Origin of the sequence: Bradyrhizobium sp. 17 (genome assembly GCF_023073515.1) — a bacterium.
GTDB classification, from domain to species: domain Bacteria; phylum Pseudomonadota; class Alphaproteobacteria; order Rhizobiales; family Xanthobacteraceae; genus Bradyrhizobium; species Bradyrhizobium canariense_D.
The window spans coordinates 64,150-233,000 of the sequence record NZ_JADPJQ010000012.1; the positions used below are offsets into that span (position 1 = coordinate 64,150).

A 168,851-nucleotide genomic window follows, 5' to 3' on the forward strand; every position below is an offset into this window, starting at 1 on the left:
CCGCGCCGATCCCGGCGAGGCCCTTGACGATCCCGGCATAGGACATTTTCAGCGCGGACGCGGCACCGACCGGCCCTTCGACGATCCGCACGTCGAGCCCGAAATCCTTCAGCACGGCGACATCCTTGGCGTGCTCGCCCGACATGTAGAAGGCCGGGCTCTTGCCACCGGGCTGGGGCGGGAACCCGATGATGCCGGCATCGACGAACGGCGCCTGTGCCGAGCCGATGATCTCCTCGATCCTCATCACGGTATCGACGTTGACGGCATTGCAATCGACCACGACCGGCTTCTTCTCGCGCCGGACGATCAGCCCGGCCAGCCGCTCGGCGAGCGCCACGGCTTCGCCCGGCGGCACGATCGACAGGATGATGTCGGCGTCCGCGATCGCGTCGTCCTCGGCGCCGATCATGCCGGCATCCGTGGCGCGTTTGCGCGTCGCTTCGCTCCGCCCTCTCAACGACGTCAGCACACGCGCACCGTGCTCGCCGAGACGGCGGGCCACGGCACTGCCCATGGCACCGGGCGCGAGGATCGCAATAGTTTTGGACATCGTGCACTCCAGATCGAAGCCCGAGCAACGCGCTCAGTTCAATCGGAGACTAGCAGAGGACGAGACGCCCGCGTGAACGGCGGCCATCCCGCAGGGGAATGGCCCTACTCCACCTTCGCAGGCTGGGGCTGCACCGCCGCCGAGGCGTTGGCAATACGCGCGGCATTCGCCATGCCCGCCAGCGCCGCTGCCTTCTTCGAATCGGGCGCTGAGCCCGGCTGCACGACGCCGGCCGACATGATCAGCGTCGCGGCATCCTCGGTGCTCATGTCGACCTCGACGATCTTGCTCTTGGGCACATAGAAGAAGAAGCCGGTCGTCGGGTTCGGCGAGCACGGCAGGAACACCGAGACGTGCTCCTCCTGACCCGGCAGGCTGCGGGAGACGTCCTCGTTCGGCGCTTGCGAGATCAGCACGATCGACCACATGCCCGGCGAGGGAAACTCAACCAGGCCGACCTTGCGGAAGCTCGAGCCCTTGCCCGAGAACAGCGTCTCGAACACCTGCTTCAGGCCGCGGTAGATGGCGCGTACCGCCGGGATGCGGCCGAGGAAGGTCTCGCCGACATCGACCAGTGTCCGGCCGATCAAATTGGCCGCGAGGAAGCCGACCAGCGTCAACGTGAAGAATGCGACGATCAGCCCCCAGCCGGGAATGACATAGGGCAGATAAGTCTCGGGCCGATAGGCCAGCGGCACGAACGGCCGCACCACGCCATCGACCCAGGTGACGAACCACCAGACCAGATACAGCGTGATCGCAATCGGCCCCGTCACGATGAGGCCGGTGAGGAAATAGTTACGGAAGCGGCCGATCAGGCCGGTATGCGGCTCGGGCACGGCATCAAGAGGCGCAGGCGCGTCGTCACGGGGGTTCATTCGGGTTCCAAGTCAGTCGCTTCGTCCAAGCTAGGGTCTTCTAGCAGGTTTTGGAAGACCACGAAGCGTCCCGCACTCGACCCCTCTGCCTATTCCACCGTCACGGATTTCGCGAGATTGCGCGGCTGGTCGACATCGGTCCCCATGATGACCGCCGTATGATAGGCGAGCAGCTGAACCGGGACCGCATAGACCATCGGCGTGAACGCCGCCGCCATATCGGGCATGACGATGGTGACGAGGGACTCGACGGTTGCCTCCTGCGCGCCTTTGGCGTCGGTCATCAGGATGATCTTGCCGCCGCGAGCGGCGACCTCCTGCATGTTGGAGACGGTCTTTTCGAACACCCGGTCGTAGGGCGCGATGACGACGACAGGCATGGTCTCGTCGATCAGCGCGATCGGGCCGTGCTTGAGCTCGCCGGCGGCATAGCCCTCGGCGTGGATGTAGGAGATCTCCTTCAGCTTCAACGCCCCTTCGAGGGCGAGCGGGAAGCTGGTGCCGCGACCGAGATAGAGCACGTCGCGAGATTTCGCGATCTCGCGCGCGAGCTTCTCGATCTGGAGCTCGGTGGTGAGCGCATCCGACATCAAACGCGGGATTTCGACGAGCCCGTGAACGAGCTTGGTCTCGTCCTCGTCGGTCAGTTCGCCGCGGGCCTTGCCGGCCGCGATCGCAAGATTTGCCAGCACCATGAGCTGGCAGGTGAACGCCTTGGTCGAGGCGACGCCGATCTCTGGGCCGGCCAGCGTTTGCAGCACGGTCTCGCTTTCGCGCGCGATCGTCGAGGTCGGCACGTTGACGACGGCCACCGTGTGCACGCCTTGGGCCTTGGCGTAGCGCAGCGCGGCCAAGGTGTCGGCGGTCTCGCCCGACTGCGAGATGAAGATGGCGAGATCACCCTTGCGCAAGGGCGCCTCGCGGTAGCGGAATTCGGAGGCGACATCGACCTCGACCGGCACGCGCGCGAAACGCTCGAACCAGTATTTTGCGACGAAGCCGGCGTAGCTCGCAGTGCCGCAAGCCGTGATGTTGATGCGCTGGATGTTCTTGAAGTCGAACGGCAGCTTGACCGGCAGCGAGACCCGCTCGGTCGCCATGTCGACATAGCGTGCCAGCGTGTGGCCGACCACTTCCGGCTGCTCGTGGATCTCCTTGGCCATGAAGTGGCGGTAATTGGCCTTGTCGACCAGCGAGGTCGAGGCCGCGTGCTTGGTCTTCTCGCGCTGGACGGCATGGCCGTCCTTGTCGAAGATCGAAGCGCTTGTATGGGTCAGCACGACCCAGTCGCCGTCCTCGAGATAGCTGATCGTGTCGGTGAACGGCCCGAGCGCGATGGCGTCGGAGCCGAGATACATCTCGCCGTCACCATAGCCGATCGCGAGCGGCGGACCGTTGCGCGCGCCGATCATCAAATCGTCCTCGCCCGCGAAGATGAAGCCGAGTGCGAACGCGCCGCGCAGCCGCGCCAGCGTCAATTTCACCGCTTCCACCGGCTTGTTGCCGCGCGTGAGCAGGTCGTCGACGAGATGCAGCACGATCTCGGTGTCGGTCTGGGTGTGGAACACCGTGCCTTTCTTTTCGAGCTCCTCGCGCAGCTCGCGGAAATTCTCGATGATGCCGTTGTGAACCACGGCGACACGCTCGGTCGCGTGCGGGTGCGCATTGTTCACGGTCGGCTTGCCGTGGGTGGCCCAGCGGGTGTGACCGATTCCGGTCGTGCCCTTGAGCGGCTCGGCCTCCAGCCGCTTCTCCAGATTCTTCAGCTTGCCCTCGGCGCGGCGGCGCTCGAGCTGCTTGCCTTCGAGCGTGGCGACGCCCGCGGAATCATAGCCGCGATATTCAAGACGTTTGAGCGAATCCACCAATTGCTCTGCAACCGGCTGGCGCCCGAGAATGCCGACAATCCCGCACATGCGGATCAATATCCCCCAAATCGTCGAAAAATCGCCTAAACGACCAGCTCAGTTTTTAGCGAAGTTCCTAAGGAACCAGATACTCAATAATTATTGCTGATTGAGACAGCACCGACGGCGACCGAGCCTCGCCTGCGTCGAACTGGCTGGGCCTTAAACCGCGCGCGTTAACTTGTTGTCAACAAATTTGGCCAACCCTTGCGTACCAAGGAGAGAGGCCATGAAAGGCTCATCCAACCGCAAAGGCCTGTCATCGATGGCGGTGCGCGCCAGCGAGACCACCGGCACGCACCTCGCGCATTGGCCGCCGCCCCAGCGCGGCAAGGAAAGCAAGCCCGTCTTCATCAAGCACGTCGCCGGCGAGCCGGCGAAGCGTGCCAAGCCGCGCGGCTGGCGCCTGACGCGCGCGATCTTCTCCGAATTCGCCGACGACGAATAGCGGCGCTCATTTCGCCGGCTTATTCCCTCGCGTCTTCATCTCGCGATAGCGCGCCGCACCACCTTCGCGGATGGTCTGCGGGCTCCGCTCCAGCGCCATGGCGTCATCAGGCACGTCGCGCGTGATCACGGAGCCCGAGCCGATATAGGCGCCGTTGCCGATTATCACCGGTGCAACCAGCGAGGAGTTGGTGCCGACGAAGGCGCCCTGCCCGATGATCGTCTTGTGCTTCTTGAAGCCGTCGTAGTTGCAGGTGATGGTGCCGGCGCCGATGTTGGAATTAGCGCCGATGATGGCATCGCCGATGTAGGAGAGATGGTTGACCTTGACGCCGGCCTCCAGCGTCGCGGCCTTGGTCTCCACAAAATTGCCGATGCGCGCGCCGTCGCCGAGCGAGGTGCCGGGCCGCAGCCGCGCATAGGGGCCGATCGAGACCTTCTTGCCGAGCTTGGTCTCGACGATATGCGAGAAGGAATGGACCACCGTGCCGTCGCCGATCGAAACGCCGGGGCCGATCACCACGAAGGGCTCGATCGTCACGTCCTTGCCGAATACGGTATCCGCGGCGAGATAGACGGTTTCGGGCGCGATCAGCGTGACGCCGGACTCCATCGCCACTTTCCGCAACCGCGCCTGCATCACGCCTTCAGCCTCGGCGAGCTGCGCCTTGGTGTTGATGCCGCGCACTTCGTCCTCGCTGGTTTCGATCACCACGGCATCCCATCCCTGTTCGCTGATAATGCCGACCGCGTCGGTCAGATAATATTCGCCCTTGGAATTCGCATTGCCGATCTTGTCGAGGATCGCGAGCGCGCGATGCCCGTCGATCGCCATAACCCCGGCATTGCACAGGTCGATCTTGCGCTCCTCGGCGCTGGCATCGGCCTGCTCGCGGATCGCGACCAGGCGGTCGCCCTCGACGATGAAGCGGCCATAGCCGGTGGGATCGGCGGCGCGGAAGCCGAGTGCGGCAATTGCGGCGCCTTTGGCCAGCGGCGCGCGCAGCCGCGCAAAGGTCTCGGCCGAGATCAGCGGCGTGTCGCCGAACGCAATCAGCAGATCATCCACGCCCCGCGCAATGACATCACGCGCCGCCAGCACCGCATGTGCGGTGCCGAGCCGTTCCTGTTGCACGAAGGTGAGCGCGTCGGGACGGATGCGCCTTGCTTCGTCCGCCACCGCCTGATGATCGGGTCCGATCACGACCGCGAGCGAGGTGCCGGTTCCCTTGGGCGCCGCGGCGAGCACGTGGGCGAGCAAGCTCTGGTGCGCGACAGGATGCAGCACTTTCGGCAGGTGTGAGCGCATACGCGTGCCTTCGCCGGCGGCGAGCACGATCGTGAGGCTGGAACGGGCGGTCATCGCAATCCTGTCAATCGGCCGAATCAATCGGCGCCAGCGGGCGACGGGCCGCCCTCATCAGCTATCGCCTTGCTACCCCCGCAAACGCCCGGAGTTCAAGTGCGACACGCTTTTCCTGTTAATGTTCCCTGATTGATTCGGGGAAGCCGGACAGGGGTTGGGCACTTAACGTTCATGGCAAAGGATTCCGACCCACTGGCGGATGCCTTCGGCGCCAAGGAGACCGGCGGGCTGTTCTCCGGACTTGTGGCCGAGGAGAGTTCGTTCGATCGCGGCATGATGTGGCGGCTGGGCTCATGGGGCGTGACGGCCGTCGGCGCCGTGGTGCTTGCCGTGTTCGCCAACCAGGCCCAGCTCGGCTGGCGGCGCGACCAGGTCGCATCCGCCGATCTCGCGCGCCAGGCCGACCGGCTCCGGATCCTGACCAAGGAGAGCCAGAACGAGGCCCGCCGGCTCGCCTCCGCCATCGAGACGCTGAACACCGATCGCGACCGGCTCTATTCGCGCGTCACCGTGCTGGAGCAAGGGCTCGATTCCGTGACCGGCGCCATCGCCAAGCAGACGACAACGCCGCCGCAGGCGTCCGTTGCGAAGCCGCAGGACGCGCCGGCCTTGATCGGCCCGCCGGCGCCCGGCATCGCGCAGGTCGCCTCGACACCGGCTCCGGCCAACGACAGGCCGCGCGCCGAGGCCGCAAAGGAGCCGTGGAGTCCGCCGCCGCAGAGCGCGGCCGCGGCCTCGCTGGTCGCGCAGTCGCCGGCGACGAATTCGGCACTGCCGATGCTTCCGTTGGTCCCATCCAAATCGATCATGGCGCCGCCCGATCCGGCCGCCCCGAAACTGGTTCAGCCCGAGGCCGCAGAGAAGGCGACCGAGAAGGCTGCCGAGACGAAGCCAGAACCGGCGCCCGCTCCGATCGAAGTCGCCGCGGCACCTGCCAAGCCGCCGGAGGCCGCCGAAAGCGAGGCTCCCGCGATCGCGGTCCAGCAGACGCGCTTTGCGATTGATCTCGGTGGCGCCAACTCGCTCGATGGCCTGCGCGCGCTGTGGCGCGGGGTCACCAAATCCAATCCCGAAATCGCAGCGCTGCGGCCGATCATCATGATCAAGGAAGGCAACACCGGCCTTGGCATGCAGATCCGCCTCGGCGCCGGTCCGCTGATCAATGCAGCGGCTGCAGCAAAACTCTGCGCCGGCCTCGCCGAGAACGACCGCCACTGCGAGACCACCGTGTTCGACGGCCAGCGGCTGTCAATGCGCGGCGGCCAAGAGAAGAAGCAGGACAAGGGGCAAGACAAGACCCAAGACAAGACCCAAGACAAGACGCAAGACAGGGTTCAGGAGAAGAACTCCGACAAGAACCAGGACTCGGTGCCGCAAGCCGAGACCGCCCCGGCGCCCGCGCCGGCCGCCAAGCCGGACAAGCATCGCCGCAGCTATTCCTCAAAACGCTCGTCGAAGCGCGAGGAGCCCGCGCCTGCTCCTGCGGCGCAGCCGGCCGCACAGCCGAAGCCGGAGACGGCGTCGGCGGGATCGACGCTGTCGTCGTTCTTCAGAAGGTAGCTTACCTCGCGGCAATTCATCAGCGTAATGGGTGAAGGATCTCACGCAGGTCGCGAGAAACTTGCGCCTCCCCTGTTGCCCCGTTCCACCATCCCGACCATATTGCCGCCATGACAAAAAAGCCCTTCCGCCTCACGCCCTACCAGGTGCAGTTCCTAATCGTCGTCGGCTTCGCCAGCGTCGGCTATGCGCTCTATCTGCGCTATCTCGGAATCGAAAACTCGCAGGTCGGTCTCGCCTGCGACGCCGGGCTTCAGACCCTGGTCTGCAAGGCGCGCTCGGTCTCGACCGTGCTGTTCAAGAATTCGGTGTTCGGCATCGTCGCGCTGGTGGTGGCAACGCTGAACCTGATGCGGCCGTCCATCGTGCTGCTCACCGCCGGCATCATCGCCGCGGGCCTTGGCATCGTGCTCTACAATGTCGTGCTGTCGGGCCTGGCGATCGGCCTGCTCATTCTTGGATTTGCTCGGCCCGCGCCCGCCACAGCGTGAGCGCGAACAAGAGATAGATCGCGCAGGTCCACAGCGACTGCCAATTGTCGCGGCCCTCGTTGAACAGCACATAGGCCGCCGACAGCGTCAGCACGCCGGCGAAGACCGATTCCGCGATCGGACGCTGGCCGATCTGCGGCCGGTTCAGCATCAACAGCGCAAACGGCACAACCGCCATCGTCAGCGCGGCGTAAGGGAAATCCTTGTAGCGCGGGTCGAACACGAATCCGAGCGCGGTCTGCGCCGCGATGACCGCCGTCACTGCCAGCGTCAAGCCGAGCACGGCGGTGAGCTTCGACCATTTCCGGCCCTCGCGCGGACCAAGCAGATCGAGGAAGGTCGGAAGGCTGCGGCCGATCACCATCGCCTGCGCGCAGAAGATCGGCGACAGGATGCCAGCCGCGAGCAGCGCGCCCCACAGCAGCCAGCCGCCGATGCCGTAGCTCTCGTAGTACATCTTGTCGGCGCCGATCCCGAGCAGAATGCCGGCCGAGGTTGCCGAGATCGCCACGCCGAGCCAGGACGAGAAGCGCGGCGTCCACGGTCTGCGCCGCAACGTCAGGCCCGCGACCGCGAACACCAGCACGGAGAGGCCCATGCCGGCGGCCATGTACCATTTCCAGTACGGGAAATTGCTGATCGGCTCGCCCGGCGGATATTTCAGGCCACGGCGCACCGAGTCATAGAGGCCCCAATAGCCGCCGACGGTGCCTTCCAGTTTGCGCTTCCACGGCTGGTCGTAGGACTCGATCAGATTGACGCGGAATTTCTGCGCTTTCGCCAGACTCAGGATCTCCGAGACCACGCGCGCCTGGTTGGTGCGCGACGGCAGCGCGCCATCTCGCATGCGCCCTTCGCTCGGCCAGCCGGTTTCGCCGATCAAAATCTCCTTGCCGGGAAATGCGACCGCCATGCGCTCGCGGATCTGTTCGACATGGGAGGCGGCGAACTTGGCCCGCACCGGATTGTCTTCCCAATAGGGCAGGATGTGGATCGTGACGAAGTCGACGGCGTCATAGATCTCGCGATTCCTGAGCCAGAACTCCCAGACATCGGCATAGGTGACGGGCACGCTGACCTGCGCCTTCACCGAGCGGATGATGGAGACGAGGTCCGCGGTCGTCATCTCGCCGCGCAGCAGCACTTCGTTGCCGACGATGATGCTGGTGATGATCCCGGGGAAATCCTTGGAAAGGCGAATGGCGAGCGCGGCCTGCTCGAAATTCTTGGTGCGGTTGCTGGAGAGCCAGATGCCCTGGAGCACCTTCAGCCCGCCGATCCGGGCCGCGATCGCCGGCACCTGGTCGAGCCCGTTCTCCATCGAATAGGTGCGGACGCAGTCGGTGATCTCCTTGAGCTGGCGCAGGTCCTGCTCGATCTGATCGGCCTCGATATGAGTCCATGCGTTCAGCGGCGACTGCTCGCCGCGGAACGGCGCGTAGGAGACGCATTGGACCTTGTCGGCGGGATCGATCGGGGCGCGCGCGAGCGAGATCGGCGTGGCAAGCCACCACCACACGGCAGCGATCGCACCCAATGAAACGAGCAGAAGCGCCAGTGGCGTACGAAGAGAAATCGGTTCCGTCCTCCGCGAAGGGCCGTCGATTACCTGCTAGCACGCCGTCTGCCAAGGGGGTGACTCCGTTATGGATCCATCCCTCCCCTGAGGAATTTACCTGCGGCCGTTCGACCGAGGCCTAGGATCGTGACTTTGCTGGACAAAATTCCAGATTCAGGCCATGGACTGGGGAGGACTTTTCCGCCGCATTGGAGACCCATTTGGACGCCATCACCGAGCGCGTCCGCGAAGGTCCTGACGCGGACGGTCAGTGATATATTGGGGAATTCATGCGGCAACGGGTGTTCGAGTTACGAAATGCGGTCCTGCGGCAGTTCGCCGCCACCTTGGCCGTTTCTTCCCTTGTCATCCTGATGGGTATCGGCCTGATGGGTATCGGCGCGGCCTCCGCCCAGAGCGGCACGCCCGCCCCCGACCAGAGCAAGGCAGCCGCCCAGCCCGCCGACACGGCCAAGGATGCCGCTCAGAATCAGCGCCGCACCGACGAATTCGCCGAAGCAGCCCAGGTCATCAGCGGCCCGGCCGGCAACCCCGAATGCGTCTGGCTCGGCCGCCGCGTGGTGCGGCTGATGTGGCGGGACGACCTCGATACCGCATTCCGCCATCTCGACCTCTATGACCGTTTCGGCTGCCCCGGCGGCCACATCCAGGCCGCCTTCCGCTGCCTGACCCGCTTCGGCGGCCAGATCGATCCCAAGGTCGCCGAAACCCTGGACAGCCGTGTGCACGCTTGCTGGATCAACCCGGCGTCGCAGCCGCAGCAGGCGGCGGCCGCGGCCTCGCAGCCGGCCGCGCCCGCATCGGGCAATGCGCAGCCGCAGCCGGCGGCGAGCCCCTCGCCGGCGGCAAGCCCGTCACCGGCGCCCCCGAAATAGCCGCGATTGTTTCAGCCTCCGTTCAGGAACGATCGGCGATAGAAGCAATTGGCACTGCTGCGAATTTCGAAATGTGCATGCCCTCATTCGGTCATGAGGCGATGACAGTTGTGAAACCGCGCGGCAGAGGTATGCTCCATTTGCCGCGGACTTGGTCGGATCTCGGGGTCGGATCCGCTTCCCTGCCCCCTCAGCCCCTTTTGGTTTAGCCGCGATGCGGGTTGTCGCCGCCGTTCTGTTGCTTGTGTCCGCGCTCCACGCCGGCCTCTGGGGAGTCTTGCGCGACAAGGAACCCGCGCCCGACTTCAAGGGCCTGCTGCCCAGCGTCTCCTATGCCCCGTTCGAGGGCTCGGCTCATCCTGATATCGACAACATTCCGACGGTGGAGAAAATCCGCGCCGACCTGAAGACGCTGTCGACGATGACGCGCGCGATCCGCCTTTATTCGTCCACGGGCGGCGTGGAACTGGTGCCGCCGATCGCGGCGGAGTTCGGCCTCAAGGTCACCGTCGGCGCGTGGATCGACAAGGACAAGGATCGCAACGAGCGCGAGATCAAGGCCGCCATCGAGCTCGCGCGCAAGAACAGCAACGTCAACGGCGTCGTCGTCGGCAACGAGGTGATCTACCGCGGCGAGCAGAAGGTCGAAGACCTCATCGAGATGATCAAGAAGGTCAAGGGCGCGGTCCGCGTACCCGTCACGACCGGTGAGATCTGGAACATCTGGCGCGACAATCCCGACCTCGGCTCCAACGTCGACTTCATCGCCGCCCACGTGCTGCCCTATTGGGAAAACTTCCGCTCGGATCAGGCGGTCGACCAGGCCGTCGACCGCTACAATCTGTTACGCAACCTGTTCCCCGGCAAGCGCATCGTGATCGCCGAATTCGGCTGGCCGAGCGCGGGTTACAATTTACGCAACGCCGACCCCGGTCCGTTCCAGCAAGCACTGACCTTGCGCAACTTCGTCAGCCGCGCCGACGCCATCGGCATGGAATACAACATCGTCGAGGCCATCGATCAGCCCTGGAAATACTTCGAAGGCGGCGTCGGTCCGTACTGGGGCATCCTCAACGCCAGCCGCGAGCCGAAATTTGCCTGGACCGGCCCGGTGCAAAATCCCGATTATTGGAAGCTGATGGGTGTGGCGCTCCTCGTCGGTATCCTGCTGTCGCTGCCAATCCTGCGGCTGCAGCAGCCGACGGCGAAGCAGGCGTTCCTGCTGTCGGCCACCGCCAACGGCGTCGGCGCCTGGGCTGCCACCGTGTTCGCGTTCTGGAACGGGCACTATTTCATCTTCGGCTCGGCCTTCGCGCTCACGCTCGGCATGATCCTGCTTGTTCCCCTCGTGCTGATCGCGATGGCGCGCATCGACGAGATCGCGGCCGTCGCGTTCGGCCGGCCGCCGCAGCGGCTGCTCACGAAAGGCAAGCCGGTCGAGGACGTGCCCGAGAATTATTGCCCGAAGGTCTCGATCCACATCCCCGCTTATTTCGAGCCGGTCGAGATGCTCAAGCAGACGCTCGATGCGCTGTCGCGGCTGAACTATCCGAACTACGAATGTGTCGTCATCATCAACAACACGCCGGACCCTGCCTTCTGGCAGCCGATCCAGGATCATTGCCGCACGCTCGGTGAACGCTTCAAGTTCATCAACGCCGAGAAGGTGCAGGGCTTCAAGGCCGGTGCGCTGCGCATCGCGATGGACCGCACCGCCGTCGACGCCGAGATCATCGGCATCCTCGATGCCGACTACGTCGTCGATCCCGACTGGCTGAAGGACCTCGTGCCGGCGTTCGCTGATCCCAGCGTCGGCCTGGTGCAGGCGCCGCAGGAACATCGCGACGGCGACCTGTCGATCATGCACTACATCATGAACGGCGAATATGCCGGGTTCTTCGACATCGGCATGGTCCAGCGCAACGAGACCAACGCCATCATCGTGCACGGCACGATGTGCCTGATCCGCCGCGCCGCGATGGACATGGCCGGCGGCTGGTCGTCCGACACGATCTGCGAGGACAGCGATCTCGGCCTTTCGATCCAGCAGCTCGGCTGGACCACGCACTACACCAACCACCGCTACGGCCAGGGCCTGCTCCCCGACACCTACGAGGCCTTCAAGAAGCAGCGTCACCGCTGGGCCTATGGCGGCCTCCAGATCGTCAAGAAGCACTGGCGGAACTTCCTGCCCGGACGGAGCCGGCTGACGCCCGACCAGAAGCGCGAATATGGCCTCGGCTGGCTGAACTGGCTGGGTGCCGAAAGCCTCGGCGTCGTCGTGGCGCTGCTCAACCTCGTCTGGGTGCCGATCGTCGCCTTCGCCGACATCGCCATCCCCGACAAGATCCTGACGCTGCCGATCATCGGCGCCTTCATCGTCTCGCTCGTACACTTCTTGTCGATGTACCGCGCGCGCGTCGCGATCAAGCCCGGCCAGATGCTGGGCGCGATGATCGCGGCGATGAGCGTGCAGTGGACGGTGTCGCGCGCGGTGGCGCAAGGACTGATCACCGAGCACATCGCGTTCGCGCGCACCTCCAAGGGCGGCCTGTCGAGGATGTCGATCGAGTTCCAGGCGTTCTGGGAGGCCGTGATCGGCGCCCTGCTCCTGATCGGTGCCGGCGTGCTGGTGGCCTCCAACAGCTACCGCCAGATCACGGAGATCTACATCTTCGCCGGCGTGCTGGTGCTGCAGAGCCTGCCGTTCCTGGCCGCGGTCGCCATCGCCATCCTCGAGCTCAGCCGCATCAACTCGTTCCAGTTCTGGCGCGACAGCGCGATCCGCACCGCCGAGCTGATCGGCTTGCGCCCGGTCGCGCTACCCACCCCCGCCGGCACGCCGCAGCAAGTGCCGGTGCCGAGCGAGGTCCGGCGGGAAGCGAACTGACGGGGCTCCGAGCGTGGCATCCGTCCCGTGGGCGGACGTCGCGGCTTCTTCGGCGTGGATGACGGCCGCCATTCGGGTTGAAAATCCCGGCTCAAGCATTGGAAACGGCGAGCGAATTCCCGCTGTTGCCTTCAAGTTCGGCAACCACCCGAGCTATTGACCTCCGCGCCCCATCCCCCTACACAGCGCGGGCCGAAAGCATGATCCGGAAACAGCCGGTTTTTCCGCAACGCTTGCGTCGATGTGGCGGCAAGACATGCTTTTCCAAATGACCGAAGACGATGGCTATTTCTGTGAAGCCATCAGCGGCCATGGGAGCGCGTAGCTCAGCCGGTAGAGCACGTGACTTTTAATCACGGGGTCCTGGGTTCGAGCCCCAGCGCGCTCACCAAACAACCCACTGAAATAATTACCTTCTTTGGCTTTGCTGCATGCCGTGCCCCCGCGATCTCTTCTTGGGGGCACTTTGGGGGCACGGTTTTAGACTTGTCGGAACGGGCGCGCGCCACGCGCAGCGATCCGTTGCTCTACATAGCTTTCGACTTCGCTGGCGACCCACGCTACGCGGCGCTCCCCGATCCGCACACGCTTGGGAAACTTGCCTGCGGCTTCGAGCCTATCGATCTGCCTCCGCCCAAGCGGCATGTCGTAGGTCCCCTTCAATTCGTCGAAGGTAACGAGCTTCCGTGGGATTTTTGTACTGAAGTTCGTGGCTTCTAGCGCTTTGGTTTGTCGCTGACCTACCCTATCGTTCGTTAGGGACGACTCAGATTGGCGCTTCACGGTCTGAGTTCGAGTTTCCTTGGCCGAAGTCTCGGTTTGTGCCGGCTGGTCCGCGATCTGATTTTCCGAAAGGAGCTTTGCCGCGAGTTTGCGAGCTTTCTTGAAACTGATTTTATTCACCGTGCCGATCAGCTTCTGAATGCGCCTTCCATCCTCAAAGTACTCGACAGCGTAAACCATTCGACCCTTTCGGGTCAGAAACACTGCAAAGCCCGGCAAGCCGTCTAGCTCTACCAATGTCTGGCCGATCCCGCTCACACAATAATTGTTAAACGAAAAATATGAAGAAGGCAATACCTGTTAAACAAAAAAGAAGAGGACGGCCTGCCACTGGGCAAACTCCCCTTCTTGGTTTTCGGGGGTCGCCGGACTTACGAGCTGAAATCGTCAAGTGGGCTGAACGTCAGCCTGATCAGCCGAAATTGTCGGAGGCTATTCGGCGGCTCGTCGAGTTGGGACTAAAGAAGTAGCGTCGCGGTGCTTCTGCGCCCTCACAAAACATTCTGCACTCCAGAAATAGGCTTGCTTTCGGAATGACCTTCAACGTTTTCGCGCAGACCAGCATCGGCTCTTTCTACAAGGCGATTGATCGTTGGGAAGACGGCTATCAAGAGAACACATTTGCCTACATGGCTATTAAGCAAGGAGCCGATTTTGTGCTTGCGCAAGGGATGCTTTGGCTGAATTCGCTAACCCATAAAACTCCGCTTATGTACTTCGAAACGGAGAATGTTTGCGCGGGACATTTTAAGCTGGCGGACGCCGGGAAGACCTATCGCGAATTCATCAGCAATTTAGGCGCTGGCACAATCGTCACGCCTCAGCGAACATTGCAATTTCCTTTCACTGGCGGTGCCAATCATCACGCCTCGTTCACACCACTCCATCCTTCGGCTTTGCAGGCGCAGTCCCGAGTAAATGTGCTCAAGATAACGGGCAACAATGCGCCATTGCAGGCCGAGACATCTGTGCTTGATTGGGAACTGAGGAGTGCCCCTAATCCGTACGACACAATTGCTGAGCTGCTTTCGGAATTTGGACTGGGCGGTCTGTTCACCGACAAGATCACAGTCGAAGTGATCGCCACTTCGGTGATGGGCTTCAACGGCGACGGTTGCACTATTTCTGGTGAGACCGGGACCATCGTTGTCCAACTCGCAAACACGTTAGACCGGAAGAACGCCTCTGTGGGATACAGGCAGATTAGCCAAGGCAAGGTCGTTCGGGGCAACCTAAGTGGATCACAGTTCGAATGGGAGCAGACGGACGAGAAACAGGTTGGGACCTACAATATTCCAGTCGCAAAGGGATCCATCCTCCATTGCTATGCTCTCTATAGCGGTGTCGCTCAAACACACTGGTTTATAACTGATCCCACCACGTCCCAAAATCCACGCCGCGTGGTAACCGAGGCTTTCGATGGCGGCCTTGCAATTCTCAATGAGTTTCTTGGTCGCTCGCGAGGAAAAGGCCGCGATGCACGCGATCTCGAAGTCGGCGTCGCGTGGCTATTCTGGATGCTCGGGTTTGGCACGGTCCAATTTGGCTCGACTGCACGAACGCAAGACTTCTCAGACGTGGTCTTAGTGACGCCACAGGGGCACATGGCAATTGTGGAATGTACGACTGGTCTCCTCCGAGTTGACAACAAACTACCTAAACTTATTGCTCGCGCTGCCGACGTGCGGGCGCGCTTGGACCGATCCAATCACGGCCACGTAAAGCTCCTGCCGATAATGGTATCAACGCTCTCGCGGCAAGAGCTGGAAGCCGACCTGGACGGCGCGGAAAAGCTGGGAGTTTTGGTTCTCGCGCGAGAGGAGTTGGATGAAGCCGTAAATCGCACCGTCATTAGTGCGAACCCTGACGAGCTGTTCGCTACGGCGGAAAAAGAGGTCGATAGGCTGAAGGCGAAGGCCCGAGGGAATGACGAACCTGAGCTTCCGCTGCCTCCGACAGCATGATCGATGTAAGCGCTCTGTGGACGTGATCTTGCGCGCTTGAGGCGGCTACCACGTGATCGATGATAGGACCACGTGACTTTCACGCCGAATTGCGCTCCTCCGGCCAGCACGTGATCGCGCGTCCCCGAGGATTAAATTTGCAACTCATGGAAAAGATTGAAGTTTCTCCAGGTTTAGAGCACGTGATTTTCTGTTTCTTATTTTCGGTAGTCGAGGAATTTCAGCAACGTCATGGAGTTTAAGAAAGCCGCATAACAGCTTGAATTCTCTGCAAGTCTCGCCATGTCGCGTTATGTCGCGTTACGACTATACTTTTAATCACGGGGTCCTGGGTTCGAGCCCCAGCGCGCTCACCAACACAATGAAGCAGTAATCCCAAACGCAACTTCGACAGAAAGCTCCATGTCGGCACTGTGTCGGCAGCTGAATTGCCGCTGCCGACGCGTCCTGCCGCCGCAAACGAGCGGCGCTTTGATGTCGGCGCTTGCCGACGAGACTCTTCCGGAAAGCTGGTGTGCCCAAAGCCATTCCGCCCCAAATAGGCCGCCTCAGTTGCCGCTCTCTCAGACGGTGCCGACGTCCCGCACGCCGGGCTCCGCCTCGTCACCGGAGCCAGAGAACAAGTAAAGTAAGGCGGCGCCGGTCGTCCCCGCCTTAAGCGCGCAATCTTGATTTGGGCTCTCTCCCCGGCGACAGGCCAATCCTATATGATAGCCAACGGACCATCGGCAGGAGCCACTCCATGCTTGCCTCAATCATGTTTGGCTTGGTCATTGTCACCCTGATGATGTGGTGTGGGCGCGTGACCGCCAATTTCGCGGCACAGAGAGGCCGGTCTAGGCGCATTTGGTTCATCTGGGGAGCGCTGCTGTTTCCACTGTTTCCGGCTCAATGGTTCGTCTTGGGACTTCTGCCAAAGAAGTAAGGCCGCTTCTCAAACGTCCGCCTCTTTCATTTGCCTATCGGCCTGAGTTCCGGGCGGAACGAACGGACAGTCGAACGATTGCTCCTCTTGAGTAGGAGTTGCGTCATGCGTCATGCGCCGTCGATTGTGCCGCTGGATCGGCTCGACCGGGAGATTTACCTGGTACTGGAAGACTTCGGCGCGCGCGCCGGCTGCTCCTGGCGCGAGGCCGACGAGCAGGATACCGACGTCGAGACCATCATCCGCGACCTACTCTCCGGGCAGTACGCGTATCCCGTCCGTATCGTCGCCTTCAACGCCATCGAGGGCTGGTCTCGCGATGCCACCAGCGAGATCGCAGATGAGCTTGCCGAGCGTGTCACGAGTAGCGAGATCACGCCGGCCTTGCAGGCCTTCGTCCAAGCAAATGCTTCCCGACCTTTTGCTGTACAACTGGCGCTTCCTCTACGGGGGGCCGCCTGAGTTCAATCTGTGATCGTGATGTTGCGTGGGGATTGCGGTGCCAGTGCACTAAACAGGCACAGCCATCGGAGGTTCGCGCTTCCCTTCGGCATGATTTTTTGGTACCAAATAAAATGAAACCAGCAAAAAAGATTCGTGCCAAAAAGCATCGCGGCCGCCCCGCTACTGGTCAAGGCGTCCAGATCGGCACGCGCTGGCCGGAGGCGACTGTCGCTCAGATCGACGCATGGGCGTCGGGGCAGGAAGACACTCCGGCTCGCTCTGAATCCATCCGTCGGCTGGTTGATATTGGCTTGGGCAAACCCGCCTCCGCCCTCGCGGTTACGTCTACCGCCAAGGCCTCGTCCGAGCGGGCTCGGGAAATGGCGGGTAATGCGATCGACAAGCTCAAAGACAACAAAGCGAGCCCGGATGACCAGGCCAGCCGCAAGCGGCGGCTCGTCAAGGGACCCGAGGAATTCCAGAATGTTCGACGCGACCGGCCAAATCGAAAATGAATTGACCGGCGCCCGCCTGGTCAATCTCGCCTGAAGGCAAAAAGCAAATGATCAAACCCAAACGGTCGGCCGCGCAACAAGTCGCGGACGAAGCCGATCGAAGGACCCTCAATCCGATAGGATCGAGACAGACAATAGCGGACAGCCAAGCCACTCCGGAGTTTCAGGAAAACCTCAAACGCCTGAAGTCCGAGCGGCTGGAGCGTGAGGCTAGACTGAATCCGAAGCGCAAGGTCTGATTTGAGCTTATCGACCCTTCGCCTCGCCTGGCTGGGCCGGTCAGGCGAACGGGCCGCGTCGGATGGCGGGTGCAGAAGGTCATGGGAATGTTGAACCGACGGTGGATGATCTTCCTGCTGGTTTCCGTGGTGATTGTTTGCTCGATCTTCGCAGGCGCTCGGTACTATCTGAGCAAATGCCATGGCATGGATGCGTGCGCGGCCGCCGAAGCCGAGAGCCATGAGCGAGACAAGCCAACCGAGCCACAATAGTTTTCGGGTGAAAAGCCGGCTGCGGAGGCGGATGAAGCCACCGGCGAGTTCGCGAACGAATGGCAGTCGACCGCGATGACCGCCTACACCACGCCGCCGAAGTCGATGCCTTCCTTGGCGAGCGCCTCGGCTTCCTCGGCGGACGCTGTCGGCTTCGTGTCGAGATAGGGACGCTCAGTCGCCGGCATTATCGTGCGGATGTTTTGGCCGTCTGTCCGCGTGATGCGAGCAACCCAGCGCTTGGGCCCGTGCTCGACTTGCTGGATGTGGTACTGCTTATAGGTAATCATGACTCACGGACGCAACTGACGCTAACGGCGGCTCCCTTTATATCCAACGGCACGCCGCCGAACAACGATTTCCTAAAGTGAGGTTAAGATCGCCGGCGTGAACCCGTTCAGCGATCATTCAGCCGCTCAGGCGTAGGCATAGTGCGATTGGGAGAAGTCCGATGATCGGTGCAGTTGTGGCAACCTTGCTGGCTCTACAGCTCGGTGAGGTTCATCAGGTTCAATACCGTGTCCCTGTGCACCCACCGCCGTGCGGCCACGGCTGGGACGTCAGCGCCCGCGACGGCATGTGCTACCCCAACGGCTACTTGCCGCCGCAAGAACAGGCCGCACGGCAGTACTATGGAGGCGGTAGAAGCTATGGCCACTATCCCGTTCCTTGCGGAAACGGTGCCGATATCGATACCCGCGACGGCCAGTGTTACCCGACCGGAACGGTTCCGCCGCAGTTTCAACAGGGCCGGCAAGGCTATTACGGCGATGACTATTACGAGCGCCGTCCGCGGCGTCGTTACTATTGAACGGCCCCTCAGGGCAAACCGGCGGGCCCCTGGTCGCTTCTTAGGATCCGGTGACAGTGCCGGAGCGCACTGTCACCAGCATTCCGTAGTTCCAAGTCGGGTAAAAAGCCGCGCTCACGTTAGCCCGCCAAGTGAGCGCGGACAAAGTCTCAGATCACCTGCCTGACCCTATCTTCAGCTCTCCGGGCCCGAAACTGTGGCAGGCACGCTCAACGGCGCTCCTCCAACTGAAACGGGACCTGCAGATTTCGACTGCCGAACGATCCGCTTGCGCATCGCTGCGGACAGTCCATAGCGCGCATGCGCTCTTCGAACGGAGGACGTGACGTCCGACATCATGGCATTTTGCAGCGAGTCGATCTTCGCAATCAGCGTGGACAGCTGCGAAGATACCTTCCTCACATCGACCCGTTCATCCGTGATGCTCTGCCGGAGCGAAAGCAGCACCATCGAATCCGCCTGCAGCACAGCCGCGTTTTGTTGCAAGGCCTGATTGCTCTCCTGCAGCGAAGCCGTGTGTTGCTGCTGGGTCGACTGAATATCCTTCAAGGCCGCGACAACCGGATCCGGCTTTGGCGCTGAAGCCTCTTGGCGCGGGAGCAGATCAGCCAGGCTGCTCAGATTCAGCGATGGCAGGCCGGACGGCCATGTGTAGATCGCCGCCGCGCCGTTGATGGCCAGGGCACACACCGACAGCGCCATGACCGACGTCCGGCCGGACCGCTTGATCGGTTCTGGCGCGTCCAAGCTTGCGGGTTCGCCGGCGGCGATGGCCGCAGCCAGTGCTGCAGGGTCGAGCTGTTCGACAAGGCCTTGCGTTTCGAAAGTCGCGGTCATGGCATTGACCCCAAATGAGCGAGCAACAGGAAGCCGTCGCCGGAACGTCCTCGCGACAGCTCCCTTACGCAGCACCCATCTACAACTGTCTAAAATTGTGGGCTTTTCAGCTTAATTCCACGTTAGCGGCCGCGGCCTGCTGCAGACCCCGGCCATCCCGGCCGACTACGGGGTCGTGCGAGGGTCATGACAGGCAGGCCGGTGCGCGAGCTCCTCCCGATCCCGGGAAGCCGCCCTGGTCCGAAGCGGATTTTCCGAAGTTGGCAGACTACCCCTGTTTTGCCCGACGCGTCAACCGGCGTCTCCGCCGGATGCAGGACCGCCATGTGCCAAAAAGAAAGCGTTGCGCCAGCGGGACTTAGCTACTGTGCATGGGGTTGTTTTGGCGATTTTGGCCATCGCCTGCTCGTGCGCCGGGCCCCTGTCCCAAAAGCCGCGAGACAACCCGCTCAAAAAGTGTAGGATTCGACAAAACAGGGAGGAGCGGCATGTTTGAAATCAGCGGTTTCGACACGGCAGGAATCGTCAGCCTCAAGCGGCTGTCACTCGCCGCCGCCCTCAAGAAGGCCAAGGAGCTCATCGCCGACGGATGCTGGGGCGTTCAGGTGATTGGTCCGGGTGGCCAGGTCTACACCTCGTTCGAGGAGCAAGCCGCGTAGTCGCCCGCCTTCGGCATCATTCGAAAAGCACCCGACCGATCGCGCGCCGCGCGGTCTGGCCGTTGCGGTGATAGACGTGAAAACCCCAGCGCCTGGTGGAGCGCTGGGGCGTTTTCAAAATATCATTTGGTCAAGCAATGAGGCCTTCGTAGCAGCGATCTCGACCATCGCTTGTGAACTGCTTCACACGGCCTTCGATCTTTCCACATCTTGACGAGGCTCAACTGCCGCGCGCCGTGCCGTTGCCAATCAACTCGTTTGGGAGCACGCTCTCTCCAGGCGCGCAGACGCCGCTCAGGGAGAAAGCCATGAAGGACACGGGCCTGGATCATCGCCACCGCGACAAGGATGGCGCGATCAGCAAGAAGCACGGCAACACGCTGGTCGGTACGTTGCGCAAGATCTACGGCAAGGGTTTTGCTGCCGGTTATCCGGATACGACTGAACTCAGCGAGGTCTTGCATCAGCTGAACGAGACATCGCTCAGCCAGTTGCGGCGCGATCACGACACCGGGCATCTCAGCCACAAGATCGACCACGTCCCGAAGTGATGGACGTCACGAGTCCCAACTTCAGGTAGTTGAATCAACTGGGCTGCCGGGCGTCTCGGCGAACTTGCCGTTTGAGCCCTCGCCGCCCGAGCGCTAGGATGAGCCTTTTACGGAGGCTCATTTGAAACAGTTCATGATCATCACCGCCATTGCACTCGCCGTGACGGCTCCCGCCCGCTCGCAGGCTCTCGTCGATCCCAACAAGGTTGCTCCCGAATATCGCGAGGCGGCCGAGAAGCGGCGGGCCGAGCAGATGCGGCAGCGCGAATGCGCGCTGAAGGCGGATCTCGAGAAGGTGCTGCCCAGGGATCGCACCGTCTATCTCAACCATTGCCTGGACACGATGGCGGCCAAGCAATAGCGCCTGATCGAGCGGCTTGAAGTCGCCGACGCGTTCAAGCTTTCTTCAGACATTTGGGATCACCTGACGATCCATTTTCATCAGTCATTGTCGATCGACCGCGCATGAGTTTCGTCCAGATTCAGTGCACGCGCTGCAAGACCGTATTCCGCGACCGCGCGGGACGGTTGCAGGACGGCTATTCCAGGCAATGTCCGAGCTGCGAGGTGGTGCTGTTCTTCGCGGAGGATTCACCGAACCCTCAGGTCAAGCAGGCCATGAAGCGCGCGCGCAAGGCTCGCAAGGAGCAGCGCGAAGCCGAAATGGCCAGAATGTCCGCGCCGCAACCGCGCGCCAATTTTTCGCGGGCCCACACCGGACGGATACAGCTCTCGTCGGAGGACGACGAGGAGGCCTAGCTCACCCGCGCTTCCGCGGAAACAGGCGGTCGCGGATATAGCGCGAGGTCGGCGTTAGGCGGATGCCGCGCGGCTTCTGCCAGACGGCGCGGTCGATCTCGTGCTTGTCGCCGATCGCGAGCCTGCCCTTGGCGCCCTTGGCGATGAAGATCGCGTCGCTCATCTTGCGGCCGGAACGCTTGTTCCTGGCCGTCACTTCCTTCCAGAGGCTGATCCGGCCGAGCTTCAGCTTGGGCAGCTCTTCCTTGATCTCCCGCCGCAGGCAGTCCTTGTCGGACTCGCGCGCGCGCTTGCGGCCGCCCGGAAACATCCACAGGCCGTCCGACCGGCGTCTGACCAACAATACCTTGCCGCGCTTGGCGGCAACCAGTTTGGAAGACTTCGCCATGTCCGCCGTAATCGAAAATAGAATCGAGCCCATGGTAACTTGTCTAGTCGGATAGACAAGTTCCGGATGGATCTTGATCACCCGGGCCAAGGCCGTCAGATCTGATTAAACCCGGCAGGCCGATCCCGCCGTTCGAGGCGCCAGATCAGCCCTCGCCCGCCGCTGTGCCCGCCCTTGCCCCCGCCTCTGCCCGGTCCTCCGTCCTGATCCAGGCCATCATCATCTCCCAGGCCACCGACAGGATGATCGGGCCGATGAACAGGCCGACGATGCCGTGGGCGAGCGTGCCACCGATCACGCCGACGAAGATGACGATGGTCGGCGTGGTCAGGCCGCGCCCCATCACCAGCGGCTTCAACATGGTGTCGAGGAAACCGACGAGGACGAGAAACACGGTGAGCAGCAGCGCGGTGGTGACGTCCTTGGCGGTCCAGATCCAGATGATCACCGGCAGCAGCACCAGGAAGGCGCCGATCTGCACGATCGAGAGCAGCAGCACAATGAAGGCGAGCAGGCCGGCGCTCGGCACCGCGGCAAGCTTGAAGCCGATGCCGGCGAGCAATGCCTGCACGATCGCGACGCCGATCACGCCTTGCGCCACGGCGCGGATGGTCGCGCCCGCGAGCCCCAGGAAATGCTCGCTCTGTTCGGGCACGATGCGAAACAGGAAACCGCGGCCGGCCGCAACCAGCCGCGGCCCGTGCGGAAACAGGAAGCCGGCCACGAACACCGAGACCAGGAACTGGAGCGTGCCGACGCCGGCATCGCCCGCGAGCGACAAGAGCGGTCCCGCCAGCGGCTGGAGATACGGCGCCACCTCGCGGAGCACTGCGCGGATGTTGTTGTAGGCCTGCTCCCAGAGGTCGAATAACCAGGGGCCAACGACCGGCCACGACTTGAGCTGCTCCGGCGCCGATTGAAGCGCGAGGTCGCCGGTGCCGAGCTGGTGCGCCAGCTCGCGCACTCCGTCCACTGCGCTGATACCGAGCCAGGTCGCAGGACCGATGACGATGCCGAGCGTGATCAGGGTCAGGATCGCCGCTGCGGTCTTGGGCCGGCCGCCGAGGATCTTGGCGACCCAGCTGAAGGCCGGGTAGAACGCGACCGCGAGCACGCCGCTCCAGGCAAGGATCGGCACGAAGGGGCGGATGATCAGCAAGGTCCAGATGATCAGCAGGCCGAGCAGGCCGACGCGGATCACGAGCTGGATGATGTCCTCGCCCGTCAGGAGCTGACGCAGACTTTTCACGGGCACGGCTTTCCTTGCGGCATTGACGCGGGTTCCGGCACTTGCGCGGCCCCGCGTTATTGCCAGCCGCGCACCCGGCGTCAAGACGACCGGGCCGGCACGAGCCGGCGATTAGGAACGCATCGGGCCATTCTGCATTCCGAGACGATGGCACGCCGCCCCAGAGAGCCCGTCGCACACGCGGGAATTCACCGCGGCATCCGCTTTTCGCTGAAGCCAAACGGCGCACCGGGCTATTGGCGCTACGCCTATGCCGTCGGCGACAGGGCCCGCACCGGGCGCGTGCAAGGCAGGCTGCCGTTGCTCGCCATCAGGCGCGTTCAGATGTGCATCGACCGGGACATGCGAAGCATCCGGACCGGCGATTGATCTTGCGGCGGCGCCGTGGGCGAGCGCCGGCAAGGTGCGCGACGTGATGCCGGCTTGGCTAACGGTGATTAACCGGATTTCGGCCGACCGGTTTACGTCGATGCAAAGGCGTGCACCTACGCTTCCATCGAGGTCCCTCAAACCACTTCGGTGCAATGGCCAATACCATCTGGACGATCGAAGAATTCACCTGCGCGGGTTGCAGCATGAACTACACGGCGACAAGGGAGGAGCACGCCGAAGCGCATTCCGGCACCTTCAAGTGCAGCATCTGCAGCGGCGTGGTGCACACATGGTCCGGCAAACATCATTTCTTCGGCTGGGAAGCGGTGAAAACCAAGCCACCCGTGTTCGGAAGGCGTTGGGCCGGAGCCGGCGGGTAGACTGCTTCCACCGGACCCAGACCAGCTACTCCCGTCAACGCCCCCTGCCCGAACTGCGGCTTCTGCTACTCTGCGGCAACGGTTAAACTCTCCGCCCCGCAACTGAAGCCGACACGCAATGACCTCACCCTTCGTTCCCCAGATCGCCCTTTACCGCACCTGGCTCGCCGAGAAGCGCGGCCTCAACTTCGACAGCTACGAGGAGATGCGGCAATGGTCGGTGCGCGATCTCGACGGGTTCTGGCACGCCATCTGGGACTATTACGATCTGCAATCGCCGACGCCGTTTGCCGCCGTGATCACCGAGCGCAAGATGCCCGGCGCGCTCTGGTTTCCCGGCGCGCAGGTCAACTATGCCCGGCAGGTGTTCCGCCACGTGGACGCGGCTGACGCCGCCGGCCTGCCCGCAATCGTCAGCTGTGGCGAGGACGGCAGGCTTTGCGAGACGAGCTGGCCGGAGCTGCGGCGCAAGGCGGCTGCGCTCGCGCTGCATCTGAAAGAAAAAGGCATCAAGCCCGGCGACCGCGTCGCCGCCTATCTGCCCAACATCGCCGAGACCATCATCGCATTCCTGGCGAGCGCCAGCATCGGCGCGATCTGGAGCCTGTGCGCGCCCGACATGGCCGCGCCCGCCGTGATCGACCGCTTCAAGCAGATCGAACCGAAAGTACTGATTGCCTGCGACGCCGTCACCTATGCCGGCCGCCGGCACGATCGCAAAGACGTCCTCGCCGAGCTGCGGCGGTCGCTGCCGACGGTCGAGCACGTCATCCTGCACAGCGAGGCCGCCGCGCCCGCAGCGGCCGACGCCCTGCTCTCCGAAATTAGCGCAACAACCGGCGCGGAGATCGACGCGTTCGAGCCGGCCTGGCTGCCGTTCGATCATCCGCTCTGGATCGTCTATTCCAGCGGTACCACCGGCCTGCCGAAGCCAATCGTGCACGGCCATGGCGGTATCATCATCGTGGTGCTGGCGCTGCTCGGCCTGCACAACGATCTTGGCTGCTCCTACCACGAGAACTCGTTCGGCGAGCGCTATCACTGGTACTCTTCGACGGGCTGGATCATGTGGAACAGCCAGGTCGGCGGCCTGCTCAGCGGCACCACCTGCTGCATCTTCGACGGCAGCCCCGGCGGCGCCAAGGACAAACCAGACTGGACCACGCTGTGGCGCTTCGTCGCGCAGTCGAAAGCGACCTTCTTCGGCGCGGGCGCCGCGTTCTTCGCCAACTGCGCCAAGGCCGAGGTCGACCTCGTCGCCGCCGGTGATCTCTCACAGCTTCGATGTCTCGGCTCGACCGGCTCTCCGCTGAGCGCCGACACCCAAGCCTGGTTCAACAACCGCTTCGCTGGCCTGTCGAAGACCAACGGCAGCAAGGCGCAGGCCGATATCTGGTGGGCCAACATCTCCGGCGGCACCGATTTCGCCGGCGCGTTCATTGGCGGCAATCGCGAACTGCCGCAGACGCCGGGCGCGATGCAGTGCCGTCTGCTGGGTGCTGCCGTGGAAGCCTTTGACGAACAGGGCCGCGCCGTCATCGGCGAGGTCGGCGAGCTCGTCTGCACCGAGCCGATGCCGTCGATGCCGCTCTATTTCTGGAACGACAAGGGCGGTGCGCGCTATCGCGCGAGCTATTTCGAGACCTATCCGGACAATTTCGACGGCACCGGCCGTGGGCCGGTGTGGCGGCATGGCGACTGGCTCAAGGTCGACCCGGACGGCTCCTGCATCATCTATGGCCGCAGCGATGCCACCATCAACCGGCATGGCCTGCGCATGGGCACGAGCGAGCTCTATTCCGCGATCGAGGCCTTGCCGGAGGTGCTGGATTCCCTCGTCGTCGATCTCGAATATCTCGGCCGTGACAGCTACATGCCCCTGTTCGTGGTGCTGCGCGAAGGCGTCGCCTTCGACGGCGCGATGCAGGCGAAGATCAACAAGGCGATCGAGGCCGGCCTCTCGCGCCGATTCCTGCCCAACGAGATTTTTGCGGTCGCCGAAATTCCCCGCACGCTCTCGGGCAAGAAGCAGGAGCTGCCGATCAAGAAGCTGCTGCTCGGCCAGCCCGTCGAGAAGGTCATCAACCGCGAGGCGATGGCCAATCCCGCCTGTCTCGACTGGTATCTCGCCTTCGCACGCGACTATCTGGCGCGGAGCGAGACTTGAGGGAGATCGCCGCAATTGCGCCGATGCCGTTTGGACTCCGTTCACCGATCGCCGCTAGAGCAGGATGCATCTTCCGCAGCGAACGCGCGCCATGGCCGACCTCAACGCCGTCCTCTCCAGGCTGAACGACCGTCTGCTCCGCCTCGAGGGCGAGCTGTTCGTGCTGCGCTCGCTGGCCCGCGCGACGCTGACGGCGGGCGATGACCACGCGGCGCGAATGCGCAAGCTGGTCGAGGCCGCCAAGGTCGCGCTCGACGACGAGGCCACGCGTCCCCTCGACAAGCCGACGCGCAAATATGTCGATGCGGCGGCCGCGCTGGTGGAGGAATTGCTGGTCGAGCCGACCCAGGCGCGGCCGTTGTTCACCGTCATCGACGGTGGCCGGCGCGACTGAACGTCAAACTGGCCGTCCGTCGTCCGTCGCGGCGATATCGCCCGACTTGAGCCGGCTGAGGCCGGCTTCGATGATCGCGATCTCCTCGTCGATCTGGCCGATCGGCAGGCTGAAGTCGTAGCCGGACCTGCTCTTCAGATCGACTGCAAGCCGTTGCCTGTGCATCATCAGCTCGTCGAGGCCGCGCCGGTTCTTCAGCCGGACATAGACGTCGACGATCTGCTCAATCGCGCTCGGCATGAAATAGGTCCCGGCGAAAAAGCCCGCACGGCGCACCCGCGCCGGCGCGACAATCTCGGTGTCGCGGTACGCAATACAGATCCGCGACGGATTCGTCGATACGCCAAGCTGGTTGAGATCACGTTACCGTCAGATGATTTCGTGATGGCCGAGCATGAAAAAGCCGCTGGCGATCACGCCAGCGGCCAAATCCGGGTTCGAAAACGGATGCGGGTTGAAATGTCGCCAGCCCCGGTCGGTCCACGTTCTAACGGCAAATCCTGGGTCTCTCTGTTAAAAACGAAACACAGGAACCGGCCGTCGGCACTCGCCGCACCACCGTGGCGGCGCGGCAACGCTAGTCTGTGCCGCAGAAATATTTGCGCGGCAGCCTGCGGTAGGCGCTGTAGCGGTAATGCGGCCGGTACGCGTAGCCGCGATAGAGCGCCGGCGGCTCCTGGCCGTAATAGGCGCCGTGATAAAAATTGGTGACCGGCCCTTCCGCGCAGCGATAGGTGTCCCAGGTCGGGCCGATGAAGGGCGCCACCCCGACCTCGGGCGGAACCACGGGATAGGGCGGTCCGCCAGCGCGCGCCGAAGTGGTTGCAACCAAGGCCGCGAGAAGGACAAACCACGCGCTCCGCATGCGTTCACTCCGAGCCGATGCCATGCGCATGGAAGCACCGGACCGGCCGACACCGCAATCGCGGAATTCATCGCGCAGCCTCGCCCGGCGCGTTGTTGATAACCGGCGCAAACCCAGCGCGGGTGGTGACAGGACGTCCGGACGTGTTATCGGGAGATGACGCAGTTGCGAGACGGATCGGACACCCATGCGCATTACTCTTGTCGGCTCCCGCCATTTCGGCGTGACCACCCTGAACATGCTCCGGGAGCATGGTGTCTCGATCGTGCGCGTCGTGGTGGCCGACGCCGAGGATCGTCTCGCCGCAACAGCCAAGGCGGCGGGCATCGACGTCGTGGTCCAGGCCAATCCCAAACTGGTGGTGGCCTCCGAGATCGCCCCCGACACCGATCTGATCGTCACCGCGCACAGCCACGCCCGGATCGGCAAGGACGCGCTTGAGGCAGCGAAGCTGGGCGGTATCGGCTATCATCCCTCGCTGCTGCCGCGTCACCGCGGCAAGGCGGCCGTGGAATGGACCATCAAGGAAGGCGATCCGATCGCCGGCGGCACGATCTATCACCTCGCCGACCGCATGGACGCTGGCGCCATTGCGGCCCAGGAGTGGTGCTTCGTCAAGAAGGGCGAGACGGCGCGGGAACTGTGGGAGCGCGCGCTCGCCCCGCTCGGGCTCAAATTGCTGGCCGACGTGATCGACTATGCCAAGGTCCACAAGGCGCTGCCGTCCAAGACTCAAGACGAGCAGTTCGCGACTTCAGCGCCAAGTCTTTCCTGAGGCCCTTTATCCTGAGTCGATCTCCTGACGTTTACTCTTAACGTAACGGGGCATTGATTTTGCTTCAAGAATCCCAGCTTGAAACCCAAATAAACCATTGTTCCCACAGGAACAATTTTCGATTTGGCACTGCACCAAATTTCCGTCACATTTGGCCCGAATAAGGGTCAGCATATCAGACAAATTCAAGGACGGATTTTATGCGTTTTGCTCGCATTGCGGCGTTCTGTGCCGCCTCAGTTACCACCCTCGCCGCGCCCGCCTTTGCCCAGACCCCCTATGACGGCAACTGGCACGTCATCATCGTCACCAAGAGCGGCACCTGCGAGCCGACCGCGAGCTCCTTGCTGACGGTTGCCGACGGCAAGATCACCGCGCCCGGCGCTAACGTTTCCGGCACCATCGGCAGCGGGGGACTTGTGAAAGTTTCGATCAATGGTGCATATGCCAACGGTCAACTCAGCGGCAACGCCGGATCGGGGAAGTGGAATGGAGCATCTGCAGGCATACCGTGCAGCGGGCGGTGGGAAGCATCGCGCCAATAGAAAAATCGTGACGAGCGGTGTGGGCCGGCGGCTGCTGATCGCGGCCGCCGTTATGTTTGCCGCCGGAATTGCAAACTCCGAGAGCAAGGCCCAGTCCGGCCCGTTCGCCCCGCTGGCCGGCAGCTGGAGCGGCTCAGGCACGGTCACCCTGGATGACGGCTCGACCGAACGGATCCGCTGCCGGGCGAAATACGCTCCGATCGGACCGACCATGGAGTTGTCTCTGACCTGCGCCAGCGACGCCTACAAGTTCAACCTCGGCGCCAACGTCAAGGCTGAAGGCAGCGCCATCGCGGGCAGCTGGTCCGAGGCCAGCCGTAATATCAGCGGCTCCCTTTCGGGTCGCGGGGCCGGCGGAAACTATGAGCTGCTCGCCTCCACTGCCGGCTTCAACGCCAACATTTCGCTGAAGACGTCCGGCAACAAGCAGAACGTCACGATGCGCGCCGACAGCCAGTTCCGCGGCGCCAACATCTCGCTGTCGCGCTAAGCCGATACGAGTAGATTGACAATCGACCCGGCGATCTCGCCGGGTCGATTTTTATGTGCCCGGCACGAACGCCGTGACCTCGATCTCGACCTTGGCCCGGTCATCCACGAGGCCGCCGATGTAGAGCAAGGTCGAGGGCGGGAAATTGCGCCCCAGCGTTTCCTTCCAGGCCGCGCCGATGCCGGCCCCGGCTGCCTCATATTCGCTGCGGCTGGTCAGGTACCAGGTCAGGCGGACGATATGCTCGGGGCTGGCGCCGGCCTCGCCCAGGAGCTTGATGATCCGCTTCAGCGCGGTCCCGACCTGCGCTGCCATGTCAGGCGCGTAATTGCCGGTCTCGTCGCCGCCCGTCTGCCCGGCCAGCACCACCCAGCGGCCCGGCCCCTCGACCACGACACCATGGGAAAAGCCGCGCGGTTTTTTCCACTCGGCCGGCTGCAAGATGTGCATGAGCGAAGATCTCCCGATTGTTCTCGTTGTTCACTGATGCCTTAGCACGGCGCCCTGCATCGCTGCACCGGCAGATTTGACCGTTGCAAACGGCGAGGATGTCGCCGATACCGGCCTTCCCTCAAGACCTCGCCTCTCACACCCGCGCCGATGAACACGACACCGTCCAAAACGATGGCTGCCCTGTGGATGGCCGGCTGGCTGTCGCTGATGCTGGTCATGGCGGTCGCCGGACGCGAGACCACGCGCGAGCTGAATGTATTTCAGATCATGGAAGTGCGTTCGCTGCTAGGATTCCTGTTGCTTTCGCCGTTCATCTATCGGGCCGGCGGCTTCAAAGTGCTCAGGACGTCGCGCCTGCCGCAGCACATCGGGCGCAATTTGGTGCACTATGTTGCGCAGCTCGGCTGGTTCTTCGCGCTGACGCTGATCCCGATCGGCCAGGTGGTGGCAATCGAGTTCACCATGCCAATCTGGACGGCGCTGCTCGCAGCGAGCCTTCTCTCCGAGCGCATGACGCCGTGGAAGATCGCCGCCATCGCGCTTGGCCTTTTCGGTGTGATCGTCATCGTCCGACCCGCCACCGGCGAGATCAATCCCGGTCAACTCATCGCACTCGGCGCCGCCATGGGCTTTGGCGTGTCCATGGTGCTCGTCAAATCGCTGACCCGCACCGAAAGCGCGCTGTCGATCCTGTTCTGGATGCTGGTGGTGCAATCGGTCGCAGGCTTCATTCCGACGCTGTTCGTCTGGACGTGGCCCTCCGCCTACGTCTGGGCGTGGGTCGGCGTGATCGGCGTCTGCGGCACGTTTTCGCACTACTGCCTCGCCAGCGCGATGCGCTATGCGGATGCGACCATCGTTGTTCCCATGGACTTCCTGCGAGTTCCATTGACCGCGACCGCTGGCTGGCTGCTGTATTCGGAGCGGCTTGACACCTGGACGGTGGTCGGCGCCGCGCTGATCCTGTTCGGCAATCTCCTGAATCTAAAGCCAGCTCCGGCAGATCCTGCTCCCGCGCGCTGAACCTCGCGCCGCCTCGCGCGACAAAACCAAGTGGCCGTGTGATTTGGATCACGTTGGAAGGGTATTCCATCGTGCACATTCTGCCACACAGCAGCGGGTTGAACGCGACGAACTGCCGTTTTGGTGGCGCCGAGGCGGGCACTTCATGTAAGTTCGTGCCAATTCGTTGCTGCCTGCAATTTCGATTCTGTTGGGGATTCCAGATGCGCACTCTCACCCTCCTCGCGTCGCTGATGTGCATGGCACTGTCGGTCAGTGCCGCGAAGGCCGACCGCCGCGTTGCTTTCGTCGTCGGCAACGGCACCTACAAGAACGTCGCACAATTGCCGAACCCGCCGATCGACGCCAAGGCGATGGCGGCAACGCTGCGCAATGTCGGCTTCGAGGTGATCGAAGGTTCGAACCTCTCGCGCGACCAGATGACGGAGAAGCTGCTGGACTTCGGCCGCAAGGCGCAGGGCTCCGACGTCGCAGTGTTCTATTATGCCGGTCACGGCATCGCGGTCGGCGGCTCCAATTATCTTCTGCCTGTCGACGCCGACATCAAGTCGGAGATGGACGTCAAGCTCGGTGCCGCCATCAACATCGATCTGACGCTCGAGCAGACCATGGGCGACGCCAAGGTCAAGCTGGTGTTCCTTGACGCCTGCCGCGACAATCCGTTTGCCGCCAAGATCAAATCGAACTCCGCGACCCGCAGCGTCAACGTGCAGAGCGGTCTTGCCGAGATGAAATCCGGCGAAGGCACGCTGATCGCGTTCGCCACCGGCCCGGGCCAGACCGCGCTCGACGGCCAAGAGGGCAACAACAGCCCGTTCACCCGTGCGCTCATCGACAACATCACCAAGCCTGGTGTCGAGATCCAGCAGGCGATGACGTCGGTCCGCGCCCAGGTCAACGAGGAGACCCACAAGGGGCAGCTGCCCTGGGGCCACACCAATTTGACCGGCGCGGTCTATCTCAACCAGGCTCCGACGACGCAGGTCGCCAATGCGGCACCGACGGCTGCTGGCAGCGTGCCAATGGCGACGGGCGGCAGCTCGGACGGTGTCGAGCTCGAATACTGGCGTTCGGTCAAGGAGAGCAATAAGTCGGAAGAGCTCAACGCTTACCTCTCCGCCTACCCGAACGGTCAGTTCAAGGCGCTTGCGCTGGCACGCCTCGCGGCCATCAAGAGCGGCCCCTCGACCGCGACGCGCACCCTCACCGCTGGCGTCGATCCCGCGACCTTCACCGAAGAGGCCACCCAGCTTACCGAGGACCAAATCGGACTCGACAAGAACCAGCGCCGCGACGTTCAGCGTCGCCTGGGCGGGCTCGGCTTCGACAACAAACAGACAGGCGTCTTCGGCGACGAGACCCGGTCGGTGCTCAAGCGCTGGCAGGCGGCGCGCGGCTATCCCGCGTCTGGCTACCTGAACAAGCTCCAGCACAAGGCTCTGCTTTCGGAAGTCGTGGCCGGCCCGCCGACCGCGAGCGACAACAGCCAGAAGGCAGCCCGCCGGGCCGCCGCCCCCGCGGCCAGCAGCGCGCCCGCACCTGCTCCCCATCGCAGCAGCGGCGGCGATCCTGCCGGCGCAGCCTTCGTCGGCGGTGTCGTCGGCGGCATGATGGGCGGCATGTTCCGCCGCTGAGGCGAGGCCAATCGCAGATACAAAAGCCCGGCTCGCGCCGGGCTTTTTCGTTACGAATAAACCAAAGCTTTGGCGTCTACTTCCCCGCGGCCTTTCGCAGCGCCTCGTTGATGCGGTCCTGCCAGCCGGGCCCGCCGGACTGGAAATGCTCCAGCACGTCCTGGTCGATCCGCAGCGTGACCTGCTCCTTGACCCCCGGCGCCACGTTCTGCTTTGGCGGCGCCGCAGCGACCTTCGCCGTCACCTTCTTGAACGCCGCCTCGGCCTCCGTCCTGGCGTCGCCCAACGTCCGCGGCCGCCTCGGTGGTTGATCCGCCATGTCCTAGATTCCCTCAAACAGAGCCGTCGAAAGATACCGCTCGGAGAAGGACGGCACTATAGCCAGGATGGTCTTTCCCGCAGCTTCGGGTCGCTTGCCGATCTCGACGGCCGCGGCAATCGCGGCGCCCGAGGAGATGCCGCCCGGAATGCCCTCATGCCGCGCCAGTGCCCGCGAGGTCTCGATCGCCGTCGTCGAGTTGACCTTGACGATCTCGTCGATCACCGAGCGATCGAGAATGTCAGGGACGAAGCCCGCACCGATGCCCTGGATCTTGTGCGGCGTGTGCTGGCCACCCGACAGCACCGGGCTCTCCTCCGGCTCGACCGCAACCACGCGCAGCGAGGGCTTGCGCGGCTTCAGCACCTGGCCGACGCCGGTGATGGTGCCCCCGGTGCCGACGCCGGCGACGAAGAAGTCGATGTTGCCGGCGGTGTCATTCCAGATCTCCTCCGCGGTGGTGCGGCGGTGCACCTCGGGATTGGCGAGATTCTTGAACTGCTGCGGCATCACCGAATTCGGCGTCGTCTTCAACAGCTCTTCGGCCGTCGCGATCGCGCCCTTCATGCCTTGCGCGGCCGGTGTCAGCACCAGCTCCGCGCCCAGAAAGGCCAGCATCTTGCGGCGTTCGATCGACATCGACTCCGGCATGACCAGCTTGAGCCTATAGCCGCGCGACGCCGCGACGAAGGCCAGTGCGATGCCGGTATTGCCGGAGGTCGGTTCGATCAGCACGGTGTCGGGCTTGACGATTCCGGCCTTCTCCATGGCGATGATCATGGCCGCGCCGATGCGATCCTTCACGCTTGCGGCGGGATTGAAATATTCAAGCTTTGCCAAAATGGTCGCGTTCACGCCATGCATGCCCGGCAGCCGGCGCAAGCGCACGATCGGCGTGTCGCCAAAAGCATCGACGATCGAGTCATAGATCCGGCCGCGGCCGGGTTGGTGCGCTGCACCCGTGGTGGACGATGCGTCCATGATGAACTCCCTGTGGCGACGATTGTGCTTCTAGACACCCTGCGGCGACACGCAAGCGAGATTGCGTTACATGTTAAATACGCTGCATCGCAAAATCGCGTGAGCAATAATTATCAGAAAACCAACGCATTTGTGTTGCGACCTCGTCAACTGATTCTGCTTATGTTAGACTTAGGTCTCAAGCTGGGAGGTCACCACGATGTCAGCAGTCGCTGAAGTGTTGTCGACCGTCGCACCGAACCGCGCTCCGCGTTGCAGTGAGTTGCCGGCCTGTCCCGTCTGCGCCGACTCCATGATCGCCGCCGAAGGTTCTGCGTATTTGTCGGAACACGTGATCAGCTATCTCTGGACCTGCGACAATTGCGGCTACGGCTTCGTGACCAAGCACTCCGTCAAGCAGCGCCTCGTCTGCAACTGACGTTTTGCACTTGACCTAGCGCGGGGCGATGTCGCCCCTCCCCCAGTCTTCGCGCGTACGCCGATAGAACTCCTCGAACGTTCCCTGTGCGATCGCGTCCCTGATGCCCTGCATCAGGAACTGGTAATAAGCGATATTGATCTCGGACAGCAGCATCGCACCCAGCGTCTCGCCCGCCTTGACGAGATGGTGCAAATAGGCGCGCGCGTAGCTGCGCGCCGACGGCCAGGAGCTCTCTTCGTCGAGCGGACGGGGATCGTCGGCGTGGCGCGCGTTGCGCAAATTCACCTGGCCGAAGCGTGTGAAGGCAACGCCATGCCGGCCATTGCGCGTCGGCATCACGCAGTCGAACATGTCGATGCCGCGCTTGACCGCCTCGAGGATGTCGTCGGGTGTGCCGACGCCCATCAGGTAGCGCGGCCGCTCTCTCGGCAGCAGCGGCGCTGTCTCGTCGATCATCGCCAGCATCACCGCCTGCGGCTCACCGACGGCGAGGCCGCCAATGGCATAACCATGGAAACCGATCTCGATGAGGCCTTGCGCGCTGGCATGGCGAAGCTGGGGTATGTCGCCGCCCTGCACGATGCCGAACAGCATGTAGCCGTCGGGCGCGCTCTCGAAGGCGCGCTTGCTTCGCTCGGCCCAGCGCAGCGACAATTGCATCGCGCGGTCGATGTCGGCGCGCTCGGCGGGCAGTCGCACGCATTCGTCCATCTGCATGGCGATATCGGAGCCGAGCAAACGCTGCACCTCGATCGAGCGCTCCGGCGACAGCTCGACCTTGGCGCCGTCGATATGCGAACGGAAGGTCACGGCCTGCTCGCTGACCTTGCGCAGATCCGCCAGCGACATCACCTGGAAGCCGCCGGAATCCGTCAGCATCGGCCCGTTCCAGCCGGTGAATGTCTGCAAGCCGCCAAGCGCCGCGATCCGCTCGGCGCCGGGACGCAGCATCAGATGATAGGTGTTGCCGAGCACGATGTCGGCACCGGCCTCACGCACCTCGCGCCAGTGCATGCCCTTCATCGCGCCGGCGGTACCGACCGGCATGAAGGCGGGCGTGCGCACCACGCCGTGCGGCGTGGTCAGGCGCCCGGTGCGCGCGGCGCCATCGGTGGCGAGCAGTTCGAAATGATTGGGCAGACCGGTGTCAGGACGATTCATGACGGTGCTTATTGCGTGTCGGAGCAGGCCGATCAACCCGCTCGGGCGATGCCTCGGCCGGCTTATGCATCAGACTGGGACAATGGGTTCAAATATTGGGGGACACGGAATTGTGCGCCTGCGACGCTTGTTAAACAAAACGACACAGTGTAGTTTTACCTTGGGCTGGACGAGATGCCGCGGCGATGTTGCCGGCGGCGGTAGATGCGTGATCGCCAGCCACCGCAATGCCCCTCCCTTCAAGTTCGACTGACCCAGCCGGCCGTTCGCATGGCTGGACGAGGTGGACCGGCGCCCGCCTGTTCGGATTGCTGGTCCTGACGTGCAGCTTGGCGCTCGGCGCCTGCACCTCCCTGCCCCGCACGCCCTATACGGCCACCGAAGCCAGCACATCGCGCGTGCTCGATATTGATGGCCTGCGGCGCTACGCCGACGAACCCATCACGAAATTCAATTTCGAGAAGGACACCAGCACCGCGACGAAGTCCTACCTGGCGCTGTCAGGCGGCGGCGCAGATGGCGCCTACGGCGTCGGTGTGCTCAACGGCTGGACCGCGGCCAGAACCCGTCCCACCTTCTCGGTTGTCTCGGGCGTGAGCACCGGCGGCCTGATTGCGCCCTTTGCGTTTCTCGGCTCGCAATATGACGACACGCTGAAGGAGGTCTATACCAGCGGCGTCGCGGAGAGCCTGTTGAGCGATCCCAGCATCATGCGCGTGCTGTTCGGATCCGGCCTGTTCGGCAACACCCGGCTGCGCGAGCTCGTCGCCCGCTATGTCGGACCGGAGATCATGGCGCAGGTCGCCCATGAAAACGCCAAGGGCCGAAGGCTGCTGGTGGTGACGACCGATCTCGACACCCAGCGCACCGCGATCTGGGACATGGGCAGGATCGCCGCGGTCGGCACGCCCGAGGCGCTCAAGCTGTTTCGCGACGTGATGGCGGCCTCCGCCAGCATCCCGCTGGTGTTTCCGCCGATCATGATCGACGCCGAAGGCGAGGGCCGCAGATTTCAGGAGATGCATGTCGACGGCGGTGTGACGGCCCCGGTGCTGACGCTGCCGGAAGCCTTGCTTTTCCAGGGCAGTCGCCTTCCCGGCCCTGCGAAGCTGGACATCTACATCCTCGTCAACAAGAAGATCGAACGCAATTTCGAGCTCGTCTCCAACAGCACCATCGACGTTGCCTCCCGCAGCCTGTCGTCAGTCGCAGACCCGCTCGATCATCTTCTCGACTTATGATTTTGCGAAGCGCAACCGCCTGGGCTTCCATCTCTCCTATATCGCGCGCGATTATCCGGCCGCCCCCTCGGAAGGGTTCGACACCGCTTATATGCGGGCGCTGTATCAGTACGGATATGAGAAGGCGGCTTCGGGCGAGGCCTGGACTTCGACGCTTCCGTGAGCGCTCGGTGAGGAACGGGGCCGTGCCGAGACGGTTGACGATGCGATCATTCGGCCAGATTAGCCATGACGCACTCGTTGCCGCGCGTTATAGAGCAATGACTGATGTCACGACCGCGCAGGAATCATTGGGCATGGGATTGACTGCGACCAGGACAAGACCGGCGGCGCCGCGGCGCGAGGTGCCGAAATCGCGCGGCGGCCGGCCGACGAAAAGCGCCGCGATCGAGCGCGATCAGCGGCTGATCGAGGTCGCAACCCGCCTGTTCCTGGATCGCGGCTTTGATGCGACCTCGCTCGATGCGGTCGCGGAAGCCGCGCGAGTGAGCAAGCCCACCGTCTATGCCCGTTACGGCGACAAGCGCGGCCTGTTTGCAGCCGTGCTGAGACGCGAGATCGCGCGATGGCTGGCACCGCTGTCCGCGGCCGCCGAGACGCAGCTCGGCAGCGCCTCGGATATCTCGGTCGAGCAACGGCTCGTCGAGATCGGGCGCGAGATGCTGACATTCACCTGCGGACCCGATGCCGTCGCCTTCAGCCGCATGATGACGTCGCAGGCCATCAACTTTCCCGACATCGCCAAGCTCGGCAAGGAGGAAGGCTGGCTCAAGGCCGTCGCCACCACGGCACGCTTCTTCGACCATCTGGTGGCGCAAGGCGCGCTCGACGTCGACGACACCACCATCGCGGCGGAAGTGTTCCTCGACGTCGTCGTCGGTCATAACCATCGTCTGGCGACGTTTGGAACGCCGCCGGAGATGAAGGCCGCGGAAAAGCGCATGCGCGCTGCGATCAAGCTGTTCCTGGCAGGCGCGCTGGGATCAGCGGACGGCAGCCAGAGTGCCGCCAAGGGCACTCAGCGACGCCGCCCGTCGCGCTGACAATTCCGTGAGGTTGCGAACTTTCCGGGAGATCTCGTGGCCGCGCCGTTGACCGAAACAAAACGATACGGTATGGTTTAATTATAGGGCGATGCGGATCGCTTTTTCACCAGCCCCAAGAGGTCCGCACCGCTTCGATCGTCCCGGCGGTACAGCCCGTCGCGACGCTCAGCGGCCGACCGATGCCCAAGGTCGGCCGCAAATTCTTGACGATCATCCGGCATACTCGCTGGCCGAGGGTTCGAGCATGACGACGGCCAAACGACGGATCTCGGGACTGCTCGCGATCGCCCTGTCCGCACTCCTCCTCGCAGCGCCGGCGCGGGCGATCGTGAGCACGGGCACGCCGACCACCCTTCACAACGACACAGATGGTGACGCCGAGGCCGACCGCCAAGCGGTCAGCCGCGAGATCGAGCGCTTCCGCAGCTCGTCGATCTCGATCAACCAGGCCATGGCGATTGCGGAAGCCCGCCACGTCGGTGCCACCACGGCGGATGTGAGTTTCGACGGAGCCTCAGGCGTGCCGGTCTACCGGGTGAAGACCCTGCACAACGACCGGATCTGGCGCCACACCATCAATGCCGCGACCGGCGAGCTCGTCGGCGGGGAAGCCGCCCTCCCTCTCGCCGAGCTCGACCTCGACGATCGCAGCAATCTCGCAGCGCTCGGTGCCATCAAGCACCGACTTGCGGATGCCGTCCACGTCGCCGAACGCGCGGCCTCCGGCAAAGCCATCAGCGGCGGACTGGTGCGCGAACGCGGCCGGCTGAATTTCGCGATCGTCGTCATCAGTGGCGACAACCTCAAGGAGGTCATCCTCGAACCGCCGGGCGCCCGGACCAAATAGCGGCAGCCCCAATCCCGCCGAAAAGCCATTGACGGGGGCAGGACTCTCCCGCATAAGCTCCCGCCATGTTCGCGACCACCAAACGCACGACTAAAACCACCACGGCCTTCGGGGCCCGGGGAGGCGTGCGCGTGTAGTCGTCGACTAGAACGCAATCCACTCTACCGAAGCCCCGCCCATGATGGTCCGGGGCTTTTTTGTTGTTTAGATCGCAATTCAATGGAGGACAAAGTGAGTAACGATCCCGTCGTCGCGATTGTCGGCGTCACCGGTGCGGTGGGCGCCGAATTCATCGCCACCATGGACAAGCGCGGCTTTCGCGTCGGCAAGCTCAAGGCGCTGGCCAGCGCCCGCTCGGCCGGCAAGACGGTGTCGTTCCGTGGGCAAGACGTCGTCATCGAGGAGCTGACCGAACGCGCCTTCGAAGGCGTCGACATCGCCCTGTTCTCCGCCGGCGGCAGCATCTCCAAGAAGTTCGCGCCGATCGCAGTCAAGGCGGGCGCCGTCGTCGTCGACAACTCCTCCGCCTTCCGCATGGACCCGAACGTGCCGCTGGTGATCCCCGAGATCAACGCGAATCGCATCCGCGACCACAAGGGCATCATCGCCAACCCGAACTGCGCCGCCATCACGGCGCTGGTGCCGCTGTGGCCGATCCACCAGAGCAACCGCATCAAGCGGGTGATCATCTCGACCTACCAGGCGGCCTCCGGCGCCGGCGCTGCCGCGATGGAGGAGCTGGTCGAGTCCACCCGCGCCAACCTCAACGGGCAGGTTTATACGCCGAAGGTGATGCCGCATCCCTACGCGTTCAACCTCTTCAACCACAACACGGCGATCGACCCTGACACCGGCTACAACGACGAAGAGACCAAGGTCATCAACGAAACCCGCAAGATCTTTGAGGACGACAAGATCGCGATCGGCGTCACCTGCGTGCGTGTGCCGGTGCTGCGGGCTCATTGCGAGGCCATCACCTTCGAATGCGAGAAGCCGATCAGCGAGGACCAGGTCCGCGCCATCATGGCACGAGCGCGCGGCGTCAAGGTCGTCGACGACCGTGCCAGGAACTACTTCCCGATGCCGATCGACGCCTCGGGCCAGGACGACGTCCTGGTCGGCCGCATCCGCAAGGACTTCAGCGACCCCTCCGGGCATTCGATCTCGATGTTCGTGGCGGCGGACCAGCTGCTCAAGGGCGCTGCGCTCAACGCGGTGCAGATCGCGGAGCTCCTGCCACAGCGGGTGATGGCGTAACGGAAGATGCGTAAGGTGGGCAAAGGCGCGCAAGCGCCGTGCCCACCACTTCGCATCAAGAAAGTTGGTCGGCACGCTTCGCTTTGCCCACCCTACAATGGCAAATAGCGCGGTCAGGTCAACGCGGGGAGAATGTCTGTCTTAGCAAAGTCGGCTCCCTTGAAGAGCAGCGGTTGCGAACGCGCTTTCGCCAAGCGTAGACCGCACAATCGACGATGTTGAGCTGCGCCGGATGCCCCCCGCCCTTGCCGAAGCGTTGAAATGCCTCGAACGCGCCTTTCGCCATGTCTGCGTCGAACGGCACTACGACAATCCCGGCAGTCTCCAGCAATTCGTCGAAGAACTTCACGGCCGATGCTCCGAGGCGAGCAGAGAGAACGATCTTGTTTCCAGGATTGCTACTGCTGACATCGACAGGCTGGCAGCATCCAGCATGGCTTTCCGATAGCGCTGCCCATCTGGCTCGTTGGTGACGGTCGCGACGATCGCAGACGTATCCAGCACCATCAGGACGGCAGCCCGAAACGGTCATAGCCGAGGATTTCGTCTGCAGGCCGAGAATCGAGAACGGGCAAGCCAGCGGTTCGCTCGAGGAACGACGTCAGGGCGGCCCTCCTATCGACCGCCGGCGATGCCACGCGAGACAAGCGCTCCTCGATGGCGCGTTCGAGCGCCGTCTCGATATCTTCCCCCGTCAAGCGGGCGAGGCGCTGGGCAAGCTCATCGACTTTCGCGGAACGGATGTTCATCGGCCACTCGATCCATGCAAAACGTATGAGCAGTATAGCACGAGAACGCCGCCCGCGTCACTCCCGCGCCGGAAACAGCAAACAGGCATCCCCGTACGAATAGAACCGATAGCCGGTTGCGATCGCGTGTGCATAGGCTTGCTGCATCGCCTCCAGCCCGGAGAACGCCGACACCAGCATGAACAGTGTCGACTTCGGCAAATGGAAATTGGTCAGCAGAATATCAACGGCGCGGAAGCGATAGCCGGGGGTGATGAAGATCGACGTCTCGGCGGCGAACGGCTCAATGGTGCCGTCCTCGCTGGCTGCGCTTTCGATCAGGCGCAACGACGTGGTGCCAACCGCGATGATACGGCCGCCGTTCTTGTGCGCCGTGTTGAGCCGCTCCGCCGTCTCGGACGACAGCGTACCCCACTCGGCATGCATCTTGTGGCCTTCGGTGTCGTCCACCTTCACCGGCAGGAAGGTCCCTGCCCCGACATGCAGCGTGACGCGATTGATGCCGACGCCGCGCGCGTGCATCGCCTGCTCCAGCGCCGGGGTGAAATGCAGGCCTGCTGTCGGCGCGGCAACGGCGCCTTCGTTCACAGCGAACATGGTCTGGTAGTCGGCGAGATCCTGATCATCAGGCGTGCGTTTCGAGGCGATGTAGGGCGGCAGCGGCGGGCTGCCGAGATCGGCGATGGCTTGATCCAGCGTCGGGCCGTGAAACGAAAATGACAGCGTCACCTCGCCTTCCCCGCCCTTCGCCTCGACCTCGGCGTCGAGATGGCCGAGCAGGCAGACCTTGCCCTCATTGCCGAAGCGGATGCGGTCGCCGGCGATGAGTTTCTTGGCAGGCTTCACCAACGCCTGCCAGCGCGAGCCGTCGAGGCGCTTGATCAGCGTTGCCTCGATCTTCGGCTCGGTCTCGCGGCCGATGCGACGGCCTTTTAATTGCGCCGCGATCACCTTGGTGTCGTTGACGACGAGCTGGTCGCCCGGCTTCAGCCATTGCGGCAGGTCGGTGATGATTTGGTCGCGCAGCGTGCCGCGATCGACGACCAGCATCTTCGCGGAGTCGCGCGGGCTCGCCGGGCGCAATGCGATGCGCTCGGCGGGCAGGTCGAAATCGAAGAAGTCGGTGCGCATCTCGGTCTCAGGGCCGCACAGTCACTCCTCATCCTGAGGGGTGCGGAACGCGCGTCTCGACGGATGAAGGCCCCGCTGCTGCAGCTCGGCCTTCATGGTTCGAGACGGCGCCACGCGCCTCCTCACCATGAGGGTTGAACGCCTACGCCGCGTCAGCCGCCATCCGCGCCTTGACGATCTTGTCGGGGTTCTGCACGGGCTCGCCACGCTTGATCTTGTCGACGTTCTCCATGCCCTCGGTGACCTTGCCCCACACCGTGTACTGGTTGTCGAGGAAGCGGGCATCGTCGAAGCAGATGAAGAACTGGCTATCGCCGGAATCCGGGCTGGCGGCGCGCGCCATCGAGGTGGTGCCGCGCACATGCGGCTCCTTGTTGAACTCGGCCTTCAGCTTCTGGCCGGAGCCGCCGGTGCCGGTGCCCTGGGGGCAGCCGGTCTGCGCCATGAAGCCGTCGATCACGCGATGGAATACGATGCCGTCGTAGAAGCCTTCGCGCACGAGTTCCTTGATGCGTGCGACGTGGCCGGGCGCCAGATCAGGCCGCATCTCGATGGTGACGGGGCCCTGCGTGGTCTCGAGGATCAGTGTGTTTTCGGTGGCGCTCATGCTCGTCTCTCTTGGGTTGGGGGTGAAGTCCTGTCAGGTGAAGATTTGCGGTTGCGAAACTGGATCGCGAACGGACGCCCCGCAGCGGCGCCGGCCATCGCATCGGTAAATGGCATCGGCGTGCAGCGTTGCAATGCCTCCATCACCGCGACCCGGTATTGCAGCCGGTCATTGTCGGAAGCCTCCGCGGATTCATAGGTAATCCTCGGATGGCCCAGAATGTTTCCAGCCCGGTTGAAGCTCACCACGACGGTGATGTCGATCGGGCGGGCCCTGGCGGCGGGCGGCGGCTTCCAGCAGGTGCGCAAATGCCGGAAGATGTCCTGAATGGTGTTGACCTGTGCGTCCTCGGCGACCGCGCCTGGGACGCCGAGCAGCAGCACCGCGGCAACCAGCAGGAGCTTGCCACCGCAGCGCGCCATCGCCGCTCCTATTTGATGTCGGAAGCGACCTGCACCTTCACCATCTTGTCGGGGTCGGTGACGGTGCCGCCGCTCGATCCGGGAGGCGCCTTCTTCAGCTTGTCGACGACGTCCATGCCCTGCACGACCTCGCCGATCACGGTGTACTGGTTGTCGAGGCTGCCGCCGTCGGCAAACATGATGAAGAACTGCGAATTGGCGGTGTCGACGCTGTCGCCGCGCCGGGCCATGCCGACGATGCCGCGCGCAAAATGCACCTTCGAGAATTCCTGCTTCAGGTTCGGATATTTCGAGCCGCCGGTGCCATTGAAGTTCTGACCGTCGCCGGTCTGCGCCATGAAGCCATCCATGACGCGGTGGAACGGCACGTTGTTGTAAAAACCCTCGCGCGCGAGCTGCTTGATTCGCTCGGCGTGCTGGGGCGCAAGGTCCGGCCGGAGCTTGATGACGATGCGGCCCTTGGTGGAGTCGATGACGATGGCGTTGGCCTTGTCGAGGCCGGCCGGCAAGGCTTGCGCGAAGGCCGGCACCGCGAACAGAACCGCGGCAAGAACTGCGAGAATTCGGATCATGACAACTCCGGATCAGAGATGAGAAAGGAAACGCGCCGTTATCAGGCGAATTTTGCCTTGAGCTGGGCCGCAACCAGCGGCGGGACGAAGGCCGAGACATCCCCGCCCATGGCAGCGATCTGGCGCACCAAAGTGGCGGTGATCGGGCGGACCATGGGAGAGGCCGGCAGGAAGATCGTATGCACCTCGGGCGCCATGGCCTCGTTCATGCCGGCGAGCTGCATCTCGTAGTCGAGGTCGGTGCCGTCGCGCAGGCCCCGAATCATGATCGTGGCACCGTGCTTGCGCGCCGAGGTCACCGACAGATCGTCAAACGTCACGGCCTCGAGCACGCAGCCGGCCTGGGCGGCCACCGGCCCGCAGACGTCATGGAGCATCTTCAGCCGCTCCTCGGTCGAGAACAGAGGCTTCTTGCCGGGGTGCACCCCGATCGCGACAACAAGCCTGTCGCACAGCGACACGCTGTGCCGGACCACGTCCAGATGGCCGTTGGTGATGGGGTCGAAGGAACCTGGATAGAAAGCAATGCGCGGCATGGCCACGTCCTACCGCGCCCTGCCCGGCCCGGCAAGCCGGTCAGGTTCCCTGGCGGTTTTTCCGCAGAAGCGTGTCGGAATGCGCCGAATTGTTTCGTCCTGAGGGCGGCCACGACACAAAACGGAGCGCGAACGAAACCATTTCCCGCGTTCGCGAAGACGTCCGGAAACTGGCCATGGTTACTAATCCAGCCAACGAACGACGGGCCGCACACTGGGCGTAGCGGCCGCATCACAGGGGACTGTCATGATCAAGGCTCTTTCGGCGATCGCCATTTCTGCGTGTGTTGCTGCCACCCTCACGCTCCTGCCCGGCTTCGCCCCCACCGTCGAGGCGAGCGTGCCGCAGCCGCTTGCCAAGAGCGACCGGCTCGATATCCGTACCGTCGGCAAGGACTGCTCGCAGCAGGCCTGGCCGAATTTCGAAGCGTCCTGCCTCCGCCAGGCCGGCACCAAAGCCAACATCCGCGAGGCTCGCCTTGTGACTGCCAACCGTACTCCGTAGTGGGGGTCTGTCAGTTTCGCGTCAGCTAACTCTCAAGATAAACCCCAAAGATATACCCCATGGATATTTGCGACGTCCCGTCGCACACTGCCTGATGCTCGCGCCCGTCGGAATGACCCGTCGGGCGCGATCCCATCGGGGGGTCGCCATTGTCCAGCACGCCTGCAGTCGCCTCCGGCCATCAACCTGATCCACTGCCGATTGCCATGACCATGGGCGCCCTCGGGGTGGTCTATGGCGATATCGGCACCAGCCCCCTCTACGCCCTGAAGGAAGCCGCCAAGGCCGCCGCCCATGGCGGCACTTTGACGAACGATGCCGTTCTGGGCGTCGCCTCGCTGATCCTCTGGGCGCTGTTGCTGATCATCTCACTGAAATATGCGCTGTTGATTCTGCGTGCGGATAACCGCGGCGAAGGCGGCATCGTCGCGCTGCTGGCCTTGCTGCATGCCCGCAACGCTCAACCCGGTACCTGGCGCGCGCATTTGCTGGTCGTCGGCCTCATCGGCGCCGCGCTACTGTACGGGGACGGCGCGATCACGCCGGCCATCTCCGTGCTCTCAGCCATCGAAGGTCTGAAGGTCGACGCACCCTCGCTCGCGCCGGCGGTTGTGCCCGTGACCGTCGTCATCCTGATCGGACTGTTCATGATGCAGAAGCAGGGCACCGGCTTCATCGGCCGCATCTTCGGACCGGTGATGCTGGCCTGGTTCTTCGTGCTGGCAGCGCTCGGCATCCACGGCATCGTCAAGGCGCCGGCGGTGCTGGCGGCGCTCAGCCCGCTCTATGCGTTCGACTTCCTGATCCATCAGGATTTTCATGTCTCCTTCGCGATCCTGGGGGCCGCCTTCCTCGCGGTGACCGGCGGCGAAGCCATGTACGCCGACATGGGGCATTTCGGCCGCCTGCCGATCCGGCTGGCCTGGTTCGCGATCTGCCTGCCTGCGCTCGTGCTGAACTATTTCGGCCAGGCCGCGCTGCTGATCACCGATCCCACCATGATCGAAAATCCGTTCTTCCAGCTCTGCCCTGACGCCCTGCATTATCCGCTGGTCGCGTTCTCGGCGGTCGCGACCGTGATCGCCTCGCAAGCCATCATCTCCGGCGTGTTCTCGTTGACGCAGCAGTCGATCCAGCTCGGCTTCCTGCCGCGCATGCAGATCCGTCACACCACGAGCGACGCGATCGGCCAGATCTACGTGCCGTTGGTGAACTGGCTGCTCGCCGCCGCAACGCTCGGCGCCGTGCTGAGTTTCGGCAGCTCGGAGGCGCTGGCCGGCGCCTACGGCATCGCGGTGTCGCTATTGATGGCGATCACCACGCTGCTCGCCGCCCTGGTCGCGATCCAGTGGGGCTATTCACCGTGGCTCGTGGTTGCCGTGAACGGCTTCTTCTTCGTGATCGATTTGATCTTCTTCTCGGCCAATTCGATCAAGCTGTTCGAGGGCGGCTGGTTTCCGCTGATGCTGGCGGGCTTCGTCGCCTTCCTGATGCTGACCTGGCGCAGCGGCGTGAAGCTCGTCGAAGCCGCACGCGCGAAGCTGCGCCAGCCCGAGGAGGATCTGATCGAGACCGCGGTCAACCAGTGCAGCGCCAGACTCCCCGGCACCGCCGTGTTCCTGGCCTCGGCGCCGCGCGGCGTGCCGCTGGCACTGACCCAGTTCGTCAAGCACAACCACGTGCTGCACGAGCGCATCGTCCTGGTCACCGTGCTGATCGAGGAGCTTCCTCACATCGCCGACGAAGACCGCATCGAGGTGATCGAGATCATTCCCGGCATTACCCGCGTCGTTCTGCATTACGGCTTCATGCAGAACCCGACGATTTACGAAGGGCTGACCTTCGCCTGCCGCCACGGCAAGCTGCCCGGCATCGACCTCTCCGACATCACCTATTACGTCGGCCGCGAGACAATCATCCCGCGCGAGGACGTGCCGGGCATGTGGGTCTGGCGCGAAACCGTGTTCGCCTTCCTGCAACGCAACGCCGAACGCTCCGCCGCGTTCTTCGGCGTACCTACCAAGCAGGTGGTGGAATTCGGCACGGAGCTGGAGATTTAGCTGGTCAGTGCAGTATCCGGATCGAGCACAACTCAATCCGGGACAGCCGTCCGAATGAAGAACCCGGATTTCGCTTGCGCTCCATCCGGGCTACGGGGTGACGCATCACTCCCCGTTCGACTCCCCATTCGCCCCGTTTCCGCTCTCGGCCTCTTCCGTGATGTGCTCGACCGAGACGACGTGTTCGTCCTCCGCGGTGTCGAACACGATCACGCCCTGGGTCGAGCGGCCGGCGACGCGGATGCCTTCGACCGGGCAGCGGATCAGCTGACCCTTGTCGGTAACCAGCATGATTTGATCAGCATCCTCCACGGGGAACGACGCTACGAGGTTGCCGTTGCGGTTGTTGACGCTCATGGCGACGATGCCTTTGCCGCCGCGGCCCGTGGTGCGGTACTCGTAGGACGACGTCCGCTTGCCGTAACCGTTGACGGACACGGTCAGCACGACCTGCTCCTGCGCTGACATCTCGACGTAACGCTCCTGGGCGAGTTGGAAGCTGCCGGAGGTCTCCTCGGTCTCGGCGTCCGCCGCCGGCTCCTCGGCCGCAGCTTCGCCGGCGACCGCACGACGCATCTTCAGGTACGCCGAGCGCTCGTCGGACGTCGTCTCGACGTGGCGCAGGATCGCCAGCGAGATCACCTTGTCGCCCTCGGCAAGCGCAATGCCGCGCACGCCCATCGAGGTGCGGCCGGTGAACACCCGCACGTCGGTCACGGGGAAGCGGATGCACTGGCCGCCGGCGCCGGTCAAAAGCACGTCGTCGTGCTCAGTGCAGATCTGCACGTCGACGATCGCTTCATTGTCGTCGAGCTTCATCGCGATGATGCCGGAGCGGCGGACATCCACGAAGTCGGACAGCTTGTTGCGCCGGACGTTGCCGCCTGTCGTGGCAAACATCACGTCGAGATTGCCCCAGGTGGACTCGTCCTCCGGCAGCGGCATGATGGTGGTGATGCGCTCGCCCTGCTCCAGCGGCAGGATGTTGATCAGCGCCTTGCCGCGCGCATTCGGCGCGGCCATCGGCAGGCGCCAGACTTTGATCTTGTAGACCTGTCCGCGCGAGGAGAAGAACAGCATCGGAGTATGCGTGGACGCCACGAACAGCCGGCTGACAAAATCCTCATCGCGGGTCTGCATGCCGGCGCGGCCCTTGCCGCCGCGGCGCTGGGCCCGGTAGGCCGACAGCGGCACGCGCTTGACGTAGCCGGCGTGCGAGACGGTGACGACCATGTCCTCGCGCTGGATCAGGTCCTCGTCCTCGACCTCACCTTCCTGCTCGATGATGACGGTGCGGCGCGGGGTTGCGAACTCGGCCTTCACTTCGGCGAGCTCGGACTTGATGATGCCCAGCACGCGGTCGCGCGAGCGCAGGATGTCGAGATAGTCGGCGATCTCGCCGGCGAGCTTGTCGAGCTCCTCGCGGATTTCGTCGCGGCCGAGTGCGGTGAGGCGTTGCAGGCGCAGATCGAGAATGGCCCTCGCCTGCTCCATCGACAGCCGGATCGTGCCGTTCTCGCTGATGCGGTGGCGCGGATCGTCGATCAGCGTCAGCATGTCCTCGACGTCCCGGGCCGGCCAGTCGCGCGACATCAGGGTGTCGCGGGCGGTGGTCGGGTCGGGCGAGGTCCGGATGACGCGGATCATCTCGTCGATATTGGCGACTGCGATGGCGAGACCGACCAAAACATGGGCGCGATCTCGGGCCTTGGCGAGCAGGAACTTGGTGCGCCGCGTGACGACCCGCTCGCGGAAGTCGACGAAGATCGCCAGCAGGTCCTTCAGGTGCATGACCCGTGGACGGCCGCTGTCGAGCGCCACCATGTTGACGCCGAAGCTCGTCTGCAGCGGCGTGAACCTGTAGAGCTGATTGAGCACCACATCCGGCACGGCGTCGCGCTTCAATTCGATGACGACGCGGTAGCCGTCGCGATCGGATTCATCGCGCAGGTCGCCGATGCCTTCGATCTTCTTTTCCTTGACCAGCTCGGCGATGCGCTCGACCATCGTCGCCTTGTTCACCTGGTAGGGAATCTCGGTGATGATGATCGCCTCGCGCTCCTTGCGGATGGTCTCGATCGCGACCTTGCCGCGCATCATGACCGAGCCGCGGCCGAGGTGATAGGCGGCGCGGATGCCCTGCCGTCCGAGGATGACGCCGCCGGTCGGGAAGTCCGGTCCCGGCACGATGTTGATGAGCTCGTCGATGGTGAGCGCGGGGTTGTCGATCAGCGCGACGCAGGCGTCGATGACCTCGCCGAGATTGTGCGGCGGGATGTTGGTCGCCATGCCGACCGCGATGCCGCCGGCGCCGTTGACGAGAAGGTTCGGGAACTTGGCTGGCAAGACCGACGGTTCGGTCTCGTTGTTGTCGTAGTTCGGCTGGAAGTCGACCGTGTCCTTGTCGATGTCGGCCAGCAGAGCCAGCGCCGCCTTCGTCAATCGGGCTTCGGTATAACGATAGGCAGCCGGGGGATCGCCGTCGACCGAGCCGAAATTGCCCTGGCCGTCGATCAGCGGCACGCGCATGGAGAAGTCCTGCGCCATCCGGACCATGGCGTCGTAGATCGACTGGTCGCCATGCGGATGATATTTACCGATGACGTCACCGACCACGCGGGCGGACTTGACGTACTTCTTGTCCGGCGTGTGCCCCTGCTCGTTCATCGAGTACAGGATGCGGCGATGCACCGGCTTCAGGCCATCGCGGGCGTCAGGCAGCGCCCGCGCCACGATCACGCTCATGGCGTAGTCGAGATAGGACTTCTTCATCTCCTCGAAGATGGAGACGGGGCGAATATCCGAGGGTTGCGCCGGCTGGTCGCCGGGCTTGTCGTCGTCGTCAGCCAAGGGGAAATCCGGTGAGGTTTTATCTGGGAATCATATAGCGCATCGAGCCTCTGATAACCACCCTCGCGGCGTTCTGGGAAGCGCTTTTTCCGCCTATTTTTCCAACAACTTAAGCCCTTGCGAGCGGTGTCTCGGACAGCACTCGCATCGGCCTTGCAAAATCGCCGCTCACGCGTGGAAAACCGCGCGGTGAGCTTGCCGCGTCGGCGCGTTTGCCAAGCCGCAATCCGAGCTCACCCCAAACATGAAGCGGGCCCGGAAATGCCGAGCCCGTCCTGTCGATTAGTGGGATGTTCTGACATGAGATGAGAAGCGCCGCCCATCCGGCCGGGCGTCCGCATCAGGCGCCGCGTTCTTGGAGCGGAATCGCTCAGAACGGGATATCGTCGTCCATGTCGCTGTTGCGGCCACCGCCGCCGGCGGCAACAGGGCGCCGCGGCGTGCTGCTGACCGGACCGGAGGAGCCGAAATCGCCGCCCGGCTCGTCGCCGAAGCTGCCGCCTCCGCCACCGCCGCTACGACCGTCCAGCATCGTCAAGGTCGAGTTGAACCCCTGCAGCACGACTTCGGTCGAGTACTTTTCGACACCGCTCTGGTCGGTCCATTTGCGGGTCTGGAGCGCACCCTCGACGTAAATCTTGGCGCCCTTCTTCAGATACTGTTCGGCGACCTTGCAGAGCCCTTCATTGAAGATCACGACGCGGTGCCACTCGGTCTTTTCCTTGCGCTCGCCAGTCGCCTTGTCGCGCCACGTCTCCGAAGTCGCGACGCTCAGATTGGCGATCGGCCGCCCGTCCTGGGTGCGGCGGATTTCAGGATCCTTGCCGAGATTTCCAACCAGAATGACCTTGTTGACGCTTCCCGCCATCTCCGCTCTCCGCTCCGAATGCCACTGAATTCAAGAAGGCCGGTCCGCTCCCGCGTTCCGCCGTGCCTGTTGAGGCGACCCTATACGCTCGCCGAACACTTGCGGACGACGATCAGGCCGTCACCCTTCCGGTTATCCCCACATATAGCATCGACCTCCGGTTCGTTCCAGATTTGTTCTTGGCGAAGACAGATCTGAAGGCGTGGGATCGATCGGCCACATGTGTTGCGGAAAGGCACACGTCGATTGGAACCTTTGTAGGTTCCCAAAAATGGAAGAAAGAACTTAACATTCAGCAAGTTATGGGTACTCGCACTGCCCCGGTCTTGTTGCATTTGGGAGACGGACTCTGCCGCTCCGTAGAGCTACGGTTGCCTCGGACTTAGTTCATATGGGCCCTCGCGCCTGATCAGCCGCTTCGGGGAAATAAGAAGCGGACGAAACCTGGGGAGACTGGCAATGAATAAGCTTCTTATTTGTGCAATCGGTGCAGTGGCGATGGGCTTGTCGGCTCCCGCAAGCGCGGCGGACATGGCCGCGCGTCCCTACACCAAAGCCCCGCCGCCGGCGGTTGCCGCCATCTACGACTGGAGCGGCTTCTACATCGGCATCAACGGCGGCGGTGGATCCAGCCACAAGTGCTGGGACTTCGTCACGCCCGCGACCGGCGTTCTCGTCGGCGAAGGCTGTCACAATGCAACAGGGGGCACCGTCGGCGGCCAGATCGGCTATCGCTGGCAGTCCGCCAATTGGGTGTTCGGTCTGGAAGGCCAGGGCAACTGGGCTGACTTCCGGGGCGACAACGTGAGCACCCTCTTCCCTGGTACCGCTTTGGTGACGGGTGATCGCAACCGTTCCCGCATCGACGCTTTCGGTCTCATCACCGGTCAGGTCGGTTACGCCTGGAACAACGTGCTGCTTTACGTGAAGGGCGGCGCCGCCGTCGTCGGTGACAAGTACGACATCTACGCTGCTGCGGGTACGCCCGGCGCGGGCGCGCTGCTGGCTTCGGCCCGGGAGACTCGCTGGGGTGGCACGGTCGGGGCCGGTCTGGAATTCGGCTTCGCCCCGAACTGGTCGCTGGGCTTTGAGTACGACCACATCTTCCTTGGCGATCGCACGATCGGCTTCACAACGCCCGCGGGTGCGGTATTCGGCAGCGACCGGATTCGCCAGGACGTAGACATGGGCCTGGTGCGCTTGAACTATCGCTGGGGCGGTCCGGCCATCGCAAGGTACTGATCGCGCTGGACATATCGCACTTCGAAGGCCGGCCTTGCGCCGGCCTTTTGCTGTGCAGTTCTCCAATATTAATCGGTCAATAACCGTTCCGTTTTCCGACCGTTGTTGCTTTTGAGTGACACAACTTGCGGCTTCACTGGTGTAAGTACGGCATCAGTTGGGCAAGTGAGTCCGATGCCCTCCCTATCGTGGAAGGCACAATCAGAAACTGGGACTGGGATTAGTTGAAAATGAAAAAGGTTTTGTTGGCTTCGGCCTGTTTGTTCGCTCTCGCCGCCCCGGCTTCGGCCGCTGATCTCGCGGCGCGCCCCTACACCAAGGCCCCGGTGGCCATGGCTTCGGTCTACAACTGGACCGGCTTCTACCTCGGTATCGTCGGTGGCGGCGCTTGGGAAAATTCCTCGACCGACCCGAAGATGAAGGGCGGCTTCGTCGGCGGTACTGCCGGCTACAACTGGCAGACCGGCAATGTCGTGCTCGGCGTCGAGGCCGATGGTTCCTGGGCTGATGTCAGCGCGTCGGTCACCGGCCCCGTTGCCGTCCCCGGCTTCGGCCTCGTCAGCACCACCCTCAGCTCCAAAACCGATGCGATGGGAACCGTGCGCGGCCGCATCGGCTACGCCGTCAACAACGTCCTGTTCTACGGCACCGGTGGTTACGCCTGGATCGACAACAAGCTCAGCGTCAGCGCGCTCGGCGTGACCGTTTCCGACAGCAAGTGGCACTCCGGCTGGACCGTCGGTGCGGGCGTCGAAGCGTTCTTCGCTCCGCAGTGGTCGGTCAAGGGCGAGTACCTCTTTCGCAGCCTCGGCGGCGAGACCTACTTCTCGGGCGCCCTGCCCTCCGGCACGCTCGAGTTTCACACCGTGCAGGTCGGCGTGAACTATCACTTCGGGGGCCCGGTGGTCGCCAAGTACTGAGTTCAGTACTTAGCCCCAACGCCATCCGCGTTACGAAAGGCCGGCCTTGTGCCGGCCTTTTTGTTTTGTCGGGCACGTTGCCGCGCAGTTCCACCCTGCTCCTGCCAGATGCCGCCAGTGCGCCAACAATCCGTTGACGATTCGCAAGTCCCACTGGAAATCCGTCTCCGTTCTTCCTACGTTCGCTGACAACCCCATCGGCGCCGATCCCGGTTCCGGGCGAAGCGCGCCTTTTTTGTTGGCGCGATCGCGCGCCTTTGGGATTCCTTGAGGGCAACCCGGATGGATGAAGTGATCAAGGCGAAGCGCCAACAGCAGAACGTGGGATCAAACCTGCGCGCAATTACCATCCGTGGCGCGCGCGAGCACAATCTCAAGAACGTCGATGTCGAGATTCCCCGCGACAAGCTGGTGGTGTTCACGGGGCTGTCGGGCTCCGGCAAATCCTCGCTCGCGTTCGACACCATCTACGCCGAAGGCCAGCGCCGCTACGTCGAATCGCTGTCTGCCTACGCCCGCCAGTTCCTGGAGATGATGCAGAAGCCCGACGTCGACCAGATCGACGGCCTGTCGCCGGCGATCTCGATCGAGCAGAAGACGACGTCGAAGAACCCGCGCTCCACCGTCGGCACGGTGACCGAAATCTACGACTACATGCGCCTGCTGTGGGCGCGCGTCGGCGTGCCCTATTCGCCCGCCACCGGCCTGCCGATCGAGAGCCAGATCGTCTCGCAGATGGTCGATCGCGTGCTGGCGCTGCCCGAGGGCTCGCGCCTCTATCTGCTCGCGCCGGTCGTGCGCGGCCGCAAGGGCGAGTACCGCAAAGAGCTTGCCGAATGGCTCAAGAAGGGCTTTCAGCGCGTCAAGATCGACGGCGCCTTCCACGAGCTCGCCGAAGCCCCTGTTCTCGACAAGAAATTCCCGCACGACATCGACGTCGTCGTCGATCGCATCGTGGTGCGCCCCGACATCGGCCAGCGCCTCGCCGAAAGTTTCGAGACCGCGCTGAAACTTGCCGAGGGCCTCGCCGTCATCGAATTCGCGGATGCGCCGGCTGCGGCAGCACCCGCGGAAGAGAAGAAGAAGACCGCAAAGATCCACGACAAGAGCGGACCCGAGCGCATGCTGTTCTCGGAAAAGTTCGCCTGCCCGGTGTCCGGCTTCACCATCCCCGAGATCGAGCCCCGGCTGTTCTCGTTCAACAACCCCTATGGCGCCTGTCCTGCGTGCGGCGGCCTCGGCGTCGAGCAGCATGTCGACGAAGACCTCGTCATTCCCGACAAGGAGCTCGCCATTGGCAAGGGCGCAATCGCGCCCTGGGCCAAATCCTCGTCGCCCTATTACATTCAGACGCTGACTGCGCTCGGCAAGCACTACAAGTTCACGCTGACCACCAAATGGAAGGATCTGCCCAAGAAGACGCAGAACGCGATCCTCCATGGCTCCGGCGAGGACGAGATCAAGTTCTCCTACGAGGACGGCGTCCGCTCCTACGACACCAAGAAGCCGTTCGAGGGCGTCATCACCAACATCAACCGCCGCTATCGCGAGACCGAGAGCGAGTGGGCGCGTGAGGAGCTGGCGAAGTACTTCCACGACGTGCCCTGCGAGGCGTGCCACGGCTTTCGGCTGAAGCCCGAGGCGCTTTGCGTCAAGATCGGCGGCAAGCATATCGGCGACATCTCCGAGATGTCGGTGAAGGGCGCCGGCGCGTGGTTCGAGACCGTGCCGGAGGCGCTGAACACCCAGCAGAACGAGATCGCCGGCCGCATCCTCAAGGAGATCCGCGAGCGCCTCACCTTCCTGCTCGACGTCGGCCTCAACTACCTCACGCTCTCCCGCTCCTCCGGCACGCTCTCCGGCGGCGAAAGCCAGCGCATCCGGCTGGCTTCGCAGATCGGCTCGGGGCTAACAGGCGTGCTCTACGTGCTCGACGAGCCCTCGATCGGCTTGCACCAGCGCGACAACGCGCGCCTGCTCGACACGCTCAAGAGACTTCGTGACCTCGGCAACACCGTGATCGTGGTCGAGCACGACGAGGACGCGATCCTGCTCGCCGACCACGTGCTCGACATCGGCCCCGGCGCCGGCATGCATGGCGGCAACATCATCGCCGAAGGCACGCCCGCCGAGATCATGCGCAACCCCAACTCGCTGACGGGCAAATATCTCACCGGCGAGCTCGAGGTCGAGGTGCCCGAGCGGCGCCCGCCGAACCATCGCCGCACCATCAAGGTGGTCAACGCGCGCGGCAATAACCTCAAGAACGTTACGGCCGAAATTCCGCTCGGCCTGTTCACCTGCGTCACCGGCGTCTCCGGCGGCGGCAAATCGACGCTGCTGATCGACACGCTCTACAAGGCGATCGCCCGCAAGCTGAACAATGCCAGCGAAGGCGCCGCGCCGCACGACCGCATCGAGGGCCTCGAGCACATCGACAAGATCATCGACATCGACCAGTCGCCGATCGGTCGCACGCCGCGCTCCAACCCCGCGACCTATACCGGTGCCTTCACGCCGATCCGCGAATGGTTCGCCGGCCTGCCCGAGTCGAAAGCGCGCGGCTACGAGCCCGGCCGGTTCTCCTTCAACGTCAAGGGCGGCCGCTGCGAGGCCTGCCAGGGCGACGGCGTCATCAAGATCGAGATGCACTTCTTGCCCGACGTCTACGTCACCTGCGACGTCTGCAAGGGCAAGCGCTACAACCGCGAGACGCTGGAGGTCCTATTCAAGGGCAAGAGCATCGCCGACGTGCTCGACATGACCGTCGAGGAAGCGGCCGAGTTCTTCAAGGCGGTCCCACGTGTACGCGAGACGTTCCAGACGCTGCATCGCGTCGGCCTCGACTACATCCATGTCGGCCAGCAGGCCACGACGCTCTCGGGCGGCGAAGCCCAGCGCGTCAAGCTCGCAAAAGAGCTGTCAAAGCGCGCCACCGGCCGCACGCTCTACATCCTGGACGAGCCGACCACCGGGTTGCATTTCCACGACGTCAAGAAGCTGTTGGAGGTGCTGCACGAGCTGGTCGCGCAGGGCAACACGGTCGTCGTCATCGAGCACAATCTCGAAGTGATCAAGACCGCCGACTGGGTCATCGACCTCGGCCCCGAAGGCGGCGATGGCGGCGGCGAGATCGTCGCCTGGGGCCCGCCAGAGGACATCGCAAAAGCGCCGCGGAGCTATACGGGGAAGTTCCTGGCGCCGGTGCTGGCGAAGGCTCGGAAGCCGAAGCGGAGACGCGCGGCGAGCGAGGCGGCCGAGTAGGTTACGCCGCGGGAGCGGCCGACACATTGTCTGAGGGAGACTGAGTTTGCCTGCCGGACTTGTGCAAACCTATCGTGCGTTCGCCCACAATAATGCTTGGGCAAACCACCGGCTGCTCACCGCTTGCGCGGCGCTGTCTCAGGCCGACTTCGAAGCCGAGCGGACCGGCTTCTTTCCGAGCCTGCAACGCACGCTGAACCACATCCATGTCATCGACCTCTTCTATGTCGATGCACTGGAGGGCGGATGGTTGGGACCGGCAGCTTGGAAGAACGACGTGCCGCACCTTTCCCTTGCTGCGCTGAAGCCTGCGCAAGCCGCGATCGACAAGCGCTTGATCGCCATGTGCGATGCACTGACGCCCGAGATTCTCAACGGCATTGTGCGGATCAACCGCGACACGCGGGTCCAGGCCGAACGCCGCGACCGACTGCTCATGCATCTGTTCCAGCATCAAATTCATCACCGCGGACAAGCGCACGCCATGCTGTCCGAAACGAGCGTCGCGCCGCCTCAGCTTGACGAGTTCTTCGCCGAGGGAGAGGCGCCGCTCAGGGCCACCGAATTCGACCAACTCGGATGGACCGAGGAAACCGTGTGGAAAGCCTAGCGGTGTAGCTTCGTCTCCATGCCCTACTCCCTCGCCATCTTTGATCTCGACGGCACGCTGGCCGACAGCTTTCCGTGGTTCCTGCGCACCATCAACGACGTCGCCGATCGCTTCGGCTTCCGCCGCGTCGCGGACGAGGATATCGAGGGGCTGCGGCATGCTTCTTCGCGGGAGATTCTGAGCCGGCTCGAGGTGCCGCTGTGGAAGCTGCCGGCGATCGCGCGGCATGCGCGGCGACTGAAGGCGGAGGCTGCAGCGGAGATTTCGCTGTTTGCGGGGGTCGAGACAATGCTGCGGACGCTGGCGGAGAGTGGCGTGCAGCTCGCGATGGTGACGTCGGACAGCGAAGCCAATGCGCGCGAGAAGCTCGGCGATTGCGCGACGCTGTTCGCCCATTTCGATTGCGCGGCCTCGCTTTTCGGCAAGCCCGCGAAGTTCCGACGGGTCATCCGCCGCGCCGGCGTGGAGCCGGGCAAGGTCATCTCGATCGGCGACGAAGTGCGCGACATCGAGGCGGCGCGGACAGTGGGAATTGCCTGCGGAGCGGTGGGCTGGGGTTATGCGGCGCCGGCGGCGCTGCGGGCGATGGTGCCGGATCACATGTTTGATCAGATGGATGAGATTGTATGGACGCTGTGCCCCGGTGCCGTAGCCCGGATGAGCGAAGCGATATCCGGGAACGCCGGTGGATGAGGAGAGCCCCGTCCCGCATGTCGCTCCGCTCACGCGGGCTACACGCCCCTACTCCGTCCTGCGCAAGAATGCCCCAAACGCGCGCGGGCCGTCGCCGGTATTGACCTCGCCGATCAGCTTCAGCTCGACCGCATCGATGATATCGAGCGTGTTGCTTTCCCAGCAGGCGACGATAATGCGCTTGCCGTCGGCAGTCGCGGCAATGCCTTCGGGATAATCGCCGACATTGATGCGCTTGAGCGGCTTCAAGGTCGCCAGATCGAACACGCTGACAGTGCCGCCATACTGATCGGTGACGAAGCCGCGGCCCTGCGCCAACGCCACCGCATAAGGGCGCATCCCGACCTGCACGCGGCCGGTCTCGGCCCCAGTGGCGATGTCGATCACGGAGACGTCGTTGGAGCCGACATTGGCGGTGTAGGCGCGCTTGCCCTCGGCATCGATGGTGACGCCGAACGGACGGGTGCCGACCTTGATGGTCGTCGTGCGCTGGCGCGTCGCGGTGTCGACCACCGACACACTGTCGTCGTCGCGGTCGGCCGAGAGCAGCAGCTTGCCATCCGGCGTTACCGCGAGCCCCGATGGCGAGGCGCCGACCGCAATGCTGGCCGTGACGCTGCGCGAGGCCGCGTCGATCACCCGCACCGCCGCCGCATACCAGTCCGCGACATAGACGGTGCGGCCATCCGGCGCGACGGCAATGCCGAGCGGCCCGCCGCCGACCTCGATCCGCGCCGCAACCTGCCGCGTTGCTGCGTCCACCACCGTCACGGCTTTGGCATCCGGGCTCGTGACATAGGCAAAACGTCCGTCCGCGCTGACGGCGACGCCGGCCGGCTTGCCGCCGATCGGGATGGTCGCGACGCTGCGCGCCGTGGCGAGGTCCACGACCATCAGATCGTCGCTGAGCTGGTTGGTGACGAATGCCTCTTCGGCGAACACATGCGCGATGCCGGCCAGGCAAAAGCTGGCGGCGAGCGCCGCCAGGACCAGCGCCCGCACCGTCAGCTTCCGCTCTCGATCTTCTTCTTGAGTGCCTCGAGGCCCGCCTGGTACAGCCCCTTCACCGCCTTGACCGCGGCCTCGTCACTCAGCTCCGGCGGCGGCTCGTTGTTGGGAAAGCCACGATAGAACGCGCCGGCCCATTCCAGCGTCGAGCCCTTGCCGTCAGCGCTCGGCGTCACCGTCAATGTCGAGGAATAATTGGTGACCGGCAGCACCTTCACGTCCACATTGGTGATCCGGTAGGAATAGCTCATCGCGGCGGCGTCAAACTTGTAGAGCTCCTCGTCGACGGTCGCGCCTCCCGTCAGCGTCAGCTTGCGCGTCGCGCCGATCTCGTTGCCCTTCTCGCCCTCGGTCTTGGTGACAGGTGGCAGCCAGCTCATGTCCTGGAAATTGCCCATTGCGGCCCACACCTTGGCCGGGGCGGCGTTGATCTCGATGGATTCGCGCACCTTCTGACGGGTCGGCCCGTGGGCCCAGGCCGATGTCGAAACCGGGCCAAACGCCGCCGTCAAAGCCACCGCGCCCGCGGCAATCAGCACCGCGGCCAGGACCGTGCGCCGTCCAATCGTCACCCTCATCTCGTTTCCTCATACGTGTCGGTGATCATGCGCGACTTGAAGCGCGCTGGAATCATGGTAGCGCATTTTGCGGCCGCGGGGAGACCCGTTCGTGGCCGCGTTGCGGCGGGGCTCGCGCGCCCCACAACCCCTTGCCGCCCCGGCGGGCAAAACACCAATAAGCGGGTCAATCACGGCGCTTAAAAATATTTCTCTTTATCCGCATTTCGGATTATCATATAAAGAGCCATCCCAACCCGGCCGAGGGGCGGATCGCGATCGTCACGAACGCGGGATGGGACGTGGTGGACGTGGGCCACACCGGCGCGAAGGCTTCGCAGGGCGGGCAACCGTGAGCGAAAGTGTCGCGCACACGACCGGTGCAGCCTGCGTACGGCAAAATCGTGTGGTCCTGGCGCCCGGGGTCTGTGCGCCAAGTCTTGCGGTGATGCGTGCGGGCCGACCGGGCCGCAGCGTCAGCCATCCGCAAGGCGACGGGGGCAATAGTGCATCGCTCCCCGGGGAGATCACGACATAAGCCGTAAAACCACTGCGCAGGGAAGGCCGTGTGTTGGGCTTCACCTGTATGCCGCTGTGCAGCCTCTCGTAGCGCAACCTTCGCACAGTGGACCGTGGGTGCCAGCCGGCACCCGGCCTTCCCTGCGCCCTCGGCATTTTGGGGGCAAAGAATGCCGCAAAGCTCGGGCCGCACAGGCCGCGAGAATGCGAAACCGCGCGTATCACGCGAATAGCAATGCCAGATGACTTCGGGCTCTCGTGCCCCGGACGCGGCGCAGCGCCCCTTCGGCGATGCGCCGCAGAGCCGTGACCCATCCTGCGGCAGAATGCACGGCTTCTGGATCCCGGCTCAACGCCACACCGCCGTAAGCGCGTTTACGCGCGTCTTCGACGCGCTATGGCGCTGCGTCGCGTTCGGGACGAGAGCCATTCCGATCGATCTCTTGATCGGGACATATCCGGAACGCAACCCTCACGAAAGCTGTATCTGAGAAACATGCAGCAACAAAACCCGATATGCCTCGCGAGGGCAAACTTGAATCTGGGATCGCGGTCCGAAAATGGCCTTGGAGAACCTGGCTCTGAGACAGTTTGCCGGCATGAGGCCAGCCCCACCTCGCGACCCCGCAATGATTGACGGACGTCCGGGACCGTAGGAGTGCGCGATGGTATCAACGTATTTCAGTTACAGCTACATCACGCGCAATCTCAAGCAGTCCCTGACGCGGGTCGAACAGCAACAGGACGTAGCGCGAGAGGCCGCCTATTACAAAGCCCACATCGGCAACGTGAAGTCCGTCGACGACTTCATGAAAGACTATCGCCTTTATCATTATGCAACGAAGGCGTATGGCCTGGAAGACATGGCCTACGCCAAGGCCTTCATGAAAAAGGTGCTGGAGAGCGACCTCTCCGACGCAAACAGCTTTGTCAACAAGCTGGTCGACAAGCGTTACCGTGAGTTCGCCGCCGCGTTTTCCTTCAATGGCAGTGCCACGCCGGTGGCGCAATCGGAGAACCAGACCGACGAGATGATTGGTCTGTACACGGCGACCAGGAAAAGCCAGGTCGATGCACTTGCCGGCGATTCGAATTACTACAGCGCCGAAATCGGTAACATCAGCAGTGCAGACCAGCTCCTGAACAACGACCGTCTTCGCAACTATGTCTATTCGGCGTACGGGATCGATCAAAGCAAGTGGTCGCGTGACACCATAAGCCAGGTCTTGCGCAGCGATCCATCCGATCCCAACAGCTACGTCAACACCACTTTCGCTTCTCAGCTAAGTGGCCTCAACGCCGACCTTGCTCAGGCCCGATCGGATGTCACCGCGGCCAATTCAAGGATCGCCGACTACACCGCCCAACTATCGCAACCGGGCGCGAACGTGACCCAGTTGAACGTCCAGATTCTGGTCGAAAAGCATCATTTGGAGTCATATGCGAGCAGCATTTCCAGCCTTAGCGAGCAGATAGGGACGATTGGCGGGTTCGTCGACCTGGCCGGTGCGTTCGAGTTTTCCTCCGACGGGTCGCTTCCGTCAGGTGTGTCGGCGCAGACTGCTGCAAATGTCACGATCACGAAACGGAAGTTCGACGACAGCAAGTCCGCCGTCTATTCGGCGGCGAGCCCGTTGAACGAAGCTTTTGCAATCAGGCAATTTAGAACTGCCATCCTCAAGATCAATTCAGTCCAGGCGTTCGTATCGACACCGGGCGTGTATGAATTTGCGCTGGGAGCTGTCGGCCTCGAGCCCGCGAACGTCTCGCCGGCGACTGTCAAGGCCGTGCTCGAAAGCGACATCAACGACCCCAAAAGCTACGTCTATACCCTCAAGGACAATCGATATTTGGAGCTGGCACGCGCCTTCAACTTCGACGCAAAAGGCAATCTGACCACCCCCTTGGTGGCTCAGGACTCGGCTGAAGTCCTCCAGATCGCCAAGGACTACGTCATTGGAGCGGTGAAGAGCGCCAGCACGGCGACTCCCCAGCAGCAGGCCGCAGTTCGGGCACAGGCCACGAAGGATGCGTCGGAATATCAGCAGGCCATCGCCGGCATCGACAGTGTTTCCGATCTTCTCGCAAACAGGCCGATGGTCGATTTCATTCTCTTGGCCAAGGGTCTGGATCCCAGGAAGGTCAGCACCGAATTTCTCAAGAAGATCTTCAGCTCCGACCTGAACGATCCAAAGAGCTTCGCGAACACCGAGAGCGATCCTCGCTTTGCCGAAATCGTGGCGTCGTTCAATTTCGACAGTAAAGGCAACGTCGCGCGTCTTCCGATGATGGGTCCGCAAAAGCGGGATCAGTTTCGGGAAACACAAGCGAACTATGTCGAGCAAAGCCTGGAGCAGCAGCAGGGCGATGCCAATCCCGGCGTGCGCCTTGCGCTCTATTTCCAGCGAAAGGCGGGGGACATCACGTCCGCATACGACATCCTTGCCGACAAGGCTCTTTCGGAGGTGTTCAGGACCACTTTCGATTTGCCTGACTCGATGGCGGCGATGCCGATCGATCAGCAGGCCAAGTTCGTAGACAGATTCATGAAGATCAAGGATCTGTCCGATCCCGCGAAGGTGACAAAGCTGTTGAGCCGTTTCTCCGCCATGTATGACATCAGAAACAGCCAGAGCACCGGCCAGGGTCAATCCCCCCTGCTCAACCTGTTTCAGGGATCCAGTTCGGGGATCAGTGACTCCACATACTTGGCCATCGCCAAGCTGCGCACCCGCTGATGATCGCTCGCCGATACTAGCCCAACACCTCGAGCACCAGCTCCATGGTCATCAGCACGGGATTGTCGCCACGAATCAGACGGCCCTCCGCTATGCCGCCAGTGTAGTCGATCAGGGCGACATCGAGTGCGGCTTCGAGGGCGCCGGAGGAGCCGGCCGCAATCGCGCCGCCGGTTACCGCAAGCTCGGTCGCGAAGGGCTCAGTCACGCCGCCATGGGTGAAGCGCGCCCCAATGGTCGAGCCGACACCGCCATGGATCCTCGCGCGCGCGATGCCTTGCGCGCGGCAGAAGTCTTCGAGACAGCCCGCGAAATCCTGATTGCGCGAAAGCGCGGCTGGTCGTGCGTGCGCCGGTGCTCGCAGCCGCCACGGGCCCGAACAGCTTGAAATTGGTCTCGCGATCTGGCTCTGCGGCGAACATCGCACCATCGATGCCGAAGGCCTCGACCTCGAACGGCTCGGCGACATCGGTCACGTCCGGCAGCATGTGGCCACCACCGGCGCGGCCATCGGCCTCCGTCCACAGCCCATGGCAATGAAAGAACGGGGCGCCATTGTGCATGCCCAGCGTCATGCTGCCGAGCCTGGTGCGCGTCACGCCGCTTGGCCGGAATGTGTCGCTATAAAACGCGGCATTCTCGCTGGTCTTCGACAGCGCCGGCATGACATAGCCGAACGGCCCGAGCGCGCCGCGCCCGAAGCTGAGCACGCCGCCGGCGAATCCCTCCGCGGCGAAACCGCGGCGCGCCGCCTCCAGCAGCGGCAGACCTGCTTGAAGCGTGAAGGAGAAAGCGCGTCCCCTCGCCTCCGCCCATTGGATGCGCTCGGCGACCGGCGCGCCGGGCTGCTTGATGCTGCGCATGACCTTCGCTCAGCCCGCCCGTGTCTTGTCGAGATCGAGCAGCCCGCGCGCCTCGAGCTCGTCGCGAACCATCCGTTTGGGAACCTTGCCGTAGCCGGATTTCGGCAAGGCCTCCCAAAAGAAGAACCGCTTCGGCATCTTGTAGCGGGGGACCTTGGGGCCGAGGAATGCCGCCATCTCCGCTTCGCTCACCGGCTTCGCGCCTTCGCGGGCGACGCAGACGGCAACGCCGACCTCGCCCCAGGTCGCATCGGGTACGCCGAGCACCGCGACCTCGCCGACGCAAGGATGGGTCAGAATCTTCTCCTCGATTTCGCGCGGATAGATGTTGGAGCCGCCGGAGATGTACATGTCGGAGGCTCGTCCCGTGATGTAGACGAACCCCTCCTCGTCCATGTGGCCGAGATCGCCAGTGCGGAACCAGCCGTTGCGGAAAGCCTTCGCATTGGCTTCGGGATTGTCATAGTAGCCGGCCAGCACCGCGGGGCCGATTACGCAGATCTCGCCGCTCTGGTTGGCGCCGAGTTCACGGCCCTCGTCGTCCTGGATCGAGACCTGCATGCCGGTACGCTCGAAGCCACAGGTGCCGATCTTCGCGTGCGGCCCGTCCTCGGGGTCATGCAGCGCTGCCGGCAGCACGGTGATGTTGCCGGTCACCTCGCCGAGGCCGAAATACTGCACGATCACCTTGCCGAGCTTCCTCAGCGCAGCCTTCTGGTCCTCGCGATACATCGGCGCACCCGCATAGATCACATGGCGCAGCGAGGAATGATCGTATTTGTCGGCGGCGGGATGCTCGACCATCATCTTCAGAATGGTCGGCACCACGAAGAGATTGCTGACGCGATGCGCCTCGATCAGGCGGAACGCCTCGTCAATGTCGAATTTCTCCGTCGGCAGCAGCACGGTGCACACGCCGCGCGCGGTCTGCACCAGCTGATGCACGCCGGCGCCATGCGACAGCGGCGCCACCACCAGCGAGGCATCTGCTTCGGTGACGCCGGGCGTAAGATCGGCGAGATGGTTGGTGACGACAAAACCCATCTGACCGTGGGTGAGCACCGCAGCCTTGGAGCGGCCGGTGGTGCCCGATGTAAAGAAGAACCAGCAGGGATCGTCGTGCTCGACTGCGACGTTCTCGACCACCGTGCCGGCGCGCGACGCGACGGCATCCGCAACCGACGTCTCGGCAAACGGCGCCCGACCGTCGATGCTCCAGGTGAATTCCAGCGCGCCACCGCTTACGGCCGCGGCGTGCTCGGGAAAATCGACATGGCACAGAAACGCCTTCGCGCCGGAGGCCTGCGCGAGATAGGCGACCTCGTCCGGCATCAGGCGGAAATTGGTGGGTACCCAGACCGCGCCAAGCCGGAACGCGGCGAACATCGAGAAGAACATCTCATCGCCGTTCTTGGAATGAACGAGGATGCGGTCGCCCTTCGCGATCCCGCGCGCCGCGAGAGCGGCTGCCAGTGCCGAGACCTGCGCATCGATCTCGCGCCAGGTCCAGGATCTGTCGCCCCAGACGAAACCGGGACGCGCCCCATGCCGCCGCGCATTCTGGGTCAGCATGTGAGCGAGATTCATGACGCGGCGGGACATGCGCAGGGGCTGCATCGGGCTTCCTCTTCGGCGGCGGACGGCACGCGAGCCGGCCGCTCATTGCAGCCCATTTATCGCCATCGCCAGGAGCCCTGCAAGGTTGCCGGGCGCAGCGCAGCCCATCCAACCGTTCAGGAAATTTTAAACATGATCGGCGCAACCTCGCTCAGTTCTCGCGTACAGAGTGCCGCATCATGGTCAAAGCGCCCGCCCTCCTCATGTTATCGCTGGCGCTTGCCGGATGTGCCGTGGGCCCACAAGCGCACCTCGCCTCCGATCCTGCCTTCAAGCCCGCGCGCTATGCCTGGGACGGCGCCGGCGAAAATCCCAATCACCCGCGCGCTGCTTCAGAACCAGTGCGCGCGGCCCGATCCGAGCGCAACAGGTCGCAAGCCGCGCTTCAGCCCTATTCAAAGGAATGGTGGCAGGCGAAGGATGGCATCGAGGAGGAACGGGACGCCATGGTCAACCGTTCCCTCGTCATCTGCCAGGGATGCCTGCGCCCGCAGGCGCAGCCGGAGGATTCCAGGCTCGCCAAGGCGACCGATTGAAGCATCCGGGCGATCAGGCCTAGGAAGAGATCCAACGCCGGCGTTGCGAGAAGCGGCGGGGGGCTACAACGCCCCGAGCTTCCATAACGACTCCTGCACCGTCGGCAAGCCCGGCTTCAATTCCAGGCTGAGCGGGACACGCAGTTTCCGGATATCTCCCCTGCGGCAACCACTCTTGCTCGCACCTTGGCAAGGACCGGTTGAGGCGCCTAGATCAGAGGCAAGCAGCATGTCGGAAGGATTTTTGCATGGCGCCGTCGGTACGGGATAACAAGGACAGAAGCCGCTTCGAGCTCGATGTCGGCAGCGAAATCGCCTTCGCCAATTACCGGCTGACGCCGTCGGCGGTGATCATCACCCACACCGAGACGCCGCGCGCGCTGCGCGGCCGCGGCATCGGCTCCGAGCTGGTCAAGGGCGCGCTGGAATTGATCCGGCGCGACGGCAGGAAGGTGATTGCCGGTTGCGGTTTCGTCGTCGATTATCTCGACAGGCATCCGGAAGATGCGGATCTCGTCGCCTGAATGCAAAAGGGCCCGCGCGATCGCGGGCCCTTGGATTGCGACCGGGCGATCGGTCAGTGCTTGATCTCCGGCGGCAGCTTGCCGCCATTGGCGGCGAGCTTGGACATCACCTGCTTGTGCAGCCAGACGTTCATGGTCGCGGAATCGTTAGTGTCGCCGCTGTAGCCGAGCTCCTTGGCGAGGTCCTTGCGCGCAGCGAGGCTGGAATCGATGTCGAGCGCCTTCATCAGATCGACGATCGAGGTGCGCCATTCCAGCTTTTCGCCCTTGTGCGCAGCGGCCGCCGCGTCGACGATCGCGGCAACGTCCACCGTCGCCGCGGATCCGCTCGGCGCGGCCCCTGCGGGCGCGCTGCCCGACGGTGCGCTGCCTGCGGGCGCGGCGGAAGCTGGCTGGCTACCGAAGATCGCGCCCATAATTTTCCCGAAAATGCTCATGTCTGCTCCCCGAAAAGGACCCGCTGGAAGGGCCTTGAGTGGCACTTATAGACCAAGTTGCGTCGTTGCGCCCGCCAAAGTTCCGCGAACAAGCACGCAGCATCAGCTTATCTGCGGCGAAATAACGACCGAATGACACTGTAGAGATTGCACCGCGGCATCGAATCTCACCCAAGCGTGAGGGACAGGACTCGCAAATGGGCGTACGGTTGACGTTCAGTTCGCGATGCCATCCGGAATTCGCGTCTGGTTGGGGATCGCGAAACTCAGAATAGCGGCCGCTTGCGCCGTTGCTGGCGCCAGATGCGGCCGCATGGCAAGGGAGCTAGCGACCATGGCCACACTCTACCCGGGCAATGTCCCGTCCATGGCCCAGACCGCCGAAGCGGCTGGACCGGTGATCCGAACCATCCAACTCTCCGATCTGCAGGATGCGCTCAAGCGCGGCTGGGACGATTTCAAGGCGGTGCCGAGCCACGCCATCATCCTCTGCGTGATCTATCCTGTGCTGGGCCTCGTGCTCGCCCGCGTGGTGATGGGCTATTCAGTGTTGCCGTTGTTGTTCCCACTGGCCGCAGGCTTCGCGCTAATCGGCCCGTTCGCCGCTCTCGGTCTCTACGAGCTCTCCAGCCGGCGCGAGCGCCATGAGGAGGCCAGCGCCTGGGACGCCATGGAGGTGCTGCGTTCGCCCTCGTTCGGCGCCATGCTCGGTCTCGGCGCGCTGCTGCTGGCCCTGTTCGTGACCTGGGTTGCGACCGCGCAGGCAATTTATGTCGCCGCTTTCGGCTATGAAGGCGCATCCGGGATCTCGGATTTTCTGACGCGCGTGCTCACGAGCCGGCAAGGCTGGTGGCTGATCGTGGTCGGCTGCGGCACCGGCTTCCTGTTCGCCCTTGCCGCGCTGTGCATCAGCGCCGTGTCGTTCCCGCTGATGCTTGACCGCCATGCCGGCGCGTTCGAGGCCATGGTGACGTCACTGCGCGTCGTCGCGAAGAACCCGGTGCCGATGGCGGCCTGGGGCCTGATCGTGGCCGTCCTGCTGGCGCTGGGCACCATTCCGGCCTTCCTCGGCCTTGCCGTGGTGGTCCCCGTGCTCGGCCATGCCACCTGGCATCTCTACCGCAAGGTGATCGCGGCCGATCCGGGCGCGCGTCCGGTGCCGCCTCCGCCGCATCGTGCACGCAAGCCGGCCGCCGACTTCCCCGCCAACCTCTTCCCCTGGCGCAATCGGACCGACGCCTGACGATATCGTGACATGCGATCCTGCCCCGGTGCGGGCAGGATCGCGCACTGTCATACGCCTTGCTTTGGCCGCGGTTTCCATCGAGATTGCGCGCGCCGTTCAGATCACTTCACGGAATTTATTTGCTCGAATGACCCCGACGATTTCTCGTCTCGCCCTCGCAGCCTTAGCCATCACCGCGTCCATCCTATCCGCTCAGCCAGCGCTCGCCGCTGTTGCCTGCGGTTCAGGCAATTTCGACGCGTGGCTTGCAGACTTCAAAACGGACGCCGCGGCCAAGGGCGTCTCGCAACAGGCCATTTCCGCCGGGCTCGCCGGTGTGACGCTCGATCAGAACGTGCTCAACCGCGACCGCTCGCAGAAGGTCTTCAGCCAGACCTTCGAGGAGTTTTCCGGCCGCATGGTGCCGCCGCGCCTGACGCGCGGCTCCAACATGATGAAGCAATACGGCTCGGTGCTGTCGCGTATCGAGCAGACCTACGGCGTGCCTGGCGAGGTGCTGGTCGCGATCTGGGGTCTCGAGACCGATTTCGGCGTCAATACCGGCAAGTTCGCGACCATCCGCTCACTGGCGACGCTGGCCTATGACTGCCGGCGCTCCGAGCAGTTTCGCGCCGAGCTGTTGGATGCGCTCCGCATTGTCCAGCGCGGCGACCTCGCACCGGCCGACATGAAGGGCGCCTGGGCCGGCGAGCTCGGACAGACCCAGTTCATGCCGTCGTCATGGATGAAATACGCCGTCGATTTCGACGGCAATGGTAAGCGCGATCTCCTGCACAACGCCCCTGACGTGCTCGCCTCCACCGCGAACTATCTTGCCGGTTATGGCTGGCAGAAGGGTAAGGATTGGCAGCCGGGCAGTCCGAATTTCGCGGTGCTGCAGCAGTGGAACAAGAGCGAGGTCTACTCGAAGACCGTCGCCTATTTCGCCACCCAGCTCGCGCGCGCCCCTTAGATGAGATGCTTGCAGGACAAAAGCGTAGGGCCGATCGCTCGGCGACCGGCCCTCTCCTAATGCGTTCCTGAAGTTCCTATTTGCCCATGGTGGCGTGCATCGCTTTGTTCAGATGCGCGCCGCACGCACCCATTTTGCCGTTGAGCAGCCAGTCCTGCGCGGCCGCGATCTCCTTCTGCGCGACGAACTTGCCGTCACCATCGGCCATGTTTTCGATCGCGGTCTCTGTCTTCTCCAGATTGGCCGAGCTGCAGCCGCCGGCGGCGTGCTTGGCGGCCTGGGCCGGCGTGACGGCGAACGCAACGGCGGCAATTGCGATAACCCCGAGTAACTTCGTCATGACGTTACCTTCCTTCTCTTGTTCTTGGGCCAGAGCCAGCGACATTGCCGGAATCTGCGACATCACCTTCCTCCGGGCGCGGCAACTTGACGCAATGAATTCCCCGCGAGAATTGCGTGATGTTGCGCGGCGCGCAGAGCTGCATGCAAAATTTCTGATTTTCATTACACGCTTGTAATCAACGCCACACGTTCAGCGTGTGTGCACTGCGAGCGGGGACGGTTGTGGCTAACCAAGCGGGATAGTCCTGACTCGCCGCCCTTCGTCATGTGGATCCGCTGCAACCAGGCGAATCGCTGGCGAGAGTTGGCAAAAGTGTACGCACGCGCCAACTAATGAGTATCAATTCATTAGAATCATGCGATTCTCGCATGTGAGACTTGGTTATAGAAGCTAGTCGATCCGCTTGCGGACAAGAGCAAAGCGACTTATTTCGCTCCGAACGGAACCGACTAGCCCATAGCAAATCCGTGAATTCACGGGACTTCAGACCTGTGCTCCCTGTTCCGCCTACCCTTTGGGCGGGAGTGCTTTCGGGTTAATCGTCCGTTACCAGCGCCATGCACTCAGCGCTTAGCTGCATCGCAGCATCGGAACTTTCGCACTGCACCACTCTCACCTATATTCATTTCAACGATGAGGCTCGGGCAAGAGCTGAATCGAACTACAGGAGATTACCAATGCTGCTCTCGCTCATCCGCATGATCCAAGCTTTCCGGGACTATCAGCGCAATGTTGCCGAGCTGTCCCAGCTCAGCGATCGCGAGCTTTCCGATATCGGCCTCGATCGCTCGGACATCCCGCGCGTTGCCGCCGGTCAGTATCAGGGCTGATATCGTTCAGCCCTGAACCGGACGGACCGATAGCGCCCGCCTCGTGCGGGCGTTGTCGCATCCGGAGGCAGAAAACTCGATCTCGGCGATTCCACTGATCGCCGAAAAGCGCTACCTGTCCGCCCCATGACAGGACCCCAATCAAATACCGTGCACGTGATCGGCGCAGGCCTTGCCGGCTCCGAAGCCGCCTGGCAGGTGGCCGAATTCGGCGTGCCCGTGGTGCTGCACGAGATGCGGCCGACCCGCATGACCGAGGCACACCGCACCGATGGGCTTGCCGAGCTCGTCTGCTCCAATTCGTTCCGCTCGGACGATGCCGCCAACAACGCCGTCGGCCTGCTGCATGCCGAGATGCGCCGCCTCGATTCGCTGATCATGCGCGCAGCCGACGCCAACCAGGTACCCGCTGGCGGCGCGCTGGCGGTGGACCGCGACGGCTTCTCGGCGGCCGTCACCAAGGCGCTGAACGATCATCCGCTGATCGAGATCGCCCGCGGTGAGGTCGCAGGCCTGCCGCCGGCCGAGTGGAGCAACGTCATCGTTGCGACCGGCCCCCTCACTTCGGCGCCGCTGGCCGATGCGATCCGCGAGTTGACCGACGAGAACGCCCTCGCCTTCTTCGACGCGATCGCGCCGATCGTGCACCGCGAATCCATCGACATGTCGGTGGCCTGGTTTCAGTCACGCTACGACAAGGTCGGTCCCGGCGGCACCGGCGCCGACTACATCAACTGCCCGATGACAAAGGAGCAGTATGACGGCTTCGTCGCAGCGCTGGTCGCCGGCGAGAAGACCGAGTTCAAGGAATGGGAGACCAACACGCCCTATTTCGACGGCTGTCTGCCAATCGAGGTCATGGCGGAACGCGGCCCCGAGACTCTCCGCCATGGACCGATGAAGCCGGTCGGCCTCACCAATCCGCACGATCCCACCACCAAGGCCTACGCGATCGTGCAGCTGCGCCAGGACAACAAGCTCGGCACGCTCTACAACATCGTCGGCTTCCAGACGAAACTGAAATACAGCGAGCAGCAGCGCATCTTCCGCACCATTCCGGGGCTGGAGAAGGCCGAATTTGCTCGCCTCGGCGGCCTGCATCGCAACACCTTTCTCAACTCGCCAAAGCTGCTCGACGGCCAATTGCGCCTGCGCGCGCAGCCGCGGCTGCGCTTTGCCGGCCAGATGACGGGCTGCGAGGGCTATGTGGAATCCGCCAGCGTCGGCCTGATTGCCGGTCTCTATGCGGCAGCGGAGGTGCGCGGCGAGACGCTTGCGAGTCCGCCGGTCACGACTGCGCTCGGATCCCTGCTCGGCCACATCACCGGCGGCCATATCGAGACCATCGAGCCCGGCACGCGCTCGTTCCAGCCGATGAACATCAATTTCGGCCTGTTCCCGCCGCTCGCCAGCGCGCCGACGAAGAAGCCCGACGGAAGCCGGCTGCGCGGTAACGAGAAGACGGTGGCCAAAAAGCAGGCGATGAGCGCGCTGGCGCTCGCCGATCTCGATCGCTGGATCGCCGATCACCTGCGCATTGCCGCCGCGGCGTGAGTTTTCGATGAACCTTCCCAAAGACGACGCCGCAACACTCTCGGCGCGCTGGACCGAGGGCGTGCTGCTCAAGCGCGACGTGTTCTCGACCGTCGAGCGCGGCCGATTCCGCGACGATGACGGCGAGGTCGACGCGGTGCTGCGCCGCCTCGACGAGGTGCCGTGGTGGTCATTCCTTTTGGCGCGCCACCTGTTCGCCCGCGAGAAGCATGCGCTGGCACTCGCTAAGGGACTCGATGTCGGCCCGGAGCTGCTGTGGGCCGGACGCCGCGCGCTGGTGCGCAGCTTCGTCGATGGTGTCGCACTGCATCTGGCGAAACCGCATGGCGACCTCGCCTATTTTCGCTCGGCGAAGGCCGCGCTGCGACGGCTGCGCCGCGCCGGAATCTGCCACAACGATCTTGCCAAGGAACAGAACTGGCTGGTCGGCCGCGACGGTCGCGCCTATGTGACCGACTTCCAGCTCGCCGCCTGCTTCGACCGTCGCGGCCGGCTTTACCGGATCCTGGCCTATGAAGATCTCCGGCATCTGCTCAAGCACAAGCGATCCTACGCGCCCGAGGCGCTGACGCCGCGCGAGCGCAAGATCCTGGCGAAGAAGTCGTTCGCCGCCAGCCTCTGGCTCGCCACCGGCAAGAAGGTCTATCGGGCAATCACCCGCGGCCTGTTCAACTTCACCGACCGTGAAGGCGGCGGCCGAAGGCTCGTCAACGACGCGCCGGTGCTGGCAGAATTGATCCGCAAGAACCCCGCCGTGCGCGACACCGCCATCGTCGCCTTTGCCGACCGCCGCTCCGGTGTCGGCCTCTATGCCTTCGTCGAAGCCGATCAGGCCGCGCTCGAAGGCCAATTGCGCATCGAGCTCACCGCTGCCAAGGGGCCAAAGCCGCCGGAACACATCCAGGTCGTGCACGCACTGCCACGCAATCCGGACGGCAAGCCGCGCACGGAGATCCTGCAACTGGTCGCCATGAACCAGCTCGACCTGATCGAGCCGATGATGAAGAACGACCAGGACCGTGCTTTCCTCAAGGACATCCTGGAGCAGCGCAAGAACCTGCGCGACCGCTTCAATTTCGAGGCCGACCTGCCGGCGAGCTAACGTGGATCACGCCTTGAAGCGTCCACATTGGCGATAGAGAAGCGATCCGATAATTCGAACTTGGTGGGGGGACTTGGCGGGGTCATGGGCACTCGGGGGTACATGATGCATCGTGTGGTTGGCGGCCTGATCGCTAGCCTTCTGCTGCTCGCCACCACGTCCGCAATGGCCGAGTCCCCCGCCGAGCTGATCTCGAGCTTCCGCCTCAAGCATGGTGAGGTCCGCGTCGTCCGCGATTCGACCCTCGACCGCATCGCCATGGACCAGGCGCGCGCGATGGCGACGAAGGACGACCTCAGTCACGACGCCCTCGGCCCGTTCAACCGCCGGGTCGCACCGGCCGGCGCAGGCCGCGCCGCCGAGAACATCGCCTACGGCTACGACAATTTCGAGAAGACCCTCGGACAGTGGATCGACTCGTCGGGACACCGCAAGAATCTGCTGCTGCACAACGCTTCCCGCGTCGGGATCGCGAGCGCGAAAAACGCTAGCGGCAAGCGCACCTATTGGGCAATGGTGATCGCCGGCGACTACGAGCCGAAGGGCAAAGGCAAAGGCAAGAAAGACGGGGAGCCGCTGGTTGCGGTGAAGCGCGAGGCTGCGCCCGCCAGCAAGCCAAAATCCAGCGGCTGCCACATCAAGCTGCTCGGCCTTTGCATCTGAGACCAAGCTTGGCCATCTTGTTCGCATCCCTCGACGCGTTTAATCCATGCATGAGGATCGCGAGACGCGGAGGCATGGATGATGGATATCGACCGAATTCGTCGCGACACCCCGGCTGCCTCTCGGCTCGCCTATCTCCACAACGCGGGCGCAGCGCTGATGCCGGCGTCGGTTGTTGCGGCGATGAAGGAACACATCGATCTGGAGAGCGAGATCGGAGGCTATGCCGCCGCCGACCGCGAGGCGCGCCGACTTGAATCCGTTTACGGCTCGGTCGCCCGCCTCCTGAACGCCGCGCCCGATGAGATCGCCCTCATGGAGAACGCGACGGTTGCCTGGCAGATGGCTTTCTACGCGCTTCCATTCAGCAAGGGCGACCGGATCCTGACCGCCGAGGCGGAGTACGCGGCCAACTATGTCGCCTTTCTTCAGGTCGCCAACCGAACAGGCGTCGCGATCGACGTCGTGCCGAGCGATGCCAGCGGCGAGCTCGACGTCGACGCGCTCGAACGCATGATCGATGAGCGCGTGAAGCTGATTGCGATCACCTGGGTTCCGACCAATGGCGGGCTGGTCAATCCGGCTGCAGCCGTCGGCAAGATAGCGCGGGCGCACGGCATCCCCTATCTGCTCGACGCCTGCCAGGCAGTCGGACAGATGGTGGTCGACGTCGAGGCCATCGGCTGTGACATGTTGTCGGGGACCGGGCGTAAATTCCTCCGCGGCCCGCGCGGCACCGGCTTTCTCTACGTCGGCCGAAAAATGCTGCAGCGGCTCGAACCGCCAATGATCGATCACTTCGCCGCACCCTGGGTCTCCCGGGACGCTTTTCGGCTGCGTGACGATGCGCGCCGTTTTGAGACCTGGGAGAACAACTACGCAGCCCGGCTTGGGCTCGGCGCGGCTGTCGATTATGCCCTCGATGTCGGGATCGGCCCGATCGAGCGGCGTTGCCGCATGCTGGCGGACCGCCTCCGGGGCGGCCTTGCATCCATTCGCGGCATCAGAGTTCGCGACCTCGGACGCGCTCCGGGAGCCATCGTCAGCTTCACGGTGGAAGGGTACGAGGCGGAAGCGGTCGTCAGCGACGCGGCCGCAGCCGGCATCACGATCGGTGCCTCAGATCCGTCGAGCACGCGCATCGATGCCGAAATCCGCTCGCTGCCGCCGGTGGTGCGCGCCTCCCCGCACTACTACAATACGGACGCGGAGATCGATCGGCTGATCGTCCATTTGGCGGGTTTGACGCGGCGATAGCGGCGATCATGCACGCTCAGGTACAGCGCGCACTCAATCCGGATGCGCCAAGCTTCGCCATGACCTCGTCGAGATGGGCGCTGTCGCGGGTTTCAATCACCAATTGCAGCAACGTCGCCTTGGCCGGAAGATCCGAGAACGTGCGCTGGTGCGAGACCTCGATGATGTTGGCGCCGGCCTCGGCCAGCAGTGCCGCGACCGCAGCCAATTGGCCGGGCCTGTCGGGAATGTCGAGCGACAATTGGGTGAGCCGCCCCTCGCGCGCCAACTCGCGGGTCAGGACCGATGCGATCAGACGTGTGTCAATATTGCCCCCGCTCAGCACCAGCCCGACCTTCTGACCGGCGAAACGGGACGGGTCGGACATCAGCGCGGCGAGGCCAGCGGCACCGGCGCCTTCGACGACCGTCTTCTCGATCGAGATCAGGGTCGCCACCGCGCGCTCGAGCTCGGCTTCGTTGACGAGCGCAATGTCGTCGACAAGGCGGCGGACGATTTCGGTCGTGATCTTGCCGGGCGACTTCACCGCGATGCCTTCCGCGAGTGTGTCGCCACGTGCCGGCAAATTGCCGTCATGGATGGCATTGTACATCGAGGGGTAGAGCCAGGCCTCGACGCCGAGGATCCGCAGCGACGGCTTGATCGATTTCGCGGCAATGGCGATCCCGCTGATCAGGCCACCGCCGCCGATCGGGACGACCAGCGTATCGAGCTCCGGCACGGCCTCGAGTATTTCCAGCCCGACCGTGCCCTGCCCTGCGATGACAAGCGGATCGTCATAGGGATGGACGAAGATCATGCCATGGACTTCGCCGTGGCTGCGCGCATACGCGGCCGCCTCCTCCAGCGTGGCGCCCGTCACCACCACCTCGGCGCCGTGATGCCTGGTGTTCTCGACCTTCACCATGGGCGTGCCGACCGGCATGACGATAGTGGCGGGAATGCCGAGCCGCTTGGCGTGATAGGCGACGCCCTGCGCGTGGTTACCCGCCGACATCGCGACGACGCCCCGCGCGCGCTCCTCCGGCGTCAGCGCCTTGAGGCGGTTGAGCGCGCCGCGCTCCTTGAACGAGGACGTGAACTGGAGGTTCTCGAATTTCAGCCAGATGTCGCAGCCGCAGATATTGCTCAGCGTGCGGCTGTAGCTACAGGGCGTCTCGACGACGGCGCCGCGGATCGTCTCGGCGGCGGCATGGATGTCGGCCGGTACGACCGGAAGGCCGCCCAGATCGGAAGATATGGTTTGGGACAACTCAGCCATAGGACAGCATAGAGCATTTGCCCGGCTCCGGCGATAAGCCAACCGCTATTTGGTAAATTCCCGCGAACGTGAAGCCCGCCACAGCGTCCACAGCGTACGCAGCCGCGATGACGGTTGCGGCGTAAATGGATTGCGCCCGGGTTGCGACAGGCGCTTGAGGTCGGCCCGCGCTTGTCCGAGCGGAAGGAACGTTGGACGCACTGATGCCGGCACCTCCACCAGCAGCGACAAGGCCGTCGTCAAATGTTGCTGCGCCTCGCCCGAGAGTTGGCCCAGCGCGGCGCGCAAGTTTGGCGTCTCCTTTCCGGCGAACACGTCTTCCACGTCGCAATCGTGGCTCGCCAGCACCTGCTGCGGCAGGAACAATTGCCGGCGCGCCGCATCGCGCGGCAGATTGGCGATGACCTGTACGATGCCCTGCGCCAGCCCGGCATGGCGGGCGAGATGCTCGGCCGCCGCCGACGGTGGTCCCATGATCCGGGCGGCGAGATCGAACAGCGCCGATGAGGTCGCCGCGAGGTAGCCCTCCAGCGCCGCCATTGTTGGCATTGGGTCGTTGTAGAGATCGAATTGATGCTCGTCGGCGAGCAGCGACAGCGGCTCGACCGGCAGGTCGAAATCACGGATTGCGCGGAGCAGCTCCGCCGCCACCGGATTGCCCTCGGCACTGCCATGGACTTGGCCCGACAGCATGTCGGTCCACCATTGCAGGCGGATTTCACCGGGCAAGGGCTGGCTCACCTGATCGCGGACGCGGACGATCTCGACATTGAAGGCATAGAGCGCCAGCAGCCCGCGGCGCTCGGCAGCGGGCGCGAACAGGGTCGCGGCATAGTGCGGAAAGTCGTGGCTGCGCACGAGGTCAGCACAGAACGCAGCAGAATCCGGCGGCGGCGCGGAGCCACTCATGGCACGGCGATCAGCGCGGCCGCGACGCGCCGCCGTTCGCCCATCATGATGTTGTAGGTACGCACGGCGGGACCGGTCTGCATCGCATCCAGCACCACCCTCGCCGCTTTGAGCGCCTGGCGCAGTTCCGGCGGCGGCAGCCAGACCCCGGTTCCGGTGCCGACCAGGAGCGTGTCGATGCTGTTGGCAGACTTGAAGACTCGATCCAGCGAATAGCGGTCGATCTTTGCAGGGTCCGTTATGTCCCAGGCCCAGATCGCGTCGGGCAGGCAAAGCAGCGATCCCCGATGCGACATCCCGGCAAAGGCAAAGCCGCCCTTGCCATAGGCTTCGATCGGCGCCGAGCGGGGGAAATGCGGTGCGTTGGGATCGCCGGCCATGAGCTTCGTCCGAATGAGCTTACTGCCCTCCCAAACTCCTGCGAGGGCATGCGGTTCGGATCATGCCTTGCTTTTCTTCGCCGGCGTAGCCTTATCGACCGCATCCTCGCGATGCTCGCCGACGCCGAGATAGATCAGGATCGGGGCCGCAATGAAGATCGAGGTATAGGTGCCGACCAGCACCACGCCGAACATCATGACCGCGGTGAAGCTGTGGATGGCATGGCCGCCGAACAGCAGCAGGGCCAGCAGCGCCAGCGTCACAGTGAAATGGGTGATGATCGAGCGCGACAGCGTCGAGTTGATTGATTCGTTGAGGAGCTGCGGCATCGGCATCTTCTTGTAGCGCCGCAGCATTTCACGGATGCGGTCGTAGATGACGACGGTGTCGTTGAGCGAATAGCCCAAAATCGTCAGAAGCGCCGCGATGCTGGTCAGGTCGAAATCGACCTGACTGATCGACATGAACCCGATCGTGAGCACGATGTCGTGCACGTTGGCGATCATGGCGCCAAGCGCGAACTGCCACTCGAATCGGAACCAGAGGTAGATCAGGATCGAGACGATCGCCAGCATCAGGCCGAGCATGCCGTAGGCGAGCAATTCGCCCGATACGCGCGGTCCCACCACCTCGACGCGGCGATAGTCGACGGAATCGCCAAGCGCGGTGCGGACCTTCTGCACGGCCTCCTGCTGGGCGGCGTCGCCGCCCGGCTGCTCCGCGACACGGATCAGGACATCGGCGGGGCCGCCGAATTGCTGCAACTGGACTTCGCCCAGACGCAGGGCATCCAACGTCGTACGCATCGCCGCAATATCGGCGGTGCCGGACTTGGCCTGCACCTCCAGTAGGGTGCCGCCGCGGAAGTCGATGCCGAAATTCAGTCCATGGGTGAAGAACAGCGTGATCGCGACGATCGACAACGCCGCCGAGATCGGGAAGCTGATCCGGCGAAAACGCGTGAAGTCGAAATGGGTATCGTCGGGGACGATGCGCAGCGACGGCAGCCAGCCGAATGCCGCAACCACGGTGAGAATGGCAATGAGGACGCCGAGCCCGATGAGAACAGTGTGATTCACGATCAGGCTCCTAGATCGGCACGCTCTGCGGCCGCTTCCACCGCACCCACCAGGCCACGATCAGCCGGGTCAGGGTGAAAGCGGTGAACACCGTGGTGATGATGCCGATTCCGAGCGTCACGGCGAAGCCGCGCACCGGACCGGTACCGATGTAGAACAGCACCGCGGCGGCAATAAAAGTGGTGATGTTGGAATCGAGGATGGTCGCAAGCGCCCGCTTGAAGCCGGCGTCGATCGCCGAGATCGCGTTGCGGCCGCCACGCAACTCCTCGCGGATGCGCTCGTAGATCAGCACGTTGGAATCGACCGCGATACCGACGGTGAGCACGATGCCCGCGATGCCCGGCAGCGTCAGCGTGGCGTTGAGAAGCGACAACAGGCCGAAGATCATGGCGACGTTGATGGCCACCGCGATGTTGGCGAACACGCCGAACAGCCGGTAGGTCAAGAGCATGAAGATGATGACCAAGATCGAGCCGACATAGGCGGCGAGCTCGCCCTTTTCGATCGAGTCCTGGCCGAGGCCCGGACCGACGGTGCGCTCCTCGACCACCGTGAGCGGTGCCGGCAGCGCGCCGGCGCGCAGCAGGATCGCGAGATCGTTGGCCGATTGCACCGTGAAACTGCCCGAGATCTGGCCTTGTCCGCCGGTGATGGGCTCGCGGATCACGGGAGCCGAGATGACCTTGTTGTCGAGCACGATCGCAAAAGGCAGCCCGACGTTCTCTTGCGTGGCCTGCGAGAACTTGCGCGCGCCCGACGTATTGAACTTGAAACTCACGACGGGTTCGCTGGTGCGCTGGTCGAAGCTCGCTTGGGCATCGGTCAGGTCGCCGCCGGCGACCAGCACCTGCTTCTTGACCACATAGGGTGTGGGCGGCGGTGACGCGCTCATCAGAAGCTCGGATTCCGGCGGCAAACGTCCTTGCTGCGCCTGATCGGGCGGCACCGACGTATCGACCATGCGGAATTCCATCTTCGCGGTCTTGCCCAGCAATTCCTTCAGACGAGTCGGGTCCTGGAGGCCGGGGACCTGCACCAGGATGCGGTCGTTACCCTGGCGCTGGATGACAGGCTCGACGGTGCCGAGCTCGTTGACGCGGCGTTCGACGATCTGGATCGACTGCTCGATCGTCTTGCGCATGCGGTCGAGCATCGCGGCCTGCGGGATGGTAAGGCGGATCACGCCACCGCCGGCGTCAGTCACATCCAGGTCGCGCTGACCGCTGGATCCGACCAGTCCTCCCAGCGGCTGGGACAGCTCGCGCAGCTTGGCGAGCGCAGGCTGCAGATCGGATTCCTTGGTGATCCGAACCTCGGCCGCGTCGTTGCGCACGGTGACGCCGCCGGTGAAGCCGATCTTGGCATCGCGCAGCGTCCGGCGAACGTCGTCGCGGACCTGGTCGAGCCGCTCCTTCTTCACATAGTTGCCGTCGACCTCGAGCAGCAGATAGGAGCCGCCTTGAAGATCGAGGCCGAGCACGAGCCGACGCTGCGCCCAGGCGGGCCAGGTCTTGACCTGCGCTTCGGGGAAGAAGTTCGGGACCGCGCAGAGGCACACGATCAGCGCCGTCAGGATAATCCCGAGCGCCTTCCACCGCGTGAAATACAACATCGACTGGACCTGTCAGATCAGGAGATTTGCAGGAAAACTTGAGAGACTCGCGGAAGCACTCACTTCGACGCGGCGTCTTCCTTGGCGCTTTCCTTGGATTCCTTGGCCGGCTCGCCCTTGGCGCGTACGCCGGAGACCATCGAGCGCATCTGCCGCACGCGCACGCCATCGGCGATCTCGAACTCGATCTGGTCGTCGTCGACGACCTTGGTGACCTTGCCGACGAGACCGCCCGAGGTCACGACGGTGTCGCCGCGGCGGATGTTCTTCACCAGGTCGGCGTGGTCACGGACCTTCTTCTGCTGCGGACGCAGAATCAGGAAGTACATGATCACGAAGATCAGGGCGAACGGCAGCAGCGACATCAACATGCCGCTGGTGTCGCCGGCGCCCGCAGCCTGGGCATACGCAGGGGTAATCAGCATTCGGACGATCCTCGTGAGAACGGGGGAAAACCGGTCAGGCCCAAATGGCGACCGGTTCGGTCAAATTCGCGCGGACTATAGCGGCCATTGCCCCAATTGCAACGCTGCCAGACCGCCCTTTTAGCCACCTTGCGGCGCGCGCACAGGCCCGATAAGGCTGCATTCTCAGGAACTTCGGACATGCCCCAAAAACCAAGCAAAAGCCCGGCCGGCAAAGGCCCTCGCACCCCTGCCGCGAAGGCAGCCGGCGTCGCGGCAAAACGTCCCAAGGTGGCCCTCAAGGCGGCTTCCAAGACGATTTCCAAGACGACGTCCAAGACGAACCAAAACGTCTCCCAGCAGCGCATCGTTCGCGCGCTGGAGACGATTGCGGCGCACCTCTCCGCGCAAGGCAAGCCCGCCGCCGAACGCGAGTCGTTCAAGCAGGCGGATGCTTTCGTCTGGCACCCGGACGGCCGCCTTGCGGCGGTGCCGCGGGTCAGCCGCGTCGAAATGTTCCTGCTCAAGGGCGTCGACCGGATGCGCGACATCCTGATGGAGAACACCGAGCGTTTCGCCAACGGATTGCCCGCCAACAACGCGCTGCTCTGGGGCGCGCGCGGCATGGGCAAGTCGTCGCTGGTGAAGGCGGCGCATGCCAGCATCAACGCGGAGCGCAAACCGGCCGACAGACTGAAGCTGATCGAGATTCATCGCGAGGACATCGAGAGCCTGCCCGCCCTCATGGAACAGCTTCGCGCCTCATCCTTCCGTTTCATCGTGTTCTGCGACGACCTCTCGTTCGACGGCAATGATGCGTCCTACAAATCGCTCAAGGCGGTGCTCGAAGGCGGCATCGAGGGGCGGCCGGAGAACGTCATCCTCTACGCCACCTCCAACCGCCGCCATCTGCTGGCGCGCGAGATGATCGAGAACGAGCGCTCGACCGCGATCAATCCCGGCGAAGCCGTCGAGGAGAAGGTCTCGCTGTCGGATCGCTTCGGTCTCTGGCTCGGCTTCCACCGGTGCAGCCAGGACGAATATCTCGCCATGGTGCGGGGCTATTGCAGCCATTTCGGCGTGAAGATCGACGATGACGCCCTGGAACGCGAGGCACTTGAATGGTCGACGACGCGCGGCTCGCGCTCGGGCCGTGTCGCCTGGCAGTTCGTCCAGGAGCTTGCGGGACGGCTCGGCGTCAAGCTGGCGGCGACGTAGCCACAGTCATAGCCCAACCCAAAACTGTCATCGCCCGCGAAAGCGGGCGATCCAGTATTCCAGAGACGGTTGTGATCGATCGAGAGGCCGCGGCGTACTGGGTCGCCCGGTCAAGCCGGGCGACGACAGCTTCAGTTGGGAGACAATGTAGGCCTCATCACGCCCCGTTCAGGAATTGAAGCGGATCAACCGGGCTCGATCCCTTGCGGATCTCGAAGTGGAGCTGCGGCGACGCCACCTCCCCGGATTGACCCGACTTGGCAATGACCTGGCCGCGCTTGATGGTATCGCCGCGCTTCACCATCAGCTCACTCGCATGGGCATATGCGGTGACGTAGCCGTTGGAGTGCCGAACCAGGACCAGATTGCCGTAACCTTTCAGCTCGTTGCCGGAATAGGCAACGACACCGTCTTCGGCCGCCTTGACCGGCGTGCCCTCGGGCACCGCGAGATTGATGCCGTCGTTGGATTTGCCATTGGTCTTGGCGCCGTAGCTCGTGACCACCTTGCCGCGCACCGGCCAGCGGAAAGTCGGCAGCGCGCTGGTGGTCTCCGCAGCTTTCGCGGGAGTGTCCGCGGCCTTGTCTTCGACGTTGGCGGTGGCCTGGGCCAGGCGCGCGCTCTGCACCGGCGCGGCGACGGCGGCCATCTTGGTGGCGGGCGCAGGCGCGGCAGCAACCGGCTGCAGCGTCCCCGCGACGGGAGCGGCTCCGACCGGAGCCGCGGCAAGCGGTGCTGCGACAGCGGCGGTCTTGGCCCCGGGCACGGCCAGCCTGGCGCCGAGCTTGAGTTTTGCAGAGGGATCGAGGCCGTTGGCGCGGGCCAATTCGGCCGACGAGATATGGTTCTTGCGGGCAATGCTGGCGAGCGTGTCGCCGTGGTTCACGAAGTGCGTGCTTGACGGCGCGGCAACGGCCGCAACCGGCTTCGCAGCGGGCGCTGGGGCAGCGGCAACGGAAGCCATGAGCGGCGCGGGCGCAGCCGCCGTAGCTTGGTGCGGAATGATCAGTTGCTGGCCGGGCGAGAGCGCGCGCGGCCCCTTATAGCCGTTGGCGGCGAGGATCGCCTGCGGCGTGACGCGATAGCGTTTGGCAAGCAGGTCGAGCGTATCGCTGGTGCCGACGATGATCTTGGTTCCGCCGATCGGCTGGGCGGCTGCAACCGAGCGTGGCGGCACGGTGGCCGTGGTCTCGAGATGCGGCTGCGCCGGGGGTGCGTAGGAGCTCACGCCGCGTCCGCCTCCGGACACACCGCCTGCTGCAACGGGGTAGGATTGCGGCGTGGATACCGCCGGCGGCAAAGGCTGCGACTGATAATAACCGGACTGCGTCTGCGGCCGCGAATATTGCGGCAACTCACGCTGCGGCGGCGGGGCCTGCTGCACCGAACCGGTCGATTCCTGCGCGAAGGGATTGGAGAAGTTCGACTGGGACATGCGCGACGACATGTCGGCGCTGCACCCTGCGAAGCTAAAGGAGATCAGCGCCAGCACCGCGACCTGCGGCACACGGCGCGAGTAAAGCAACTCGGCGGCAACGGACATGGTTACTCACTCGTACGCAACAGAACTGGTGTTTTAAGTAAACACGCGCCGAGTAAATAACGGCTTAACCCTCCCAATAAGATGTTGGCAGCGCAGCCAATCCGGAATTCTACAGCTCCCGCGCCACGCCGGGCAGCGCCGGCACGAAGCGGACCTCGACGAGTTCCTTGCGCTCGATCCCGGCTTCGGTCCGGCTCAGCCGGATCAGCGTCTGCACCCCCTGATGCGGGCCGACGGGCGCGATCAGGATGCCACCCACCTCCAGCCGCTCGACCAGGTTCTCCGGGAGCTGCTCCATCGCGGCCGTGACGATGATGCGATCGAACGGGCCAATATTGGGGGGCAGATTGAGTCCGTCGCCCAGCATCACCTCGACGTTGTGATAGTTGAGTTTTTCAAGCCTGATACGTGCGGCATCCGCAAGCTTGCGGTAGCGCTCGACCGTCAACACCTGGCCGGCGAGCCGCGACAGCACCGCCGCCTGGTAGCCCGAGCCGGCGCCGATCTCGAGGACGCGGTGCTTCTTCTGAAGCTGGAGCTGCTCGGTCATGTAGGCGACGACAAAGGGCTGGCTGATGGTCTGCCCGCAGGCGATCGGGAGCGCGCTGTCGCGATATGCGCCGTCCCGATCGGCGTCGTCGACGAATTGATCGCGCGGCACCTCCTCCATGGCCCTCAGGACCGCCTGGTCGCTGATGCCCCGACGCCTCAGCGTGAGCTGAAACATCATCTTTTCCGGCGGGTGCTGATGGGGGGTCATTGCCTGCTTGTGCTGTGTTTGCGGTCCGGGACGCCCAACCTGGGCGCGAGATTCCTGTTCCGGCTCAGGGAACCCATGATAGGCTTCGGATGGCGTAGTTGACCATAAATTGGCTTGCAACGGGCGAGCCGCGATGGCCATTTTCAGGCATCCGTTCGTCGAAACGCGCATTGCGTCGATTCATGTTATCTGCGAACGTTTTTGGCAATGGGCAAGGACTCGACCATGACCGCGACGGGGCTTACTGGCCGCTCTGTATTCCTCGTCGAAGACGAGGTGATGATCAGGATGATGGTCGCGGACATGCTCGAAGAGCTTGGCTACAAGATCGCAGCCGAGGCGGGCGACATCACCGAAGCCATGCGGCTCGCCCAGGCAACCGAGTTCGACATCGCCATTCTCGACGTCAACGTCAACGGCAAGGTCATCTCGCCGGTCGCCGATGTCATCAAGGCGAAGGGCTGCCCGTTCATCTTCGCCACCGGATACGGTTCCTCGGGCCTGCCCGAGCAGTACCGCGATCGGCCGGCGCTTCAGAAGCCATTTCAGCTCGACGCCCTCGGCAAGACCATCGAAGCCGCGCTTCGCGGCGGCTAGGCCCCATTCCAGGTCGGATTACTTCAGCGTCGGACTTACTTCAGCGTCGCACTCAGCGCCTCGGAAAACGCCTCGTTGGTCCGGTCGAGCCTGAGCGGCGTGACGGAGACGTAGCGTTCGCGGAGCGCCGCGAGATCGGTGCCGTCGGCCGGCGTATCCATCATCGCGGTGCGCTCGAAGCCGATCCAGAAATACGGATTGCCACGGCCGTCCCTGCGCTCGTCGATCCTAAGGAAGCCGAGATTGCGCTTGCCTTGCCGCGTCACGCGGATGCCCAGCACATCCTCCGGCGCGCAGGCCGGGAAGTTGACGTTGATGACGGTGTCCTTCGGGATGCCGGCGGCGATCACCTTGCGCAGGATGTCGGGCCCGAATTTGCGGGCCGTGTCCCACAGCGGCCGGTCGCGGGTCTCCACGCTGAACTCCTGCGACAGGGCGAAGGACGGCAGCCCCAGGATGGTGCCCTCCAGCGCGCCGGCGATGGTGCCGGAATAGACCACGTCCTCGGCGACGTTGCGGCCCTTGTTGACGCCGGACAGCACGACATCGGGCAGCTTGGCGCCGAGGATGTGGCGCGCGCCCATGATGACGCAGTCGGTCGGCGTGCCGCGCACCGCGAAATGCCGCGGTCCGACCTCGCGTAGGCGCAGCGGATCGTTCAGCGACAGCGAATGCGACACGCCGGACTGGTCGAGCTCAGGCGCGACCACCCAGACGTCATCGGACAATGCACGCGCGATCTCCTCCAGGACCTTGAGGCCGGGGGCGTGGATGCCGTCGTCATTGGTGCAGAGAATGCGCATGGGAAAGGTCGATTCCTGAAGCGGGTCTGAGCCGTCTTATCCGGCCGGGGCCGATCAGGCAAACCGGCCGGCTGGGGGCGGCACCCGGTTGCCGGCTTGGCCGGCTATCGGCGAACGCGCCATTGCGGCAGGAAGCGCGCCAGCCGGCCCTCCGCGTGCAATTTCATCGCCGGCACGACCGGGCTCACGATGGGAGCCTCGATGACGCCGAGCGCCTCCAGCTGTGCGACGAACGCGTCCGGCACCGGCGCCTGCGGAAAGCGTTCGCGTGCCAGCGACAGTGCCTGGTCGAAATCCGCGGCATTCACACCGGGCTTGGCGCGCCGGCTCTGGACCAGATCGTCGTCCCAGAGCCGCGTGATCGCGATGTCGAGCACGCCACGCAGCCGCTGATCGACGGCCTGGATACCGGCACCCGTCACCGCCCATTGTCTGCCGACCCAGAAGATATCGCGGTGCAAGGCCATGAACGATCGGTTCGCGTTGTCGGGTGGCCGGCAGGATAACCGGCCGCCCGATCTTCGCAACCAAACGTTTCTCCGTTTCAGATTGGCGGCACGCCTAGTCGCGTGCGACCACCTTCAGCCCGCCCATATAGGGCTGGAGCACGCTGGGGACCGCAATCGAGCCGTCCTCTTGCTGATAGGTCTCCATCACGGCGATCAACGCGCGGCCGAGCGCTGTGCCGGAGCCGTTGAGCGTGTGCACGAACCGCGGCTTGCCATCGGGGCCGCGCGAGCGCGCGTCCATCCGGCGGGCCTGGAAATCGCCGCAAACCGAGCAGCTTGAGATCTCGCGGAATGCCCCGCCGTCGCCCTGACCCGGCATCCAGACCTCGATGTCATAGGTTTTTTGCGACGAGAAACCCATATCCCCGGTGCACAGCGTCATCACGCGGTAATGCAGCTCGAGCCGTCGCAGCACTTCCTCGGCACAGGCGAGCATGCGCTCGTGCTCGTCCTTGCTCGTCTCCGGCGTCGTGATCGAGACCAGTTCGACCTTGGTGAACTGGTGCTGCCGGATCATGCCGCGGGTGTCGCGCCCTGCGGCGCCCGCCTCCGCGCGAAAACACGGCGTCAGCGCAGTCAGCCGCATCGGCAGCTGCTTTTCGTCGAGGATGGATTCTCGGACGAGATTGGTGAGCGCCACCTCCGCGGTCGGAATGATCCCGAGACGCTCGGTCCGGAGCCGCTCATGGTCGGGCGCGGCGAGCAATTCGCCCTTGATCGCCCAGAACTGGTCGTCCTCGAACTTCGGCAATTGTCCGGTGCCGAACATGATCTCGTTGCGCACGAGCAGCGGCGGATTGATCTCGGTATAGCCGTGCTCGTCAACGTGTAGATTCAGCATGAACTGGCCGAGCGCGCGTTCGAGCCGCGCCAGTCCCTTCTTCAACACGACGAAGCGCGCGCCGGAGAGCTTCGCTGCGGTCTCGAAATCCATGTCACCGAGCGCGGCGCCGAGATCGTCATGGGGTTTTGGCACGAACGCGTAGTTGCGCCTGTTGCCGAAGACATGGCGCTGCACATTGCCGTGCTCGTCGACACCATCGGGCACCTCGCCGAGCGGCAGATTGGGGATCGCCGCCAGCTCCTTGGCGAGCTCCTCGTCGGCAGCCTTCGCGGTCGCCTCGAGCTCCGGCATGGTGGTCTTGAGCTCGGCGACCTCCGCCATCAGCTTCGCCGCGCGCGCCTCGTCCTTCGTCTTCTTGGCATCGCCGATTTCCTTTGAGGCCGCATTGCGCCGCGCCTGCGCCTGCTCGGAAGCCAGGATCGCCGCACGCCGGGTCTCGTCGATCGCAAGCAGCGACGCCGACATCGGCTTCAGGCCGCGTCGTGCGAGGCCGGCGTCGAAGGCTTGCGGGTTGTCGCGGATCGATTTGATGTCGTGCATGGCCGTGGTCCTGGGGCTTGTTGCAACCCTGCAAATCCTGGATTTGCATTTATGCAAATGGCTGCTTCCCCTAGCACGGCTGTCATCGCCCGCGAAAGCGGGCGATCCAGTATTCCAGAAACATCACTGATTCCCCATAGGCCGCGGCGTACTGGATTCCCCGCTTTCGCGGGGAATGACACCGGAGTATGGGGCGCCCTACTCTGCCGGATTGGCCGGCGTCGATACGTCGGTGCCGCTAGAGGCTTGCGAAGCTGCAGCCTTCTTCTCCACAATTCCCACCGCGATGATCGAGCCCTCGTAGAGCGCGAGCAAGGGAATCGCGAGCGAGCACTGGCTGAGCACATCGGGCGGGGTCAGAACGGCCGCGATGACGAAGGCAACGACGATGAAATAGCGGCGCTTCTCGCGCAGCATTTTAGACGTGACGATGCCGATGCGCCCCAGCAGCGTCAGGATCACCGGAAGCTGGAAGGCGATGCCGAAGGCGAAGATCAGCGACATCATCAGCGACAGATATTCGCCGACCTTGGGCAGCAGCTGGATCTGCGCGGTCTCGTCACTGCCGGCCTGCTGCATGCCGAGCGAGAAGCGGACCAGCATGGGCAGCACGACGAAATAGACCAGTGCTGCGCCCAGCACGAAGAAGAACGGGGTCGCGACCAGATACGGCAGGAAGGCCTGCTTCTCGTGCTTGTAGAGTCCGGGAGCGACGAACTTATAGATTTGTGTCGCGACGATCGGGAACGAGATGAAGCCGGCGCCGAACAGCGCGAGCTTGAGCTGGGTGATGAAATATTCCAGCAGCGCGGTGTAGATGAATTTCGAGTTCTCGGGACCCGCGATCCACACGAACGGCCAGACCAGCACGTTGTAGATCTGCTTGGCGAAGAAGAAGCAGAAGATGAAGGCAATGCCGAAGCCGAGCAGCGCTTTGATCAGCCGCGAACGCAGCTCGATCAAATGGTCCATCAGGGGAGCTTTGCTGGCCTCGATATCGGCGGCGCTCATGACGCTTTGGCGTCCTTAATCGCCTCGGCCGGCGCAATGGCGAGCGGCTCGTTCACGGCCGCATGTGCCTCGGCTTCCACGAAGGTCTCCGGCGTCGGCGCTTCCGGCGTGGTGGGCGTCGTCAGCGCTTCGCTTGAAGTCGCCGACGGTTCGACAGCGGTGGAGATCGAGGTCTCGGCGGGCTTGTCCAGCGCATCGACGCGGAGCGCGTCGCTGACGTCTTTCTGGAGCGAGGTCATCAAATTGTTGCCGGCGAAGCCGGAAGCCGCTTCCTTGACCTCGTCGAAGCTCTTCTTGAGGTCGGCCATTTCGGCCTCGCGCATCGCTTCCTGGAATTGGCCCTGGAATTCGGCGGCCATCTTGCGCGCCTTGCCCATCCACTGCCCGACCATGCGCAGCACGCCCGGCAGCTCTTTCGGGCCGATGGCGATCAGGGCCACGACCCCGATCAGGACCAGTTCACTCCACCCGATGTCGAACATGAGGTCTTCCGTTCACGCCAGCCGCAGCCGGCCCAATCCCTCGCGCGCAGGATCGGGTCCGCTACCCGCGTCTCGCGTGCTCTCTGGCTCAGACGGCCTTGCTGCCGACGTCCGACCGTGCCGCGGTCGGCGCGGCATTGTTGTGCTCGATGGACTTGGCCGGCTCGGGCTTGTCGGCGACCTTGTCGTCGTCCTGCATGCCCTTCTTGAACGCCTTGATGCCCTGCGCCACGTCGCCCATCAGATCCGAGATCTTGCCGCGACCGAACAGCAGCAGGACCACTGCGATCACCAGGACCCAGTGCCAAATGCTGAGTGAACCCATCCTGCAACCCTCCAAACGCGCATGGCCGGGGACCGGCCGATCTTCACCGAAACCTAGGCTTGGCAGGTGTCAAAAACAAGGACCAAGGCAGCGCCAATTCGCTGTTGGCGCTACGTAATTTTGCTAGTGTTAACTGGTCGCAGGCGGCCGGTAAAAGGCCCGGACTTCAGTCCTCGCTGCCACCCCCGCCCCCCTCATGGCCGCCTTCCGGCGGCGTCTCGGGCTCGACCGCGGGCGCCAGCGCCAGATCAAGGTCCTCGCCCGGCTCCAGCGGATCCTCGTCTTCCCGCAAAGTCGGGTCATCCGACGGCGTCGGCACGCTGAATCCGGTCGGCAGGCGCGAATCCAGCAGGCCCGTGCCCTTCAGCTCCTCCAGGCCCGGCAAATCGCCGAGCTGTTCCAGAGTAAACTGCGACAGGAAGTCCTCGGTGGTTCCGAAGGTCAAGGGACGGCCCGGCGTCTTGCGACGACCGCGCGGCTTGATCCAGCCGGTTTCCAGCAGCACGTCCAGCGTGCCCTTCGAGGTGACGACGCCGCGGATCTCCTCGATCTCGGCGCGCGTCACCGGCTGGTGATAGGCGATGATCGCCAGCACTTCGATCGCGGCGCGCGACAGGCGGCGGGTCTCGGTGCTCTCGCGGGTCATCAGCCAGGCGAGATCGCCCGCGGTACGGAAGGTCCATTTGTTGGCGACCCGCACGAGATTCACGCCGCGCAGGGAGTAGTCGGCCTGCAACTGCTCGAGCGCGGCCTTCACGTCGACGCCCTCGGGCATGCGCTTGGCCAGCGTCGCGGTGTCCAGCGGTTCATTCGAAGCGAACAGCAGCGCTTCCAGCAGCCGCAATTCTTCGGGACGTGCCTGGGACTCGTTCTCCATCGGCTCGGCCTCTTCTACCCGCACTTCAGCCAGGCTTGCCATGGCAGATTCTCCTTGTTGCACTTAAGCGACCGGCGCATCGGGCGCAGGAGCTGCGTCCATGACCGGCTTGGGGCGCCCCTTCCGGAAATAGATGGGCGCAAACGCCTCTTTCTGATTCAGCTCGAGCTGACCTTCGCGCACCAGCTCGAGCGCAGCCGCGAAACTCGAGGCGAGCACCGTCGCGCGCTGCGTCGGATCGGCGACATGCTGAAGCAGAAAATCGTCGAGAACGCCCCAATCGTCTTGCTCGCTGATGCTGCCGACCAGCCGCTCCAGCGTGGCGCGCGCCTCGGCGAGCGACCACACCGTGCGCTTGGCCAGATGCACGCTCGCCAGCACGCGCGACTGGCGCTGCGCGGCATAGGCGGTGAGCAGGTCATAGAGCGTCGCGGTATATTTCGGATGCCTGATCTCGGCGATCTGCTCGGGCTCGCCGCGCGGGAAAATGTCGCGCAGCAATTGCTGCCGGTTCATCAGCCGGTTGGCGGCTTCACGAATGGCCTCCAGCCGGCGCAGCCGATTGGCGAGCGCCGTTGCCATCTGCTCGGCGCTCGGGCCTTCCGCACTCGGCGGCTCCGGCAGCAGCAGACGCGATTTCAAGAAGGCGAGCCATGCCGCCATCACGAGATAGTCGGCGGCGAGCTCGAGGCGGATCTTTCGCGCGGCTTCGATGAAGTGGAGATACTGGTCGGCGAGCGCCAGGATCGAGATCTTGGCGAGATCTACCTTCTGCTGCCGCGCCAGTGCGAGCAGCAGGTCGAGCGGACCTTCATAACCCTCGACGTCCACCACCAACGCCGGCTCACCCTCGGCGAGCTCTGCGGGCCGCCCGGTTTCAAACGATAGGATTTCTGCGGTCATGCCGATGCCGTGTTTGCCCGTGCGATCAATGCCTCCAGTTCGGCGCGCGCGGCCGCGCGATCGAACGGTTGCGGTCCTTTACGCGCAGCGAGCGCGGCGTTCGCCCGCTCCAGCGCCCTGCCCGCCAGTTCGGGTGTCTGGCCGGCGACCTCACGCATTTCCTCGATGTTGCCGTTGCAATGCAGGGCCATGTCGCAGCCGGCCGCAAAAATGGCGCGGGTCCGTTCGGCGATGTTGCCCGACAGCGCGTTCATCGACACGTCATCACTCATTAACAAACCCTGGAACCCGATTGCGCCGCGAATCACCTCAGCGATCATTGTCGCAGATGTCGTCGCCGGATGGGCGGGGTCGACCGCGCTAAACACAACATGTGCAGTCATGGCCATCGGCAAATCCGCCAAAGGCTTGAATGCCGCGAAGTCGGTGCGATCCAGTTCGTCGCGCGACGTGTCGACCGTCGGCAGATTGAAATGGGTATCGGCCGTAGCTCGGCCATGGCCGGGGATGTGCTTGAGCACCGGCAACACGCCACCCTGTTCCAGGCCCTCGGTGACCGCGCGGGCGATCGCGGCGACCTTTCCCGGTTCGGTGCCGTAAGCCCTGTTCCCGATGACGGCGTTGGCGCCAGCCACCGGCACGTCGGCCAGCGGCAAGCAATCCACGGTAATGCCGAGATCTGCGAGATCGCACGCGATCAGCCGGGCGCTGAGGCGCGCCGCGGTCAGCCCGAGCGCCGAATCAGTATCGTAGAGGCCTGCGAAAATAGCGCCCGGCGGATAGACCGGCCAATGCGGCGGCGTGAGGCGCTGCACCCGCCCACCCTCCTGATCGATCAGGACAGGGGCATCAGCGAAACCCGCAACCGCCCGCAATTCCGCAACGAGTGCAGCAACTTGAGCCGGCGTCTCGACATTGCGCTTGAAGAGGATGAAGCCCCACGGGCGTTCGCTGCGGATAAACTCCCGCTCGGCGGGGGTTAGTTCCGTTCCGGAAACGCCGGTAATGAAGGCCCGCGTGCTCATACGGCCGATTAACCCTGACCCGCGAGAGGGTCAAGGAAACGGCCGTTAATTCCTCTGGACGAAGCAGGCAGACAGGCCAGCGGATTTCAAACTGTTGCAGGCCTGGTTCGCCTCTTCGAGCGATCCGTACGGCCCAGCGAAGGCGCGGTAGACGATTCCCTTGCCCTTGTCGGTCAGGTCGACCCGCTTGACCACGGGTGCGCGGGAGCCAAGCACGCTGCCGTACTTGCTCTGAAGCACCCGGTACGAGGCGTGGGCGCTATCCTCGGTCTGCTGCGAGGAGACCTGCACGACGTAGCCGCCGCCACCGCTGCTCGCGGGCGCAATTTGCGTCGGATTGGTCGCAGCCATCCGCTGCGGTGGCTCCGCGGCCGGCGCCGATTGCGGCGCAAGCGAGAGCGGCTGATTGGCACTGGCATTGGCCGAGGTCGGCGGAGTGCGTGGTGCAGCTGGTGCCGCAACGGGCTTCGGGAGAGCTGTCGGCTTCGCGGCCGTGGCCGCTTGCGACGCGGTGGCGTCGGTCTGATCGCCCTTCACGGCCACGGTCCTGATCGCGCGCGGCGAATTGTTCGGCAGCGTGCCGTTGCTCGGATTCGGGCCCGCACTCGACAGCGGAATGCTGGACGGCGACACGCTCGCGACTGGCGGCGGGTTCGCGTTCTGGTTCAGCGCCGGGAACACCACGCGGGGACCTCCCGCCTTGGCGTTGACGTCGACAGGCGCCTCCTCGCGCGGGACGATCTTCTCGGCGCCATCTCCGGTGACCATGCGGTCCGGTACCTTGGCCGAGGAGTCCGACGGCGCCGGCACGATTTTGGTCGGCGTGTTGTCGGCCTTGATGATCGGCGGCTCGCCGCTGCGGGGCGAGCCCACATAGGTCTTGTAAGCGAACGCAGCGCCGGTCCCGACCACGGCAAGGGCCAGGATCGCCGCGACGGTCATCATGCCGCCGCGCTGCTTCTTCGGCTCGTCGAGATCGGCCTCGGGATAGTCGCTCTGGAACGCGTAAGGATCGTCGGGATAGGCGGGATCGCGCTGATAGTCCTGCTCGCCCGCCTCCAGCCGTCCGTAGAGCGCCTCGTCGTAGCGCGCCGGATCGGGCTGCTGGTGGGCTTGCTCCTGGTAAGCCTGATCGGGCTGCTGATATGCCTGATCCTGATAGGCCTGCCCCTGATGGGTGCGAGCTTGATAGGCCTGATCCGGATAGGCCTGCGGCTGATGGGTGCGAGCTTGATAGGCCTGATCCGGATAGGCCTGCGGCTGACGATAATCAGGTTCAGGCTCGGGCGCAGTCGGCTGGGCTGAATAACGATGCAGTGGATGAACCGGGTTTACGGAAGCGGGATAGGCAGGCTCAGCTGGCACCGTCTGCGGCTGCACATTGGCGCGCCGCATCCATGAGGGTGGCCCGGGCGGCGGCGGGGCCTGCTCGGCATAGTCCTGCTGGCCATCGTCCTGGCGATAGTCGTCGTCCTGATAGCTCTGGGCAGGCGCAGGTGCTGCAGGCGGGTGCACGCTCGGCCGCCCTTGCGCTGCGAACGGATCGGTCTGCCCGATCAGGCGGGCAAGTTCGGCCAAGGGATCACCGCTCTCCGCCCTCCCATGCTGATCGCCACCGCGATAGTCATCGGAAGGAAACGGTCTGTCCTGATATCGTTCGGCCATCGTGATGATGCGTCCCTTCGGGAAAGCCGCGCGCCCCTCGACCAAGGCGCGGCTTTCGACCCACAAGGCTTTCAACCAAGTCTAAGCGATCCGGCTTCTGCCGGTTACCCCCGAAATCCCTTAAGTAGTTCGCCCCAAACTACCGCATCTCGTCCGGAGCATGGACGCCGAGGATGGCGAGGCCCGATGCCAGGACAGAGACGACGCCCTGGACCATGGCCAGCCGCGCCTTCGTTAGATCTGCATCATTATTGATAATGAAGCGTAAATAGGGCAAATCGCGCCCCTTCGTCCAAAGTGCATGAAATTCGCTGGCTAAATCATAGAGATAGAAGGCAATTCGGTGCGGCTCGTGGGCGGTTGCGGCCGCTTCCAGCATGCGCGGAAATATTGCGAGCCGCTTAAGAAGGTCGAGTTCAGCCGGGTCCGACAGCCGTTCCACCGCCGACTCACCCAGCCAGGCGATGCGCTTTTCCGTTTCCTCCGGGAGTTCCGGGAACACCTCGGCCCGGGCGTTGCGGAAGATCGAGTGGCCGCGGGCGTGGCCGTACTGCACGTAGAACACCGGGTTGTCGCGCGACTGTTCCATGACCTTGGCAAGGTCGAAGTCGAGCACCGCGTCGTTCTTGCGGTAGAGCATCATGAAGCGGACGGCGTCCTGGCCGACTTCATCCACCACCTCACGCAAGGTGACGAAGTCCCCGCTCCGCTTGGACATTTTCACCGGCTCGCCGTTGCGCAGCAACTTCACCAGTTGGACGATCTTGACGTCGAGCGCCCCCTTGCCGGAGGTGGTCGCCTTCACCGCCGCCTGCATGCGCTTGATGTAGCCGCCATGGTCGGCGCCCCAGACGTCGATCATCTCCGCGAAACCACGATCGAACTTGTTCTTGTGGTAGGCGATGTCGGCGGCGAAGTAGGTGTAGGAATTATCCGACTTGATCAGCGGGCGATCGACGTCGTCGCCATAGGCGGTCGCCTTGAACAGCAACTGCTCGCGATCTTCCCAATCCTCGGTCGGAGCCCCCTTTGGGGGCGGCAGACGGCCCTGGTAGACGTCGCCCTTGGCGCGCAGGAAATCGATGGTCTCGGCGACCTTGTTGTTGCCGGCGTTCTGTAGCGAGCGCTCGGAGAAGAACACGTCGTGGCGGATGTTGAGCGCGGCGAGATCATCCTTGATCTCGTCCATCATCATCGCGATCGCCTTGGCGCGCACCGTCGGTAGCCACGCGCCCTCGCTCACGGCGAGGAGCTTGTCGCCGTGCTCCTGCGCCAGCGCCTGCCCGACCGGCTTCAGATAGTCGCCGGGATAGAGGCCTTCCGGCATCGCGCCGATGTCTTCGCCGAGCGCCTCGCGATACCGGAGGAACGCGGAGCGGGCGAGCACGTCGACCTGCGCGCCGGCGTCGTTGATGTAATATTCGCGCGTGACGTCACGGCCTGCGAATTCAAGCAGGCTCGCCAGCGCATCGCCGAACACGGCGCCGCGGCAATGGCCGACATGCATCGGTCCGGTGGGGTTGGCGGAGACATATTCGACGTTGACCTTGGAGCCGCCGCGGACGCGGCCGTAATCGGCGCCCTCGCGCAGCACGGTCCGTAGCGCCTCGGCCCATGCGGCCGGCTCCAGCGTCAGGTTGATGAAGCCTGGACCTGCGACGTCGACCTTGGCGATCAACGGGTCCGCGCGCAGCCGTTCGGCGATCTGCTCGGCGAGGTCGCGCGGCTTTGCCTTTGCCTCTTTCGCAAGCACCATGGCTGCGTTGGTCGCCATGTCGCCATGGGAAGCATCGCGCGGCGGCTCGACCACCACGCGCGAGAAATCGATGCCCTCGGGCCAGTTGGCTTCCGCCGCGAGCGCGCGGCAGACCGCGTGCACGCGTGCGAGCACGTCGGCGAACAGGTGCAGTGCTGAGGATGTGTCGGGCATGGGCGCCGCCTAACGCAAATCCGGGGTCGAGTCAAAGAGCCGCTGGTGCTCGGTCAGGGCGAAACGGTCGGTCATTCCGGCAATGAAATTCCCGATCCGGCGGGCCCGGTCGCCCTCATTGTCCGCCTCCGCCCCGACCAGCCATTCCGGCGGCAGCTCGCCGGGCGAGGTGAGGTATTTTGCGAACAGGTCGAACAGGATCTGTTCCGCCTCGCCCATCACCCGCATGACCCGCTTGTGGCGGTACATGTGCTGATAGAGAAAGCGCTTGATGGCGGCCTCCTCCTCGGCGACCGCGGCGGGGAATGCGATCAATGCCCGGCTCTGCTGGCGCACGTCCTGTGCGGATTGCGGTTTCACGACGGCAAGGTTTATCTGGGCCTCGGCGAACACGGCACCGATCAAGTGTGAGATCAGCTCGCGCACCAGCTCGGCGCCGCGCCTGACGTCTTCGAGATCGGGGTAATGCGCAGAAGTCTCGGCGATGATCTCCGCGGTCAGCGGCATCACCTTGAGGTCGTCGAGGTGAAACAGGCCGGCGCGCAGACCGTCGTCGATATCGTGGGCATCATAGGCGATGTCGTCCGCGATCGCGGCGACCTGTGCCTCCAGCGAGGCGAAACTCCACAATTCGAGATCATAGATCTTGATGTAGTCGGCGATGCCGACGGGAACGCCGCGCTCGCGATAACGCCCGGCCGGCGCACCGCTGCGATCGGTCAGCGGGCCGTTGTGCTTGACGATGCCCTCCAGCGCTTCCCAGGTCAGGTTGAGCCCGTCGAATTCGGGATAGCGCTGTTCCAGGGCCGCAACGACGCGGAGCGTCTGGGCGTTGTGATCGAAGCCGCCAAAATCCTTCAGGCAGGCGTCCAGCGCCCGCTCGCCGGCGTGCCCGAACGGCGGATGGCCGAGATCGTGGGCGAGCGCCAGGGTTTCCGTGAGGTCCTCGTCCAGCCCGAGCTGCCGGGCCAGCGCGCGGGCGATCTGCGCCACCTCCAGCGAATGGGTCAGCCGGGTGCGGTAGTGGTCGCCCTCGTGGAAGACGAACACCTGGGTCTTGTATTTCAGCCGGCGGAACGCGGTGGAATGGATCACCCGGTCGCAATCCCGTCGAAACGGGCTGCGGGTCCGGCTTGGCGGTTCCGCGACCAATCGGCCGCGACTGCGCTCCGGATCGCAGGCATAGGGCGCGTGGGGGGCAGCCATTCCGACGGACACGGCGAATTTAGTCTCTATCCATTTGATTCTGCGTATGGTGGCACTTAACTATGCCGGACGCGGGATACCAACTGAATAGGGCACGTGACCTTCAGGTGACCTTGGTGTGACCGCGGGCCTATCGGAGACGAACGATGACGACTGACGTGACCATCAGTGACAAGGCCGCACGCCGGATTGGGGAGATCCTCAAGGGCGAAGGGTCTGGCGCGATGCTGCGGATCTCGGTCGAGGGCGGAGGCTGTTCCGGCTTCCAGTACAAGTTCGACATTGACCGTGCCCGCACTGACGACGATCTCGTGATCGAGCAGGACAATGCGGTGGTGCTGGTCGATTCCGCCTCGCAGCCGTTCCTGGCGGGGTCGCAGGTCGATTTCGTCGACGATCTGATCGGCGCCTCGTTCCGCGTCAACAATCCGAACGCCACGGCGTCCTGCGGCTGCGGGACCAGCTTCTCGATCTGACGTCGCCGGCTAGGCGCCGGTCATCTGCCTTTCCTCGTCCGTCCACTCCACGTCGACCGACATGAGCTCCGGCTGAAGTGGTGCGTCTCCCGCCATCACATGTCCATCGAGCGCGCGCAGCAGCGCCGCCAGCAGCGCGGGTTTGCGTAGCGGCTTGGCCAGGAAGTCCGACATGCCGGCCTCGCGGCAGATCTTGACGTCCTCGGGGAAGGCATTGGCGGTGAGCGCGATGATCGGCAAGGATTCGAATCGGCCACCTTGCGCACGGATCGCCCGGGTTGCGGCAAGGCCGTCCATGTCGGGCATCCGCACGTCCATCAGCACGAGATCGTAGTCTTCCTCCGAGGCCGCCGCGACGGCCTCGACGCCGTCGGTGACGACGCGCAGCTCGACGTCGAAGGCCCCTAACATCTTGCTCACGACCATGCGGTTGACGGCGTCGTCCTCGGCGACCAGCACCCTCAGCGGTCGGTCGAGACTCGCGATACGCGCCTTGAGGTAGTCGGCTTCGTCGCGGTCGGCAATGTAGTCGGATGCCTGCTCCTGGCTCCAGGGCAGCACCAGCGTGAAGCTGAATGTCGAGCCCTCGCCCGGCGTCGAGGTGACGCCGATGGTGCCGCCCATCTGTTCGATGATGCGCCGGGAGATCGCAAGCCCAAGCCCGGTCCCGCCGAAGCGGCGGCTGATCGAGGCGTCGGCCTGCGCGAAGTCGGAGAAGAGCTGGCCAAGCTTCTCGGGGGCGATGCCGATACCGCTGTCGGTCACGCTCCATTCGACGGTGGCGAGCAGATCGCGGCGGGCCTGACAGACGGCTGCGATCGTGACTTCGCCTTGGTCGGTGAACTTCACCGCGTTGGATGCGAGGTTGAGCAGGACCTGGCGGATACGCGCGACATCGCCGCGCAGCGTCGGCGGCAGGTTCGGATCGAGCTTGACCTTGACCGCGAGCCCCTTGCTCTTGGCACTCGCGCGCACGACGGTCGCCAATGTCTCTACCAGCGCCTGCGGCGCGAAGTCGATCACCTCGAACGCGAAGCGTCCAGCCTCGAGCTTGGAGAGGTCCAGGATGTCGTTGAGGATGCGCTGGAGATTGTCGCCGGACTCGCGGATCGTGGTGACGGCCTCGTGCTGCTCCGGATCGAGTTTTGTCTCCAGCAGCATGCTGGCAAGCCCGAGCACGCCGTTCATCGGCGTGCGGATCTCGTGGCTCATCACCGCGAGGAAATCCGATTTGGCGCGGCTCTCGGCCTCGGCCTTTTCCGCGCGCCAGCGCTCGGTCACGTCGCGGCCGAAGCCGCGATAGCCGAGGAATTGACCGTCGCGGTCGTAGGCCGGCTTCGCGGTGAGCGACCACAGCCGCGCCTCGCCGCCGGCGACGACCTTGAGGTTCATCTCGTGCAGCGGTTCGGCGTGCTCCATCAGGCCGACGACATTGTAGGCCGCGCTCTTGTCTTCGGGGCACAGCATGTCGAGCACGTCGGCGAAATGCGAGCCCTTCAGCAAGGCCAGTGGCAGCTGTGCGACCGCGGCGAAGCGCTCGGGCACGTCGACCAAATGCCCTTCGGCGTCGGTCTGCCACAGCCAGTCGCTGGCGTTCTCCTGAAAATCTTTCAGCAATAGTGAGATGATCTCGGTCTTGCGCTCGAGCTCAAGCTGGGCCTTGAGATTGCCAAGGAACAGATTGCCTTGCGAGACGATGTTGCGCGCCATGAAGAACGCGAACAGCAGCAGGAACACCGCGGTCACGAGGTAAGGCCCGGCGCCGCACAACAGCAACGCCCCGGCGCAGGCGATCGTGGTCGTCGCGAGATAGACGAGGCCCGCGCGCGGGAAGGTCGAGAGCGTGAAGGCACCGCCGGACATCATGCCGACCATCAGGCAGGCGAGAATGAGCTGGCTGGTCGGCTCGATTCGGCTGAAGAGCGCGACCGGCAGCGTGCCCCAGATTGCGGCGAGGAAGAACGCCTGCCGCAACATCTGCCGCGCGGCGCGGGGTGAGGCTTCCTGAGGCGGGCTTTGGTGGGAGCGCCGCCACGCGCGCACCGCGAGCGAGGCGGCGGTCGCGAGGGTCATGCCCCAGATCGCGAGAAAGTCGTTCCAGCCACGACCCCAGAACAAAATCAGCACCACCGCGACGTTGAGCATAGTGACGGCCATCGTCACCGGGATCAGGCGTATCACCGCGTCGATCTGCTTGGCACGGATGCGGCTCAGCTCGCGCTCGCTGAGACCGGCGGTCAGGCCGTCCTCGATCTCGTAGCCGCCGAGCCAGTACAGGAACGCGCCGATCAACCCGTCGCGGGGCTCGGTTCGCTTCATGGCTTTGTTCGGCCGTCCCATTCGAAAAACCTTTTCACGATCAATGGCCCGGGCCCGACTTAAGCCGGGTTAATTTTGTGGGAGATTTCGCAGCGTCCTTGACGGGCGCGTTTGCATTTTGTTCTAACCATGGCCCCTGCCCGGAGCCGCCAAGATGCCCATCAGAATAGCCACCTGGAACGTGAACTCGGTCCGGCAGCGCATCGATCTCCTCCTGACCTGGCTGAAGGAGTGCCAGCCGGACATCGTCTGCCTCCAGGAGATCAAATGCGTCGACGACGCCTTCCCGCGGCTGGAGATCGAGGCGCTCGGCTACAACGTGGTCACCCACGGGCAGAAGACGTTCAACGGTGTCGCCCTGCTCTCCAAGCTCCGGTTCGACGAGACCAAGTCGGGGCTGGCCGGCGACGACGAGGATGCGCATGCCCGCTTCCTCGAAGGCGTGGTGACGCTCAAGTCCGGCGTGCTGCGCATCGCCTGCCTCTATCTGCCCAATGGCAACCCGGTCGGGACCGAGAAATATCCCTACAAGCTCAAATGGATGTCGCGGCTTCTTGAGTATTCGAAGGAGCGCCTCAAGACCGAGGAGCCGCTGATCCTCGCAGGCGACTTCAACGTCATCCCGCATGCCCGGGACGTCCATAATCCCGCCGCCTGGACCGAGGACGCCCTGTTCAAGGCCGAGACGCGGGAAAGTTTTCAGTCCCTGCTCGGCCTCGGCCTGACCGATGCGCTTCGGGCCGTCACCGACGAGCCCGGGCTCTACACGTTCTGGGACTACCAGGCCGGCGCCTGGCAGAAGAACCACGGCCTGCGGATCGACCACCTTCTGCTGTCGCCACAGGCCAGCGACCGGCTCGCCAATGTCGGCATCGACAGCTATGTGCGCAGCTGGGAGAAGCCGTCGGACCACGTGCCGGTGTGGGCGGATCTCGATCTTGAGGCGGCGTGAGGCCGCCTCAACCCATCACTCCCGTCGACCCTGCACCCATTGCTCCAGCATCTGCAGGCACATGGCGCGATCGTCGTCGGAGGCCTTTGCGAAGGCGCGGTTGTAGTTTTCCTTGATCCAGGTCTCGTCGCTGCCTGCGCTGTCGCGCGCCAGCGTCAGCCACATCAGGCCGCGGGCGGCCTGCCGCGGCAGGCGGTCGCCGTTGAACAGCATCTGGCCGAGCAGCGCCTGGGCCTCGTGCTGGCCCTTCTGCGCGGCGAGTCCAAGCCAGCGCGCGCCGTAGCGGAAATCCTCGCGCGAAGCGTCCGGCGTCTTCAGGTACAGGCGGGCGAGATCGTATTGCGCATCCGCATTGCCGAAATAGGACGCGGCATAGGAAAACATCTCCCGCGCCCGCTCCTGGTCCGGCTTGACCTTCGAATTCGGGATGCCGCTGAGATAATAGCGGCCGAGCGCCACAAAGGCGTTGGCGACGATCTGCGCCTGCGGCGCGGACGGGCTGTCTTCGGCGTGCGCGTTGGCGATGCGGGTGAAATACTCGAACGCACGCACATCGTCCTGGGCGACGCCGTCGCCATTGGCGTACATGCGGCCGAGCTTCCACTGCGCGATGGGGTGGCCACCCTCCGCGGCATATTGCAGGGCGCTGAGCGAGGTTTCCTGGGGCACGACTGGCGGTACATTGCGCACCTTGCCTGCTGCGCCCGGCAAGGTCGTGACCACCGGGATGGTCGCATCCTTCTGGCTGACGGGTGCGCCGTCAAAGGCGAGAGCCGGCGCGGCCAGCGCGGCAGCCCCCAACACAAACGCAACGATGGTACGCCTAGATGTCCGCATAGCACTGTTTCTCGTGCGCGCCGCCCGGATGGGTCACTGCCCCACCGACCGCTGGTCCAACCTGCTGAGCATATTTCCAGAGCGCGCCCGTCGTGTGGTTAGTCGCGCGAGCGGTCCATTTGGTCTTGCGTTGGGCAAGCTCCTGGTCGCTCAATTTTACGTTAAGGGTACCGGCGACCGCGTCGATTTCGATGATATCGCCGTCCTCCAGCAACCCGATCGGGCCGCCGATGGCGGCTTCCGGCCCGACATGGCCGATGCAGAAGCCGCGGGTGGCGCCGGAGAAGCGGCCGTCGGTGATGAGCGCGATCTTGCCGCCCATGCCCTGGCCGGTCAGCGCCGCGGTGGTCTGGAGCATTTCCCGCATGCCGGGACCGCCCTTCGGCCCCTCGTAGCGGATCACGATGACTTCGCCTTCGCGGTAGGTGCGCTTATGGACGGCCTCGAAAGCATCCTCCTCACGGTCGAAGCACCTGGCCGGACCGGTGAACCTGAGGTTGGACATTCCCGCGACTTTCACGATCGCACCTTCTGGCGCCAGATTGCCCTTCAGACCGACCACACCGCCGGTGACGGTGATGGGCTTGTCTGCCGGGTGCACCACGTCCTGGTGCGGATTCCACTTCACGCTTTTGAGGTTTTCGGCGATCGTTCGACCGGTGACGGTCATGCAGTCACCGTGGAGAAATCCGTTGTCGAGCAGCGTCTTCATCAGAAGCGGTATGCCACCTACTTCAAACATGTCTTTGGCGACATAACGGCCGCCTGGCTTCAAATCCGCGACGTACGGTGTCTTTTTGAAGATTTCGGCGACGTCGAACAGGTCGAACTTGATGCCGCACTCGTGCGCGATTGCCGGCAGGTGCAGTGCAGCATTAGTCGAGCCACCGGACGCGGCGACCACGGCGGCGGCATTCTCCAGCGCCTTGAGGGTGACGATGTCGCGTGGCCGGATGTTTTGGGCGATCAGCTCCATGACCTGCTCGCCCGCGGTCATGCAGAAGGCGTCGCGAATTTCATAGGGTGCCGGAGCACCGGCCGAGTACGGCAAGGCCAGCCCGATCGCCTCGGAGACGGTCGCCATCGTGTTGGCGGTGAACTGCGCGCCGCAGGCACCCGCCGAGGGGCACGCCACGCGCTCGATCTCGTCGAGGTCCTCGTCCGACATTGCGCCGACCGAGTGCTTGCCGACGGCTTCGAACATGTCCTGCACGGTCACCTGCTGGCCCCGGAAATTGCCGGGCAGGATCGAGCCGCCATAGATGAAGATCGAGGGCACGTTGAGACGGACCATCGCCATCATCATGCCCGGCAGCGACTTGTCGCAGCCGGCCAGGCCAACGAGAGCGTCATAGGCGTGGCCGCGGATCGTCAGTTCGACGGAATCGGCGATGCATTCGCGCGACGGCAGCGAGGAGCGCATGCCGTCATGCCCCATCGCGATGCCGTCGGTCACGGTGATGGTGCAGAACTCGCGCGGCGTGCCGCCGGCGGCTGCGACGCCCTTCTTCACCGCCTGCGCCTGGCGCATCAGGGAGATGTTGCAGGGCGCGGCCTCGTTCCAGCACGAGGCGACGCCGACGAAGGGCTGGTGGATCTGGTCGGTGGTCAGACCCATGGCGTAGAGGTAGGAGCGATGGGGCGCGCGCGCAGGACCTTCCGTCACGTGACGGCTCGGCAGCCTCTGCTTGATGTTGCTCTTCGCGTCCATCGCAAACCAGTTTCCCCGGCCAACCCTTTCAGACCCGAAAAATCAGAGCCAAGATTTGAATCGACCTTGGGGATTTCCGTCGTCTTCCAGGATCACCGCTGCCGCTAAAATATTCGAGTGATTTTATTCATGTTCGGGTGTGGCCAAAAAGCGGCGTCGATGCGAACGGACAGAGAAGATGGTTAAATCCGTGACGGGTGTTGCACGGACGGCACAATCGTGGCCGTGAGGACACGATCGAGCTTACTGCGATACCCCCGGCGGGAGGACAATCCACAACTTCAAGTTTCCGGTGCGTGCCTGCGTTGCAACTTCGGCGCGACCACGAGGCGCAGCCAAGGTGAGTCGGCGCCTTCATCTCCCCGCCTGTCCGGACGCGCTGCAAGGGCGCTGCGTCCAGGCCACAGATCGAAGTGTTGTGCACACTCTCTCCACATCGTCTTTGCGAGCGGAGCGACTTGTCCGCCGAAGCTTTAGCGAAGGCGGAAGCAATCCAGAATCCTCCGCGGAAAGACTCTGGATCGCTTCGCTGCGCTCGCAATGACGGAGCAAGGGGCAGCAATCGCCATCCGCCAATGCAGATTCAACTTGCAGACACCCTTCGCGTTCTCGCGGCTGATTCCGCCCGAGCTTTGCTTCGTCGCTTCACCCTCTTGTCCAAGAGGGCGCAGGGAAGGCCGGGTGCCGGCTGGCACCCGCGGTCCGCTGCGCGAAAATGTAGCGCAAGGAAAACCGCACAGCAGCATACAGGTGTAGCCAATCACTCGGCCTTCCCTGCGCGATGGTTGGACGGCTTATGCCGTGCTCTCCCGGGAGCCGAATTCTCTCTGGCCTCCCTCGCCCTCGCAGAAGTCACCGGCACCGCGCCGGTTGACGCGACTGCCGCATCCGCAAGAGCTTGACCGTAGCAACGACGGCCAGGACCACACGGTTTTGCCGTACGCACGGCTCGCCATTTCGCCGCAGTTTTTCCAGCCCTGTCGACGGAGCCGGAAACTTACAGACGAGACGAAGCCTAGCAGCGCCGCTCGTCGGAACGCAGCCTTGGGCTCACGGAGAGCAATCCGCCCTGCCCATAGCCACTCGCACCGAACGCTGCCGCGTCCACCGCAAGCCCGGCTCGCGAACATGACGACCACAAGATCGCCCCTCAAGGATGAGCCGGGATGCGCGACACATACGCCGTTTCCGAATTTCGGTAAAGCGGAATATTTTGGATGCCCCGGCTTGACACGGACATGTCGGGAAATGATCAAGTGTTTTGCCCGACAGGCAACCGCGACGGCATCGTGCACTTCAAGGCGCTATCCGGGATCAGGCGGGCCCGCATCCTGGCTGCAGGATCACGCAGTCCGGCGCGGCACTGCCGCTGCACGTCATCTCACAGCCGCTGACCAGCGCGGCCATGGTCGCTTCCAGTGTCCGCAACTCCGCAATTTTCTTCCTGATCGATCCGAGATGCTTCTCTGCAAATGTCTTCGTATCGCTGCAGGGCAAGCGCCGCTGAACCGATGCGAGGATGTCGCGCGTCTCGTCGATGGAGAAGTCGAGCTCACGGCAATGCCTGACAAGGCTGAGCGCCCTGAGAGCGTCGCTGCCGTAGATGCGCTGGCCGCCCTGGCGCGCCGGCGGCGTCAGAAGACCGATGCTCTCGTAGTAGCGGATGGTGGGAACCGAAATGCCGGCCGTCTTGGCGAGGACGCCAATTCTCATGGAGCTCTCACTTTTCGCTTGAACCTCAAGTGGCTTGAGGGCGTAGCGATCCGGTCCGTGGCGCACAAGCATGAGGAGAATCACATGAGCGTTATAGGACCGTCCTGCAGCCTTTCGTCCGAGACGTCGCCAGGATGCGGCTGCGGAGCCCAGACCGAACCAAGGGTCGAACCAGGCGGCGGCAAGGCCGCCGGCACGGCGCTCGCAACCGCGGTTGTCGCGGCAGCCTGCACGGCGTGCTGTGTGCTGCCGTTCACCCTACCCGCTGTCGTGCTCGCCAGCGTGGGCAGCCTGATCGCGGTGCTCGACCATGCGCACGGGCTGATGACGAAACTGTCCATCGCCGTCGTGGTCTGCGCCTGGGTCTGGATCGTCTGTCGATCGCGGACGCGCGGCTTGAAAATCCGATCGTCCGTGCTGGCTGCAATGTGCGCCGCGACCGTTCTGACCGCGACGGCCGCGCTGTGGCCGGTGATGGGGCCCGCCGTCTTCCACACCCGCGGTGTCGCCAAGAAGCCGAAGCCTCCGGCCGGCTGATGGACGCAATCACAATCTTCGGACTGCGATCAGTGCGATGCTGCTGTTTACGCGCTCGAGCCGCGCGGACCGCATTTCGTGCTGGCCTTCGCGGCAGCCTGCGCGCTCAGCGGGGTCTATGGCTTTCTCCAGGGCGCCTGGCCGTTCGGGTTTGTCGAGACGGTTTGGACAGCGGTCGCCTTGCAGCGCTGGGCAAAGGTCCGGTTATCGGCCTGACCGGACTTCAGTGCCTTGGTTGGCGCTCAGGCGTTCCGCATCGCGCGCCCGAACGGATCGGCCAGACGGACGATCTCACAGGCGGCGACGAGGCCGGCGAGCCAGATGGCGCTGGTCAGCCCGATCCGTGTCACGATGGCGGCGGTGAAGGCGCCCTCGCCGCCCAGGACCGGCGTCGCGGCAAGCAGCGCGAACTCATAGACCGCGTAGGCGGCAACGAATGCAATCGCAAGCATCAGCGGCGTGCGGCCTTGCGGCAGCCTACGGAGGACCGTCGATGCTGCTGCGGTCGATAGCAGCGCAGCAGCGCCGATGACGAAGCCCCAGGCGATAGTGCTGGGGTCGATCGGATAGTGCAGCGCGCCGAAGCCGATGCCCTGGTTCACCAGCCAGGCGCCCGTGACGACGAGCAGCGCCGGACGCAGCGGCAGCATGGCGGCGGCGACAACCGCGCAAGCCGCAAACGGCGTGGCACAGGCGAATGCAAAGCTTGCCAGCGCGCATGACACGATCAGCAGCGCGAAGCCGAACAGCGGCGCAAGGCGCGCCGCGACCGGGTTAAGGCGGAAACGGTCGCCGAGGGGCGGCAGGATTGGACGGGGCATGGATGAACTCATGCCGACGATCCTAGCACATTTGCACCTGCTTGGATCACCTCCCGCGGCAGTTCCAACTGCCTCATCAGAGGTCCCGACGGATGGTGACGCGCGCCCTCTTGCCCTCAGCTGGCTGCGCTCGGCCTCTTCTCCTTAAACGGCGGGCTACGCTCGCCCTCTTGGGCGCTGGGCCTGAGCCCAGGCCGCGGTGACGTCGCGCGGCGGGACGTCGACGCGCCGGATCGGCGTCAACTCGCCGGAGGCGGAGATGATCGCGGTCTCCTCGCGGCGGCAGCGCGGGCAAACGAAGCGGACCTCGTTCGGCGAAGCCGACCAGCTCGAACGTCTTACATTGGCGGCCATCGGCCAGGCTGCGCAGTGAGAGCATGACACCAGGAACCGACCGGGATCGAGCATACCCATTCCAAAGGACTCCGCGTCCTGCCATCCTTTCAATGATTGATCCATGTGAATCGTTCCGGTGCCAAAACACCGTCGAGACACCGTCGGCCCCGAACCAGGAGGCGGAGCCGCTCAGCGGGCGCCCTTGAGCGTGCACGACGTGCTGCAGGTGACCGTGTTGCCGTGGTCGCACGCCTTGCAGGCGGCAACGCACTGGGTCATGTCGCGGGGATTGAAGGAGGTAAAGTTCCGCATCGCGCACACCGGGGTCGAGCCGGTGATCTCCTGCTCCTGGTTGCAGGCTGCCGTCATGAGTCCAAACATGATGACCGCAAGGAGGCGCATGGGATCGCCCTGTGAGGCACGACAAAACAATCTCGCGAGGCGCGCTGCACCGCAGCGGGCGCCGGCATTTCCACTGCGGAAAATCGCCGCAGGCGTCCCCGCATCTGCATTGAGGATGCGCGCCAAGTGTTAAGAACGGATTGCCGGCGTCAGGCCGCAGCTTGGCTCGCTATGGCCTGCCGCATGTCCACCGCCAGCTGGCGATACCGCTCCGAGAGCTTCAGATAAAACTCACGCTTGGTGCTGTCGGTGGCGAGCCTGGCGATCAGCTCGCATTCGGCGGTGAGCGTCTCGAACCGTTCGAGCCTGTTCTCAAGTTCTGTCATCGGCGTGTCCCCATCAAACGCCTCAAGGACACCAAACCTAAGCCCGGGAAATAGGTCACTGCGAACATCGTTATCGAGTAGAATCAATTTTTCCCGCGCGGCCGACTATTTCTGCTCCAACCGCCAGGCGCCGTCCCAGCCCTCGTCCGGCGGATGGGCCTCGAACCGCGTGATACGAGCAAGCATTGCCCGCGAGGGGCCGTCGCCTGGGACGGCTTCAAGTGCCGCGTTGAAGCCGGCGCGGGCCTCGTCGAAGAGGCGGGCGCGATAGGCGGCGAGGCCTTCGGCGTAGTGAGAACGCAGGCTCTCATGCGCGGCCGTGAGTGCGCCTGCCCGGCCCATCACCTCGAAGATCGTTTGCGGCGCGCTCTGGCCGGCGACCGCAAGACGGTCGACCTCGCGCAATCCGAGGTGCGAGCCGATCGCGTCCGCCGTCGCCTGCGAGATCAGGATACGGGTGCCATAGGTCTTGTTGACGGCCTCCAGTCGTGAGGCGAGGTTCACGGCGTCGCCCATCACGGTGAAGCTCATCATCAGCTCGGAGCCGATGCTGCCGGTCAGGACCTCGCCGGTGGCGATGCCGATCCGCAGATCGCAAAGCCCGGGCATGGCGCGGATGCCGAGCAGATCCGGCAATTGCTTCTGCAGCGCGGGCACCTGATCGGCCATTTCGATCGCAGCAAGGCCTGCGAGCAGCGCCGGCTCTTCCTCCTCGATGAAGGGAGGGCCCCAATAGGCCATGATGGCGTCGCCGATATATTTCTCGATGATGCCGCGGTTGCTCCTGATCGGACCGGACATGACGGTAAAATAGTGGTTCATCACCTTGACCAGGCCGCGCGGGGTCATGCCCTCGCTCATCGCGGTGAAGCCGCTCATGTCTCAGAACATGATGGTCATCACCCGGCGCTGGCCGTCGACGGCGACCTCCGGCCGGTCAATCAGCCCCTGCACCACCTTGGGATCGATGTAGCGGCCAAAGGTCTCGCGGATGCGCTCGTTCTGGCGCAATTGCTCGACCATGCGATTGAAGGCGGAGGCGAGTTCGCCAATCTCGTCCTGCGTCGAGACACTGATGGTCTTGTCGAAGCGGCCCGCCTCGACTTCGCGGGTGCCGGCCAGCAAGAGCCGGACCGGTCGCGTGATCCCGGTGGAGACCATGATCGCAAAGGCAAGTCCGACGATCGCCGCGAGGATGGTCACGATGCCCGAGACGATGATCGCCTGGCGCTGATGGCGGATCACCTGCGCGGTGCTCACGAACACCTGCGAGAGCATCTCGGCGCGGATCGCATCGATCCGCTGGGTGAAGAGATCGCGGAGCGCGTCCACATGGACGAGCACGTCGCGCGTGGCCGCAAAGTCCTTGGCATCGAGCAGCCGGAGCAGCTTGGCGTCCTCCTCGTCGAGTTCGCGGCGAAGCTCCTTGACTGCATTCTCGATGCGCGTCTCGATCCGGGCGAGTGCCGCGTTGTCCGACGGTGTGCTCTCATCGTCGATGATCGCGTTGATCAGCTTTCGCGCGGCTTCGGCCTCCTGCTCGACCTGGGCGTCCGTTTCCCTGAAGATCTTCAGCCGCGCCGCAAAGCCCTCCTCGTCCGGCGGCGTTTGCATTTTGGCGATCACCATGCGCCGCATCGCCAGCGCCCGCTCCAGCGAACGCACATTGGACCGCGCCAGGTGGCCGTAAGCCGGAATATACCGCGCGGTCAGCTCATCCAGAAGATGGCCGACGCGGCTGGACATCACCATCGACAGGATCGCGGTGACGACCATCAGGATGATGAGGCCGAGCGCAATCCCGACGATCTTGCGCCGGATCGACTGGTTGAAAATCGGCATGGGCGCGGGACAATGGGCTGAAGGGGAAAGGCTTTGGAACCCAATACAACGGATTTGCCGCCGGGAATACGCGCAATTTGGCCGCTTCGAGGCGTCCTGAACCGCCGCAACCGTCGCGCGAGCCGTATTCGTTAATGAAGGTTAAGAGACCCGCTCGCCCCGCCGTTGCACAGGTTCCCTGGCTCCATCCGTATTTCGCCGCATTGTTGGAACAGCTTCAGGATGCGAAACGACGTCGTGTCACCATTTTGACGCCGTTTTGATTCTCGAGCCGCATCTCGTCGCGGACTTTGGTTTGTACTGGTTTCGCAGGGGGACCACGGAATGAACCAGTGCCTACGCTCGCTCGCGTGTGTCGTTGCCGTGGCCGCTTTGGCCTTCATCCCTACAGAGCTGGCAGCGAAGAGCGGTCACAAATCGTCCGCGCCGAAGAAGACGCATGAGGCGAAAACCGGCAAGCAGCGCCACGCCTCCGCCGGCAAGGCGCGGCACGGCAAGCATGCCGAGGCCAAGCGCAAGTCGAAGAAGCAGGACGACGCGCCCTCGGACAAGCCGGCAGCCCCGCCGCTGACTGGCGATCTCGCCGCGCTGAAGGATGCCATCGATCTCGCGCGGAAGGGCAAGACCGAGGACGCCAGCGCGGCGCGCGACCGCATTGCCGACCCGGCCGGACAGAAACTCGCCGACTGGTTCATGCTGCGCCATTCCGAAAGCACGGCGAATTTCAAGCGCTACGCCGCCTTCCTCGCCGCCAATCCGGACTGGCCGAGCAGCGCGCTGCTCCGCCGCCGCGCCGAGGCGCGGCTGTGGCAGGAGAAGGCCGACGCGGCGACCGTGCACAAATTCACGATGGACCGGCCGACCAGCGCCAAGGGCAAGTTCGCGCTCGCCCGCGTGCTAATGACCGAGGGCGACAGCGACAGGGCCGCGCGTCTTGTGCGCGATGCCTGGCGCACGGACGAATTGTCCGAGCGCAGTGAGGAGGATTCCTACCAAGCGTTCCGCGATCTCCTGACCGCCGAGGATCATCGCGCCCGCATGGACAAGCGGCTCGGCGCCAAGGACTATGCGGGGGCGCGGCGCGCAGCCAAGCGGCTCGGCGAGGATGCGCTCGCGATCGTCAAGGCCTGCGCCGCAGTCACTGGCAAGGCCAGCAAGGCCAAGGATTACCTGGAGGACATTTCGGCCGAGGCGCGCCGCGACCTCGGCTATGTGCTGTGCCGCGCGCAATGGCATCTCCAGAATGACCGCATCGACGACGCGGCCGAGGTGATCCTGGCCGCCGCGCCCGATACGATGGCGGCGCAAGACACCGACGCCTGGTGGCGCGAGCGCCGCCTGCTCGCGCGAAAGCTGCTCGACCAGGGCAAGTTCAAAACCGCCTATGATTTGGTGCGCTCGGCAGCCGTGCCCGCGATGGAGGTCTATCGCGCCGACTATCACTTCATGTGCGGCTGGATCGCGCTGCGCTATCTCGATGATCCCAAGGCGGCGATGACGCATTTCGCCGCGATCGACGAAGGCTCCGCCAATCCGATCGCGCTGTCGCGCGCGCATTATTGGCGCGGCCGCGCGGCCGAGGCAATGAACGCACCGGCCGATGCGCGCCTGAGCTATCAGGCGGCGGCGCGCTATCCGACCGCCTATTACGGCCAGCTCGCCCGCGCCAGGCTCGGTCTCGACCGCATCGAGCTGCGTGCGCCCTCGCCCGTGCTGGCAGCAGTCGACGCGCCGCCCGCGGACGAGCGCGTGCGCGCCGCCGACATGCTCTACGGCGTCGGTGAGCGCGACATGGTGTTTTACTTCGCCGAGGATTTTGCCAAGGAGAGCACCGACGTCGCCGCACTCGAAGCGCTCGGCGAGCTCGCCGGCCGGCGCAACGATGCGCGCGTGATGCTGGAGGTCGGCAAGTCGGCGCTGGCGCGCGGGCTCGCGCTCGATCACTACGCCTTCCCGACCATCGGCATCCCTGAACATAAGCAGGTGGCGCCCGCGATCGATCCCAGCGTGATCTATTCGGTGGCGCGCACCGAAAGCTCGTTCGACCAGCGCGACAAATCGGCCGCCAACGCAGTCGGGCTGATGCAGGTGACGCCGGAAGCGGGCCGCGACACCGCAAAGCGCTTCGGCCTGACCTATGACTGGGACAAGATGGTCTCCGATCCCGTCTACAACACGCAGATGGGCGCGGCCGAGCTCAGTGCGCTCATGTCGGAATATCGCGGCAACCAGATCATGACCTTCGCCGGCTACAATGCCGGCCGGGGCCGCGTGCGCGAATGGGTGCAGGCGCGCGGCGACCCCAGGGATCCCAAGGTCGATCCGGTCGACTGGGTCGAGCGCATCCCGCTGTCGGAGACGCGCAACTACGTCCAGCGCGTGATCGAGAACGTGCTGGTCTATCGTGCGAGGTTTGAGGCCAGCAGCGTCGTCGCGGGGAAGTCCGAGCAGCGCGTTACGACGCCGAACAGGGGCGCGATGCCGACGGCATCGGCCGCAGCCGCCGCGCCCTAGCTTCGCGACGCCGGGGCTGGACGCGGCGTGAAGCTGGATGCAGTGACTGCGACCGACCTCTCTGCGCGGGTCCGCATCGTTTGGCGAGCCGTCACCTCCTTCCGTGGTCAGAGGGTTCGTACGCGCGCAGAAATGCTTCCGTCAGCGAGCGCGAGAGCGCGCCCGTCTGCAGTATCCAGTTCCAGCTCGACACCGTGATCGCTTCGAGCGAACTGCGGTAAGGCCAGAGCATTTCCACCGCCGTCTGCTGATATCGACGGTAGCAATCATAGTCGCAGTACCGCCGCTCAGCGGGCACATGGCGGACGTAACTCGCGCCCAGCGGCTGCGCGCACGCGCTGCAGGTACCGCCGTGGCGAGGCCCTTCCTGATTGACGAACATGAATCTCATCGCGATGTCCTCTCGCCCGGACGGCAAATCCACCGCCCGTTTCGCCCTCCTATCCGCTCAAGACGCCGCTCGTGTGCGCCCCTCGATCAGCGGCGCAGCTTCGCCATGAAGCGCGTAACACTCGTAGCCGCAGTAGGGCAGCAGCGTCTTCGCATCGCGTAGATAGCCGCCGCTGATCTCCTCGCAGCACCAGAGGCAGGACGTTTTGCGAAAAGGGGTCCTGCCGTTCACCAATATGAACCTCATGTGGCACCTCCGAGCGCAAAGCAGTAGACCGTGTCGACGAGAGAGGCGGACGGCGGCGGCGCGCAAAGATGGTTGCGGCCGTCGGGATTATCCCTGTTTCGCTCGACCTTCTGAGGCGGAATGAGGATGTATTTCCCGTCTTCCCGGCGCAGCGCGTAGATGCCCCCCTCGACCCGCCGTATCTCGGTCGGGTAGCAGTCGGCGTTGTTGCAGCAAGTCAGCACCGGATTGTCCGGCATGTGCCAACTCGAATAGAACTGCTCGTGGAGGAGCAGATCCCGAGGCGGATGACGATGTGCGCCATCCTGTCCGGCCTCGTCCGCCTCCGCTCCAGTCATCAACGAAAGCGGCAGCGTGATCGCCAAGAGGAGCTTGCAACAACGGTTCAACGCGCAGCCTCCCGATACAGAATTGCCGAACGCAGCGGATCCGGTGACTGGTGCTTACGCCGCCTGAGACCGAAACAGCCATCGGCGATCGCGTTCGCGGCGCGCTCTGAAGCGATCGAGACATTTCCGGGAGCAAAGCGGCGCTCGCCAGGAATAATACCGGATCAGGCCGAACTTCCCGCTGCAGACGGCGCAGCTTTTTGCGGCGGAAGGGCGCTCGGAGTGTTCGGGCTTATCGCACATGATCCTCTCCTCCTGGCCTCTGATGGGCGCCTCTGACGGTCGAGGATCCCCACGGGCGCTGATGCACAATCATCACGTTCGTCAACGAAATGCGGCTTCTCAATCGTGACCAGATCATCGGCAAGTCAGCGCCGGCGGAGGCGAAGCTGGCCTCTTGAGTGCACGACCCCGCGCTACTCAACTGTTCAAGCGTTGCGATCGACACCACTGGATTGCCGGTGAGACTAGTCCCCATGTGACGGGCCGCTCAATTGTACGGAGGTAAATGCAGCGTATGACTAGGATTGCGCGACCTATACATAGGTTTGTCCGGTGATTTACCGGAGTTTCGTCCGCTCGCAACGAGACGGCGCAACGCTGGCAAGCTGCACGGAGCCCGCGAACTTTCGATGCGGAATCCTGCTTTGATCAGGGAATTGCCCCTGCTGTCGCAAAGTGCTCTACTCTCCCTGCCCCACGCGGGCCGGGACGCTTGCGATGATGCCTGGCCAGATCGCAAAACTAGGGAATTCGGCCGCGCAATTCCTGCTCGGCGGCCTTGCGGCGCTTCGATCTCTCGGCAATGCGGGGAAAGGCGAGTCCGCGACTGGGGAAGGCTGGCGGCAGGACAATGCCGACCTGCGCGACGCCGTGAAGCAATGGCGACAAGTGTTCGAGCACAATCCGGTCATGTATTTCATGGTCGATCCGGCCGGAACGGTGCTCAACGTAAATACATTTGGCGCCGCGCAACTGGGCTACACGGCGGCCGAGTTGACCGGCCAATCTGTGCTGAACGTCTTTTTCGAAGAGGACCGCGATTTCGTCCGTCGCTGTGTCGGGCTGTGCCTGGAAACCGTGGACCAGTCGCACACCTGGGAGATTCGCAAGATCCGGAAGGACGGCTCGGTTCTCTGGGTCCGTGAGAACGCCAAGGCCATGCGACGCGGCGACGGCACGCCGATCGTGCTGGTCGCCTGCGAAAACATCACCCAGCGCAAGGAGGCGGAGGATGCGCTGCGGCAGAGCGAGGCCTACCTTGCCCAAGCGCAGGAGTTGAGCCGCACCGGCAGCTTCGGCCTGAGCCTGGCAACCCGCGAGGCCGTCTGGTCCAGGGAGACCTTTCGCATCTTCCAATGTGACCCGCAGGTCAAACCGACGCTCGATTTCGTTTTCCAGCGCATTCATCCGGAAGATCGCAATGCGGTCAGCAAGACCCTTGATCAGGCCTTCCGTGAGGTCGGCGATTTCGACCATGAATATCGCCTGCTGATGCCCGATGGAACCATCAAATATCTCCATTCCGTGGCACGCGTGGTGAGACATGGATCCGGCCACATCGAGTTTGTCGGAGCGGTCACTGACGTCACTACGGCAAAGGAAACCGAACAGCGGCTGCGTCGCAGCGAAGCGTATCTGACCGAAGCCCAGCGCCTCAGCCACACGAGCAGCTGGGCCTGGAACGTGCGCAGTCAGGAGTTTGCCTACCGATCGGCCGAACTCTATCGCCTGTTCGGATTCAACCCGGACCAGATCGATCTGTCGGCGCAGGCTTTCCAACAACGGATCCTCGCCGAAGACTTTCGCCGGATCGTCGATGTGGAACGTCAGGCAATCCGGCAAAAGCAGCCTTTCGAAGTTGATTTTCGGATTGTGCGTCCGGACGGTTCCGTACGGCACGTCCATACGGAGGGGCATCCCGTCGTCGGCGGGGACGGCGATGTCACGGAAATCATCGGCACCCACGTCGATGTCACCGAGCAGTTTGCCGCCAGACAAGCGCTGCAAAAAGCCTTTGACGAGCTCAAGCTGTCCGAGCAGCGATTTCGCGACTATGCCGAAACCGCCTCGGACTGGTTTTGGGAGAGCGGGCCGGACCACCGTATCACACGGATTTCGGAACATGCCGACACGGCCGGTCCCGTGCCCACGGGCGTGATCGGTCTCGCCCGTTGGGACATTCCACCCGATGCCGAGCTCGAGCCCGAGAAGTGGGAGCGGCATCGCGCGACGCTCGATGCCCACCTTCCTTTTCGCGACCTGGTCTACCGAAGCAAGGATCGCAACGGATCTCCGATCTACGTGCGCACCAGCGGCAAGCCCTTGCACGACGCGAACGGCAACTTTCTCGGCTATCGTGGCGTCAGCAGCGACGTGACGGCGGCCATCCGCGCCGAGCAGGCCGAAGAAGCGCTGCGCAAGGCGCAAGCCGAACTAGCTCACGTGACGCGTGTCACGATGCTCGGCGAACTCACGGCCTCGATCGCCCACGAGATCAATCAGCCCTTGGCCGCCGTGATCTCCAATGCGGATGCCTGTATCGGATGGCTCGGCCGCGAACCAGCCCAACTGAATGCCGCACGCCGTTCCGTGGAATGGATCGTCGAGGACGCCAATCGCGCCAGCGAGGTGATCCGCCGGATCAGAACGCTTGCGAAGAAGACCGAGATCGAGATGGCTCCGGTCGACATGAACCAGCTCGTCAGGGAGACGGTGGCGCTCGTCCGCCGCGAGCTTGCCACCCATGCCGTGTCGGTACGAATGGAGCTGGCGTCCGCTCTACCCAGCGTTTGCGGCGACCGGATCCAGCTGCAGCAGGTGCTGATCAACCTGGTCATGAACGGGATTGAAGCCATGCACGCCAATGTGGACCGTCCGCGCGAGCTTGCGATCCGCTCCAGCCAGGCGAGCGAGCACGGCGAAGGCCGCATGCTCCTGATCGTGACAGACAGCGGGGTCGGCCTCGACGACGGCGCGACGGAGCGCATCTTCACACCTTTCTTCACGACAAAGCCGAGCGGCCTGGGGATGGGACTGTCGATCTGCCGATCGATCATCGAGGCTCATGCGGGCCGGCTCTCGGCCTTCCCCAATGACGGAAGCGGAGCAACATTCCAGATTGCCCTGCCCTTGCCGATCGAGGACACGTCGTGACCGACCTTCCCAAGGTGGCGACGGTGCAGACGAGTTCCGACGATCCGATCGTCTTGATCGTCGACGACGATCCATCGATGCGCCGTGCGCTCACCAACCTCTTTCAATCCGTCGGCCTCAAGGTCGAGGCTTTCGGCTCCGCGGCGGAGATCATGGAAGCCAAGCCACCGGCGGTCCCCAGCTGCCTTGTGCTCGACATCCGCCTGCCGGGCTCAAGCGGCTTTGACCTGCAGTCGGACCTAGCGAAGGCGAACATTCACACGCCCATTATCTTCATCACCGGTCATGGTGATATTCCGATGACCGTCAGGGCCATGAAGAGCGGCGCCATCGATTTTCTGACCAAGCCGGTGCGCGACCAGGACATGCTGGATGCGGTTCAGGCCGCGATCGAACGGGATCGCAAGCGACGCAATGCCGAGGAGTCGGTCGCGGGAGTGCGGTCCCGATTCGAGGGTTTGAGCGCGCGCCAGCGCGACATCCTCGCCCTGGTGGCGTCCGGCCTGATGAACAAGCAAGTCGCTGCCGAGCTCGGATTGGCTGAGATTACCGTCAAGATCTACCGCGGGCAGATCATGCGGAAAATGGGCGCCAAGTCGTTGGCCGATCTCGTCAGAATGGTGGAGGCGCTCGGAATCTCACGCCCGGGCGGAAAGGTGCAAACCTAAGTATGCTTTTCAAGCTCGCTCCAAGGGCTCACTTTCGTCAAGTGCGGCACCGTGATCGGCGGCTCCCCGATCAGGAGCGATCATCTTGTCAATCCCCTCGGCCATTTCCGTCATCGACGATGATCGATCAGTCCGCCTTGCGACCAATAATCTGCTGACGTCGCGGGGATACACGGTCAACATCTTTCGCTCCGCTAACGAATTTCTTCAATCGGCCGAACTGAAGACGACGTCCTGCGTGATCGCGGATGTGCAGATGTCGTTGATGGGCGGCCTTGAGCTATTGACGCACATGCGCAGCCTTGGTCACCACACGCCCTTCATTTTCATGACGGCTTTTCCCGACGATGCCGTGCGCGACCGCGCGCTGAAAGCGGGCGCTATCTGCTTTCTGGCGAAGCCGTTCTCCACGCCCGCTCTGCTTGAATGTCTGCGGATGGCCCTGTCCGGCTCCGATCAAACCGAGACGTGATACGCTGGCGCCGAGCCCTGGCGACACGGCGCTCACTCCACCTTGATGTTCGCCGCCTTGATCATTGGCCACCACTTCGCGATCTCCGCCTTCTGGCGGGCGCCCAGGGCCTCGGGCGTGAGCTGATCCTGGGGTGTCATCTCAAGCCCCTGACTTTCGAGCTGCTTCTTCACGCCGGGATCGTTCAGCGCTTCCACGGCAGCGGCATTGAGCTTGGCGACGATCGCCTTTGGCGTGCCCTTCGGCACCCACATGCCGGACCAGAGCGTCATGTTGAAGCCCTTCAGGCCCGCCTCCTCCGCCGTCGGGATGTCGGGCGCCGACGACAGGCGCCTGTCATCGGTGATGGCGTAGGCGCGAATGGTGCCGGCGCGGACCTGGTTGATGGAGTTCGAGGTCTGGTCGACGATGACGTCGATCTGGCCGGCAATGAGATCGTTCAGGGCGGGCGCGGTGCCGCGATACGGTACGTATTGCAGCTTGATGCCGCTGACGCTCTCGAAGTAGACCCCGGCGATGTGGCTACCTGAGCCCGCGCCGGCGGTGCCGGCGGTCGGCGGCGACGGTCGCGACTTCAGCCAGTCCAGCAGCTCCTTCAGCGAGGTCGCGGGCACCGCGTTCTTGCTGACGACGATCATCGGATTGCTCGGCAGCAGCACCACCGGCTCCAGGTCCGCGACCAGGTCGTAATTGAGCTTGTAGACGGCGCCGTTGGCGACGTGGGTGCCGAGATGGCCGAACGAGATCGTGTAGCCGTCGGGGGCCGAATGCACGGCGCGGCCGACGCCGATCGAGCCGCCCGCGCCGGTGACGTTCTCGATCACCAGCGGCTGCCCAAGCGATGTCCGCATCCGCTCGGCAAGCACTCGCGCCATCGCATCCGACGGACCGCCGGCGGCGAAGGGAACGATGATGGTGATGGGACGCGAGGGATAGTCGTCGGCGCGCGCGGCGCCTGCAACAGCGAGAATAGCAATCAGCGCAGCCCAGGCGGCCTTCATTGTCTTCTCCCAGCAATGTCATTGTTGTTTTTGTCTCTTCCCGCGTACGGGAAGAGGGATCGTTCGTGAAGGGACGAAATGCCGCGCTAGAACTGCGAATAGTCGATCGGCTTATGACGATCGAGCGTGCGGGTGACCGGCGGCAGCGGGTATTTCAGGCCTGTGGCGCAATTGAACAGCATCACGCGGTCGGACTTGCTGACGCGGCCGTCGGCGAGGCTGTCCTTGTAGGCGGCGTAGGTGGCAGCACCTTCGGGGCAGAGCAACAGCCCCTCCTCGCGCGCGACCTCGCTGAGCGCCGATGTGATCTTATCGTCGTCGACGGCAATGGCAAAACCGTTGCTCTGCCGCACCGCGCGCAAAATGAGAAAGTCGCCGATCGCCTGCGGCACGCGAATGCCTGACGCGATGGTGTGAGCGTCCTCCCAGCGCGTCGCATGCTCGGTGCCGGCCTCATAGGCGCGCACCATGGGCGCGCAGCCGGAGGCTTGCACCGCGACCATGCGCGGGCGCTTGCTGCCGATGAAGCCGATTTTCTCTAGTTCGTCGAACGCCTTCCACATGCCGATCAGGCCGGTGCCGCCGCCGGTCGGATAGAAGATCACGTCGGGCACGTCCCAGCCGAGCTGCTCGGCGAGTTCGAGCCCCATCGTCTTCTTGCCTTCGATGCGGTACGGCTCCTTCAAGGTCGAGGTGTCGAACCAGCCGACTTTCGCCTTGCCCTCGCCGACGATCTTGCCGCAATCGTCGATATAGCCGTTGACGCGGTAGACGGTGGCGCCCTGCAGCTCGATCTCGCTGACGTTCACCTCCGGCGTATCGGCCGGGCAGAAGATCGTGGTCTTGATGCCGCAGGAGGTCGCATAAGCCGCGAGCGCCGCGCCGGCATTGCCGTTGGTCGGCATCGCCATATGCTTGATGCCGAGCGCCTTGCCCATCGACACCGCCATCACGAGGCCGCGCGCCTTGAACGAGCCGGTCGGCAAGCGCCCCTCGTCCTTGACGATGATCTCGCCGCCGCCGAGTTTTGCACCGAGCTTGGGCAGCCGGATCAGCGGCGTCGTGACCTCGCCGAGCGAGACGATATCCTGACATTTACGCACCGGCAAAAGCTCGCGGTAGCGCCACATGTCGGCGGGGCGCTGGGCGAGCGCGTCTTTCGTCAGCGCCGTCTTCACACCGGCAAGGTCGTAGCGCACCAGCAGCGGCTTGCCGGCCTTGGAGAGGTTGTGGACCTGGTCGGCGGCGTAATGATCGCCCTCCATCGCGCATTCGAGATGGGTGACGAAGGTCGGGCGTTCGATGGTGAGGTTGTCGTTGTCTTGCATGGGGTGATTTCCTTCTTGTTTTGCAAACAGATCCCTCCGCTCGTCATTGCGAGCGCAGCGGAGCAATCCAGAGTCTTTCCGCGGAGGCAGTCTGGATTGCTTCGCTTCGCTCGCAATGACGGTGGTGGGCGGCGATGCGCGCCCGTCAAATATTCAGCACCCGTCCATACGCATCCAGCACGGCTTCCTTCATCATCTCCGACAGGGTCGGATGCGGGAACACCGTGTGCATCAGCTCCTCTTCCGTGGTCTCAAGGTTCATGGCGACGACGTAGCCCTGGATCAGCTCGGTGACCTCCGCGCCGATCATGTGGGCGCCAAGCAGCTGGCCGGTCTTCTTGTCGAAGATCACCTTGACCAGGCCCTGGTCCTCGCCGAGCGCGATGGCCTTGCCGTTGCCGACGAAGGGGAAGCGGCCGACGCGGATCTCGCGGCCGTTCTCCTTGGCCTTGGCTTCGGTGAGGCCGACGGAGGCCACCTGCGGCTGACAATAGGTGCAGCCCGGGATCAGGTTCTTGTCCATGGCGTGCGGATGCAGGCCCTTGATCGCCTCGACGCAGATCACGCCTTCATGTTCGGCCTTGTGAGCCAGCATCGGCGGCCCCGCGACATCGCCGATGGCATAGATGCCGGGGATGTTGGTCTTGCCGTAGCCGTCGATCACGATGACGCCGCGATCCGTTTTCACGCCGAGCTTCTCGAGTCCAAGGTTCTCGATGTTGCCGACGACGCCGACCGCCGAGATCACGCGCTCGAACTCGGTCGTCACAGGCTTGCCCTTGCCGTCGTCAATGGTAGCGACGACGCTGTCGGCCTTCTTCTCGAGCTTGGTCACCTTGGTCGAGGACAGGATCTTGATGCCCTGCTTCTCGAAACGCTTGCGGGCGAGGCCTGCGATCTCGGCGTCCTCCACCGGCAGGATCTGCGGCAGCACTTCGACCACGGTGACGTCCGAGCTCATGGTGTGGAAGAAGGAGGCGAACTCGATGCCGATCGCGCCGGAGCCGACGACCAGCAGCGATTTCGGCATCCGCTCCGGCACCATCGCCTCGAAATAAGTCCAGATCAGCTTCTTGTCGGGTTCGAGGCCCGGCAGCACCCGCGGCCGCGCGCCGGTCGCGATGATGATGTGCTTGGCCTGATACGTCCCCTCGCCCAGCGCACCCTTGGGGCCCTCGACGTCCGACTTCTTCACGGTAACTTTGCCGGGCGCATCGATCGAGGCCGCGCCCCAGATCACGCTGACCTTGTTCTTCTTCATCAGGAAGCCAACGCCATCGTTCAGCCGCTTCGAGACACCGCGCGAGCGCTGCACCACCGCCTTCGGGTCGAACGAGACGTTGTCGGCCGACAGGCCGTAATCCTTGGCGTGCTGCATGTAGTGGTAGATCTCGGCCGAGCGCAGCAGCGCCTTGGTCGGGATGCAGCCCCAGTTCAGGCAGATGCCGCCGAGATAGGATTTCTCGACGATCGCGACCTTGAAGCCGAGCTGGGCGGCGCGGATTGCGGTGACATAGCCGCCCGGACCGGAGCCGATGATGATGATGTCGAAGGATGTGTCGGCCATGGCGGCTCCCATTCAACTCAAGAGGCGCCGCGGGCGCGGCGCTTGATCAGAAAAGACCTCACCAGCCATTCGAGCATCGTCGCCAAAGCCATTACGGCCAAGGCAATCAGCACGACCGGCTGGGCGATGTTCCGTGCCAGTTGTTCACTGGCAAAGAACGCGGAGTAAAGAAGATCGAGCCCAATCGGGTTGAGCGCGACGACTGCTCCAAGCAGCAGCGACATCCATGGCCAGCGGGTACGGACATGCAACGGTGCCCCCTCTACCGCGCGTCAGACCATCATCATGACGGGATTTTCGATCAGCTGCTTGAAGGCGCCGATCAGTTCCGCGCCGAGCGCGCCGTCGATGGCGCGGTGATCGCAGGACAGGGTCACGCTCATCATGTTCGCGATCTCGATCTTGCCGCCACGGACCACAGGCCGCTCCTCGCTGGTGCCGACTGCGAGGATGGTGGCATGCGGCGGATTGATCACGGCGGTGAAGTGGCTAATGCCGAACATGCCGAGATTCGAGACGGCCGTCGTGCCGCCCTGATATTCTTCGGGCTTCAGCTTGCGCGAGCGGGCGCGTGTCGCAAAATCCTTCATCTCGTTGGAGATGGTCGACAGCGTCTTGGTCTCCGCCTTGCGGATAATCGGCGTGATCAGGCCGCCGGGCATTGCCACCGCAACACCGACGTCCGAATGGTGGTGCTTGACCATGCCGGATTCGGTCCAGCTCACATTGCAATTCGGGATCTTCTGCAGCGCGACCGCCATCGCCTTGATGACGAAGTCGTTGACCGAGATCTTGTAGAGCGGCTTCTTCTCCTTGTCCTTGGGAGCAGCCGTATTGATCTCCTCGCGCGCGGCGAGCAGCTTGCCGATGTCGCAGTCGATCGTGAGATAGAAGTGCGGGACGTTCTGGATCGACGCGGTCAGACGCTGCGCAATCGTGCGGCGCATGCCGTCATGCGGGACGACCTCGTAGGAGCCGGGTTCGAACAGCGCCAGGATCTGCTTGTCCGACATGGTCGGCGCGGTCGAGGGTGCGCCTGACGGCGTCGCCGCGGGAGCCTTCAGGCCAATGCCGGACTTGGCCTGCTCGACGTCGCGTGCCACCACGCGGCCATGCGGGCCGGTGCCAGTCACCATCGCAACATCGACGCCGGCTTCCTTGGCGAGCCGGCGCGCCAGCGGCGAGGAGAACACGCGGCCGGCATGGCCGTTGCTCTGCGCAGCCGGTGCTGCGGCCTGCGGTGCAGGTGCTGCGGCGGGCACCGGCGCCGCTTTGGGCGCAGCAGGCGCAGGAGCCGATGCAGCAGCAGGGGCTTCAGCAGCTTTCGGAGGCGCGGCGGAGGCACTGGGCTTGGCGGCACCTGCCGCTTTCACGTCCTCGCCCTCGCCGGCCAGCACCGCGATCACGTCGTTGACAGGCACGTCCTGCGTGCCCTCTGGCACGAGAATCCTGGCGATCGTGCCCTCGTCGATGGCCTCGACCTCCATGGTCGCCTTGTCGGTCTCGATCTCGGCGATGATGTCGCCGGATTTGACCTTGTCGCCTTCCTTCTTCAGCCACTTGGCGAGGTTGCCCTTCTCCATCGTCGGCGAAAGAGCGGGCATCAGGATGTTGATGGGCATGCTGACCTCAAGAAGAACTTTGCAAAAATCCGTCTCCGGACCGAAGACGAACAGACCAGGTTAGTTGCCGATGTCGCCCTGCCACAGGCGCTCATTGGCAGGGATGGAACGCCAATTCTTCATCATGGTGATGGAGCGGTCGTCGGCAAGGTCGATCCAGGAGATGCCGAACTTGTCGAGAATGTCCTTGGAGCCCTCGAAGGTGACGGACTCTCCAATCACCACGAGCTTCACCTTGAACAGTGCGAGCGCACCGGCACACATCGCGCATGGCGACAGCGTGGTGTACATGACGGTATCGTGGAACGAAATCGCACCCGCCTCGCGCAGGCAACTCATCTCGCCGTGCAGGATCGGGTTGTTTTCCTGCACGCGGTTGTTGTGGCCGCGGGCAATGACCTTGTTGTCGCGGGTCAGCACGGCGCCGATCGGCAGGCCGCCTTGCGCGATCGAGGCTTCCGCCTCGCGGATCGCCTCCAGCATGAAATCGAAATGATAGGCTTCGATCGCCACGGTCAGTGCCCCTTCCCGCGCGGCGTCGTGGTGCCGGTGTCGGTGGGACGCTCGATCTCGGCCTGGAACATCTCGATGATCCGGTTCAGCGCGTCCTCCTCGGTGTATTCGCTCTCGCGCGCATAGGCGCGCGCGGCGTGACGGGCGAGATCGACGAGCAGCAGGCCCCACATGTCGGGCTCGTCGAAGGCCCGCTGGAACGCCATCGACAGCCCGCCGTCCAGCACGAACACGCGCAGGATCTCGACCGCATCATCGCGGACGAGGACGTCGGGTGGCAATGGCTGCTCCTTCGGACCCGCCATGGTCTACCTGTAGCAGACGGCTTTGGCGGCCTCGACCACTTCGGCAGCCGAAGGCAGCGCGAGCTTTTCCAGGTTCGCGGCATACGGCATCGGCACGTCCTTGCCGGAGACCCGGGTTACAGGCGCATCCAGATAGTCGAAGGCATGCTCCATGATCCGCGCGGCGATCTCGGCGCCGACACCGCTCTGGGCCCAGCCCTCTTCCACCGTGACGGCACGTCCCGTCTTCTTGACGGAGTTGACGATGGTGTCGGTGTCCATCGGACGCAGCGTGCGCAGGTCGATCACTTCGGCCTCGATGCCGTCCTTGGCGAGTTCGTCGGCGGCCTTCAGCGCGTAGCTCATGCCGTTCGACCACGAGATGATCGTGACATGGCTGCCGGAGCGCACGATGCGCGCCTTGCCGATCGGAATCACGAAATCGTCGAGCTTCGGCACCTCGCCAGTGTGGCCGTAGAGCATTTCGTTCTCGAGGAAGATCACCGGATTGGGATCGCGGATCGCAGCCTTGAGCAGGCCCTTGTAATCAGCGGCCGAGAACGGCGCGACGACCTTGAGGCCGGGGACGTTCGAATACCAGGACGAATAATCCTGGCTGTGCTGGGCGGCCACGCGGGAAGCGGCGCCGTTGGGCCCGCGGAATACGATGGAGCAGCCCATCTGGCCGCCGGACATATAGAGCGTTTTGGCCGCGGAGTTGATGATCTGGTCGATCGCCTGCATAGCGAAGTTGAAGGTCATGAACTCGACAATCGGCTTCAACCCGGTCATCGCGGCGCCGACGCCGATGCCGGCAAAGCCGTGCTCCGTGATTGGCGTGTCGATGACGCGCTTGGCGCCGAATTCCTGAAGCAGCCCTTGCGTCACCTTGTAGGCGCCTTGGTATTCGGCAACCTCTTCGCCCATCACGAAGACGTCGGCGTCGCGGCGCATCTCTTCGGCCATAGCATCGCGCAGGGCTTCGCGGATGGTCTGCGTCACCATCTCGGTGCCTGCGGGCACTTCCGGGTCGGGTTCTGCGACGGCCTGCGGCGCCGGCGCAGCCTTGGGAGCTGGAGCCTCGGTCTTCGCGGCGGCAGGGGCTGCGGATTCGGCAGCCTTCTGCTGCTGGGCAGGCGCGGGCGCCTTGGCGAGATCGGCGGCACTTTCGCCATCGGCCAGAATTGTCGCGATCGGTGTGTTCACGGCAACGTCGGCGGTGCCCTCGGGGATCAGGATCTTGCCGAGCGTACCTTCATCGGTCGCCTCGACCTCCATGGTCGCCTTGTCGGTCTCGATCTCGGCGATGACGTCGCCGGACTTGATCGTCTCACCCTCTTTTTTCAGCCATTTGGAGAGGTTGCCCTTCTCCATCGTGGGCGACAACGCGGGCATCAGCACTTGAATTGGCATATCGGCTCCAAAAGAAAGCTTGCGCGCGTTCAGCGGTAAATATCGGTCCAGAGCTCGGCGGCATCCGGCTCGGGATCATGCTGGGCGAAATCGGCGGACGCGTTGACGATGTCGCGCACCTCGGCGTCGATCGCCTTCAGATCCTGCTCGCTGACCTTGGCGGCCAACAGGCGGTTGCGCACCTGCTCGATCGGATCCTGGTCGTGGCGGACTTTTTCGACCTCCTCGCGCGTTCTGTACTTTGCGGGATCGGACATCGAGTGGCCGCGATAACGGTAGGTCTGCATCTCCAGGATGAAGGGTCCCTTGCCGGCGCGGCACCAGGCCGCCGCCTCGTCGCCGGCGGCCTTCACGGCGCGGACGTCCATGCCGTCGACCTGCTGGCCGGGAATGTTGAAGGAGGCGCCGCGCTTGGAGAAATCCTGCTGCGCCGAGGCGCGCGAGACCGAAGTGCCCATGGCGTAGCGGTTGTTCTCGATGACGTAGATCACCGGCAGCTTCCAGAGCTCCGCCATGTTGAAGCTCTCATAGACCTGACCCTGGTTGGCCGCGCCGTCGCCGAAATAGGTGACGCTGACATTGTCGTTTGCGCGATAGTGATTGGCGAAAGCGAGCCCGGTGCCGAGCGAGACCTGTGCGCCGACGATGCCGTGGCCGCCGTAAAAGTGCTTCTCCTTGCTGAACATATGCATGGAGCCGCCCTTGCCCTTGGAATAGCCGCCGCGACGGCCGGTGAGCTCGGCCATGACGCCTTTGGCCTCCATGCCGGTGGCGAGCATATGGCCGTGATCGCGATAGCCGGTGATGACCTGATCGCCCGGCTTCAGGGCCATCTGCATCCCGACCACCACGGCCTCCTGGCCGATATAAAGGTGGCAGAAGCCGCCGATCGCGCCCATGCCGTAGAGCTGGCCGGCCTTTTCCTCGAACCGCCGGATCAGGAGCATGTCGCGGAGCGCCTTGAGCTCCTGCTCTCTGGTGAATTCCGGGGGCGAACCGCCGTCGGTCTTGTCCTGTGCAGTACTTGCGGCGGCTTTCTTGGGTGCGGCCATGGGAATTCCGGGTCAGAGAAAACTTCAGCCCTGTCTAACCCAAGTCAAACGCCCTTGGAAAGCACCGCGGCGGCATGGCACGCCTTTCATTATGCCGCACTGCAACGCGATCGTAATATTGCAAAATCTTTGACGCGGATCGGGCAACATTTAGCTCCCCGACTCCCGCATCGTGTGTGGAATACCGATCGCAGACCCGCTCACGTCAGCCGCAGGAAGCAACGGGCTGCTTGCATATCGCAATCGCGCTGGCTCGATGGAGTCAGCGGCAGACCGCAAACCCCGCAAATGGCGCTTGTGCCGCTCGCGTGTCAGTTCGCCGGGATCGTCCGGACGAGATCGCGCGGATTGACGTAGTCGAGCTGGAAGCGCGCCCGCTCGTCCAGCATGTCGGGGTCGATCTTCGCGGAGCGCAGCAGCGAAACGCGCTGCTCGCTCCTGGCGCGCTCGCGCTTGAGCTGCGCCAGTTCGCTGGTCAGCGCCACGATCTCCTGGTCGAGCTCCTGGCGGGCGTTGAGGCCGTATTTGCCGGTATAGGCGTTGACGCCGAAATAGCCGACGATGGCGGCCGCCATCGCATAGAGGGCAAGACCGGTCAGGATCGATTTCAGGCGCGCGCGGGAGACCATCCTGGGAAGATGGGACAGGTTGGTTAAGGGCGTGCTAATTGCCCGCCCGCTTGGCGTTCCAATGCCTGGCTCAGCCGTCATGCTCGGCCTTGTGCCGGGCATCCACGTTCTTCGTCAATTTGGCAAAGACGTGGATGGCCGGGACATCTAGCGCGAAGACGCGCTTCGCGCTTTTGCCCGGCCATGACGGAGACCCGGGGTTCGCGGCCTCAGCCGTGATGCTTCGCGACGTGCACCGCAAACGCGTCGATATAGGCCTGGAGCACCGGCTTCAAGGACTCCTTGGTCAGGTTGCCGTCGGCATCGAACGCGTCGCCCACCCCGTTCAGATAGGCCTCCGGCTGCTGCATGATCGGGCCGGAAATGCCCGGCAGGATGTTCTGGAGCGTCTTGGCGGCACTGACGCCGCCGAGCGGGCCCGGCGAGTTCGCGATGATGCCGACCGGCTTGTCGTTGAACGAGCTCTTGCCATAGGGCCGCGAGGCGACGTCGATGGCGTTCTTCAGCACCCCCGGGATCGCGCGATTGTATTCCGGCGTGACGAAGATGACGCCGTCCGATTTCTGGATTTTTTCGCGGAAAGACAGCCAATCCGCCGGCGGCGCTCCCTCGAGGTCCTGGTTGAAGAACGAGATGCCGGCCGGCGTGATGACCTCGAGCTTGAGCGAGGCCGGCGCGAGCTTGGCGAGCGCATTGGCGATCTTGAGCGAAAAGCTGTCCTTACGCAGGCTGCCGGCGATCGTGACGATATTGTAGGCCATAGAGTGTCCTCGAAATCTTCAGCGGGAGTGCCGGGTCGGCACTTAAGCGATCTCGACCGATAGATGCAAGTGCATGGACTGGTCGGATTTGGAAACGCTGGGTTTCTGAACGGTTGCCCAAACAATCAGGCCGCCAAGTGGCGGCCCGATCCCTGGTACAAATCTGCAAATCGGCTCAGATGGTCGGATTCCACGCCGACGGGATCAGACGATATTTGGCGCCGTCCTTCTCGACATGGCCAACCGAGGGGAAGGTGAAGTGGAAGCCGATCACGGTCGCCTTCTCGGCGGCCGCCATGTCGTAGAATTTGTGGCGGGTTTCCTGCGCCAGCGCTGCATCGGTGTCGAACACCACATGCCAGTTCGGATTGCGCAGGAAGAACTCCGGGATGTTGGTGACGTCGGACTGGATCAGCACCTTGGAATCGCCTGAGGCGACCGCGAACGAGGTGTGCCCCGGGGTGTGACCGGGCGTCGCGATCGAGGTGATGCCCGGTGCGACCTCCTTGCCCCACTCGTACTTCGTCACCTTGGATTCGAGGCCGGCAAAGGTCTTCTTCACGTTGGCGAAGTAGTTCTTCATCATCGCGTTGGACTCGGCCTTGGCGGCGTTGTCCTCGCTGGTCCAGAACTCCCAGTCCTTGCCTGGCACCATGATCTCCGCATTGAGGAAGGCAAGCGCGCCGTCGGCGAGACGAATGCCGTTGGTGTGGTCGGGATGCAGATGCGAGAGCAGCACGACGTCGATGCTCTTGGGGTCGACGCCGGCGGCCTGGAGGTTCTGCAGCGTGCGGCCGACCGCGCCCTTGCTGGGCTCGAGATTGGCGACACCGTTGCCGGTATCGATCAGCACGAGCTTGGAGCCGGTGTTGATGAGCTGCGGGTTGAATGGCACCGTGACCATGCCCTTCGGCATGTAGGCCGCCTCGCCAGCGGCCAGCACTTCCTCCTTCGGCGCGTTGACGACGAACTTGTCCGGCATCGGGAAAGTGCGCGCACCGTCATTGATGGAGGTGCACTCGTAGCTGCCGACCTTGTAGCGGTAGAAGCCCGGCGCCTGCGTGCCGGCTTGCGGTACTGAGGCATTGGCGGCGGTCGGCCCAAAGCCGGTCACGGCAGCCGCACCGAAGGTGGCGGCGCCTGCAAGCAAATGGCGGCGATTAAGATCGGTCATGAGGTCCCCTTCTGAGCGCCCCGCGGTTTTCCCGCGTGCAAATGGCGGCGGAATAATCCCCGGCTTCGCTCAGAAGGCAAGACCTTCTTTCGGTGACGTGCCGTCGCACGTCCCGATTATTTGTTCGGGTTGATGAGGAATTTTTCGCCAGTGGCGCGTTTGGCGTACACCGCGATGTTGGCGGGATCGAGCGCCTCGGAAAGCGACACCACCTTGGTGTAGTGGCTGGCAAACGTGGTCTTCAGTTCGTCGACGACGCGCTGGCGCAGCCTGGCCCCGTCCGCCTGCCCGATCTTCATCAGGAACGGAAACAGCAGCCAGCCGCCGACGCCCCAGGCCATGCCGAAGCCGCGCGGCAGCTCAATCGGGCGGACATCGAGCGCGCCATAGACATAGACCTGCTTGTGCACGTTGGAGCCGTAGCGGCTGTACTCCTTCGCGGTCTTGTTGATCGCGACTTCCATGCAGTTGAGGATGTCTCCGGCGAGCTTCCCGCCGCCGATGGCGTCGAAGGCGATGGTGGCGCCGGTCTCGACCAGCGCATTGGTGAGATCGCCGAGGAAGCTCGGTGCGCTGGAATCGACGACATATTTGGCGCCGATCTTGTGCAGGATGTCGGCCTGCTCCTTGCTGCGCACGATGTTGACCAGCGGGATGCCGTCCTTGATGCAGATCTTGTTCAGCATCTGCCCGAGATTGGAGGCGGCCGCAGTGTGCACCAGCGCCTTGTGACCCTCGCGTCGCATGGTCTCGGTCATGCCGAGCGCGGTGAGCGGATTGACGAAGCAGGAGGCACCTTCGGCCGGCGTGGTGCCTTCCGGCAGCGGCAGGCACTCGCGCACTTTCAACGTGCGATACTGCGTGTACATCGCGCCGCCGATCATGGCGACGGTCTTGCCCATCAGCGCCTTCGCGGCATCCGAGGAGCCGGTCCTGATCACGACTCCCGCGCCTTCGTTACCGACCGGCATGGATTCGTCGAGCCGGCCTGCCATCGCCCGCATCGCGCCTTCCGGCACTTTCGCGGTGATGACGGGAGCTTCTTTGGTGCCCGAAGCCTTTGCCGTGCTCATGTCGGCCGCGCCGATCAAGAGCCCGAGGTCGGACGGGTTGATCGGCGCGGCCTCGACGCGGACGACAACCTCGTCCGCGGCGGGTTCGGGGGTCGGCACGTCGAGCAGCGAGATTTCGAGCTCACCGCTCTTCTTGATCAGCGAACGCAGTTGCAGGCCGTTCTTGCCGTCGCTCATGTCGATCCTCCCCTGTTCTTGTCCGACCGCTGGCTTATGCCAGCGCCTTCAGTGCCGCCTTGCCGCCGTAGAGCGCCTGCTTGCCGAGCTGCTGCTCGATGCGCAGGAGCTGGTTGTATTTGGCGGTGCGATCGGAGCGCGCAAGGGAGCCGGTCTTGATCTGACCGCAATTGGTGGCGACCGCGAGGTCGGCGATGGTAGAATCCTCGGTCTCGCCGGAGCGGTGCGACATCACCGAGGTGTAGCCGGCCTTGTGCGCCATCTCGACGGCGGCGAGCGTCTCGGTCAGCGTGCCGATCTGGTTGACCTTGATCAGGATCGAATTGGCCCGTCCGGCCTTGATGCCTTCGGCGAGGCGCTTGACGTTGGTGACGAAGAGATCGTCACCGACGAGCTGGCACTTCTTGCCGACGAGGTCGGTCAGCTCCTTCCAGCCGTCCATGTCGTCTTCCGACATGCCGTCCTCGATGGTCACGATCGGATAGCGCGAGACGAGATCAGCAAGGTACTTGGCCTGCTCGGAGATCGAGCGGGTCTTGCCCTCGCCCTCGTAGACGTATTTGCCGTCCTTGAAGAACTCGGTCGAGGCGCAGTCGAGGCCAATGACGATGTCGGAGCCCGCCTTGTAGCCGGCCTTGCCGATCGCGTTCATGACGAATTCGAGCGCGGCGTCCGCCGACGGCAGGTTCGGGGCAAAGCCGCCCTCATCGCCGACATTGGTGTTGTGGCCGGCCTTCTTCAATTCGGACTTCAGGGTGTGGAAGACCTCCGCGCCATAGCGCAAGCCCTCGGCAAAGGAGGACGCGCCAACCGGTAGGATCATGAACTCCTGGAAGTCGATCGGATTGTCGGCGTGCATGCCGCCATTGATGATGTTCATCATCGGCACCGGCAGCAGCCGCGCCGAGGTGCCGCCAACGTAACGATAGAGCGGCATGTCGAGCGAGTTCGCGGCCGCCTTGGCGCAGGCGAGCGACACGCCGAGGATGGCGTTGGCGCCCAGCCGGCTCTTGTTCGGCGTACCGTCGAGGTCGATCATGATCTGGTCGAGCTGGGCCTGCTGCTCGACATCGAGGCCGCTCAGGGCCTCGAAGATTTCGCCGTTGACGGCGCCGACCGCCTTGGTGACGCCCTTGCCGAGATAGCGAGTCTTGTCACCGTCGCGTAGTTCCACCGCCTCATGGGCGCCGGTGGAGGCGCCGGACGGCACGGCAGCACGGCCAAGCGCGCCATCTTCCAGCACGACGTCGACCTCGACGGTGGGATTGCCACGGCTATCGAGAATTTCGCGGCCGATGATGTCGATGATGGCGGTCATGATGTGCACTTCCGTTCGTTAGAGCTGATCGGTGCCGCGGGTCTTACACGGACCGCAAGCAAATGTGAACGCTTGGAGGGTGGGCTTCGACTGACGCGTGAAGCGGCTCGGACTAAGGTTGACCGCATCTGGTCTGCGCGCAAAACCTCAATCTGAAACAGTCGGGGTAACGCCATGAATCGCCGCCAGTTTCTTGCCTCGAGCATCGCCCTCCTCGCGACCCGCCCGAGTTTTGCGCAGGAAGGCCCGTTCCGGACAAAATACTACCCCATTAGCTCCGGCATCGGTCTGCACGACCTCGCTAGCTCCGGCATCGGTCTGCACGACCTCGCTCCCGCTCCCGATGGCACGGTCTGGTTTACGGCCCAGGGCAAGGGCCTGCTCGGCAGGCTCGATCCGAAGGATGGCAGCCACAAGACGGTCAGCCTCGGCCAGGGCGCCGCCCCGCACGGCGTGACCATCGGCCCCGACGGCGCGCCCTGGATCACCGAGGGCGGCCAGAATGCGATCGCCCGCGTCGATCCTTCCGACCTCAAGGTCACCCTGTTCCGCCTGCCCGAGAAGTTCGCCTACGCCAATCTCAACACCGGCGTGTTCGACAAGGACGGCACCTATTGGTTCACCGGCCAGTCCGGCTATTACGGCCGCCTCAAGCCGAACGCGGGCGGGATGGACGTGTTCAGGGCGCCCAAGGGCGTCGGCCCCTACGGAATCACCGTCACGCCCAAGGGCGACGTCTGGTATGCCTCGCTTGCCGGCAGCTATATTGCCAGGATCGATCCGGCGACGGGCAGCGCCAGTGTGGTCGAGCCGCCGACGCCGAGCCAGGGTTCGCGACGGGTCTGGTCGGATTCGAAAAGCCGGATCTGGGTCAGCGAGTGGAACAGTGGCCACGTCTCGGTGCACGATCCCGCGGAAGCCTCCTGGAAGACCTGGAAGCTGCCCGGCGAGCGTCCCCGCACCTACGCGGTCTATGTCGATGACAAGGACAAAGTCTGGCTGACCGATTTCTCCGCCAACGCCATCGTCCGCTTCGATCCCGCCACCGAGCGTTTCAACGTGTTCGCCAGCGACAAGGCTAACGCCAATGTGCGCCAGCTCGACGGGAGGCCGGGCGAGCTCTGGGGCTGCGAATCCGGCAACGACCGGATCGTCATGATCCAGACGGTCGCCGCCGGTTGACGACAGCGGCATTTGCGTCCATCCCGGCACGCGGAACAGGATGTGACGACAATGGCGAAGAAATCCCTTCAGCTGGGCCGCGCGGTCGAATGGCCGCACACACCGGAAGAAGCGCAGCTCGACCGCGTGCCGAACCCGCAAAAGGGCACGGACTATCTGGTACGCTTCACCGTGCCGGAATTCACCTCGCTCTGCCCGGTCACGGGACAACCGGATTTCGCACATCTGATGATCGACTACGCCCCCGGCCAATGGTTACTGGAGTCGAAGTCGCTCAAGCTCTACATCGCGAGCTTCCGCAATCACGGCGCCTTCCACGAGGACTGCACCGTGATGATCGGCAAGCGCATCGCGAGCGAGATCAAGCCGAAGTTCCTACGCATCGGGGGCTATTGGTATCCGCGCGGCGGCATTCCAATCGACGTGTTCTGGCAGACGGGCCGCGCGCCGAAGGGATTGTGGGTGCCCGAGCAGGGCGTCGCGCCCTATCGCGGCCGGGGCTGAGCTTGAAGAGACCGTTTCTGACTCACCGCGTTCGGTCTCGACCGCGAAGATTTGCTCGCTCGGGGGACGAGGTATAGCGGCTAACAACCATGCCGCTCGAATAAGCCTTGGCCTCGAGTAATTTTAGCTTCCTGAACCCCGACGCCGCGAAGATCCTGACGCCGTCACCCAATACCGCCGGGTTGACGTAGAATTGAAACTCGTCAACGAGACCTTGTTCGATCAGCGCCGCGGCAAACCCCGCGCCACCGAACACGCCAATGTCGCGCCCTCGTTGGCTCTTTAAGGCGCCGACCACCTCGTGCAAATCTCCGCTGACAAGCGTGGTTCGTTCCCACGCCGGCTCCGTTGGCTTATTCGTCGGAACCATTTTGCTCATTTCTGTGATACGCTTAGCGAACGCGTAGAATGGCTCAGTTGGGTAGCGGTTCGCTGCGTTCTCCCAATGCCGTAGATACCCTTCATTCAGCATCTTCCGACTGAGAAGAATCGTGTCGATGCGCTCGAAGTGAGCATTGAAATCGCGCTTCAGTTCATCATCCCAAAAGTTGTTGTCACCCCAACCCCATAGCTGCCAATTTACCGTTCCGTAGGAGCCGACAAAGCCATCGGCTGACACCTGCATCTGGAGGATAAGTTTTCGCATCGGTCTATTCTCTCGAATCATGCAAGGATCGAAGCTGCGAACGATTCAGCAGCCCATTGTTTGAAGGTCGTTCGAGCTGTGTTTTCTGAAGCTGGCGTGTCGAGTGCCCATCGCTCTTGGCGATTGAAGCTCGCTGGGGTTTCGATCAACGCTTCCGTGAAGCTGGCTGATATCCCGTTTGCGATCATGCTGCTGCGGGCGTCATCGAGCGGGACAGATCGATAAGTCACGTCTTTGCGCAGTTTCCTGCCCAGGAGCTCTGTCACCTTCTGAAATATTTAAAAGCCGCCGCTTGCAACCTGATGGATATCTGCGGGCATTTTCCACCACTCCTCCAGCATTGAGACTTTGTGATTGGTTTACATTTGGAAGCATTTGACGCCAGCCTCGAATGATGTCAATAGTAAATCGATTTACAAAGGGAACTACGGATGTCGGGAAGACAGCGATCAGGTTGCCCAATCAGTCTGTCGCTGGAGTTGCTCGGCGATCGCTGGACGCTGCTGATTGTGCGTGACATCGTTTTCGCGGGGAAACAGCACTTCCGGGAATTTCTGCAGTCCGATGAATCGATATCATCGCGGACGCTTGCGGAGCGGCTTCAAACGCTGCAAGAAGGCGGCGTCCTTACCCGTCATGACGACCCCACGCATAAACTGAAGGCGATTTATCGCCTTACGGAGGCGGGCATTGATCTGCTGCCTGTCCTCGCCGAGCTTGGCTTATGGGGCAGCAAATATCGTAATGCTGATCCGGATCTTGGTGCGATTGCCGAGAGACTATCGGCGGGGGCCCCAAGATGCTTTCCCAGATGAAGCAAAAACTGAGGACAGGAGGTTCTAAATGACGATACGCCGCGTCAGGCGCTAGACATCTTTTAGGCGACTGCATCCGATGGCGCCCGCTGTTTCAACAGCCGCGCACAGGCGAAGCCCAGCGCGACCATGATCGCGGCGCTCGCGAACAGGGTCGGCATCTTGCCGCCATGCTGGAGGCCAAGTCCATAGGCGAGCGGCCCCACCGTCTGCCCCATGAAGAAGAAGAACGAATGCAGCGACAACGCGGTTGCGCGCGCCTCGACCGAGAGTTCGCTGGCAAACATCTGAAGGCAGCCATGGGCGATGTAGAAGCCCCATCCCATCACGATGAGATTGAACGCCTGCACTTCCCAGCGCAGGCCGAAGCCGACGGCAACGAGCTGCGAAGCCACCAGCGTCATGCCCGCGATCATCATTCCCTTCATGCCCAGCCATGGCAGCAGGCGCGACACCGTCAGCGTGTAGAACAAGCCGCCGACCGCAAAGCCCGCGATGACGATGCCCGCGATCGAGAGCGACGTCTGACCGAGCTCGAACAGGAACGAAGCGATGTAGGGAAACAGGCCGAGCACGCAGCAGCCTTCGATGAACACCGCCGCATAACAGACATAGGCGTTCGGGTTGGTGAAGATGGTGCGATAGCCCGCCTTCAGCGCCGACAGGCTCGTCTTCGGCGGATGCTTGACCTTGGCGCCACGAAAACCGGCGGCGACCGCGATCGAGGCAACGATCACCAGCGCGCCGAGCACCGCCAGCACGCCGCGCCAGCCGAGGAAATCGCCGATCAAGCCGGAGGCCGAGGCGCCGAGGAGATTGCCCGTCATCGCGCCGGCGAGCGTGCGGCTGATCGCGACCTGGCGCTTCTCCGGACCGACGAGATCGCTGGTCAGGCTGAGCGCCACCGGAAACACGCCGCCGGAGCCGATACCGGCGAGGATACGGGTCGCGAACAGAACCGAGAATGAGCTCGAGAGCGCCCCCAGGATGTTGGCAAGGCCGAGCAGCGCGAGGCAGCCGATCATCAGCCGCGTCTTGCCGAACAGATCGGCGGCGGCGCCGACGATCGGCTGGATGATCGAGAAGGTGAAGGCGAACACCGCGGCAAAACCGGCAGCGGTCGCGATGCTGACGCCAAAGTCCTCCGCGACGTGCGGCAGCACCGGATCGAGCGCGCGCGCGGAGAGCGCCGCGGCGAAGCTTGCACCGGAGATGACGTAAAGCGCGGCCGGCAGGCCGTGATCGTGCGCCCGCGCCTCGCCTTGCTGCATCAGCGCGGGTCGGCTTTGGTCGAATCCTTGGCGAGCGCGTCGAACGCCATCAGCCTTCGGATCAGCCCTTCGAACTCGCGCAGCGGCACCATGTTGGGTCCGTCGGACGGCGCGCTGTCAGGATCGGGATGGGTCTCGATGAAGATACCGGCAACACCGACGGCGACGGCTGCGCGTGCGAGCACCGGCACGAATTCGCGCTCGCCTCCGGAAGACGTCCCCTTCCCGCCCGGCTGTTGCACCGAATGAGTCGCGTCGAAGATCACGGGGGCGCCGGTGGTGCGCGCCAGGATCGGCAGCGCGCGCATGTCGGAGACCAGGGTGTTGTAGCCGAAGGACGCGCCGCGTTCGGTGACGAGCACGTTGGGATTGTTCGCGCTCGTGATCTTGGACACGACGTTGGCCATGTCCCAGGGCGCAAGAAACTGACCCTTCTTGACGTTGACGACCTTGCCGGTTGCGGCCGCCGCCAGCAGCAGATCGGTCTGGCGACATAGGAAGGCGGGAATCTGCAACACGTCCACCGCCTGCGCCACCTCGGCACACTGCCCGGCGTCATGCACGTCGGTCAGGACCGGCAGGCCGAGCGACGATCGGATTTCGGCGAAGATCGGCAGCGATTGTGCAAGTCCGAGGCCACGCGCGGCCGACGCGCTGGTGCGATTGGCCTTGTCGAATGAGGTCTTGTAGACGAGGCCGATCTGCAGTCGCGCGGCGATCTCCTTCAGCGCGGAGGCCACCTCCAGCGCATGCTGGCGGCTTTCGAGCTGACACGGCCCGGCAATGATCGAGATCGGCAGATCATTGCCGAATTTGACCTTGCCAATGGTGACGACCGGCGCCGCTGACGTCGAAGAGCTCAAGGCAAATCCCTCGTTTCGGCGCGACCATAGCCGCGATGAAGGGCGGATCAACCCCGTTCGGCCTGGGCTCCCAGAATATCAGGGTTGCGCCCAGGCTCCCCGCGACGCCCTCGCGCCGGCCGTCTCTACTTCACCGACGAGAAGGCGGTCGGCGCCAGGATCTGGCTGACGATGTTGCCGACGATCTGGCCGTCCGCCTCGCTCTCGGCGCGCCCTTTCATCCAGTCCGGATCGGTCATGAAGGCGGCCCACTTCTTCTCGCGCTCGGCGAGCGACTCCCAGGCCAGGAAATAGGTCAGCTCCTGGTTGGATTCACCGATCAGGGTCGTGAAGAACCCGGCCTGCTTGATGCCGTGCTTTTCCCACACCTTCAGCGTGACGGTCTCGAACCGCTTGAGCAGTGCCGGCAGGCGGCCGGGCACGCAGCGATAGATGCGCATTTCGTAGATCATTCGTATTCCTCCCTGATCAGGTCCGGCGGTTATAACGGCCGGCCCCGACGGTGTCTTGAGGCCCGCTCGGCCGCCCCGGTAGCGTTCCGTGCATGGCTAGAGCCGCTCAAGCCGCTTCATCGAGAGCCGGTTTCCGCAATGCTGCCGCAATGATACGGCCGCTAGAATGGCGCGATTGAGGTTGAGGTGGGGATCATGCGGATTTTGCTCGTCGAGGACGAGGCCGAAATGGCCGACGCGCTGGCGTCGGCGCTGAAGCGCTACGACATGGTCGTGGACCACGCCCCCACGCTTGCCGAGGCGGAAGAGGCCATTTCTGCCGACGTCCACGCCGCCGTCCTGCTCGATCGCCAGCTTCCCGATGGCGACGGTCTCACCCTGATCCCGAAACTCAGGGCGCGCGCCGACGGCGTGCCGATCATCGTGTTGACGGCGCGCGGCGAACTCGCCGACCGGGTCGCCGGGCTCGACTGCGGGGCGGATGATTATCTGTCAAAGCCGTTCGCAGTGGAGGAATTGCTGGCGCGGCTGCGCGCCGTGCTGCGCCGGCCCGCCGGGCTGCATCCCGACATCATGCACGCCGGCCGCCTCGCCTTCGATTTCGGCCATCGCGAGGCAAGCATCGACGGGGCTCCGCTCGAGCTGCCGCGACGCGAGCTCCTCGTGCTGGAAGCCCTGGTCCGTCGCATGGGCCGGACCGTGCTGCGCTCCGCGCTGGAAGAAGCCGTCTACAGTTTCGACGACGAGATCCAGTCGAATGCGCTCGATACGCACGTGTCGCGCCTGCGCCGCAAACTCTCGGAAGCCGATGCGCGCGTGGAGATCCACGGCATCCGCGGCGTCGGCTATCTCTTGAAGAAGCTGCTATGAGCAAGCACCACGAACCCTATTGCCTGCGCTCGCGGCTGAGCTGGCGCCTGCTGTCGCTCCAGGCGGTGCTGCTCACGGCGCTCGTTGCCGTCGTCGTCGGGGCATTGAGCGCGTCGGGATTCGTGATCGCCGGGCGCGACGAAGATCGCGTGATCGATATCGTCCAGCGCGCGCTCGGACGCGACGCGCAAGGCGACCTGGTCCTGCGGCCGACGACCGAGCTGAAACAATTGCGCAGCGAGACCCCCGATCTCTGGTTCCTGGTCCGCGACAGGCAGGGACATTCGCTAAGCGAAGGCGCCGTGCCGGCCGAATTCGCCGCCATCGGCAGCGGCCTCGACCAGATCAGCCAGGCCCGGCTCGGGTGGCAGCTGTTCGAGGACGATCCGCGCAAGCCCCCGGCGCGGCTGAAGCGGGTCGATACCGACGCCGGCAATGTGCAAATCATCACGGCGACGCAAGGCAAGCTCACGGGCGCCAAGGCGTTGATCATGACATCGCTTGCACTGCTCGGCATCGCCCTGCCTGGCCTGCTCCTCATGGGAACGGCGACGTTCATCGCCACGCCGATGATCGTGCGGCGCGCCTTCGAGGCGCTCGATGCGACGGCGGACCAGGCGCGGCACATCGACATCCATCAACGCGGCGCGCGGCTGTCGCTGGACCGGATTCCGCTGGAAGTCGTGCCGCTCGTGACCGCGGTCAACGACGCGCTGGCGCGGCTAGACCAGGGCTATGCCCGCCACAAGCGCTTCGTCGCCGATGCCGCACACGAGTTGCGCACACCGATCGCGATCCTGAACACGCGGCTGGAGTCGCTTCCAGCGGGGCCGGACAAGACCCGGTTGCTGGAGGATTCCGCGCGGCTGGCAACGCTTGCCGAGCAGCTGCTGGACATTCAAAGGCTCGACCGCTGCGGCCATCCCTTCACGCGCGTTGACCTCGTCGCAATCGCGCAAAGCGCGGCCGCAGATCTTGCGCCGCTGGCCATTGCCGCCGGCTACGAGTTGGCGCTCGACGCCCCCTCCACGCCGGTCGAAACGATCGGCGATGCGGCGGCGCTGGAGCGCGCGCTGACCAACCTTGTGCAGAATGCGATCGAGCACGGCCCGCGCCGCGGCACTATAGGCATTCGTGTCAGCAGGCCCGCGAGCATCGAGGTCACGGACGAAGGCGCCGGCATTCCGGCCGATCAGCGCGAACAGATATTCGAACCGTTCTACCGGCTGACACCGCTGGATCGCGGTGCCGGCCTCGGTCTCAACATGGTGCGCGAGATCGTGCTCCTGCATGGCGGCCACATCTCGGTCGCGGACACAGCGATCGGCGGCGCGTGCTTCAGGATGTCACTGCCGCCCGTCCGGGAGAATTGACGCAATCGACAGGCGGTACGCAATGCTGTCGCAATGCACTCAAGCGATTGTTCGGCCGCCTCACCTCTGACCTGCGAGGCGCAACCAAGATGCCGGAGTGCGCATGCCCAACGATTTCCTCTCGTTCTTCCTGTCATGGATGTCAGCCCCGCGCCGCGTCGGCGCGATCGCGCCGTCAGGCGCGGCGCTGGCCGATCTCATCACCCGCGAGATCACCGCATCGACCGGCCCTGTTCTCGAGCTCGGCCCCGGCACCGGCGCGTTCACCTACAAGCTGCTCAAACGCGGCGTGCGCCAGCAGGACCTCACGCTGATCGAATACGGCTCCGACTTCATGAAGGTGCTCCAGATGCGTTTTCCGAACGCGCGCGTCTTGTGGATGGATGCAGGGCGGCTCGCAACGGAGCGCCTCTATGACGGCGCGCCCGTCGGCGCGGTCGTGAGCGGCCTGCCGCTGCTCAACATGTCGACGCGCAAGGTGGTCTCGATCGTCGGTGGCGCGTTCAGTCATGTCCGCCCCGGCGGCGCCTTCTACCAGTTCACCTACGGCATGAGTTGTCCGATCCCGCGGCCCGTGCTCGACCGGCTGGGCTTGCGCGCAAAGCTGGTGGATCGTGCCCTGCTGAACGTGCCGCCGGCCGCCGTCTACAAGCTGACGCGACGGCCGCAGATGAAGCTCGTCACGGGATCGCTTGCGCCTTATACGTCAATGCCGGCCGCGCCGGAGCCGATGCATCTTGCAGGTGACTGCACCGCCACGCGCTGAGCGATTACACCAGGCGGCTCTGAACCATTGCCGCGCGAATGAACGACGCGAACAGCGGATGCGGCTCGAACGGTCGCGACTTCAGTTCCGGATGGAACTGGACGCCGATGAACCAGGGGTGATCCTCGTACTCGACGATCTCCGGCAGCACGCCGTCGGGCGACAGGCCCGAGAATTTCAGCCCGTGCTGCTCGAGGCGATCCTTATAGGCGGTGTTGACCTCGTAGCGATGGCGGTGGCGCTCGGAAATCTCGGTCGCGCCGCCATAGACTTCCGAAACGCGGCTGCCGCGATTGAGCGCCGCGGGATAGGCGCCCAAGCGCATCGTGCCGCCGAGATCGCCGGCGTTGGTGCGCTTCTCGAGCTCGTTGCCGCGCAGCCATTCCGTCATCAGGCCGACCAAGGGCTCCTTGGTCGGGCCGAACTCGGTGGAGTTGGCCTCCTCGATCCCGACGAGATTCCGAGCTGCCTCGATCACCGCCATCTGCATGCCGAAGCAGATGCCGAAATACGGCACGTCGCGCTCGCGCGCGAACTGCGCCGCGCGGATCTTGCCTTCGGCGCCGCGCTGGCCGAAGCCGCCGGGCACCAGAATGCCGTTGACGTGCTCGAGGAACGGCGCGGGATCTTCCTTCTCGAAGATCTCGCTTTCGATCCAGTCGAGATTGACCTTCACCTTGTTGGCGATGCCGCCATGGGAGAGCGCCTCGATCAGCGACTTATACGCATCCTTCATGCCGGTATACTTACCGACGATGGCGATGGTGACGTTGCCCTCGGGATTGCGGATGCGCTCGTTGATCTGCTGCCAGCTCCGCAGCTCCGGCGGAATTCGCGAGCCGATGCCGAAGGCGGCAAGCACTTCGTCGTCGAGGCCTGCCGCATGGTAAGCCTGAGGGACAGCGTAGATGCTGTCGGCGTCGCGCGCCTCGATGACGGCGCTCTCGCGCACGTTACAGAACAGCCCGAGCTTGCGCCGTTCCTCCTTCGGGATCTCGCGATCGGTACGGCAGAGCAGGATGTCCGGCTGGATGCCGATCGAGCGCAGCTCCTTGACGGAGTGCTGCGTCGGCTTTGTCTTCAGCTCACCGGCGCTCGGGATGTAAGGCAGCAGCGTCAAATGAATGTAGATGGCGTGATCGCGCGGCAACTCGTTCTTGAGCTGGCGGATCGCCTCGAAGAACGGCAGGCCCTCGATGTCGCCGACGGTGCCACCGATCTCGACCAGCACGAAGTCGTAATCGTCGTTGCCGTCGAGGACGAAATCCTTGATGGCGTTGGTGACATGCGGAACCACCTGGATGGTCGCGCCGAGATAATCGCCGCGCCGCTCCTTGGAGATGATGTCCTGATAAATGCGCCCGGTCGTGATGTTGTCGGCCTTGGTCGCCGGCCGCCCGGTGAAGCGCTCATAGTGACCGAGATCGAGGTCGGTCTCCGCGCCGTCATCGGTCACGAACACTTCGCCGTGCTGATACGGCGACATCGTTCCGGGATCGAGATTGAGATAGGGGTCAAGCTTGCGGAGGCGGACCTTGTAGCCCCGAGCTTGCAACAGGGCACCGAGTGCCGCTGAAGCCAGACCCTTGCCGAGCGAAGAAACCACGCCGCCGGTGATGAATATGTACCGCGCCATGGGGCTTAACCTCTAATCCCTCGAATTCGATTCGCCAAAGCGATTCGTATTCCGCCCCAAACATTTTGCGGGGCTGTGGGTGAGCCAGAACTGAAAGTGGTGACAGAGCCTTGATAGGGATTGTTGATCCAGGACGGTAGAAGCCGCCCTGCATGGCCCCCCTGTTTTATTGCGAACGCGGTACCTGCGGGCCGCTCGGTGCCGGAGCCTGCTGCTGCTCGTCGGCCTTCTTCAGCGAATCCAGGATGCCACCCGAGGTCGGCGGCGCGATCGGTCCGCCACCGGCCGGCTGTGTCTGCGACGCCGGCGCACCGATGATCGACGACGGCTTGCGGTCGTAGCCGGCATACCAGGACAGGAACAGGCTGGTGAGGAAGAAGCCGACGGCCAGAATCGCGGTGGTCCGCGTCAGAAGGTTCGCCGTGCCGCGGCTCGACATGAAGCCTGCGCCGCCTCCCATGCCGAGGCCCCCGCCTTCCGACTTCTGGAGCAGGACGGCGCCGATCATAACGGTGACGATCATGAGGTGAATGACGATGACAACGGTCTGCATAGTGTCCTTCCGTCACAAGCCGACAGCGCCGAGACGGCGGCCAATCGTGCTTCGCGGGGTTTTCCTGAAGTTGCGCGGTGTTACACGATCGGACGGGGCATTGCCACCCCCGATCAGCCCCGGACCAGTGGTTTGAACCAGCCAGGGACGGCCCTGCCTAATTAGGGCAGCCCTGCGCAATCGCAAGGAAATCGGTCGCCTTCAGACTGGCCCCGCCGACCAGCGCGCCATTGACGTTCTTCACGGCCATCAGCTCGGCCGCGTTCGAGGGCTTGACCGAGCCGCCATAGAGAATGCGCATCCCGGCGCCGTCGGCCTTGAACCTGGAGGTCAGGAATTCCCGGATAAAGCCATGAATCTGCTCGACATCCCGAGACGTCGGGGTCAGGCCGGTGCCGATCGCCCAGACCGGCTCATAGGCCACGACCAGATTGGCGGAGGTCGAGCCATCCGGCAGCGAGCCGGTGAGCTGGCCGCGCAGGATATCCAGGGTCTGGCCCGCATCGCGCTGGCCCTGCGTCTCTCCGATACAGACGATCGCCGTCACCCCGGCGCGCCAGGCGGCCTCAGCCTTCTGCCGGATCAGGGCATCGCCCTCGCCATGGCCGGCGCGGCGCTCGGAATGGCCGACGATGACGGCGGTCGCACCCGAATCCGCTAGCATTTCGGCGGCGATGTCGCCGGTATGGGCGCCCGAGGCTTTGGGGTGGCAATCCTGGGCCCCCACCGCGACCTTCTTGCCGCGTGCCTTCTCGGCAAAGGCAGCGATCAGGGTCGCCGGCGGGCAAACCAGCAGCTCGGCTTTGCCGGCCACCTCTGCCGCGCCATTGAGCATGGCGTCGAATTCGGCAGTCGAGGCCTTGAGGCCGTTCATTTTCCAGTTGCCGGCGATCAGGGGGCGGATGGCATCGGTCATGTCAAATTCCAGCAAAATTTGGTTTGTTCATGCGCTAGCAGAGGTCCCGTGGCAGTTCCAGAGACCAGGGGCTTTTAACCGCAGGGATCGAAAGCCCGCTAGACCCGAGGTTGCGGGGGGAAAGCCACCACTTTATGATGATTGATCAATTTGGTGACGCGCTTTTGCGGAATCTGCATTAAGACGCGCTCCCGTTCCCCTCCTGCCAAACAAGTTGGACCAAATGCTTCGAGGAATGCGCAAGGCCTCATCAAACTGGCTCGGCAAGACCATTATGGCCATTGTGATGGGCGTGCTGATCATCAGTTTCGGCGTTTGGGGCATTGCCGACATCTTCAAGGGTTTTGGGCAATCCACCGTGGCCAAGGTCGGCGGCACCGAGATTTCGTTGAACGAGTTCCGCCAGATTTACACTGATCGCCTCCAGCAGATCAGCCGCCAGTTCGGCCGGCCGCTGTCGCCTGAGCAGGCGCGCGCCTTCGGCCTCGACCGTCAGGTGCTCCAGCAGACGATCGCGGAAGCCGCCCTCGACGAAGAGGCGCGCCGGCTCGGGCTCGGCCAGTCCGACGACCAGATCCGCCAGCTCATCATGAACGACCCGAACTTCAAGGGCGTCGGCGGCAACTTCGATTCGAACCGCTTTCAGTCCGTGATCCGCAATTTCGGCTATACCGAGCAGCGCTACGTTTCGGAGCAGCGCAAGGTCTCACTGCGTCGGCAGATCACCGGCACGATCGGTGCCGGCCTCGAGCCGCCGAAGGCGATGCTCGACGTGCTGACGCGCTTCCAGAACGAGCAGCGCGCCATTGAATTCGTCAGGCTCGACGCAGCCCAGGCAGGCACCATCGACGCGCCATCGCCGGAGGCGCTCGCCGCCTATTTCGAGGATCACAAGGTCCAGTTCCGCGCGCCCGAATATCGCAAGATCGCGTTCGTCGTGGTCTCGCCGGAGGAGATCGGCAAGTGGAGCGAGGTGTCGGACGAGGACGCCAAGAAAGCATTCGACCAGCGCAAGGACCGGCTCGGCACGCCGGAGAAGCGCCAGATCCAGCAGATCGTATTCCCCAACGCCGCCGAGGCACAGGCCGCACGCGAGCGGCTCACCAGCGGGACGTCGTTCGAGGACCTCGGCAAGGAGCGCGGACTGAGCGCGTCTGACGTCGATCTCGGGCTCGTGACCAAATCCTCGCTCGATCCCGCCGTTGGAGACGCTGTCTTCGCGCTTCCCGCCGGTGAAATCAGCCAGCCGATCCAGGGCCGTCTCGGCACGTCGATCGTCAAGGTCGAAAAGATCGAGCCGGGCACTGAGGCGAACTACGCGAGCGTTGCCGCCGACATCAAGCGCGAGATCGCCACCGAGCGTGCGCGCGTCAAGGTCGCCGATCTCCGCGACAAGATGGAAGACGAGCGCGGCGGCGGTGCCAGCGTGATCGACGCGGCGCAGAAGCTCGGCCTCACCGCCTTGACCATCGACGCCGTCGACCGTTCCGGCCGAGCGCCGAGCGGCCAGCCGGTCTCCGGCATTCCGCAGGGCCTCGACGTGGTGTCGCAGGCCTTTAACACCGATGTCGGCGTCGACAATGACTCGATCTCGTTCAAGGGCGGCTATGTCTGGTACGACGTGCTTGCCATCACGCCCTCGCGCGACCGCAATCTCGACGAGGTTCGCGACCAGGTCGAGGTGCGCTGGCGCCAGGACCAGATCGCGACCAAGCTGAAGGCCAAGGCGACCGAGATGGTGCAGAAGCTCGAATCTGGCGGCAAGCTCGCCGACGAAGCAGCCGCGATCGGCGCCAAGGTCGAGACCGCCACCGGCTTCAAGCGGGACGACTCGCCCGCCAGCGTGCCCGCGGCCATCGTGTCGGCCGCCTTCCGCGTCGCCAAGGACGGCGTCGGGCAGACGGCAGTGACCGGCGGCACCGAGGTGATCGTGTTCCGCGTTACCGAGATCATCGATCCCACCGTCGATGCCGCTTCCGATGCGGTCAAGAAGCTGAAGGACAGTCTCGACCGCGCGCAGACCGAGGAGCAGGTCGCGTCCTACGTCAACAAGCTTGAAACCGACATCGGGACCACGATTAATCAGGCCGCCTTCGCGCAGGTGACCGGCGCGAACCAGTGAGTTGAAAGCACGCGATGGACGACCTGAAATCGATCATTGGAAAAGTGGCGACCGGCGCCAGCCTGTCGCGTGACGAAGCGGCTTCCGCCTTCGACGCCGTGATGTCCGGCGAGGCTACGCCCTCGCAAATGGGCGGCCTGCTGATGGCGTTGCGGGTACGCGGCGAGACCGTGGACGAGATCACCGGCGCGGTCTCGGCCATGCGCTCCAAGATGCTCACGGTCGATGCGCCCGCGGACGCCGTCGACATTGTCGGCACCGGCGGCGACGGCTCCGGCTCGGTCAATGTCTCGACCTGTGCCTCCTTCATCGTTTCGGGCGCCGGTCTGCCGGTGGCCAAGCACGGCAACCGCGCGCTATCGTCGCGTTCGGGCGCTGCCGACGTGCTGGCTTCGCTCGGGGTGAAGATCGATCTGAGGCCGGAGCAGGTCGGCCGCTGCATACGCGAATGCGGCATCGGCTTCATGTTCGCGCCCGCCCATCATCCCGCCATGAAGAACGTCGGCCCGACCCGGGTGGAGCTTGCGACACGCACGATCTTCAACCTGCTCGGTCCGTTGTCCAATCCGGCCGGTGTGAAGCGGCAGATGGTCGGCGTGTTCTCCCGGCAATGGGTGCAGCCGCTGGCGCAAGTGCTCAAGAACCTCGGCTCTGAATCCGCCTGGGTCGTGCACGGTTCAGACGGCCTCGACGAAATCACCCTCACCGGCCCGACCTTCGTCTCCGCGCTCCACAATGGCGAGATCCGGAATTTCGAGGTGACGCCGGAGGACGCGGGCCTGCCGCGCTGCGAGGCCGGTGCACTCAAAGGCGGCGACGCCGACGCCAACGCTATCGCCTTGCAGGGCGTGCTCGACGGCAAACCGAGCCCCTACCGTGACGTCGCGCTGATCAACGCCGCTGCCGCATTGGTCGTGGCGGGGCGTGCCGGGGATCTCAAGGAAGGTGTCGTGATCGGCGCAAAATCACTCGACAGCGGCGCGGCGCGCGCGCGGCTGAAACATTTGATCGCGGTCTCGAACGGCTGAGCCTGACATGTCGGACATCTTGACCAAGATCGAAGCCTACAAGCGCGAAGAAATCGCTGCGGCCAAGCGCGCGCAGCCGCTGTCGGCGGTAGAGGCGAAGGCCAAGGCGCAAGCAGCACCGCGCGGCTTCCTGCGCGCGATCAAGGCCAAGCACGCCAATGGCGACTACGCGCTGATCGCGGAGGTCAAGAAGGCGTCGCCGTCAAAGGGCCTGATCCGCGCCGATTTCGATCCGCCGCTGTTGGCCAGGGCCTATGAGGCCGGCGGCGCTGCCTGCCTGTCCGTGCTGACGGACACGCCCTCGTTCCAGGGCCATCTCGACTTCATGGTGGCGGCCCGCGCGGCAACGTCACTGCCGGTGCTGCGCAAGGATTTCATGTTCGACATCTATCAGGTGGCGGAGGCCCGCGCGCACGGCGCCGACTGCATCCTGATCATCATGGCGGCGCTCGATGATGCCGCGGCCAAGGAGCTCGAGGATGCCGCCATCGCCCACGGCATGGACGTGCTGATCGAGATCCACGACCGCGCCGAGCTTGACCGCGCGCTGAAGCTGCGTTCGCCGATGATCGGCGTCAACAATCGCAATTTGCGCACCTTCGAAACCACGCTTGCGACCAGCGAAACATTGGCGCCGCTGATCCCCGGCGACCGGCTGATGGTCGGCGAGAGCGGCATCTTCACGCCCGCCGATCTCGCCCGGCTCGAGCGCGTCGGCATGTCGACCTTCCTGGTCGGCGAGAGCCTGATGCGGCAAGCCGATGTTACCGCTGCGACGCGCACATTGCTGGCGCGCGAGACGACGGCGCGCGCGACGGGCACGCGCTGACATGGCCCGCAAGCCGACCGCGACGAAACCAGCCAAGTCCGAGTCCAAGACCCAGTCCAACACCAAGACCGGCCCTGCCCTCACCCATATCGGCGCCTCCGGCGAGGCGCGGATGGTTGACGTGTCGGACAAGCCCGCCAGCGAGCGGCTCGCGGTCGCGGAAGGACGCGTCGTCATGACCAGGGCGACGCTTGACCTGATCGTGTCCGGCAACGCCAAGAAGGGCGACGTGCTCGGCACCGCCCGCATCGCCGGCATCATGGCCGCCAAGCGCACCGCGGAGCTGATCCCGCTCTGCCATCCGCTCGCGCTGTCGAAGGTAACGGTCGAGATCGAGCCAGACGCAACGCTGCCAGGCTGCCTCGTCCGCGCCAGCGTGAAGGTCACGGGCCCGACCGGCGTCGAGATGGAAGCGCTCACCGCGGTCTCGGTCGCCTGCCTCACCATCTACGACATGATCAAGGCGGTGGAGCGCGGCGTGCGCATCGAAGGCATCCATCTGGTCGAGAAGCTCGGCGGCAAGTCCGGCCATTACCGCGTCTGATTGCGGCTGCTACTTCAACGACGCGCTGATCGACCCGAATTTTGAATTGAGCTTGCTGCCCAGGCCGTCCACCACGGCGACGATCGCGAGCGCAATCAGCCCATACTCGATCGCATATTGATTGCTTTTGCGAGGGTCCCTTCACGGCCCATTAACCCAGCTTGCTAACTTCGCCTCCACTCCGTTCCCGTAAACCAACGGATGTTTCCGGGGCCAAGAATTGACCCTGGCGTGTGCACGACAACGATCGATCATGATGACGGGATTCGGCAGTCGCCTTTTTGACCAGGCCTTCGTGCGCAGCGGACCGATCCGCTGGCTGGTGGTGGGCGGCACGCTGTTGATCGCTGCGATCGCCGTCGGCGCGACGCTGATGGCGCAGAATTTCCGCGAACGTGCGCTGCGCAGCTCCGGGCGCGAGCTGGAAAACACCGTGCTGATGCTGGCCCATCATTTCGACCAGCAATTGCAGGATTTCGCGGTCATCCAGAAGGATTTCGTCGACTACGTCCGCGCAAGCGGCATCACCAGTGCGGCGGACTATCGCAAGCGCCTCGCCGGCCAGGACCTCCACCGGATGCTGCGTTCGAAGATCGAGGCACTGCCCTACATGGGCGGCGTCAATATCATCGATGCCGAAGGCAATTTGATCAATTCGTCGGCGGCATGGCCGGCCCCGAACGTGAACGTTGCCGATCGCGCCTATTTCCAGACCTTCCGGTACGATCCCGACGCTCCCGACGTCCTGATCGAGCCACTCTACAGTCGCATCTCCGGCGCATGGACCATCCTGATCGTGCGCAAGGTCGTCGGACCGAACGGCGAATTCATGGGTGTGGTCGGACGCGGCATCGAGCCGGCAAACTTCGAAAAATTCTTCGAGTCAGCCGTGCTCGGCGAAAGCACGACGATCTCGATGCTGCACCGGGACGGCACGATGCTCGCCCGTTATCCCCATTCCAGTGAATTGATGGGACGGAATTTCAAGAACGGTCCGTTCGCGCATCAAAGGGTTTTCGGGCTCGACCATTTTACCGGCCGCTTCATGAGCCCCGTCGACGGCGAGGACCGGCTGATTTCCTCACATGCCCTGCCTCACTTCCCGATCCTGATGATGGCCACCACGACGCGCGCGACGGCCCTGACGGACTGGCGCGAGCAGATCGGCATCCTGATCTCGGTCGCGGCCTCTTCCGCGCTCGCCATCGCGGGCGTGTTGATCGCGATCGTTCGCAAGCTCCTGGAGCAGCATCGTCTTTCGCGGGAACGGCTGACGCTGGAAAAGCAGCGTCTCGACCGCGCCGTCAACAACATGACCCAGGGCCTGCTGCTGTTCGACGCCTCGCAGCAGCTCGTGATCTGCAATCAGCGCTACATCGAGATGTACGGGCTGTCGGCCGAAATCGTGAGACCCGGCTGCAGCTTTCACGACATCATTGCACACCGCAAAGCCACCGGCTCGTTCACCGGCGATGCGGACCAGTATGTCGCACGGGTCCTGCGCGACGTCCACGTGCGCAATTCCATGGTGGTCGAGACCTCCCACGGTCGCTCGATCCAGATCGTGAACGAACCGCTCACGGACGGCGGCTGGGTGGCGACGCATGAGGACATCACGGAGCGCCGGCGTATCGAGGAGCGCATCACCCATCTCGCTCATTACGACGCACTGACCGACCTGCCCAACCGCACCATGTTCCACGAGCATCTGCGTCAGGAACTCGATCTCGTCGCCGGCGGCGAACAACTCGCGGTGCACTACATCGACATCGACGAGTTCAAGGGCGTCAACGACGCGCTCGGGCATCTCGTCGGCGACGAGCTCCTGAAGTCGGTCGCGCAGAGCCTCCACCGCTGTGCGGGGCCGGCGGACTTCGTGGCGCGCCTCGGCGGCGACGAATTTGCCATCGTCCAGAGCGCGGTGACATCGCCGGATCAGGTCAACGAACTCGTCGCGCGGGTGTTTGAGGCCATCCGCGCGCCGTTCGACTGCATGGGACATCATCTTGCCACCGACGCCAGCATCGGCATCGCGCTGGCGCCGCAACATGGAACGGCGCTGGACCAGATCCTGAAGAACGCGGATATGGCGATGTACGCCGCCAAAGCCGCCGGGCGCCGCACCTACCGTTTTTTCGAGTCGGAGATGGACGCCAAGATCCACGAGCGGCGGCAGCTCGAGATCGACCTGCGCCACGCCATCGCTCAAGGCGGGCTCGAAGGCGGCCTCGAGGTGTATTACCAGCCCTGCCTCAGCCTGAAGGACGACCGCATCACCGGCTGCGAGGCGCTGGTGCGCTGGCGCCATCCCGAGCGCGGCATGGTCTCGCCGGCGGAGTTCATCCCGATCGCCGAGGACACCGGCCTGATCAACGAGATCGGCGAATGGGTGCTGGCGACCGCCTGCCGGGATGCGGCGAACTGGCCCGACGACATCCGCCTCGCCGTCAACGTCTCGCCGGTGCAGTTCAAGAGCGGCACGCTGGCGCTGAAGATCATGGCAGCGCTTGCCGCCTCCAATTTGTCGGCAAGCCGGCTCGAGCTCGAGATCACCGAGGCGGTGCTGATCCGCGACGACGACACCGCGCTTGCGATCCTGCATCAACTCCGCGCCATCGGCGTCCGCATTGCGCTCGACGATTTCGGCACCGGCTACTCCTCGCTGAGCTATCTGCACCGCTTCCCCTTCGACAAGATCAAGATCGACCGCTGCTTCGTCAACGACATCGCCGGCCCTGACGGCTCCGCCAGCATCGTGCAGGCGGTCGTCAATCTCGCGGCCGCCCGCCGCATGACCACCACGGCCGAGGGCGTCGAGACCGAGGAGCAGCAGCGGTTGCTGCGCGCGCTCGGCTGCTCCGAGATGCAGGGCTATCTGTTCAGCGCCGCAAAGCCCGCCGACAAGGTGCTGGAGCTGTTCGCAGCTCATCGCAGCCGTCTCGCCCGGCGCGGCGGCAACGAAGGCCGCCGCCGCGAGGCAAGCTAGTTCGGACCTCGTGGTCGGCGCAGCGGCATTCCCAGAAGCTCTCCTCGATACACACGACGCAGGTGTCGCGGAGGTCATGCAATTGCTGGAGTTGCGGGTTCATCCCGGCGGCGAGGTCTGGTCGAGCGCGACCGCGCCCGCCGCTGGGCCGAGCGCGATGGCTGCTACGAGGCCACCTTCGCGGCCATGAACCCGAGCTGACACAGCGTCCCGAAACAAGTTCGCCCGGGAACGGCTATCCGCTCCCGGGCGATCAACACCTTACCGTCGCGAGCGCCTAGTTCGGCACCGCAGCCTTCGACGCCGGCTTGGCGGCGACCGCATTCGCGGTTTGGCCGTGCAGGAAGTCGTAGGCCGTATGCAGGGCCTTGTCGTCTTTCGCTTCCGGTGGGACATAGGACTGCGACCCGGTCTGCTCGGTGCCGTCGGCTGCCTGGAGATGACCGCGCATCTGGGACTCCGCCATGGTGTCCATCCGGCCCTTCAGCTCGGGCGGCACGTCTTGGAGGATCTCGATGTCGGGCGCGATGCCCTGGGCCTGGATCGAGCGGCCCGAGGGCGTGTAGTAGCGCGCCGTGGTCAGCGCCAGCGCGCCGTTGCCGGTGCCGAGCGGAATGATGGTCTGCACCGAGCCCTTGCCGAACGAGCGCGTGCCGATCAGCGTCGCGCGCTTGTGGTCATGCAGCGCGCCGGCCACGATTTCCGAGGCTGAGGCGGAGCCGCCGTTGACGAGAACCACCAGCGGCTTGCCCTTGGTGAGGTCGCCACCATGGGCGGTAAAGCGCTGGGTCTCTTCCGGATTGCGGCCGCGGGTCGAGACGACCTCGCCACGCTGCAGGAACGCGCTCGACACCGACACGGCCTGGTCGAGCAATCCGCCCGGATTGTTGCGCAGGTCCATCACGTAGCCTACCAGCTTCTCCGGCGGAACCTCCTTGGTGATCGATGCGATCGCCTTCTTCAGGCCATCGGTGGTCTGCTCGTTGAACGAGGTGACGCGGATATAGCCGATATCCCCGTTCTCGACGTGGAAGCGCACGGGACGCACATGGATGATCTCGCGCTTGATCGCGACGTCGAGCGGGGCGTCGGCGCCCTTGCGCACGATCGTGAGCTTGGTCTGGGTCTCGACCGGCCCCTTCATCTTGTTGACGGCCTGCTCGAGCGTCATGCCCTGCACGGCATCGCCGTCGATCTTGCTGATGAGGTCGCCCGACATGATGCCGGCCTTGGATGCCGGCGTGTCGTCGATCGGCGAGACGACCTTGACCAGCCCCTCCTCCATCGTGACCTCGATGCCGAGCCCGCCGAACTCGCCGGAGGTGGTCTCCTGCATCTCGGTCCAGGCCTTGTCGTTCATGTAGCGCGAGTGCGGATCGAGCGAGGTCACCATGCCGGTGATCGCGCCTTCGATCAGCTTGGCATTGTCAGGCTTCTCGACATAGCTCGCCTTCACCCGCTCGAACACTTCGCCGAACAGATTGAGCTTGGAATAGGCGTCATCCGCGCTCGCTGCCGCCCGTGCCGCCCATACGCCGCCGTGCGGACTGGCTACCAAAAGGGTCAGACACGCTCCGGTGAGCGCGCCCAGTGGAAACAGCAGGGTTTTCCGCATGGATAGGCTGGCCTTTTTGCTTCGCGGTTCGGTGGGGCTGGGAGCCGCCATGCAAATGGCGATCCAGCCTGCTTCTCACAATACCATTCTGGTTTCTTCAAGGCCGGGATGCCACGCCGGCGGGTACACCGTAAAAATCGGTTGGTCCGGACCTAAACTTTCGGCAACGTTGCAGGACTGGTTCGTGCGCAGCGGGGGTCGGCCGGCCGGCCCGCGCCTCGCAGCCATGCCATTTTAGGATGGTTTTGGCGCCCCGGACGGGTTAGGCGATCAGGGAAGGCTTCAAATTCTCGGGAGGATAACAATGAACGAAGCACCCCGCATCCAACCGGAAAGGAACGTCGAGCTCGGCGCCAGCACCGAGCCGTTCCAGAATCTGCATGAATTCGTCCGGAAAGCCCGCGCCAACCTCAACCAGAATGCATGGGACTATATCGTCGGCGCGGCCGAGACCGAGACCACGATGCGTCGCAACCGCATGGCGCTGGACGAGATCGCCTTCCGCCCGCGCGTGCTGCGCGATGTTCGCAAGGTTACAGGTTCGGTCGAACAGTTCGGCCGCAAGATGCGCCTGCCCGTGGTCCTCGCCCCGGTCGGCGCGCTCGAGATCTTCGATCCGGATGGTGCGGCGAGCGTGGCACGCGCCTGCGGCACTTTCGGTGCGGCGCACATGCTCAGTTCGGTGTCCGAGCCCGGCCTAGAAAAGACCGCCGAAGCTGCGTCCGACGCGCTGCGGCTCTACCAGCTCTATGTGCGCGGCGATGACGCCTTCGTCGCCGACGTCGTCAGCCGGGCCGAGAAGAACGCCTACGCCGCCTTCTGCCTGACCGTCGACACCGCCCACTACAGCCGCCGCGAACGTGACATCGCCAAGCGCTACGTTCGCGAGAGCCGCTTGCGCGCCACCGGGGGCGATTACCAGAAGGGTCTGGAGTGGCGGACGGTGAAGATGATCAAGGACAAGTTTAAGATCCCGCTGATCCTCAAGGGCATCGCGACGCCAGAGGACGCGCTGATCGCGATCGATCACGGCGTCGAATGGATCTACGTCTCCAACCATGGCGGCCGTCAGCTCGATCACGGTCGCGGCGCCATGCACGTGCTGCCCGAGATCGTCGACGCCGTGAACGGCCGCGCCAAGATCATGGTCGATGGCGGTGTCTGTCGCGGCACCGACATCGTCAAGGCGATCGCGGCGGGCGCCGACCTCGTCGGCATCGGCCGGCTGCAATGCTGGGCGCTGGCGGCGGCCGGCGAAGCCGGCGTGGCGCGCATGCTGGAACTGCTCGAGGACGAAGTGCTGCGCTGCCTCGGCCTCTTGGGTGCGACCTCGTTCGCCGAGGTCAACAAATCCTGCCTGCACCAGGCGACCGCAACCAACGCGCCGAGTGTGTTCAGCGCGTTTCCGCTGTTCGACCACGAGCCGTATCGATACTGAGTGAAAGGACGCAGGTGACATCGCTCTCTCCCGGCAGCGCGGATGCGCTCCTGTTCGATCTCGGCCGCGTCGTGCTCGATATCGATTTCTCCAAGGCGATCGCCTGCTGGGCGGGACATGCCGGCTGCAAGCCCGAAGCCATCGTCGCGCGCTATGTGCGGGACAGCGAAGCCTATCGGTTGCACGAGATGGGGAAGATCAGCGATGAGGACTATTTCGCCTCATTGCGAGCCTCGCTCGGAATCGGCATTTCGGATGCGCAGTTCCTGGAAGGCTGGAACGCGATTTTCGCCGGCGAAATGCCTGACATCGCCGAGCTGCTGCCGCGCGCAGCGAAACAGATGCCGCTCTATGCTTTCTCCAACACCAACCGGCCGCACGTGGACCATTTCTCGAGGGAATATGCCGACCTCCTCGGCCATTTCCGCGAGCTGTATTTGTCGTCCAGCATCGGCCTGCGCAAACCGGATGCGGAGGCCTTCGACCACGTCGTTGCGGCGATCGGCGTGCCCGCCGGGCGCATCGTGTTCTTCGACGATCTTGCCGAAAACATCGAGGGAGCGCGCGCGCGCGGCTTGACGGCGGTGCATGTGACCTCGCCGCGTGACGTCGGGAACGCATTGACGGCATTAGGCATTTGACGACGGTCCGTTGTCGCGAAACCCACGACGGCACGGCCCGACGGACCAATTTTGAAAAATTGAGGAACCGGATCACTTTGTACATTTTTATACAGAGTTCCGGGAACGGAATACCGCCTTCCGGACTCTTAGAGTCCGTTGGGACTTCTACGGACGGATGCATCATCGTGCTGGGCAAAACCTACCTCACCAAGCAGGCCTCTCTTCTTCTTGAATTCGCGAGGACAACTTCAGATTCGGACCTTTCCGCCAAGCTTGTGAGCAAGGCCGCCGACCTGAAATCCCAAGCCGACCCGCTGCCCGACAAGGATCAGGGATCCAAGGCGCCCGACGTAACTCCCGGGCAGGCAGGGAGCTGATCGATTCAGGCCATGGCGCGTTCTCGCCTTGCCATGATTTTCGTCGCTTCCATGACCACTCTCCTGCCGATCTGTGACCTCCTTCGGATCATGCCGCGACGCGCTTGATCCTGCCTTCCGGAACAATGTGAAGGGGCGGGATGACTGTGCCTGCTCAGCCGCTTTTGCCTCTGCGCCTGCGCTCGGCTAGAAGACGTGCGGAACATTCGCCCGAACGTGCCGAGCAGGAGTTTTCGCCGTGGCCTTGATGCCGGTTTCTGACGCGCTTGCCGCGGTGCTGGCGGGTGCAGAGCCGCTGCCGGAAGAAATGATTTCCCTCGACGAGGCCTACCATCGCGTGCTCGCGCGTGACGTCGTGGCGCGGCGCACGCAGCCGCCGCAAGCGATGTCGGCGATGGACGGCTACGCGGTGCGCGCGGCCGATGCCGCGACGATCGATTCGGAGCTCACCGTCATCGGCGAAGTCGCAGCGGGCCGACCGTTCGAGGGGACGGTCGGAGCCGGCGAGGCCGTGCGGATCTTCACCGGCGGCGTCGTTCCCTTTGGCGCGGACGCCGTCGTGATCCAGGAGGACACGGTCGCCGCCGGCAAGCGCATCACGATCAAGGAAGCCGCGATCGCCGGCCGGCACATCCGCCCCGCCGGCGTCGATTTCCGCGAGGGCGACGTGCTCCTGCGCAAGGGAAGCCGTCTGACCGAGCGAGACCTCGCGCTCGCCGCCGGGATGAATCATCCGCACCTTGCCGTTGTCAGGCGTCCGAAGGTCGCGATTCTCGCCACCGGCGACGAGCTGGTGATGCCGGGCACCACGCCCGGCCACGGCCAGATCGTCTATTCCAACGGCTACGCCCTGCACGCGCTCGCCCGCAGCGAGGGCGCCGAGACCATCGACCTCGGTATTGCCGCCGACACGCTCGAGGCCACCACCGCCGGCATCCGCCGCGCCCGCGAGAGCGGCGCCGACGTCCTGATCACGACCGGCGGCGCATCGGTCGGCGACCACGATCTGGTCCAGCAGGCACTGCGGGACGAAGGCATCGCGATGGCGTTCTGGAAGATCGCGATGCGGCCAGGCAAGCCGATGATGCACGGGCGACTCGGCGCAATGGGTGTGATCGGCCTGCCGGGCAATCCCGTATCGTCCTACGTGTGCGCTTTCCTGTTCATGGTGCCGCTGATTCGCGCCCTGTCGGGCCGTTCAGTGATTCACCATCGCCGTGAACGCGCCGTGCTCGGCCGCGACGTCGGCGCCAACGACCAGCGCGAGGACTATCTGCGCGCGCATCTTGAGGAGCGTGACGATGGCACACGCGTCGTTGTTCCCGTCAATCATCAGGACTCTTCGCTGCTTGCGAATCTCGCTGCAGCACAGGTACTTCTCGTCCGCGCACCATTCGCGCCGAAGGCCGAAGCCGGCACGGCTTGCGAAGTGTTGCGGCTCCCCGTCTGAGCGCCCCCGCAACGCGCGTTCCGCGCACTTTGCTCTGTTCACGGTAAATTAAGCAGTTGCGGAACATGTATCGAACATATAGTGTCTGTTCATGATTTGTTTCGAGCATGCAGCGGCTTATGGCCGAATTCAGCGTCTCGGAATCGGACGACATCAACCGGGGGACTTTGGTCGAGATGTTAACGCGCAAACAATACGAGCTTCTGCGGTTCATCAGTGAACGTCTGAAGGAAAGCGGCGTGCCGCCCTCCTTCGACGAGATGAAGGATGCGCTCGATCTGCGCTCGAAGTCGGGCATCCATCGCCTGATCACGGCGCTCGAGGAGCGTGGCTTCATCCGACGCCTGCCCAACCGCGCCCGTGCGATTGAAGTCATCAAGCTGCCGGAGCTCCAGGCAGCCGCTGGCAGCCGCCGCGGCTTCACGCCGAGCGTCATCGAGGGCAATCTCGGCAAGGTGCGTGCGAGCGCGAGCCTGCCCGCTGACGAGGGCGAACGTCTCGTCGCGGTGCCGGTGATGGGCCGCATCGCGGCCGGCACGCCGATCGAGGCGTTGCAGACCCGCAGCCATACTATCAGCGTACCGCCTGACATGCTCGGCTCGGGCGAGCATTACGCGCTGGAAGTGCGCGGCGACTCGATGGTCGAAGCCGGCATTCTCGACGGCGACATGGCCCTGATCCAGCGCAACGAGAGCGCCGATACCGGCGACATCGTGGTGGCGCTGATCGACGACGAGGAAGCGACGCTGAAGCGCTTCCGCCGTCGCGGCGCCTCGATCGCGCTCGAGCCCGCCAACGCGGCCTATGAGGTCCGCATCCTGCCGCCCAACCGGGTGAAGATTCAGGGCAAGCTGATCGGGCTTTACCGGAAGTACTGATACCGGGAGTCTTTCTATCGGCAGTACTTCATATCGGAAGCACTTCATGCCGGAGGTGCTTGGCGCCTCGCGCGCTTCCGATCGGCATCGCCGGTCAGAGATTGGAGCGGATCATCGTCCGCTCCGGCTGGATAGCCTTTCTGGTTCTGCACAGACTATCCGGCCCCTCCTCCAACGCTGGCTCCTCGCCACGCCGACGAAGCAGCACCGCTTCAAGCAGCACCGCTTCGCGGCTCGGTTGTTCGAGGAAACAGCGACCAGCGGTCAAGTTCGGCCGTTGCAGCCAAGTTGGCAATGTTCGCGTACGCGCCTCCCGAATGCATCGCGGCGAGCTTTGTTCCTATTGAATTCGGGAAAGATAATGTGATCGCGGCTTGCGGAAGCCAGCCGCAGATTTGCCCACAACCAAGCAGAGCGTTCGTGCTTCCACTCTGATAGAGGCCTGCGCCTCGATAAGAGACGCGGGTTGCTATCCCAGCATGAGGAGCACCCGATGTGTGACTACAGCCTACATGCCGTCGCGTCGCGCCCCGCCGAAGTCGGCGAGACGATCGTCACGACAAGCTTCCGCGGCACCTCGACGCGCGGCTTCGCCTCTGCAGCCGATCCGTCTGTTGCCGTCTGCCTGCTGCCGGGGACGGAGCTCGCCTTCGCCGACGACGTCCGCTACGACAATCGCTGGATCTGGACGCGCACCATCAATTCCCGCGTGGGCAAGTTCGGCAAGATCGATCCGCACGTTCCCGACCGCCATCATGATGCGATCGAATTCCCCGACGGCAAATACGTGCTGGTGACGCAGCTCGTCGAAGGCCAGCGCGCGACGGTGCTGCAACTGCCGGTGACTCAGTCGGTCACCGAGCGCGAGCACAAGGCGCAGATCACCGCCGACAGGCAGCCGACCGTCACGCACCTGCCGATCGGCTGACAGAGCCGCCCTCCGGCTACGAAGTCGGAGGTCAGGATTGAATCGCCATCGCCGGCCGTGGCCGGCGAGATGGTGTGGTTTGCACCCCGCGAATCCGAACGGACGCACCGAACCACTGCGTTGCTCCGCACCATCAGATCAATCGTCGGCTTGCAGGTCGGTGTCCGCCGGCGTTGCGTCCTTGATGCGAGGCGCGGTCGACTTTGCCGTCGAAATCACCCTCGCCGGCGCCGGCCGGCAACCAGGGGCGGCTCGTGCCTCTCGCCCTCACTGCCTGAACCACAAAACCGTCACCACGCTGCGTCAGCGCCAGCGCGCTTTGGCTGGCGAGCCGCTGCCGATCGACCACCATCGCCGCGCAATCGGGCGGCGCGGGACGTGTCGTCACCACCAGGGCGGCCCGACTGCAATCGTCTGCGAGAGCGTCGACGCGCAGTGCCAGCGCGACCAGCCTCCCGTCGGCCAGTGGCGTCACGCAGCCGGATTCGTCGCAGGACACGCCATCGGCAAGCGAGGCTCTGCCCGCATCGCGCGGATCGGCGTCGGCAGCGAGCCATTCCTTGAGCAGAAAGCTGTCCTTGTTCGTCCTGATCAGGTGCAGATATCCGTCCCTGCCCCGCACCGCGACGCTGGCGCCATCCCCGGCAATCAGGATGTCGGGCTGCCGCGCCGACAGTCCCCAGAGGATCGCTGCCAGCAGCACCAGGGCGCCGGACCAGCGCAGCGGCGTGCGCAACAAGCCGAGCACAATGATTCCCAGGCTCGCCGCGATCAGCGGCGCGATCCCGAACGCCGGGATGCGGCCCACCGCGCCCGGCAAGGCCGCGACCCAGCGCGAGACCGCGACCATCCACTCGATGCCAATCCCCATCAGCCACCAGAACACGCTGTCCAGCCCGAACGGCGCAGCAAGCAGCCCCAACAGCCCCGCCGGCATCACCAGCGCAGAGACCACCGGCATCGCGCCGAGATTGGCGAGCACGCCGAACGGCGTGACACGGTGGAAATGAAAGGCGGCATAGGGCGTCGTCGCAAGTCCCGCAATCAGCGAAGCCATGAACAGCATCGCAATCTCGCGCCCACCCCACATCGCAATGCGCGCAGTCGCCGAATTGTCCGGCGAGGCAAACAAATTGGGCATGCCGATCTGCACCAGTGCGACCAAGCCGAGCGTTGCCGCAAACGACATCTGAAAACTCGGATGCACCAGCGCTTCCGGCGCGACCGCCAGCACGATCAGCGCAGCCACAGCAAGCGTGCGGAAGGTGATGGCGCGGCGATCGACCATCACCGCGATCAGCACCACCGCCGTCATGAAGAACGACCTTTGCGTGGCGACCTCCGCGCCCGACAGCAGCAGGTAGAACGCAGCGGCGACCAGCGCGGCGGCGGCCGACCATTTCTTGATGGCGAAGCCGGCCGCCAATCCGGGGATCAGAGCGAGCAGCGCGCGCACCGCGAAGAACACGACGCCGGCAACGACGGCCATGTGATAACCGGAGATCGAGAGCACGTGGCCGAGGCCGGAGATGAACATCGCATCGTTGACGGGCGTGGTGATCGCATCGCGCCGCCCGGTGAGCAGCGCGGTCGCGATCGCCCGATTGTCGCCGTCGAGCGTCGCCCGGATGCGGGCATCGATCGCATCGCGCAGGCCTTGCATGAAGGCCGCGTAACGCAGCCGTAAGCCGCCGGTCTCAGGCGGCGACGCCACCGTGATGGCGCCCATCGCGAAGCCGGAGGCGCCGATGCCCTGGAAGAACATGTCACGCGAAAAGTCGTAGCTGCCGGGCCGCACCGGCGCGAGTGGCGGCATCAGCCGTGCCTTCAGCTGAACGAAGCTACCGACCTCCGGCGCGGTGCCCTTGCGGACCGACAGGCGCACGCGCTCGAGCCTGACGTCGCTGCGCTGCGCCTCCATCGCCGTGACGCGCAGCACGAAACGATCGGTACGCTCGCGGATGTCGCGAGCCTCGACGAAGCCCGACAACGACACCGAATAGAGCGCCCTTGCCAGCACCGGGTGGGCGATGCGCGCCGTCTTCCAGGTTGCGACGGCAAAGCCGGCCGCGACCGCCGCGATCATGATGGCCGGGGCGAACAGCCGGCTCCGCCGCAACAGAGCCGCGCCAAGCAGGAGCGCGATGGCGGTCGTGGCAACGACCCACAGCACCGGCTCATGATCGGCAGAGAAATAAAGCGCGATGCCGCAGCCAAACGCGACGGGCACCCACGGCAACAGCCGCCCGGCGCCCGCCTCGGCGCGCAGCCAGGCGCGGAGGGTCTCGGCCAGCGATGTCCAGAGGTCGAGGCCTGCAGGCGCGAGGCCGCCCGCGGACGCGGCGCGGCCCGCGGGCCACGTCCCCGCGATCCCCTGCGATCGTACCGGCCGGCCCGGCTCCGCCATTCCCTGCACTCGATGATACGCAACGAAGCCAGAAGCTACCGAAACGTGCAGGTGGGCGGATAGCGGTACGGATCAGGAACGAAGGGGCGCGGCCGCTACTTTTCCTCTTCCATCGTCACGGCCACATCCGCCTTGGCCGACAGCCTGACCTTGTTGCCCTCGATATCGGCGACGAGGCCCTTGTCGATGAAGTGATGATGGCCCTTGTGGCTGCCCTCGCCGCTGTCCTTCTTGGTCAGCTTGATGCGATTGCCTTCGACCTTGTCGACGGTGCCGATGTGGACGCCGTCGGCGCCGATCACTTCCATATGCTCTGCGATGTTCTGCATGGTGGGTTCCTTGTTGGACCCACCCCAACGCGCGGGGAGCACGTTCGTTCTCTCACGAGAATGACGAAGCCGTGTGCCCGCTCGTCAGATCAGCGGCGCCTGCGACGAAGCATGGTGATTGACGATCTTCCACTCGCCGTCCTCGCGCATGATGACCCAGCTCATCTTGACCGAGAAATCGGGGCGTTCGCCGGCGAGATCGAACGAGATGGTCGCGGCCATATTGATCAGATCAGGACCTGCCTGCGCCGCCGTCACCTCGGAAAACACCGCGCTCGGCTTGCGCCAGCGCGGCAGGCCGTTGAAATAGTCTGCGACGCCGGCCCTGCCCCGGTAGAGCTTTGGGTTGGAGCCGAAGAAGAAGGCATTCCTCGCATAGAGCGATGAGAGCGCGGCCGCATCGAGCGTGGCGAAGCCGGCGCGCCATTTCGCGATGATGCCGGAAACGATAGCGTCGGCTTCGTTGCTCATTGTGGTCTCGCAGCTCTTTTCAGCCTTTGGCAACTTCCTTCGCGAACGTGTCGCGCAGACCGATAGTCCTGGAAAATACCGGTCTGTCGGACGTCGAGTCCTTGTCGCGCACGAAATAGCCCTGGCGCTCGAACTGCATCGGCTCGGTCGAATTGCTTTCCGCGACCGATGCCTCGACGCGGGCATTAGCGAGAATTTCCAGTGACTGCGGATTGAGGTCGGCGGCGAAGTTCGAGGCGTCCGGGCTCGGTTTGGCAAACAGCTGATTGTAGATGCGGATTTCCGCGGGCACGGATGTCGCCGCCGGCAGCCAGTGCATGGTGGCCTTGACCTTGCGGCCATCGGGCGCGTTGCCGCCCTTGGTCGCGGGATCGTAGGTGCAGCGCAGCTCCACCACCTCGCCGGCATCGTTCTTGATCACGCCGGTGCACTTGACGAAATAGGCGTAGCGCAGCCGCACCTCGTTGCCCGGCGACAGACGGAAGAACTTTTTCGGCGGGTTCTCCATGAAGTCGTCCTGCTCGATATAGAGCTCACGGCCGAACGTGATCTTGCGGGTGCCGGCGGAGGGATCATCCGGATGGTTGATCGCCTCGAGCTCCTCGGTCTGCCCCTCGGGATAATTCTCGATCACGACCTTGAGCGGCTTAAGCACCGCCATGCGCCGCTGCGACGTGCGGTTCAATTCCTCGCGGATGCAGAATTCCAGCATGCCGACGTCGACCACGCTATTGGCTTTCGCAACGCCGATGCGCTTGACGAATTCGCGAAGCGCGGCCGGCGGCACGCCGCGGCGGCGCATGCCCGCCATGGTGGGCATGCGCGGGTCGTCCCAGCCCGCGACATGGCCCTCGCGGACGAGCTGGGTCAGCACACGCTTGGACAGCAGCGTGTAGGTCAGGTTCAGCCGCGCGAATTCGTACTGGTGCGGCTTCGAGGGCACCGGCAGCTTCTCGATGAACCAGTCGTAGAGCGGCCGATGGTCCTCGAACTCCAGCGTGCAGATCGAGTGCGTGATGCCTTCGATGGCGTCCGATTGGCCGTGGGCATAGTCGTAGCTTGGATAGATGCTCCACTTGGTCCCGGTGCGCGGATGGTGCGCATGCAGGATGCGGTACAGCACGGGGTCGCGCAGATTGATGTTGCCCGCCCCCATGTCGATCTTGGCCCGCAGCACGCGCGCGCCGTTCGGGAATTCGCCCGCCTTCATGCGACGGAACAGGTCGAGGTTTTCATCCACGGTGCGATCGCGGAACGGCGAGTTCTTGCCGGGCTCGGTCAGCGTGCCGCGCGCAAGACGAATCTGCTCCTGGGTCTGGTCATCGACATAGGCGAGCCCGTCGCGGATCAGCTGCTCCGCCCATTCGTAGAGGCGGTCGAAATAGTCCGAAGCGAAGAACAGGTTCTTGCCCCAGTCGAAGCCGAGCCAGCGCACGTCGGCCTGGATGGAATCGATATATTCCTGCTCTTCCTTGACCGGATTGGTGTCGTCGAAGCGCAGATGGCAACGGCCCGGAAACTCTTGGGCGATGCCGAAATTGAGCGCGATCGACTTGGCGTGGCCGATATGGAGATAACCGTTCGGCTCCGGCGGGAACCGGGTCACGATCTCCTTGTATTTGGCCTCCTCGAGGTCGGCCTGGATGATGTCACGAATGAAATCGCGCCCAACCTCGTTCGCCACCGGTTCTGTCATTACGAAAATCCTGTAGGGAAATCAGCGGCCCTTCTGCCAAATTCCCTTGGCTGAGCCAAGGGCTTAAGCAAGGTCTCAAGCAACCCTTGGCGGTCCGCTGCCGGGCTTTAGTTATGCTCCGGTCCTGTTATATACCAGCGCCTCCAATGCATAGGCCCTGCCAAGAATGACCTCTCCCGTCGTCACCCGTTTCGCTCCTTCGCCGACCGGCTTCCTCCATATCGGGGGCGCGCGCACGGCGCTGTTCAACTGGCTCTATGCGAAGAAGCACGGCGGCAAGATGCTGCTCCGGATCGAGGACACCGACCGGGAGCGCTCCACCGAGGCCGCGATCGGCGCCATCCTCGACGGCCTGAAATGGCTGGAGCTCGGCTGGGATGGCGACGTCATCTACCAGTTCAGCCGCGCCGCCCGCCACCGCGAGGTCGCCGAGCAGCTGCTCGCCGACGGCAAGGCCTATCGCTGCTACGCCACCGCCGAGGAGCTCACCGCGATGCGCGAGAAGGCGCGCGAAGAGGGGCGCACCCGCCTCTATGACGGCCTGTGGCGCGACCGCGATCCGGCGACGGCCCCAACCGACGTGAAGCCCACCATCCGGCTCCGTGCGCCCCAGACCGGTGAGACCGTGATCGAAGACCAGGTCCAGGGCCGCGTGGTCTGGCAGAACGAGAATCTGGATGACCTCGTCCTGCTGCGCGGCGATGGCAACCCGACCTACATGCTCGCTGTGGTGGTCGACGATCACGACATGGGCGTCACCCACGTCATCCGCGGCGACGACCATTTGATCAACGCGGCCCGCCAAAAGCAGATCTACGACGCGATGGGCTGGACGCTGCCGAGCATGTCCCACATCCCCCTGATTCATGGCCCGGACGGCTCAAAGCTCTCCAAGAGGCACGGCGCGCTTGGCGTCGATGCCTACCGCGCCATGGGGTACCTCCCGTCCGCGCTCCGCAACTATCTCGTCCGGCTCGGCTGGAGCCATGGCGACCAGGAAATCTTCTCGACGGAGGAGATGATCGCGGCGTTCGATCTTGCCAGCGTCGGCCGCGCAGCAGCGCGCTTCGATTTTGCCAAGCTGGAAAACCTCAACGGCCACTACATCCGCAATGCCGACGATCAATCACTCGTGAAGATGTTCGAGGACGTGCTCGACCACGTCGTGCCCAGCCGCGACGAGCTTAAGGCCAAGTTAAACGACACCACGCGCGCGCAGCTCCTGAAGGCCATGCCGGCCCTGAAGGAGCGCGCCAAGACGCTGATCGAGCTGATCGACAGCGCCTATTTCATTTTCGCGGACCGGCCGCTGGAGCTTGACCCGAAGGCGGCGGCGCTGCTGACGCCTGAGAACCGCAAGCTGATCGGCCAGCTTCATTCCGCGCTGGAGAAAGTCGAGACGTGGAGCGCGGCCAATGCGGAAGCCGCGCTGCGCGCCTTTGCCGAGGAAAATAGTCTCAAGCTCGGCGCGGTCGCCCAGCCGCTGCGGGCCGCGCTGACCGGTCGGACGACGTCGCCCGGCATATTCGAGGTTTTGGACGTCCTGGGACGCCAGGAAAGCCAGGGCCGGCTTAAGGATCAGGCTAAGGACTAGCTGAGGGCCAGCCTACGACGTAAGTCGACCATGCGTGGCGCCATCTTGCAGCGCACACAGCAATAATATACCCATCTCACCCGTACCTTCTGGAACATCCGGCCTGCCCCGCGATATCTCATCGGGGCCTCCGGGTCCGGCCCGTTTCACCATACATCGGGGACCTCTGATGGACGCCAAACCAAGCAATAAGACCGCCACACTGACGGTCGGAAACAAGAATTTCGATCTTCCGATCCACAGCGGCAGCGTCGGGCCCGACGTCATCGATATCGGCAAGCTCTACGGCCAGTCCGGCCTGTTCACCTACGATCCGGGCTTCACCTCGACCGCGAGCTGCCAGTCCAAGATCACCTATATCGACGGTGACGCGGGCGTGCTGGAATACCGCGGCTATCCGATCGAACAGCTCGCCGAGAATGGCGACTTCCTCGAGACCTGCTATCTGCTGCTGTTCGGGGAGCTTCCGACCGCCGCGCAGAAGAAGGATTTCGACGACCGCGTGATCCATCACACGATGGTGCACGAGCAGATGGCCCGCTTCTTCCAGGGCTTCCGCCGCGACGCCCATCCGATGGCGATCATGGTAGCGGCTGTCGGCGCGCTCGCCGCGTTCTATCACGACTCAACCGACATCAACGATCCGAAGCAGCGCATGATCGCCTCCATGCGCATGATCGCCAAGATCCCGACGCTGGCTGCGATGGCCTACAAATACACGGTCGGCCAGCCCTTCGTGTATCCGAAAAACTCGCTGAAGTTCGCCGAGAACTTCCTGCACATGTGCTTTGCCGTGCCGTGCGAGGACTACAAGATCAACCCGGTGCTGGCTGACGCGCTGGACAAGATCTTCATCCTGCACGCCGACCACGAGCAGAACGCCTCGACCTCGACCGTGCGTATCGCCGGCTCCTCCGGCGCCAACCCGTTCGCCTGCATCGCGGCCGGCATCGCCTGCCTGTGGGGCCCGGCCCATGGCGGCGCCAACGAAGCAGCGCTCGCGATGCTCGCCGAGATCGGCTCGGTCGACAAGATCCCCGAGTTCATCGCCAAGGTGAAGGACAAGAACTCTGAAGTCCGCCTGATGGGCTTCGGTCACCGCGTCTACAAGAACTACGATCCGCGCGCCAAGATCATGCAGAAGATGTGTCACGCCGTGCTCAAGGAGACCGGCCATGGCGACGATCCGATGCTGAAGGTGGCGCTCGAGCTCGAGAAGATCGCGCTCAGCGACCAGTACTTCATCGACCGCAAGCTCTACCCGAACGTCGACTTCTATTCGGGCATCACGCTGAAGGCGATGGGCTTCCCGGTCTCGATGTTCACCGTGCTGTTCGCGGTCGCCCGCACCGTCGGCTGGATCAGCCAGTGGAGCGAGATGATCGAGGATCCGCAGCAGAAGATCGGCCGTCCGCGCCAGCTCTACACCGGCGTCACCCGCCGCGACTACGTCGCGATCAACAACCGGAAGTAAGGTCGAGCCCATCACGGCTTTCGAAGCGGCGCCATCACAAGATGGCGCCGCTTTTGTTTGCGCTGAGACAATCTTGCTGCCGCGCACAACAACAAGTCAGCGCAATGCCTCGGCCGACGCTTGACGTTGAGACGCTTCGCGCGCAAATTCTTACTCTAAGTAAGAATGACGACAGGGATGGAAATGCCGGAGCAGCCGAGAAGTCGGCGGCAGACGCGTGCTGCCATTTTGATTCATCTGCTTCAGTCAGGCGCGTCGTTTCGCCCGCCGCTGGCCAAGGCCGTGCGCCTGTCGGAAGCGAGCCTGTCGCGCATCCTGTTCGATCTGAAGGCCGAAGGCCTGATCGAGGAAGTGCGGCGCCCTGCCCCTTATGTCGGTGGCCCCACGGGTCTCGTGTCGCTCGATAAGGCGGTGGCGCTCGCGGCGTTCGAGCTGACCACTCAGCGGCTCAGCGTCGGGGTCGGGGGCCTGTCGGGCGAACTGCACTACACCGGGCATGTGCCGCTGCCGAAGACGCCGACCGTCGCGACGGTCGGCCGGGCGTTTCGCGAAGCGATGACATTGCTGCGCGAGTGGACGCGGCGTCGACGTATCCCCCTCGCACAGATCGGCGTCTCGATTCCGGGTCTCGGCCGGCTGGGCGCGTCAGGCAATCCGATCATTCCCTGCGATGTCGGGCGGATCAGCGAGATGTTCGGCGAGACGCTTCCCGGCGTGCGGGTCGAGTTCACCAATTCGGTCGTCGCGCACGCCATCTTTCACCGTTGCCGCACGGAGCATTATCCATTCAGCGGCGCGCATCTCTTCGTCTTCGTCGGTCAGGGCGTCGCGGGCACCTGGATGGATGACGCGGTCGAGGACGATGCCCTCCAGCCGGTCGAGCTCGGCCACATGGTGTTCGGAGCCGACGGACCAATTTGCCGCTGCGGTCATCATGGCTGCGTCGAGGCTTATACGTCGCTTCCCGCTTTGGCCGAGCTTCTTGGCGTCGCGGAAGCCGAGTTGCTTGAGCTCGGCAGCGAGTGGGTGACCGCGATGCCGCTCTCGTCGCGCGTGCGGCAGGAATTGCGCCGGCGGCTGTTCCGGCTTGGCCTTGCGATCGGCAATACGCTGAACGTGAAGCCATGCAAGGGCGTCGCGATCAGCGGCTGGCCGTCGCTCCTCACCGAGGACGATCGCAACGCGCTCGTCGAGGGGATCGACGCCAGCCTGTTGGGCGGCCGCAAACACGCGCAAGTGTCGCTCGCTTTCGTGCCGCCGTCGAACGGCAACGATCCGCGGGCGGCGCTGGCATTCGCGTCTTTCTGCCTCGCTTGCCGCGGCGGCATGCCGGCCGCATCGGCCGAGGCCGCCTGACGTACCTGATGCCGCGCGGCTCTCGCGCGAAAGAGTTCACACCGGGAGGAAATTGCCATGCCGATCACGACAACAAGGCGCCAACTGCTCGCCGGATCTGCGGCCGCGCTCGCGCTGCCGGCATTCGCCCGCGCGCAAGGCGCGATCAAGCCGCGTCTGACTGCGATCTCGCAATGGTCCGCAGGTAGCGATGGGGCGGCCATCACGGCACTCGGCAAGAAATTCGAGGAGAAAGGCGGGGTTTGGCAGCACTCGCCCGTCCCCGGCTTCACCACCGAGATGATGAACAAGCTGCGTGCCCAGATCATGGCCGGCGATCCGCCGGCCTGCTCGCAGCTCAAAGGTCCCGAGATCGCGGCCTGGTCCAAGATTGCCCCAACCGTCGATCTCGATGCCGTCGTCGCTGCCGCCGGCTACGAAAAGGTTGTCGCTCCGGATCTTGCAAAATTGCACAAGCCGGGGGGCAAGTGGATTGCACTGCCGTTGCAGATCTACAGCACAAACATGCTGTTTCTCTCCAAACGCGCGATGGACAAGGCCAAGGCCGACAACGTCCCCGTCACATGGGCTGAGTTCAACGACCTCGCCGAGAAGATGAAAGCAGGCGGCGTCCCGTATCCCATCGCCAACGGTGGCACCCGCCCGGACGACGGCCAGAAATTCGAGGCCGCTTTGGCGGGCATCAGCCCCACCGCTTACCGCGCAGCCATCATGAATCTCGACAAGAAGGCCCTGGAGGGCCCCGAGATAAAGGCTGCCTTCGTACAGGTGCGCAAGATTGCCGACTGGATGGACCCCAACGTCGGCGCCCAGCACTTTTCGACCAACTTGAAGCGCTTTGTCGACGGCGACATGGGGATGATGATCATGGGCGGGTGGGCGCAGGGCGTCTTGCGCAACGCCGGCTTCAAGTTCGAGGACTTCATCATCGCCCCGGGCCCGAGCGACAATAGCAAGCCGGTCTTCCTGTTGAATGCCGATGCCTTCATATTCTGGCAGCGCAAGGAGCCCGACCTGCAGGCCGGCCAGACGCTGATGGCCCAGCTCGTCATGGATCCGGCGATCCAGACTATGTATTCGCAGATCACGGGATCGATCCCCGTGCGCACCGATGTCGATCTCTCCGGCGAAGGCTGGTCGGACGGGCAACGGCGGACCGCAGCAGCCCTGAAAGACGCGATTGCCAGCAATCAGGCCGTCCTCAGCCTTGCGCACAACATGGCGCAGGAAAACGGCATGACCGCAGCGATGATCGACGTGATCACGGAGTACGTGAAGAACAAGACGATCAAGCCGGAGCAAGCGGCCATACGCCTCGCCGAAGCCGTCGAGAGCTCACGTTGACGATCGCCGTCTCGACAACACCGGGCCGGCCGGCAGCCTCTGGCTGGGTACGCCGGCTGCCTGAATATCTGACGATCTGGGTGCCGCTGCTGTTGTCCGCCGCGCATCTCATTGCGTTTACGCTGTGGACGATCTGGATATCGTTCACGCCGTCCACTCTGGTCCCGGTCTCGGGCTGGGTCGGCTTGCGCAACTATTCTGCGGTCGCCGCATCGCGGAACTGGCAGATTGCCTTGGACAATCTGCTGCTGTTTGGCAGCGCCTTCGTGTTGCTGAGCCTGGCGACCGGTCTCATCCTTGCGATCCTGCTCGATCAGCGCATTCGCGGCGAGAACCTGCTGCGGTCCATCTTCCTCTATCCTCTGGCGGTGTCATTCGTGGTCACCGGCACGGTCTGGAGTTGGCTGCTCAATCCCGGCCTCGGGATCCAGAAGCTGGTCCGCGACCTCGGCTGGACCTCCTTCCGGTTCGACTGGCTGATCGACCGCGACATGGCCATTTGGACCATTGTCATCGCTGCGATCTGGCAATCGTCCGGTTTCGCCATGGCGCTGTTCCTCGCCGGCCTTCGCTCCGTCGACGCCGACCTGATCAAGGCCGCGCAGATCGACGGCGCCGGACCGATCCGAATGTACCGGCGTGTCATCCTGCCGACCCTTTGGCCGATCACCATCACCGTCATCGTCATCCAGCTGCAGTTCGCGATTTCGACCTTCGACCTCGTCCGCGCGCTCACCAATGGCGGACCCGGGATCGCCACCCAGCTGCCGGCCCTCGTCGTCTATGACCTGATGTTCCAGCGCAGCCTGCTCGGACGCGGAGCGGCGGCGGCAGTGCTCATGTTGCTCATTCTTCTTGCGGTTTTGCTGCCCTATGCAGCGTGGCGTTATGTCCAGCGGCGGCGGGCGATCCATGCGTGAGCGAACCATCGCGCCAAGCCGGATTCTGATCTATCTCGTCGTCTCGCTGATCGCTGCAGCATGGCTCGCGCCATTGGTTGTTGTCGTGCTGAACTCGCTCCGCACCAACGAGGAGATCGCGCAGGCGTCGATGATCGGCTGGCCGAAGCAATGGGCATGGAGCAACTACGCCGCGGCCTGGAGCGGTTTCTGCGTCGCCGAGACCTGCGCCGGCATCCGGCCGTACATGCTGAACTCGGCGCTCGTCACGATTCCCGCGACGATTTTCTCGACTCTGCTCGGTGCTGTCGCCGGTTACGCTGTGTCGCTCTGGCGTTTTCGCGGCGATAACTGGATCTACGGCATCGTGACCCTCGGCCTCTTCCTTCCCCAGCAGATGCGCTTGCTTCCCTGGACCATCGTGTTGCGCGATACGGGCCTGATGAACACGCTCACGGGCCTGGTCGTGATCCACACGATCCAGGGGCTCTCCTTTACCGTCTTGTTCTGCCGAAACTACTACACTGCCATCCCGCAGGATCTGATAAGAGCTGCGCGCATCGATGGCGCAGGGTTCTTTCGTATTTTCTGGCGCATCATCCTGCCGCTCTCGCCGCCTATTCTGGTCGTCACCGTGATCTGGCAGTTCACGCATATCTGGAACGAATTTCTCTACGGCGTGACATTCACGACTGGTCAGCAGCAGCCGGTCACCGCCGCGCTGATCGCGCTATCCGCCGCGGTCGCCGACATCCCGCAGCATGGCGTGCAGAGCGCTGCGGTGATGATCGCCGCCCTGCCGACCCTGCTGATCTATCTGATCGGCGGCAAGTATTTCGTGCGCGGCCTCACCGCCGGGGCCGTGAAATGATCGGATCGTCATGGCAGCCCTAAGCATTCGCTCCCTGTCCAAGCGCTACGCCAATCTGGAGGTGCTGAAGGGCATCGATCTCGACATCGAGAGCGGTGAATTCACCGTGCTCGTTGGCCCATCCGGCTGCGGCAAGTCCACGCTGCTCAACATCATCGCTGGGCTCGACCTCCCGAGCGCAGGCACCGTGGAAATCGGCGGACGTATCGTCAACGACATTCCGCCGAAGGACCGCGACATCGCGATGGTGTTCCAGTCCTACGCGCTCTATCCGTCGATGACGGTGCGCCAGAACATCACTTTCGGCATGGAATGCCGTCACGTCCCGAAGGCCGAGCAGGAAAAGGCGCTGGCGAATGTGGCCAGGCTGCTCCAGATCGAGCCGCTGCTCGGCCGCAAGCCCTCGCAGCTCTCCGGCGGCCAGCGCCAGCGTGTGGCGATGGGCCGGGCGCTGGTGCGCGATCCCCTGCTCTTCCTGTTCGACGAGCCGCTCTCCAATCTCGACGCCAAGCTGCGCGTCGAGATGCGGATGGAGATCAAGCGGCTGCACCAGCGCATCGGCGCCACCATCGTCTATGTCACACACGATCAGATCGAGGCGATGACGATGGCGACGCGCATTGCCGTGATGCATCGCGGCGTGGTGCAGCAGTTTGCCGACCCGGATACCGTGTATCGCTATCCCGCCAATCTGTTCGTGGCCCGCTTCATGGGCTCGCCGCCGATGAACACGATGCCGGCACGGCTGGAGGCCGATGCCGGCGGGCCGG

General features: G+C 64.0%; 165 protein-coding genes, 1 tRNA gene and 5 pseudogenes (1 of these 171 running past the window's edge). 81 read left to right on the plus strand and 90 right to left on the minus strand.

Annotation, left to right across the window (positions count from 1 at the left end):
- From IVB13_RS01490 to glmS, 3 genes are all read right to left on the minus strand, one after another.
- A protein-coding gene (locus IVB13_RS01490) for an NAD(P)-dependent oxidoreductase (protein WP_026233464.1) crosses the window boundary here: on the minus strand, positions 1–553 show its 5' portion. The gene continues 305 nt to the left of window position 1, outside the view; only the first 553 of its 858 coding nucleotides appear in the window; it begins with the start codon at positions 551–553; its stop codon lies off the left edge, out of view.
- Positions 554–657: 104 nt separating this feature from the next.
- Entirely contained in the window at positions 658–1,431 is a 774-nt protein-coding gene (locus IVB13_RS01495) for a DUF502 domain-containing protein (RefSeq protein ID WP_018457941.1), read from the minus strand.
- Between the two features lie 89 nt (positions 1,432–1,520).
- Positions 1,521–3,347 carry a glutamine--fructose-6-phosphate transaminase (isomerizing) gene (gene glmS, locus IVB13_RS01500; protein WP_018457942.1) on the minus strand — a complete coding sequence of 609 codons (1,827 nt, stop codon included), beginning with the start codon at positions 3,345–3,347 and terminating at the stop codon, positions 1,521–1,523.
- Positions 3,348–3,567: 220 nt separating this feature from the next.
- Between glmS and IVB13_RS01505 the strand changes: the two genes are divergently transcribed.
- Positions 3,568–3,786 carry a hypothetical protein gene (locus IVB13_RS01505; RefSeq protein WP_018457943.1) on the plus strand — a complete coding sequence of 73 codons (219 nt, stop codon included), beginning with the start codon at positions 3,568–3,570 and terminating at the stop codon, positions 3,784–3,786.
- Positions 3,787–3,792: 6 nt separating this feature from the next.
- Here IVB13_RS01505 and glmU read toward each other — a convergent pair whose 3' ends face one another.
- Entirely contained in the window at positions 3,793–5,148 is a 1,356-nt protein-coding gene (gene glmU, locus IVB13_RS01510; protein ID WP_018457944.1) for a bifunctional UDP-N-acetylglucosamine diphosphorylase/glucosamine-1-phosphate N-acetyltransferase GlmU, read from the minus strand.
- Between the two features lie 174 nt (positions 5,149–5,322).
- Here glmU and IVB13_RS01515 point away from each other — a divergent pair, with 174 nt between their 5' ends.
- Together IVB13_RS01515 and IVB13_RS01520 are read left to right on the plus strand one after the other, a co-directional pair.
- Complete coding sequence (locus IVB13_RS01515; RefSeq protein ID WP_247336719.1) at positions 5,323–6,711, plus strand: hypothetical protein; 1,389 nt, start codon at positions 5,323–5,325, stop codon at positions 6,709–6,711.
- Between the two features lie 110 nt (positions 6,712–6,821).
- Entirely contained in the window at positions 6,822–7,202 is a 381-nt protein-coding gene (locus IVB13_RS01520) for a hypothetical protein (RefSeq protein WP_018457946.1), read from the plus strand.
- Here the strand turns inward: IVB13_RS01520 and IVB13_RS01525 are convergent.
- The gene (locus IVB13_RS01525) at positions 7,162–8,721 is read right to left on the minus strand and encodes a beta-1,6-glucan synthase (protein WP_039800292.1); all 1,560 of its coding nucleotides are present in this window, start codon (positions 8,719–8,721) and stop codon (positions 7,162–7,164) included. The two genes, IVB13_RS01520 and IVB13_RS01525, sit on opposite strands and share 41 nt — an antisense overlap.
- Positions 8,722–9,050: 329 nt before the next feature.
- On the opposite strand from IVB13_RS01525, the gene IVB13_RS01530 reads away from it, so the two are divergent.
- From IVB13_RS01530 to IVB13_RS01540, 3 genes are all read left to right on the plus strand, one after another.
- The gene (locus IVB13_RS01530) at positions 9,051–9,656 is read left to right on the plus strand and encodes a beta-1,3-glucan biosynthesis protein (RefSeq protein WP_018457948.1); all 606 of its coding nucleotides are present in this window, start codon (positions 9,051–9,053) and stop codon (positions 9,654–9,656) included.
- Between the two features lie 214 nt (positions 9,657–9,870).
- Positions 9,871–12,546, plus strand: a complete 2,676-nt coding sequence (locus IVB13_RS01535) for a glycosyltransferase (RefSeq protein ID WP_018457949.1) — start codon at positions 9,871–9,873, stop codon at positions 12,544–12,546.
- A gap of 315 nt (positions 12,547–12,861) precedes the next feature.
- A tRNA-Lys gene (locus IVB13_RS01540) sits at positions 12,862–12,937 on the plus strand.
- A gap of 89 nt (positions 12,938–13,026) precedes the next feature.
- On the opposite strand, the gene IVB13_RS01545 is transcribed toward IVB13_RS01540, so the two are convergent.
- Positions 13,027–13,509 (minus strand): AlpA family phage regulatory protein, encoded by a 483-nt coding sequence (locus tag IVB13_RS01545; protein ID WP_247398626.1) that lies wholly within the window; start codon positions 13,507–13,509, stop codon positions 13,027–13,029.
- Between the two features lie 353 nt (positions 13,510–13,862).
- Between IVB13_RS01545 and IVB13_RS01550 the strand changes: the two genes are divergently transcribed.
- From IVB13_RS01550 to IVB13_RS01570, 5 genes are all read left to right on the plus strand, one after another.
- Positions 13,863–15,293: a hypothetical protein gene (locus IVB13_RS01550; RefSeq protein WP_247487463.1), complete on the plus strand. Its 1,431-nt coding sequence runs from the start codon at positions 13,863–13,865 to the stop codon at positions 15,291–15,293.
- A 1,030-nt stretch (positions 15,294–16,323) separates the two neighbouring features.
- On the plus strand, positions 16,324–16,680 hold the full coding sequence (locus IVB13_RS01555; protein WP_018457951.1) for a hypothetical protein: 357 nt from the start codon (positions 16,324–16,326) through the stop codon (positions 16,678–16,680).
- A 113-nt stretch (positions 16,681–16,793) separates the two neighbouring features.
- On the plus strand, positions 16,794–17,177 hold the full coding sequence (locus IVB13_RS01560; RefSeq protein WP_018457952.1) for a hypothetical protein: 384 nt from the start codon (positions 16,794–16,796) through the stop codon (positions 17,175–17,177).
- Between the two features lie 47 nt (positions 17,178–17,224).
- A complete protein-coding gene (locus tag IVB13_RS01565; protein ID WP_018457953.1) occupies positions 17,225–17,416 on the plus strand; it encodes a hypothetical protein in 192 nt (63 codons plus the stop codon).
- Positions 17,417–17,485: 69 nt separating this feature from the next.
- Entirely contained in the window at positions 17,486–17,668 is a 183-nt protein-coding gene (locus tag IVB13_RS01570; RefSeq protein WP_018457954.1) for a hypothetical protein, read from the plus strand.
- Between the two features lie 83 nt (positions 17,669–17,751).
- Here IVB13_RS01570 and IVB13_RS01575 read toward each other — a convergent pair whose 3' ends face one another.
- A complete protein-coding gene (locus IVB13_RS01575) occupies positions 17,752–17,958 on the minus strand; it encodes a hypothetical protein (RefSeq protein WP_026233466.1) in 207 nt (68 codons plus the stop codon).
- 161 nt (positions 17,959–18,119) lie between these two features.
- On the opposite strand from IVB13_RS01575, the gene IVB13_RS01580 reads away from it, so the two are divergent.
- On the plus strand, positions 18,120–18,479 hold the full coding sequence (locus IVB13_RS01580) for a hypothetical protein (RefSeq protein ID WP_247397170.1): 360 nt from the start codon (positions 18,120–18,122) through the stop codon (positions 18,477–18,479).
- A gap of 174 nt (positions 18,480–18,653) precedes the next feature.
- Here IVB13_RS01580 and IVB13_RS01585 read toward each other — a convergent pair whose 3' ends face one another.
- Entirely contained in the window at positions 18,654–19,316 is a 663-nt protein-coding gene (locus tag IVB13_RS01585; RefSeq protein WP_018457956.1) for a hypothetical protein, read from the minus strand.
- Between the two features lie 488 nt (positions 19,317–19,804).
- Here IVB13_RS01585 and IVB13_RS01590 point away from each other — a divergent pair, with 488 nt between their 5' ends.
- From IVB13_RS01590 to IVB13_RS01605, 4 genes are all read left to right on the plus strand, one after another.
- Positions 19,805–19,975, plus strand: coding sequence for a hypothetical protein (locus IVB13_RS01590; RefSeq protein ID WP_018457957.1), 171 nt, complete (start codon positions 19,805–19,807; stop codon positions 19,973–19,975).
- A 308-nt stretch (positions 19,976–20,283) separates the two neighbouring features.
- The gene (locus IVB13_RS01595; RefSeq protein ID WP_026233467.1) at positions 20,284–20,526 is read left to right on the plus strand and encodes a hypothetical protein; all 243 of its coding nucleotides are present in this window, start codon (positions 20,284–20,286) and stop codon (positions 20,524–20,526) included.
- A gap of 121 nt (positions 20,527–20,647) precedes the next feature.
- Entirely contained in the window at positions 20,648–20,887 is a 240-nt protein-coding gene (locus IVB13_RS01600) for a hypothetical protein (protein ID WP_026233468.1), read from the plus strand.
- A 104-nt stretch (positions 20,888–20,991) separates the two neighbouring features.
- Complete coding sequence (locus IVB13_RS01605) at positions 20,992–21,285, plus strand: hypothetical protein (RefSeq protein WP_018457960.1); 294 nt, start codon at positions 20,992–20,994, stop codon at positions 21,283–21,285.
- A gap of 1 nt (position 21,286) precedes the next feature.
- On the opposite strand, the gene IVB13_RS01610 is transcribed toward IVB13_RS01605, so the two are convergent.
- Positions 21,287–21,673, minus strand: coding sequence for an NUDIX hydrolase (locus IVB13_RS01610; RefSeq protein WP_026233469.1), 387 nt, complete (start codon positions 21,671–21,673; stop codon positions 21,287–21,289).
- A gap of 145 nt (positions 21,674–21,818) precedes the next feature.
- A complete protein-coding gene (locus IVB13_RS01615) occupies positions 21,819–22,928 on the minus strand; it encodes an AI-2E family transporter (RefSeq protein WP_026233470.1) in 1,110 nt (369 codons plus the stop codon).
- A gap of 518 nt (positions 22,929–23,446) precedes the next feature.
- On the opposite strand from IVB13_RS01615, the gene IVB13_RS01620 reads away from it, so the two are divergent.
- The 3 genes from IVB13_RS01620 to IVB13_RS01630 all read left to right on the plus strand — a co-directional run bounded on the left by IVB13_RS01620 (position 23,447) and on the right by IVB13_RS01630 (position 26,235).
- The gene (locus IVB13_RS01620; RefSeq protein ID WP_018457964.1) at positions 23,447–23,674 is read left to right on the plus strand and encodes a hypothetical protein; all 228 of its coding nucleotides are present in this window, start codon (positions 23,447–23,449) and stop codon (positions 23,672–23,674) included.
- A 118-nt stretch (positions 23,675–23,792) separates the two neighbouring features.
- Positions 23,793–25,841, plus strand: a complete 2,049-nt coding sequence (locus tag IVB13_RS01625) for an acetoacetate--CoA ligase (protein WP_247487465.1) — start codon at positions 23,793–23,795, stop codon at positions 25,839–25,841.
- Between the two features lie 91 nt (positions 25,842–25,932).
- Positions 25,933–26,235, plus strand: a complete 303-nt coding sequence (locus IVB13_RS01630) for a hypothetical protein (RefSeq protein WP_026233471.1) — start codon at positions 25,933–25,935, stop codon at positions 26,233–26,235.
- A gap of 3 nt (positions 26,236–26,238) precedes the next feature.
- Here IVB13_RS01630 and IVB13_RS01635 read toward each other — a convergent pair whose 3' ends face one another.
- Together IVB13_RS01635 and IVB13_RS01640 are read right to left on the minus strand one after the other, a co-directional pair.
- Positions 26,239–26,475, minus strand: coding sequence for a hypothetical protein (locus IVB13_RS01635; protein ID WP_026233472.1), 237 nt, complete (start codon positions 26,473–26,475; stop codon positions 26,239–26,241).
- A gap of 337 nt (positions 26,476–26,812) precedes the next feature.
- On the minus strand, positions 26,813–27,100 hold the full coding sequence (locus tag IVB13_RS01640; protein ID WP_018457968.1) for a hypothetical protein: 288 nt from the start codon (positions 27,098–27,100) through the stop codon (positions 26,813–26,815).
- A 187-nt stretch (positions 27,101–27,287) separates the two neighbouring features.
- On the opposite strand from IVB13_RS01640, the gene IVB13_RS01645 reads away from it, so the two are divergent.
- The 3 genes from IVB13_RS01645 (at position 27,288) to IVB13_RS01655 (ending at position 28,910) form a co-directional block, all read left to right on the plus strand.
- Positions 27,288–27,875, plus strand: a complete 588-nt coding sequence (locus IVB13_RS01645; protein ID WP_018457969.1) for a formyltransferase family protein — start codon at positions 27,288–27,290, stop codon at positions 27,873–27,875.
- Between the two features lie 200 nt (positions 27,876–28,075).
- The gene (locus tag IVB13_RS01650) at positions 28,076–28,420 is read left to right on the plus strand and encodes a hypothetical protein (RefSeq protein WP_247487467.1); all 345 of its coding nucleotides are present in this window, start codon (positions 28,076–28,078) and stop codon (positions 28,418–28,420) included.
- Positions 28,365–28,910: a hypothetical protein gene (locus IVB13_RS01655; protein ID WP_026233473.1), complete on the plus strand. Its 546-nt coding sequence runs from the start codon at positions 28,365–28,367 to the stop codon at positions 28,908–28,910. Before IVB13_RS01650 ends, IVB13_RS01655 begins: the two co-directional genes overlap by 56 nt.
- A 51-nt stretch (positions 28,911–28,961) precedes the next feature.
- Here IVB13_RS01655 and IVB13_RS01660 read toward each other — a convergent pair whose 3' ends face one another.
- A complete protein-coding gene (locus tag IVB13_RS01660) occupies positions 28,962–29,360 on the minus strand; it encodes a RidA family protein (protein WP_018457972.1) in 399 nt (132 codons plus the stop codon).
- A 150-nt stretch (positions 29,361–29,510) separates the two neighbouring features.
- On the opposite strand from IVB13_RS01660, the gene IVB13_RS01665 reads away from it, so the two are divergent.
- Together IVB13_RS01665 and IVB13_RS01670 are read left to right on the plus strand one after the other, a co-directional pair.
- Positions 29,511–30,386: a DMT family transporter gene (locus IVB13_RS01665; protein ID WP_085353150.1), complete on the plus strand. Its 876-nt coding sequence runs from the start codon at positions 29,511–29,513 to the stop codon at positions 30,384–30,386.
- Positions 30,387–30,589: 203 nt separating this feature from the next.
- Positions 30,590–32,020, plus strand: coding sequence for a caspase family protein (locus tag IVB13_RS01670; RefSeq protein WP_018457974.1), 1,431 nt, complete (start codon positions 30,590–30,592; stop codon positions 32,018–32,020).
- Positions 32,021–32,096: 76 nt separating this feature from the next.
- Here IVB13_RS01670 and IVB13_RS01675 read toward each other — a convergent pair whose 3' ends face one another.
- Both IVB13_RS01675 and cysK read right to left on the minus strand, forming a co-directional pair.
- Positions 32,097–32,339 carry a BrnA antitoxin family protein gene (locus tag IVB13_RS01675; RefSeq protein ID WP_007610629.1) on the minus strand — a complete coding sequence of 81 codons (243 nt, stop codon included), beginning with the start codon at positions 32,337–32,339 and terminating at the stop codon, positions 32,097–32,099.
- A gap of 3 nt (positions 32,340–32,342) precedes the next feature.
- Positions 32,343–33,320 carry a cysteine synthase A gene (cysK, locus tag IVB13_RS01680; protein WP_018457976.1) on the minus strand — a complete coding sequence of 326 codons (978 nt, stop codon included), beginning with the start codon at positions 33,318–33,320 and terminating at the stop codon, positions 32,343–32,345.
- Positions 33,321–33,519: 199 nt separating this feature from the next.
- On the opposite strand from cysK, the gene IVB13_RS01685 reads away from it, so the two are divergent.
- Positions 33,520–33,738, plus strand: coding sequence for a hypothetical protein (locus IVB13_RS01685; protein WP_026233474.1), 219 nt, complete (start codon positions 33,520–33,522; stop codon positions 33,736–33,738).
- A 15-nt stretch (positions 33,739–33,753) separates the two neighbouring features.
- On the opposite strand, the gene tgt is transcribed toward IVB13_RS01685, so the two are convergent.
- Positions 33,754–34,902, minus strand: coding sequence for a tRNA guanosine(34) transglycosylase Tgt (gene tgt / locus IVB13_RS01690; RefSeq protein ID WP_247296644.1), 1,149 nt, complete (start codon positions 34,900–34,902; stop codon positions 33,754–33,756).
- 227 nt (positions 34,903–35,129) lie between these two features.
- Between tgt and IVB13_RS01695 the strand changes: the two are divergent.
- The 4 genes and pseudogenes from IVB13_RS01695 to IVB13_RS01710 all read left to right on the plus strand — a co-directional run bounded on the left by IVB13_RS01695 (position 35,130) and on the right by IVB13_RS01710 (position 39,293).
- Positions 35,130–36,306 (plus strand): annotated as a pseudogene (locus IVB13_RS01695) (patatin-like phospholipase family protein).
- A gap of 133 nt (positions 36,307–36,439) precedes the next feature.
- Positions 36,440–37,186, plus strand: coding sequence for a TetR/AcrR family transcriptional regulator (locus tag IVB13_RS01700; RefSeq protein WP_018457980.1), 747 nt, complete (start codon positions 36,440–36,442; stop codon positions 37,184–37,186).
- A gap of 247 nt (positions 37,187–37,433) precedes the next feature.
- On the plus strand, positions 37,434–38,036 hold the full coding sequence (locus IVB13_RS01705; protein ID WP_018457982.1) for a PepSY domain-containing protein: 603 nt from the start codon (positions 37,434–37,436) through the stop codon (positions 38,034–38,036).
- A gap of 219 nt (positions 38,037–38,255) precedes the next feature.
- A complete protein-coding gene (locus IVB13_RS01710) occupies positions 38,256–39,293 on the plus strand; it encodes an aspartate-semialdehyde dehydrogenase (protein ID WP_018457983.1) in 1,038 nt (345 codons plus the stop codon).
- Between the two features lie 118 nt (positions 39,294–39,411).
- Here the strand turns inward: IVB13_RS01710 and IVB13_RS01715 are convergent, their stop codons facing one another.
- The 8 genes from IVB13_RS01715 to coaD form a co-directional block, all read right to left on the minus strand.
- Positions 39,412–39,642: a type II toxin-antitoxin system VapC family toxin gene (locus IVB13_RS01715; protein ID WP_245288491.1), complete on the minus strand. Its 231-nt coding sequence runs from the start codon at positions 39,640–39,642 to the stop codon at positions 39,412–39,414.
- Positions 39,639–39,800 (minus strand): type II toxin-antitoxin system VapC family toxin, encoded by a 162-nt coding sequence (locus IVB13_RS01720; protein ID WP_018457984.1) that lies wholly within the window; start codon positions 39,798–39,800, stop codon positions 39,639–39,641. Before IVB13_RS01720 ends, IVB13_RS01715 begins: the two co-directional genes overlap by 4 nt.
- Positions 39,800–40,042: a type II toxin-antitoxin system VapB family antitoxin gene (locus IVB13_RS01725; RefSeq protein ID WP_018457985.1), complete on the minus strand. Its 243-nt coding sequence runs from the start codon at positions 40,040–40,042 to the stop codon at positions 39,800–39,802. The genes IVB13_RS01720 and IVB13_RS01725 overlap by 1 nt, the downstream gene beginning before the upstream one ends.
- A gap of 57 nt (positions 40,043–40,099) precedes the next feature.
- The gene (gene queA, locus IVB13_RS01730) at positions 40,100–41,173 is read right to left on the minus strand and encodes a tRNA preQ1(34) S-adenosylmethionine ribosyltransferase-isomerase QueA (RefSeq protein ID WP_018457986.1); all 1,074 of its coding nucleotides are present in this window, start codon (positions 41,171–41,173) and stop codon (positions 40,100–40,102) included.
- A gap of 142 nt (positions 41,174–41,315) precedes the next feature.
- On the minus strand, positions 41,316–41,780 hold the full coding sequence (locus tag IVB13_RS01735) for a peptidylprolyl isomerase (RefSeq protein WP_018457987.1): 465 nt from the start codon (positions 41,778–41,780) through the stop codon (positions 41,316–41,318).
- Positions 41,777–42,202, minus strand: coding sequence for a hypothetical protein (locus IVB13_RS01740; protein WP_018457988.1), 426 nt, complete (start codon positions 42,200–42,202; stop codon positions 41,777–41,779). The genes IVB13_RS01735 and IVB13_RS01740 overlap by 4 nt, the downstream gene beginning before the upstream one ends.
- Positions 42,203–42,210: 8 nt before the next feature.
- Entirely contained in the window at positions 42,211–42,774 is a 564-nt protein-coding gene (locus IVB13_RS01745) for a peptidylprolyl isomerase (protein WP_018457989.1), read from the minus strand.
- 41 nt (positions 42,775–42,815) lie between these two features.
- Complete coding sequence (gene coaD, locus IVB13_RS01750; protein WP_018457990.1) at positions 42,816–43,310, minus strand: pantetheine-phosphate adenylyltransferase; 495 nt, start codon at positions 43,308–43,310, stop codon at positions 42,816–42,818.
- 247 nt (positions 43,311–43,557) lie between these two features.
- On the opposite strand from coaD, the gene IVB13_RS01755 reads away from it, so the two are divergent.
- Positions 43,558–43,815 (plus strand): hypothetical protein, encoded by a 258-nt coding sequence (locus IVB13_RS01755; protein ID WP_018457991.1) that lies wholly within the window; start codon positions 43,558–43,560, stop codon positions 43,813–43,815.
- A 206-nt stretch (positions 43,816–44,021) separates the two neighbouring features.
- On the plus strand, positions 44,022–45,875 hold the full coding sequence (locus tag IVB13_RS01760; RefSeq protein WP_018457992.1) for a KUP/HAK/KT family potassium transporter: 1,854 nt from the start codon (positions 44,022–44,024) through the stop codon (positions 45,873–45,875).
- Positions 45,876–45,980: 105 nt separating this feature from the next.
- Here IVB13_RS01760 and gyrA read toward each other — a convergent pair whose 3' ends face one another.
- Positions 45,981–48,725, minus strand: a complete 2,745-nt coding sequence (gyrA, locus tag IVB13_RS01765) for a DNA gyrase subunit A (protein ID WP_018457993.1) — start codon at positions 48,723–48,725, stop codon at positions 45,981–45,983.
- Positions 48,726–49,095: 370 nt separating this feature from the next.
- Positions 49,096–49,593, minus strand: coding sequence for a single-stranded DNA-binding protein (locus IVB13_RS01770; RefSeq protein ID WP_018457994.1), 498 nt, complete (start codon positions 49,591–49,593; stop codon positions 49,096–49,098).
- 459 nt (positions 49,594–50,052) lie between these two features.
- On the opposite strand from IVB13_RS01770, the gene IVB13_RS01775 reads away from it, so the two are divergent.
- The 5 genes from IVB13_RS01775 (at position 50,053) to IVB13_RS01795 (ending at position 56,322) form a co-directional block, all read left to right on the plus strand.
- Positions 50,053–50,835 carry an outer membrane beta-barrel protein gene (locus IVB13_RS01775; RefSeq protein ID WP_026233477.1) on the plus strand — a complete coding sequence of 261 codons (783 nt, stop codon included), beginning with the start codon at positions 50,053–50,055 and terminating at the stop codon, positions 50,833–50,835.
- A 230-nt stretch (positions 50,836–51,065) separates the two neighbouring features.
- Positions 51,066–51,755: an outer membrane protein gene (locus IVB13_RS01780; protein ID WP_018457996.1), complete on the plus strand. Its 690-nt coding sequence runs from the start codon at positions 51,066–51,068 to the stop codon at positions 51,753–51,755.
- A gap of 282 nt (positions 51,756–52,037) precedes the next feature.
- A complete protein-coding gene (uvrA, locus tag IVB13_RS01785; protein WP_018457997.1) occupies positions 52,038–55,019 on the plus strand; it encodes an excinuclease ABC subunit UvrA in 2,982 nt (993 codons plus the stop codon).
- Between the two features lie 46 nt (positions 55,020–55,065).
- A complete protein-coding gene (locus tag IVB13_RS01790; RefSeq protein ID WP_026233478.1) occupies positions 55,066–55,629 on the plus strand; it encodes a DinB family protein in 564 nt (187 codons plus the stop codon).
- An 18-nt stretch (positions 55,630–55,647) separates the two neighbouring features.
- Positions 55,648–56,322: an HAD family hydrolase gene (locus IVB13_RS01795; RefSeq protein WP_018457999.1), complete on the plus strand. Its 675-nt coding sequence runs from the start codon at positions 55,648–55,650 to the stop codon at positions 56,320–56,322.
- Between the two features lie 48 nt (positions 56,323–56,370).
- Here the strand turns inward: IVB13_RS01795 and IVB13_RS01800 are convergent, their stop codons facing one another.
- Together IVB13_RS01800 and IVB13_RS01805 are read right to left on the minus strand one after the other, a co-directional pair.
- Positions 56,371–57,324, minus strand: coding sequence for a cytochrome D1 domain-containing protein (locus IVB13_RS01800; RefSeq protein WP_018458000.1), 954 nt, complete (start codon positions 57,322–57,324; stop codon positions 56,371–56,373).
- Between the two features lie 2 nt (positions 57,325–57,326).
- Entirely contained in the window at positions 57,327–57,908 is a 582-nt protein-coding gene (locus IVB13_RS01805; protein WP_018458001.1) for an SRPBCC family protein, read from the minus strand.
- A 1,163-nt stretch (positions 57,909–59,071) separates the two neighbouring features.
- Here IVB13_RS01805 and IVB13_RS01810 point away from each other — a divergent pair.
- A complete protein-coding gene (locus IVB13_RS01810; RefSeq protein WP_247487469.1) occupies positions 59,072–61,144 on the plus strand; it encodes a DUF1217 domain-containing protein in 2,073 nt (690 codons plus the stop codon).
- A gap of 16 nt (positions 61,145–61,160) precedes the next feature.
- Here IVB13_RS01810 and IVB13_RS01815 read toward each other — a convergent pair.
- A pseudogene (locus IVB13_RS01815) lies at positions 61,161–62,007 on the minus strand (DUF296 domain-containing protein).
- Between the two features lie 9 nt (positions 62,008–62,016).
- Positions 62,017–63,624 carry an acyl-CoA synthetase gene (locus IVB13_RS01820; protein WP_247336735.1) on the minus strand — a complete coding sequence of 536 codons (1,608 nt, stop codon included), beginning with the start codon at positions 63,622–63,624 and terminating at the stop codon, positions 62,017–62,019.
- A gap of 179 nt (positions 63,625–63,803) precedes the next feature.
- Here IVB13_RS01820 and IVB13_RS01825 point away from each other — a divergent pair, with 179 nt between their 5' ends.
- The gene (locus IVB13_RS01825) at positions 63,804–64,160 is read left to right on the plus strand and encodes a hypothetical protein (protein WP_018458005.1); all 357 of its coding nucleotides are present in this window, start codon (positions 63,804–63,806) and stop codon (positions 64,158–64,160) included.
- 248 nt (positions 64,161–64,408) lie between these two features.
- Positions 64,409–64,684 (plus strand): GNAT family N-acetyltransferase, encoded by a 276-nt coding sequence (locus IVB13_RS01830; RefSeq protein ID WP_018458006.1) that lies wholly within the window; start codon positions 64,409–64,411, stop codon positions 64,682–64,684.
- Positions 64,685–64,737: 53 nt separating this feature from the next.
- On the opposite strand, the gene IVB13_RS01835 is transcribed toward IVB13_RS01830, so the two are convergent.
- Positions 64,738–65,121 carry a DUF3597 domain-containing protein gene (locus IVB13_RS01835; protein ID WP_026233480.1) on the minus strand — a complete coding sequence of 128 codons (384 nt, stop codon included), beginning with the start codon at positions 65,119–65,121 and terminating at the stop codon, positions 64,738–64,740.
- A gap of 334 nt (positions 65,122–65,455) precedes the next feature.
- On the opposite strand from IVB13_RS01835, the gene IVB13_RS01840 reads away from it, so the two are divergent.
- The gene (locus tag IVB13_RS01840; RefSeq protein WP_026233481.1) at positions 65,456–66,364 is read left to right on the plus strand and encodes a DUF2189 domain-containing protein; all 909 of its coding nucleotides are present in this window, start codon (positions 65,456–65,458) and stop codon (positions 66,362–66,364) included.
- Positions 66,365–66,494: 130 nt separating this feature from the next.
- Positions 66,495–67,319, plus strand: coding sequence for a lytic murein transglycosylase (locus IVB13_RS01845; RefSeq protein WP_018458009.1), 825 nt, complete (start codon positions 66,495–66,497; stop codon positions 67,317–67,319).
- 76 nt (positions 67,320–67,395) lie between these two features.
- Here the strand turns inward: IVB13_RS01845 and IVB13_RS01850 are convergent, their stop codons facing one another.
- Positions 67,396–67,722, minus strand: coding sequence for a hypothetical protein (locus IVB13_RS01850; RefSeq protein WP_247487471.1), 327 nt, complete (start codon positions 67,720–67,722; stop codon positions 67,396–67,398).
- A 617-nt stretch (positions 67,723–68,339) separates the two neighbouring features.
- Here IVB13_RS01850 and IVB13_RS01855 point away from each other — a divergent pair.
- The 5 genes from IVB13_RS01855 to IVB13_RS01875 all read left to right on the plus strand — a co-directional run bounded on the left by IVB13_RS01855 (position 68,340) and on the right by IVB13_RS01875 (position 73,068).
- Complete coding sequence (locus tag IVB13_RS01855; RefSeq protein ID WP_018458011.1) at positions 68,340–68,492, plus strand: DUF1127 domain-containing protein; 153 nt, start codon at positions 68,340–68,342, stop codon at positions 68,490–68,492.
- 126 nt (positions 68,493–68,618) lie between these two features.
- The gene (trmFO, locus tag IVB13_RS01860; protein ID WP_247336741.1) at positions 68,619–70,046 is read left to right on the plus strand and encodes a methylenetetrahydrofolate--tRNA-(uracil(54)-C(5))-methyltransferase (FADH(2)-oxidizing) TrmFO; all 1,428 of its coding nucleotides are present in this window, start codon (positions 68,619–68,621) and stop codon (positions 70,044–70,046) included.
- Positions 70,047–70,053: 7 nt separating this feature from the next.
- Positions 70,054–71,148: a serine/threonine protein kinase gene (locus tag IVB13_RS01865; RefSeq protein ID WP_026233483.1), complete on the plus strand. Its 1,095-nt coding sequence runs from the start codon at positions 70,054–70,056 to the stop codon at positions 71,146–71,148.
- An 84-nt stretch (positions 71,149–71,232) separates the two neighbouring features.
- Positions 71,233–71,811, plus strand: a complete 579-nt coding sequence (locus tag IVB13_RS01870; RefSeq protein ID WP_085353188.1) for a CAP domain-containing protein — start codon at positions 71,233–71,235, stop codon at positions 71,809–71,811.
- 78 nt (positions 71,812–71,889) lie between these two features.
- Positions 71,890–73,068, plus strand: a complete 1,179-nt coding sequence (locus IVB13_RS01875) for an aminotransferase class V-fold PLP-dependent enzyme (RefSeq protein ID WP_018458015.1) — start codon at positions 71,890–71,892, stop codon at positions 73,066–73,068.
- Positions 73,069–73,084: 16 nt separating this feature from the next.
- On the opposite strand, the gene IVB13_RS01880 is transcribed toward IVB13_RS01875, so the two are convergent.
- The 6 genes from IVB13_RS01880 to yajC are packed head-to-tail and all read right to left on the minus strand — an operon-like array spanning position 73,085 to position 78,738.
- A complete protein-coding gene (locus IVB13_RS01880) occupies positions 73,085–74,329 on the minus strand; it encodes a threonine ammonia-lyase (RefSeq protein ID WP_018458016.1) in 1,245 nt (414 codons plus the stop codon).
- Positions 74,330–74,374: 45 nt separating this feature from the next.
- The gene (locus IVB13_RS01885) at positions 74,375–75,238 is read right to left on the minus strand and encodes a phytoene/squalene synthase family protein (protein WP_018458017.1); all 864 of its coding nucleotides are present in this window, start codon (positions 75,236–75,238) and stop codon (positions 74,375–74,377) included.
- On the minus strand, positions 75,235–75,618 hold the full coding sequence (locus IVB13_RS01890; RefSeq protein WP_018458018.1) for an Mth938-like domain-containing protein: 384 nt from the start codon (positions 75,616–75,618) through the stop codon (positions 75,235–75,237). The genes IVB13_RS01885 and IVB13_RS01890 overlap by 4 nt, the downstream gene beginning before the upstream one ends.
- A gap of 60 nt (positions 75,619–75,678) precedes the next feature.
- Positions 75,679–76,698 (minus strand): protein translocase subunit SecF, encoded by a 1,020-nt coding sequence (gene secF / locus IVB13_RS01895; RefSeq protein WP_018458019.1) that lies wholly within the window; start codon positions 76,696–76,698, stop codon positions 75,679–75,681.
- A 10-nt stretch (positions 76,699–76,708) separates the two neighbouring features.
- Positions 76,709–78,313, minus strand: a complete 1,605-nt coding sequence (gene secD, locus IVB13_RS01900) for a protein translocase subunit SecD (RefSeq protein WP_018458020.1) — start codon at positions 78,311–78,313, stop codon at positions 76,709–76,711.
- A 59-nt stretch (positions 78,314–78,372) separates the two neighbouring features.
- Positions 78,373–78,738 carry a preprotein translocase subunit YajC gene (gene yajC / locus IVB13_RS01905; protein WP_007610701.1) on the minus strand — a complete coding sequence of 122 codons (366 nt, stop codon included), beginning with the start codon at positions 78,736–78,738 and terminating at the stop codon, positions 78,373–78,375.
- A gap of 180 nt (positions 78,739–78,918) precedes the next feature.
- Between yajC and IVB13_RS01910 the strand changes: the two genes are divergently transcribed.
- On the plus strand, positions 78,919–79,935 hold the full coding sequence (locus tag IVB13_RS01910) for an ATP-binding protein (RefSeq protein WP_018458021.1): 1,017 nt from the start codon (positions 78,919–78,921) through the stop codon (positions 79,933–79,935).
- 157 nt (positions 79,936–80,092) lie between these two features.
- Here IVB13_RS01910 and IVB13_RS01915 read toward each other — a convergent pair whose 3' ends face one another.
- The gene (locus tag IVB13_RS01915) at positions 80,093–81,478 is read right to left on the minus strand and encodes a LysM peptidoglycan-binding domain-containing M23 family metallopeptidase (protein ID WP_247487474.1); all 1,386 of its coding nucleotides are present in this window, start codon (positions 81,476–81,478) and stop codon (positions 80,093–80,095) included.
- Between the two features lie 109 nt (positions 81,479–81,587).
- Complete coding sequence (locus IVB13_RS01920; protein WP_026233485.1) at positions 81,588–82,238, minus strand: protein-L-isoaspartate(D-aspartate) O-methyltransferase; 651 nt, start codon at positions 82,236–82,238, stop codon at positions 81,588–81,590.
- 225 nt (positions 82,239–82,463) lie between these two features.
- Here IVB13_RS01920 and IVB13_RS01925 point away from each other — a divergent pair, with 225 nt between their 5' ends.
- Positions 82,464–82,835, plus strand: coding sequence for a response regulator (locus IVB13_RS01925; protein ID WP_007590670.1), 372 nt, complete (start codon positions 82,464–82,466; stop codon positions 82,833–82,835).
- Positions 82,836–82,870: 35 nt separating this feature from the next.
- On the opposite strand, the gene surE is transcribed toward IVB13_RS01925, so the two are convergent.
- From surE to IVB13_RS01985, 12 genes are all read right to left on the minus strand, one after another.
- Complete coding sequence (surE, locus tag IVB13_RS01930; RefSeq protein WP_085353192.1) at positions 82,871–83,638, minus strand: 5'/3'-nucleotidase SurE; 768 nt, start codon at positions 83,636–83,638, stop codon at positions 82,871–82,873.
- 104 nt (positions 83,639–83,742) lie between these two features.
- Positions 83,743–84,105 carry a hypothetical protein gene (locus IVB13_RS01935; protein ID WP_247392816.1) on the minus strand — a complete coding sequence of 121 codons (363 nt, stop codon included), beginning with the start codon at positions 84,103–84,105 and terminating at the stop codon, positions 83,743–83,745.
- A 94-nt stretch (positions 84,106–84,199) separates the two neighbouring features.
- A complete protein-coding gene (gene serS / locus IVB13_RS01940) occupies positions 84,200–85,531 on the minus strand; it encodes a serine--tRNA ligase (RefSeq protein WP_018458027.1) in 1,332 nt (443 codons plus the stop codon).
- Positions 85,532–85,729: 198 nt separating this feature from the next.
- Positions 85,730–86,542 carry a twin-arginine translocase subunit TatC gene (gene tatC, locus IVB13_RS01945; protein ID WP_018458028.1) on the minus strand — a complete coding sequence of 271 codons (813 nt, stop codon included), beginning with the start codon at positions 86,540–86,542 and terminating at the stop codon, positions 85,730–85,732.
- Entirely contained in the window at positions 86,539–87,024 is a 486-nt protein-coding gene (tatB, locus tag IVB13_RS01950) for a Sec-independent protein translocase protein TatB (RefSeq protein ID WP_247487476.1), read from the minus strand. The genes tatC and tatB overlap by 4 nt, the downstream gene beginning before the upstream one ends.
- Before the next feature lie 88 nt (positions 87,025–87,112).
- Positions 87,113–87,349, minus strand: coding sequence for a twin-arginine translocase TatA/TatE family subunit (locus tag IVB13_RS01955; RefSeq protein WP_007610722.1), 237 nt, complete (start codon positions 87,347–87,349; stop codon positions 87,113–87,115).
- A gap of 166 nt (positions 87,350–87,515) precedes the next feature.
- Positions 87,516–88,268 (minus strand): SMC-Scp complex subunit ScpB, encoded by a 753-nt coding sequence (gene scpB, locus IVB13_RS01960; protein WP_018458030.1) that lies wholly within the window; start codon positions 88,266–88,268, stop codon positions 87,516–87,518.
- A 21-nt stretch (positions 88,269–88,289) separates the two neighbouring features.
- The gene (locus tag IVB13_RS01965) at positions 88,290–89,129 is read right to left on the minus strand and encodes a ScpA family protein (RefSeq protein WP_027518127.1); all 840 of its coding nucleotides are present in this window, start codon (positions 89,127–89,129) and stop codon (positions 88,290–88,292) included.
- Positions 89,126–90,154 (minus strand): beta-N-acetylhexosaminidase, encoded by a 1,029-nt coding sequence (gene nagZ / locus IVB13_RS01970; protein WP_247487478.1) that lies wholly within the window; start codon positions 90,152–90,154, stop codon positions 89,126–89,128. Before nagZ ends, IVB13_RS01965 begins: the two co-directional genes overlap by 4 nt.
- 45 nt (positions 90,155–90,199) lie before the next feature.
- Positions 90,200–91,819 (minus strand): SPOR domain-containing protein, encoded by a 1,620-nt coding sequence (locus IVB13_RS01975; RefSeq protein WP_247487678.1) that lies wholly within the window; start codon positions 91,817–91,819, stop codon positions 90,200–90,202.
- Between the two features lie 139 nt (positions 91,820–91,958).
- A complete protein-coding gene (gene argS, locus IVB13_RS01980; RefSeq protein WP_204511290.1) occupies positions 91,959–93,749 on the minus strand; it encodes an arginine--tRNA ligase in 1,791 nt (596 codons plus the stop codon).
- Between the two features lie 9 nt (positions 93,750–93,758).
- A complete protein-coding gene (locus IVB13_RS01985; RefSeq protein ID WP_247487480.1) occupies positions 93,759–94,967 on the minus strand; it encodes a deoxyguanosinetriphosphate triphosphohydrolase in 1,209 nt (402 codons plus the stop codon).
- 134 nt (positions 94,968–95,101) lie between these two features.
- Between IVB13_RS01985 and erpA the strand changes: the two genes are divergently transcribed.
- Positions 95,102–95,431, plus strand: a complete 330-nt coding sequence (erpA, locus tag IVB13_RS01990) for an iron-sulfur cluster insertion protein ErpA (protein WP_007610737.1) — start codon at positions 95,102–95,104, stop codon at positions 95,429–95,431.
- A 9-nt stretch (positions 95,432–95,440) separates the two neighbouring features.
- Here the strand turns inward: erpA and IVB13_RS01995 are convergent, their stop codons facing one another.
- Positions 95,441–97,771, minus strand: coding sequence for an ATP-binding protein (locus IVB13_RS01995; RefSeq protein ID WP_247487482.1), 2,331 nt, complete (start codon positions 97,769–97,771; stop codon positions 95,441–95,443).
- A 133-nt stretch (positions 97,772–97,904) separates the two neighbouring features.
- Here IVB13_RS01995 and xth point away from each other — a divergent pair, with 133 nt between their 5' ends.
- Positions 97,905–98,702: an exodeoxyribonuclease III gene (xth, locus tag IVB13_RS02000; protein ID WP_247487485.1), complete on the plus strand. Its 798-nt coding sequence runs from the start codon at positions 97,905–97,907 to the stop codon at positions 98,700–98,702.
- A 15-nt stretch (positions 98,703–98,717) separates the two neighbouring features.
- On the opposite strand, the gene IVB13_RS02005 is transcribed toward xth, so the two are convergent.
- The 3 genes from IVB13_RS02005 to IVB13_RS02015 all read right to left on the minus strand — a co-directional run bounded on the left by IVB13_RS02005 (position 98,718) and on the right by IVB13_RS02015 (position 102,963).
- Positions 98,718–99,539: a tetratricopeptide repeat protein gene (locus IVB13_RS02005; protein WP_026233489.1), complete on the minus strand. Its 822-nt coding sequence runs from the start codon at positions 99,537–99,539 to the stop codon at positions 98,718–98,720.
- Positions 99,526–101,250: a dihydroxy-acid dehydratase gene (ilvD, locus tag IVB13_RS02010; RefSeq protein WP_247487487.1), complete on the minus strand. Its 1,725-nt coding sequence runs from the start codon at positions 101,248–101,250 to the stop codon at positions 99,526–99,528. The genes IVB13_RS02005 and ilvD overlap by 14 nt, the downstream gene beginning before the upstream one ends.
- Positions 101,251–102,564: 1,314 nt before the next feature.
- Positions 102,565–102,963: a MerR family transcriptional regulator gene (locus IVB13_RS02015; protein WP_247487489.1), complete on the minus strand. Its 399-nt coding sequence runs from the start codon at positions 102,961–102,963 to the stop codon at positions 102,565–102,567.
- An 84-nt stretch (positions 102,964–103,047) separates the two neighbouring features.
- On the opposite strand from IVB13_RS02015, the gene IVB13_RS02020 reads away from it, so the two are divergent.
- Entirely contained in the window at positions 103,048–103,500 is a 453-nt protein-coding gene (locus IVB13_RS02020; protein WP_247487491.1) for a hypothetical protein, read from the plus strand.
- Positions 103,500–103,716: pseudogene (locus tag IVB13_RS02025) on the plus strand (hypothetical protein). Before IVB13_RS02020 ends, IVB13_RS02025 begins: the two are co-directional and overlap by 1 nt.
- A 26-nt stretch (positions 103,717–103,742) precedes the next feature.
- Here the strand turns inward: IVB13_RS02025 and IVB13_RS02030 are convergent.
- A complete protein-coding gene (locus IVB13_RS02030) occupies positions 103,743–104,321 on the minus strand; it encodes a hypothetical protein (protein WP_247487493.1) in 579 nt (192 codons plus the stop codon).
- A gap of 199 nt (positions 104,322–104,520) precedes the next feature.
- Here IVB13_RS02030 and IVB13_RS02035 point away from each other — a divergent pair, with 199 nt between their 5' ends.
- A complete protein-coding gene (locus tag IVB13_RS02035; RefSeq protein WP_018458042.1) occupies positions 104,521–104,694 on the plus strand; it encodes a hypothetical protein in 174 nt (57 codons plus the stop codon).
- 152 nt (positions 104,695–104,846) lie between these two features.
- Here IVB13_RS02035 and IVB13_RS02040 read toward each other — a convergent pair whose 3' ends face one another.
- The 3 genes and pseudogenes from IVB13_RS02040 to IVB13_RS02050 form a co-directional block, all read right to left on the minus strand.
- Entirely contained in the window at positions 104,847–105,059 is a 213-nt protein-coding gene (locus IVB13_RS02040; protein WP_085353209.1) for a hypothetical protein, read from the minus strand.
- A gap of 149 nt (positions 105,060–105,208) precedes the next feature.
- Positions 105,209–105,385, minus strand: a complete 177-nt coding sequence (locus tag IVB13_RS02045; RefSeq protein ID WP_018458044.1) for a hypothetical protein — start codon at positions 105,383–105,385, stop codon at positions 105,209–105,211.
- Positions 105,386–105,490: 105 nt separating this feature from the next.
- Positions 105,491–107,227, minus strand: a pseudogene (locus tag IVB13_RS02050) (adenylate/guanylate cyclase domain-containing protein).
- Positions 107,228–107,551: 324 nt separating this feature from the next.
- Here IVB13_RS02050 and IVB13_RS02055 point away from each other — a divergent pair.
- Positions 107,552–109,741 (plus strand): lytic transglycosylase domain-containing protein, encoded by a 2,190-nt coding sequence (locus tag IVB13_RS02055; protein ID WP_247487495.1) that lies wholly within the window; start codon positions 107,552–107,554, stop codon positions 109,739–109,741.
- A 91-nt stretch (positions 109,742–109,832) separates the two neighbouring features.
- Here the strand turns inward: IVB13_RS02055 and IVB13_RS02060 are convergent, their stop codons facing one another.
- From IVB13_RS02060 to IVB13_RS02070, 3 genes are all read right to left on the minus strand, one after another.
- Positions 109,833–110,123 carry a hypothetical protein gene (locus tag IVB13_RS02060; RefSeq protein WP_231188451.1) on the minus strand — a complete coding sequence of 97 codons (291 nt, stop codon included), beginning with the start codon at positions 110,121–110,123 and terminating at the stop codon, positions 109,833–109,835.
- Between the two features lie 66 nt (positions 110,124–110,189).
- Positions 110,190–110,378, minus strand: coding sequence for a hypothetical protein (locus IVB13_RS02065; protein ID WP_039800268.1), 189 nt, complete (start codon positions 110,376–110,378; stop codon positions 110,190–110,192).
- Positions 110,375–110,743 (minus strand): hypothetical protein, encoded by a 369-nt coding sequence (locus tag IVB13_RS02070; protein ID WP_247487497.1) that lies wholly within the window; start codon positions 110,741–110,743, stop codon positions 110,375–110,377. The genes IVB13_RS02065 and IVB13_RS02070 overlap by 4 nt, the downstream gene beginning before the upstream one ends.
- Positions 110,744–111,487: 744 nt before the next feature.
- Here IVB13_RS02070 and IVB13_RS02075 point away from each other — a divergent pair.
- The 3 genes from IVB13_RS02075 to IVB13_RS02085 all read left to right on the plus strand — a co-directional run bounded on the left by IVB13_RS02075 (position 111,488) and on the right by IVB13_RS02085 (position 115,063).
- Positions 111,488–113,923: a PAS domain-containing sensor histidine kinase gene (locus IVB13_RS02075; RefSeq protein ID WP_247487500.1), complete on the plus strand. Its 2,436-nt coding sequence runs from the start codon at positions 111,488–111,490 to the stop codon at positions 113,921–113,923.
- Positions 113,920–114,591, plus strand: coding sequence for a response regulator transcription factor (locus IVB13_RS02080; protein ID WP_018458051.1), 672 nt, complete (start codon positions 113,920–113,922; stop codon positions 114,589–114,591). Before IVB13_RS02075 ends, IVB13_RS02080 begins: the two co-directional genes overlap by 4 nt.
- A gap of 85 nt (positions 114,592–114,676) precedes the next feature.
- Positions 114,677–115,063: a response regulator gene (locus IVB13_RS02085; RefSeq protein ID WP_247487501.1), complete on the plus strand. Its 387-nt coding sequence runs from the start codon at positions 114,677–114,679 to the stop codon at positions 115,061–115,063.
- A gap of 32 nt (positions 115,064–115,095) precedes the next feature.
- Here the strand turns inward: IVB13_RS02085 and IVB13_RS02090 are convergent, their stop codons facing one another.
- The 14 genes from IVB13_RS02090 to eno form a co-directional block, all read right to left on the minus strand.
- Positions 115,096–116,064: a tripartite tricarboxylate transporter substrate binding protein BugD gene (locus IVB13_RS02090; protein ID WP_085353215.1), complete on the minus strand. Its 969-nt coding sequence runs from the start codon at positions 116,062–116,064 to the stop codon at positions 115,096–115,098.
- A gap of 86 nt (positions 116,065–116,150) precedes the next feature.
- The gene (locus tag IVB13_RS02095; RefSeq protein WP_247487503.1) at positions 116,151–117,392 is read right to left on the minus strand and encodes a threonine synthase; all 1,242 of its coding nucleotides are present in this window, start codon (positions 117,390–117,392) and stop codon (positions 116,151–116,153) included.
- A gap of 145 nt (positions 117,393–117,537) precedes the next feature.
- Positions 117,538–118,959 (minus strand): dihydrolipoyl dehydrogenase, encoded by a 1,422-nt coding sequence (gene lpdA, locus IVB13_RS02100; protein WP_247487505.1) that lies wholly within the window; start codon positions 118,957–118,959, stop codon positions 117,538–117,540.
- Between the two features lie 17 nt (positions 118,960–118,976).
- Positions 118,977–119,183 carry a hypothetical protein gene (locus IVB13_RS02105; protein WP_247296603.1) on the minus strand — a complete coding sequence of 69 codons (207 nt, stop codon included), beginning with the start codon at positions 119,181–119,183 and terminating at the stop codon, positions 118,977–118,979.
- A gap of 48 nt (positions 119,184–119,231) precedes the next feature.
- Entirely contained in the window at positions 119,232–120,581 is a 1,350-nt protein-coding gene (locus IVB13_RS02110; RefSeq protein WP_018458057.1) for a pyruvate dehydrogenase complex dihydrolipoamide acetyltransferase, read from the minus strand.
- Between the two features lie 60 nt (positions 120,582–120,641).
- Complete coding sequence (locus IVB13_RS02115; RefSeq protein ID WP_018458058.1) at positions 120,642–121,094, minus strand: nucleoside deaminase; 453 nt, start codon at positions 121,092–121,094, stop codon at positions 120,642–120,644.
- 2 nt (positions 121,095–121,096) lie between these two features.
- Entirely contained in the window at positions 121,097–121,399 is a 303-nt protein-coding gene (locus IVB13_RS02120) for a DUF5076 domain-containing protein (RefSeq protein ID WP_007590623.1), read from the minus strand.
- Between the two features lie 3 nt (positions 121,400–121,402).
- Positions 121,403–122,791, minus strand: coding sequence for a pyruvate dehydrogenase complex E1 component subunit beta (locus IVB13_RS02125; RefSeq protein WP_247369917.1), 1,389 nt, complete (start codon positions 122,789–122,791; stop codon positions 121,403–121,405).
- Between the two features lie 29 nt (positions 122,792–122,820).
- Entirely contained in the window at positions 122,821–123,843 is a 1,023-nt protein-coding gene (gene pdhA / locus IVB13_RS02130; RefSeq protein ID WP_247487507.1) for a pyruvate dehydrogenase (acetyl-transferring) E1 component subunit alpha, read from the minus strand.
- 311 nt (positions 123,844–124,154) lie between these two features.
- Entirely contained in the window at positions 124,155–124,472 is a 318-nt protein-coding gene (locus tag IVB13_RS02135; protein ID WP_007590617.1) for a septum formation initiator family protein, read from the minus strand.
- Between the two features lie 209 nt (positions 124,473–124,681).
- Entirely contained in the window at positions 124,682–125,233 is a 552-nt protein-coding gene (locus IVB13_RS02140; RefSeq protein WP_085353225.1) for an NADPH-dependent FMN reductase, read from the minus strand.
- A gap of 175 nt (positions 125,234–125,408) precedes the next feature.
- Positions 125,409–126,407, minus strand: a complete 999-nt coding sequence (locus tag IVB13_RS02145) for an MBL fold metallo-hydrolase (RefSeq protein ID WP_247487509.1) — start codon at positions 126,405–126,407, stop codon at positions 125,409–125,411.
- Between the two features lie 116 nt (positions 126,408–126,523).
- On the minus strand, positions 126,524–127,657 hold the full coding sequence (locus IVB13_RS02150) for a zinc-binding dehydrogenase (protein WP_247296600.1): 1,134 nt from the start codon (positions 127,655–127,657) through the stop codon (positions 126,524–126,526).
- A 34-nt stretch (positions 127,658–127,691) separates the two neighbouring features.
- Positions 127,692–128,975: a phosphopyruvate hydratase gene (gene eno, locus IVB13_RS02155; protein ID WP_018458064.1), complete on the minus strand. Its 1,284-nt coding sequence runs from the start codon at positions 128,973–128,975 to the stop codon at positions 127,692–127,694.
- Positions 128,976–129,149: 174 nt separating this feature from the next.
- On the opposite strand from eno, the gene IVB13_RS02160 reads away from it, so the two are divergent.
- On the plus strand, positions 129,150–130,157 hold the full coding sequence (locus IVB13_RS02160; protein ID WP_247487512.1) for a lyase: 1,008 nt from the start codon (positions 129,150–129,152) through the stop codon (positions 130,155–130,157).
- 51 nt (positions 130,158–130,208) lie between these two features.
- The gene (queF, locus tag IVB13_RS02165) at positions 130,209–130,661 is read left to right on the plus strand and encodes a preQ(1) synthase (RefSeq protein ID WP_018458066.1); all 453 of its coding nucleotides are present in this window, start codon (positions 130,209–130,211) and stop codon (positions 130,659–130,661) included.
- Positions 130,662–130,683: 22 nt separating this feature from the next.
- On the opposite strand, the gene IVB13_RS02170 is transcribed toward queF, so the two are convergent.
- Positions 130,684–131,307 carry a dihydrofolate reductase family protein gene (locus IVB13_RS02170; protein WP_085395044.1) on the minus strand — a complete coding sequence of 208 codons (624 nt, stop codon included), beginning with the start codon at positions 131,305–131,307 and terminating at the stop codon, positions 130,684–130,686.
- A gap of 431 nt (positions 131,308–131,738) precedes the next feature.
- Between IVB13_RS02170 and IVB13_RS02175 the strand changes: the two genes are divergently transcribed.
- Positions 131,739–132,122 carry a helix-turn-helix domain-containing protein gene (locus IVB13_RS02175; protein ID WP_247487514.1) on the plus strand — a complete coding sequence of 128 codons (384 nt, stop codon included), beginning with the start codon at positions 131,739–131,741 and terminating at the stop codon, positions 132,120–132,122.
- A 62-nt stretch (positions 132,123–132,184) separates the two neighbouring features.
- Here the strand turns inward: IVB13_RS02175 and IVB13_RS02180 are convergent, their stop codons facing one another.
- The 3 genes from IVB13_RS02180 to IVB13_RS02190 form a co-directional block, all read right to left on the minus strand.
- The gene (locus IVB13_RS02180) at positions 132,185–133,393 is read right to left on the minus strand and encodes an MFS transporter (RefSeq protein ID WP_085353232.1); all 1,209 of its coding nucleotides are present in this window, start codon (positions 133,391–133,393) and stop codon (positions 132,185–132,187) included.
- Positions 133,393–134,256 (minus strand): 3-deoxy-8-phosphooctulonate synthase, encoded by an 864-nt coding sequence (kdsA, locus tag IVB13_RS02185; RefSeq protein ID WP_018458071.1) that lies wholly within the window; start codon positions 134,254–134,256, stop codon positions 133,393–133,395. The genes IVB13_RS02180 and kdsA overlap by 1 nt, the downstream gene beginning before the upstream one ends.
- Before the next feature lie 125 nt (positions 134,257–134,381).
- Positions 134,382–134,708, minus strand: coding sequence for an NIPSNAP family protein (locus IVB13_RS02190; RefSeq protein WP_247336773.1), 327 nt, complete (start codon positions 134,706–134,708; stop codon positions 134,382–134,384).
- Between the two features lie 195 nt (positions 134,709–134,903).
- Between IVB13_RS02190 and IVB13_RS02195 the strand changes: the two genes are divergently transcribed.
- From IVB13_RS02195 to IVB13_RS02205, 3 genes are all read left to right on the plus strand, one after another.
- The gene (locus IVB13_RS02195; protein ID WP_247487516.1) at positions 134,904–135,578 is read left to right on the plus strand and encodes a response regulator transcription factor; all 675 of its coding nucleotides are present in this window, start codon (positions 134,904–134,906) and stop codon (positions 135,576–135,578) included.
- Positions 135,575–136,951 carry a HAMP domain-containing sensor histidine kinase gene (locus IVB13_RS02200; RefSeq protein ID WP_247487518.1) on the plus strand — a complete coding sequence of 459 codons (1,377 nt, stop codon included), beginning with the start codon at positions 135,575–135,577 and terminating at the stop codon, positions 136,949–136,951. The genes IVB13_RS02195 and IVB13_RS02200 overlap by 4 nt, the downstream gene beginning before the upstream one ends.
- 103 nt (positions 136,952–137,054) lie before the next feature.
- The gene (locus tag IVB13_RS02205) at positions 137,055–137,717 is read left to right on the plus strand and encodes an rRNA adenine N-6-methyltransferase family protein (protein WP_247487520.1); all 663 of its coding nucleotides are present in this window, start codon (positions 137,055–137,057) and stop codon (positions 137,715–137,717) included.
- A 4-nt stretch (positions 137,718–137,721) separates the two neighbouring features.
- Here the strand turns inward: IVB13_RS02205 and IVB13_RS02210 are convergent, their stop codons facing one another.
- The 3 genes from IVB13_RS02210 to tpiA form a co-directional block, all read right to left on the minus strand.
- Positions 137,722–139,353, minus strand: coding sequence for a CTP synthase (locus IVB13_RS02210; protein ID WP_007590604.1), 1,632 nt, complete (start codon positions 139,351–139,353; stop codon positions 137,722–137,724).
- A 166-nt stretch (positions 139,354–139,519) separates the two neighbouring features.
- On the minus strand, positions 139,520–139,906 hold the full coding sequence (secG, locus tag IVB13_RS02215) for a preprotein translocase subunit SecG (protein ID WP_007590603.1): 387 nt from the start codon (positions 139,904–139,906) through the stop codon (positions 139,520–139,522).
- A gap of 157 nt (positions 139,907–140,063) precedes the next feature.
- Complete coding sequence (tpiA, locus tag IVB13_RS02220) at positions 140,064–140,822, minus strand: triose-phosphate isomerase (protein WP_247487522.1); 759 nt, start codon at positions 140,820–140,822, stop codon at positions 140,064–140,066.
- Positions 140,823–141,045: 223 nt separating this feature from the next.
- On the opposite strand from tpiA, the gene IVB13_RS02225 reads away from it, so the two are divergent.
- The 4 genes from IVB13_RS02225 to moaC are packed head-to-tail and all read left to right on the plus strand — an operon-like array spanning position 141,046 to position 145,345.
- The gene (locus IVB13_RS02225) at positions 141,046–142,944 is read left to right on the plus strand and encodes a peptidylprolyl isomerase (protein WP_247487523.1); all 1,899 of its coding nucleotides are present in this window, start codon (positions 141,046–141,048) and stop codon (positions 142,942–142,944) included.
- Positions 142,945–142,958: 14 nt separating this feature from the next.
- Positions 142,959–143,972 (plus strand): anthranilate phosphoribosyltransferase, encoded by a 1,014-nt coding sequence (gene trpD / locus IVB13_RS02230; RefSeq protein ID WP_085362122.1) that lies wholly within the window; start codon positions 142,959–142,961, stop codon positions 143,970–143,972.
- 7 nt (positions 143,973–143,979) lie between these two features.
- The gene (gene trpC, locus IVB13_RS02235; RefSeq protein ID WP_018458078.1) at positions 143,980–144,801 is read left to right on the plus strand and encodes an indole-3-glycerol phosphate synthase TrpC; all 822 of its coding nucleotides are present in this window, start codon (positions 143,980–143,982) and stop codon (positions 144,799–144,801) included.
- Position 144,802: 1 nt separating this feature from the next.
- Positions 144,803–145,345 carry a cyclic pyranopterin monophosphate synthase MoaC gene (gene moaC, locus IVB13_RS02240; protein WP_018458079.1) on the plus strand — a complete coding sequence of 181 codons (543 nt, stop codon included), beginning with the start codon at positions 144,803–144,805 and terminating at the stop codon, positions 145,343–145,345.
- A gap of 9 nt (positions 145,346–145,354) precedes the next feature.
- On the opposite strand, the gene IVB13_RS02245 is transcribed toward moaC, so the two are convergent.
- The gene (locus IVB13_RS02245) at positions 145,355–145,456 is read right to left on the minus strand and encodes a Flp family type IVb pilin (RefSeq protein WP_085353576.1); all 102 of its coding nucleotides are present in this window, start codon (positions 145,454–145,456) and stop codon (positions 145,355–145,357) included.
- Between the two features lie 142 nt (positions 145,457–145,598).
- On the opposite strand from IVB13_RS02245, the gene IVB13_RS02250 reads away from it, so the two are divergent.
- A complete protein-coding gene (locus tag IVB13_RS02250; RefSeq protein ID WP_247487525.1) occupies positions 145,599–148,331 on the plus strand; it encodes an EAL domain-containing protein in 2,733 nt (910 codons plus the stop codon).
- Between the two features lie 277 nt (positions 148,332–148,608).
- Here the strand turns inward: IVB13_RS02250 and IVB13_RS02255 are convergent, their stop codons facing one another.
- On the minus strand, positions 148,609–149,946 hold the full coding sequence (locus IVB13_RS02255; protein WP_026233497.1) for a S41 family peptidase: 1,338 nt from the start codon (positions 149,944–149,946) through the stop codon (positions 148,609–148,611).
- Positions 149,947–150,250: 304 nt separating this feature from the next.
- Here IVB13_RS02255 and IVB13_RS02260 point away from each other — a divergent pair, with 304 nt between their 5' ends.
- From IVB13_RS02260 to IVB13_RS02285, 6 genes are all read left to right on the plus strand, one after another.
- On the plus strand, positions 150,251–151,384 hold the full coding sequence (locus IVB13_RS02260) for an alpha-hydroxy acid oxidase (RefSeq protein ID WP_247487527.1): 1,134 nt from the start codon (positions 150,251–150,253) through the stop codon (positions 151,382–151,384).
- A gap of 14 nt (positions 151,385–151,398) precedes the next feature.
- Positions 151,399–152,025, plus strand: coding sequence for an HAD family phosphatase (locus IVB13_RS02265; protein ID WP_247487529.1), 627 nt, complete (start codon positions 151,399–151,401; stop codon positions 152,023–152,025).
- A gap of 167 nt (positions 152,026–152,192) precedes the next feature.
- The gene (locus tag IVB13_RS02270; RefSeq protein WP_026233498.1) at positions 152,193–152,384 is read left to right on the plus strand and encodes a hypothetical protein; all 192 of its coding nucleotides are present in this window, start codon (positions 152,193–152,195) and stop codon (positions 152,382–152,384) included.
- 238 nt (positions 152,385–152,622) lie between these two features.
- Positions 152,623–153,834 carry a gephyrin-like molybdotransferase Glp gene (gene glp / locus IVB13_RS02275; RefSeq protein ID WP_018458086.1) on the plus strand — a complete coding sequence of 404 codons (1,212 nt, stop codon included), beginning with the start codon at positions 152,623–152,625 and terminating at the stop codon, positions 153,832–153,834.
- Positions 153,835–154,010: 176 nt separating this feature from the next.
- Positions 154,011–154,712: a transcriptional repressor LexA gene (gene lexA / locus IVB13_RS02280; protein ID WP_247487680.1), complete on the plus strand. Its 702-nt coding sequence runs from the start codon at positions 154,011–154,013 to the stop codon at positions 154,710–154,712.
- 493 nt (positions 154,713–155,205) lie between these two features.
- Positions 155,206–155,640 carry a hypothetical protein gene (locus IVB13_RS02285; RefSeq protein WP_018458088.1) on the plus strand — a complete coding sequence of 145 codons (435 nt, stop codon included), beginning with the start codon at positions 155,206–155,208 and terminating at the stop codon, positions 155,638–155,640.
- Between the two features lie 138 nt (positions 155,641–155,778).
- Here the strand turns inward: IVB13_RS02285 and IVB13_RS02290 are convergent.
- The 4 genes and pseudogenes from IVB13_RS02290 to IVB13_RS02305 all read right to left on the minus strand — a co-directional run bounded on the left by IVB13_RS02290 (position 155,779) and on the right by IVB13_RS02305 (position 160,543).
- Positions 155,779–158,047 (minus strand): annotated as a pseudogene (locus IVB13_RS02290) (ComEC/Rec2 family competence protein).
- Between the two features lie 95 nt (positions 158,048–158,142).
- The gene (locus tag IVB13_RS02295; RefSeq protein ID WP_007610829.1) at positions 158,143–158,376 is read right to left on the minus strand and encodes a DUF2171 domain-containing protein; all 234 of its coding nucleotides are present in this window, start codon (positions 158,374–158,376) and stop codon (positions 158,143–158,145) included.
- A gap of 84 nt (positions 158,377–158,460) precedes the next feature.
- Positions 158,461–158,847, minus strand: a complete 387-nt coding sequence (locus IVB13_RS02300) for a nuclear transport factor 2 family protein (RefSeq protein ID WP_018458090.1) — start codon at positions 158,845–158,847, stop codon at positions 158,461–158,463.
- Between the two features lie 19 nt (positions 158,848–158,866).
- Positions 158,867–160,543, minus strand: a complete 1,677-nt coding sequence (locus IVB13_RS02305) for a glutamine--tRNA ligase/YqeY domain fusion protein (RefSeq protein ID WP_247487530.1) — start codon at positions 160,541–160,543, stop codon at positions 158,867–158,869.
- A gap of 166 nt (positions 160,544–160,709) precedes the next feature.
- Here IVB13_RS02305 and gltX point away from each other — a divergent pair, with 166 nt between their 5' ends.
- The 7 genes from gltX to IVB13_RS02340 all read left to right on the plus strand — a co-directional run.
- A complete protein-coding gene (gltX, locus tag IVB13_RS02310) occupies positions 160,710–162,137 on the plus strand; it encodes a glutamate--tRNA ligase (protein WP_247296574.1) in 1,428 nt (475 codons plus the stop codon).
- A 169-nt stretch (positions 162,138–162,306) separates the two neighbouring features.
- Positions 162,307–163,611 carry a citrate synthase gene (gene gltA / locus IVB13_RS02315; protein ID WP_018458093.1) on the plus strand — a complete coding sequence of 435 codons (1,305 nt, stop codon included), beginning with the start codon at positions 162,307–162,309 and terminating at the stop codon, positions 163,609–163,611.
- 177 nt (positions 163,612–163,788) lie between these two features.
- A complete protein-coding gene (locus IVB13_RS02320; RefSeq protein ID WP_247296572.1) occupies positions 163,789–164,967 on the plus strand; it encodes an ROK family transcriptional regulator in 1,179 nt (392 codons plus the stop codon).
- Between the two features lie 57 nt (positions 164,968–165,024).
- Positions 165,025–166,311, plus strand: coding sequence for an ABC transporter substrate-binding protein (locus IVB13_RS02325; RefSeq protein WP_247487532.1), 1,287 nt, complete (start codon positions 165,025–165,027; stop codon positions 166,309–166,311).
- On the plus strand, positions 166,308–167,231 hold the full coding sequence (locus IVB13_RS02330) for a sugar ABC transporter permease (RefSeq protein WP_085362119.1): 924 nt from the start codon (positions 166,308–166,310) through the stop codon (positions 167,229–167,231). Before IVB13_RS02325 ends, IVB13_RS02330 begins: the two co-directional genes overlap by 4 nt.
- Positions 167,224–168,081, plus strand: a complete 858-nt coding sequence (locus tag IVB13_RS02335) for a carbohydrate ABC transporter permease (RefSeq protein WP_018458097.1) — start codon at positions 167,224–167,226, stop codon at positions 168,079–168,081. The genes IVB13_RS02330 and IVB13_RS02335 overlap by 8 nt, the downstream gene beginning before the upstream one ends.
- Positions 168,082–168,091: 10 nt before the next feature.
- The coding region (locus IVB13_RS02340; RefSeq protein ID WP_247487534.1) for an ABC transporter ATP-binding protein at positions 168,092–168,851 on the plus strand (760 nt) is incomplete at its 3' end.

Coding starts and splice junctions, on each gene's coding strand:
- IVB13_RS02090 (WP_085353215.1), bottom strand. CDS start 116,064: ATGAAGGCCGCCTGGGCTGCGCTGATTGCTATTCTCGCTGTTGCAGGC.
- IVB13_RS02055 (WP_247487495.1), top strand. CDS start 107,552: ATGAACCAGTGCCTACGCTCGCTCGCGTGTGTCGTTGCCGTGGCCGCT.
- IVB13_RS01590 (WP_018457957.1), top strand. CDS start 19,805: ATGTTTGAAATCAGCGGTTTCGACACGGCAGGAATCGTCAGCCTCAAG.
- IVB13_RS01720 (WP_018457984.1), bottom strand. CDS start 39,800: ATGGTGCTGGATACGTCTGCGATCGTCGCGACCGTCACCAACGAGCCA.
- IVB13_RS01585 (WP_018457956.1), bottom strand. CDS start 19,316: ATGACCGCGACTTTCGAAACGCAAGGCCTTGTCGAACAGCTCGACCCT.
- xth (WP_247487485.1), top strand. CDS start 97,905: ATGCCCATCAGAATAGCCACCTGGAACGTGAACTCGGTCCGGCAGCGC.
- erpA (WP_007610737.1), top strand. CDS start 95,102: ATGACGACTGACGTGACCATCAGTGACAAGGCCGCACGCCGGATTGGG.
- IVB13_RS01760 (WP_018457992.1), top strand. CDS start 44,022: ATGACCATGGGCGCCCTCGGGGTGGTCTATGGCGATATCGGCACCAGC.
- IVB13_RS02210 (WP_007590604.1), bottom strand. CDS start 139,353: ATGGCGCGGTACATATTCATCACCGGCGGCGTGGTTTCTTCGCTCGGC.
- IVB13_RS02205 (WP_247487520.1), top strand. CDS start 137,055: ATGCCCAACGATTTCCTCTCGTTCTTCCTGTCATGGATGTCAGCCCCG.
- IVB13_RS02250 (WP_247487525.1), top strand. CDS start 145,599: ATGATGACGGGATTCGGCAGTCGCCTTTTTGACCAGGCCTTCGTGCGC.
- IVB13_RS02180 (WP_085353232.1), bottom strand. CDS start 133,393: ATGCAGCAAGGCGAGGCGCGGGCGCACGATCACGGCCTGCCGGCCGCG.
- gltA (WP_018458093.1), top strand. CDS start 162,307: ATGGACGCCAAACCAAGCAATAAGACCGCCACACTGACGGTCGGAAAC.
- IVB13_RS01995 (WP_247487482.1), bottom strand. CDS start 97,771: ATGGGACGGCCGAACAAAGCCATGAAGCGAACCGAGCCCCGCGACGGG.
- tgt (WP_247296644.1), bottom strand. CDS start 34,902: ATGAATCGTCCTGACACCGGTCTGCCCAATCATTTCGAACTGCTCGCC.
- IVB13_RS01885 (WP_018458017.1), bottom strand. CDS start 75,238: ATGAGTGGCTCCGCGCCGCCGCCGGATTCTGCTGCGTTCTGTGCTGAC.
- coaD (WP_018457990.1), bottom strand. CDS start 43,310: ATGCCGCGCATTGCTTTCTATCCAGGTTCCTTCGACCCCATCACCAAC.
- IVB13_RS02145 (WP_247487509.1), bottom strand. CDS start 126,407: ATGACCGATCTTAATCGCCGCCATTTGCTTGCAGGCGCCGCCACCTTC.
- IVB13_RS01710 (WP_018457983.1), top strand. CDS start 38,256: ATGGAGGACAAAGTGAGTAACGATCCCGTCGTCGCGATTGTCGGCGTC.
- IVB13_RS01955 (WP_007610722.1), bottom strand. CDS start 87,349: ATGGGTTCACTCAGCATTTGGCACTGGGTCCTGGTGATCGCAGTGGTC.
- IVB13_RS02195 (WP_247487516.1), top strand. CDS start 134,904: ATGCGGATTTTGCTCGTCGAGGACGAGGCCGAAATGGCCGACGCGCTG.
- queF (WP_018458066.1), top strand. CDS start 130,209: ATGGCGAAGAAATCCCTTCAGCTGGGCCGCGCGGTCGAATGGCCGCAC.
- IVB13_RS01580 (WP_247397170.1), top strand. CDS start 18,120: ATGATCGGTGCAGTTGTGGCAACCTTGCTGGCTCTACAGCTCGGTGAG.
- IVB13_RS02020 (WP_247487491.1), top strand. CDS start 103,048: ATGAGCGTTATAGGACCGTCCTGCAGCCTTTCGTCCGAGACGTCGCCA.
- IVB13_RS01745 (WP_018457989.1), bottom strand. CDS start 42,774: ATGATCCGAATTCTCGCAGTTCTTGCCGCGGTTCTGTTCGCGGTGCCG.
- IVB13_RS01630 (WP_026233471.1), top strand. CDS start 25,933: ATGGCCGACCTCAACGCCGTCCTCTCCAGGCTGAACGACCGTCTGCTC.
- trpD (WP_085362122.1), top strand. CDS start 142,959: ATGGACGACCTGAAATCGATCATTGGAAAAGTGGCGACCGGCGCCAGC.
- IVB13_RS02140 (WP_085353225.1), bottom strand. CDS start 125,233: ATGGCCTACAATATCGTCACGATCGCCGGCAGCCTGCGTAAGGACAGC.
- IVB13_RS01665 (WP_085353150.1), top strand. CDS start 29,511: ATGAACACGACACCGTCCAAAACGATGGCTGCCCTGTGGATGGCCGGC.
- IVB13_RS01700 (WP_018457980.1), top strand. CDS start 36,440: ATGGGATTGACTGCGACCAGGACAAGACCGGCGGCGCCGCGGCGCGAG.
- IVB13_RS01670 (WP_018457974.1), top strand. CDS start 30,590: ATGCGCACTCTCACCCTCCTCGCGTCGCTGATGTGCATGGCACTGTCG.
- lpdA (WP_247487505.1), bottom strand. CDS start 118,959: ATGGCCGACACATCCTTCGACATCATCATCATCGGCTCCGGTCCGGGC.
- IVB13_RS01520 (WP_018457946.1), top strand. CDS start 6,822: ATGACAAAAAAGCCCTTCCGCCTCACGCCCTACCAGGTGCAGTTCCTA.
- IVB13_RS01740 (WP_018457988.1), bottom strand. CDS start 42,202: ATGGCGCGCTGCGGTGGCAAGCTCCTGCTGGTTGCCGCGGTGCTGCTG.
- argS (WP_204511290.1), bottom strand. CDS start 93,749: ATGCCCGACACATCCTCAGCACTGCACCTGTTCGCCGACGTGCTCGCA.
- IVB13_RS02120 (WP_007590623.1), bottom strand. CDS start 121,399: ATGGCGGGTCCGAAGGAGCAGCCATTGCCACCCGACGTCCTCGTCCGC.
- IVB13_RS01495 (WP_018457941.1), bottom strand. CDS start 1,431: ATGAACCCCCGTGACGACGCGCCTGCGCCTCTTGATGCCGTGCCCGAG.
- IVB13_RS02295 (WP_007610829.1), bottom strand. CDS start 158,376: ATGCAGAACATCGCAGAGCATATGGAAGTGATCGGCGCCGACGGCGTC.
- IVB13_RS01755 (WP_018457991.1), top strand. CDS start 43,558: ATGATCAAGGCTCTTTCGGCGATCGCCATTTCTGCGTGTGTTGCTGCC.
- glmU (WP_018457944.1), bottom strand. CDS start 5,148: ATGACCGCCCGTTCCAGCCTCACGATCGTGCTCGCCGCCGGCGAAGGC.
- nagZ (WP_247487478.1), bottom strand. CDS start 90,154: ATGAGCACGCGGGCCTTCATTACCGGCGTTTCCGGAACGGAACTAACC.
- scpB (WP_018458030.1), bottom strand. CDS start 88,268: ATGGCAAGCCTGGCTGAAGTGCGGGTAGAAGAGGCCGAGCCGATGGAG.
- IVB13_RS01880 (WP_018458016.1), bottom strand. CDS start 74,329: ATGGCTGAGTTGTCCCAAACCATATCTTCCGATCTGGGCGGCCTTCCG.
- IVB13_RS02305 (WP_247487530.1), bottom strand. CDS start 160,543: ATGACAGAACCGGTGGCGAACGAGGTTGGGCGCGATTTCATTCGTGAC.
- IVB13_RS01770 (WP_018457994.1), bottom strand. CDS start 49,593: ATGGCGGGAAGCGTCAACAAGGTCATTCTGGTTGGAAATCTCGGCAAG.
- IVB13_RS01920 (WP_026233485.1), bottom strand. CDS start 82,238: ATGACCCCCCATCAGCACCCGCCGGAAAAGATGATGTTTCAGCTCACG.
- IVB13_RS02325 (WP_247487532.1), top strand. CDS start 165,025: ATGCCGATCACGACAACAAGGCGCCAACTGCTCGCCGGATCTGCGGCC.
- IVB13_RS02300 (WP_018458090.1), bottom strand. CDS start 158,847: ATGAGCAACGAAGCCGACGCTATCGTTTCCGGCATCATCGCGAAATGG.
- IVB13_RS01640 (WP_018457968.1), bottom strand. CDS start 27,100: ATGCGGAGCGCGTGGTTTGTCCTTCTCGCGGCCTTGGTTGCAACCACT.
- IVB13_RS02125 (WP_247369917.1), bottom strand. CDS start 122,791: ATGCCAATTCAAGTGCTGATGCCCGCGTTGTCGCCCACGATGGAGAAG.
- IVB13_RS01830 (WP_018458006.1), top strand. CDS start 64,409: ATGGCGCCGTCGGTACGGGATAACAAGGACAGAAGCCGCTTCGAGCTC.
- IVB13_RS02320 (WP_247296572.1), top strand. CDS start 163,789: ATGGAAATGCCGGAGCAGCCGAGAAGTCGGCGGCAGACGCGTGCTGCC.
- IVB13_RS02095 (WP_247487503.1), bottom strand. CDS start 117,392: ATGCAAGACAACGACAACCTCACCATCGAACGCCCGACCTTCGTCACC.
- IVB13_RS02045 (WP_018458044.1), bottom strand. CDS start 105,385: ATGACAGAACTTGAGAACAGGCTCGAACGGTTCGAGACGCTCACCGCC.
- IVB13_RS02030 (WP_247487493.1), bottom strand. CDS start 104,321: ATGCCCCGTCCAATCCTGCCGCCCCTCGGCGACCGTTTCCGCCTTAAC.
- gltX (WP_247296574.1), top strand. CDS start 160,710: ATGACCTCTCCCGTCGTCACCCGTTTCGCTCCTTCGCCGACCGGCTTC.
- glmS (WP_018457942.1), bottom strand. CDS start 3,347: ATGTGCGGGATTGTCGGCATTCTCGGGCGCCAGCCGGTTGCAGAGCAA.
- IVB13_RS01575 (WP_026233466.1), bottom strand. CDS start 17,958: ATGATTACCTATAAGCAGTACCACATCCAGCAAGTCGAGCACGGGCCC.
- IVB13_RS01850 (WP_247487471.1), bottom strand. CDS start 67,722: ATGTCGCAGATTCCGGCAATGTCGCTGGCTCTGGCCCAAGAACAAGAG.
- IVB13_RS01705 (WP_018457982.1), top strand. CDS start 37,434: ATGACGACGGCCAAACGACGGATCTCGGGACTGCTCGCGATCGCCCTG.
- IVB13_RS01855 (WP_018458011.1), top strand. CDS start 68,340: ATGCTGCTCTCGCTCATCCGCATGATCCAAGCTTTCCGGGACTATCAG.
- secD (WP_018458020.1), bottom strand. CDS start 78,313: ATGTTGTATTTCACGCGGTGGAAGGCGCTCGGGATTATCCTGACGGCG.
- IVB13_RS02175 (WP_247487514.1), top strand. CDS start 131,739: ATGTCGGGAAGACAGCGATCAGGTTGCCCAATCAGTCTGTCGCTGGAG.
- IVB13_RS01845 (WP_018458009.1), top strand. CDS start 66,495: ATGACCCCGACGATTTCTCGTCTCGCCCTCGCAGCCTTAGCCATCACC.
- IVB13_RS02110 (WP_018458057.1), bottom strand. CDS start 120,581: ATGCCCATCAACATCCTGATGCCCGCTCTTTCGCCGACGATGGAGAAG.
- IVB13_RS01840 (WP_026233481.1), top strand. CDS start 65,456: ATGGCCACACTCTACCCGGGCAATGTCCCGTCCATGGCCCAGACCGCC.
- IVB13_RS01650 (WP_247487467.1), top strand. CDS start 28,076: ATGCGTTTTGCTCGCATTGCGGCGTTCTGTGCCGCCTCAGTTACCACC.
- IVB13_RS01545 (WP_247398626.1), bottom strand. CDS start 13,509: ATGGTTTACGCTGTCGAGTACTTTGAGGATGGAAGGCGCATTCAGAAG.
- IVB13_RS02135 (WP_007590617.1), bottom strand. CDS start 124,472: ATGGTCTCCCGCGCGCGCCTGAAATCGATCCTGACCGGTCTTGCCCTC.
- IVB13_RS02335 (WP_018458097.1), top strand. CDS start 167,224: ATGCGTGAGCGAACCATCGCGCCAAGCCGGATTCTGATCTATCTCGTC.
- IVB13_RS02225 (WP_247487523.1), top strand. CDS start 141,046: ATGCTTCGAGGAATGCGCAAGGCCTCATCAAACTGGCTCGGCAAGACC.
- IVB13_RS01795 (WP_018457999.1), top strand. CDS start 55,648: ATGCCCTACTCCCTCGCCATCTTTGATCTCGACGGCACGCTGGCCGAC.
- IVB13_RS01635 (WP_026233472.1), bottom strand. CDS start 26,475: ATGCCGAGCGCGATTGAGCAGATCGTCGACGTCTATGTCCGGCTGAAG.
- tatB (WP_247487476.1), bottom strand. CDS start 87,024: ATGTTCGACATCGGGTGGAGTGAACTGGTCCTGATCGGGGTCGTGGCC.
- IVB13_RS01550 (WP_247487463.1), top strand. CDS start 13,863: ATGACCTTCAACGTTTTCGCGCAGACCAGCATCGGCTCTTTCTACAAG.
- tatC (WP_018458028.1), bottom strand. CDS start 86,542: ATGAGCGCCGCCGATATCGAGGCCAGCAAAGCTCCCCTGATGGACCAT.
- IVB13_RS02005 (WP_026233489.1), bottom strand. CDS start 99,539: ATGCGGACATCTAGGCGTACCATCGTTGCGTTTGTGTTGGGGGCTGCC.
- IVB13_RS01820 (WP_247336735.1), bottom strand. CDS start 63,624: ATGCAGCCCCTGCGCATGTCCCGCCGCGTCATGAATCTCGCTCACATG.
- IVB13_RS01915 (WP_247487474.1), bottom strand. CDS start 81,478: ATGTCCGTTGCCGCCGAGTTGCTTTACTCGCGCCGTGTGCCGCAGGTC.
- queA (WP_018457986.1), bottom strand. CDS start 41,173: ATGCGCACCGACTTCTTCGATTTCGACCTGCCCGCCGAGCGCATCGCA.
- serS (WP_018458027.1), bottom strand. CDS start 85,531: ATGCACGACATCAAATCGATCCGCGACAACCCGCAAGCCTTCGACGCC.
- IVB13_RS01725 (WP_018457985.1), bottom strand. CDS start 40,042: ATGAACATCCGTTCCGCGAAAGTCGATGAGCTTGCCCAGCGCCTCGCC.
- IVB13_RS01870 (WP_085353188.1), top strand. CDS start 71,233: ATGGGCACTCGGGGGTACATGATGCATCGTGTGGTTGGCGGCCTGATC.
- IVB13_RS02015 (WP_247487489.1), bottom strand. CDS start 102,963: ATGAGAATTGGCGTCCTCGCCAAGACGGCCGGCATTTCGGTTCCCACC.
- IVB13_RS01675 (WP_007610629.1), bottom strand. CDS start 32,339: ATGGCGGATCAACCACCGAGGCGGCCGCGGACGTTGGGCGACGCCAGG.
- IVB13_RS02160 (WP_247487512.1), top strand. CDS start 129,150: ATGAATCGCCGCCAGTTTCTTGCCTCGAGCATCGCCCTCCTCGCGACC.
- IVB13_RS01775 (WP_026233477.1), top strand. CDS start 50,053: ATGAATAAGCTTCTTATTTGTGCAATCGGTGCAGTGGCGATGGGCTTG.
- IVB13_RS01535 (WP_018457949.1), top strand. CDS start 9,871: ATGCGGGTTGTCGCCGCCGTTCTGTTGCTTGTGTCCGCGCTCCACGCC.
- IVB13_RS01735 (WP_018457987.1), bottom strand. CDS start 41,780: ATGAGCGCCACCGAAAACACACTGATCCTCGAGACCACGCAGGGCCCC.
- yajC (WP_007610701.1), bottom strand. CDS start 78,738: ATGCTGATTACCCCTGCGTATGCCCAGGCTGCGGGCGCCGGCGACACC.
- IVB13_RS02150 (WP_247296600.1), bottom strand. CDS start 127,657: ATGAGCGACGGCAAGAACGGCCTGCAACTGCGTTCGCTGATCAAGAAG.
- IVB13_RS01565 (WP_018457953.1), top strand. CDS start 17,225: ATGATCAAACCCAAACGGTCGGCCGCGCAACAAGTCGCGGACGAAGCC.
- IVB13_RS02060 (WP_231188451.1), bottom strand. CDS start 110,123: ATGTTCGTCAATCAGGAAGGGCCTCGCCACGGCGGTACCTGCAGCGCG.
- IVB13_RS01555 (WP_018457951.1), top strand. CDS start 16,324: ATGCGTCATGCGCCGTCGATTGTGCCGCTGGATCGGCTCGACCGGGAG.
- IVB13_RS01685 (WP_026233474.1), top strand. CDS start 33,520: ATGTCAGCAGTCGCTGAAGTGTTGTCGACCGTCGCACCGAACCGCGCT.
- IVB13_RS02190 (WP_247336773.1), bottom strand. CDS start 134,708: ATGATCTACGAAATGCGCATCTATCGCTGCGTGCCCGGCCGCCTGCCG.
- IVB13_RS02170 (WP_085395044.1), bottom strand. CDS start 131,307: ATGCGAAAACTTATCCTCCAGATGCAGGTGTCAGCCGATGGCTTTGTC.
- moaC (WP_018458079.1), top strand. CDS start 144,803: ATGGCCCGCAAGCCGACCGCGACGAAACCAGCCAAGTCCGAGTCCAAG.
- IVB13_RS01610 (WP_026233469.1), bottom strand. CDS start 21,673: ATGGCGAAGTCTTCCAAACTGGTTGCCGCCAAGCGCGGCAAGGTATTG.
- tpiA (WP_247487522.1), bottom strand. CDS start 140,822: ATGACCGATGCCATCCGCCCCCTGATCGCCGGCAACTGGAAAATGAAC.
- IVB13_RS01515 (WP_247336719.1), top strand. CDS start 5,323: ATGGCAAAGGATTCCGACCCACTGGCGGATGCCTTCGGCGCCAAGGAG.
- IVB13_RS01530 (WP_018457948.1), top strand. CDS start 9,051: ATGCGGCAACGGGTGTTCGAGTTACGAAATGCGGTCCTGCGGCAGTTC.
- IVB13_RS01655 (WP_026233473.1), top strand. CDS start 28,365: ATGGAGCATCTGCAGGCATACCGTGCAGCGGGCGGTGGGAAGCATCGC.
- IVB13_RS01780 (WP_018457996.1), top strand. CDS start 51,066: ATGAAAAAGGTTTTGTTGGCTTCGGCCTGTTTGTTCGCTCTCGCCGCC.
- cysK (WP_018457976.1), bottom strand. CDS start 33,320: ATGGACGCATCGTCCACCACGGGTGCAGCGCACCAACCCGGCCGCGGC.
- secG (WP_007590603.1), bottom strand. CDS start 139,906: ATGCAGACCGTTGTCATCGTCATTCACCTCATGATCGTCACCGTTATG.
- uvrA (WP_018457997.1), top strand. CDS start 52,038: ATGGATGAAGTGATCAAGGCGAAGCGCCAACAGCAGAACGTGGGATCA.
- IVB13_RS01835 (WP_026233480.1), bottom strand. CDS start 65,121: ATGAGCATTTTCGGGAAAATTATGGGCGCGATCTTCGGTAGCCAGCCA.
- IVB13_RS01935 (WP_247392816.1), bottom strand. CDS start 84,105: ATGGCCTTGCACCGCGATATCTTCTGGGTCGGCAGACAATGGGCGGTG.
- IVB13_RS02260 (WP_247487527.1), top strand. CDS start 150,251: ATGAACGAAGCACCCCGCATCCAACCGGAAAGGAACGTCGAGCTCGGC.
- IVB13_RS01620 (WP_018457964.1), top strand. CDS start 23,447: ATGGCCAATACCATCTGGACGATCGAAGAATTCACCTGCGCGGGTTGC.
- surE (WP_085353192.1), bottom strand. CDS start 83,638: ATGCGCATTCTCTGCACCAATGACGACGGCATCCACGCCCCCGGCCTC.
- eno (WP_018458064.1), bottom strand. CDS start 128,975: ATGACCGCCATCATCGACATCATCGGCCGCGAAATTCTCGATAGCCGT.
- IVB13_RS02075 (WP_247487500.1), top strand. CDS start 111,488: ATGATGCCTGGCCAGATCGCAAAACTAGGGAATTCGGCCGCGCAATTC.
- lexA (WP_247487680.1), top strand. CDS start 154,011: ATGTTAACGCGCAAACAATACGAGCTTCTGCGGTTCATCAGTGAACGT.
- trmFO (WP_247336741.1), top strand. CDS start 68,619: ATGACAGGACCCCAATCAAATACCGTGCACGTGATCGGCGCAGGCCTT.
- IVB13_RS01645 (WP_018457969.1), top strand. CDS start 27,288: ATGCGCATTACTCTTGTCGGCTCCCGCCATTTCGGCGTGACCACCCTG.
- IVB13_RS01910 (WP_018458021.1), top strand. CDS start 78,919: ATGCCCCAAAAACCAAGCAAAAGCCCGGCCGGCAAAGGCCCTCGCACC.
- IVB13_RS01890 (WP_018458018.1), bottom strand. CDS start 75,618: ATGGCCGGCGATCCCAACGCACCGCATTTCCCCCGCTCGGCGCCGATC.
- IVB13_RS01965 (WP_027518127.1), bottom strand. CDS start 89,129: ATGACCGCAGAAATCCTATCGTTTGAAACCGGGCGGCCCGCAGAGCTC.
- pdhA (WP_247487507.1), bottom strand. CDS start 123,843: ATGGCCGCACCCAAGAAAGCCGCCGCAAGTACTGCACAGGACAAGACC.
- IVB13_RS01660 (WP_018457972.1), bottom strand. CDS start 29,360: ATGCACATCTTGCAGCCGGCCGAGTGGAAAAAACCGCGCGGCTTTTCC.
- IVB13_RS02040 (WP_085353209.1), bottom strand. CDS start 105,059: ATGCGCCTCCTTGCGGTCATCATGTTTGGACTCATGACGGCAGCCTGC.
- IVB13_RS01810 (WP_247487469.1), top strand. CDS start 59,072: ATGGTATCAACGTATTTCAGTTACAGCTACATCACGCGCAATCTCAAG.
- IVB13_RS02200 (WP_247487518.1), top strand. CDS start 135,575: ATGAGCAAGCACCACGAACCCTATTGCCTGCGCTCGCGGCTGAGCTGG.
- IVB13_RS01805 (WP_018458001.1), bottom strand. CDS start 57,908: ATGAGGGTGACGATTGGACGGCGCACGGTCCTGGCCGCGGTGCTGATT.
- IVB13_RS02105 (WP_247296603.1), bottom strand. CDS start 119,183: ATGTCGCTGCTGCTTGGAGCAGTCGTCGCGCTCAACCCGATTGGGCTC.
- IVB13_RS01875 (WP_018458015.1), top strand. CDS start 71,890: ATGATGGATATCGACCGAATTCGTCGCGACACCCCGGCTGCCTCTCGG.
- IVB13_RS01925 (WP_007590670.1), top strand. CDS start 82,464: ATGACCGCGACGGGGCTTACTGGCCGCTCTGTATTCCTCGTCGAAGAC.
- IVB13_RS02285 (WP_018458088.1), top strand. CDS start 155,206: ATGTGTGACTACAGCCTACATGCCGTCGCGTCGCGCCCCGCCGAAGTC.
- IVB13_RS01605 (WP_018457960.1), top strand. CDS start 20,992: ATGAGTTTCGTCCAGATTCAGTGCACGCGCTGCAAGACCGTATTCCGC.
- IVB13_RS01595 (WP_026233467.1), top strand. CDS start 20,284: ATGAAGGACACGGGCCTGGATCATCGCCACCGCGACAAGGATGGCGCG.
- IVB13_RS01560 (WP_018457952.1), top strand. CDS start 16,794: ATGAAACCAGCAAAAAAGATTCGTGCCAAAAAGCATCGCGGCCGCCCC.
- IVB13_RS02255 (WP_026233497.1), bottom strand. CDS start 149,946: ATGCGGAAAACCCTGCTGTTTCCACTGGGCGCGCTCACCGGAGCGTGT.
- IVB13_RS01505 (WP_018457943.1), top strand. CDS start 3,568: ATGAAAGGCTCATCCAACCGCAAAGGCCTGTCATCGATGGCGGTGCGC.
- ilvD (WP_247487487.1), bottom strand. CDS start 101,250: ATGGACGCGAAGAGCAACATCAAGCAGAGGCTGCCGAGCCGTCACGTG.
- IVB13_RS01975 (WP_247487678.1), bottom strand. CDS start 91,819: ATGGCCGAACGATATCAGGACAGACCGTTTCCTTCCGATGACTATCGC.
- IVB13_RS01865 (WP_026233483.1), top strand. CDS start 70,054: ATGAACCTTCCCAAAGACGACGCCGCAACACTCTCGGCGCGCTGGACC.
- trpC (WP_018458078.1), top strand. CDS start 143,980: ATGTCGGACATCTTGACCAAGATCGAAGCCTACAAGCGCGAAGAAATC.
- IVB13_RS01625 (WP_247487465.1), top strand. CDS start 23,793: ATGACCTCACCCTTCGTTCCCCAGATCGCCCTTTACCGCACCTGGCTC.
- IVB13_RS02065 (WP_039800268.1), bottom strand. CDS start 110,378: ATGAGGTTCATATTGGTGAACGGCAGGACCCCTTTTCGCAAAACGTCC.
- IVB13_RS01825 (WP_018458005.1), top strand. CDS start 63,804: ATGGTCAAAGCGCCCGCCCTCCTCATGTTATCGCTGGCGCTTGCCGGA.